Source organism: Flavivirga spongiicola, from assembly GCF_030540825.1.
Taxonomy (GTDB): domain Bacteria; phylum Bacteroidota; class Bacteroidia; order Flavobacteriales; family Flavobacteriaceae; genus Flavivirga; species Flavivirga spongiicola.
The window spans coordinates 461,371-692,056 of the sequence record NZ_JAUOEO010000002.1; the positions used below are offsets into that span (position 1 = coordinate 461,371).

The following is a 230,686-nucleotide window of genomic DNA, read 5'->3' on the forward strand; positions in this document are numbered from 1 at the left end:
TCGTATTTTGGAGACTTAACAAGAGACGAAAGGGAGATCCTAAAAAAAATAAATCTTTTTGGCTGGAAAGATATTACAAATAAACTTACCGATGCTTATAATGTAAAAGTCCCATTAACTAGCATCGGCACAGTAAAAAAAAGGATAGCATACCTGTGTATATTCAATTCAAACGTAAACCAAACATGGGTACCTATAGATTGGACTTTAATTGATCAAGATAAAAAAGAAGTCACTTTTAAAGATATTGGAGGAAAAGAAGTGGTTTATTTAGCTATGGTAGATGATGGCATTAATGGCTTAAAATCTATTAGTGATCCATTTATTTTAAGAAGTAATGGTTTAGTAGATTATATAAAACCAAAAAAAGAAATGACTACAATTCGATTAAAAAGAAAAAACCCTCCTGTACCTCATTTAGAGGAAAAAGCTAAAGCTTTAACAGGAGGAATATTTGAGGCTTCTAATTCCCCGGATTTTAAAAACTCAAAAATATTACATCGTATTAAAGATACGCTAAATACAAATAATATTATAGTTAGTATAAAAAATAAAGCCTTTAGGTATTATCGTTTTTTGTATCCTAAAATTAAAGAAGGTTTTTATTACGATATGGCAGAATTAGGTTTCGGTACTAAAAAAGGGAATAGATTTGTACCTGTTAAAGGTAGGACTATTGCTTCAGAAGGTCTAAACAAAAAGATAACAGATAGATTTTTCGATTCAGACTTGTTGACGTTTTCCAGTATTTATAAAAAGAAAGGGGTTCTAAAGTCTTATATATATGAAACCAAAGAATCGTTTTTAGATTTCTCTGAAAATGTATGGGTTGGATTAGATTTAGGTATTCCAAAACAAATTTCTCAAATATCTTTTTGTCCAAGAACAGATAAAAATGGAATTTATCCAGATATGCAATACGAATTGTTTTATTGGGCAAACGAATGGATCTCAGTTGGTATAAAAAAAGCGAATGGGATGTCATTATTATATGAAAATGTTCCGAAGGGCGCTTTGTTTTGGTTGAAAAATCATACAGAAGGAAAAGAAGAAAGGATTTTTACTTATAAAAATGGAGAACAAGTATGGTGGTAATTAATTTTATGTTTGTTTTTAGAAAAACATTATTAAATAAATGAATTATTTAGAAGGTTTGTATTATAAATTATTTATGGTTTTTACATACTGTACTTGTGGTAAAACCACATTTTATTTTTGAGAAGTTTTCGTACATTAGCAATAAGCTATTAAAACTCAAAATCTATATAAAACCTACTTATATAAAACCTACTTATATAATTCCTAGTTGAGTATTTGAAATTTTTATGCAAATTATAAATGATATTATTATGTTTATAATAAAAAATGTGTTCGAGCACAAAATGAACTATGTAAGATAAAACCTTGTTATGAAAAGAGTAAAAGGAATTTAAATAAATGATAAAAACACAAAATAACTTTAATAAGCTGTCTTCTAGAGTAAAAAAAGTTGCTACCTTTTTTATTCTTTTATTTATAATAGTACTGTGTATTGGGTTGCCTCAAATTAATATAACAGATTATGTACAATCTACTATAACCAGTAAGTTTATAGTTTTTGCTTTAGCTTGTTTAGTGATTATAGGAGGAGGGGTTGCACTATTTGTTTTTTCTAAACTAAGAACCATACAAATCTCTAAGTTAGATATCATTCTTCTATTTATTATCGGGTATATGAGTTTAAATCGTTATGTCATTCAATCTGATTATGGCTTTTCTATCCGTTATTTAGAGTTATTAGGTTTAAGCGTAGTATATGTTGTATTAAGAATCATATCATACAAAAACTATATTGGGATTTTATTGGCTATTGTTATTTCTGGAATCATTCAAGCTATTTATGGCAATCTACAATTATTTGGTTATTATGGTTCTAACCATTCCGGATTTAAATTAACAGGGAGTTTTTTCAACCCAGGGCCTTATGCTGGTTTCTTAGCAGCAGTTTGGCCTATTACCTTGGGAATGTATTTATTTAAAGAGAAAATTATAGAGCAGGTGGGGCCTCAAATTAAAGGTGCTTCAAAAATAACAAAGGCAATATTAAGTTCTGTTTTTGAGTATATCCCGCTTTTGGGAATTATTAGCGTTATATTGGTTATTCCAGCTACCCACTCCAGAGGAGCCTGGTTAGCGGTGCTAATAAGTAGTCTTGTTCTAACCGAGTTTCGATACCATTTTATAAAACATGGTATAAAAAAGTTAAATCACATTAAAAAGATAGCTTTAACAATTCTTGTTCTAAGTGTTTTTTTTACAGGGCTATTGGGAGTTTACCATTTTAAAAAAGGATCTTCAGATGGACGTTTATTTATCTGGAAGGTGTCCACAGAAATTATAAAAGATTTTCCTCTTACTGGAGTTGGTTTTGATAAGTTCAAGGCACATTACATGAACTACCAAGCCGGTTATTTTGTAAAACATGGTGAAACTTCTGAAGCTTTGGTAGCCGACAATACCTATTATGCCTTTAATGAATGGTTGCAATTTGTTACCGAAAATGGATTAATTGGCTTTTTAATATTGGTAATACTAATGTATACGCTGTTAAAAATACAAGTAGCTGATAAAAACAGGAACCTTTTATTAATAATAAGAGGAACGCTTTTATCGATAAGTGTTTTTGCTTTGTTTTCGTACCCCATGCAAATACTGCCTATAAAGTTTGTCATCATAATAGGTCTATCACTTATGGCAAGTTTGGATATACAGAAGTATACTGTTTTCAATAGGAACAAAAACAGTACACCCTATAAATTATTGGGACTGAAAACTATAGCCCTCGTGTTTGGCATACTAGGTATATTAAAGGGGGTTACTTATATAGAAACATTGGATTCAGCTTTTAAAACCTGGAAAAATGGACTTACTATATATCAATATGGAGATTACCAAGGGGCGGTTGATGAATATGCTAAAGCTTATCCAATATTAAAAAAGGATGGTGATTTTTTAATGAACTATGGTAAGGGGTTAGCAATGAATAAACAAAATAAAGAGGCAGCGCAAGTTTTAGAAATAGCCAAACAATATTTAAATACAACCATTATAGAAACTGCTTTAGGAGATGCTTATAAAGGGGTAAAACAATATAACGAAGCAGAAATGGCATATCAGGATGCTGCTAATATGATTCCTATTCGATTTTACCCGTTGTATTTACAAGCTAAACTGTTTGAAGAAAGTGGAGAGAATGAAAAAGCGGTAGCTATAGCGAAAAATATATTAAATAAGGAGATTAAAGTTCCCTCAACAGCTATTAAAGAGATACAGGCAGAAATGAAAAGAGTAATAGAAAATAACAAGTAAATTCTAATTTCGATTCTCCGATTTTGTATTAGGAGAAAGATTTTTTTAATAAAGAAATAAATTTTGAAAAAAATATGATGAATAAAAAGAATATGTATTTAGTCATTTTTATTGTGCTAAGTTTTTCATGTAATTCAAAAACACAAAAAGAAGAGGTTTTAATTAATAACAAATTATCATCTATTTCGTTTAAAAATAAACTTTTTGATTTCGGAGAAATCCCAGCCAAAAAAAATGCGACAGCTATATTCGAATTTTCAAATACAGGAGAAAACCCTTTAGTCATTACAGATGTAAAAACCAGTTGTGGTTGTACCGTTCCAGAATATCCTAAAGATATTTTAAAATCTGGTAAAAGTGGAAGTATAAAAGTAATTTACGATGCCAAATACCCGGGACGCTTTAATAAAACCATCACCGTATTTTATAATGGCAAAGATTCTCCAAAAAAAATAATTATAAAAGGAGAAGTACCTTACCCAAAGGATTTGAATAGTAGTATTAATTAGAAGTTATTAAGTAAGAATATGTTTAAAAAAGCAAAGTTATTTATCTATGTAAAAGGATTATTCATTCTTTTAGCTATTATGATATCTTCATGTAAAAAAGAAGAAGCGAAAGCTCAGGAAGACCTTATAGAAAAAAGGCAATATTTACCTGAAAAAAATGAGGTTGATGTCATAGTTTTAAAACAAGAAACTTTTAAAAAAGAAATTATTAGTAATGGTAAACTGGTAGCACTTCAAAAAAACCATTTAAAGTTTGATGTCAGTGAAAATCTAGAGCAATTATTGGTGAAAAATGGGGACTATGTAAAAAAAAGACAAACCTTGGCTATTTTAAAAACTTTTACCTATCAGCAAGCCCTTACCAAAGCTAAAATCAACTTAAAAAAAGCTGAGTTGGAGTTTCATGATAAATTAGTAGGTCGTGGCTATGAAACTTTTAATAAAGATAGTATACCAAGCGAAGAATATGAGATGGTTGCCATACGTTCTGGTTATAAAGACGCCCTTCATGACTTAGAAAATGCAGACTTTAATCTAAAAGCCACTAAGCTAATAGCACCGTTTAATGGTAAAATAGCCACCATTAAAAGTAAACAGCACGAGCAAGTTAGTGCCGGTACAGAGGTAATGACTATAATAAACGATGCTGTTTTTGAAGTAGAATTTTACTTAATAGAATCTGAGGTTTCAGAAATATCAGTAAATGGAAGCATTGAGGTAACTCCTTTTGCTTTAAATAAAACCTACCAAGGTCATATAGTAAGTATAAATCCTCAAGTAGAAAAAGACGGCACCATTCTGGTAAAAGCCAAAGTGAAAAATGATGGCCAATTATTAGAGGGTATGAATGTAAAAGTATTTATTCAAAAAGATATTCCCAATCAATTTGTAGTACCTAAAGCCTCTGTTGTATTACGAGATAATCAAGAAGTGTTATTTACTCTAAAGTCGGATAAAGTGTATTGGACCTATGTGCAAACCACTAACGAAAACAGTCATCAATATGCAGTAATACCGCATCCCGATAAAAGTAGTGCGACCTTAAAATCAGGAGACACTATTGTCGTTTCCGATAATTTAAATTTAGCACACGATAGTGAGGTAACTATTAAAAATCTAAAAGAGTAAATGTTGAAGTTTTTATATTTTTATATTACTGGAGGGGCTTTACTTTTAATTATGTGTTCTTGTAATAACATACCAAAAAATGTAAAGCAAACTTTAGAATTAGCTGGGACCAACAAGGTTGAACTTCAAAAAGTAATAGACCATTACCAATCTCCAAAAGATAGTTTAAAATTAAAGGCGGCTTATTTTTTAATTGGAAATATGGCTAATAAATATTTCTACTATTATAACAACGCACAGAAGAACCTCGTCTCTTTTGTAAATAAAGCAAGAAAAGAGAACACTTTTGATGAACGATTTGATTCGATAACGCTTCACTGGGAATTTTTAAAGACACAGTACGGGTCAAACAGAGCTTCTGCTGTTAAGGATATTGATATTATGACTTCAGAAATGCTTATAGAAAATATAGACTATGCGTTTATGGCTTGGGATAAAGCTCCATGGTCTAAAGAATATAGCTTTGATTATTTTTGCGAGTATATTTTACCCTACCGTACTGATTATGATATTCCAGGGTTATGGAGGAAAAAACTTCACGAAAAGTTTAGTTGGGTACTAGACTCAACCAAGAATAATGATTTTATTGCTTTAAGCAAAATTTTAAAAGATAGCTTAAGGTATGCTTGGAGCGGTGCCTTTGAAGAATATGCTAATATGGACATTTTAGATATGGAAAAGGGGAGGACTTTTGCTTGTAGACACCATTCCAGTTTAAAAGTAGCTGCATTACGTTCTATAGGAGTTCCGGTAGCTGAAGCTTCTGGACAAAATGGTACGTCTTGGGCTGTTGTTCCTGATAGAAATGGAAAATTCTGGGGATGGGAGTCTCAAACACCCCCGGTAATAGGAGATTATATTGATGATTTACGTTATGAAAATTATACAAAAGTATTTGAATCTACTTTTAAAATACAACCCTTTCCATTCAAAGCAATAAAAGGATCAGATATTCCTCCATTGTTTTATAATAGAAATAAAAGGGATGTAACTAAAGGACAATCTGATGCCATGGATGTTGTATTAGAGCTTTCTATAGACCCGCCCAAAAAAATAAACTATGCGTTTTTATGCTTTTTTAGTGATAAATCCATACAATGGGAAGCTGCACATTGGAGTGAAATAAAAAATAACAAAGTAACTTTTAATCAAATGGGACTCGGGTGTATTTATATACCGATGTATTATATAGATAGACAATACTATCCAGCAGGAAACCCTATTTACTTAAACAAGAATAGTACCATTACGAATTTAGCAATGGATAATAACGAGAAAGAAAAGGTGAAAATATATCGAAAAGCCAGACCAAACTATTGGGAAAATTATTATGCAGATATTATGAGAAAAGATGTTTTTGAAGGATCAAATGATAAAAATTTTATAAATGCTAAAGAAATTTATACCATAGATTCCATGGGAGATCATTTTGAAGAAAGGACATCGAAAACCAATCAGAAATTTAGATATGTAAGATATAGGTCTGTACCTGTAAAGACAGCTTGGAAGTATAGTTTAAGTTATGACGTAAATATTGCAGAAGTGAGTTTTTTAGGGGAAAACAATGAAAACTTAAAAGGTAAACCATTGGCCTCCTCCAAAGAGTTATTAAAATCTGTAGAAATGGCTTTTGATAATGATATACGAACTAATTTTAAAAGTGATACGATTTGCTGGATTGGTTTCGATTTGAAAAAACCGACCACTATAAAAAAAGTAAAATATTTATTTACCAATTCGTTCAATACCGTGGAACCCGGAGATGAATATGAATTACTGTATTGGGATGCACAATGGAAAACACTAGGAAAACAATTAGCAGATACAGATCATGTCACATTCAATGTTCCTAAAAATGTGCTTTTATGGTTAAAAAATGTAACAAAAGGAAAAAAAGAACATGTCTTTTTTATGCAAAATGGTAAGCAGGTTTGGTCAGAATAGAACAGTATGTCTTTTAATTAATATGTCAAATATCCTATAATAGATGGTAAAATTTTTAATACGTAAACCCATAGCTGTTTTAATGACTGCCTTAGGTGTTCTTATTTTAGGGATGTATGCTTTCGGATTTATACCCGTATCGTTGATGCCCGATATTGATATCCCGGAGATCACCGTACAAGTATCGGCAGAAGATATGTCAGCAAGACAATTAGAGGACGTTGTAGTAAAGTCTCTCCGTAGAAAACTAATGCAACTCAGTCATTTAAAAGACATTAAAAGTGAAACCACTAACGAAACAGGCGTTATACGATTACGTTTTAACCATGAGACAAAAATAGACTATTCCTTTATAGAAGTCAACGAAAAGATAGACCGTGCTATGGGGAGTTTCCCCAAAACCATGAAACGTCCCAAGGTTATTAAAGCCAGTGCTACAGACATTCCGGTGTTTTATTTAAGTATGACCTTAAAAAAAGACAACCCATCATCAACATTAGATAAAGAGCTATATCCCGTATCTCAAGACTTTGTAAATTTCAATCGATTTACAGATCAAGTCATTCGTAAACGTATTGAACAAGTCAGTGAAGTGGCTATGGTCGATGTTAGTGGACTAGTAGCTCCGGAAATTTTAATTATACCAGACTATAAAAAGATCACTGCTTTAGGTCTTAGTTTAGATGCATTAGAAAGCGCTATTAAAAAATACGATCTAGAAATAGGAAGCCTGCTCATTAAAGACAGTCAGTATCAATACGATGTCCGTTTAGGAAACAACCTGAATAACATCCAGGAAATAAAAGACATCTATATTCATAAAAACAACCGGGTCTATCAATTAAAAGAATTGGCTGAGGTATTGGAACATCCGCAAAAACGAACCGGTTTGGTGCTCTCTGATGGCAAAGAAGCCGTGACCATGGCCATTATTAAACAAAGTGATGCCCGTATGGGAGATTTAAAAGAGTCTTTAAATAAACTTTTAGAGCACTTTAAGACCGACTACCCTAATATTGATTTTAGTATTACCAGAGACCAAACCAAGCTATTAGACTATGCCATAAACAATCTATTTCAAAGTTTGTTATGGGGGATGCTCTTAGCTTTTGGGATTATGTTTTTGTTCTTGAAAAATGTAAAATCTCCCTTATTAATAGGTATTACCATTCCAACATCTATTATTATTTGCCTGTTATTTTTTCAGCTATTTGAAATCTCAATCAATATCATTTCATTATCAGGGCTAGTTTTAGGTATTGGACTTATGATAGACAATTCCATTATCGTTATCGATAATATCACACAATTTAGAGACCAAGGGTATAAGCTTACCCAAGCCTGTATAAAGGGTACCAATGAAGTTATAAAACCTTTATTAAGTTCTGCACTAACTACTTGTGCCGTATTTTTACCCTTAGTGTTTTTAAGCGGTGTAAGCGGCGCTTTATTTTATGATCAAGCCATGGCGGTAAGCATCGGCTTATTTGCATCATTTTTAGTGTCCATTACCTTATTACCAGTTTTATATCGACTATTTCATTATAAAGATTCAAAAAAAATAGGGCGTATCACTCGGTTTCTTACCAAAACAAATACTTTGGATTATGCAGCCCTATATGAAAAAGGTTTTCGTTGGGTGATGAGAAAACAAAAACTCTCTTGGAGTTTATCTCTGGTATTATTGGTAGTAGCCCTAGTATTATTTACAGCATTACCTAAAACCCAAATGCCTCATTTTACAAAAACAGAAGTCCTTTTAAAAATAGATTGGAACCAGCAAATTCATGTAGAAGAAAACAAAAAACGAATCCTAGGCCTCTTAAACCCTATAAAAGAAACCCTAATCAATCAAACTGCTTTAGTAGGAAACCAACAATTTATTTTAGACAAAAGCACGGAGGCCAGAGCTTCAGAAACCACGCTCTATTTACAATGTAAAACACCAAAAGATTTAGAAGCGATAAAGAAAAATTTACAAATTGCCATTCAGAAGGAATACCCGACCGCATTATATGCCTATAAAGATGTTGATAATATATTCAACCTGATATTTTCTGAAGACGAAGCCCCATTAACAGCACGTTTGCGGAATACCGAAAATTTAGGCAGTAGTCAAAATGAAGCCCTTAAAACTATATGGTACCAAATGCAGCAACATTTAGGAGGCTTAAAACTAAAACCTATCGTCTGGCAAGATTATATGGAGCTGGTAGCTGATCAGGAAAAACTGATGACTTATGGTGTAAGTGCCAATACCATATTTAGTACTTTAAAAAGCGCTTTTAATGAACGTGAAATACTCTCGGTAGTCGATAACCAGAATTTTGTTCCTGTAATTTTAGGAGGTGAAACAAAACAAATCAATACCATTTTGCAGGAGACCCCTGTAATGTCCCAAGACAGTGCCGTATTTCATATTAAAGACTTTGTAAAAATTACATCAGCAAAGGATTTAAAAACCATTAGAGGTGGTACAGAAGGCGAGTACTATCCCTTAGAGTTAGATATAGAATCCGACCAAGTTGATACAAAGATGCGTAGCATTAAAGAAGTTGTTAGCAAAAACAATTGGTATGACGTAAGCTTTTCTGGAAGCTTTTTTAGTAATAAGGCATTAATGGGCGAATTAAAAATAGTTTTATTAATATCTCTGGTACTACTCTATTTTATTTTAGCCTCTCAATTTGAATCCTTTACGCTACCATTAATTATATTATTAGAAGTGCCTTTAGATTTAGCAGGCGCTTTCTTGTTTCTAAAACTATTCGGGATGAGTATTAATCTGATGTCTATGATTGGTATTGTGGTGATGAGTGGTATCATCATTAATGATTCTATTTTAAAAATAGATACCATCATCCAGTTACAACGCCAAGGCTATTCCTTAATAAAAGCCCTATTAATAGCTGGACAACGTAGATTGAAACCTATTCTGATGACCAGTTTAACCACGATATTGGCACTGGTACCTCTATTGTTTTCAAGCGGTTTGGGTGCAGAATTGCAAGCCCCGTTAGCCATCGCCCTAATAGGAGGGATGCTCTTAGGAACTTTGGTAAGCCTGTACTTTATTCCGTTATGTTATTATTATCTCGCAAAAATTAAAATCCATGCTAAAAAATAAATTAATACCTATTGTTTTAATAGCCTGTTGTCTTTGGTGTCATAACATGAAGTCACAAAATTCATCTTCCCTACAGTCACCTGAAAAGAAAGTATCCCTTAACGATATATTAAACCTAGCCAACAAAAATTCGTTAGACGCCTTTAAAGCCAAACGTAAATACGGTGTTAACTATTGGCAATATAGATCGTTTAAATCCAGTTTGCTACCAAAAATTGATTTTGAAGCCCGCCCCTTTACTTTTAACAGGGCCTTGGTAGAACGTTATGACTCCCAACAAAATATCGATGTGTTCAGACAACAACAAAATTTAAACTCTTTCGCTAATGTATCCATAAACCAAAACATTAGGACTACGGGAACCAGTGTTTTTATAAATTCCAGTTTTAACAGGCTAAAGAACTCTGGAGATTTCGATACAGAAAGCTATAATGCCACCCCAATACGAATAGGGCTTATACAACCGCTAATGGCTTTTAACCGTTTTAAATGGGAACATAAAACCGCCCCATTGCAATATCAAAAAGCCAAGCAGGATTTTATTTATGAATTACAGACTATTAATTTAAAAACAGTCGATTTATTTTTTAATTGGGCCTTAGCCAAAAAAAAAGTTGACATTGCTAAAGAAAATAAAGTATCCGCCGAAAGGCTATTTAAAATAGGAAAGCGACGGTATGATTTAGGAGCTATAGAAAAGAATGACCTGCTTAATTTAGAGCTCGACGTTTATAATGCTACAACCAGTTTAACACAGAATGGACAAGCCTTAGAAAAAGCAAAAGCAGCTTTAAAACTGTTTTTAAGAGATGGGCTCCCAGACAATGTAGCTCCTGAATTACCAGAACTTATTTCAGATATGCAAATAGATATTGATCAGGCAACCAATTTGGCTCATACAAATAATCCAGATATCATCAATTTAAAACTAAAGAAAGTAGAAGCCTCTAGAGATTTAGATAAAGCCATTAAGGATAATCGGTTTGATTTATCATTAAATGCAAGCTATGGATTAAACCAACGAGCCAATACATTTAGAGATGCCTATGGTAATTTATTAGATCAGCAAATGGTATCTGTTAACTTTAGCATTCCCATTTTAGACTGGGGAGAACGTCGGGGAAAAATAAAGACAGCACGTATGAATAAGGAGGTCGTCGATATAGAGTTTCAACAAGAAGAAGATACCTTTAACCAAGATATTACTCAAAAAGTGATGGAATTTAATATCCAAAAAGAATTGGTGTCAGGTGCTTTAAAAACGAGTGAAATAGCCAGACAATCTTATAAAATTACCGAAAAGCGTTTTCTATCGGCACGAGTGGATTTATTGAATTTAACCAGTGCACGAAAAGCATGGCAATCAGCAACAGAAAGTTATATACAAAGCTTATTAAATTATTGGAAACTGTACTATCAGGTACAGCAGTTAACACTTTATGATTTTATTAATGATATACCCCTAAAACAGGATTTTGATACGGTTCTTGAAAATTAAAAATAGTTGTCATTCCTGCGAAGAAAAAAATTTACAAAAAAGTATAAGCCCAATATTATGACCTACTCAGAAAGAAAAGAAAAAGAAAAACATTTGTTGTTTTTAATAGAAAGGGGTTGGCTGACTTCTTTAGAAAAAGTCGCTATAGAATATGGTTGCAGTTTAAGGACAGTTGAAAGAATGTTAAATGAGTTACGTAATGAGGGTACTAAAATTTGTTATTGTAGGTCAAAAAAACGATATTTTTTAAAAAAGGAATAAATACTTTCGTGAAATTTATTATACCGTCAAAATTTGTCGGTATGACGTATTAAATTTGTAGGAATATGAATCGAAATAAAAATACTAAAAAAACCTCTGGGTTAAAAATTAAAATGTACATAATATTAATTTAAAACGAGTGCCTATGTAAAACAAACAGACCCAGAGGATAAATTATCTATATGGCGAATATTAATTGTTCGCTGTTGTATTTAGCTAAAGTAGTACACCTCAACAGACTTTGCAAAATTAAATAATTAGGAAGGTTTAAGCCTGAATTAATAATTTTAAATTTAATAAAATGAAAAAAATAATAGGAGTTTTTGGAGTTGTGGCCATTGCTATAACGATGTTTTTTAGTACAAATATTTTAAATAAGGAGACCCCGAATTTATCTGCTTTGTTAGCTATGAATACTGCTAATGCTGAAGTAAATTGTTCTGAAATTGATGTACCAGATTGCGATAATGCGAATCCAGAAGATACGTGTTCTTCTAATGGAAATTTTCCTGGTTGCGATAATTCGACTTTCTGGGATACATGTACAGGATGGTTGTGTCATAAATAACAAGCATCTTATCTTTAATGAATTAATCATAAAGAAAGGCTTTAGTAATAGAGCCTTTCTTTATAAATTAAATATTTTTATTTAGATGATATATCAAAAACTAGGATTACTTCTATAAGATTGGCAAAAATACCTATTGTTCTTTGAGTATGTCAAAAATTATAATCTTTTAATAAAAACACAAAATGAGAAAAGTAAGGTCAATTAATTTTATTTATAATGCTATTTTTATAATAATTTTAATAGGGTGTAAAGGAAAAAGCGCTAGAGTTGTTATACATAACGATATTAAACACTTTACCAAATTTTTACAAGAAAATGATAGCATTGTTTTTAAAAATATGCATGAATTAAAGGGACTATTGCCCAAACAAATGCATATAATTGATTCTACATTGATTATATTTAACTTTACTCGTAATCGAAAAGGGTATACTTTTTATAATTACTCTCTTAATGACAATAAGCTTTCTAAAGGTTATTTAGCTTATGGCAGAGGGCCAAATGAAGTGATAGGTCCTTTTACTTCCAGAGTTAAAGATGGTAAGTTATGGATGCATGATATTACTCGTAAAAAAATAATGTCTATAGAGGTAGATAAAGCTCTAAACGATAGTATTCTTTCTTTTAACAATTTTTCAATACAGAATTATCATTATAAAATAGATATAGCAGATAGTCTTCATTATTTATCAGTAGGGGATAAATTTTCTCTGTCGAAAATTCAGTTGATAGACTTGGCTTCACAAAAAACAATAAAAGAATATGGTAAATTTACTTTACTTGATGAAGCTCCTATTGATGCGGTTAAAGACGGGTATCAATCATTTATTCTTTCAAAACCATCAGGGAATAAGGTCGTTTTACCTTATAGGTATGAAGATGTTGTAGAGATTTATGACTTAAAATCAGATACTAGCATTGCTATACAAGGTCCAGATCGAATTGTTTTAGACTTTAAACCAACAAAACTTAAAAGCGGAAACGTCTATATGGTAGAGAAAGATACAAGAAGAACCTATGGAGCCCCGGTAGTTACTGACAAGTATATCTACTTACCATATTCTGGTCACCGTAGAGGAAATAGATCTGAAGAAGAGCGGTTTAAATGGAATAATGAAAATGTTATACACGTATTTGATTGGGAAGGTAATCCAATAAAGAAACTAGTATTAGATCGATATATAACCTCGATAGCTGTTTCAAAAGATGATAAAACACTTTATTCATTCGATGCAGAAACAGGATATTTAATCAAGGCTAATCTTGATTTAAGAACTAACAAAAATAAATAAATATAACATGCTACTACTTTAGTTTATTAAATCATACGACAAAATATTAGCATAATAAAAAATCGAATTAAATGAAAAAAATGATTTATATATCGAGTTATATTCTATTGAGTCTTTGTCTAATATCATGTCAAAGTAAGCAAAAAAAAAAGAATATATCTAAACACGAATCTATAATAAACACTGCTTTAGGAACTCGACTGAAATTGCCTATCGATTTATCAACTTACGATTATTTAAATAATTACAAATCTGATAGTATAAGTACATTAAATTCAAAATTCAAAATATACTCAAGAATTGATGGATCCTGTGGTACGTGTATTGATTTTATAAATAAGTGGAGTGATTTAAGTTACAAGCTTAATGAATATGATACTTCAATAATTCTTATGTGTCATTCAGAGGATAATTTTGAGCTTATTAAGTATTTAGGCGAATCAGGTAAGATTAAAAAGTTTCAATACCCACTTTTTTTTGACAAAAAAAATGAATTTATAAAACTAAATTCTTTCATGAAAGAGCATAAACATTTTGAGACTGTATTAACAGATAAAGATAATTATATCCTCGCAGTTGGTAATCCTATCATATCTAAAGACATTGGAGATTTATACATAAAGGAAATTAATAAGTCATCCTCTGATAAAAAATAGTATTATATGTGTTTTATTAAAAATCTGTTACCTTATTCAGTGCTTCATCAAAATCCTTATGAATAAAATTTGATTGGTATTGAATAGTAGTTGTTATTGAAGAGTGTCGGTACAACCTTTGTAATGTTTGTATAGGGATTTTATCCTCTGAAATGTAGCCGCTTAAATCTCGCAACTAATTGTCCGATTTTTTGTTGCAAGTCTAGTTAGTGTTTACAATAAATATTTAAAAGAGTATGTTTTTTACAAAAATTATGAATTGTCAGAATTAAAAGATAATCCTTTAGGTGTTGGAATTAATAATGATTTAATAAATGGAGCTCCACTTTACTTTCCAAATTATGTTCAAGATAATCTTATGGTAAGTATAATAGATCCAGCTTCGTTGGCAAAAGAGCAACAAAACCTATTCAATAAAAAAGAAAACGATAATTTTATTTTATTCAAAGCTTTATTAAAGAGCCAAGTAAAAACCCATTAATGTGGTATGAACAATTTTAACAAAGCTGTAAAATTTCATTTCATTATAATTTTAGTCACCCTATTTTTAGGTCTCATTTGGCTAAGTTTTTTATATATTTTTCTTGTTGCTACTTATTATGGGTTTAAGGTTCTTTTGAAGCGTATTAAGAATTCGTTTATTTATAGAACGGCTTATGGGCTTTTTGTATTCCTCTTTATATTTTTTATAGCCATTAGTATTAAACTTTTTGCTTTTGATATTTATAAAATACCAAGTTCTTCAATGAATAACACCTTATATACCAATGATGTTATTATGGTAAACAAATTAAAATACGGTCCCAAATTACCACGTTCACCGTTTGATATTCCCTGGGTAAACATCGCTTTTTATTTTAATGATAAGGCAAGAGCCACTATGGGCACCCCTTGGTGGGATTATAAGCGGTTGTCTGGTACCACAACGATAAAAAAAGGAGACGTTATCGTTTTTACCATGTTTGATGTAGATATGGTCATTGTAAAGCGCTGTATTGGTAAAGCCGGAGATACCTTAACTATTAAAAAAGGTGATGTTTACGTAAACAATATGGCTTTTAATCCTTCCAAATTAATTCTTAATAACTACGAGTTTAAAGTCAATGATAGAAAAACATTTTATAGCAAACTAGATTCTATAGATTTAGATATTTCCTTTACCAGGACGAGAACTAATAATTTCAGGGCAACACTGTCGTTTCAAGATAAAAAACGACTGGAAGAATTAAACATGGTTGAAAGCCTAGTTAAAGTAACAGATTCTCTTACTGATACAAGTACAGCATATCCAGAATCTAAATATAACCAATGGAATTTTGACGATTACGGACCTTATATCATTCCCCAAAAGGGTATGAAGATTATATTAACACCAGAAAATTATGCCCTATACCATAAGGTTATTAATGAACATGAAGGTGTTACGATAAAAAACACAGAAGGAACTTATAGTATAAAAGGTAAAGAAGTAATATCTTATACTTTTAAACAAGATTATTATTTTATGATGGGCGATCATAGAAAAGGTTCTTTAGATTCGAGGCTTTGGGGGGTAGTCCCGGAGGAACGTATTATAGGTAAGGTACAATGTGTTTTATTTTCTAATTATCAAGACGAATTTCAATGGAATCGGTTATTTAAATTTGTGAATTAAAGGAGAATACTGATTGGAATGATTTGCCTAATAATTGATTTTATAAATATACCAAAATGAGAAAAATAGGATGGTTTCTTTTTATCGGGATTCTTTTTTTAGCTTGTGAAAAAAGTGAACAACAACAAGGGGTTATACATATTGATATATCTCCAAATTCGTTTAAAGAGCCTATTCAGTTAAATTTAAGTAGTATCGCTACCAAAATAGAATATATTCCATTAGAAACTAATAATAATGTCTTGCTAGGAGCTATATACAATAGTGATGTTACCTTTTTTGAAAAAACTATCTTACTTAAAGATAAAGGAGAACTATTGGTATTTGATAGTAAAGGGAAGTTCTTAAATACTATTGGTGACATTGGAAATGGACCAGGAGAGCATTCAAAAAACTTTCAATTCAAAATATTACCTAAAAAAAAGCTTATAGCAATTTATGACCAATCTAAAAATAAAGTGTTTTTTCATGAATTTGATGGTCAATTTATTTCAGAAATAGCAATTGATTTTAACCCAAGTTCATTTATTGTTTTTAATGATCATTTGATTTTTTTTAATGCTCAATACAGAAGAAAGGATTCAGATTATAATATTATAAGTATTGTTACTAAAGAAGGAGATGTTAAAAAAAGATTACTTTCCAGATCTGATGAAAAAGCTTTAGAAAAAAAAATAAATATTTTTCTTCGTTTTGATATTGAAAGTCAAAATAGGCTAAATAATAAATTCTATTTTTTAGAAGATGCTGTTGGTGAAAGTGAAAAAACAATATGGGAGTTATCAGATGACTTTCATATTTCGCCTAAATATAATATTAGTGTGGGAAATAATATACGACCCATAAAAGATTATGCATCTATTAATAATACATTTTTTAAATATAATGACATACATGGTTATATAGAAACTCCTAAATATATATTTTTTAAAATGATATGGGGAGGTAAGAATCCTCCACATTCTTATATGATATACGATAAGGAAAAAAATAATACACTTTGGGTTCAGAATAGTATGGAAAAAAGATGGATACATAGCTTTGTAAATGACATTGATGGTGGTATTCCTTTTTGGCCATTTTGGAAAGTCTCGCACAATAAAGTTGCTTCGCCAGTTATGGTGTCACAATTAAAAAAATATTTAGAAGAACATAAAATAAATAAGGATCAGGTATTAAGTCCTAATGATAGGATGAGGTTAGAAAAAATTGTAGCAAATACAAAAGAAACAGATAATCCCATTTTAATGGTTGTTACATTAAAAACCGATTAACTCCGTTCTTTATGAGTAACATTAAACATATAAATATAAAAACAATCATATTTCTTATACTAATTTAGTATTAATTATGAAATATAAACTACCATCTTTTACAATACTAACTATCTTTATCTGCCTATCCATCATAGGTGCAAGTTTAATTCCCTTATTAAGTGTTCAGCTAACACCCACACGAACTAATAAGAAACTAAGAGTTAGTTTTAGCTGGTCTGATGCCTCAGCTAAAGTGATGGAGCAGGAAGTAACCTCTAAATTGGAAGGTGTGTTTAATACGGTAAAAGGTATTAAAGAAATAAGTTCCACCTCAAGAAAAGGTAGTGGGTCTATTAGCATGGACTTTAAAAAGCAGGTAGATATAGATGCCATTCGTTTTGAAATTGCCAATCTCATCCGTCAAAGCTATTCAGAGCTTCCTGAAGGTGTTGGCTACCCTTCATTATCAAAAAGCAGTACCAATGAAAATAGTTCTCCTATTATATCTTACAGTATAAATGCTAATGAAAGCCCTCATTATATAAAGAAGTTTGCCGAAAATCATATTCTTCCAAAATTAACAACTATAAACGGTGTTAATAAAGTAGATGTATATGGTGCCAAGCCCTATGAATGGGTGATAGAATATGATACTAAGCAGTTATTGCAGCTCCATATTTCAGTAGGAGATATTCAAAATGCTGTAAATACCTATTTACAAAAACAAGAACTGGGTAATGTATTGATGCCGACCAAAACCCATGAAGCCGATCAGGAGATTCCATTGGTGTTAACACATAAGCATGGAGAAGCGATTGACTGGAATCATATTCCAATAAAAAAAATACAAAACAGAATTATTTACCTAAAAGATCTGGCATCTGTAAAATACAAAGAGGGCAAGGTGAATGCTTATTATCGGGTTAACGGACTCAATACCGTTAATATGGCTGTTTATGCTGAGAAAGGTATTAACACTATTGATTTAGCAAAAGATATTAGAAGTATTGTAGATGAATTAGAAAGTGATATTCCTGTAGAATACATCTTAAAAATGACGCAAGATGATACTGAGTTCATAGTAGATGAATTACAAAAAATACAAAAACGAACCCTGTTCTCATTCCTTATACTTTTAGTGCTGATTATCATCATCAACAGAAGTTTTAAATACTTAACCGTTTTATTTTTAAGTATCATTACCAACCTGCTAATAGCTATTATTTTTTATTATGCCTTTAATGTACAACTACAATTATATTCTTTTGCAGGGATAACCATTTCATTTGGGATCATTATAGATAACAGTATCATAATGATAGATCACCTACGAAATAAAGGCAATAAAAAAGCATTTTTAGCCATATTAGCAGCTACCTTAACGACCATTGGGGCTTTGATGGTTATATTTCTGTTAGAAGAAAACCAGCGATTAAACTTATGGGATTTTGCGTTGGTCATAGCCATTAATATAGGTGTTTCTCTATTAGTCTCTTTATATTATGTACCTGCTCTATTAGAAAAAATGAATCTGGAAAAAAAACGTACCCGTTTTTCCAGAAAGCGAAAGCGTCGCATCTATAGATTTACAACTGGCTATAGTAATACCATAAATTGGATGCGTAAGCCCAAATTTAAATGGGCATTTGTATTATTGTTTATCCTCGGTTTTGGACTCCCCATACACTTACTTCCCAAAGAACTGGAAGGAGAAGACATGTGGAGCAAACTATACAATAACACCTTAGGTACCGAATGGTATAATACCGAATTGCGCCCCACTTTAGAAAAAGTTGTAGGAGGGACTTTACGATTATTTACCGAAGACGTTTTTGAAAACTCATATTACAATGAACCCGAGCGTACCACCCTTCGAGTAACAGGTAGAATGCCTGATGGTTGTACCATAGAGCAACTTAATGATGTGGTCTTAAAAATGGAAAATTTTATAGGTCGATTTGATGAAGTTGCCTTATATAAAACACAAATAAATAGCCCTAAAAGTTCTAGTATTACTATTTATTTTAAAGAAGACTTCGAATTTGGAGCCTTTCCTTATACCCTAAAGAGTATGCTGGAATCTAAATCTAATAATTTGGGAGGTTTAAATTGGACTGTGAGTGGTGTGGGGCGAGGTTTTTCAAATGCTTTAGGGTCAGGTTATAAAAGTAACCGTATTGAATTAGAAGGCTTTAATTATGATAATTTATATAGCTATGCCGAACTGCTTAAACTACAATTGGAAGCTAATTCTAATGGGCGTGTAAAAGAAGTGGAAATAACAAGCGGAGGTTGGCGAAGTAATACCCTAAACGAATACTATTTAGATTTTGATCAAGAACAATTAGCCATGGCTGATGTGTCCCAAAATCAACTATACGGCTATTTAAAAAATCAGGTATACTCAGGAAGAATAGGTGATATTGTTAAAGATCATGAATTGCAGGAAGTAAAACTGGTATCAGATACTTATCAGAAATTTAATGTATGGGATTTAAAACATACGCCCATCCCCATTAATAATAAACAGTATAAACTACACCAGCTAGCCTCTATTGAAAAAAGAAAAACAGGAAATACCATTGAAAAAAGGAATCAGCAATACCGCTTAACGGTTGCTTATGATTTTTTAGGCACACAGCCTTTGGCTAGAAAAGTAAAGGAGCGTAATATTGAAGAACTAAGAACCAGATTGCCTATTGGCTATCGGGTACTAGAACAATCTTACAGGAGATGGAACAAAAAAGATTCCAAACAATATTATTATCTGTTCGTGGTCATTTTTATCATCTTTTTTATTTGTAGCATTTTGCTGGAATCTTTAAAGCAACCCCTTGCTATTATCAGTATGATTCCGCTATCCTTTATAGGCGTCTTTTTAACCTTTTACCTGTTTGATTTTAATTTTGACCAGGGTGGTTACGCCTCGTTTATATTACTATGCGGTATTAGTGTCAATTCAGCTTTGTTTATTATAAATGATTATAATAATTTAAAAAAGGATTACCCAAAAAGAAATGCACAGCAGCTCTATTTTAAAGCCTTTAACTATAAAATTATCCCTGTTGTCTTAACCATAGTATCTACTATTGTTGGTTTGATTCCTTTTGTGTGGCATGGACAAAACGAAGCTTTTTGGTTTTCATTTGCTGTAGGGTCTATAGGTGGTTTATTGTTATCTTTAATAGGGATTTTCTTTTATTTGCCTTTGTTTATAACTAAAAAGCAGAATTGACCCATGAATTCCTATTTAAATTGAGCATAGTAAAACAGATCCAAAAAGTGTGTGTTTCAACATTCTGTATTTGGTTTCTTATTTGGAATCTTGATCTTAACAGGATCACCTCAGGTAAGCCCCATGGTCACAGAAACAAATTCAATATGTTACCCCACAGTTTGTAGAAACTGAGAGGTTTTTGCTTTCCGTTGAGCTCGTTATAATTTAATTTATAAAAGATTGATTACAAGATGTTTAATGTTTCTTATTATTCCGAAAGAACTATGACGAGGAATCTCATAATTATAAGATTTCTCGTCGTTCATTCTTCGCTCTGTCGAAATGGCAAACAGCTCAATAATAGTAAATAATATTGAATCACTTGGTTATTGTTTAGCTTCTTATGTCATGTCTATTGATTATTTAGCTTTCCTCTAATACGAACTTATCTATTATTGGTTATATTATAACTCCGGTGATTCGGGAAGTATTTGTTCAGTATCTACAAAATATGGTCCATCCCATGATGCCGGTAGTGCGCTAACATTTTGGCTTGTTATTATTTTGTACTCTCCAACACTAGAATTTCCCCGCTCTGTGAGTCTACGTCCTCCCAAAACGGTTTCAACATTAAAATCAGAACGGAATCTATTATTTTCTACAATAACATCTTGTACACCTTCGCTTCTAGAATTATTTTGTGGGTCTACTGTTATTGCCCACCCATTGTTTTGATTTGTTCCATCACCAAGAGTGTTGTCAGCTATAACAACCCATCGACTAGCACTGTCCATACTATTTTTTACCAATCGTTCATTTTCATTTTCTAATATACCTTCGCTATGTAATTTAAGATTGTGCTTGGCACGTGCAGCATTGTAAAACAAATTATGCCCAATAAAGGCATTAACCAGATATGCGGGTCGAATATTGTGCTGTGCAGGATTCGCTAACTCTGTTCCAAGCATATTAAAACCTCTAGATAAGACCCATGAGTTAAATCCTGTTATCGGTGCAGTATTGGTTGCTTCATACATAAAAATATTTGAAGGCCATATTAAATTATTGGCTTGTTCCTGAGTACCATTTTTAACCCAGTGTTTAACAGTCGACCCAATATAAAAACTGGTATTGGTACCTCTGATTATATAAATATCTTCTGATGAATTAGGAATTTTAATTCCACCTTGGGAATTTAAATCGGATATGGCTACTCTTGCAGACCAGTTTCTAGCTGGAGCTGTACCACGATCAACATTAACCTGTGCAACAATAGGATCTGAACCACTGCCATTTTTTCCTATTTGTAAGTCTTGAACTTGATAAATATCAATGTTACCGAATGATGTAAAATCTTGGTCAGGCATTAATAAATAGCGCTTTCCAGACTCCCAATCTGGCCAACTGGTTTGGTTTTTCAAAATAGTAGCGCCATCCGGGGAACTTGGAACATTAGCATTAGTGCTTATAACTACAGTATTAGTATTGTTGTATACCGTATTAGGGTTTGTAACAGTAATTACAATAGAAGTATCACTGAAATTTCCTTCACTATCCTGTGCTCTTACTTTGACTGTATATACTCCTGCGGTTTCAAATACATGTGCGGAGATTGGCCCTCCAATTTGTGAATTTTTAGATTTACCACTATGTGTCCAAGTTCCGCTAGTTGGATCATCAAAAATAAAGTGATATCCCAATTCTCTAAATGTATCTATATCGCTATTTACATGTGTCGTTTCAATGGCACTAAATTGTACCGCAAGTGGAGCCGGACCACTAATTCTACTTGCCTTTAATTCTACAGCAACTATTTGTGCTTCTTCTTTCTCGCCAGAAATTTCTTCTGAAGAATTGCAAGAAGAAATAACAATAAGAATGATTGTTAAAAATAGGGGCATAATTTTTCTCATAATTGTAGGTTTTATTTGTTTTTTTGTTTCTGGATTATAATTTTATTACAACATTTCCTTTTTTGTGTCCTTTATCTACATACCTATGAGCTTTAACAATAGCTTCAAAAGGGTATTGTTTATCTATAACGGCTTTAATGCACCCTGCTTCAGTTAACTCTTTTAATCTAACGAGATAATCAGGCTGAATTTTTAGAAGGCCATCATCTACAGATACATATTTTCCATGATGGCTAAGCGTCTTTTTTAATTGTGTCTTTAGTTTTGAGCTTTTGTTTTTTCCAACAGCATCAAGGATGAAATCATATTCCTCTAGCAAATTAGTAGCATCCTCTTTGGTATAATCTATTAGTTTATCTGCTCCAAGCGATTTCATTAAGTCAAAATTTGAAGCACTACATACTGCAGTAACCTCAACACCGAAGTATTTTGCTAGCTGTACTACAATCGTTCCGATTGATCCTGATGCTCCATAGATAAGCACTTTTTGTCCGTTTTGGAGGTTGGCATCTCTCATAAAATGTGTTGCTAAAACGCCACCATAAACAATAGCAACGGCTTCTTCATGGCTTACATTATTCGGTTTTAAAGCGATTTCTCCTCGTGCTATTTCTTTGGCAGATGTGTATTTGTATTCGGCATAGGTTCCCCGGCTTACTCCCGTAAACCCATATATAGCATCTCCTTTTTTATATTGTTTTATACTTTTACCAACTGATTCAATAACTCCTGAGAAAACCAAACCAATAATCGGGTTTCGTGGTTTCGAAAAACCAATAAATAAGCGCATCATAAACTTCATGAGCTGCTTTTTTGGAAAACTAGGGTTACCAGGAACTTTTAATTCTCGGATAAAACAATCACTTGCCGTGACAGCTGTTGCATGAATTTTAGCCAATACTTCATTGTCTTGGGGTACGGGTTTTTTTACTTCGCCAAGTTGTAGCACTTCAGGGGAACCGTAATTTGTGCAAAGAATTGCCTTCATTTTTGCCATATTAATAGTTTTTATTGCTAGAGATTTTCTATTACCGATACCCAGATTACCTTTTCCATATTATCATTATTATATTTTTTGCAATCTTTCTGCTATATTTTGGGTGTATATTTATAGTTCCCTGTTTTGCTCTCCTAATCCAACTCCTTGCATTCGAAGTTGTAATCTTTAAGTAAATTCACAACCCTGTCTTCCAAAATTTCACAGTTTGCGATTCGTAAAATATTATCGCAGTCTTCCAAATCAAAATTCCATTTTATATTTGAAGCTAGATGATCCAATTTTGGTTTAAGCTTCTTAATATCTTTTTCTGTCTTAACAGAAGTTTTGAATATATAAATCATTGTGATTAGTTATTAATGCATCTTAAAACACATTAAATACAAAGATTGCATCTAATCTAATGTGTAAACAAATGATATAACATCTAAAGGGAAACCAATTGATTTGGGGAACAAAACCATTAAATTTTTACCTTTGAAACTGAGACAAAGGTCATTAGAAAGATGATTATAATGTTAGGATGGAGTAATCTATTTTTAGGATAAATCAATCATTTTTCGATAAGCTATTGGTGTGACACCTTCATGTTTTTTAAATAACCTGCTGAAATAGGATTGGTCATCAATACCAAGCTCTGATGCAATTTCACTTATTGATTGGCTGGATTGAAAAAGCAAAACTTTTGATTCAGAAACTAATGTCTCTCCAATCCATACGGAAGGTGACTTTTGTGTAATTAATTTAACCGTTTTGTTTAAATGATTGGGACTTACATGGAGTAAAGAAGAATAATCTGAAACTTGGTGCTTTGTACGTATATTTTGATGGAGCAGCTCTTTAAATCGATTAGTCAGCGCAACTGCTGTTTTATTATTACTATTCGAAAGGGGCTTATAATCCATTTTTAAATCGCAAAGCGTAGCGATAAGATGGGCTTGTAGTATCAATGGGTTTTGTAGCCCGTTTTGTGCATATTCATTAAAAATTCGATTCAACGATTGAATAATGTATTTTGCAATGGTTTTATGAGGCCTAATTACCGGATTTCCCCAAACGGTTAAAAATTCAAAGGTATTAAGCAATTCTGTATTTGCGATTTGTTCGATAATGAAATCATCGATAAAACCAAAATTAAAGCCCGTACCCTGAGTGATGTCTTTATAATCATCAAGGCTTGCACTAAACACTTGTCTATGGGGTATTATAACACATTCGTTTTCTTGAATTTTAACAGAATGAGCGCCCACCTTCATTTTTAATTTACCACTGGTTACAAACAAAATACTGTGCATTCTAGAACGTGTAGGCGGTATAGGTGGCTTAACTATTTCATTTAAATCTTCCAATCGTGCAATAAAAAATCGCTCATAACCTTCCTTAAATACTTGGTTGCGTTTTGTGCCAGCATCCATATATTCTTCAAGAAGTTCATTTGGCTTGAATGTTTTGATTTTTGATTTCATATAATTAATGCTCTTATTTTGTTTTTGCTTGCCGTTAAAGACTTGCTAAAGGTTAGCTTGTCTTTTTGAACAAATATAAAGAATTAGGGAAACTACTATCAGAGGCTTAGCAAGGTCTGGTTACTCGGTTGTTTTTATACATAATTGTTTAAAATTATGTGCCTTTATTCAGGACGGGCATATTAAAAAGGATAGTATATTAATAGAAAATATAAAGCCCAATTCTGGTATTTTAATAAATTAAAAAAAAATCGTACATTTATTTCTTCTCTCCAGAATTAATAGCAATTATTATTTGATCAGAATAATTTCCCCACATTATTCTTAATTGACCTTTACTACCGTTACATTTTAAATGTTGCGTTGTTGTACTTGATTTTATATCCGAACTTATCTTATTTTAAGGTAAAGCAGGTATACATGATGTGCTATTTAAGAACCTTTTAAAGTTAAAGTGATATAATTAATTATTAATAATCAACTATGAGTGACTTAAAAATTACCACGCTTAATTTATACAATCTTCAGATAGCTGGTGAACGACTGTATAGAAACAATGTGATGAGCCAGGCTGATTTCGACGGAAAAATCAAATGGACTTCAGAAATTCTCAAACAAATTGATTCTGACATTATCGGTTTTCAGGAATTATGGCATCCCGATGCCCTAACTGCTGCATTTAAAGCAGCAGGTTTAGAAAATGACTATCATTTTGCAACCCGATTAACTGCAGGGTCCATAAATGTGGCATTAGCAGTAAAAAAACCTTTAGAAATTTCAGATATAAAATGGGTAAAGAAGGTGCCAGAAGAATTAAAACTTATTAAAAGCAAGAGTAGTATGGCTAACGCTCCTGATTATGAAATATCTGTTGATATTGGTGAATTTTCAAGAGCCGTTCTGAATGCTACGGTCAAGGTAAGCGACGAAGTGAATATCGAAGTCTTTGTTGGGCACCTAAAATCACAGGTTCCTATGAGAATCGATGATGAAGATTATTTCAGTGATGCTATCAGACCTCATCAATCGGCTATAGGCTCAGCTTTGTCATCTATACGCCGTGTTTCAGAAGCTGCCGGACTCCGTATTTTGGCTAATCAGGTGATGAAAGGAACTGACACTCCAACTATTATTATGGGAGATCTCAATGAAGGACAAAATAGTGTCATGGCTGCTATTGTTTCTGGTGATCCAGGATATCGCTTAATCACTAATTCCCGATCGGGAAGTCGATCGGATGCAGGTTTGTATTCTGTAGCCACCTTACAGGAATTAAGAAGCTTAAGAGATGTTTACTATACATACATCCATGATGGATTTAGACAATCCCTAGACCATATTTTTGTTTCGGAGCAATTTTACGATCATTCGAGAAATAGACTTTGGTCCTTCAAGGAAACCCGAATAATTAATGACCATATTGATGATAGTGACAACAAGACTTTTGGCTCTGATCATGGCGTTGTTGTATCTAAATTTGATTGGAATCCAGCCGATTAGTATAATTTTTAAATCAATCCATATGACTAATAAAAAGGAATTTTTAAAGAATAGAAATCAGAACTTAAATGAACGTTCTAATATTTTAGATAGTGCTACAGTCTATCTTTCAGGTCCCATGGACTTTGTCGCGAGCAGAGAAGAAGAAAAAGAAAAAGGCTGGCGTACCAGAATCACCGACTTTTTAAACATCATGAAAACCACGGTCTATGACCCTTGGGAGAAACCTGAAGTATCAGGAATGAAGCATTACGGTAAAGAAGATGAATTTACAGTTGATGCTAGAGAACGGTGGACTTACGATAATGACGAAAATGGAGCTAAAATCAGAGCTGAATTATCAGAAGAATTCTGGCCTACATTACATATTGACCTGAGAATGACTGATTTGGCAGATTTCATTATAGCCTACTGTCCCACAAATGTTTACAGTGTAGGTACCGTTCACGAAATTGCCACCGCTAGATTACAACATAAACCAGTTTTACTGGTATCACCTCCTCTTAAATATGATGCTTTTGACGAACTAGAATCATACTTGAAAGACTTTCCTGATGACGGTAAAGCCAAAGAGCTATTTGATGCTTTTAAAAAAGAAGTACCTATAAGACCCAACCCTAATGCGATTCCAAGCCTGTGGTATATGGCATTGTTGGAACGGGAAGATTACTTTTTTGATGGTTTTGGTTGGGATTATATCCGGAATCATCCAGATTTTAAGGATAAAATCGATTGGCCATATTATGCCCCATTGGATGAGCGCGAAGCTGGTTCTGGCGTGCCAAAAAAACCTTTGCTTCCATATTTACACAAATTAAATTCTCAAATTCCGAAAAACTTTGATATGGATCGCGGTGAGAAGACTGAAAATGCCGATTGGTTAATATTTGTTGATGAATCTTAATAATTTTATATAATGAGCAATTGGAGTTTAAACAATTACGACCATTTAAAATACGGACCCCTATTAGGCATTAGTGATGAAGGCAGTGCCGCTTCAGAAATAATGATGGCCAGTAAAAAAGGCGCTAAAAAAACAGCTAACCAGCATTTTGAAGAACAGGAAAGCGGACTCATTTATGATGCCGAAAGAATGACAAGTGCTGGTGAAGTTCCTGTCGGACCAGAGGAATACGAACAAATTATCAATGGATCTCTTAACAGTTTACTATATTCAACGAATGTAGGTGTACGTGTTAACGCTAGACTTTATCAGCCATTACCAGAATTTTTTATTTCTGATGCCAGAGAAAACATGGATCTATTGGTTACAAAAATAAAAGAGGTTTTTGCTCCTTTTAATAACACGATTAATGGTATTCCCCGGCCGCTTTCAATTAGGCTGGTATTATCTCCAACTGATACAAAGCCATTTGATACTCTAAAAGGTCTCAAGAGCAGGATTGACGATTTGAGAACTCAAGGAGATTTGTCAACACCAGAGATTCATCGCGTTTCAATATTGACAATATTTAACAAGGAGATAACGCAACAAGACGATTTTGATTTTATTAAACAATGCATTGTCAAAGCAGCAGAATTAAAAATTCGAGTCATAGCTATTGACGGACATAAAGTTGAAGCAGCTCGTAAAAGGTTAAGCGTTCAGGGAATTTTAAACGTGTTAGGCTCAGGTCATGCTATTAAGCTTTTAAAATTTGCTCAGCAACATGGCGTATTGCTTAGATATCGCTATGCAGTAGATGTTCAATCGGCTGCCAGAACTATATGGACTGGTCTTTTTAGCGCGAAAACCAATGGTCTTGACGCGGCAAAATATGGATTGGTACCACTTCAATTTGAAGACCAACGCCATGTGATTGAAATCATACAGAAATGGATGAATGATTGGACTGCAGTTCCTGCTTTTTATGTGGATACTCCTATGCTTACTAATGATGATGTTTATTTATCTGACCGATGTCAGGATGCTTTGATTAAATGGTTAAACATGGTCAATGAAAAAGGAGTAAAAACAGTTTTAGTTGACTGCCCTGATCGTATAAACCCAAGAATAGACACACCTGGTAAGGAGACTGCCCGTCGCTTGATAAAACTCGATGAAAACGATGAGACAGATCGAGGTGTGCTTACCTATAGTCAGATAAAAGAAGTCGTGTCCCATAGCAAAAAGATTGGTGTGAACATTCTATGGTCTGGAGGTATTCGTCCGCAAAATGCATATGAACTTGGAAAAATGGAAGTGGCCGGAATATTTACAACCAGCAGCACCTCTATTCGAATTCCTGTAGGCAATGTATTAGCCAGCGATTGGCAAATGGCATCTGAGGTTGAGCCAACTTCAGAAGGCATACAAAAGGTCCATTCGTTATTACAGGCTGGTTTTTTAAGCTCTAAACTTAAAGATTCTAATAAAGACCTTGTTAAACAGCTTGATGATAAAGCACAGATCCTAATGAATACCGAACGCCCATTTGACCAGGAATTAGACGATTTAAAGTCAGTACTCGTTACTGGATGGCAATTATGCTGGAATCAATCTTAACACTATTATATTATGACCAAGTTAAATTCAAGTTTAGAAGAAGTATCCAGACATTCGGAGCAGCAACCTTTTGATTGTATTATTGTTGGAGGCGGCTCTGCTGGAATGACCATGGCACGCTCTATAAATGATACAAATCCCGATTTAAATATTCTTATTCTAGAAGCAGGAGCCGCGCCCTTCTTAACGCATATTTCAAATACCGAACTTCGATATGCCAGATCTCTGGCTAGTAATGTAAGAAATCAAACAGCCTATAATCAAAAACTTTCCGATGGTTCTAATTTCGGAACTTTTTATGGCTGTCTTGGAGGTAGAGGTCTTTTCTGGAATGGAGCTTCTCCACGATTTAGATCTCACGATCTCCAAAACTGGCCCGAGGAAATCGATTTGAATCCTCATTATGGTTGGGCAGAATCAGAATTTAGAGTTAACACTGGGCTTGGACAAACCGCTTTAGCAAACAACATAATAAGCAGAATCAATAGCGGAACGGATCTAAAGGCTGAAGCCGGTCCTTTTGCTGTGGATTATGACACGGATAAGGTAGGATCGTTAAGAGCTGGTATCGCATCTGGCTTTAGTTTGTTTTTTAGGGGATTAGCTCAGGATATCTTTGATGATAAAATTCAAATTTGTATCAATTCTTTTGTTCATGAACTCATCCACGATAATAATAAGGTTTCAGGAGTTTTGGTCTCTGAAACTGGACAAGGAGAGAAACTCCAAATCCATGGTCGTTCTGTTGTTCTTGCAGGCGGAGGTATTGAATCTATACTTTTAGCATTGAAATCCAACCTGCCAGATGATAGTGGTAGAATAGGATTTGGACTGCAAGAACATTTATTTTATGACTGCTGGTTCAATGGAACACATTTATATCAAAACAATCCTGATACAGCTATAGTTTATATCCCCTCCAGTTCATTAACTTCAGAGCAGTGGGAATTACATGCACCGGGTAGATCATTGTTCACATTAGATAATGGTGAAGACTGGGACCCCCAAAATACGGAGCCTTATCGAATCATGATCAGATCATTTTGTGGCACGGACAAGAATGCGAACAACCGGGTAGAGCTTGGAGACAGCTCAAAACTTGGAGGCTCTATTGTTTATTTCGATTACACCGACGATGATAATCGAAGAAAAGATCAAATGCTTAAAAATGCAAAGCAAATACAGCGTTCATTAAACCTTGAAGTAGTTGGTGATTTGGCTGTTGATTCTCCTGAACGTTTTCGACCACCGGGAAGTAGTTATCACGAAGCTGGAGGCTTAGACATGGGGAAGGACCCTAAAAATTCTGTCACCAATACAGATGGCGCATTTCATAAAATAGAAAACCTTATAAGTGCCGATGCGGCTTCTTTTCCGGAGATTGGAGCCACCAATCCACATTTAACCATCGTTGCAGTAGCTCGTCATAAGGGCATCCAACTAGCAAAAACCTTATCAAAATAATCATGAAGGAAAATAAAATTGTATTACAAACCCCATCAAATGCCGTTCGTGTATTTGCCGGATTTGCGGCACAACGATTATCTTTAAATTTAGAAGATTCCGAAGAGGAAATCCACAGGAAACGAGGTGAATTTTTTAGCGAATTAGGGGGGACATTCATGCCAGGAACCCCACTGATGCAAGCCAGATTAGGGCTTAGTGCCTATCTTCCTGCGGTCATTGACCCAGGTGTTGGTTCACACTTACCAGATGAAGTAGCTATTATTGTTTATGTTTCTCAGGAAATCTATAATAAGTTTAGAGGAACTTCCTTGTCACGTCGTATGTACACAAGATCACATCATGCTGCTTTTAATATGGGAGCTTCAAGTGCACAGTTCCCAGGAAATATTGATGAACCTTCAAACCGACCTACTAATGGTGTCACCTCCTGGGCCTGGTATCTCTTCGATAAAGATTTCGATTGGCAAGCTGGGCAAACCAGAGTTGTTATGTCTATTCCTGTTAAACGCAATGTGAACCTGATAAGTGAAACAGATCTTATAACATTTCATAAATCTAATGCCGACATGTTGCAATCTATGGGATGTGATCAACTGATAACCTTATATCACCCGGATTATATTGTAAACTGGATGTATACATCTGATGGTGTAGATGCCGATTTTGATACTTCAGTATTAACGCCCGCTAATTATAAGGTTTTTCGAGACCTGCCATGTGAAACAAAACATGTAGTAAGCGATGAAGATGAGGGGATCGAAATATCAGGGACTTCAGCCTTTAATTTTCGCTTTTCCAGATATTTAAAATTCTTTAATCACAAAAAAACAGACGATGGATGAAACCGAAAAACGAAGCCTTCTTAAAGATGAGTATTTTAATATTCAATCGAAAATTAGTGACTTCGATAGTAAAGCATTGACCATAAAGACCTGGAGTATCTCCTTTAGTTTGGCAGCCATGGTGGCAGCTTTTTCATATCGTGCTCCTTTGGCTCTTTTGCTAGGCAGTATTAGCGCCATTGTATTTTGGATTCTGGAAGCCTACTGGAAGACTTTTCAATATGCTTTCTACAAAAGGGGGTGGCAGATTGAAGATTTTTTTGAAGGTAAAAATGCTGATATTATCCCATTGCAAATAGGAAAAAGCTTTAGTAAAAATTTAAGCAGCAATTCGACTAGGCGTTTTTTTAGGGTACTATTCTGGAGACATGTTTTGCTTCCGCATATATTTATTTTTATTATTGGCCTTGTAATATATTTTATTAATCCAGAGTCGCTCACCACAGCACCCTAAACATATAATCCAACCGATTAATTCTGGTTGTTAATTGGTATTAGTCGACTTTCCATTTATTTTCAAAAGCCTCCCACGTCCCCTGTCCGTCGACTAAATTTTCATAAATAATACGGCACATACCGGGCGAAGCAATTGAGGTTTCATTACCCATACTTACAATTTCTGAAGCGAAAAGCTTTTCAGCATCACTACCCGGTGCTGCACTGGCAAAATTCTTAAAATACTGAAAGATTTTCTTTGCAGCCCATATACGTCCTGTATTAAGACTGTCTCTGCTGAGTCCTAATGTATCAATAGTTTCTTTACCTGTATCTGTCTTGTGTTTAATAAGACCAGACTCGGTAAATTCTAAATGCTCAGAAGGTGCCAAATTAGGATCAAAAGGATTCATTAATAAGGGGGTTTCCTGATCTCCTTGTTTCGGATTTTCACAAGGATATTCAGAAGCAGGATCAGGATGCACCGGTCGTTGCTCTTTTATTGGGAATAGTGTTCCTTTATAAGGACGATTACAGAGTGTACATGATAATAGATAATTATCCCAGTCGTAAGCAAGCCACCAGTAGCCATCTTCACACATCTTAGAGGTTTTTCTGCTTTTCGATACCAAATTATGTAGGTTTTCCTGTTCTTCTCCAACCGCTTCAAGTTGTTTGATTTCACTTTTGGGCCTGTAGTGCTCAACATCCCCATAGGAGGTAACCTGCAGCTCGCAGTAACCACACCTGTGTCTCTGAGCTTCCATAAAATGGCTTTTATATTTTCCCCAAAAGGCCGGATTAAACTCCGGCTTTTTATTAGAGTTAATAGCATCTTGAATTTTTTTGAGTTCGGCAGCCGCTTCGGCGTCGAATTCAGCAGCCTTGTCGTTTTTGTTAGGTCGATTTAATTTCAACATACTTTATCAAGCTTTATCGAATGTATCCTTGAGTTTTGCTTTTAGCTTTTCTTTTAGTTCATCCATTTCCATAGCTTCTGTTCCTTGATCCAGCACTTCGCCCAAAACTTCTCTAAACTGACCAAAAAGTGAACCGTCCGGCTGGTATTTTAAACGTTTTTCAAGTGTGTTTTCAATATGTTTTATGGCTTCAGCATTTTCAGTTTTACCGGCCAGTACCAGATTTCTATGATCCTGCATCAGTTTGCTCGTTCCCGGATCCAGGGTGCCATCCATAGCAAACCACATCCCTGTATATAGTCGTTCTACTGGGGTTCCCGGTGGAATATCTACCTGATCAAATTTTATATCGTTTGTTTCCAGATTTCGAGACATGATATGTATTTCGCCTTTGCGTGCCGGCCTCAAGCACAAGGGGTCATGCGTTGTCACAATAAAAGTAGTTCTTGGAAATATTCTTCGAAGCAGCGACACGATTTTTATTTTCCAGCTGGGATGTAAATGAACTCCAATCTCATCAATAAGCACGATACCTTCAGCATCTTCAATAGAATCCCATTTCTCAAATAATGTAATCATGATATCCAGTGAATAGGCAATGACAGATTGATAGCCATCACATAATTCTCGAATTAAATAATTGCCGTCTGGAAGCTTAACCTTTACCACACCATTTCTTCTATAAATATCAGCTTCTTGCCTTTCCGCAGGATCGAAATCAAGGAGCTTAAAAAGTGCTGTTTTAATCTGTTTAAATCGTTCTGAAGAAACGTCTTTGACACTTCCTAACCAACTCTCAACATCGCGTAACTGGTTTTGAGGATCGAAAAGATTCTTCACATTGGTAGGAGCATAACTAAATTCTTTATAATTATCTGAGTGTTTTATGGGCAAGATACGTGTTGAACCATAAGCAAGTAACATGATGACATCTTTTGGAATATTTGATGTAAAGTGCTTATCTCTTTTATTAAAATGTAATTCAAAAGGTTTGTTGAAATTAGTCATCCATACTTTTACATGGCCCGAACTCACACCAGTAGCACGTCTCACACATTTACGGGCATCAAAAACATCCTCAAGGTTATTTAAATTTTCCTGACCAATCAAAGCCAGCGAAATGGCCTGCAATACAGAACTTTTGCCAGTTGAGTTCCTCCCTATTAATAGCATCCATGATTCACCGGCACCTGAAATCTCGGGCTGAGGAAATTTAAAATGTAAGGACTTGATGCCTTTAAAATTAATTATTTCCACACGCTCGATTAGCTTAGCTCCCGTATAATAAGAGCGTTTATCTTCAGCCAGTTGAGATTTAATATCATAGCTAAACTGCTGCTCGAAATTATATTTCTTTTTGGTTTGTCTTGAACTTCGTTTTTTGGGGATTTTAAATGCTTTGAAGTCCAGATTCTCATTTAACAATGGTAAATCTCCCTGTAATTCTGTCTGGATCTTATTAATTAAATCGGGGAAATGTTTTATTAAACCACTGACTTTTGTACTGAGCCATTGTGAAGTGAATTGGCGTCTAACTGCCAAATGGTTCTTGTCGGCATTTAAACTATCCAGCAGTTGGATGAGAACGGATTCTTGATCAGCACCTTTTGATTTATTAATAAGCTTGAAAATTATTTTTAATTGATCAGAAACCTCTTTTCTTGAATATATAAGGTTCTCTCTATTGAGACCTAAAACCTCAATACTAATACGTCCTTTTTCTGTAAGTGGAACGACCTGACCATTATCTAAAAATTCAAAATGAATCTCATTCCAATCTTTCGGGTCACAAGGATCTAATAATAAAGCCTGTTCGTCATAAATATTTTTGTTCGGGTATTCCAGGCGATGCCCCTTCACGGGGAAGCGTACATTTTTGTACCTATTGCACTGCTGACAACTGTTATAAAGATTATGCCATTCCAAAGCCAGCCAATAATACCCGATTACCGCTTTTCCACTGGTATTAATAGCTCTTGATTTTGGTCTGAATGCATCAATATCAGATGAGGCACCAACTATGGATGTTTCACAATAGGCACATTTATTCCGAAAGAGTTTACGCAGATCTGCTTTACAATGGCTTAAAGTGCTATAATATATTCTTCCAAACTCGATGCGCTCATTATTGAGTACCTGTTGATGTACACGTATGGTTTCTTCAAGAATATTTTCGGCTCTTTCAATTAGTGCCTTTGGGGACTTAACATCACTTCGTTGTAAATATATCATGAACTTTGTGTTAATTTTAAACCTTACTATTTAGGTAATCTCATTATTCTAATATTAAATATTTTGGCCTACTGATTAAATGAAAATCATTTTAATAGCACGTCAAAAAACAAGAACAAAAATCCCTACATAGTTCTTTTAAATCTTATACTCAAATGGTATTATAGTAAAGGAGAATATACTACAAGTTTAAAGATAGTAAAAATCTGTCAAATAATGATACCATTTACACTTTGAATTTCCCCAATAAAATGCGCCCTTTTGTGCTATATTTCGTTATAAAAATAAACCAGAACTATAGCTATGCTTGATTTTTACGCCTCATCTATCACAAAAAATTCATCATTTTATTTTTGAGTAAATTCAAAGTATAACTGGTATTATACAGAACCACTAAGGATTAAAATTCAAGATTGAGCTTTATATAACCATCATGGCCATTCCCAAATTGATCTACATCCGGCCAAATAGTCTGATACTTGTATTTGTTTTTTAGTTGTAGATTGTCTAGATCTGTAAACCTCTCAAACTGTCTATAATTAAAGACTAGTGTCTTTAATTTTTCGGTTCCATGACTTTTTACAATTTGAGCCAGTGTGTCCATGTCCGGATGACTATAATGCCCGGATCCATTAGTGGAAAATAGATAATATTCAGATAAAATATTAGCAATTAATTCAGGATTATTGTTCTTATTAGCCCCATGGTGTGGTACTTTGAAAACATCGAGCTTAACCGGTAATTCAAGATCAGCTCTTTGAGCTACCAATTTTTGCAATTGCCCCAACAACTGACTTGGGATACTATCTCCCGGGAACAGTAGTTTTTTACTAATGTCAGTTCCATTATCATATTCCAACATAAAAATAATGGAAGCTCCATTAGTTGGGGATTTGTCTTCTGGATGGGACCAAAGGTCCTTGTAATTAGCTGTGACCCAGTCATGATCAACAGCTACAGGTGATGAAGGATCCGGTTGTTCCAGTTGTTCCAGGTCCGACTGTCGCATTTCTTCCATCATAAGTTCGAAAGCATCATCAAAAAAAGCATCTTCATTTAGCTTTCCTTGAAAAATGGTCTTAAGATATTTATACCAATGATTTGACATGTTATCAAGTGCTTCCTGAGTAGGCCCTAATACAGTGATCGATAAACCATCGTTTAGCTGAATCACTTTTGGTGAATCTGCCATGGCAGTGGAACCCATAAAAGCCCCGTTCCAAGTATAGCCATGCTTCAATATTAGGCTTCCCAAACTTGTGCCTTGAGAATAACTCACCAAGCTGTTTGGATCATCGGCGTTATTACTTTCCAACCCCGAAGGGATCTCAAAGAAATCCGTTTCATCTGCATGACTGCCAGATTCTTTGTTTTGAAAATGTAAATGTCTGTAGCTATTGAACCAAATATCATCAATACTGATGATATTTGGTTCCTGAGCCGAACCGTTTTCCTTTAAAAATGCAATAGCCCCGGAAATATGATCTGCATCGATATGAGTCACGATTAATATGGAAATTCGTTTGCCTTCATCTTTTAAAGCTTGTAACCTGGGTTTTAAATGCTCCTTATAAGTGGAAATATAACCACAATCAATAAGTATAATTTGTTGACCAACCTCAATTAAAATGGCATCACCATTAGCCGCAGGAAATAACTCTATTGATAATTTGATTGACATAGATGGCCTTATTTAAATAATACAGAAAAAACAGGATTCAATAATGTATAAATATACTCTAAATTTTTGTCAGTCTATTTGTACGTAAGCTGATTTATTCGTATATTTTCGATGCAAATTCAGGTATAATGGCAGACTCCTTCAGCAATCTAGTTCAGTCGCGAACTGTAAAGATCAAAGCTGGATCAAATATCGGAACTGGTGTACTAATTGCATCGGGTTGGATACTCACGTGTGCGCATGTGGTCAGAGCTACTTATGACAGCAATAAAAGCATTAGTGTAATCTTTCCGGGTGCTAGTGAAGATAAAGAAAATGTAACTTTTAGTACTGATGAAATTTATATTTCTAAACTTTATCTGGAACCTGAAAATTCCGTTCTTGGAAGTTCATCAGAAGCTCAACTGAGATCAAAGGAATACCCGGATATTGCCGCTTTGAAATTGGATCATACTGAACATCCAAGTATCCAATTGGAGCCGTATTTAGCACCGATGACCCATTTGGAGGATAAACAGTTTTCAGCCTTTGGTTTTCATAAAAAAGATGCAGATCTTAAACGACAAATATCAGAAGAGATTCTTTTAATTTATGGAGGTGAACAAGTTGATGGTATCACCCGAAAATTGATTTTTAAGGGCGGTCCGATTCGTCACGGAATGAGTGGTGCAGGTTTGATTGAACGACAAAGCGGGCAATTAATTGGTCTGGTCCAAATGACTCAAAACCCTAATGATGATCATGGCGCCTATATTATACCAACTGAGATTATTTGGCGGGTCTTCAAAAAATGGAGCGATGATGGTCTTAATGACCTTTTTCTATTGCTTAACAGCAAACATCACAAGACAAAAATTAAACGTCAATATAAAAAAGAATATCCCAGATATCCTTTCCTTAGAAAGTACGGCAAGCGGGTAGCCTTACTTGCCATACTTATGCTTTTGATCATTTGGTGGGTCTTTTATCATTATGGTCTATTATGGAAATCTGGCGTTTTTGCTGTAACCATGCTCGTATATGGTATGGTGAATTCCTTACTGGTTAACTGGCTGGGCAGGCATATAAGTGAGGAGACCGGAGACCTTAAGACTAAAGCTGGACGGTTCTTTTTATGTACCCCGGTGCTAAGTATTTTGACTATTCTCACAATCCTTGTGTGGACTTGCTATGCTTCCGTATGGATCTATGGAAAACCAGGGTCAGAAGCTATTATTGTTAGAGTGATTCATAATAATAATTATACAGACACCTTACGAAAAGAGCTCGATAACGAAGGACGGACGCGATTCACATTACCCACTAATCTAAGTGGGAACCGAATAAAGCTAATGGTAGAAGGGCATGAGGTTATCTATGACAGCGTAAAACCATTTAGCTCCTTAAAAAAAGAATATTTCTATCCTTCAGACTTTAGTATGGAGCCTATTGCACTTATTAGATTCGATTTCGAATATGCTAAAATAAGCCATAGGTATCTCATAAATATTGAGATTATTAACGCGCCTGATAAAACCCAGAACAGACAGACGGTTTTCAATAATATTGTTTTAGATAGCACGGTTGGAAGCCTGACTATTGGTAAGAGAAATTTTATTTTTAAAGAGAAACATCTGGACTTATGGCGTACTAAATATAGGGCAGAATTTCCAGATGGTACCTATGATGAAAAATGGTCAGATTACTGGAATCAAACTAAGCAACTAGAGTATGCTGAACTTAATCTGGGAGATACGATCAAGGTAAACGTAGTCAAGGCATCCAATAATAAAAACGAAAAATTTAAAGGTTCCATAATAATAAACAAAGACAATAACGATTTACGCATTAATATGGAATAAAAGGCTATAAAATATGAAAACGATAACTATATGCATCATTAGCATTTTGATGCTTTGTATACTTCATGGGCATGCGCAAAAACCGAATGTACAGGTCAATTTTCAATTTGAAGAAGACGGCCTGTTTTTTGATTTCTTTGAGGATGATATCGATTTACTTCAGACCGAGATACGCTCTATTTTAATCAATCATCTAAATAAATATATTGGATTTATTGATTTTGGTACAGAGTCTAGCGATTATCAATTCGATATCAGATTCCAGACCATTCAAAAATTGGCTACTGATGAAGGAAAGGACCACATATTGACATTTACACTGAACACACCTGATAATATTAAGACTTCTGAACCATGGGTGTTTATGGATCGGGAGGAATTTAATGTATTTAGGTCTGCTTCAGCCGAGGATATTATTGACAAATTTGAGGAAGATTGGGATAAGTTTTTGCCAAGCTCATTTCAGCATAAGTTTGTTACCGACTTGTTTAATGAAGTCCCTATAACACTAACAGATTGCGCGCATGTATTCCATAGGGAGGCTGATGAACTCAGGGATCTTATTGTCCCTTTTCAATCAAAAGATTTAAAATTGCGAACAGATGGCACTCAGTTTTCGGTGAAACTTGAAGGCCGTTTAAGTTCAGGGTTGCCACGAAATTATTCTGCAGAAAATGTACATTGTACTGGTCTTGTCGATCGTCCAACTTGGGAAGTTCTTAGAAACGAGAACCCTAATTGTGAGCTGTTGGATTTTTTTATGATCGACATTACAAATTCAAAATACACTGAGTTTGTTAAAGGTGAAATCTATGTTTTGACTTATGACAGAGATCCTAACGTTGAGACGGAAGAATCTACCACTGCGGATCTATTAAATGAAATTAATAATGATGATTAATATGAGAATGCTATCTACTATATGTTTGCTTGTATGTATGTTATTCTGTACGTTCTGCTTTGCGCAAGATGGTTCTGGCCAGGTTGAATACAGCAGTAGTATAAACTTTGTAAAAGACATTAATTTAAAAATTGAGGATCTAAATGCTAAAGATAAAATTACAAAAGCTTCAATTTTCATTGATAGCAGCTTGCGTAAATGCCAAAGTTTTAATGATCCAGAGAAATGTCGTGCTGGTCTGAATTTTGCTAAAGCCTATCTCTATCAGCGAACTGCACGAAAGGAAGAAGACATAACACGTATTAATTACCGAGACACTGCGGCTTTTTACTATAAGAAAGTCCTTGAAATATATCCCAACAGTAAGTCCGCTTTAACCAATTTAGAAAAACTTGATGCTGAACGCGGAGCTCTGTCATCTACAGTTGAGAGGTTAGAGGATTTAGCGAATACCTACCCATCAAAACGGACCGATTACCTGATTAAAATAGGGGATCTTTACAAGAAGAATAAAAATTTATCTAAATCCTGCCAATACTATAGCAGGGCTTATTCTGAAGATCCATTTTCAAAAAAGGCATGTGGTGCCTTAGTCGATCTATATGTACGAAAAGATTTTATCTGTGATAGTGGAAACTCCATCCGGAAATTTGCTTTTAACTGCCAAGAGATTGATGCTCCTAATTACGCCGAAAAGCTACTCAGAAAAGAATTATCTCTGGCTTTAAAAGAGAAAGCTTATCGAAAAGCTAATGAATCCCTTATCCTTTGGGCGAATGTATTGGCGAACAACGGTTGGATGGATCCAGCGCAGGTTGATAGATTTCGTCTTGCCCTGTTTCCTAAAGGCAGTAGAAGTGAGCCTATGGCGAAAAGAATTGAAGAAGCTATGAAAGAACTCAAAACAATTTTTGAAGCCGAACGCCCTAGAAGCATAGCCCAACCAAAGTTTTGGATTAATAAACGACCTTCTTTAATTGTTTCCAATGAAGAAATTGAAATTGGTCCCTTATACGTATTATTAAGATTGTATAAGAAAAAAGGAGAAACCGCGTATTTTAAGAGTGATTTTAAGACCTCTGAGGCTCATTGGAACAGAGCCTTGAGCCTTAGTAAAAACTATGACCGTGCTTTCTTTACTGAAGTCGCATCGGATCTGGCTGAAATGTATGACCTCTACCCAAAAATGGACCCAGACAAGGCGAAACTTAATAAATTGATCGTATTCCTGTTCGAAGGCAAAGGTCAATCCTATGGAAGAAAATCTTTGGGTAATGAATACTCCGAAAAGGACTTGCGAATGATTAGAAGGTATCATATCACTCTTGGAACGATCTTCTATAAAGACAAGAGTAAATGGGATGGACGTGGTGCCAGAAATGCACGCTTTCAGCTTGAGCACGTTTTTAACCCTATGATGGGTAGAGTGGACCATCATTTCGATCCTAGGTTTGGAGAAACAGTCAAGCCGAAATTAAGAACTATGCTGGCCACCATATATGAGAAATCAGAGAGAGATAATGATGCTATAAACACTTATTTTAAGGCTATTCAGGATTACCTCGGTTTAGATCAAATGACTAGTGCAGCAGACCTGTACAAGAAACTAAAAGAAAGACTCGTTTCTAAAATGACAGCTAAGCAACGTAAGTCATTTAATCATTACGGAGAATTGATAGAGTTAAGGAATAGAATGAGGGACAAGCAACACCCTCTGATAACCGATCAAATTGATATTTCTAAATTCATTGATGATTTTTCAGATGTTCAAAATTTGATGTACAAACACATACCTAAAGAGGTTGTCCAAGTACAATTCTTTAAAGCATATAGTGATCTCGCATCAAATGTAGATGACAGCAAAAAACTTGAAAAGCAAATTCTTAGTGTTAATGCTTTGACTAATATACAAACCCTCAACTATTTGCCATCACCCATGGATTTTAATAAAATTTCAAAAATAAAACGCACTTTGGAAGAAAGCATAGAGCAGCCTGACAGACTTGGAAATACTAAAATGTATAATAAAACAAATACGACTTATGAATTAACGACCAAGCAATCTGGCGCAAAAAGTTACACGACTTCATCGTTGAATAAGGTTATAAATATCCCTGAGAAATTATTTCAGATTAATAATACCTTGCAAAAACACTATGATGAGGTAACACCAGCAAACAAAGAAATTGCTCGGTTTGAAACCAAAAATGGTGAGTTTAAATTAAAAGAACTAAAAGCAGTCACTATGCAAGACAAAAAACAATAAAAAATATTCTGCCAAGGTCAGGAATGAATCACAGAAAATCTAACTCCAAAGTTTTTAATCGAAAAGAATTCCTCGACGCTCTGCGTCGGGGTTTCCGTTGAACCTGCCTGCCGGCAGGCAGGATTGTCATTCCCGTGAAATCGCAAGATTCATGAATTCATTATTATATAATGTTAAGACAATGAATAAAATGGGAATCTAAATACAGAATTTTGAATTTTGACTCAAAAGTCAAAATGAAACGAGCGAAATACTTCTATGGCTCTGCCTCGGGGATAGTTCGTTTTAAAAAATTCTTTATTAATTAAGATTACCTTACAAAAATCATAATATCCCATTATTGTCTAAGGTATTTTTGCAGAATTAAATTAATATTTAACTCTGATCTCTTACATGAAATTTAACGGAAGTAAGGAATACAATGATTTTGGTTCGTTTATAAAATCACATTTTTTAGAACCAGTACAAAAAATATCTATTGACATAGGTTTCACATGCCCTAATAGAGATGGAAGTAAAGGAACGGGAGGCTGTACTTACTGCAATAATAACTCTTTTAACCCAGATTATTGCAAACCTCAAAAAAGTGTTTCTGAACAGCTAAATCAAGGTATTGAGTTTTTTTCAAGAAAAGGAAATAAAAAAAAATACTTAGCGTACTTTCAAGCGTATACTAATACGTATTCAGATATTGAATCTCTTAAAAAGTTATATTTAGAAGCTTTAAGTCACCCCGAAGTAGTGGGTTTAGTAATTGGTACTCGACCAGATTGTATTAGTACTGAATTAATTGATTTCTTGTCTGAGTTATCTCAAACCTATTTCATATCATTAGAATTTGGTGTTGAAAGCACATTAAATAGAACTTTAGAGGCTGTTAATCGTTGTCACACATTTGAAGAAACTCAGAAGGCATATAATCTTGCCAAAGATAAAGGTTTGCGTCTAGGAGCTCATTTAATTATTGGCTTACCAGGAGAATCAAAAGAGGATATTTTAAACCATGCAAAAGAGCTATCTAAACTTCCAATACATTCATTAAAACTACATCATTTACAAATTGTTAAGCATACCATGATGGCCTTTCAATATAAAAACAATCCAAAACAATTTGATTTGTTTAATTTGGAAGATTATATTGATATTATTAGCGAATTTATATCATTACTACGATCTGATATTATTATTGAGCGTTTTATAAGTCAATCACCTGCAGACCTACTTATTGCTCCAAAATGGGGAGGGTTGAAAAATTTTGAAATAGCTGCTAAAATTGACAAAAAATTAAAAGAAAAAAATCTTTGGCAAGGAAAGTATTACATGCTCTAATATCTGCTAAGATTAATGATATCTCTTAAATAAACAAATCTTTGCTGAAAATTAGATCATAGAACAACGATATAATTAATTTTACTATTCTGCTTAAAATCATAACTGATTTCCCTCAACTAAAAACATAAATAAAAAGGTGTTTAGCAAGAATCGGGTTTTATGATCTTTTAAGGTAAGATACTTTTGTATCATAAAATTCAAAGAAATGACAGAGCAAGAACAAATTAATTATAATCGAATTGCAGAAGCCATTAATTATATCAGAAAAAATTTTAAGAAACAACCCTCTTTAAACAATATTGCGGAAAGTGTTCATTTAAGTCCACACCACTTCCAACGTTTATTTACAGATTGGGCAGGTGTGAGTCCGAAAAAGTTCATGCAGTATCTTAGTATTGAATATGCTAAACAATTATTAAAAGACAAGCAAGCTACATTATTTGATACTGCCTACCAAACTGGTTTTTCTGGAACAAGTCGTTTGCATGATTTGTTCATCAATATTGAAGGAATGACCCCTGGCGAATTTAAAAAAGGAGGAGAAAACCTTCATATAAACTATAGTTTTGCCGAAAGCCCGTTTGGAAATATCATGGTGGCATCCACTTCAAAAGGTATTTGTCATATGGCTTTCTTCGAAGATAAAAGCAAAGCATTATCAAAGCTAAATAACCGTTTTCCAAATGCTAATTACAATCAGGTTGTTGATGTTGCTCAACAAAATGCTTTGTTTATCTTTCAAAACGATTGGAGTAAGCTCAATCAAATAAAATTACATTTAAATGGAACGCCGTTTCAATTAAAAGTATGGGAAACACTTTTAAAAATTCCTATGGGAAATCTATCTACATATGGTTCAATTGCGAAAATGATTGATAAGCCCAAAGCTTCAAGAGCTATAGGAACGGCCATAGGAAATAACCCTGTAGCCTTTATAATTCCTTGCCATCGCGTTATTAAATCGACAGGAGATATTGGAGGATATATGTGGGGAAATACCCGAAAATCTGCAATAATTGGTTGGGAAGCTGCTAAAGTAAATAGATAGCATGGAAGATTTAATTTCAAATATAGAAGCCATTGATTGGAATAAAATGGCGGTAGATATACACGAAAAAGGATATGCTATTGTTCCAAAGTTCCTTTCAGGTATGTTATGTCAAGAGTTGAAAAGCTTGTATGAAAATGAAAAAGGCTATCGAAAAACGGTTGTAATGGAACGTTATCGTTTTGGTTTGGGCGAATACAAATATTTTGATTACCCACTACCAAAAACCATTCAAATTTTACGCGAACAGATGTATCCAAAGTTAGTACCAATTGCTAACTTATGGATGAAGGTCTTAAAAATTGATAGACGGTTTCCAACAACATTTAGCGAGTTGCAGCAACAATGCCACGATAATAACCAACTAAAACCAACAACTCTGATCTTAAAATATGGTAAAGGAGGTTTTAATACCTTGCATCAAGATTTATATGGAGATGTCTATTTCCCTCTTCAAACTGTTTTGTTTTTAAATGAGCCAGATGTCGATTTTAGTGGTGGGGAATTTGTACTGACGCAGCAAATACCAAGGGCACAATCTAAAGCGACTGTGTTACAACCAAAAAAAGGAGATATGCTTATTTTTACTACTAATTTCAGACCTGTAAAAGGTACAAAGGGGTATTACAGGGTAAATATGAAGCACGGAGTAAGTGAGCTACATAACGGAGAAAGACATACCTTAGGTATTATTTTTCACGATGCAATAAGTTAATGGTAATAAAACACCAAAACATTTCAGATATTGAACTCATTTAAACTTTTTGGGTTGAAGCGAAAATTAGTCATTTTGTATCCAGTTGAAAGCTTTTTAGAGTTGCATAGCACCGATATGGAATAAAAAAAAGGTGAAAAGTGGGTGCAAAAGGATAATTTTTTAGCCAATTTTAAAAGTTTAAATGAGTTCATTGCTTTGAGAGCAAAAATAAAAGCAAAGCAGATTATTTTTGGAGGTCATAAGAATTTGAAGATTTATGGACATTTGAATTGTAAATCGGGTAAACGAATGAAACAAGAAAACCGTGTGTTCTTTTCGAATGAAAAAGAAGCGTTAAAAAATAATTTTCGTCCTTGCGGACATTGTATGAAAGCGGATTATAAAAAATGGAAAAATGACCTTGTTTGATATAAAAATTGACGCAACAAAAAATCTCCTTCCAAAAGATGGAACCGTAAATTATTATGGCAAATTATTAGAAGATAAGGAAGCAGGTTATTTTTTTAAAACGTTGTTGAATACTATCGAATGGCGACATGACGAAGCTATTATCTTTGGTAAAAAAATAATAACTAAACGAAAAGTTGCCTGGTATGGTGAGAAGCCTTTTGAATATACCTATTCCAATACCACGAAACTCGCATTGAATTGGACAAAAGAATTGTTGGATTTAAAAACCAGAGTAGCATGTAGAACGGGTGAAACCTTTAACGCTTGTTTACTAAACCTTTATCACAATGGAGGAGAAGGTATGGCTTGGCATAGTGATGGTGAAAAGGATTTAAAAAAGAATGGCTCCATTGCATCTTTGAGTTTTGGAGCTGAAAGGAAATTTGCTTTTAAACATAAAAAAACCAAAGAGAAAATAAGCTTGGTATTAGAACATGGTGGTTTATTGGTAATGAAAGATATCACACAAACTTATTGGTTACACCGATTGCCTCCAACCAAATTAATAAATACTCCCAGAATAAATTTGACCTTTAGAACGATTGAAGAGAATGAAAATAATAACTAACATAGCCTCCTAAAAAAGGTAGTAAGCACATTTGCATTACTACATATAAAATATTCTAAAACACACGCTCACTATATACATGACATAGAAGGCAAGGTGTCGAGAACCAATGAAGAAAAAACGTAAAACAGACCAATACGGTCCTGCATTGTTATAGGGCTTAAAAAAGTTCAAAAAGAAATCAATTTTAAAAGTTTAAACCAGTTCATTAATCTAAAGCATTTTTAGTAACAAACCATCTCCAACCAATAATAGCCATTTGAAGCTTACTTGCTTTTGCTAGGTCTAATCGTTGTTTAGAATAACTCGGTAAAATTGTTTTATTAACCTTTGCTAAAAATTTAAATACTTGCTTTTGCATTTTATAAAAATAGTAAAACTTATTCTAGACTAAGTTTTACATTTAGTGAAATTTATATAATTGAGATAATAACTAGTATAGCATCAATTATAAGTTTGGCAAGTGTTATCATATTTTTTAGGTTTTAAAGGTTAATAAATGGGTTCATTATATCAATGTTTTCTGAAGATATATATTTACCCATATGTTTACCAAACGTTTTTATGAAAATCGATGAAATTGAATGCGAAATTGTAAGTAAAAAAATGTAATCGATTACTGTTTTAGAGTGACGTTCTTTAACTAAGTTTTATTTTATAACTAAAAAATATTAATACTGTTATAAAATGTAATAATTGTAGAGGTGTTTTTGGTGTTTTTTTTATTATTAAGGGACTATTTATCTTAAAAAAGATGTTTTTTATCAATTTCATCTTTTTTAAATATTAAAGTAAAAAAAGACACCCAGTATTGGGTGTCTTAAAATTATTTAGTTTGCTATAGTTTTTATTCTTCTTTAGTCGTAATTTCTACAACGCCATTTTTTCCTTTATTGCCGTATTTTTTTAGAGCAATTTCATCTTTGAAAACATTAATTGATTCAATTTTATCATGAGAAAGCTTTTCAAAATCTTCTTTTTTAACTTCTTTACCGTTTATAACATATAGTGCAGAACTTTCAAGTTTAACAACGGGTTTTTTTGTGCTTTTATTTTTTAATTTAATTATAACGACACCATTTTTTGCTTTTTTTCCGTATTTCTTTATGCTTTGCTCTTTATCTTTTATAACACGAACCGAATGAATTTCTTGTGGGTCTATTAAATCAATTTCTTTTTTGGTGATTTCATTCCCATTTAACAAGAATAGAGGATGTTCATTAAATTTTTTTACAGTTTTCTCTAATAGATTTGGGTTGTCGTTAATGAATAATGTGTCTTTAGATACAAAAGCGACATTAGTTCTCTCTGCGGAAACTTTCCATGATGATTTTTTGTTTCCTTTTGTACTTTTGGCATCATTAAAATATATAGAATCGGTTATTAATGGTTTTCCAGGGATAAATTTAGTTTTCCATTGATCGCTCTTTTTAGTACTTATGATAACAACTCCGTTTTTAGCTTTTTTGCCATATAAAGCTATAGCACTATCGTTTTTTAAAACACTTATAGACTCAATTTTATTAGGAGATAAATTTAGTATTTCACTTTCAAGCATTTCATTACCATCTAAAATAAAAAGAGGTTTTTCTTCATTTTTTATATTTAATGAATTACTATATTTAATTGCATTTGGCGAAGGGTAGCCTATTGATGTTTTCCATTTTGAAGTTTGTAGCGAGTCACTTTTAAGCAAAACATTACCAGAAGTATATGCTATGTTGTTCTTTATATTAAAATGAATGCTATCTGTTGAGGTTAACTTGGAGCCTTGATAGAATTTTGGAGTTTGACTATCTTTGATAGTATACGATAATGTTTTGTCGTTGAGTATATAAATGCTGTCACCTTCAATAGAATAGCTACTTGCCTTTTTCTTGTTATTGCTTCCATAATCAATTACGTAAGTATTTGAATTAATTGGTTTTGTAAACCCAAAACTGCTATTACTTTGTGAATAAATAAAAGGCTTTATAGGAGCACCTCTATTAAAAGAAATTGTTCCGGCACCTTTATCATTTTTAAATTCAGCATGAATAGCAATGATTTCATTGTTTGGATTTCGTTTTATTTTACTGAATTTAAGTGTAACACCTTTTTCTTTTCCTTTTTTTATAACTTCTTTAAAATCATTATCTGCAAAATCTTTAGTAATTGTTATGCTAAAAGGTTTAATATCTTTTTTCAAAACTCTTTTAGTATCTATTATTGGTTGGTTGGGGTTTAAAGTAGTTTTTTTTACACCGCTTACACCAAATTGACCTTTGTTTTTGTAAAAATAAAAAGACTTTATAGGGTTATTAACGGCGTTGTAAGTGCAATGGCCACCTTCTACTTCAAACTTTGTCGAGATATTAGTTATTTCTCCTTCGTTATTTCTGTTAAGATCGGTATATATAAATTTAATATCATTTTTTTTAAGTTTCCTCTCAATCTTTTTTAGGTCTTTATCTGATAAATCTTTGTTGAAAATAATTTTAATGCCATCGGATGTTTTATTTTCTTGATTTTCAACGATGTTAGAATCACTATTCTTTGAAACTTTAGCAACATAAATTTCCTCAGTATTGAAGCTTATTAAAAACATGGCTAGCAAAGGAATTGCAAAGGCATACTTTATTAAATTGATTTTTTTTGATTTCGATTTGTGTAACATAATGATGCGTTTTTTGATTAATGAATTATAAAAATTGTTGCTTAAAGCCATTTGATGAGGTGGCAAGCTTGTTTTTAGCAATGTCGTTTGATAACTTTTTTTGCAGCTAAATTTGCTTTGTGCTTTTTGGTCTGCTATAAATTCTAAATTTTGTTTTACATCTTTACTATAGAACCATATGAACGGATTAAACCAAAGCACAATGCAAGAAAGTTGTGTTAATAAGATATCTATAGAATGATATTGTCGTACATGTACTTTTTCATGTGTGATAATTTGATTCAACTCCGTTTTGCCAAATTGAGTTGGATTATAAACGATCCAGTTAAAAAATGAAAAAGGAGAAATATTAGTACTGATTTTTATAAACGTAAAACCATTTTGCTTTTCACTTTTATTTTTGAAAATTAAGGTGGATAATGACACAAATTGTACAATGAAACGACAGGAAAAGAAAAGGACACCCGCTAAATAAACAAAAGGAAGATAGTCTATAATATTAAAAGATTCTTCAGTGTTTTCAAGGACAGTAGTATCACCAAAACTATAATTTGTTGTTAAAGTAGGGGTGTATTCAATATATATAGGAATGACTAAAAAAGGAACAATAAATGAAGTCATTAAGCCCAACAAAAGAAAGCCTCTGTTTGATTCAAAAAAAGTGTCACGTTGTAAAAAAACTTTGTAAATCAAATAAAAAATAGCAATGACGGCACTAACTTTTAATAAATATTCCACGGTTAGTTGTTTTTTTCAATGAGTGCAATAATCTCTTTAAGTTCATCCACGCTAATTTTTTCTTCCTTAGCAAAAAACGATACCATATTTTTATAAGAATTATTAAAATAATGGTCTATCGCCAAATTCATAAACTTTTTCTTGTAATCCTCTTTGCTAACAATTGGGTAGTATTGGTGGGTTTTTCCAAAGGCATTATAAGCAACATAGCCCTTATCCTCTAAATTTCTAATAATAGTAGAAAGTGTATTATAATGAGGTTTGTCATCTTTAATTTCGGCTAATACATCTTTAACAAAAGCCTTTTCAAGCTTCCATAAAACATGCATAATTTCCTCTTCCTTGTTTGTTAATTTTTCCATAATTACTAGTTTTTCCATTTCCTCGTAGGAGGAAATCTTATTATTCTAATTTTGTTAGCGTTGCGTTTCACAGGCGTTAGACTTTGGCAACCTGATTTTTTTTTTTTGCACAGAAATTTTCAGCAGGTCAAAGGGGCTAAACAAATTGCTTTATCCTAAACACATTACAAACGTATAACTATTTTTATAGTTATACAACTAAAATAATAGTTATTTAACTGTATTTTAAGTTTTCAACTGAAAAAATCACTTTTCTCTTCAAACTTTCATTAAGAAGTGGTTTACGTTTTTTTGATTGAAGCAAAACATCTGGATTTTATATCCAGATATAGTCTTTTTTGAGTTGCATAGCTGCGCTAGGAACGAAAAAAGGATAAAATATGGGTAAAAAAAAACATTTTGTAGTCAATTGTAAAAAATTTAAACCACTTCTTATACTATCTTCGCAAAAAAATATTTTTATGAGTATACTTTGGGTCATCCTTGGTTTTACATTGCTGGTAATAGGGGGGGAGTTTCTTGTGCGTTCGTCTGTCGCATTATCATTTAAGTTTAGTATATCTAAAATGGTCATTGGTATGACAGTGGTATCTTTTGCAACCTCAGCTCCAGAACTATTGGTAAGTTTACAAGCCGCGTTATCGGGATCGCCGGCTATAGCAATTAATAATGTAGTAGGCTCTAATATTGCCAATATCGGTTTGGTACTTGGTGTTACTGCTATGGTTGGTGCTATAGCGGTTGATAAATCATTTTACAAGCTTAATTGGCCGGTTATGATGATCTTCTCAATAGTTTTATATTATTTTCTTAAAAATGATCATATTCTTACTGCTATAGAGGGAGGGATTTTATTCATTGGTCTTATTTTCTTTTTATATACATTGATTAAAAAAGGAAAAAAAGACACAGATGTAGAAGAAGTTGATGAAGCTTTAGCGGTAGTTTCAAATTTTAAAATATTTATTTGGTTAGCTATTGGAGCGGCAGCTTTATATTTTGGAAGCGAATGGTTAGTAGAAGGGTCAAAAGAAATTGCCCGTTCAGTTGGGGTTAGCGAAGCAGTAATTGGAGTGTCTTTAATTGCCATAGGTACTAGTGTACCAGAATTAGCGGCATCTGTTATTGCTGCTGCAAAGCAAGAAAAAGCCATTTCGTTAGGTAATTTAATAGGATCTAATATTTTTAATATAGCGTCAGTTTTGGGTTTAACAGCTATGGTAAAGCCTATTACAGTTACTGAACCTCAAATACTGTCTCATGATATTTTTTGGATGTTAGGCTTTAGCTTTATTTTAATACCAATAATATTTTTGCCAAAGAAATTACAAATAAGTAGAGGAAAGGGCTTTTTTTTAGTTTTTGCTTATGGTATTTTTATGTTCTTAATATTTACCAGAGGCTAATTAAAAAGTGTCATTTAAATGCATATAGCAAAGCAGTCTTTTTTATATTCCTTCACAAAAAATAGCATAGCATAAGACTAGCAAGAGAAGATTCTTTATTATATGTATTATGGTCAGAACAAGTCTGACCATAATAATTAATCATTTACAATTAAATTGGTATAAATAAGATAGAAGTCGACGCCAATCGTTATACTTTTATTTGGGTTTTAAAAACTTCAATTTTCTTTTCCCGAAGCTTTTCTTTTATCAATAAACGATTGCAGTTCTTTGCCATACTTAGAATTTTTAACTTTTGGTGTTAAGCTATTATTTATAGTATCTAAAAAATGAATTCTGGCATTATAAACTTCTGAAAGAGCAAGATAAGGAGCTACTTCACTATCCTTATTATTTAATGCAAAGTTTACAGTATATAAGTATTTCCTTTTTAATGAATTATCTGACTCTTTTTCAAGAGCTCTAATTTTTACTGTATCGTTGTTTTTATGAGCATCAAAATGTTCCTTTATGATATCTAAATTCCTATTATTCATTCTAAACATAATAGCTTCGTATTCTTCTAATGTTTTTTGTTGATCAGAACCGTTAATTTTTGCATCAAAAACAAAGTTTTTTAATGTCGTATTAATTTCTGTGATGCCTTTATCTGCAAAAAAAGTAATTCTATCTTTTTCTGTACTATTCTTGTCTAAGTACAAAAAGAATATTTCTGGGGATTCTAAATCAGAATGCAACTCGAATTGGGAATTACCATTTACAACTAAAGAATCAACAGTTACCAAAACAGTATCATTTACTTTTTTAAGGTAAATAGTTCCTTTTTTTAAATCTTTAATATTTCCTTTAACTATTAAATCATGCTGTTTTTCATTACAGGAGATTATTAAAAAAGCTAAAAACAAGAATAAGAATTTTTTCATTTTAAAATTAATTTAGGAGCGCAAATATCTAAAAATATTATTTAAAACTAACCTGCAACCGAAGCTAATTCCATTAAAGTAGCACAGAGTAAGGCAGAAAATGTACCAATGGCATATCCAACAACAGCCAGTAATACTCCAACTGTTGCTAATGATGGATGAAAAGCTGCAGCAACAACGGGCGCAGATGCAGCTCCACCAACGTTTGCCTTACTACCAACAGCTAAAAAGAAATATGGTGCTTTAATAATTTTGGCAATAACGATAAGTAGAAACACATGTATAGCCATCCAAATAAGTCCTATTACTAGCAGTCCAGGGTTTTCAAAGATGGAGCCCAAATCCATTTTCATACCAATACTTGCGACTAAAATGTAAATAAAAATACTCCCTAATTTACTAGCTCCTGCACCTTCATATTTTTTTGCTCTTGTAAATGATAAAATAATTCCTAAAACGGTTGCAATGGTAATCATCCAAAAGAAAGTAGAGGTAAAAGATGCTAAGGCAGAGGTTTTATCATTAAAAACCTCAAAATTAGTAGTTAAAAAAGTAGACATTTTATTTGATCCAAAATGGGCTATACCAACTACAGTGAAAGCAATTCCGAACATAATCATATAATCTGTTAGATTAGGAGTTTTTGAAACACTTTTTTCGTAGCTAATAACTTTTTGTTTCAGTTTTTCAATGGCGGTATTATCGGCTTTAAGCCATTTGTCTATTTTATCTTTTTGTCCGATCCCAAATAATAAAACCGCCATCCATATTTGAGCTACAACGATATCTACAAGAATCATAGCGCCGTATTTTTCTGGATTGTATTTAAATATTTCATACATGGCTGTTTGATTTGCTCCTCCGCCAATCCAGCTTCCTGCTAAAGTAGAAAGGCCACGCCAAACAGCATCAGGGCCTGCACCTCCAACCGTTTCAGGGCTTACCATTGATACTAAAAGTATGGCAATTGGTCCTCCAATAACGATGCCTATAGTTCCTGTAAAAAACATGATCAATGCTTTAGGGCCCAAGTTGAATACAGATTTTAAATCTAGACTTAGCGTCATTAAAACCAATGCTGCTGGTAATAAGTAGTCTTTAGAAATATTATAAATTTTTGATGTTTCAGGAGAGATTAGTCCCAGTGAATTTAGAACTGCTGGTAGTAAATAACACATTAAAAGAGCTGGTACTATGCTGTAAAACTTAGCCCAAAACCCTTTTTTTATTGAGGATGTATAAAAAACTAATGCCAGCATAAGCATTAGTAATCCAAAAGCAATGGTGTCATTAGTAAATAGAGGTTGATTATTCATAATAGGTTTTAACGATTAAAAATTGCAATATATAGAAAATTTAAAAAGGATTTATTTGAGTTTGGCACGGATGTTGATGTATAGAAAGTAATTATATTTAATTAAAAAGTTTATTGAGTGGTTACTTTAAACTTTAAATGTAATTCATATTTTTGGTTAGTTAGTTAGTTAGTTAGTTAGTTAGTAAAAAAGCATCCTTTTCAGGATGCTTTTTTTATTACATATGAGGTATTTTTATGTTAATATTTAAGGATAATAATGTGTATTTCGTCGATATTTATGTTGTTTTTGTCTTTAAATGTTAAAATTTAATGTATTTCATCGATTTTATTAGTATTTTATCGTTTGCAAAGAATTATAATTTTACTTTTGAAGTGTACTAAATAACACACTTTTTAGTTCAATGGATTAATTAATTAATATTTGCATTATGATGTACGATATAGAGACCCTAAATCTAGCTTCATAATAAAAAAGCAAATTGAAAGAAAACCGAGTTTGAGGGAACTCGGTTTTTTTGTGCCCAATTTTTAATGCATTGATAATTTATTTACATTAGCTTACAATACCAATTAAACCTCAAAAGATAACGCATATAATTTAAATTATTTATGTGCCATTTTGAAAATCAGTTGCTATAACTAAAATTATGAGAAAATTATTTACACTTCTAGTTATGTTTTATTATGCTTTTTCCTTTGGGCAATTAGAAAAGGGGTTTGTATATGTTCATGATATTATTCCAGATTTAGATGTGGAGTTGAGATATTATACTTCAAATAATTTTGTGGGAACACCTATTGATGGTTATCAATCAAATAAACTCATACTAACAAAAGAAACAGCAAATAGGTTGAAGTTAGTACATGAAGAGTTACAGGAACAGAATTTATGCTTAAAAGTTTATGACGGTTACAGACCGCAGCGATCTGTAAATCATTTCATTATTTGGGCTAAAGATTTAAATGATACTATAGCTAAGCATCTATTTTACCCCGATATAAAAAAGAAGTATTTGTTTAAAGAACAATATATAGCTTCAAGATCTGGACATAGTAGAGGGAGTACTGTAGATTTAACGATAATTGATGGTAATACTGGCAAAGCATTGGATATGGGGAGTGCTTATGATTATTTTGGACAAGAATCTTGGGTGAATTATGAAAAGATTACTGATAAACAAAAAACTAATAGACAATTGCTACAAACTGTTATGCTAAAACATGGTTTTAGAAATTACCCTAAGGAATGGTGGCATTTTACGTTACGAGGAGAACCTTACCCTAATACTTATTTTGATTTCCCTATTAAATAAAAAAGCCTGCCTTTTAAAAAGCAGGCTTTAATTTTTTGATTGATGAATAATTATACTATTCTTTATCAAGGTTTTTAGTCATATTAAAGCCAGCAAATAAACCAACGCCGGCCATTAAGAAAATACTACCTACATATAGTGGTCCTTCCTCTATGGTTGTATAATTTTCTAAAATGGATGCAATGAATGTTCCTATACCTATTCCCATTAACAATAGAGATAGGTTTAATATTAATACTTTCCAAACGGGTGCCGTATAACTTTTGCTTTTCCCTTTAACAAAAATAGTAGCATCTGCTCCTTTTTCTATAAGTGCTAAGCGTTCTTTGTTACGTGTTGAAAAATATAAATAAAATACGCCAAAGATGGCGCCAAATATAATTGGCACTATGATTAATTCTGATCCCATAATTGTTTGTTTTTAATTGATTAATTTTAAACTGTTCATAGCTTATGACGACATGTTCTTAATTTTGGTTACACTTTTTTTTGAAAAAATATTTTTTATTCTGGAATTGGTTTAAACTTTTAGCCAATTATAAAAAATTTAAATGAGTTCCTAGTGTAACCTTAAAGAGTATATAGTCGTCTTACATTAAAATGACCACCAACGACCAACATTATATCAATCTAATTATTGATGGCGATACGAATGCTTTTGAAGTATTGGTAGAACGTTATAAGGATTTGGTATTTACTTTAACGCTACGTATGCTTAAGAATAGGGAAGAAGCCGAAGAAGTAGCACAAGACACTTTTATAAAAGCATATAAATCATTAAATAGGTTTAAAGGCGATTCTAAGTTTTCAACTTGGATTTATAAAATTGCTTATAATACGAGTTTAGATAGGTTAAAAAAGAATAAAAAACATTTTAATGATGTTGCCATTGACGAATTTACTGAGCATCAAGTAAAAACAATTGATAATGCTTTGGATCATTTAGAGAATAAAGAACGCGAACAATCTATTCAAGAGTGTATAACTTTATTACCAAGTGATGATAGTTTTTTACTAACTTTATATTATTATGAAGACCAATCTTTAGAAGAAATTTCCAAAACTATGGGTTTAACACCCAATAATGTGAAAGTTAAATTGTTTAGAAGTAGAAAAAAGTTGGCAACTATTTTAAGAGAACGATTAGAACCAGAAATAATTGGACATTATGAAAGAGAACGCAGATAAATATTTAGATAATTTAGCGAAAAAAGTAATGAAAGACACTCATTTAGAGAGGCCTTCTTTTAATTTTACTGCTTCAGTCATGTCACAAGTTACAGAGTTAAGCAATAATAGTGTTACAGAATATAAGCCTTTAATATCTAAAAAGGGGTGGATTGTTATTTCTATAATATTTTTAGCTCTAATGGCATACATGCTTCTCGGTATTCAGGAAGGATCAACAAGTTGGTTCGATGCTTTAGATTTAAGTTTGCTATCTAATAACAAAATAATAAATCTATTTTCAGGATTTTCAGTGTCAAATACGCTTACTTATGCTGTTGTACTTTTTGGATTCATGCTATGTGTACAGGTGTTTTATTTAAAGAATCATTTTAACCAAAGACTGCAGAACTAAAACCTTGTAAAAGCAGTAATTATATGGCTATGTTCAGGAAACTTTGAAATGAGCATGTCTCTTTTAGGGAGTTCAAAATCATTAAAATCGAAACCGGGAGAGACTGTACAGCCTACTAAAGCATATGAGTTTTTATCAAGAACTTCAGCAGCGAACCAATCTTTAGCCTTTACTACAAATTGAGGGTTTTGCTTTTTTTCTATATCATTTCCTATAATAACATTAGAATAAATACCATCATCAGAAATTATATGAAGTTTTAAAGGTGCTCCTTTGTAAAAATGCCAAATTTCGTCTTGCTTAATTCTATGGAATGCAGAAAAAAATTCAGAAGTTAAAAGAAAGTAAATGGACGTAGCGTAGTTTCGTTGTCCAGAAAAATCCTGACCTAGGTTTTCTTTGTTAATAGTTCCTTTGCTTCTATAAACTTCTTTAAAATAACCACCCTCAGGATGTGATTGTAATTCTAATTGATCTATGATTTTTTGAATAGCACTCATAATTTAAGTCGTAGAAGGGGTTAATTCATTATTTCTAACTAGCTTTTCTGATTTTTGTTGATTTCTCATTTGTTTGATAGTCAATGAGCTTCCATCATGACTCCATCCGGGAGGGCCAAAAGCATACATGAACTTATAATATAAGTTAGGGGTTTTTTTCATATCATTCCAAATATCTTTGTATTCGTGTGTTAATATAACCAAGGGGTTATAAGAATTTGGTGGTTTTGTAACGCCATAAGCGATATCAATATTGTCATCTAATTCTTTCCAGGTTCCAAATAATTTATCAAATATATTTAAAAACCCTCCATGATTTTTGTCCATATACTCCAGGTTTTTGGCGTGATGTACTTGATGCATGGTATGTGTATTAAATACTTTTTCGATGATTCCCATTTTTGGAATATACGCAGAATGTAATTGAAATTGCCAGAGTGCTTCAATACCTAAGCAAACTATGACCATTTCTGGGGGAAAACCAATAATTGGTAACCACATATAAAATAAAGGTTTGTACAAAATTGTAAACCAACCATTGCGAACAGCAGTTCCCAAATTAAAGTTTTCGGAAGAATGATGTACAATATGCGCTGCCCATAAAAAACGTACCATATGATTTTGTCTGTGAAACCAGTAATATGTGAAATCATCTAAAAATTGACAAATTAACCAAATAGGCCAGGAGTAACCAAAAGATTGCCACCCCATAATATTTGTACGTACACCATCAATTATAGGATTACACAATTCGTATAAATAATTAAAAATTATAATAGCCGAAACAGTTTTGATTAAGGGGGCTAAAACGACCGATCCAATACCCATAGTTAGACTCGACATTAAATCTTTCCATTTATAGAGGTCTTTGTGGTCGTGTGTTTTACTATAGGTGAGTTCGACTAAAATAAGTCCTAAAAAACATGGAATACCATAAACTAACGGGTTTGTAAAATTCATTTATCTTTATTGAGAGACACCTATATAAAATTATAAAGCTAGTCTAATTCTATTTTGTAACAGAACTGGTACGGTCTTAATTTTTACGAAAGGTATGTATTATATAACAGAAATATTGAGAAATTAGTACCAACGTTTCTTTTTCTTTTTGGAAGCTTCACTTTTACGCCCCTTTTTATACTTGCTACCTGTTTTTTTAGATTTATGAATAATAGGCTTTGCTTTGGGGTCTAAAGGGTAAGGGTGGTCTTCAATAATATCTATTTGAACCTGAATAAGCTGCTGAATTGTTTTTACGTAATTTTTTTCATCTGCAGAACAAAATGAATAAGATGCGCCTGTATTTCCAGCTCTGGCAGTTCGTCCTATTCTATGTACATAAGTTTCCGGTACGTTGGGTAAATCGAAATTTATAACAGCATCTAAATTATTAATATCAATACCACGTGCAGCAACATCAGTCGCAATTAGAATATTAACGTTGTTTGATTTGAAATTTTTTAAGGCTTCTTGTCTTAAATTCTGGCTTTTATCCCCGTGAATGCTATCTACCTTATAGCCATTTTTTAATAATGTTTGTTCTAATTTTTCGACACCAAACTTCGTACGCCTAAAAATAAGGATGCTCCCTTTTATAGTGTTTCTTAGTAAGTGCAAGCACAATTCCATTTTATTACGTTTTGGCACATAATAAAGTACTTGATTGACATTTTTTGAAGTTGAAGAATTTGGAGCTACTTCAACACGTTCTGGTACTCTTAAAATGGTGTTCGCTAACTGTTCTACTTTGTAAGGTATGGTAGCAGAGAATAGTAAAGTTTGTTTTTCTTTGGTACAAAGACGTTCAATTTTCTTTACATCATCAATAAAACCCATATCCAACATTAAATCGGCTTCATCTAGCACTAAAGTTTCTACATAGTCTAGATTAGCCATGTCCTGTTTGTGTAAGTCGAGTAAGCGCCCAGGTGTTGCAATTAATATATCTACACCCTTTTTTAGAATATCTTTTTGAGGCTCGATAGAAGTACCTCCATAAACTACAGTGCTTCTTAAATTAGTGTAAGTACTATAGTTTTTAAAGTTTTCTCCAATTTGTATGGCTAATTCACGGGTTGGGCTTACAATTAAAGCACGAATTTTTTTTCCTTTTTTTGAAGCATCTTGTTTATCAAATAACAGCTGTAAAATTGGTAAAGCAAAAGAGGCTGTTTTTCCTGTACCTGTTTGAGCCGAAACAATAACATCTTTTTTATCTAAAACTAAAGGAATCGTTTTTTCTTGAACAAGCGTTGGTTCATCATAACCGGTTTCTGCAATAGCTCTTAAAATAGGCCGGTTTAATTGTAAGTCTTTAAATGACATATTGGAATTTTATGCCGCAAAGATACACCAAAATATAACGCTGCTATTTTATGAGTTTTTTTAATTTCTCTCGTTTCCTTAATGGTAAGGCCTCATTCTCTATAGCTAACTTAATTAAAGCTTCATTTTTGTTTTTTGAAAACAGTAAATCAAAAAGCTGCCATGTGGTTAGGCTATTTTTTGCTTGTTTAACAAGTTTAAAAGCATCTCCATTTTTTACAAGTCCCTCTTTTAAAATACGTACATAAGTACCTGGATAACCGTGCTCTATAAATTCTTTTAATGCTTTTTGAGTTTCAAATTTAATACCGAATTTAAAACAAGGCTCACGAGGTTGTGTCACTTGCACTAAGGCATCTCCAACTTCATAAATATCACCAATATAGATCTCCTTTTCGTTTAAACCAGAAATAGTAAGGTTTTCACCAAACATACCATAATCCCAATTTAAATTTGGGTATCGATTTTTCCAATAAGAGTAATGTTCATCAGAAAATATATAACATGCTTTAAATACGCCACCATGTACTTTTTTATCTGATACTTCATCATTTTTTACGCCTTCTTTTTCTAAATAAATAGGTTTGTTTGTTGGTTTTTTATAGATACCAGTAATTAACTCTTTTCCGTTCCAAATAACGGAAGTTGGTTTAGCGATGTTGGTAGAAAGAACCTTCATGTATGCATTTATATTTAAATTATACCCAATCAAGTTGAGCACATGTTTTAGCTAGTCAGTTTTCTCATGACCCATTCCAATGGGCCTAATTTTTTATACTTTGTCCATATTACTGCAAAAATAATGCAAAGCAGACTAAATATAAAAGCATAAACTATAGAGAAATTCAATGAGTACATTCCTAATTCTGTTGCACTAAATATTTCCATAGATCCCATCCCAATAATAACGTGGGCTACATAAAATGTAAGTGCTAACTGCCCTGTTTTTGTTAGAGCTATAATAATACTATTATTATTGAATTTACGTGATATTAAAATGCAAATAGAGATAATAAAAATGGCAATACTGCTTCCTGATAACATATAAACCGGTAACGGAGGCATGGGACTTGTTCCAAGAACTTGTAATAATTCATTAGCTATGCTTTCATTCCCTTCAGATAGAAAATAAATTGATAATGCAGAAGTTAAACGTACAAGTATAAAAATAGATAAGCTTACCCAAAGTGATCTTTTTATGAATTTGTCATTATTTAGATCTTGTTTTCCAAACCATAAGCCAATAAGCATAAATGATGCCCAAGGTATCACTGGATGAAAACCATTGTAAAAAAGGTTTCTAAAAAAACCTTTCAATGTCCAAAAGTCTTGATACGTATAAGTTGTGAAATTCCAGTTAGTATCATAGTTAAAAAAGAACATGAGTATGGGATAAATAAAAATAAGAAATACAGAAAAGAGTAATATGATCTTTGGTCTACTCTTAATAAAAAGTAACGTTAGGAGCATGTAAATTCCATAAAAATGTAAAATATCTGCAGGCCAAATGTATATATATGAAAGGCCAACAGTAAAAAGGAATAACGCTCTTTTTAGAATGCTCTTTTTTGACTTTTTTAATTTTAATTCGTCGTTATTTTTGATTGAGGAATTAGTCATAAATGCTAATCCAATACCAGCTAAAACAACAAAAGTTGCTGCGGCTTTACCGTCAAAAATATTTGAAAAAGATTGCATCCAACTATCACCTTCATGACCAAGTACCATTTTAAAATTAACAATAATCATTCCGATAATAGCCAAGGCTCTTGCTACGTCTATTCCTATAATTCGTTTTGTCATTTTTTATGAATACTGGTCGTTCTTTCCTGTTATTTTCAAAAGGATAATTACTGTTTTATTATTTTTAATAGAAAGAATTTTATGCATTAAAAATACGTAAATTATGCTTTACTTTTCGTTGTAAGGACAGGATTGAAAATAAGCTTGAAGGTTAAATTTTCTGTCTTCAAACTTTTCTTGTAGAATTTTAAAATGTTGTATTCTATCAACCCTAAAAGCACGGTAATCTTGTCGTAAGTGACACCAAGCAATAAGGATCCATTTGTGTTGGGTAGAATACATGGCGTAGGGCTCTATTTTCCTGAAAGAAACATTAGTATCATTTACTTTACAGTAATTAATTTCTATACGGTTAAAATTAGTAATAGCCAATTGTATTTCGGAAAGGGCATTGCTGGAAATGTTCTCGTAAGTTGGATTAAAAATATGAATTTTACTTTGTAGCAATTCACTTTTTTCTTGGATGGACGTTCTAAAAACGGATTTGATTTTAGTTAAAGCGTCATTAAAATCTTCGACGAAAGAGGCATCTTTTGATTGATTTATTAATTGTTCTGCAGTGATTAAGGCATTGGCCTGCTTTTCGGTAAACTGTACAGGAGCAACAGAGTATCCATCCATTAAAGAATAGCCTCTACCTTCAATGGTAGTGACGGGTATACCGGCTTCTTCAAGCTTTCTAATGTCTCTGTAAATGGTTCTTATGCTCACTTCAAACTTTTTAGCAAGTTCATTTGCTGTTAAAAGGCGTTTAGATTTTAACAGGGTTAATATCGCTATGAGTCTTGATAATTGAGACATAATAACAAAGATAGTGAACCGCTTGGCAATCCACTATCTTTATACCACTTACCAATTAATAACTGGCATTCGTTTTTGATTGAATAAATTTTATACCACTTCCATGATCTGTTTAGTATTACATCATAGAATGTAATGCTACTCTATTGCCTTCGGTATCTATGAACTGCGCTATAAATCCATTTTCGTTGATATCCGTTTTTGGCATGAGTATTTTACCGCCATTAGCTTCTACTCTTGAAAGTGGCGCACTTAAATCGTCTCCACCATTCAAATAGATAGTCGCACCATCTGCTGTTGGGTTTTGTCCTTCTCCCTGGATTATGGCACCTCCAACACCTTTGTTTTCCATATCGTAAGCAAATACACCATATTTTATATTGTCTTCTGGCATAGGATGGTCAATAATTTCTGTACCAATAACGGTAGCATAAAATTGTTTGGCTCTTTGGTAGTCTTTTACTGGGATTTCAAACCAGTTAACTGCATTTTTCATTTTTAAATTTGATTTAATTATTAAACTTACATGCAAAGTTATTCGAGGTTGTGTCGTAGTATGTCAGGGGTTGTTTTTTTGTTGAATAATTTTTAAAATTATTTCGGGAGGTAAGTTTAGTGGTCTTGTATATAAGTAGCAGAGAAAAAAAACAATCTAATTTCTTGACAATACCATTTAAAAGATTCTTCAGTCGTTCCTCCCTATCTGCCGACAGGCAGGCTACTGAATGACAAAGCGATTTTCTTTTTGTTCAAAGGCTGTTGTCATTCTAAGAAAAGCGAAGAATCTCACTGTCTTTACATTAGGTGAAAATCAAAAAGTTACTTAACCAATTAAAGAACTAAGAAACTCTCTGCTCTTGCTGGTTTCTATAACTAGTGGCGTACAGAGTAAGTAAGCACGGATTACAAATCCGTGAGAACGGGTTGTGCTACGTATTTTATCTTAAAATTCGTAATGCAGGTCTATACTTAAATGATTTTTTATTATGAACTCTAATTGTATTATATATTGTAATAATTATATTATATGCATATAGAATTATCAAAGGAAGAAACATTTTAAGTATTCCAATGTACAAAACCCCTTCAAATCCAAACATTCCAGTTATTATGAATATATAATACAGGAACAATAGTAGAGTCCAAGATATTTGAAAATTCAACATTGATTTTCCTAATTCATTTACGTTTTTTAGTTTATCTTTTTTTAAAATCCACATTGTTAATGGGATAATAATTCCAAGCAGTGGAAAGAATAAAAAAGCAAGTGCAGAAAGACTCATAAGAGTCAAATAGTTTTGGTCTTCCTGTATTTTCCAATCTACGATTTCATCAGGAGAGGTGTTTAGTGCAATAGCTAATCTTTTTAAAGTATCTCCTCTAGGAACTGTTTCGTTGTTTTCAATTCTCTGAATAGTTCGTAAACTTAGACTAGATTCTTCTGCCAGTATTTCTTGAGATATTCCTTTTCTATTCCTTAATTCTTTTACTCTTTGTGCTAAATTCAAATTGTTCATTTTAATATGATTTTTAATTTAAAGTAAAAGTATTTTGGTTTCGTCATATTAGATAGCGTCTTTATTATGTCATTTTTACGTCGTTATTGTCGCAGACCTGTTTTTTCGGTATGGCAACACATAATGCAAAGATAAAATTCCGTTTTAATGAATTTTATCGGCTGTTACCTGCCTGTCGGCAGACAGGAACGAAGGTAGTTGAAGATTTTTACAAAGTCAACATGTATATTAAACAAAAAAACTCAGCCCCAGCACTAGTATATACTAGCGCTAGCAGGAGAATAAAACCTCTTAAAATCTTTATTTATCTTCTTTTAAAAACCAAAGGACCACTATTACCACTATCTGTAACAAAGATTCCCTCCAATGTGTTTTTGTCTTCACTCAATTTGAGATAGTGTTTGCCTCCTTCTGGACCCCATGCCGGAATTGGACGAATAACATCGACTTTATAAATAATAGAATCACCTTTTACTATGCCTTTTCCACTTTCAAAAAATGGTTGATTTTTAAACTCAATATAGTGCCCCATGTATACGCTATCTCCAATTATAGAAAACACAGCGTAACAATTATCAAAATTATCATCATTACAATCGCTCCAAATTCCATTGAAATTTGCTAAAGGAAGTGTATGCACTTCTTTTTGTTTTTGACATGAAAAACTTAGTAATATAAAAGAGAAAAGGAGTAGAATTAAATTGCTTTTCTTCATGGGTTATATTTTTAAATGATGCGAAATCTGGTTGTTTTTTGCTGAAAATTTTAACTCCGCTACCGCAACGCTCTAGCGTGATGGCGGACAGAGTGCATAAATGTAAACAAAAAGAATCTAGGAAAGCTTCTACATAGCTGTGCTTTTTTATTTTCTTCATCTTCTCTTGCTAGCTCTCGTCTTTGACGAGTGACCACAAAGCTGTCTCGTCCTAAAAAAGTTTATATATTTATAACTAAATCCTAAAATAGATTTACAAACTCATCGTTTTTACGATACTGTAAAATACAAAAGCTCTTCCAAATAATTTAGAATATCTTTTGTTTGTTTTTCTTACTCAAGAAGGCACTCGTCACAGACAAGCGCTAGCATAACAAGCTATTTTATAACCTCATGCAAAAGCAATATATTTATAATGATTGTCGTAATTATATATCTGTTAGCTCAGCAAATTCTTTAAACTGATTCATCCACTTTTGGCTTTGTTCTTTAAATTTGCCTGGAAATAGTTTAGCCATTAATTTAATCAAAATTCCGTTAAATTTTGTGTATTCAACCTCAGATATGTATTGTGTCTTGTTCGGATTAATTACTTTAAAGCGCGTAGTTTGCGTATTTGTCATATGACGATGTTCGTAAAGAGCGATTTTCTCTTTAGGCAACTGGCAGGAAATGATTGTTTCTAATAATTCAATTCTCCTTTTATCCTGATAAATAATTTTTGATTTTGCGCCTTTTGAATTTCGTATTCCACTTATAAGCTCGATACTTTTAAATCCATCTTGCCATTCTTTGAAATTATTTTCATTTTCCCAAAGTGCTACCGTTTTATCAATAGGTAAATTAATATCGATTGTAGAAGTATATTTCATAATCCTTTTTTTATAATGTGCTACAATACAAAGATAAAATTTTGTTTTAATGAATTTTATCGGCTGTTACCTGTCTGGAAGACAGGGAAGGATGTAGTTGATAATTTTTACAAAGTCAACATGTTTGTTAAACAAAAAACCACCTTGCTTTCACAAAGTGGCTTTCATATCTATATTACGTATTTAAGGTAGCATCATGAGATTCCTGCCTTCGCAGGAATGACAGCTACTTGATCATCTCATAACTACGTTTAATAAAGTTTGTTAACTCTTCGCCTTTTAAAAGTCCTTGAGATAAACGAGCCAAATCTAAACTTTGGTTAATTAAACGTTCTTGTTTCTTTTTGGTTTTGGTACCAAGAATTTCGCCAACCAATTCGGAGTTAGTGTTTACGATCAGGTTGTACATCTCCGGCATGTTACCCATACCAAACATACCACCGCCACCACCAGTAGCTTGCATTTCTTTCATTCTACGCATAAATTCCGGTTGCGTAATAATAAAAGGTGATGCATCGCTATCCATAGCTTCTAGTTGTACCATGAATTTTTCAGCAGGAATCACTTCTTTTAATAACTCGTCTAAAGCTTTTTTCTGGTCTTCATCTAATTTAGAAATGGTGGTTTCATCTTTCTTGATTAAATTATCAATATGATCACCATCAACACGCGCAAACGTGATGTTTTCTTTAGTAGATTCTAACTTTTGTATTAAGTGTGATATAATCGGAGAATCTAATAATAAGACCTCATAACCTTTTGCTTTAGCAGATTCAATGTAGCTATGTTGCGCATCTTTATCTGAAGCATAAAGGATCACTAACTTGTCATCTTTATCGGTTTGTTTCGCTTTAATTTTGTTGAATAACTCTTCGTAAGTATAATAGGTACCATCAACAGTTGGATATAATGCAAAAGCATCTGCTTTTTCGAAGAATTTTTCTTCAGAAAGCATACCGTATTCAATCACGATTTTAATATCGTTCCATTTCGCTTCAAAATCTTCACGACTATTATTGAATAGTGATTTTAATTTATCGGCTACTTTCCTGGTAATGTAAGACGAAATCTTTTTTACAGCACCATCTGCTTGTAAATAAGAACGAGATACATTTAACGGGATATCTGGAGAGTCAATAACCCCACGAAGCATGGTTAAAAACTCAGGAACAATACCTTCAACGTTATCGGTTACAAAAACCTGATTTTGATACAATTGAATTTTATCCTTCTGAATTTGCATGTCGTTAGACATTTTTGGGAAGTATAAAATCCCCGTTAAATTGAACGGATAATCTACATTTAAGTGAATGTTGAATAAAGGCTCTTCAAATTGCATAGGATACAATTCACGATAAAAGTCTTTATAGTTTTGATCTTCTAAATCTGCCGGTTGTTTAGTCCACGCAGGATTAGGATTGTTAATGATGTTGTCTACCGTAATTTGTTTGTGAGGCTCAGTCGTTTCTTTACCGTCCTCATCTTTTGTAGTTTTAGGTGTAAAGTCTGGATCGTTTACTTCTTTAGTTCCAAATTTAATTGGAATAGGCATAAACTTGTTATACTTTTCAAGTAAGCTTGTAATACGTCCTTCTTCTAAAAACTCTGTAGAATCCTCAGCAATATGTAGAATGATTTCTGTACCTCTATCTGTTTTATCTGAAGCCTCTAAGGTGAATTCCGGACTTCCATCACACGTCCAATGTGCTGCAGGGGCGTCTTGATGAGATTTTGTGATAATCTCAACTTTTTCAGCGACCATAAAAGCAGAATAAAAACCAAGACCAAAATGCCCGATAATACCAGAATCTTTTGCAGAATCTTTGTATTTATCTAAAAACTCTTCAGCACCTGAAAAAGCTACTTGGTTGATGTATTTTTCAACTTCTTCAGCGGTCATACCTAAGCCTTGATCTATAATATGAAGTTTTTTACCGTCTTTATCAATCTTAATTTCAATTTGTGGATTGCCATATTCAACCTTGGCATCACCAACATTTGTTAAATGCTTTAATTTTAAAGTGGCATCTGTAGCATTACTAATTAACTCACGTAAAAAGATTTCGTGGTCACTGTATAAGAACTTTTTAATGAGAGGAAAGATATTCTCTACCGAAACATTAATATTTCCTTTTGTCATAATAAATAATTTATTTGTCATTCCCTTGAAGAAGGGAATCTGATTAATTTTTGTTTTTACTTTACTTTTATGAGTTAGTCAAAAAAAGTACCAATAGTTGAAATATGACAAACTGACACAACTTTTTGTAAAAAAGTAATTTCCAAAACCTAAAACCCACAAACCTTTAATTAAGTTAATTAAGTTAATTTTTGGAATTTTTATTTGGTCTGGCTTTTTGGGATTTGTGATTCGAAATTTGAAATTTACTGCTAGTTATTGTACTTTGTATTACTTTAAGAAAAGATATTATGTATAATTCGAAGATAATAGGGCTGGGAAAGTACCTGCCAGATAACGTTGTGACCAATGATGATTTGTCTAAATTGATGGATACTAATGATGCATGGATTCAAGAACGTACAGGGATAAAGGAGCGTAGATGGATTAAAGAAGGTACAGAAGATACCTCTGCGATTATGGGCGCAAAGGCTGCCAGAATTGCTATTGAGCGTTCAGGGTTAACAAAAGATGATATTGATTTTATTGTATTTGCTACTTTAAGTCCAGATTACTATTTCCCTGGCTGTGGGGTGCAAATACAAGATATGCTGGATATGCCTACAGTGGGCGCTTTAGATGTAAGAAATCAATGCTCTGGATTTGTATATGCCATATCTGTTGCCGATCAATTTATTAAAACCGGGATGTATAAAAACATTCTAGTTATAGGCGCGGAGTATCATAGTAACGGATTAGATAAAACCACCAGAGGGAGAGGGGTATCGGTTATTTTTGGTGATGGAGCAGGGGCTTGTGTGTTATCTAGAGAAGAAGATAATACTAAAGGTATTTTATCTACACATTTGCATAGCGAAGGGAAATATGCCGATAAATTAACGGTAACCTCACCAAGTATTGCGCACTGGGTACCTGAAATTTTAGCATCTAAAGAAGAGGATATATCTTATTTTCCTTATATGGATGGCACTTTTGTTTTTAAAAATGCCGTCGTGCGTTTTAGTGAAGTGATTATGGAAGGCCTCTTGAAGAATGGCCTACAAAAAGAAGATATCGATCTGCTGATTCCGCATCAAGCCAATTTACGAATTGCTCAGTTTATCCAGAAGAAGTTTGCTTTAAGAGACGACCAGGTATTTAATAATATTATGAAATATGGTAATACGACGGCAGCATCTGTTATTATCGCTTTAACTGAAGCTTGGGAAGAAGATAAAATAAAAGAAGGAGATCATGTCGTGCTGGCTGCTTTTGGAAGTGGATTTACCTGGGCTAGCGCTATTATTAAATGGTAATAAAATTTTGTGATTCAGAGCGCAGCGAAGAATCTTATATTTATGTAAATCAATATAGTTTTAAGAGATTCTTCGCTGCGCTCTGAATGACCTTTTAAACCTGAGTTCGACGTAAGGATCGTAGATAAAAGTCAATAAATATGCTAGATTCAACTTATAATTATCATAGACTAGCTGGATAGTCTATGATAATTTAAGGAAGAAGATGGTATGTTTAGCGATTTTTAGCTTGAAATTAATAGGTTTGAATATGTTTCAGAGACCTAAAATTTACTCTATTGAGATAAGTGTTTGATAAATAGGTTTTTATAAAAACAGCCTCATTTTCCTTACGTCGAACTCAGGTTTTAACGTAAAAAAATGAAAAACCCGAAACTATTAGGTTTCGGGTTTTTCTAGCTATTAATCAACTTCAACTAACACTAATGTGAAGAATCTTAATGTATTAGACGAATAAAGTCTTATAATATTGTATAAAACTTTAATATTTAACTTTTTTTAACATATAGAACTTATATATAGAAAAAAACTCGAAATAAAAATTACGAGTTTTTTAATAATACAGATCTTTTATCACGAATTTTTTTGTGTATGTAGACGACTAACTCTAAATAACTACTATTCTCTTCGTTTTGGTTAGATTGTACATTACGTTTAACGTTAGAATATTTTATTTATTGTATAAAAATTAATATTTATTAAAAAATATTTTTTTTAGCATTTATCTGAAGACCTTCTTAGTCTTTTTCTAGATAAAATCTTTTTATACATATATCATTGTTACTTGAATGGTAATGAACTCATCTTGATTTTTTCTATTTCCTAAAAAATCAAGATGAGTTCATTAAAAACAAACCCCCAAAGTATTTACTTTGGAGGCTCTTATTTAATAGTCTTGCATTAATATTAACCATCAACTATAGTGCAAAACATTAAATAATTTTATAGGAAACCTCCACTTCCAGACTTTTCATTTTTATCACGACGCTTACGAGATTTTGCACGGTATTTTCCACCGCCAAATCGATAAGATAAACCAGCGGATACTGTATGACTTTCCCAGTTAAAGAAAATGTCTTGTTGATAAGGCTTGGAGCCTTCTCCAGAAAAGTGCATGGTATTAAATACATCGTTAAAATTTAAATTAAATGAGCCTTTTCCTTGAGCAAAACTCACTCGGGCACCAAGGTTCACAAAATACATAGGGTCTATGTCAAACTGTATGGTTTTATTTTGCCCTCTATAAAAGCCAAAAGCTGTTAAGCTTATTTTTTTGCTAACCTTAAAATTGTTAAACATTTTAAAATTCCAAGCGACGTTATCAACTTCTTCAATCTCAGTTACAATATTATCTGGGGTTGCAGTTTCAATAGGAGCATTTAGTCTTTCTGCAATTCCTTTTTGGGTTTGAGAATAAAAATCAAAGCTACCATTTATGCTCCACCATTTTGTAGGGCGATAGTTTGATGATACTTCTACGCCATAAGCAGAAGTGTCGTCAAAGTTGTCGTGAGTTAAAATAATTCTACCAGAAGTAACATCACTATCGTCAATAAATAAAGCTCGGTTAATTTCATCGGAAATAGCACGGTAAAATACGCCTGCAGTAATGCTCCCTTTACGATCTTTTAAATTTCTTGTATAATTTAATTCTAAAGAATTTGTAAACTGAGGTTCTAAAAATTGATTACCAAATGAAGAAACAAGTGGTGTGCTCCACTCCTTAATAGGGTTAACCTGGCCTATACCTGGGCGGTCTACACGACGGCTATAACTCAATTGATATGAATTCTTATCTGAAGGCGTGTAAGTAAAAAAGGCGGAAGGGTATAATTCAAAATAATCATTATTAAACGCTTCAGGCGTTGTTATATTAGAAACGACACCTGTTCGTAACGCTAAGGCATCTACATTAACACTTTCTGCACGTACCCCCACTTGGTAAGTCCATTTATCAAACTTTTTGCTAAACGTGGCATAGGCTGAATAAATATCTCTTGTGTAATCAAATACAGTACTTGGTGTTGGCCCCAAAGTACCAGAATTATTAAACGATTCTCCGGTTGAAGCAAAATCAATATCAGTGTTAAATAATCTAGCTTGAAGCCCAAGTTCTAACTTTGAAGTATCAGATAATGGATTTACATAATCCAAATTTACAGTAGTACTGACCCTGTCTGTTTCATTAAAGTCCTGGTAATTGGGCTGATTTCCTAAAAAGATCATATAATCAATGGGATTTTCTCCGTCATAGATATTGTGATCGACTTCTAACTCTATATTATGTCCTTCTTTTTTAAAGTCTAATTTATAATCTAAATTATATTGAGATGTATTATTTTTATCATTTCCGATAAGACTTTGACTTTGGTTAAAAGCATTATCATCGTTAAAGATAGCTTGAGTATTGCTTGTAGTAATGTTCTTGGCAACATTTTGATTTGTGAATAAAGAAATCGTGTTTTTGTCATTGATATAAACATCAATGCCAACTTTAAATAAATGTAATTTATTATTTGTTAAGAACTCAAAAAACTGCTCTGAATTGTTTTCAGGTCTAAAGACATGGCCGTTGTTGGCCCCTTTAGCAATATTATTACTGTAATTAGTAAATATATTAAACTTACCTGTACGATAATTTAAATTGATGGCACTATTAAATTTTGCTTCTTCTTCATGAGATAATGTTGTGCTTATGTTACCATTAAAGCCAACCATCGTGTTTTTATGTAAAACGATATTGATAATACCGCTCATACCTTCAGGGTTATACTTTGCAGAAGGATTTGTAATTAATTCTATGGATTTTATGGCTGTAGATGGAATTTGTTTTAATAATTGAGCTGTTGGGATATTAGATAATTTGCCATCGACCATAACCCTAACGTTTTGGTTTCCTCTAAGACTAACATCTCCAGTTTGAGCATCAACACTTACAGATGGAAGACCAACCATTAATTCTGAAGCAGTTCCAGTGGCAGCTAAATCTTTCCCAATGGTTATTACTTTCCTGTCTACCTTTTGTTGAATAGAAGAGACTTCTGCTACAACAGTAATGGCATCTAAGCCTTCTGCTTCCTCTTCCAGTAAGATGTTACCTAAATTTACTCTGTAGTTACCTTTACCTATAGTAACTTCTTTGTTGAATGTTTTGTATCCTATATATTGAATACTTACAATAACATCGCCTTCTACGACTTTTTCAATTTTAAACGTACCGTCATCCAAAGAGATGCCTCCAGTTTGGATTTTACCTTTGGTGTTTTTAATAATGATGTTGACGTAAGGTAAGGGTTGGTTTAGTTTCGCGTCTAATACCTTTCCGATTATGGTACCGGTTTTATCGGCATTTTTTTCGGGGTCTGTTGTATATGCATGTGTAGATATTGTAAACAATAAAACGCATACTAAAAATAGCTTGTACATTGTTGATTTGATTTTTTTTGATTGATGATGTCACTAATAAGTAGACGCCTTGATTCGATTTCTGTTACCATATTTTTTTATCTTAACATTTTTTTAACATATGAAAAAGAAAACACTAGTATTGGGGGCATCTTTAAAACCAAATAGGTATTCCAATTATGCTATACAAAGATTGGTTGCCAATGAGTTTGAGGTCGTTGCTTTTGGTCTGAAAAAAGGTGAAATTTCAGGAATAGTGGTTGATGATGAGTTAATGCCATATAGAAATTTGCATACAGTAACATTATACCTGAACCCTAAGAGACAGGAAGATTATTACAATTATGTAGTCTTGCTAAAACCGGAGCGTGTTATTTTTAACCCAGGAACAGAAAACCCTAAGTTTTATAAAATTTTAAAAGAAAATAATATTCCTTTTGAAGCAGCTTGCACCTTAGTTTTGCTTGCTACGGATCAATATTAATCCCAGAAATGTTATAAAACCATTGATTATGAGAAGTTCGTAGCCAATAACATAACCTCCAATTTGCTCCGCTGGAATTTTTCCGATTAAATAGGAGAGTATTACTGATATTAATGTAACAAGCCAAACGTATTTATCGACAACTTTAAACTTCGTAAAAATCCCAAAAGCAAACAACCCAAGTAGTGGGCCATAGGTGTAACCTGCAACTTTTAAAAGATTGTCAATAACGTTGCTGTCTAAAATATATTTAAAAGCTACGATAACAAAAATGAGAACGATACTCATCAAAACATGGATGCGTTTTCGTAAGCCCTTTTGTTTGGATTTCTCCATTTTTTCTATCCCTAGAAAGTCTACACAAAAAGAGGTGGTTAGTGATGTTAAGGCACTATCGGCACTACTGTAAGCGGCTGCAATTAAACCTAATAAAAATACTACTGCTAATGAAATACTCAAACCTCCATTTAGTGCAATTTCTGGGAACAGTAAATCGGTTTTCACCTTGCCGTCTAACATTGGAGTTACTATATTAAATTTATTTGCATAAATAAATAGAAGGGCTCCTAGCAGTAAGAAAATAAAATTGACAACAACTAAAACCAAACTAAAAGAAATCATGTTTTTTTGTGCGTCTTTAAGTGTTTTACAGGTTAAGTTTTTTTGCATCATATCTTGGTCTAAACCTGTCATACAAATGGCAATAAACATCCCTCCAAGAAAGGACTTTACAAGATGGTTTTTTGCTAAAAAAGACTCCGTAAAAAAAGTTTTATTATAGATCTTCAATTCATCAGAAGCTAAAAAATCTGAAAAACTCCAACCTAATTTGCTGGTAATTAGAATGATAGCTATAATCACTGCGGTGAGCATAAACAGGGTTTGTAAGGTGTCTGTCCAGACAATCGTTTTAATGCCGCCTTTATAAGTATATAACCATATTAATAAGATTGAAATAGTTACAGTTCCCCAAAATGGAAATCCATAAGCATCAAAAACAAACTTTTGTAATACAATAGCAACCAGATATAATCGAAAAGAAGCACCTAAAACTCTTGAGATAAAAAAGAAAAAAGCACCTGTTTTATAACTAACGATGCCAAAGCGACTTTCTAAATATTGATATATTGAAGTCACATTAAGCTTATAATATATAGGAAGTAGTACATAGGCTATAACAAAATACCCGGCTAAATACCCAAAAACAACCTGCATATAACTAAATTGAGAAGCTTCAACCCAACCCGGAACGGAAATAAATGTGACCCCGGAAAGTGAGGCGCCAATCATTCCAAAAGCTACAACGAACCAAGGAGATTGCCTTTTGGCCTTAAAGAAAGCTTCATTAGAATCTTCTTTGCCAGTTAAATACGATATAAGAATGAGTACGCCGAAATAAGCTGCTATAAGTAGCATGATTTGTGTTGCAGACATTAAATAAATTTTAAATGTTGAAATTACAAATATTAAAATTCAAATTCCAAATGAAGTGCATGTAATTTAAAAGTGTGGTTGAAAATTAGTGAATTTCAGGTCTAAATAGTAAATTCGCGCAAATGGAATTTTCTTCGAAACTATTAGAGCGTGCAGTAAATGAAATGTCTCAACTACCAGGTATTGGTAAGCGGACAGCTTTACGATTAGTACTGCATATGTTAAGACAGCCAAAAGAGCAAACAATGGCGCTTTCTGAGGCTTTACAGACTATGCGTAATGAAGTTAAATTCTGTAAATCGTGTCATAACATAAGTGATCAAGATCTCTGCGAAATATGTGCTAGTCCAAATAGAAATGAAAGTGTTATTTGTATTGTTGAGGATATTAAAGATGTTATGGCGATAGAGAATACAAGCTCATTTAAAGGATTATATCATGTTTTAGGAGGTAAGATATCGCCCATGGATGGTATTGGTCCGCACGACTTGAATATAGAGTCTTTGGTAAAAAAAGTTAAAGAAGGCACAATAAACGAACTTATTTTTGCGTTAAGCTCGACTATGGAGGGGGACACCACCAATTTTTATATTTATAAACAAATTCAAGAATATCAAATTTTCACATCTACCATTGCAAGAGGGATCTCTGTTGGTGATGAATTGGAATATGCTGATGAAATTACTTTGGGAAGAAGTATTGTAAATAGAATTCCATTTGAAAGTTCATTAAAGTTATGATAGTTATTTGAAACTCTCAATTGTTATATTAAATTATAATGTTCGCTACTTTTTAGAACTCTGTCTAAAAAGTGTACAAGCAGCTACCTTAGAGATTGACGCAGAAATTATTGTTGTTGATAATAATTCAGAAGATGATAGTTGTCTAATGATGAGAACCTTATTTCCAGATATTAATCTTATAGAAAATAAAACGAATTTAGGCTTTTCTAAAGGTAATAATGTTGGTGTTTCACAAGCTAAAGGGGAATATGTTTGTATTCTAAATCCAGATACGGTAGTTGCAGAAGATACATTTGTTAAGCTTTTAAAGTTTGCAGATAAAAAAGAAAAACTAGGTATTATTGGCTGCAAATTAATTAATGGAGCAGGCATGTTTTTACCTGAAAGTAAGCGCAATACACCTTACGTGAAAGCAGCGCTTAAAAAAATGTTTGGAAACTCTAAAGATTATTATGCAAATGACTTGCAAGAGAATGACGTGGAGAAAGTAGATATTTTGGTTGGAGCCTTTATGCTTTTAAAGCGAGACGTTTATAATATTATAGGAGGGTTTGATGAAGATTACTTCATGTACGGTGAAGACATTGACTTATCTTATAGCGTTTTAAAAGCCGGTTACAATAACTATTATTACGGGGAGTCTAGTGTTATCCATTTTAAAGGTGAAAGCACGTTAAAGGATAAGTTTTATGCGCGTCGTTTTTATGGCGCTATGCAAATGTTTTATAAAAAACATTTTAAAAAAAATATATTATTTGACATGTTGGTCTGGTCTGGTATTAGGTTAGTATATGTTTTTCGGAAAATACCAACCAATCGACAGAAAAAAATCAGCCAATATATTTTTCTTTCTGATGTAACAAATGAAAAACTGAAAAGGGTTTTACCAAAGAAAATCATTTTCAAACAGAAATTGGATACGGTTGAAAAGAAATCTGAAATTATTTTTAATGCGAATAGTTATAGCTATAAAAGCATTATCAAAATGATAGAGGATAATAAAAACAAAGCAATTACTTTTAAAATTTTACCTAAAAATTCTAATTTTGTACTAGGAAGTGATGATGCAATATCTAGAGGAGAGGTAATTAATTTATAATGGTTTTATTATAAATAATTTAAAAAAATTAATGATTTTTTATTAATTTTGCAAACGAAATTTAAAAAATAAGCATTACGTTATTAATATGGCAAAGTTTGAGCTTAAATTACCGAAAATGGGTGAAAGTGTTGCAGAGGCAACAATAACATCTTGGTTAAAGGAGGTTGGAGATACTATTGAAATGGATGAGCCTGTTTTAGAAATAGCAACAGATAAAGTGGATAGTGAGGTGCCAAGTGAGGTAGATGGTGTTTTAGTTGAGAAGTTTTTTAATGCAGATGATGTTGTTCAAGTTGGTCAAGTTATTGCCGTTATTGAAATAGAAGGTAGTGGTGATTCCGAATCTGTTTCTTCAAGTGAAGAAGAACAGCATCAAGAAGAAGTTGTTGAACAGGTCATGGAAACTATTGCAGTAGCTAAAGAAACGGTTGAATCTATAATTTCAAACGGTGAGCGGTTTTATTCACCGCTTGTTAAAAATATAGCGAAACAAGAAGGCGTTAGCCAACAAGAACTAGATGCTATTTCTGGCAGTGGAAAAGATGGACGCGTTACTAAAAATGATATTCTTGGTTATATAGAAAACAGAGGAGGAACTAACCAAGAACCTATGACGCAGAATATCGAAACCCCTGTTGTTCAACCTATATCTGTAGAAAAACCAAAAACAACCACAGCTCCAGTAGTTTCTAATGGAGAAGATGAGATTGTAGAAATGACCAGAATGGGCAAAATTATTGCACATCATATGGTTGAATCTGTGCAAACATCGGCACATGTACAAAGTTTTATTGAAGCCGATGTTACCACAATTTGGAATTGGAGAAAGAAAGTTAAGGACGGATTTATGAAGCGTGAAGGAGAGAATTTAACCTTTACACCAATTTTTATGGAAGCCATTGCTAAAGCACTTCGTGATTTTCCGATGATGAATATCTCTCTTCAAGGGGATACCATTGTGAAAAAGAAAAACATCAATTTAGGTATGGCAGCAGCTTTACCTGACGGTAATTTAATTGTGCCAGTTATAAAAAATGCTGATCAACTTAATTTAGTTGGTATGACGAAGCAAGTTAATGATTTGGCAAATAGAGCGCGATTAAATAAATTAAAACCAGACGATATTCAGGGTGGTACATATACTGTAACTAATGTTGGGACATTTGGTAGTATTATGGGGACTCCAATAATTAATCAACCACAAGTTGGTATTTTGGCACTTGGAGCTATTAGAAAGGTACCTGCAGTCATCGAAACTCCAGAAGGTGATTTTATAGGAATTCGTTATAAAATGTTCTTATCACATTCATACGACCATCGCGTTGTTAATGGTGCACTTGGAGGACAGTTTGTAAAAGCAGTAAAGGATTATCTGGAAGCTTGGGATAGTCATAGAGAAATATGATTTTAAAAAACGAATGTATATAAAACCAACTTTAAAACAGTTGGTTTTTTTGTTTCTACACTTTAGCAATTTAGTATCTTTACAACTTAATAATTACTCAAATGCAGCTAAATCTGACTAAACCCATTTGTTTTTTTGATCTTGAGACTACGGGAGTTAACATATCAAAAGATCGCATCGTTGAAATTTCTATTCTTAAAGTGTTCCCTAACGGAACAGAAGAAAGCAAAACGTGGCTGGTAAATCCAGAAATGACTATTCCAAAAGATGTTATTGAGATTCATGGTATTACCAATGAAAAAGTTGCAAACGAGCCAACATTTAAAGAACTCGCCAAAGAGATTTATAACATGATTAAAGATTCAGATTTAGGTGGATTTAATTCTAATAGGTTCGATATTCCTTTATTGGCAGAGGAAATGTTGCGTGCAGATATTGATTTCGATATGAAAAATTGTTTGGCTGTAGATGTGCAAACTATTTTTCATAAAATGGAACAACGTACTTTGAGTGCCGCATATAAATTTTATTGCGATAAAAATCTTGACGGCGCACATAGCGCAGAAGCAGATACTAATGCTACTTACGAGGTTTTAAAAGCACAAATTGCTAAATATGATGAGGTAGAAAATAATACTAAGTTTTTAGCTGAGTTTAGTTCAAGAAAAAAGTTTGCAGACTTTGCGGGTTTTATAGCGTATAATAAAGAGGGTGTTGAATGTTTTTCTTTTGGAAAGCATAAAGGTAAACTAGTCACAGAGGTATTAGAAAAAGAACCAGGATATTTTGGGTGGTTACAAAATGCAGATTTTCCTTTATACACCAAAAAAGTACTAACAAGTATTAAGCTTAGAAGTTTAAATAATAAATTAGGGTAATCTTGTCATTCCTGCGTAGGCAGGAATCCACTCTTAAAGCCAAAATTCAATAATTAAAATAAGATTCCTGCTTTAGTTTATCTTGAGCGAAGACGAAAGGCAGGAATGACAGAAAACATGAAGCTTATTTGCATAGGTAGAAATTACACCGAACACATTAAAGAATTAGAAAACGAAAAACCAACCGATCCAGTGGTTTTTTTGAAGCCAGATACTGCAATTTTGTTGAAGAAGCAGCCTTTTTTCATTCCAGATTTTTCAGAAGATGTACATCATGAAGTCGAAGTTTTGGTAAAAATTAATAGGGTAGGGAAGTATATTGATAGAAAGTTTGCACATAAATATTATAAAGAAATTAGCTTAGGAATTGATTTTACAGCTCGTGATTTGCAAAGCCAATTAAAAGCAAAAGGCTTGCCATGGGAAAAAGCTAAAGCTTTTGATGGCGCAGCGGTGATAGGTAGTTGGGTGAAAGTGAGTGATTTTGAGGATGTTAATAACATTAATTTCTCATTACAAAAAAACGAGAATATTGTTCAAAACGGCAATACCAGCTTCATGTTATGGAAAATTGATGAATTGATAGAATATGTGTCAAAATATTTTACTTTAAAGATAGGAGATATTATCTTTACAGGCACACCAGCAGGAGTTGGCAAAGTATTTGCAAACGATAAATTAAAAGGTTTTATAGAAGATAAAGAAATGTTTTCAATAACAGTAAAATAAATGGAGCAACATTACAAATTATTAAGAGTGCGAGAGTTAGCTGATAATGATGAGGACTTTATTGCAACTTTAGCAGAGACTTTTTTAGAAGAAGTACCAGAAGACGCAGAACGATTAAAAAAAGCAGTGGCAGAAGGAGATTATTTTAATGCTTACCAAGCGGCTCATAAAATGAAACCCACAGTCGATTTATTCGAATTAGGTATACTTGATACCTTAATTGAAGTTCAGGATTGGGGTAAATTCGAAAAGCGAGATTTAGATATTACATCTCAATTAGAAATTGTTATAAATGCAGTAGATCTGGCTGTTTCAGAGATAAGATCAGATTTTAACTTATAATGCTAGCTGAAATAATTACTATTGGTGATGAGCTTCTCATTGGTCAAGTCGTAGATACCAATTCAGTATTTATTGCAAAACAACTTAATGAAATTGGCGTATCTGTTTATCAAATAACATCGGTTCAAGATGATAAATCACATATCCTAAAAGCTTTAAAAGCTGCCGAGAATAATGTAGATATTGTTATTCTTACAGGTGGTTTAGGTCCAACAAAAGATGATATTACCAAAAAAACCATTGCTGAATATTTTAATGATACTTTAGTTAGAGATGCGTCTGTTTTAAAGAATATTGAATATATCTGGAGACATTATGTAGGGGGAACGCTTTTGCAGGTAAATAAAGACCAAGCCTTGGTGCCATCAAAAGCACAAATACTAATGAATAAATTGGGTACAGCTCCAGGGATGTGGTTGGAAAAAGATGATAAAGTTTTTATTTCGCTGCCTGGTGTGCCTTATGAAATGAATGCATTGATTGAATACCAAGTTGTTCCTAAATTAAAGGATAAATATAATTGCCCTTTTATTTTACATAAAACATTATTAGTGTATGGTTTAGGAGAAAGTGCATTAGCTAATAGAATTGAATCTTGGGAAGATGCCTTGCCCAAACATATTAAACTAGCATATTTACCAAATTTGGGCAAAATGAGACTCCGTTTGTCAGCAAAAGGCTTTGATGAACAACAAGTTAAAGAGGATGTTCAAAAAGAGATCGATAAAGTATTACCTCTAATTAAAGATGTCTTTTTTGGTTTTGAAGATGAGGAAGGTTCGGTTGAAATAACCATTGCTAAGCACCTCACTAAAATAGGGAAAACATTGTCAATTGCCGAAAGTTGCACTGGTGGTACAGTCGCAGAGCGCTTCACTGCAAATTCTGGAGCTTCGGCTTACTTTAAAGGTGGAGTCGTAACATATTCTACAGAATCTAAGATAAATGTTTTAGATATTTCAAAAAAAGATATTGTAGTATACTCCGTGGTAAGCTCTCAAGTGGTAGAATCTATGGCACAAAATGCCTTACGCTTATTCCAATCAGATTTTGCTGTAGCAACAACAGGAAATGCAGGCCCAACAAAAGGGGATTCTGATGCAGAAGTAGGAACAGTTTTTATAGGGATTGCTACAAAAAATGGTGTTTATTCCGAGAAATTTAACTTTGGAAATCATCGTGTAAAAGTGATAAATAAAGCGGTAAATAAAGCGTTGGAAATGTTGCTAAAAGAAATTTTTAAAAATTGATTAGAATTAGGTTGCTGTAAATTAAAGAATTTGTATATTTGCACCTCGATTTTAAGCAACAAAAAAATTAAAGTTATATATCATGTCAAGAGTTTGTGAACTTACAGGAAAGAAGGCAATGGTTGGAAACAATGTTTCTCATGCATTAAACAGAACAAAGCGTAAATTTAATGCGAATTTGTTAAAGAAACGTTTTTACATTCCAGAAGAAGACAGTTGGATAACTTTAAAAGTTTCTGCATCTGCTTTAAAAACTATTAACAAAATAGGTATATCTGCGGCAATTAAGGATGCAAAATCTAAAGGATTTTTAAAATAATAGCTGTACCAAGATAAGGTTTCCGCCTTTGCGGAAATGAAAAAATTATATTTACAATGGCAAAGAAAGGCAACAGAATACAAGTGATTTTAGAATGTACTGAGCATAAAGAGTCTGGTCAACCAGGGACTTCAAGATACATTACTACTAAGAATAAAAAGAATACGCCAGATAGAGTGGAGATTAAAAAATTTAATCCTATTCTTAAACGTATGACAGTTCATAAAGAGATAAAATAATAAGTCATGGCAAAGAAATCAGTAGCATCATTACAAACGGGATCTAAAAGATTAACTAAAGCTATCAAAATGGTGAAGTCACCAAAAACTGGAGCTTATATGTTCGTAGAATCCATTATGAGTCCAGAACAAGTTAAAGACTTTTTTAGCAAAAACTAAAACAGTAATACTTCAAGATATTATAAGCTGCTTTCTTTTTAGAAAGCAGCTTTTTTATGTTTATATTTGAGTTAAAAATAATTGAGGTTGTCTAAAAAGTAATATGTTTTGTGTACTTTTTAGCCTCTTACCTTTAGAATTGTCATTCCCATGCCTGAGCTGAACTTGTTTCAGTAAAAATAGGAATCTACTGCCATAATTGCAGTAAAAATTTATGGTGTGAAATTTGACATGAATAGTTTGAATGTTACAGTAAGAAACGGGCTTTTATTCGTGATTTAATAATTTATAAAAAAGGCATCTTGATTTTTTATTTAGCCTTTTGTTAAAGCAGAAATACGAATATAAAAGTATGAAACTATAAGCTCTAATGTATAATAATATAAAATTGAGCTAAACAACTCAACAAAAAACAGTAAACAATAATATGAGTTTATTTAAAAAAATATTTTCTTCAGAAAAAAAAGAAACCTTAGATAAAGGTTTAGAAAAATCTAAATCGAGTTTTTTTGGAAAATTAAGTAAAGCCGTAGCAGGAAAATCTAAGGTAGACGATGAAGTTTTAGATAATCTTGAAGAAATATTAGTATCTAGTGATGTCGGTGTAAATACAACACTTAAAGTTATAGAACGTATTGAAGAACGCGTTTCAAAAGATAAATATCTGGGAACAGAAGAACTTAATGTTATTCTTCGTGAAGAAATAGCAGGTTTATTAAGTGAAACAAATTTAGGAGAGGAAACAGATTTTATCATTCCGCAGGACAAAAAGCCTTATGTTATTATGGTTGTTGGTGTTAATGGAGTAGGTAAAACAACTACTATTGGTAAGTTAGCCTACCAATTCAAAAAACAAGGGTTAAAGGTGGTTCTTGGCGCTGCTGATACTTTTAGGGCGGCAGCGATAGATCAATTACAAGTTTGGGCAGATAGAGTAGATGTGCCTCTAGTGAAACAATCAATGGGTAGTGATCCCGCATCCGTGGCTTTTGATACGTTAGAAAGTGCTGTTACACAAAATGCTGATGTGGTGATTATAGATACAGCTGGACGTTTGCATAATAAAGTAAATTTAATGAATGAGCTTACTAAAGTAAAACGTGTGATGCAAAAAGTGGTAGACGATACCCCTAATGACGTATTATTGGTTTTAGATGGTTCTACTGGTCAAAACGCATTCGAGCAAGCAAAACAATTTACAGCGGCAACAGAAGTAACATCACTAGCCGTTACAAAACTAGACGGAACAGCAAAAGGAGGTGTCGTAATTGGTATATCAGACCAATTTAAAATTCCAGTAAAATATATAGGTGTAGGTGAAGGTATTGAAGATTTACAGGTATTTAATAAATTTGAGTTTGTAGATTCGTTTTTTAAGTAAAATTTAGTGATTAAATTATTTTTTGTAACATAGTAACTACGACTAATTCTTGTCAAAATATGGTCAGTTTAAGTAAAAAGAACTTAGTTCCTTTTTTAGTACTTTGTTTGGCTATAACACAATTATGTTTATCGAAGTTCAATGGTATGAGTAATTGGAAATTAGGAGGTTATGGCATGTATTCTACGTACCATCCGACTAGTTATTCTGTGTGGATAGAAATTGATCAAGAAAGGTTAGAAGCAAAAGAAATAGACTATTTAAATTCAAATAATGGCTATAACCAATTGGTGAATGTTTGTACTTATTACCCAAGTAATTCAAATCTTAGAAAATTATCTGCTTTGATACAAAATAAGGCGGGAAAGAGTAAAGTTGCTGTCGAAGTATGGAGGCCAAATTTTAATTCTATTACAAAAGAATATGGAAGAATAATGGTTAATAGCTATGAAGACTGATATTAATAAGTTTTTAATTTTAGGTTATATCCTTCTATTATTTGTTAATTGCCTTGAGTTTAGATCAGGGTATATTTTATCACTTTCACAGCTGTTTTTAGGGCTTTTAGCTTTTTTACCAAGATTAAATTCGAATAATTCGTGGAATAATAATTTGTTACTTGCTATTGAGGTTTTATATGTTTTAAGCCTTATTTCTGGGGTATACTTACATTATTTTAGCTTACCTAACCATTTTTTCCTATTTATAACCATAACTTTAGTTTTGCTCATATCTAGGCAGCCAAGGCATTTAAGTTATGTTGAAAATAATTTGCGCTGGGTTTTTATTATTTTAATGGGATTTGCCACAATACACAAGCTTATAGAGCCTACTTTTATAAATGGCGATTTTGCTGGTTATATGCTTATGAAAGGAAGTTTTTTTCACCATATTTTGGATAGTGGGTTATTTCCGGAAATTCAAAGTTCAATAGATGCCAATAATGCCATTTTATCTGAATTAGAAAAAACGGATCCGGCTTTAGGAGACACGTTATTTTTAAACATTAAACACCTACCTCTGAATTTTTTAATTAAAGGACTAACCATTTTTATAATAGTAGCAGAATTATTACTTACCCTATTATTTATTTTTTTTCCAAGGAGAAAAAACACGCTACTTTTTCTTTTGATTTTCGTTTGTTCCATTATGTTAGTAACTGTAGAACTCGAATTTCAAAGTACACTTTTATTTATGGGCTTTGTAATGTGTCCAGTTGTATTTTCAGGATTGAAAAAAGCTTATAAATATACTTTTATTTTATTTGCCTTGTCAGCGATCTTAAATAACTTTAAGCATTTATTATAAAGGTTTTATATGTTGAGCTGAATTATATATTATTTAAATAGTACCATAAATTAAATGTATATTTAACTATAAATAATTAATAATGAGTTATAATATTTACCATAATCTTCTAATAAAGTCATCTTCAAAGAATGTTTTTGATGCAGTATCTAAACCAGAACATCTAAATAATTGGTGGACATTAAAATCTTCTGGAACTCCGAAATTAAATACAGAGTATAATTTAAACTTTACTGATGATTACAATTGGTTCTGTAGAGTTTCTGAACTAAAAAGGAACACATCGATTCACTTTAAAATGACAGATGCTGATAAAGATTGGGCTCCCACAACCTTTGGGTTTGATTTAGAACCCAAAGATGGTGGTACATTACTTATGTTTAGTCATATTAATTGGGAAGGCGATGATCATCATTTCAAGCATTCCTCGTTCTGTTGGGCCATGCTCCTTAATGGCTTAAAAAACTATCTTGAAAAAGGGAAAGTAATACCATTTGAAGAACGGAATTAAATCATAAAATTAATTAGTATTTTTATTCAAAATACTAATTATGCGACTTTCTATTTTTATTGTACTAGCTATCTTTATCGTTTCTTGTAAAAACGTAAATAAAGAAACGTCTGTTAAAGATTCTGTAATTGTTGAAGACACAATAGAAACTACTGATAATTCTTTTAAAGATTTTAGAGAATTTAAGGTTTTAGATTCTAAATACATAGACAATAAAACACTGTGGAACAATCTCAATAAAAATTTAGAGGGTTTTACAGATGAAAAATATAGTGCTTTAAAGCCTCTAATTTTAGAAGCAGATATTCCGACACTTCAACAACATATTCAAAATGGAGATCTGTCTTATGAATTGCTCACAAAATTCTATTTATATCGTATTAGAAAATTTGATAGGGATAATGATTTGTCATTAAATTCAGTGATTTCATTAAACCCGGATATCATAACCGAAGCCAAACAAAAGGATATAGATTTAAGGAACAGAATGTTGAAGCATCCCATTTTCGGAATGCCAATTTTGTTAAAAGATAACATTAATACCTTAGAGATGCCAACAACCGCAGGTGCTGTGGCTTTGCAAAATAATAGGACTGAAGATGCTTTTATTGTCACACAATTAAAAAATAAAGGCGCCCTAATTTTAGGAAAAGCAAATCTTAGTGAATGGGCTTATTTCTTTTGTGGCGATTGCCCTAGTGGTTACAGTGCTATTGGAGGGCAAACTTTAAATCCGTATGGACGTAGAGCAATTGATACAGGAGGTTCCAGTTCTGGTAGTGGTGTTGCTGTAGCTGCTAATTTTTGTGCAGCAGCAGTAGGTAGTGAAACAGCAGGTTCTATTTTATCACCAGCGAGTCAAAACGCAACAGTTGGTTTAAAACCGACAATAGGCTTACTAAGTAGAAGTGGTATTGTGCCTATTTCATCTACTTTAGATACGCCTGGACCTATCACAAAAAATGTGACTGATAACGCTATATTGTTAGATGCTATGTTTGGGCAAGATACTGATGATGATAAGTCTATTTACGCCATTTGGGAAGCAGGTTTTTATATTAATGATTTAGCAGAAAATGGTTTAAAAGGAAAACGTTTTGGGGCTGTTAAACCATTGTTAGATGACACTTTGTATGTTGATGCGATTAAAGTATTAAAGCAACAAGGCGCTGAAGTTTTAGAAATTGAAGCCGAAGAAATTGACCTTCCTAATTTCTTAAGATTACTAAATTTAGACATGAAGAGAGATTTACCTAAGTATCTTTCTAAATACGCTGGCGATTCTGTACAAGTAAAATACATTGAAGATGTTATCGCATTCAATGAAAAGGATTCTTTATTTACTATGCCCTATGGGCAAAAATTATTTAATGGCATAAAGGCAGATGAAGGAACGGACGATTTTCTAACCAAAATTAAAGATACCCTGCATAATAATGGAAAAAAGTATTTTGATGTACCTATGGATGCCAACCAGCTAGATGGTTTTTTGTCTATTAATAATTATCATGCAGCATTTGCAGCAGTAGCAGAATACCCTGCTATTACAGTACCTATGGGGTATATGGAAAATGGAGCTCCAAAAGGACTCACTTTTATAGGAAGGCGTCTTCAGGAAAAGTTTTTATTACAATGGGCTTTTGCTTTTGAGCAAGCTTCTAAAAAACGTGTGGCACCGGTAAACTATAAATAATACCAAATAAACTCCAAAATAATCGATTAAATCTGTTTCTATTTCCTCTATATTTCAACATAAAATAGAACCATAACTAAGGCTATGATTATATTTTCTATTTCATCTAAAGAAAATATAACTCAAATTTATTATCAATCATCTTGAAATTCAATTGGTATAGTAAATTAACTTATTTATTTCTTCCCAAAGGTCATTGTCAAAACTTGAGGGACCAAGTAATGATTCACCTGCATCGTCACCCATTCTAATGATAACAAGGTTTTGACTCGGGATAATGTACATTTTTTGGTCATTTTTCCCCAAACCCGCTATCAAATCATCAGGTGCATTTGGGATTAGTTTCCCTTGAAATTCAGACGTTAACCCAGGACCTCTATAGCTGTCTTTTCCATTTAACCACCATAAATATCCATAAGCTTTATTAAGGTTTTGCGAGGCATTAGTCATGTCATTAAAATAGTTTTCATCATTTAAAATATTGATGCCGTTCCAAATACCTTTGTTTAAATTAAGTAAACCAAACCTAGCCATACTTCTGGCATTGCTATAGTATAATTTATAATATCCAAAAGGAATCCAGGCTCCTTGCATGCCAATTTTATTTTTTAATTTGGCATTGAAATAACTATTGAAATCTGTGTTAACAGCTCCAGAAACTATATCGTGAAGTATGGTGTAGGTACCGTTATGGTAATACCAAAAGCTTCCAGGTTCATTTTTATAAATAAAACAATCTGGGTCCGTGCAATTATTATTAATTACTGTATAATCCAATCCGGTAGTCATAGTTAAATGGTTCCAAATAGTAATGTCTGATTCCTGTTCAGGTGTTAAGTTAGACCAACCGTTGTCTAAATAACCTTTTGAAGCATCGTTAATATTTAGAAACCCTTCATTTTGAGCGATGCCAGTAGTAAAAGCGACCAAGGTTTTTGCGGCAGAATTCCAAGCTAAATTAGAATTAGCATCTTCACCGTTACCATACCACTCCACAGCAATTTTTCCATTTTTTAAGATAAGAAAAGCTTTGGTGTTTTTGCTTTCCACATAGTCTAAAAGTGATTGTAGCACGGTTTCATTCCATTCTAATTCTTCAAGGCTTAAGGTTTCCCATATATTAGAATCTGTAGGAGGAAAATATAGGTCGTTAGATGTTTGAGGAATATCAGTAGCCGTATCATCAGAGGCACAACTAAAAAAAGAAATAATAACCAAAAATATGGAGTAGATCATCTTTTTCATAACAAATAGGTTTTTATTTAAGACGGTTAAATATATAAAAGGTTTAGTTAATGAAGTGATTTGAATTTTTTTGATTGAAGCGAAAAATAGTAGTTTTATTTCCAAATGAAGGCTTTTTTGAGCTGCATAGCATCGCTACGGAGTAATAAAAAGACAAAATGTGGAGGTAAAAGGACATTTTGTAGTCAATTATAAAAAGTTTAAACCACTTCAATATCTAAAATTCAAGCCTAAAAGGGACTCTTGACAATTCATAGGTCAGGAATCATTTATCATAAATGATTCCGTATCTTTGCGCCCTTATAAATATTTGTATGCGCACAAAAACCCTTAAGAAGAATAAGATAAATGTAGTAACCCTAGGCTGTAGTAAAAATGTTTACGATAGCGAAGTGTTAATGGGGCAACTAAAAGCCAGTGGCAAAGATGTTGTTCATGAAGAAGAGGGGAATATTGTAGTTATTAATACCTGCGGATTTATTAATAATGCCAAGGAAGAAAGTGTGAATACGATCTTAGAGTTCATGCAAAAGAAGGAAGCAGGAGACGTGGATAAAGTCTTCGTTACGGGGTGTTTAAGTGAGCGGTATAAACCAGACTTGCAAAAGGAAATTCCTAATGTAGATGCCTATTTTGGCACCACAGAACTACCTCATTTACTTAAGGCTTTAGGAGCCGATTATAAGCACGAACTCATAGGAGAGCGTTTAACAACGACACCTAAGAATTACGCTTATTTAAAGATTGCTGAAGGCTGCGACAGGCCCTGTAGTTTTTGTGCCATTCCTATCATGCGAGGAAAGCATAAAAGTACGCCCATTGAAGACATTGTTGTAGAAGCTGAAAAACTAGCAGCAAAAGGTGTTAAAGAACTTATTTTAATAGCTCAAGATTTAACCTATTATGGTTTAGATTTATATAAAAAAAGAAATTTAGCAGAGTTATTAGAAGCTTTAGTAAAAGTTGAAGGTGTAGAATGGATCCGCTTGCATTATGCATTTCCAACAGGCTTTCCAATGGATGTTTTAGAGGTTATGAATCGGGAATCTAAAATTTGTAATTATTTAGATATTCCGTTGCAGCATATTTCAGATGCTATTTTAAAAAGTATGCGCCGAGGTACCACTAAAGAAAAAACCACCAAGTTACTTAAAGAATTTAGGGCTACAGTTCCTGATATGACTATTAGAACAACGCTTATCGTTGGATATCCTGGTGAGACAGAAGAAGACTTTCAAACATTAAAACAATGGGTTACAGATATGCGTTTTGAGCGCTTGGGTTGCTTTACATATTCCCATGAAGAAAATACGCATGCTTATAATTTAGAAGATGATGTTCCTGAAGATGTAAAAATTGAACGCGCTAACCAGATTATGGAAGTGCAATCGCAGATTTCATGGGAACTCAATCAAGAGAAAATAGATAAAACTTTTAAAGTAGTTATTGATAGAAAAGAGGGCAACTATTTTATTGGACGTACGGAATATGATTCACCAGATGTTGATAACGAAGTATTGATTGACGCTACTAAAACCTATTTAAAAACAGGAGAATTTACTACTGTAAAAATTACTGAAGCTGAAGATTTTGATTTGTATGGGGAGGTTGTAAATTAGTTGTTAGTTGTTAGTTGTTAGTTGTTAGTTGTTAGTTGTTGGTTACGGTTTGGTCAATAAAAAAATCCCAACAGTAATCTGTTAGGATTTTAATATTATTAGATTCCTGTTTTTACAGAAATTTGATTTAATCTTCAACCAAAACCCAATCACCTTTGGCAATTAATGGCTCTGCTTGTTTGTACTTAAGCGTTTTGTTTTCGCCATTCATAACATGTTTAATAGTAACACGATCATTGCGTCCAATTTTTGGCCTGTCTCGAACAATCGTTTCTACAACTTCTTGCTGGCGTTGTGTGTTACCAGCTGCTCTGTTTTGTGCAGAACGTTCATCCAGGTTAGGTATTTCGTCCTTTTGTGTTTTTAAATTCTCTTTTCTACGCGTTTGTCTTGCTTCTTGAATGGTATTTTGCGTTTCTTGAGGTAACTCGCCTTTAAATAAGAATGAAATAACATCTTTATTTACTTGATCTATCATCTCCTTAAACAATTCAAACGACTCAAATTTATAGATAAGTAATGGGTCTTTTTGTTCGTGTACTGCCAATTGTACGGATTGTTTTAACTCATCCATTTTACGTAAATGTGTTTTCCAAGCATCATCTATAATGGCAAGTGTGATATTCTTTTCAAAATCGGTAATTAATTGTTTACCGTTAGTTTGGTAAGCTTTTTCAAGATCGGTAACAACATTTAAACTTTTAATACCATCAGTAAATGGTACGACGATACGTTTGAATTTATCACGTTGTGTTTCATATACATTTTTAATGACCGGAAATGCAATTTCTGCATTGCGGTTCATTTTTTCTCTGTAATGCTCGAAAGCAGCTTTGTATATTTTAGATGTGATTTCTTGCGCGGAAAGTTTACCAAATTCTTCTTCAGTAATTGGAGAATTCATTGAGAAATAACGAATTAATTCAAATTCGAAATTTTTATAATCGTTAGCACCCTTGTTCGTTTCTGCAATACCTTCTGAGGTATCAAAAATCATATTTGCTAAATCTACACGAAGACGTTCTCCAAATAAAGCATGGTGACGACGTTTATAAACGACCTCACGTTGTGCATTCATAACATCATCATATTCTAATAAACGCTTACGAACCCCAAAATTGTTTTCCTCCACTTTTTTCTGAGCACGTTCAATGGATTTAGAAATCATAGAATGCTGAATGACTTCACCTTCTTTGAGTCCCATTTTATCCATCATTTTCGCAATACGTTCGCTACCAAATAAACGCATTAAGTTATCTTCTAGGGATACGTAGAACTGTGAACTTCCTGGGTCTCCCTGACGACCGGCACGACCACGTAACTGTCTGTCTACACGACGTGAATCGTGACGTTCTGTACCAACAATGGCTAAACCACCAGCAGCTTTAACCTCATCAGATAATTTGATATCGGTACCACGACCTGCCATGTTTGTGGCGATAGTTACTTGCCCTGATTTACCCGCTTGATCAACAATATCTGCCTCTTTTTTATGTTGTTTTGCATTTAATACATTATGAGATATTTTACGAATACTTAGCATTTTACCAAGTAACTCACTAATTTCTACAGAAGTCGTACCAATTAGAACCGGACGACCAGCTTGAGATAGTTTGGTAACATCATCAATAACCGCATTATATTTTTCACGTTTTGTTTTATAAACTAAATCTTCTCTATCATCTCTGGCAATTGGTCTGTTGGTAGGGATTTCAACAACATCTAATTTATAGATTTCCCAGAATTCACCAGCCTCTGTAACTGCAGTACCGGTCATACCAGATAATTTTCGGTACATTCTAAAGTAATTTTGAAGTGTTACAGTAGCAAAGGTTTGGGTAGCATCTTCAATTTTCACATTTTCCTTGGCTTCAATTGCTTGGTGTAATCCGTCACTATAACGACGCCCGTCCATAATACGACCTGTTTGCTCATCCACAATCATTACTTTATTTTCCATGACCACATATTGCGTGTCTTTTTCGAATAAAGCGTATGCTTTTAAAAGTTGATTAAGTGTATGGATACGTTCTGATTTTACGCCAAAATCTTTAAATAAGTCTTCTTTTAAATTAGCTTCTTCTTCTGCAGAAAGATTTTGTTTTTCAATTTTAGCGACTTCAAGCCCTATTTCCGGTAAGATAAAAAAGTCTGGATTATCTTTTCCTGAGAGATATTCGATCCCTTTGTCGGTCAATTCAATTTGATTGTTTTTTTCTTCAATAACATAGTACAATTCAGCATCAACCTTTGGCATTTCACGGTTGTTGTCTTGCATGTAGAAATTCTCCGTTTTTTGAAGTAATAGTTTTACCCCTTCTTCACTCAAAAACTTAATAAGTGCTTTGTTTTTAGGAATACCACGATAGGCACGAAGTAACTGGAAACCGCCTTCTTTTGTATCACCTGCTTTAATTAATTTCTTAGCTTCTGCTAAAACGCCAGTTAAATATTTACGCTGTACACTTACAATGTCATCTACTTTAGGTTTTAACTCTGTAAATTCATGACGTTCTCCTTGAGGAATTGGTCCGGAAATAATCAATGGTGTACGAGCATCATCTACTAAAACTGAATCCACCTCATCTACAATCGCATAATTATGTGGGCGTTGTACTAAGTCGTCAGGCGAATGTGCCATATTATCACGTAGATAATCGAACCCAAATTCGTTATTGGTTCCATAAGTAATATCGGCATTATAGGCTTTTTTTCTGGCATCGGAATTTGGTTGATGGTAATCAATACAATCAACACTTAAGCCATGGAATTCAAAAATTGGAGCCATCCATGCGCTATCACGTTTTGCTAAGTAATCATTTACAGTAACTAAATGAACGCCTTTTCCGGAAAGCGCATTTAAATATACCGGAAGGGTAGCTACTAAGGTTTTACCTTCACCAGTTTGCATTTCAGCAATTTTACCTTGATGCATAGCTATACCTCCAATAAGTTGTACATCGTAATGAATCATGTCCCAAGTGACAGCTTTCCCAGCGGCATCCCAAGAATTGGCCCAAACTGCTTTATCATCTTCTAAAACAACATACTCTTTTGTTCCAGATAGTTCTCTATCAAAAGTGCTTGCAGTAACGTAAATACTTGTATTATTTACAAAACGTTTTGCAGTTTCTTTAATGACAGCAAAAGCTTCAGGTAAGATATCGTTTAAGACCGCTTCAGTAGCATTGTAAGCATCATCTTTTAATTTATCAATATCTTGATAAATATCTTCTCTTCTGTCTATGTCTTCAGTGTTTTCTGCTTCTTCTAAAAGATTCGACATTTGCTCTTTGATGCCTTTAGTAGCTTCAGCAATTTTGCTTTTGAACTCATCTGTTTTGCCACGTAATTCGTCATGGGACAAGGCTTCTAAAGCAGCTTCAAAGGTTTTGACTTGATTTAGAATAGGGTAGATGGCTTTTACGTCTTGTTTTGACTTGTCACCAACAAATACTTTAAGTACAGAATTTAAAAAACTCATGTTTTTATATTTTAATTTTTACTCAGAGGTAGTTCCAAGAGTAACTTTGTTATATTTTATTTAATTGCTTTTTACAGAGCATTCAAAGATACATTTTGTTATGATGTTTTATAAAGATTAAGACAAAAAAAAAGCCTCAAATCGAGACTTTTTAACTATTCTTTATGCTTTATATTAATATTCGTCTTCATTCCAGAGATAATCTTCATCAGTTGGGTAATCAGACCAGATTTCTTCAATGGAATCGTATGAATCACCTTCATCTTCGATTGATTGTAAATTTTCAACAACTTCTAACGGTGCCCCCGTTCTAATAGCATAATCTATTAATTCGTCTTTTGTTGCTGGCCAAGGCGCATCACTTAAATAAGATGCTAATTCTAATGTCCAATACATTTTCTATTGTGTTTAATTTTTTGCAAAAATAATTTTTTAGTTTAAACAGACAAGAAAAAAATGAATTATTTAATCATTAATTTTAAGAACGTATCTCTATTTGTAATCTAAACAGGTGAAATTATTACTGTTTTATTAATGTTTTTAAGCCGTTTTTATTAAGATTCTTTTTCGGGAATCCATTTAATCTCATTTGCTTGTAAATCGTAAGACAACTTTCGTGCCAATACAAAAAGATAGTCAGAAAGTCGGTTTAAGTACATTAATGCATTAGGTTCGATTCCCTCAACATCATTAAGAGCCGTAGTTAAACGTTCTGCTCTACGGCATACACAACGTGCTATGTGACAGAATGACACCGTTTGGTGGCCTCCAGGAAGTACAAAATGCGTCATAGGTGGAAGCTCAGTATTCATTGTATCTATTTCTTTTTCTAAACGTTCGATGTCTTCAGAAGAAATTTTAGGAATATTTAAACGTTCTTTTCCGCTTTTTAAAATAGCTTTTTCAGGGTCGGTTGCTAAAATAGCCCCAACAGTAAAAAGCCTATCTTGAATATGAATTAATAAATCTTTGTATTTTTGATTAATTTCTTGATCACGAATTAAACCTAAGTGCGAATTTAGTTCATCAATCGTTCCGTAACTTTCAATACGAATATGATGTTTTGGTACACGAGTACCTCCAAATAATGCCGTGGTACCTTTGTCACCTGTTTTTGTATAGATTTTCATCTGTTAATTGTTAATATTTTAGAGGTCAGATATAATCCGCTATTTATATTTTAAAGAAACAAATCTAATTCATCTCTTTTCATTCATACGAAGTTACACCGTAGATTTTAGTTTATGAATTATTTTTCAGATACAATTCTAACTAATTCTGGGTTAAGGTAAATATATTTTGCAACGTCGGTGTCATCAAATTCAATTTCATCTTTTTTATTTTTTTTAGCTCTTCTAGTTTGTACAGATAAATAATTTTCGCCTTTTTCTGATTTATAAAGCGTAAATATACTATGGTTTTGTTCTAGGTTTTCAGCTCTTATGATTTGGCTAAAAGTTTCAGGATTAGATTGTTCTAAATTTGCAAGAAAATCTGATCTGTTTTCGATATAACTAAAAATTGGAAGTACTTTTTCTTTGAACCATTTGTTATCTAATTCACAAAACGGTTCTTTTGCCGCAGAAATAGGAATAATAGTAGAGATGCCCACTATTATTAGCAGTTCTATAATCCAAATAATACTAAGAAATATACCACTTACTGTTGTTGAACGTAATCCCCAAGTACCATATTCATTAATCTCTGTTATTAAACTAAATAATATTTCTGGTTGTGATGCTAGTGCAAATACATCTAAGATTTTAATGTTACTTACGGTTACTCCAATTCTCGAATTTCCATAACTTTCTCCTGCGTTAATAACTAGGTCGACCCATACTGCCCAATGAAAATACATACAGACTAAACCCGCTAATAATCCAAAGATAATGGCTAAGATGGAATTTCTTACTTTGCCTAGTTTAATAACAAATTTTTTTGTAAACCAAGAAATTATAAGACCTAAAATACCTGCAATAATAAAATTGATGTATATAAAAGGAATGTACCAAATACAATAAGCATAAGCTAAACCAAGTAATGGTAGAACAGTTATTGAGATTAGAATGAAATATAAAAATGATTTGTAATCGAACTTACCTGAAGATTCGTAATATTTAGCCATATTAATTATTGGGGTTTAGAAAAATTTAAGCTTTTAGGTTAAGAATTTACTGCAATTTACTTTTTTAAATTCTAATTGCAAAATGCTCTTTAGCTTGTTCTTTTCTAAAAAACACAACCCCCCAAAAAAAGGTATCGATGGTTACGGTAACTTTAGGGTGTTGTTTAATAGTTTCCCAAGCTTCTGTCATGCCTTTAGACCAATAAATATCATCAAAAATAAACACTGAATCATTATAGGTTGTTTGCAAAAGCATTTCGAAATACTTTAAAGTAGCTTCTTTTTGATGATTACCGTCAAAAAAAACAAAATCGTAATTATTAGTTAATAATTGGCTTAAGATGTTGTTAAAACCACCAGTTTTTAAATCAATATTATTTAATTGACACTTTTTAAAATTTGCTTTTGAAAACTCCGAAATATTAGGGCAGCCTTCTATGGTAGTAATTTTAGTTTCTTGATTTACTAAGCCCATAGCGTGTGTTGCGACTCCAAGAGAGGTGCCTAATTCTAAAATGTCTTTTGGATTAAAATACTTTACCAGTCGATGAATTAGTTTTGCTTTTTTAATGGTTGAACCTGCATGTTTAGCCATTGATGAAATGCTACGTTCTTTTTGTTTCATTACTTGCGAACCTGCACCCAAATCAGTTACTTTAATGCTTGTATTGTTTTTTAGAAGATCTTTTTTATAGTTTAAAATGTGCTTGAAAGCATCATAATTTGTTTTATCGTAAAAACATTGAGTAACCAAATCATAAACAAAAGGAGAGTGCACACCGTGTTGATTGGTAGATCTTATTAAGAATTTTATGTATTGAATGATTTGATACATTTATCAGTATTCAGTATTCAGTCGCAGTTTGCAGTCTCGCTCGGTATTCATTAGCTAATTGCTTCAATTTAAACAACACAGATGCTTTGCGTCTTAGCGCCTTTGCGAGCTAAACTATTCCTCAAGTTTCGATGATAATTCAAACCAACGTTCTTCTTTAACTTCAATAATATTTATGATTTTCTGTAAATCATCAGAGAGCTTATTAATATCATCCTGTGTAAGCTCAGGATTATTAAACTTATTTTCTAATTCTTTTTTATCAAACGCTAAAGAATTCAATTTACTTTCAATGTTTTTAAGCTCTTTTTCTTCATTATAAGATAATTTGTTAGTATCGTTTTTCTTCCAAGCATTTTTGTCTTTTTTGTCTTCTTGTGTATTCGAAATTACGGGTTGACTATCTTCATAAACTCTATAATCGGTATAATTTCCAGGGAAATCTTCAATAACGCCTTCGCCTCTAAACACAAAAAGGTGATCAATAACCTTATCCATAAAATAACGATCGTGAGATACTACAATAACGCATCCCGGAAAATCTAGTAGAAAACTTTCGAGTACGTTAAGTGTTACTATGTCTAAGTCGTTAGTAGGCTCATCAAGAATTAAGAAGTTTGGGTTCTGAATTAAAACTGTACATAGGTACAAGCGTTTACGTTCGCCACCGCTTAATTTTTCAACAAAATCATATTGTTTTTTTCTACTAAATAAAAAGCGTTCTAAAAGTTGCTGTGCACTAATTTGCCGCCCTTTTTTAAGTGGAATATAATCACCAAATTCCCGAATAACATCTATAACTTTTTGTTCTGGCTTTATAGTAATACCGTTTTGGGTATAATATCCAAACTTAACGGTATCTCCTTTAACTACTTTGCCGGAATCTGGCTGTGCTGTTTGGGTTAGTATATTTAAAAAGGTGGTTTTTCCAGTACCATTTTTTCCAATAATACCGGCACGTTCCCCTTTTTGAAATGTGTAATCAAACTTGTTGAGTATTGTTTTATCTTTAAATGCTTTTGATACTTTATGAAATTCTAAAATCTTACTACCAAGACGCTCCATGTTTAATTCAAGTTGAACTTCATGGTCGTTTCTTCGTTGGTGTGCACGATGTTTTATATCTTGAAAATCGTCAATTCGTGACTTCGATTTAGTGGTTCTGGCTTTGGGTTGGCGACGCATCCAAGCGAGTTCTTTTTTGAATAGTTGTTTTGCTTTACCTACTTCAACAGATTCTTGCTCAATTCTGGCTTCTCGTTTTTCTAAGTAATAAGAGTAATTACCTTTATAGTTGTATAGTTTGCCTTCGTCTAATTCTATAATTTCGTTACAAACACGTTCTAAAAAATAGCGATCGTGCGTTACCATAAATAGCGTGATATTCTCTTTAGCAAAAAAAGCTTCTAGCCACTCGATCATTTCTAAATCTAAATGGTTGGTAGGCTCATCTAATATCAATAAATCAGGTTTATTAATTAATGCATTGGCTAAAGCAAGTCGTTTTTTTTGTCCGCCAGAAAGTGTGCTTACTTTTTGACTTAAATTTTCAAGCTTTAATTTAAAAAGTATTTGTTTGTAAAGTGTTTCAAAATCCCAAGCCTGATGTTGTTCCATTTGTTCAAAAGCTACTTGGTATGCTTCTGAATCTTCAGAGTTTAAAAGCGCTTTTTCATAATTAGCAATGACTTTTAAAATAGGGTTGTCGCTAGCAAAAATGGTTTCTTCAATGGTTAACTTATTATCAAATTTAGGGTCTTGTGATAGAAAGGATACTGCAATATCTTTTCTATAAGTTATAGAGCCAGAATCGGCTTCATCATCACCCGAAATAATATTCAAAATGGAGGTTTTACCAGTCCCGTTTTTTGCTACAAAAGCAATTTTTTGATCTTTATGTACACTAAAAGAAATGCCTTCAAAAAGCGTTAACTCTCCGTAAGATTTTGATATGTTTTCAACAGTTAAATAATTCAAAGGATATTTTTTTGCAAATAACGGATAAAAAACCAAAAAACCCGTTATAAGTTTTGTTGTTCAAGACGAAAACTTATATTTGTGATAAATCAAACCCCCACTTATAATATAATGAAGCGACTTTTTTGGTGCTGTATTTTTGTTTTTGGTATTCTATGTACTTCATGTATAACCAATAAAGATGTTGTTTATTTACAAGATAAAGGAACAAAAATTAATGATTCTTTAATGCTCAGGCAATCATCAAAGCCATACAGGGTACAGGTGAATGATATTTTAAGTATTAATGTTAAAGCACTTGATGAGGAGCTTACTGCTATTTTTAATCCAGTGGAAAGAGATAATTCTACTGGAGGGCAAGAAAGTCTTTACTTTAATGGTTTTACGGTTGATTTACATGGTAATATTAAATTTCCTGTTTTAGGAGAAATTAATGTTTTAGGGTTTACTATTGACGAAATTGAAGATAAAGTAAAACAAGAACTGTTAGCTCAATATTTTAAGGAAACCGCTCAAATATACGTTACTGTTAAATTGGCAGGATTACGATATACGGTTACTGGAGAAGTAAATGGAACTGGAGTTTATGTTTTATATCAAGACCGTGTAAATATTATTGAAGCTCTTGCAAATGCTGGAGATATTGCACAAACTGGAGATAGAAAAGATGTTTTAGTTATTAGACAATATCCATATGGGCAAAAAATTCATCATATAGATTTAACAGATATTAAAGCTATGCAGTCTCCATTTTATTTTATCCAACCGAACGATATAATATTAGTGAAGCCTTTAAAACGTAAGGCTCTTGGTACTGGACAAACCGCAATACAAAATATTACGACTATTTCATCAATATTATCTGTATTAATATCTACTTATTTTTTAACAAAGAATCTTTAAAAATCATAATATGGAAGAAGAATTCGATATTATAGAGTCACAGTCACCTTCATTCGATATAAAAGCTTTTTTAATTAGGGTTATAAGTTATTGGAAGCTATTCTTATTGTTTATTGGGGTTGGAGTTTTTATAGTTTATCAGCAAAATATTCGTAAACAACAATCTTATAGGTTAAGTAACCAAATTTCTGTTGAAGATGATAGTAACCCGCTTTTTACATCTAATACTAGTTTAGTTTTCAATTGGGGAGGTGTGTCCGCTAAGGTTCAAACGATGATTACATCTTTAAAATCGCGTTCTATTCATGAAGAAGTAGTTGACAATCTTCAGTTTTATGTAACTTATTTAAAACAATCTAGATTTAGAAAAGATGATATTTATAAAGATGCTCCGTTTGCAGTTAATCTAATAGACAATACAAGCCAATTAATAAACCATCCTATTAAGGTAACTTTTATTGATAATAATAGGTATGAAATCTCTATTAATTTTGAATCTACTTTAGTAAAAACCCAAAATTTTGCTAATAAAACTAGAGCTAGTTTAGATGTTCCTTTAGGCGAATTTAAAAAACAGTTTAATATAGGTGACGCAATTAAAACCCCCTATTTAAATGGAGTAATATACATATTAGATGGTAGAAGTGTAAGCCAGGGAGACGAATATTTTATTAAGCTCAATGATTTTGATGCTGTAGTAGCGAAATACAGAAAGAAATTAGTGATAGACAATCCAAGAAACTCTGCTATTTTGAATTTAAGTATGGTAGATGTTAATAAAGCTAAAATTGTTGATTATTTAAATGAAGCTGTCAAAGTTTTAAGTGAAGATCAGTTGAATAGAAAAAATCAATTTGTTACTAATACTATTAAATTTATTGATGAACAGTTAGATCGTGTTAAATCTCAACTTACTTTAAATGCCGATTCTTTAAATAATTATAGACAAAAAAATAAAATATTTAATCTGGATGATGAGATTGCTATTGTTAACAATAAGCTTACATCATTAGAGGTTGAGAAAGATGATATAAACAGAAAATTGGCATATTATGCGAGTTTAAAGACGTATTTACAAACTAGTAATACCTTTACAGAGGTTCCTGCTCCTTCTGTTGCTGGAATAGATGATTCTAATATACTAACGAATATTAGAAATATTAACGGGTTATCCGTACAAAAATCTAAATATGGATCTACAGTTAGAAAAGACGCAACTATTTTTGCTGATTTAAATAGACAAATTGAAGGATTAAAAACAGTTCTTTTAGAAAATATTAGCTCAGCTACTAACGATTTAAGAAGAGAACTTGAATTTGCAAACACAAAAATTGCTGTTGAAGATGCCAAAATAAGAAAGCTGCCTAAAGCTCAACAAAAATTATTCGATATTCAACGTCAATATTCTATAAGTGAGCAAACTTACAATGTGTTTTTAGCAAAGAGAGGCGAAGCAGAGATTATAAAATCAGCCAGTATATCTGATATTTTAATAATAGATCCCGCTAAGGATACAGGAGCAACTCCTATAGATTTAAAGTTAAGTTCACGCTACTTGTTTGCGTTGATAGGAGGCTTATTACCTCCTTTGCTTTTAGCTTTTTTATTAACCTTTTTTGATAATAAATTACATAATCCACAAGCTTTAGAAAATTTATCAAGCATCCCTTTGTTGGGAGTCGTAGGTAAAAATTATTTAGATAGTAATTTAATAGTTCATTTAAAACCGAAATCTAGTATAGCAGAAGGTTTTAGGGCTATACGTTCTAGTTTACAATATTTTTATAAAAAGCATAATTTAGAAGGAACTAAAACCGTCATGGTTACATCATCGGTTAGTGGTGAAGGAAAAACGTATTGTTCTATTAACATTGCTACAGTTTTTGCAATGAGTGGAAAAAAAACCATTCTTGTAGGTTTAGATTTAAGAAAACCTAAAATATTTGGAGATTTTGATATTACAAATGATACTGGAGTGGTTAATTACTTAATTGGTCAAAAGAAACTGAGTGAAATAATTAAACAAACAAAAGTATCGAATTTGGATGTGATTACTTCTGGACCAATTCCACCTAATCCTTCTGAATTGCTAATAGGAGAGCGAATGGATTTGTTAATTGAAGATTTAAAAAAATCTTATGACTATATAGTGTTGGATACTCCTCCAATGGGATTAGTAGCAGATGCTTTGGAGTTAATAGACTATGTGGATGCTTCCATTTATGTAGTAAGACAAGACTATACTAAAAAAGGAATGATAAACCTTATTAATTCTAAATATAATAAGGGAGAGATAAACAACCTAAGTTTTATATATAATGGTTATGACCAAAAAGGAAAATATGGATACGGGTACGGGTATGGTTATGGCTATGGTTATGGTAATTATGCTAATGGTTATCATGAAGATGAAAAAATAAAAAAACCAATGATATCTCGGGTTAAATCTTTTTTCAAAATAACTTAATTCAAAAGTTGATATAATATAATAATTAATAATATAAATAATTGAGCGATAATAACGAAAATTGGCTTTATACAATCTCTCCTAAAAAAAGATTAATAGATTTAAACTTTAAAGAAATATGGCAGTATCGTGATTTAGTGCTATTATTTGTTAAGAGAGATATAATTACGGTCTATAAACAAACTATTTTAGGACCGCTTTGGTATTTTATACAACCTTTATTTACATCATTAATCTTTACATTAATTTTTAACAACCTAGCTAGTATTCCTACAGGTAATGGAGTGCCCGCTTTTTTATTCAATCTTGCTGGTATTACATCCTGGAACTATTTCAAACTATGTTTGACAGGTACCAGTGATACTTTTAAGAAAAACCAAGGCATTTTCGGAAAAGTTTATTTTCCTCGAGTAGTGATGCCATTATCTGTTGTTATATCTAATTTGTTAAAATTTGGAATTCAGCTTTTAGTATTTATTTGCTTTTATATATATTTTAAGTACTTTACAGATGATGCTGACAATGTTTTTCCTCAATTTGAAATAATATTATTACCAGTTATAATAATTTTAATGGGGTTATTAGGATTAGGAGCAGGTATGATGATTTCTTCAATGACTACTAAGTATCGAGATCTCACGTTTTTATTAACTTTTGCTGTACAATTGTTAATGTATGGATCTGCAGTCATGTACCCTTTGAAATATTTTAGAGAAAAATTGCCAAATATATCTTGGTTAGTAGAGTATAACCCTATGGCAGTTATTATTGAAGCTTTTAGATATATGACCTTAGGACAAGGAGAGTTTTCAATAAATAAGATGCTATATATATTAATTATTAGTGTTGTCATGTTTTTATTAGGACTCATTGTTTTTAATAAAACAGAAAGAAGTTTTATTGATACCGTTTAGTATGAAGGATGAAACTATTTTAAAAGTTGAAAATGTTTCTAAACAATATCGTTTGGGGCTTGTTGGTACAGGAACAATTAGTCATGATTTGAATAGGTGGTGGTATAGTATAAGAGGTAAGGAGGATCCTTATTTAAAAGTAGGAGATATTAATGATAGAAGTGCTAAAGCAAAATCAGATTATGTTTGGGCTATACGTAATATAGATTTTGAAGTAAAAAAAGGTGAAGTTTTAGGTATTATAGGAAAAAATGGTGCAGGTAAGTCAACGTTATTAAAAATATTGGCTAAGGTTACAAGTCCAACTCTTGGTGAAATAAAAACAAAAGGACGTATAGCATCTCTTTTAGAGGTAGGCACAGGGTTTCACGGCGAGATGACTGGGCGTGAAAATATCTTTTTGAATGGAGCTATTTTAGGAATGACTAAAAAAGAAATAAAGTCTAAAATAGATGAAATTATTGAGTTTTCAGGTTGTCAACGTTATATTGATACACCTGTAAAGCGCTATTCTTCTGGAATGACTGTTCGTTTAGCTTTTGCGGTTGCTGCTTTTTTAGAGCCGGAAATATTAGTTATTGATGAAGTTTTGGCAGTAGGGGATGTAGAGTTTCAAAAAAAGGCTGTTGGAAAGATGCAAGATATTTCGAATGAAGAAGGACGTACGGTTTTATTTGTTAGTCATAATATGGCAGCAGTAAAGAGTTTATGTTCAAGGTGTATTATTCTTGACAAAGGAGAGGTTTCTTTTTGTGGAAATACAGATGAAGCTATTGATAAATATGTTAAGTCTAATAGCGACAACAGTTATATAAAAGTTAGCGAAAAACAAGAAAGAGAAGGTAATGGTTCTTTAAGGTTTACTAATATTATATTTAATGATGGTGAAGGTGTTTTTATTGGTTCCAGTTTAAAGATATCATTAAAATATGAAGCTAAAGATGTTATTGAAAGTTTAGATCTAGCAGTTACCATTTGTGCTGGGTATGAAGAACGAATTTTAACAATAGATAACGTTTTTCAAGGCGAAAAGTTAAAAATTGTAAAAAAGAAAGGGACAATAGAAATAATAGTGCCTAAAACATATTTATTATCAGGAACTTATTCTGTTAATATTTGGGCAGCAAAAGAAGGGGCAGTTTTAGATTATTTAATTAATGCAGCCAGTTTGTATATTGAGAACATAGATATTTATGGAACAGGCAAAGTATTAAGCGCAAAAAAGCATGGAGTTGTATTTTCTGAAAAAAGCCAATGGAAGGTCGTTTAATCTAAAAGATTTTTTAATAAACCTTTTTTGGTTATTTGTTATAACGTATTTCGTTAATAAGATATATTGGTTTATATCAACTTCTCTGACTCCAATAAATGAAGAAAGTAGTTTTTCGTTCTGGAACTATTTAAGATATGGCGATAATAATTTTTTGTACTTAGTAGTTTTAGCTGTAATTATAGCTATTTATATTATAAAAATTAAGAAGCTAACCTGGGATGGTTTAGATGTAAGGATTAGAATAATAATTTATACATGTATTTTTCTATTAGCTTGGAATTATACACTATATGATTATAATTATTTTTTGGGTCACTGGAGTTTTTCAGACAGGCTATTGCTCTGTATAGTATTGATTTTAGCCATTTTTAATCCAGCTTTTTTGATTTTTGTAGTTATACAGTCCTTAGTTTTATCTCAACAATTCCAGTATCCTCTGTTTTTTGATTATTCCTTTACAGATAAAAGTATTGTTTTTGATATAGTTATTGTTGGATGGTTATTCATTGTTATTAAAAAAACACTGTATAAGGCTATACCAGAATATCTTTTTTATGTGATTGTTTTAGGGATAATATGTAATTGGTATTGGCTGGCTGGATTGGGCAAATTAGAGTTAAATTGGTTGAGTAAAAATGAGCTATACAAATTGTTTATGGTAACTCTTGATTATAATTGGTTGTATTTTTTAGAGTGGGACACAAAGCTATATATCGCTAATTTTTTAAAAAAATATAATGATGTTATACAAGTTACTACCATAGTTGTAGAGTTAATTTTCCCTATAATTATTTTAATTCATAAAAGAATATCAATTTTTGTTTTGGGATCATTTATACTTTTTCACTTGTCTGTGTTTTTTACCAGTGGTATTTTTTTCTGGAAATGGATTGTAGTGGAACTTGTTATTATTCTATGCCTTATTAAATATAAAGACCTGTGGTTAAAGAAAAATAAAATACAAGGAATATTAACGTATTTAGTTTTTTTGATAACAGCTAATTTTTATTTTTCATCGAGTAAATTGTCTTGGTTAGATGTTGGTATATATAACAAGTACGAATTTAAAGTTAAAAACAAAGAGGGGGAGGTGTTTAATCTTGAATCTTCTTTCTTTTCTCCCTATGATTTAAACTTTGCACAGAATAGGTTCAACTTTATCAACAATAACAAAATTATTACTTCTACATTTGGAAGTGCTCTTGATGAGAACCTATTGTTTCTTAAGGACAAAGCTAACATTTTAAAATATGTTGATGCAAATGGTGTAAATAAATATAATGCCAATAAGAAAAAGGATTTAATAATGTTTATAAAAACATTTATAAATAATAAACAGAAAAGTATAAAGTTTGATTTACCAAATGCACCAACACATATTTGGCAAGGTGAAAATCAATCTGAGGAGATTTTTAAATCTGAATTAGATTCATTATTTATAATAACTAAATTTCGTTTTATAAATGAAAAATTGGAATATAAAGATTTGAATCAGGATATAATCAAAATTAGTATAAATTAAATAGTAAATGTGTGGTATAATTGGTCAAATTAAAAAAGAGGAACAAGTTTCTTTAGAGTTATTTAACTCTATGAGAGACACGCTGTTTCATAGAGGACCAGATGGGTATGGTACAGAGTTATTTAATAATGACAGAGCAGCATTCGGGCACAGGCGATTAGCTATTCTTGATTTGTCTGATAGAGGTAAGCAGCCAATGTATTCTTATGAAAAAGATATCTTGATAACTTTTAATGGAGAAATTTATAACTATAAAGTATTAAAAGAAGAACTTGTAAAAAAGCAATATGAATTTAAGTCTAATTCAGATACAGAGGTTTTAATTTACGGATATAAAGCTTGGGGAATTGATTTATTACTTAAAAAAATTAAAGGCATGTTTGCCTTTGCAATATGGGATAAAAAAAGCGATAATGTTTTTATTGTTAGAGATAGGTTTGGTATGAAACCTTTATACTATTATCAAGACCATAACCAATTTGTTTTTGCTTCAGAATTAAAAGCAATAATTAAAGATAAATCAATAAAAAAAGAAATAGACAAAGACGCTTTAGCAGATTATTTTATTTATTCATATGTACCAAGCCCTAATTGTATCTGGAAAGGGTTTAAAAAATTACCTCCAGCAAATTATTTAGTATATAATATTAATACTCATGAGATATCTATGCACGAGTATTGGATTTTGGGAGTAGATAAAAAAAAAGAAAGTGAAGAAGAAATACGTTATAATATTAATGGATTGTTAAAGCAATCGGTAAAAGAACATTTAGTAAGTGATGTTCCTGTTGGGTTGTTTTTAAGTGGTGGTTATGATTCTACTACGGTTTTGATGCAAGCAAAGGAGTTAGGCTATAATCCTAATACATTTTCTTTAGGTTTTGAAGAATCTAAAAGAAGTGAACATTTAATAGCAAAGATCATAGCTAAGACGTTTGATACAAATCATAAAGAGTATTTGTTTAATAATAATGTTGACTATTTAGAGGACTTTAAAAAAATATCATATTATTATGATGAGCCTTATGCCATATCGTCGATGTTGACATATTATTATGCGTCAAAGTTGGCTTCTAAAACGAATAAGGTGGCATTGGTAGGTGATGGAGGTGATGAGCTATTTGCAGGTTATAATTGGGATAATGATTTATATAACTATTTTAATTCATATAACTATAAGTCTATTATTAAGCGTTTTATTAATGGTAGGGAAAAAGAATTTGTGTCTAGATATAATACTTGGATGACAGGAGTTTACAATTCTAATTTGTCATGCTTAAATGATGATTTAAAAGATCGTATTTTAAACAGAGGTTTATGGTATTTTAAACAACATTATGCTAATTCAGGAGATATAATTAAAGACTCTCAATATTTAAATTTTAAAACATTTATACCACAACCAAGTTTAACTAGAGCGGATAGATCAAGCATGGCTAACTCCCTAGAAGTTAGAGTTCCGTTTTTAGATCATGAGATTTTTGAGTATATTTTTAGTTTAAAATCTGCTAAATATTATAAGCAAGGTGAGAAAAAGTTTTTATTAAAATACCATTTAAGTAAAAAAATTCCTGAAGAGGTATTTAAAATGCCAAAATATGGGTTTAGTTTTCAGTTTTTAAAGAATATATTTAATGAAGAATATGATTCAATTATTAAAAATGGAGAATTAAATAAGTTAGGAATTATAAATTTTAATTTCATTAAAGAATCAGATTATTTGGTTAAATTCCATATCCTTATGTTAGAATTATGGTTTAAAAATTATAATTAAATGAGTCAAGAAGAATATTATAAAAATATTGATAGAGTTTTTAGACTTCCTAGAATTTGGAGTAATAAAGAGCTAAAAAAAATAGCGCATTTGTTTGAAGGAGATATTGTTAATGTTAGTGGATGGAAAGATATTGACAAAGAAGGAAACTACTATAAAGATTATTTTTCGAAGGCTTCATCATATACAATTACCAATTACAAAAGTGAGGCTAAAGGATTTCAAGGATTTGAAAATGAAATCTTTTTAGATTTAGAACAAGATCTGCCTGAGGATTTAAAAAATAAATTTGATGTTGCGTTTAATCATACTGTTTTAGAGCATATATTCAAAGTACATAAAGCCATTGAAAATATATGCTTAATGACTAAGGACATAGCTATTGTTGTTGTTCCATTTTTACAAGCAATGCATGGTGATTATGGTGATTATTGGCGCTTTACACCGCTTTCTATGGAGCGACTTTTTAAAGAGCAAAATATGAAAATGATGTCTTGTACTTTTAATTCTCATGAGAATGCTTCTGTATATCTATTTTGTGTTGCATCAAAAAAGCCTGATAATTGGAAACACATATTTAAAGAAGAAATATCTCATATAGATCCTTATAAATCGCAAAACGGGTTTCAAAATTGGATTGGCTGTCATGCTATAGAAAATCAAGCATTTATGGAAGTATCCAAAGCATCAATTTTTGAAAAAGTCAAAAAGAAAATCAAAAAGTATGTTAGATAATGTTACAGTAGTTATTAGGTCTGTAGGAGAAAGAACCGAAAAGGCTTGCTATAATGCTATCTTAAAACAAGTAATTAAGGAAAATATATTTATAGTAAATGAACAGCCATTTAGTGAAGCGGTGAGACGTAATTTTGAAATAGGAGTCAAACAAAATTTACGATGGACACTTTCTGTAGATGCCGATTTAATACTTTCTAATAATGCTATAAAGGAAATGGTTGATGCATTTTCAAAATTAGAAAACAGTTATTTTATTTATCAAGGTTGGGTTTATGATAAGTTTTTTAAAGATTTTAGAACTGGAGGACCACATTTGTATAGAACTTCCTTGCTAGAAAAAGCTATTGAATTTATCCCCAAAGAAGGAACAAGTTTAAGGCCGGAATCTAGTACATACATCGCTATGAAAGAACTCGGACACGGGTATTTTGTTGACAATAAATATTATGGTTTACATGATTTTGAACAAAACAAACAAGATATTTATAGAAAGTTCTTTTTACATGCTAAAAAACACAGAAAGTTATTAGGCAAATTTTTAGATTCATGGAAAGAAGACATATTAAAAGATGAAGATTATATTTTTGCTTTAAAAGGGCTAAGTGATGGGCTCTTATATAAAGGCAAGATTTTTATAGATGTTGATTTTTTTAAACAAAAATCAAATCATTTTTTTTCCGAACTGAGTATTAAAGAGAAAGATAGTTTTTTAAATGAAGATGTCCTTAAAGAATATTTTTATATGGTAGAAAACCAACTAACAAAAGCGAAGAATAAATTAAAAATTGATGATAATAACAAAAATGAAAATAACAAGGAGGTTAGTTTTCTTATGAAGATGAAGAATAAAGTTATTAAAACTATTCATAAAAAATGAGTTTTAGCTTTACAAATAGTAATGTTATTATTATACTTAAATCTCCACAACTTGGAGGAGCAGAAAGACAAGCGTTAACCTTAGCAGGGTATTTACAAAATAGTCTTAAATGTAATGTTTTTATATATACTTATCTAAAAGCTAAAGCTTCACCACAATTTATAGAATTTTATAAAAAGCACAATTTAAAAAATATATTTACCGTTAATAATCCACTAGTTGCTGGTTCTAAATACAAGTATCTTAAGATTCGTTTAAAATTAATGCTTTTTGCTTTAAAACTAAGAAAACATAGACCAGATATAATAATCCCATATTTAAATAGTCCATCATTAATAGCTGCGTATTGTAAAAAAATATCTGGAGCTAAAGTAACATTTTGGAATAATAGAGGGTCGGAGGTGTATAGAAAAGATAAATTAGAAAAGCTAGCTGTATTAAAAACTAAGTTTTTTACTATAAATTCATTTGAAGCCATTACAGATATAGAAAATAACTTTAAAGTATCAAAAGAAAAGATTCATTTCACACCAAATTTTTTAACAATATCTACAAAAAAAGTAGTTAAAAGCAAGATTGAAGAAAGTAAAGAGTTGATAATTGGTATGTTAGCACATTTTAGAGAAGAAAAACTACAAATGTTATTGTTAGAAAGCTTCTTTGAATTATCAAAAAAACATGCTTTTATTAAGTTGCATTTGGTAGGCGATATTTTTGATGAAAATAAAGTAAAGAAAGCTAAGGAATATGTAAAAAGTAATAAGCTAGAACATAGAGTTCGTTTTATTCATAAAGAATCTGCCAAAAATACGCTACCAGAATTCGATATAGGTGTTTTGATTTCGATAAAAGAAGGTATGTCTAATAGTTTAATGGAATACATGTATTATAATTTGCCAATTGTTTGTACAAACCATAGTGGCAGTAAGTATCTTTTAGGAGATGAAAACGATTTTTTAATAAATAATAATAAACAGGAGCTAATTCAAAAGCTAGAAACTCTAATCTTGAATAAAGATATAAGAGATAAAGAATCAGATAATAATAAAAAACTAATTGTTAAAGGCTTTAGAGTAGAGAAGTATGTCTCTGATTTGGAGAGTATTATTAACTCGTTGTAATTATTGAATGGAATTAAAGGTTTTTGTTTTTCCAAAATAGAAAGAAGCCAATTTTATCTACAAGCTCAAAACCTAAATTTTGTAAAATATTTTCGCATTCTTTAGCTTCATCAACAGTCAGAATATCACAAAAGGGGTGGATTTCAAAAAAAACATTTTTAAATTTTAATATTTCATTTTTATGATTCCTGAAAAAGTCTAATTCGCCTCCTTCAATATCCATTATTAAAGTATCAAAAACTAAACTATACTTTTTTTCTAAATAGTCCATTCCAACCCCTTCAATACTAATTTTACTATTAGTAGAGCGTACAATACTACCTCCAACTATTCTGTTATGGATATAGAATATATTTGATTTGTTTTTGGAAATAATTTTGTTTTCTAAATGAAACTTACAATTATTTAAAGATTTATTTTCCTCTATACTATTGATTAAATTAGGATTTGCTTCCAATACCACATGGTTCGTTTTGTTAGCTAATATATTGTTCGTAATACAAGAAATATAACCGAGACAACTTCCTAGTTCTAGTACGGTAGAATTTTTATTCAGATACTTGGATATTAGAATACTTTCTTCACTTTCGTACTTATTTAAAACAAACCTTCCTCTAAACTTATAATCTGTTAAATCAAAGGGGATTTTTATATTGACACCATTACTCCTGTACGTTTTAACGAAGTGAGTAAAGTATACTCCACAAATAAAAAGTTTGAAGTTCAATAAATCATATTTAAAAAAATGTCTAATTCTTTTAAGTTTTATAAAAACCGTTTTAATAAAACTAGGAGTATATTTTTTTAAGAATTGTTTCATTTTTTTTAAGTAAAAGTAAATAAAATTCTGGTATGGTATATTTGTTTATTACTGATGTAGCTCGGTTATGAAAATTAAGATTATTGTCTTTAAATTTGTAATAATAGATAAATAATTGTTCTAGAGTTATAAAAGTTGTAAAAAAGCATTGTACAATTTGATTTCACTGTTATATTTGATAAAAAAAGATAATTAAATAATATTTTTAAATAATACATAAAGGGATTCCCCTTTTTAAATTTATATTGCTTATAAAACTTTATGTAAAGTATGAGAGTTCTTCTTGTTTCCATGCCATCGGTTCATTTTTTTAGATGGATAGAAAATCTTCCAAGTGACTATTTAGAATTGTACTGGTACAATATAACCGGGGAAAAGTTTGATGAGAAAAATGATAAATTTAAAGAGGTAAGCGTGTATAATAATAAACGCAAAATATCCTACTTAAAAGGAGAGTATCTACTATCTAAAAAGCTTCCTTTTTATTATCAAAAACTAAGACATTTTGTAGAGGTCACAGAGAATGAAGACTTAGAACATATAATACAAAAGCTTAAACCAGATATTATTCATAGTTTTGAAATGCAATCATGTTCATATCCTATTCTTAAAACTATGAATAAAAATAAGGAGTTAGATTGGATATATTCTTGTTGGGGAAGTGATTTGTATTACTATAAACAGTTTTCTTCTCACAAAAGAATGATAAAAAAAGTGTTGAAAAGGGTTGATTATTTAATTACCGATTGTAAAAGAGACTATAATTTAGCTAGAACATTAGATTTCAAAGGAAAACACCTTGGAGTGATACCCGGTGGAAGTGGCTATAATATCAATGAATTAATTAATAATGTTCAGCCCTTTGAAAAAAGGAATATTATTTTGATTAAAGGTTATCAGCACACTTTTGGTAGGGCTATAAATATTGTTAAAGCTATTGAGTCTATAGCAGTAAATCAAATAAATCCATATAAAATTATCGTTTTTGGAGCTCATGAATTTGTTGTGAATTATGTTAAGAAAAAGAAACTTGACTTTGAAACCTATCACAGACACCAATTGCAGCATGGTGAAGTCATTAAGCTAATGGGGAAATCCTTAATTTATATAGGAAACAGTACATCAGATGGTATTCCTAATACATTATTAGAAGCTATAACCATGGGAGCATTTCCTATTCAATCAAATCCAGGTAGAGTTTCTGAAGAAATAATAAATAATGGAGAAAATGGATTATTAATAAACGACCCTGAAGATATAAGCGAAATAAAAAATGCTATTTTAGCAGCATTGCATACCCCTGATAAACTAAAAGAAGCCTTTAGTTATAATTTAGAGTTTGCTAAGAAAAATTTAGATAAAGAGATTATAAAACAGAAAATATATGATGCATATCTTTCTGTTATAGAAAAATAAAAGATAAATAAAAAAGAATGTCCAATATATTAATAACAGGCGGTGCAGGTAATGTTGGTAGTACGTTAGCATCTAAACTTGCTGAGGATGAAAATAACTTCATTGTTATTGCAGATAATTTAAGTACAGGATCAATAAATAAAGTTCCAGATTTAGCCAATGTTAAGCTGATAAAAACAAATGTTAATCATTACAATGATTTGGTACCCATTTTTGGAAGATATAATTTTGATTATGTATTCCATTATGCAGCGGTTGTTGGGGTAAAACGAACTCTAGAAAATCCTGTAATGGTTTTAGATGATATTGAAGGTATAAAAAACATTTTGTCTCTGTCAAAAAACTCTGGAGTCAAAAGGGTTTTTTATTCAAGTTCGTCAGAGGTATATGGCGAGCCTTTTGAGGTACCACAAAATGAAAATACAACACCGTTAAATTCTAGGTTGCCTTATGCTATAGTAAAAAATATAGGCGAAGCATTTTTTAAATCTTACTACCAAGAATATGGCTTAGAGTATACAATTTTTCGCTTTTTTAATACGTATGGCCCAAATCAAAGTGAAGATTTTGTTCTTCCAAAGTTTATAAAGGCTGCGTTACAAGATAAACCAATATATATATATGGTGATGGGATGCAAACTCGTTCATTTTGTTATGTTGAAGATAATGTAGAAACATGTATAAAAGCAATTAACGATGAAAGCTGTATTAATGATGTTATTAATGTAGGAAGTGATATAGAACAAACTATTTTATCGCTAGCACAAGATGTTATTAAAATGACAAAATCTAAAAGTGAAATAATTCACCTTCCTCCTTTAGAAGAAGGAGATATGACGAGGCGTTGTCCAGATATATCAAAAATGAAAACTATTATAAACAGAGATTTGATTAGTCTAGAAAAGGGTGTGCAGTATTTAATTGATCATTATCAAAGTTAACATTGCATGAGAATTGAAGCTAACCCAACCAGAGACAAAAAAATACCTATTGAGGTAGGATATCATAGAGTTATTATTCCTTTATATGTACCTAAAGAGAAAGACTATTACAAAGACGCTTTCAGGATTTTTAAATTATGTTTAGAATCTTTAATAAAAACGACATCTAATAACATAAAAATATCTGTTATTAGTAATGGATGTTGTAATAGTGTCAATCAAAAATTATTTAATCTTTATGAAGAAGGGCTGTTCGAAGAGCTTATTATAGAAAAAGAAGGTATTGGTAAAATTAATAGTGTTTTAAAAGCTTTAAGAACTTGTAATGAAAGGTTAATAACAATTACAGATGCTGATGTTTTATTTTTGAACGAATGGGAAAAAGAGGTTGTTTCTGTGTTTGAACATTTCCCTAAAGCAGGAGCAGTTTGTCCAGTACCTATTTATAGAAAGCATAAGGAGCTTACAGGTAATATTTGGATGGATCATTTGTTTTCAAATAAGATGAAATTTTCAAAAGTCCTAAACCCAGAAGCGATGACACTTTTTGCAAAAAGTATTGGTTGGCCTTGGTTGGATGAAAAATATAAAGATGTTATATTAACACTTGATTCTAAAAAACAAAAAAAAGCCGTTGTAGGTTGCTCTCATTTTGTAACAACATATAAAAAGGAAGTATTTGATAAATTACCTAAAGGAAATACCGAATTTAAAATAAGCGGAGATAGTGAATATAGGTATACAGATTTACCAGTTTTAAAAGCAGGTGGATATCGATTATCTACATATGATAATTATGCGTATCACATGGGTAATATTTATGAAGAATGGATGGGAGAAGTATTTGATGAAATTAAAAATGAGCATAATACTTATGAGTTAGATTTACAAAGCCTAAAAAACGGAAAGTATGCAGTAATAAAGCATAGGTTTTTTACTAAGCTATTAAAGTCCTCACTAATACATTTAATGTTGCTTAAATTGAAAGGACTTCCAAAAAGTAAATTTAAAAACTTTATTTCTGGCCAGAATTAATGTGAGTTTAGCTGTTTTCTAGAATAGAAATATTTTAAAAAGTCAACCATGAAAAGTATTTATTATAAGAATGCTATTATTTAATGATAACAATCGTTTTAACATATAGAAATAGAAATTTAAATATTGTAAAAAAATGTTTTGATAGTTTGTTAAATCAAACAAATAAACATTTTAAAATTGTTTTGGTAGATTATGGGAGTATAGAGTCCTATAAAAATAGACTTGTAAAGTTAGTTGAGAAGTGTGCATTTATTGAGTTAATTAGATGTGAAACAGAACAACAGCTATGGTGTAAATCAAGAGCTATCAATATTGTTTTAAAACAATGCCAGACACCCTATTTTTTTGTTGGAGATATAGATATGATATATCACCCACACTTTGTTGAAATTCTCCATAGCTTAAAAAATGATAAAGCCATGACTTATTTTCAGGTTGGTTTTTTAAGTGAATCTGAGTCTAAAAAAGATAAAGCATTCAATGATTATAAAATTAGTTTTAAGTCAAGTAATGAAGCAACAGGGATGACTTTATATAAAACAGATATTTTAAAATCTATTAATGGTTATGACGAGTTTTACAATGGTTGGGGAAGTGAAGATACAGATATCCATATAAGGTTGAAAAATGATAAAAAAACCACTGTGTTTTATGATAAAGGTATATTGATATTACATCAATGGCATCCTAAAACATATAGAAATAAAGAAAGTACATCACCATTTCATTCTAATCTAGAAAAGATCAATCAAAAGTATTTAGAGTATACAAAAATAACAAAAAGGGTTTCTGCAAATAAAGCTTTTAAATGGGGAGATTATAATCCTGAGAATTATAAATTACTAAATACAGTGAACAACGAGTTTACCATTAGCAATGAATTATCAGATGTTAAAGGGTTTGTAAGTAATGTATTATTAAATTTAAAGAATGAAGTAGTTTCGGTTAAAGTTAAAAGACACAAAGAGTATAAGTCTCTAAATTATATTGCGAAAAAAATTTTAAATAAAAAAACAAAAGTGTTTCTGAATATGCAAATTGTTAACGATTTGCTTTTGGAAGCTATCATAATGAACCTTAGAAACTGTCCTTATAAGTTTGTTTTTAATCGAAATTCATTAGAGATATCACTTACAATTAAATTATAGGTAATTAATCATTATGAAAATTTTACTTGTATCGATGAATTCAATCCATTTTCAAAGATGGACAGATCAACTCAAAGATTCAGGTCATGACTTATATTGGTTTCATATTTTAGATGGAGGATATTCTAATAAATTACCATGGGTAAATCAAATTGTAGATTGGAAACAAAAATATCCAAACTTAAAAGGAAGAATTTTTATTAAAAAAAAATTCCCTCGCTTATATAAAAAACTTAGTTTTTTAATAGAAAATGATGTAAAAAAAATTTTTGAAGAAAAATTAAAAGAAATAAAACCTGATCTTGTACATAGTTTTGTACTCTATATATCATGTACGCCTATTTTAAAGGTGATGCAAAAATATTATGACTTGCCTTGGATTTATTCTTCATGGGGAAGTGATTTGTATTATTTTAAAGAAATTCCAAAATACAAACAAGATATTTTAAAAGTACTTTCAAGAATAAATTACCTGTTTGCAGATTGTAAGCGTGATACTTCATTAGCAAGAAACTTAGGGTTTAAAGGAGGGTTTTTGGGAGTATATCCAGGAGGTGGAGGTTTTAATTATAAAGAATCAGATGCTTATATTAGACCAATCTCAGAACGAAAAACTATTTTAATTAAAGGGTATCAAGGTCGTTCTGGGAAAGCTATAGAGGTTTTAAAAGCATTAGAGGCGATTTCAAATGAATTAAAAAACTATAATATTATAGTTTTTGGTGGAGACGAAGAAGTCGCAAATTATATTGTTGGCCAGGATTTATCTAAGAAATTAGCTGTAAAGACTTTATTGAGAAAAGATTTTTTACCTCACAATAAAATTTTAGAACTTATGGGAGAAGCTCTCATCTACATAGGAAATAGCAATTCTGATGGAATGCCAAATACTTTATTGGAAGCTATAGCTCAAGGCGCTTTCCCTATCCAATCCAATCCAGGAGGAGCATCAGCGGAGGTGATAGAGCATCATGAAAATGGACTATTAATCGAAGATTGTAATAGTATAGAAGAAATTAAGAATCATGTTTTAACCGTAATAGAAAATTCAGAATTATTAGAAAGAGCGTTTGGAATAAACCTTAACAGAGTGAAACCAAAATTTGAAAGAGCACTGATTAAAAAACAAGTTTTAGAAGCTTATAAGAAGGTTTTAAAGAGCTAGATAATGCCCTTAATATGTTCACACAGCAAAATATAAAAGATACCATTTTAAAATTAGAGCAAAAATATCCTGTAGATACTTGGGAGGTTAATGGTATAGATGTGTGGCCTTACATACGTATAAAACTTTATATACATATGTTGGTTTTAATGAATGAAAAGCTGTTGACTGAAGACAAAAAAGCTTATGAGAAAGACAAAAAAGGAAATAGATTCATTACTTATTTTAGAAAAATTATTTTCTTATTAGAAGCTCAATTGAATCTAATATTTTTCTATTCTAAGTTAAAACAAAAAAAGCTAATATTTTACGGATCTCATATTCACAGAGTATTTCAAAACGGTAAATATTTTAATCGGTTTTATGATTCTATGATCGATTTTCATAATATACAAAATGATGTATATACCATAGAATATCAAAAAATACAAAAACCTAACTATAATGAAAAAGCGATTATTCCTTTAAACAAGTATCTTGATTATTATAAATTTGTCAAAAAGATTATTTATAAGCTAAAACAGCAAAAACCAAAAGTAAGCCTTGAACTTTATAATGGGTTTTATGCCGAATTAAGTGAGTATAATTTAAAATTTGAAAATTTAAGACTCACACAAAGTGAGTTAATTAAATGGAGTAGCAAAGTAAATATTAGTAAAGGTTTTTTTGAAAAATTATACAAAAAAATAAAGCCTCAGAAAGTAATCTTTTTAGGGTATTACGGTTTAGACGATTTATACGCGGCTTTAATTGTCGCAAATAATTTTAAGATTAAGACCATAGATTTTCAGCATGGGCCTCAGACAAATATTCATTTAGCCTTTTCAAGTTGGAATAAAATACCTAAAAACGGTTTTAATACAATGCCTACAGAATTTTGGAACTGGGATGAAGCTTCAAAAAACAATATTGATTCTTGGGCAAGTAAGTCAACTGATGTTAGTGCCAAAGTGGTCGGACAACCTTATTTAGCTTATTGGCTTCAAAAAAAACAAAAAAAGGAATCCAAAGACAATTACATTATTTATAGTCTGCAAACATATCCATTTACAATTAAAGATATGTTGACACCAAAAATAGTTTCTTTAATTAAAAACCTTGAATATCAATGGGTTTTGAGGTTGCATCCTAGAAATAATTTGAATATTAATGAGTTAGAATCTTTTATTAAGGCAAATAAAATTGAAAATAAAGTAATTATTCAAGATGCTTATACCACGCCGTTACCTGAGTCTATAACATCAAGTTTATTACATATTACTAATTATTCAGGCTGTCTAATTGAAGCATATCAATTAGGTGTACCAACAATACTTATTAATGAAGTTGGTAATGAAATGTTTAGTCAATATGTTGATAATAAACTGGCTTACTATTTAAATCAGAATGAAAGAGATTTCGAATTAAAAGTGGAAGATTTAATTAATGACTTAAAGACCATCGATTTTAAATCTAGTTATTTACAAGTTTTTAATCCTCTAAGCTAATTTGAACATTTATTGGAATAATGCATTTAATCCTATTTTAATGTTGTTTCATCTGTAAAAAGTGTATTTTAGCGGTTGTTCTTTTTTAAATTAACTGTTTAGTAATAATGAAAAAAATAGGTTTTATTCCATTAAGAAAAGGATCAAAAGGAATACCAAATAAAAATAAACGCAAAATGGTCGGTAGACCACTGTTTACTTGGGTTTTAGGAGAAGCGATTTTTTCTGAACTTGATGAAGTTTATGTGTATACAGATGATGAAAGTATTATTGAATTTATAACAAAAGAATATAGTTGGACTGATAAGGTTAAAGCCTTATTAAGAAGTGAGGAAAGTGCGAGTGATAGCGCATCGACCGAATTTGCTATGTTAGAGTTTTGCGAATCAATAAACTATGATTTCGATATCTTTTGTTTGTTACAAGCGACGTCCCCTTTTACAAAAAGAGGAGATATTAATACTTGTTTAGCTAAAATTGGTAGTGAATATGATTCAGCTCTTACAGTTGTAAATACACATCGTTTTTTATGGAATGAAAATGGAACACCAATAAATTATAATCCTCATAAAAGGCCTAGGCGTCAAGATTTTGAGGGTCTATTAGTAGAAAATGGAGCCGTTTACGTTATTGGTAAAGATGCTTTAAAGAAGAACGAAAATAGATTAGGAGATAATGTAGCTATTGTAAAAATGTCAGAAGAGTCTTTAATGGAAATCGATACAGAACCCGATTGGATTGCTATTGAGAGTCTATTAATTGAAAGACAAAAACGAGAAAAAGAATCAAAGAAAATAACACACATTGTTTTAGATGTTGATGGTGTCTTTACAGATGGAACAATCACCTATACAAAAGAAGGAGAGCATACTAAAAGTTTTGATATGCGAGATGGTATGGGGCTCGAAATTTTAAGACAATTTAATGTTGAGGTTATGGTCATGACATCAGAGGATTCACAACTTGTTGCTAAACGGATGCAAAAACTAAAAATAGAACATATATTTTTAGGTGTAAAAGATAAATACACATTATTAAGCAAAATTTTATTAGATAAAAGAATTTATTTGAGTAACATAGCCTATGTAGGTGATGATGTTAACGACCTCACAAATATATGTAGTGTAGGTTGGTCTTTAGTACCAAATAATGCAACCAGTATTGTAAAGCAGCATGCAGATGTAGTGCTTTCTGAAAATTCTGGAGCAGGAGCGATTCGAGAAGCATGTCAGTTTATAATGAATTATAATAAAAGATTTTAAGAAGTCTCAAACCATATGAATAAATATAAAAAACCTTATATAATAGCCGAAATTGGATGCAATCATAAAGGAGATATGGAGATTGCAAAAGAATTAATTAAAGTGGCTAAAATATTTTGCAATGTCGATGCTGTAAAATTTCAAAAGCGTAACAATAAAGAACTGTTAACAGAAGAACAATACAACCAGCCTCATCCAAATCCAGTAAACTCTTATGGAGATACTTATGGAGCACATAGAGAATTTTTGGAATTTGATGTTAGCCAACATCGAGAGTTAAAATTATTTTGTGAAGATATAGAGATAACTTATTCTACATCAGTTTGGGATTTAACATCTGCAAAAGAGATAGCGTCTTTAAATCCAGAATTTATTAAAATCCCATCAGCATGCAATAATAATCTTGTTATGTTAGAATGGTTATGCGAAAACTATAAGGGGGAATTACATATTTCAACGGGTATGACTACTAAAGAGGAAATTGAAGATTTAGTAGACTTCTTTAAAAAGCATAATAGAAATGAAGATTTAGTGTTATATAATTGTACTTCGGGCTATCCGGTTCCGTTTGAAGATGTATGCCTTTTAGATATTAATTTACTAAAAGAAAAGTACGGGAACGATATAAAGCATATTGGGTTTTCAGGGCATCATTTAGGAATAGCGGTCGATGTCGCTGCCTATACGTTAGGTGCAAATATTATAGAAAGGCATTATACTATAGATCGTACATGGAAAGGTACAGACCATGCAGCTTCTTTAGAACCAATGGGATTACGAAAACTATCAAGAGATGTAAATGCTGTTTATAAAGCTTTACAATTTAAACATCAAGATATATTGCCCATAGAACAGGTACAACGAGATAAACTAAAAAATCAAAAAGTATAATAATGTTCTCATCAAATACAATTAGATTATTTTGGTGGAACGAAATTAAACTACAGAGGAAGTCTAAAGAAAACTATGGAGACCTTCTTGGTAAATATCTTGTTGAAAAAATATCCAATAAAAAAGTAGTTTGGAGTAAACCTTCCCGATTTTCCATATTTGATTTTTTTAGACCGATTTATGTAACTATAGGTAGTATTTTAACAAATGTTAACCATAAATGTATTGTATGGGGAAGCGGTATTGTCTCTAAAGAATATCCAATAAAGAAGGCAAGGTTTTTAGCTGTTAGAGGACCACAAACTAGAGCACATTTATTATCTCAAAATTATGATGTGCCTGAAATATATGGCGATCCAGCTTTATTATTACCAAGATATTACAACCCTAAAATAATAAAAGAATATAGCATAGGTGTAGTTCCTCATTATAAAGATTATAAAAAAGTAAAAGACTTTTATAAAAATGAAGATTCCATTCTATTAATAGATTTAATGACAAATAATATAGAGGAAACTACGAATCAGTTTTTAAAGTGTGAAAAAATAGTATCATCTTCATTGCATGGAATTATTGTAGCCCATGCTTATGGAATTCCGGCTGTATGGCAAAAGTTTTCTGGAGATATTTTTGGAGATGATATAAAATATCAGGACTATTTTGAATCTATAAAAATCCCTGCTTATATAGCTCATATTAAAGACGAAAAAATGGATAAAGAAACATTGCTAAGTCTTTTTAAAAATAAAGAATCTCTTCCCGAAAGAGGAGTCATTGATACATTGTGTAGCAAATTAATGACAGTGTGCCCATTTAAAAATTGATTTATAAATGAAAAAAAAAGTTTTTGTTTTTTTTCCAGACGGTGTTGGTTTAAGAAATTTCGCTTTTACAGATTTTAAAAATATTGGAGAACAAAAAGGGTTTGATATTACATATTGGAATAATACCATATTCTCACTCAAAGAAAACTTAGGATTTAATGAAGTTAAGATCGAAGATCATTCCAGTCATCCTTTGCTCTCAATTTATTCAAGAGCGAGAAAACGGGCAGAATTAAATGTGTCCAGAGATAAATTTAGTGATGGCGTATATTCAACATATAAGTTTCCTTTTAATTATAAAGGCATTAAGAATACTTTTAAAAGTTTATATGTAAAATGGTTGGTAGGGTTATATTCTTCAGGAAAAGGAGTTGTAAAACTTAGGCAAAAAATAAATAAGTTAGAACGTTCAACTTCAAAATACAGATATTGTAAAGAACAATTAGAAAAGCATAAACCAGATTTAATTTTTTGCACAACACAACGTGCAACACAATCTATTAGTGCGCTTTTAGCAGCAAAGGATTTAGGAATTCCTACAATTGCTTTTGTGTATTCGTGGGATAACGTACCCAAAGCGATGCAAGTGGTAGAAACCGATTATTATTTTGTTTGGAGTGATCTTATGAAATCCCAGGTATTGCAATACTATCCATTTGTTAAAGACGAACAAATAATGGTAACAGGAACACCACAATTTGAACCACATTACGATACATCTCTAAAACAAACAAGAGAGACCTTTTTTAAAGCATACAATTTAGATGTAAATAAAAGGTATATATGTTATTCGGGAGATGATGAAACCACGTCGCCATTAGACCAGTACTATTTAGAAGATTTAGCCAACGCTGTTAGAAGCTTAAATACCAAAGGAGAAAATCTAGGGATTATTTATAGAAAGTGTCCTGTAGATTTTACGCCCAGATATGATGCAGTAATAGAGAAGAATAAGGATATAATTGAAGTTTTAGACCCTATTTGGAGTCAGATTGGTAGTCAATGGAACCAAGTGTTACCAACTAAAGAAGATTTTAAAATGTTGTATAATGTTTGTGAACATAGCGAGTTTGTAACTAACGTATGTTCATCAACAGTATTTGATTTTGTAGCACACAACAAACCTTGTATTTACTATAATTATGAACAACCACAACTTAAAAAAGGGATTAGAGATATAGGACAAAATTATAAATATGTTCATTTTAGATCAATGCCAAGTAAAGAAGCTGCTGTATTTTGTTTTGATAAGAATGATTTAAAAGACTTAGTAAAGAAAATTTTAGATAGTCAATTGTCAAATGTAGATGAGTGCTTGGAGTGGTATAAAGTCGTGGCAGGGAAAACACCAACAAAAGCTTCTGAAAATATATGGAAAGCCATAAATAATCTTTTAAATTAAGGTTTAACTATAAATAATAGAAAATCACCAGTATTCTAAATGCTTTTTAACTCCATCGATTTTGCAATTTTCTTACCTATAATTTTTATATTATACTGGTTTGTTGGAATTAGGAGTTACAAATACCAAAATATTTTGTTATTAGTAGCCAGCTATGCATTCTATGGTTGGTGGGATTATCGCTTTTTGTTTTTAATAATTTTTAGTACAGTTGTGGATTATTCAATTGGGTTAGGCCTTTTTAAAGAAAATCGTTTAAAAAGACGAAAAGTTTTATTGACAGTAAGTGTATTAGTCAATTTGGGGTTGCTAGGTTTTTTCAAATATTATAATTTTTTTATAGATAATTTTGTAACAGTATTTTTGTTTTTTGGAAATGAAATACAAGTGAGTTCGCTAGAAATTATATTACCAGTAGGAATCAGTTTTTACACATTTCAAACGTTAAGTTATTCTATAGATGTTTATAAAAAGAAACTAAAACCAACTAAAAATTTTATTGCTTTTTCGGTTTTCGTTAGTTTTTTTCCACAGTTGGTTGCCGGACCAATTGAAAAAGCTTCGAAATTATTACCGCAGTTTTATGAGTTACGTGTTTTTAATTACAAAAAAGGGAAGGAAGGCTTACAGCAAATATTATGGGGGTTATTTAAGAAGATTGTAATAGCAGATTCTTGCGCTCCTTTTGTTAATGATATTTTTGTTAACTATTCCAGTTACTCAGGAATCGTTCTAATTATTGGAGCTGTACTTTTTGCATTTCAGATATACAGCGACTTCTCAGGTTATTCAGATATAGCTATAGGTATTGCTAAGCTTTTTGGCGTGAATCTAATGACTAATTTTAAAACGCCCTATTTCTCTAAAAGCATTCCTGAGTTTTGGAGACGTTGGCATATATCTTTATCTAATTGGTTTAGAGATTATTTGTACTTTCCTCTCGGAGGGTCAAAAAGAAAATTAATTATAGTCGTTAGAAATATATTTATTGTTTTTATCGTTAGCGGATTTTGGCATGGAGCTAATTGGACATTTATTTTTTGGGGAGCTTTAAATGCTGTTTACTATTTGCCCTCATTTATTTTGAAATCTTCAGGGATAAATAGAGTTGTTTTTTCAACAAATAATTTTATTGAAACTATAAATAATTTTATGAGCATGACAATAACATTTATGCTCACTGTTTTTGCTTGGATATTTTTTAGATCTGAAAATATATCTGTAGCTTTCGAGTATATTAGTTGTATTTTTAAAAGAGCAAATTTTTTTAATCTAAGTTATTTGCAATTAAGTAATCAAAGTATAAAAATTTTACTTTTTTATCTCATTTTTTTTGTTGCAATAGATTGGTTTTATAGAAATAAATCACATGTATTTATTAATAGTAATCATTTTATGAAAGATAAAATAATTAAACCATTTCTTTATTTAATTACAGTATTGGCTATAATTTTATCATTAAACAATATGGCTAATTCTTTTATTTATTTTCAATTTTGAGAAAGTTTCTGGTTAAAATATTTAAAACCTTTTTATTACTGTATTTAATATTATATTCAATTCAATTTACTTTGGATATAGTTTTAGATAATGATGCTATTTGTGATAATGTTTGGCATAAAATTTTTAACGGTAAAATAAATTCAGATATTATTATTATAGGTAATTCAAAAGCAGAGGCACATTATAACCCTAAAATTATTGAGAATTTTACAAAGCATACAGCTTATAATTTAGGAATAAGCGGTACGCCCCTAAACATTTTAAAGATTAGATGGCAATCTTACATTAATAATAATAAATTGCCAAAATTATTGATAATAGACGTAGACAATAATATTTTAGGAACTTCAAATAGTTTGTTTGAGAAATTTCAATATTTGCCTTACACGAGTAAGAAAGAATACCAAGATATAGTAAAGTATCTTGATGAAGATTATTATTATGAAAAAATAATACCGATGTATAAATACAGAGGGTACGAGATGCAAGTTTTTAATAAACTAAAGTCTATAGGAGATACTAATGATTGCGGTCATATTTATAAAGGATTCAAGCCACATGATAAATCGTGGGATAAAAATAATTGGGCTTTATTCAGTAAACGTTTGCTGGATAAAGACAAAGTAGACTTTCAGAGTATTTATAAAAAAGGAATAGACGAATTAAACGAAATCATTTTTTTTTGTAAAAAGAATAAAATTCAAATTTGTTTTATAAGATCTCCTCAATATTATAAAGTTAATGATTATAAAAAAGAACGGAGCATATATGTAGATAATATTTTATCTGAAATAGCATTAAAGAATAACCTTGAATATCTTAACTTTTCTAAAGATTCGTTAACGCTCGATGAAGCTAATTTTTATGATAAATCTCATTTAAATATAGAAGGAGCAAATAAGTTTTCTAATAATATAGCGATTTATATAAATAGTATAATTTTTGATAAGAATAATTAGGCAAAATGAAAGTCGGATACATAACATCAGAATACCCACATCCTAATGTGAAACATGCAGCAGGAATTGCTACTAGTATAAAAAACTTAGCAGTTGCTTTGGTGAAAAAGGGAGCTAAGGTCACAGTATTTGTGTACCATCAAAATGAAAATAAAATCATAGATGACGAAGGTGTGGAAATCCACCTTATTAAGAAAGAAGCCTATAAATTATTTACTTGGTATTATTACAGAAAACATATTCAAAATTATGTAAATAAAATAGTAGTAAAAAAAGAGATAGATGCTTTAGAAGCTCCAGACTGGACGGGAATAACTGCTTTTATGAACTTTGAAGTACCTTTAGTTATCCGGTTTCATGGAAGTGATGCTTATTTTTGTAAATTAGAAAAAAGAAAGCAAAAATTTAAAAACTTTATGTTTGAGAAATTAGCTTTAAAGAAAGCAAAAGCTTTTATTGCTCCAACGACTTATGCAGGTATTGAAACTGCAAAAATATTTGGTTTGCGTAAAAATAAAATTAAAACAATTCATTATGGATTACAATTAGAAAATTTTGAAAATAATGAGCCAAAAGTTTATGATAGAAATACCATATTGTATATAGGTACTATTATAAGAAAAAAGGGGGTTTTAGAATTGGCAGAGATATTTAATGAGGTATTGAAACAAAACTCAAACGCAAAATTGATCCTTATAGGAAATGATGCTTCAGATATTAAAACAGGAGAAAAGTCTACTTATAAGTTAATGGAGCAAACTTTTTCTGAAGCAGCTAAGAAGCGGGTTCGTTATTTAGGGAAAATTCCTTATTCTGAAGTTAAAGAACAAATAAAAAAAGCGCATGTCTGTACTTTTCCGTCTTTTGCAGAAACTTTAGGTATGGTAACTATAGAATCTATGGCGATGAGAAAACCAGTCGTAAATACGAGTATTGGGTGGGCTCAAGAGCTTATCGATGATGGTATTAATGGTTATTTGGTTCATCCAACAGAAATAGACAAATATGCAAACCAATTGGTTAAATTACTCAATGATGAAACTTTATGTGCACAAATGGGATCTGCTGCAAGAGAAAAAGTAGAGGAACTTTTTGATATTAGAAAGAATGCTAACATCAATATTGATTATTATAAATCGATCATTTCATGATTTATGTAGTACATAGGAACAATTATGTGTTAAAAATACTTGATAGTAAGTTTCAAGTGGTCTCATTTGAAACTCAAACATCAATAACCACCACATTGTTTAGTATAGCAGAAGCGTTTCCAAAAGAACTTATTATTTGGTGTCATGAAGTCTATGTAGATTTTATTAATGAATCTCCTATCTTGGATATTTTTCACCACAAACGCATCATAGCATCATATTCAGTTAGTAATAACACTTATATACCAAATCAAATAGGCTATGTGGATCAGTCCATTTTTATTAAAGTGAATTATAATGTAACCTATCCAACTTGGTTAATGAGTAGTGATATTGGAGGTATTCATGCAGAATTGTTAAATACCATTTCTAAGGCCATAAGTAAATTTTCAAATTTCGATTATTTTATTAATTCATTGGCTAAAATCACCATGCCCCAAGGTGTTTTTTGTTATTCTGAACCAAAGTTGTTAAAAGAAAATACGTCTGTTAAAACTGAAGTAAAACAGGCCTCAAAATACGAATTATTCAAATTTGTAAAACAGCATTATAAATGGTTTTGGGCTTTTATGTTAACTTTTTGTTTTGCGGTTTTTGAGAAGAAGTGGACACTTTTACCGCTAATTAAATCGATATTTAATAAAAAGAACAATCTAGATTTAGATAAAATAGAAGTCAAATCTAATAGGCAAATTATAAATAAAAAAGAAGTAGATGTTATAATACCTACTATTGGAAGAAAAAAGTATTTATATGATGTTTTAAAAGATTTGAAAAAACAAACCATAATTCCAAAAAATGTGATTATAGTTGAGCAAAACCCAGATAAAAATTCAGAATCAGAATTAGACTATCTTCTAACTGAAACATGGCCTTTTAAAATAAAACATACATTTACAAATATAACAGGGGTTTGTAATGCTAGAAACCTGGGATTACCTAAAGTTGAAAGTGAATGGGTTTTTTTAGCAGATGACGATATAAGATTTGAAAATAATTTATTTGAAGCATCTTTTAAAAAGATTGAAACCTTAGGTATTTCGGTGCTTAATTATCTGTGTTTACAGCCACATCAACAGCAAACGTATTTTAATACCTCTCAGACTATAGTTTTTGGTTCAGGTTCTAGTATGGTTAAAACAAGCATTATTAAAAATTTGAAATTTGATATGGTTTATGAATTTGGTTTTGGAGAAGATTCAGATTTTGGAATGCAAGTAAGAAACAAAGGAACAGATGTCATTTTTATACCAGATATCAAAATCACACATCTTAAAGCCCCAATGGGAGGGTTTAGAACTAAAATAAAAAAGCTATGGGATGATGAAAAAGTACAACCCAAGCCATCACCAACAATTATGTTGTTTTTTAAAAAATATTTTACTTCCTTTCAAGTTAATGGGTATAAAACCATTTTATTTATTAAATTTTTTAGAAAGCAAAAAGTAAGAAACCCATATACGTACTTAATGAAAATGAGAAAACAATGGGAACAAAGTGATTATTGGAGTTCTATTTTAATGGAAAATAAAAATGATTAAACTCTACACAAATACAAATTTATTAACAGAAGAAAATCGCAGTTTTGTTTTTCCTTTATTATTTGATTTGTGTTTTCTTAAAAGTGATTTTCTAATTAAATATTATAAAATTGTTACAGACATAAATGAGTGTGATGTTGTTGTTCTACCTTTGGAATATACTTATTCTTTGAAAAACTATAAATTAGAAAAACAAACTCTTTTTGATAAAGCCAAAGAATTTAATAAACGAGTATGGGTGTATTCCGGTGGTGATTTTGGGTATTCTTTAAAAGATGAAAAAGTTTTCAATTTTAGACTGAGTGGATTCAAAAGTAAATTGAATACTAATACTATTATAATACCTTCTTTTATTAATGATCCTTATGAGTCTAATTTGAAAAAAGATTTTAAGGTTTTGAAGAAAGAAGTATTCCCCAAAATAGGTTTTGTAGGTCATGCAAAAGGAAACATTGTAAAATATCTCAAAGAATTTTCAGTTTTTATAAAAATCAATGTAAAAAGGGTTTTTAGAAAAGAGCTTAAAGATTATCAACCTTTTTATCCGTCAAGTGTAAAAAGAGCAAAATATCTTAGGCTTTTAAAAATGAGTAAAGAAATAGAAACAAATTTTATTTTAAGAGATAAGTATAGGGCGGGAGCAAAAACACAAAAAGAAAAGCAGATAACAACAGAAGAGTTCTATCAGAATATTTATAATAATCCGTATACGTTTTGTATAAGGGGTGCTGGGAATTTTTCGGTTAGGTTTTATGAAACTTTAGCAGTTGGAAGGATTCCTGTGCTACTAGATACAGATTGTAGACTGCCTCTGCATAACAAAATAAAATGGAGTAACCATTGTCTCATCATCGATGAAAATCGACGTGAAAATATAAGAGAAGAAGTTTTAAATTTTCATAAAAATATTAATGAAGACAGTTTTATTAAACTTCAAGAAAGCAATAGACTTTTATGGAAGCAGATATTAAAAAGAGATTCATTTTTTAAAGAAATTCACGATGTTTTTATAAATAAATTTAAACTTAATGAGTCATTATAATTTTTCATTAATAGTTTGTACTTATATGCGTTCTGAGGCATTATTGAACTTATTGAATTCAGTTAATACCCAATCCTTATACCCGAATGAAATATTAATTATTGATGGATCTGTAGATGATAAAACTAAATTACTATTAGAAGAAAACAAATTTAAAAACTTAAAATATTCTAAAGTAGAAGTCATGAATAGAGGGTTGACCAAGCAACGTAATTATGGTATTAATTTGATTGCCGATAATTCTGATATTGTTTGTTTTCTAGATGACGATATTGTTTTGACTTCGAATTATTTTAAAAATTTAATAGAAACTTATAATTTATGCCCTGAAGCTATGGCTGTTGGCGGTTATATTAAAAATGAAGTTGAATGGGAAAAAACTACCAAAACAGGAGATAAAGGAAAGTTTCATTATGATGGTTGGATGCGTAATGAGCCAGCTCGTTTTAAAATGAGGCGTAAATTTGGTTTGTTGCCTGATACAGCCCCTGGTTTTTTACCTTCCTTTGCTCATGGTAGATCTGTTGGTTTTCTACCTCCATCGGGTAAAATTTACCAGGTTGAGCAAATTATGGGAGGGGTATCTTCTTATAAAAAAGAAATATTTAGAACATTGTCGTTTTCAACTTATTTTGAAGGATACGGTTTATACGAAGACGCTGATTTTTCTTTGCGATTAGCAAAACAAGGAAAACTATATGTAAATACTAACGCAAAGTTATCTCATCATCATGATGACTCAGGAAGACCTAATAAATATAAATATGGAAAAATGGTTCTTAGAAATGGTTGGTATGTATGGCGTGTAAAATATCCTATACCTAGTTTAAAAGCTAAATTCAAATGGCATGCAACAGCTTTTTTGTTAACTTTAATACGATTTACGAACGTAATTACTTCTAATAAAAAAAAGGAAGCATTAACAGAGAGTATTGGTAGGGTAATTGGATGGTTTTCGTTATTAATAAGTAAACCTAATATAGAAAAGTGAAAAATAGAAGTTAAAATTTATCATGATAAATGAATATGTTTTCTCAAGATATTAGAAAGTATAAGAAATATAGTGGCAATAAATCGGCTATTACTCTAATAATAACAAATCAAGGGCTTTGGGCATTATTTGTTTATAGGGCTTCCAATAGTATTTATAAAAGCAAACTACCTAGAATAATAAAAAGAATACTTCTAGTTTTTGCCGTTATTTGTCAAAAATGGATTGAGATTATAACGGGGATTTCACTACCATATACCTCCCGAATAGGAGCAGGTTTTTATATAGGGCATTTTGGAGGAATAATTATTAATGCATCAGCGGTAATTGGAGTTAATTGCAATATTTCGCAAGGGGTTACAATAGGAGTAAGTGGTAGGGAAGAAAAAAGAGGAGTACCAATCATAGGGAATAATGTATATATTGGCACAAATGCTGTGATTGCAGGAAAAATAAATATTGGCGATAATTGTGTTATTGGTGCAAACTCTTTAGTAATAAATTCGGTAGAAGCTAATAAAACAGTATTGGGAGTTCCAGCAGTAGTTATTAATAATAACACATCAAAAGATTATATTTAATGCATTTTTTAACCATAACAGATGCTCCTACACTGAAAAGAAAAAACATTTATGCCGCATATGCACCTTATGTCTACGAAATGGATATTTGGTTTAAGTATGCAGATAAAGTCACTATTATATCCCCTACATCATATGATCGAGAACTGCTATTATCAAATTTTAAAAAGGATTTACAGGTTATTTCGACACCGTCATTAAATTTTACATCATTTTTTAATGTTTTAAGAAGTATTATTGTTTTTCCAATAATCATTTTTAGGCTAATTAGTGTCATGTTTAAAGCAGATCATATACATTTACGCTGCCCTGGCAATATAGGGTTACTTGGTTGTTTAATCCAAGTTTTTTTTCCAAGTAAAATAAAAACGGCTAAATATGCTGGAAACTGGAACTCTAAGGCAAAGCAGCCAATAAGTTATAGGTTTCAAAAATGGTTATTGGCAAACACATTACTAACTAAAAACATGACAACTTTAGTTTATGGTAATTGGCAAAATCAAACTAGAAATATTAAACCATTTTTCACAGCAACTTATACAAATAGTGAAATAGAAACTCCAGAAGTTCGAAATTACACTAAAGCTTTAAAATTTATTTTTGTTGGAAGCCTTGTTAAAGGTAAACGTCCTTTATTAGCAATTAAAATTGTTGAAGCTTTGCATAAAAAAGGGAAGAAAGTGTTTTTAGAGGTTTATGGAGATGGTATATTAAATAAAGAATTACAAAAATATATAGTTAATAATGAGTTGGAAGAAGTAGTTAAGTTAAAAGGCAATCGGAAAAGAAATGTTTTAAAAGAAATTTTTAAAGAAGCCCACTTTTTAATACTACCATCTAAATCTGAAGGGTGGCCAAAAGCAGTTGCAGAAGCTATGTTTTTTGGAACCATTCCTATAGCTACACCAATTTCTTGCGTTCCTTTTATGTTAGATCATGGTAACAGAGGAATTTTAATTAAACCTAACTTAGAATTGGCTGTAAGTAATATTGAAAAAGAATTAAATGATATTGATCGGTTAAAGAAGGTGTCTATAAACGCATCCAGATGGTCTCAAGAATATACCTTAGATACCTTTGAGGCTGAAATCATCAAATTATTAAAATCATAGATGAGAGTATTACAATTAATAGATTCTTTAGATGCAGGAGGAGCAGAACGAGTAGCTGTAAATATTGCTAATGTGTTAGCGTCTAAAATAGAAACCTCTTTTTTATGTACTACCAGAAAAGAGGGGCTTCTTAAAAATAGCCTTTCAAGTAATGTTGAATATTTGTTTCTAAACAAAAAAGGAATAATTGATTTAAAGGCGATAAAAAAGCTAAATACATTTGTCAAGCAAAAAAAAATACAAATTATTCATGCACATTCAAGCTCTTTTTTTTTAGCAACTATTATAAAATTATTAAATAGGAATATTTCTATTATATGGCATGATCATTATGGTAATAGCGAATTTTTAAAAAATAGAAAGTTTGGTTTTTTAAAGTTTTGTTCAAAGTATTTCTCTCATGTTTTTAGCGTAAATAAAACCTTAGAAGCATGGAGTAAAGAAAAACTTGAAATTAAAAACGTTTCTTATCTACCAAATTTTGCAGTGATAAATAAAACTTCTGTTGCTACAACTCTAAAAGGAGAATCAGGTAAGCGTATTATCTGTTTAGCTAACTTAAGACCACAAAAAGATCATATTACACTATTAGAGGCTTTTAATGAAGTACTTAAAAATTATTCAGATTGGACATTACATTGTGTAGGTAAAAATTTTAATGATGATTATTTTGAAGCCATTAGAACTAAAACGGAAGAGTTAAATTTGATAGATTCTGTTTTTATATACGGCAGTAAACCTGATATTTTTAATATTTTAAAACAGTGTGATATAGGTGTGTTATCTTCAAAATCTGAGGGATTACCTATTGCTTTATTGGAGTATGGGTTAGCTAAATTACCAGTTATAGCTACTAAAGTAGGAGAGTGCGAAACAGTCATTACAAATAACTATGATGGTGTTTTAGTTAATGCAACCAAAAGAGAAGATTTATCTAAAGCGTTATCTTCGTTAGTTGAAAATAAGGAGCTGCGGGAAACTTATGCAAAGCGTTATGAAAAGAATATACAAGAAAATTATTCTGATAAAATACAATTACAAACCATATTAGTCATATATAGAAACTTTATAAAATAACATTGAAAAATATTAATTACCTATATACAATAATTTCACATATTCTAATTGGATTTGCTGTTTACAATTTAGCAGTATTGTCTAAGGTATATTTAATAAGTACGGTTTGCTATTTTACATATAAAATATTAAAAGCAAAGCAAGATCAAAAATCTTTACAAGTTTTGATTGCTTGTGGTTATGTTGTTGGGGTTGAGGTGTTTTTAAGAATGACGGAAGGTAATTTTTTATATGAAACCTCCAAGTATTTAGTTATTTTATTTTGCTTAATGGGGCTTTTTGTTATCAAGAAAAACAAACAACCTATACCATATATTATTTACATTTTTTTGCTTTTGCCAGGGGTACTTGTGGCAGGATTTAATATTACAGAAAGTACAACAATACGTACTGCCATTGCATTTAATTTAAGTGGACCAGTTTGTTTAGGAGTCGTTTCGTTATTCTGTTATAAACTAAGAATAAGATATAAAGATTTCCATCAAGTATTTTTATCAATAGGGCTACCATTAATATCCACAGCTGCATATTTATTATTATATAACCCAAGTGTTAGAGAAACCATTTCTGGTACAGGTTCTAATTTTGAAGCCTCTGGAGGGTTTGGACCTAATCAAGTAGCAACAGTTTTAGGGTTGGGTATGTTTGTATTTAGTCTAAGATTTTTTATGACCTCTCCATCGATATTTCTTAAAGTTGTAAATGGTGTGTTATTAGCTGTAATTAGTTACAGAGGAATAGTTACTTTTAGTCGAGGAGGTATCATTACTGCTCTATTTATGATAATTGTATTTATTTATTTTTATTATAAAAAAGTTAATGTTAAAAACAAGTTTAGAATTGGTAAAATATTGCTCTTATTTGCGGGTATAGGTCTGTCTATTTGGTTGTATTCTTCTCTTCAAACTAATGGTTTTATAGAAAAGCGATATGCTAATGAAGATGCGTTAGGACGAGAAAAAGAGGATCTTTCAACAGGTAGAGCCAAACTAATTTCTTTTGAATTAGACGAGTTTTTAAAGAATCCAATATTAGGAGTGGGAGTGGGTAAAATTAAAGAGCTAAGACAACAAAAAGAGGGTGTTGAAGCAGCTTCTCATAATGAAATGAGTCGTATTTTATCAGAACATGGTTTAATTGGTATGGTCGCATTATTGATTCTATTAATTACGCCGCTATTACTGAGATTAAAAAATAAGTCAAATATCTTCTTTTATTCATGTTATATATTTTGGTTTTTAACAATAAACCATTCATCTATGCGAATAGCTGCTCCCGCATTCATCTATGGACTATGTTTGTTAAATGTAAATTATGATGTTAAAAAGAAGAAAAAAATAAAACAAATTTCGCAATAACTTATATATAAAAGTTTAATAATTGAAGAGCTTACTTTACATAGGAAACCAATTCAATAATAAAGGCAATCAGTCTTCTATAGATATATTAGGACTTTTGTTTAGAGGCGAAGGATATAAAGTATTTTCTGCATCTAAAAAAAAGAACATCGTTTTAAGACTATGTCACATGCTTTGGACTTGTTTCAAATATAAAAGAAAAGTAGACGTAGTGTTAATAGATACTTACAGTACATTAAATTTTTATTATGCATTTTTTGTAAGCCAATTGTGTAGATTGCTCAAACTGAGATATATCCCTATCCTACATGGTGGAAACTTACCAGAACGTTTAAAAAAGTCTCCTGGACTATCTAAAGCAATATTTAATCATGCTTATAAGAATGTAGCTCCATCAGAATATATGAAGTCAAATTTTGAAGATTTAGGATATCTCAATATCGTTTGTATTCCTAATTCAATAACGCTTAATAATTATACATTTCAAGAAAGGCCTTTTGATAAAGTAAAACTATTGTGGGTGCGTTCACTTTCAAAAATATATAACCCGATATTAGCAATTAAGGTTTTAAAAGCCTTAAAAGATCTTAATATGAATGCAGAACTTTGTATGGTTGGTCCAGATAGTGATGGAAGTATGCAAAAGGTAATAGATTATGCGAAGGAGTTAAAAGTAGAAGTCACTTTTACAGGGAAATTATCAAAAGAAGAATGGATAGAAAAATCTAAAGACTATAATATTTTTATTAATACCACTAATTTTGATAATATGCCTGTTAGTGTTATTGAAGCTATGGCCTTAGGGTTGCCAATTATTTCTACTAATGTCGGTGGCATGCCTTTTTTAATAGAAGATGGTCATACAGGTATTTTAGTAGAGCCGGATTCGGTAAAGGCATTTATTAAAGCCATTAAGAAGTTATTAAATTCACCAAAAGAATCGAGCATCATGGCTTTAAATGCCAGAAAGACAGCAGAACAATTGGATTGGAATGTTGTTAAAAACCAATGGTTTCAAGTCTTGTAAATAATTTTAGCTTAATTAAATATACTTGTTATCTTTATGGTCTTCCAATTGAATCGATAAGATGTCTAACCGCAGTATCCATTTTAATATTTCAGAACGTAAAGTTTTGCTGCGTATTTTCGATATTATTTCAATATTGATTGTGCTATACTTTGTTAGTAATACATTTGATTTTGATTATTTCACCATAGCAAAAGAAAATTGGACATGGATTTTTGTTCTTGTTTTATATGTTTCAGTATTTGGGACTATATTTGAACTTTATGATTTACAGAAATCCAGTAAAATAGAAAAAACCTTTGCTAGTATAGTTTTTACGGCCTCAATTACTGTTCTATTTTATCTCTTAACACCGTTTCTTACACCTATTTTACCAGATAACCGACTTCAAATATTATACTTTTATTTTGCGATATTTATAGCCTTATTTCTATGGAGATTTGTATATGCAACTTTTATTGTTTCTCCCAGATTTTATAAAAAAGTATTAATTATAGGTGAAACCTCAAATATTGAAACTATTGTTGAGGCCTTTAATAATTCAGATCCTAATTATAAAATAAAAGGCTTTGTTAATTGTGAATTAAATAGTCTTGAATCTATTAAGTTTAATGCGGTTACTGAGTATAAACCAAATCAAATACGTCAAGTAATTAAGGATGAAAATATATCAGAGATTGTTATAGCAAGTTATAATTCAGAATCCATTACTTCAGAAATTTATTATTCACTTATTTCACTTTTAGAAGAAGGATTTTCAATAAAAGAATATACACAGGTATATGAAGAGATGGCGCAACGCATACCTGTGCAATTTGTAGGGAAAGATTTTTATAAGTATTTTCCATTTAGTAGAAGTAACCAAAATAAATTGTATTTATTTTTTCACCGATTTTTTGATATTCTTATTTCTATAATTGGAATTTTTATAGGTATCCTATTATTACCATTTATTTTTCTAGGGAATGTTATCGCAAATCGTGGACCTCTTTTTTATTCTCAAGATAGGATAGGGAAAAATGGAAAGCCCTTTAAAATTTTGAAGTATAGAACTATGATTAAAAATGCTGAAAAAACTGGAGCAGTTTGGGCTAAAAAAGGAGATTTAAGAGTCACACTTTTTGGTAGATTTTTACGGCATTCCAGATTAGATGAGATACCTCAATTTATTAATATATTAAAGGGAGAAATGAGTTTGATTGGTCCTAGACCAGAACGCCCGTTTTTTGTTAAAGAATTATCGCAAATGTTACCGTTTTACGAAACGCGCCATATCATTAAACCAGGTCTTACAGGTTGGGCACAGGTTAAAACCAGATATGGTTCCTCTGTTGATGATAGTTTGCTAAAACTACAATACGATTTATATTATATCAAGCACAAAAGCTTTTTTTTAGATATAAATATTTTGGTTAAAACCATAAGCACTATGATTTTCTTTAGAGGGCAATAATTCAGTATTCAGTTTCCTGTCACAGTATTCAGTATTAATTCTAAGAAAAGAAGACCATTAACTGTAAAATCTAATCAAATAAATATATCTAATAAATAGTGCTATTAAAAATGGGATTAATCCAATAGCAAATACTTGTACCCCAATAATCCAGTGTAATGTTAATAGGCATAATAGAATTATTAAAAATTTCAAATATTTAATAAACCAAATGCTTACTCTTTTTCTAAATAGTTGCTGAATAATAAAAACATTAAGAGCACATGCCCAAAGTAAATTATAATTTTGATGTGTTCCTTTATGGTCGGTTGCAAACCAAAGCAGTAGCAGGAACATTCCTATAATTCCTGTGATACTGAAAAGAGTTGTGTCCAGCCAAACACTCTGTTTGTTTTTTTTGAAATCTCGATAAGTTATAAAAAGGATTATACCACTCACAATACCTAAAATAAAAAGTGGACTTGTAAAAAAGGTATTAGGTTTTGGTGTATCCTTTTGAGAATATAAAACTCGACTTTCTTTAACTAAAGATTTATTACTATTCTTTATTGTTGCATTATCAAAGAATCTGTATATGTTTTCGGGTAAAAACATATGCTCTTCAGTAGTTGCTTTTTTATCTATTACTGAACCCAAAGCTACGTCTATGCCAAAACTTCCCCAAGAATTTCTATTGAGATTATTTTGAATTAAAGTTCTAAAAGTAGCTTCTTTATAATCTTTAGGATTGTTGAAAATAATGAAGTTATTAAGACTAACGTTAGCAACGTCTTTAATTTTTGTAGCACAATTGTCAAAGAAAAAATCGTATAAATAGCCTCTATTTTTTGGCTTATAATTATTTATTAAAAAGTCATAAAGCTTTTGTTTTTCTTCTTGTGAAAGATTTAGGTCTTGTTCTTTTATTGTTCTGTTATAATAACTATAAGCTTGATAAAACCTTTGAAATTTATCTTTACTGATTAAATAATTTAGTTTTCCTTGTGCAAATTTTAAGTAAAAATTTGGTGTGTCAAAATCATATTCACCGTATCCATAAACTAAATCTAGACCATTTACTCTGTCGGTAATTCTAAAAGCACTATGCCCAAAAGAGTCATTTAAAGAAGAACCAGGGCCAATAGTTAATACACTAATGCTTGCTTCTGGTGATAATGTGTTTTTTTGAGCTGTACTTGTAATAATTGCAGCAAATAAAAAAAGAAGTAAAAAGAGTAATGTTTTATTCATCTAAACAAATATTGAAATGGTTTAAACTACCCAGTCAAGCTGAGCACATGTTTTTTGGTTGAAGCGAAAAATAGTAATAACCACTTCATTATCTAAAAATACTAAAATCGAGTTTTAAAGAAAATACATTTGAATATAAAGCAACACTTTGGTCTCCAATATCGGTAAAAGCGTAATCTATTTGAACACCATTGTATTTAAAACCAACACCAAAACTAGGCTGAAAACTTAATTGTTCAGTATTGTCAAATTGTTTTTCATTTTGAAAATTCCCCATACCAGCACGTAAATATACCATATCTATATACCCAAATTCAAAGCCTAAAGCTGGATTTATACTAGCAAACGATGATGAAAAAATATCATTGTTTTCTTCAAAGCGAACATTTAAATTTACAGCTGTTAATAATGTGTAATCAAAATTAAAATCGATTAGCTTAGAAATTCCAATTTGTAATTTTGGAATGGTAATCTCAGTAGTCTCTGGTAATTCTTGATTTTGGCCAGCTACAGCATTTTGAATTTTAGCAAATTCATTTTTATCTATTGCCCAAGCATTAAAAGTGGTGGTAATATCACGAGCCATCAGACCAAATTTCCAGTTATTATCAGTTTCAAACTGTACGCCTAGATCTAAACCAAAACCCCAGGAGGAAGCGAAATCACCAATAACCCGTCGTATTACTTTGGCATTTACGCCATAATTTAATCCTTGTACAGGAAGCGCTCTTGCATACGAAAATGTCATCCCATAGTCTGCAGTAGAAAACAAACTGATTCTATCGTAATTAATATTACCCTGTTCGTCAATAAGTTGTGTGGTGTTTAAAATGTCATCAACAGCAAAACGAATTAATGATATACCTATAGCGCTTTGCTTGTCTAAAGGCATAGCAAAAGCAGCATAGTCGTAGTTAGCAATATTAGCGAAGTAGCTAGAGTGCATTAAAGCCAATTGATTGTCCTCTATTTTTAATAAACCAGCAGGGTTCCAATAACCAGAATTGACATCAGCAGAATGAGATGTTACTGCGCTACTCATACCTAAAGCAGCAGCGTCCACACCAATATTCATAAACTCGTTAGAATATTTCCTAACCGTTTGACTAAATATTGATACAGAAATTGTATAAAACAAAACAGTTATGTAAGTTTTCAACCGCAATTTTTTTACAAAGATGCACATAATACCAATTTAATCATAAAAATATCAGATTTAAACGAGTTCAGTTTTCATTTTATTTGTTTGCTCATAATCTCCATAACTTGGTTTATGTAAATTAATTATAGTAAATCAAAATAGAAAATAGTAAGGCTTCTATTTTCATTTCATAGTTATACAGGCATAATTTATTAATCTATTAAACTTGAAATTATAATAGATATTGTTTAATACTTGTTTTGCACAATAATTGTTTGTTATTTTTACAAAACAATTTTTTAAGGCAATAAGATATTTATATATGAAACAACATGTTCCTAATGCGCTAACGCTTTTAAACTTATTAAGTGGAAGTATTGCAGTTATTTTTGCTATTGATAATCATTTTATTGCTGCTTCTTTGTTTGTTTTCTTAGGTATATTTTTTGATTTTTTTGATGGTTTTGCAGCTAGGAAACTAAATGTTCAAAGTGAGTTAGGTTTACAGTTAGATTCACTAGCAGATATGGTAACCAGCGGATTAGTACCAGGAATTATTATGTATAAATTGTTGTTACTAACAACTAATACATCAGAGAAGGTATATAATAATTGGTCTTCAAATACAGATTGGTTAGATTTTAATTTACCAATATTTCCTCTTTTAGGATTATTTGTAACGCTAGCTTCTGCTTACCGTTTAGCAAATTTTAATTTAGATACCGAACAACAAAGCTATTTTAAAGGTCTTCCAACTCCGGCAAATACCTTATTGATAGTGTCGTTACCATTAATAATGGAATTTCAAAATAATGATTTTATTAATGCTATTATTCTTAACAAATGGTTTTTAATTGGGTTGACATTTTTAAGTTGTTACCTGCTAAATTCTAACATAAAGCTATTTGCTTTAAAGTTTAAGAATTGGAACTTTAAAACAAATGCAACACGGTATATTTTTATAATGCTTTGTATCGTACTATTAGTTGTATTACAGTTTGCAGCGATACCTGTTATTATTTTACTTTACATAACGATGTCTCTTATTGACAATTTAACTTCCAAATAATTAAGAATGGCATCAGGATTTTTTGCACTACTAGATGATATAGCGGCTTTAATGGACGACGTTGTAGTTATGAGTAAGATTACTACAAAGAAAACAGCAGGTATTTTGGGTGACGATTTAGCGGTAAATGCTGAAAAAGCAACAGGGTTTGTTTCTTCTAGGGAGTTGCCTGTTTTATGGGCTATTACTAAAGGTTCTGCGCTTAATAAATTAATTATTTTGCCAATTGCTTTTTTATTAAGTGCTTTTGCACCGTGGGCTATTACTTTATCATTGGTATTAGGTGGTGTTTATCTGGCTTTTGAAGGCGCAGAAAAAATATATGAATTTTTTGTACCCCATGAGCATACTAAAGTGACCATTGAGAATACAGACCTGTCAAAGGAAGACCAGTTAATTCTCGAAAAAAAGAAAATAAAATCAGCCATTTTTACTGATTTTATTTTATCTGTTGAAATCGTAATTATTGCTTTGGGTACGGTTTTAGGAAAACCTATTTTGTTTCAAGTATTGGTTGTGACAATTGTAGCTTTAATAGCAACTATAGGTGTTTATGGAATCGTTGCTCTTATTGTTAGAATGGACGATTTGGGATACAGGCTTGTTAGTTTTAGTGGTAAAGAAAAAAGTATTTCAAAGTTCATTGGAAATTTTTTAATTAGAGCACTTCCAGTGGTTATTAAAAGTTTATCTGTAATTGGCACCATTGCCCTGATTTTGGTAGCAGGAGGTATATTTGTTCATAATATTGAATTTTTCCATCATTTCTTGGATATATTGCCTTCTTTTATAAAAGATTTTATAGTTGGCTTGTTGGTGGGCCTTCTAGCCCTTTTAGCTGTTAAGTTATTTAAAGCAGTTAAAAAGAAGTTGTTAAAGAAATAGTGGCACGAAGTAAACAAATAAAGCTGAGGTGTTTAATTCTTTTCTTCTGAATCTTTATTTTTAGGGTTGCGTTTAGCCTTTTTCAAGCTTTCATTTAACATCCATTCAATTTGACCATTAGTGCTGCGGAATTCATCCGCAGCCCATTTTTCAATAGCTTTTAGCATGTCTTCATTAATTCGCAACGCGAAAGCTTTCTTTTTTGCCATTTTATTTTTTACGTAAATATTTAGCTATAACGTTATCTGCTTCAAATCTCTTTTGGGTGCCTATTAATATTTTTTTATGGTTGCTAAGAGTTACTTGAATGCCTATATTCCCTTTTACGTTTACATTTATAGCCATTCTATTCTTTTTCTTCCAAAGTAGAAGTCCGCCTTTTAGAACCCAACCACCATATTCAGATAAGGCATCATATTTTCTTGTTTCTGCTAGTTTTATATTTTTCCAAAATATGGTTTTCATCTTAAAATGAAAAGGAAAAAATTGATAATGTATACCTGTTTTATCAATTTTAGTTTTTAATTTAAAAATAAATATCAATCCTACTGATATTAAAATTAAGTTAGCAATACTAATGCATTCGAGTAAACCCATATTATTTTCTTGTAAAAAAAACTTGGTAATTAATAATAAAAGAAAAATAGTAGAGATGCATAGTAATATGATTAACCGCTTTTGTGTAAACCGTTGTTCTTCTTTAAAAACCCTCATTTTATTGATTTAAAGTACCAGTATTTAAAACAGGAGAAGCATCTTTATCACCACAAAGTATAACCATAAGGTTGCTAACCATAGCGGCTTTCCGTTCTTCATCTAAATCCACAATATTTTTCTTTCCTAATTCTTCAAGAGCCATTTCAACCATACTTACAGCGCCTTCTACAATTTTATGTCTTGCAGCAACTATGGCTGTTGCTTGTTGACGTTTTAACATCGCATTTGCAATTTCTTGGGCATAAGCTAAATAACCAATTCTTGCTTCTAATACCTCGATACCTGCAATGGATAGACGCTCATGTATTTCTTTTTCTAAAGCTTCACTGACTTCATTTACACTAGACCGTAATGTAATATCTTCGGCATGTCCTTCATCTGCAAAATTATCATATGGGTACATGCTTGCCAGTTTACGAACAGCGGCATCTGTTTGCACACGAACAAAGTTTTCATAATTATCTACGTCAAAAGCAGCTTTGTAAGTGTCTTGAACACGCCAAACTAAAATCGTACTAATCATAATTGGGTTACCAAGTTTGTCATTTACTTTTAAACGCTCACTATCAAAGTTCCTAGCTCGTAACGAAACTTTCTTTTTAGAGTAAAATGGATTTGCCCAATAAAAACCATTTCTATTAATAGTACCTACATATTTTCCGAAAAGCAATAATACTCTCGAGTTATTTGGCTGTACCATTATAAAACCTGGAGCAATAAAAATGGCAACAATTATAGATATAATAAAAATACCTTTTTCGGTTGCAATAAGAGCAGCTATGCCTCCAATAAGCATAATAAAAAAAATAAATAGTATGAGATATCCGTTTGCAGGTGTAATGATTTTTTCTTCTTTCATGATTTATAATTAAATTTAAAATGATATTATTTTGATATCATAAAGATATAATTCATTTTTTGATATTCAAAGTGTTTTTAATATTATTTTATACAGAATTGTTTTAGATTCATACTATTATGATTCAAAAACGTGAGTAAAATAATTGGATAAAGTAAAAAAGAAGAAAAGGAAAAAGCTTGTAAAAATTGCTTTACAAGGAAAGGCTTACCTTATAGATTGGACTTGTCTACTTGAATAAAAATACAGAAGTGATTTAATATTTATAATACTCAAGTGGATTCCTGCTAAATTTTATCTTGAGCAGATACGAAAGACAGGAATGACAAACAATACAGTAAAAGTGAAAAATAATCAAATGGCACTTAGTGCCTAATCTCGGATTTTCTTTTTACGAAGCTCAAAGTTTTGACCTAAGTATACCTTACGTACCATCTCATCATTAGCGAGCTCTTCAGGTTTTCCAGCTTTAAGTATACTACCTTCAAACATTAAATATGTTCTATCAGTAATAGCAAGTGTTTCCTGTACGTTATGATCGGTAATTAAAATACCAATATTTTTTTTGGTAAGCTGAGCAACAATACGTTGTATGTCTTCAACAGCTACGGGGTCTACACCTGCAAAAGGTTCATCTAATAAAATAAAACTGGGGTCGGTAGCCAAAGCGCGGGCAATCTCTGTACGACGGCGTTCACCTCCCGATAATAAATCGCCTCTACTTTTACGAATATGCCCTAAACCAAACTCTTCAATAAGCGATTCCATTTTATCATGTTGTTCCTTCTTACTAAGCTTTGTAAGTTGTAGAACGCTTAGAATATTATCTTCAATACTTAATTTTCTAAAAACAGAAGCCTCTTGTGCTAAATAGCCAATACCATTCTGAGCTCGTTTATACATGGGGTATTTTGTGATTTCGGTGTTATCTATAAAAATATGACCGCCATTGGGCTTTATTAAGCCAACAATCATGTAAAAAGATGTGGTTTTCCCAGCACCATTTGGTCCCAAAAGACCAACAATTTCACCTTGATTAACTTCAAGAGAAACATCTTTAACCACTTTTCGCCCGCTATAGGACTTCATTAAATTTTCGGCTTTTAAAATCATAAGTTATATACTGAACGCTAAAAATAGTAAAATCATATACACTATTATAGCGGATGTTCGAATTTTATCTTGTTTGTTGTCTTTGTTTTAATATCAAGTAGCGTAGCGGTAAAATTCACTTATTTTTGAGCTTCCAAGGCGTCCCAAAATTCGTAGGCACGACGCAAATGTGGAATAACAATAGTGCCACCAACTAATGTTGCTATGCTTAATGCTTCAACAACTTCTTCCTTTTTTAAACCAATTTTATGGCTAGTTTCCATGTGATATTTTATGCAATCGTCACAGCGTAAAACTGCAGAGGCTACTAAGCCTAAAAGTTCTTTAGTTTTAACATCTAAAGCACCTTCTGCATAGGCGTTGGTATCTAAATTAAAGATGCGTTTTATTACTTTGTTATTATCTGCTAAAATTTTATCGTTCATTTTTGAACGATACGCATTAAATTCGTTAACAATATCAGGCATGTTGTTTTTCTTTTCTTTTTTGGTTTCTAATAACAATTTTAGAAATATAAATACTCACTTGGTATAAAATTATAATTGGAATAGCTACAATGATTTGACTGGCAATATCTGGAGGTGTAATAATTGCAGATAAAATTAATACAATTACCAGGGCATATTTCCTGTATTTTCTCAATATTTCGGGAGTTACCAAACCTATTTTAGTTAAAAAATAGATAATAATAGGTAGCTCAAAAATTAAACCTGAAGCTAATACAGATGAGCGTACTAAGGCTATGTAAGAACCAATATCTATTTGGTTGTCTACTGTCTCTGAAATGCTATAATTTGCTAAAAAATTAAGTGATAATGGCGTTACAATATAATAGCCAAATAATACCCCTATAAAGAATAGGAGTGATGAAATGATGATGAATCCACGGGAGTGCTTACGTTCATTGCTGTGTAGGCCAGGACTAATAAACTTCCATAATTGATAAATAACATAAGGAAAAGAAATGACAAACCCTGCTAAAATGGCTGTCCAAATATCTGCTGAAAATTGCCCAGCCATAGTACGATTTTGTATTATCATTGGCATTTCTTCAGCACAAAAGGTTGTATTAACACCTATAAAATTTGCCGCATTACAAAGAAAATGATAAGTTGGAAAATTCATTTCTTTAGGTGCAAAAATTATGGCATCGAACATAAAACGGCTAAAAATAAAAGCTAAAGTAGCTACTATTATAACAGCTGAACAGATTCTAATTAAATGCCATCTTAAATCTTCAAGATGATCTAAAAAAGACATCTCATTTATACTTTTCTTTGCCATTATATAATACCTTCTTTTATTAAATCGTGCAAATGAATCACACCAGCATAGTTACCATCTTCTTCAACCAACAATTGAGAAATGCCATTTGTTTCCATAACATCTAAAGCTTCAACAGCCATGGCTTCAGCATTAATACGCTTAGGATTAGCACTCATAATATCATTTGCAGTTAGTGATGAAAAATCATCCACTTTACTTAACATTCTACGTAAATCACCGTCAGTAATAATACCTGTAATTTTATCATTTTCTACAACGGCAGTAACACCTAGCATTTTTTCGGTAATCTCAATTATAATCTCTTTTATGTTTGTTGTCGGAATTACTTTAGGTTTTTCGTTTACTGATGAAATATCTTGAACCCGTAAATATAATTTTTTTCCTAAGGCGCCTCCTGGGTGATATTTCGCGAAATCATTACTGGAAAAACCACGTAATTCCAATAAGCAAACAGCTAAAGCATCACCAATAACTAACTGTGCTGTTGTACTCGTAGTTGGTGCTAAATTATTTGGACAAGCTTCTTTTTCAACAAATGCGTTTAGAATATAGTCAGCTTGTTGTCCTAAAAACGAGTCTTTATTTCCCGTTATAGCAATCATTTTATTGTTAGCACTTTTTATTAGTGGGACTAAAACTTTAATTTCTGGAGTATTCCCACTTTTAGAAATACAAATAACAACATCATCTTTAAGAATAAGTCCTAAATCACCATGAATAGCATCGGCAGCATGCATAAAAATAGAAGGAGTCCCGGTAGAATTTAATGTGGCTACAATTTTATTAGCGATAATGGCGCTTTTACCAATTCCGGTAATAATGACACGGCCTTTAGAATTGTAAATAAGTTGAACTGCATCGGCAAAATCATCGGTTATTAAGCTGGCTAAATTTGAAATGGCTTGACTTTCCATTTCAATAGTTAGTTTTGCAGTTTGTGTAATAGAATTTTTACTATTCAAAATTTATATTTTTTTAGTTGATGCTTTTTAAAGATTTTATTATCTTTAATGGTAATCAAATTAAATTTTGTTGTACTTTGGATTTTCGTTACAAAACTAACGAAAAAAAAATGAGGGGATCTCTAAATGCACTATTAAATTAATAAGTAAAGTTTTAATATTTTAGTGTGTGATAATAAGTAAATAAATTTTTATACAGTTCATGTTATTAGCCAAAAGTGACTTGCACTCTGCTCTTAAAAAATATTTTGGATTTAATCAATTCAAGGGCTTGCAAGAAGATGTTGTAGAAAGTGTTTTATCAAGAAATCATACATTTGTAATTATGCCAACTGGTGGCGGAAAATCACTGTGTTATCAGTTGCCAGCATTAATGCAAGATGGTACTGCTATTGTGGTATCCCCATTAATAGCTTTAATGAAAAATCAAGTAGATGCCATCAGGGGCATTTCTAATGAAGAGGGAGTTGCACATGTATTAAATTCGTCATTAAATAAAACAGAAGTAAAACGTGTTAAAGAAGATATAGTAAATGGTATTACAAAGTTACTATATGTTGCACCGGAATCTTTAACCAAAGAAGAAAATGTCGAGTTTTTACGTTCTGTGAAAGTTTCTTTCATGGCTATTGACGAGGCACACTGTATTAGTGAATGGGGGCATGATTTTAGACCAGAGTACAGGAATTTGCGTCATATTATTGGTAGAATAGGAGATGGTATACCTATTATTGGTTTAACTGCGACTGCGACACCAAAAGTTCAGGAAGACATTATAAAGAATTTAGGTATTAATAATGCAAAAACCTTTAAAGCTTCTTTTAATAGACCCAATTTATATTATGAGATTAGACCGAAAACAAAGGATGTAGATGCCGATATTATTCGATTTATAAAACAAAATGAAAATAAATCTGGTATTGTTTATTGTTTAAGTAGGAAACGAGTTGAAGAACTTGCTCAAGTATTACAAGTAAATGGTATTAAAGCAGTACCATATCATGCAGGATTAGATGCTAAATCAAGATCTAGTTATCAAGATAAATTCCTAATGGAAGATGTAGATGTAGTTGTGGCTACTATTGCTTTTGGTATGGGAATAGATAAACCAGATGTACGTTTTGTAATTCATCATGACATCCCAAAAAGTATAGAAAGTTATTATCAAGAAACTGGTAGAGCAGGGCGTGATGGTGGTGAAGGGCATTGTTTAGCGTATTATGCTTATAAAGATATTGAAAAATTAGAAAAATTCATGTCAGGTAAGCCCGTAGCAGAGCAAGAAATTGGACAAGCATTGTTACAAGAGGTCATTGCATTTGCTGAAACATCTATCTCCAGAAGAAAATTTATTTTACATTATTTTGGTGAAGAATTTGATAATGAGACCGGTGAAGGTGGTGATATGGATGACAATGTTAGGCACCCAAAAAAGAGACATGAGGCAAAAGAAGATGTTGTATTGCTATTAGAAACTATAGATAAAACCAACGAAAAATATAAATCTAAAGATTTAGTAAATGTTATTGTTGGTAAAGAGAATGCTTTGATTAATTCTCATAAAACCAATGAACAGCCATTTTTTGGGAAGGGTAAGAGTAAAGACAACAAACATTGGATGGCGTTATTAAGGCAAGTATTAGTTGCAGGCTTTCTTAGAAAGGACATAGAAACTTACGGTGTTATTAAGTTAAGTGAATCTGGCAAATCTTTTATAAAAAAACCTTTGTCGTTTATGATGACTGAAGATCATATTTTTGAAGGAGAGCAGGAGGATGGTACTATTATTACGGCAGTTAAAGGAGGTGGTGCAGTAGCAGATGAATTATTGATGGGCATGCTTAAAGATTTGCGTAAAAAGAATGCAAAAAAGATAGGCGTACCGCCGTTTGTTATTTTTCAAGACCCTTCGCTTGAGGATATGGCTTTAAAATACCCAGTTAATTTAACAGAATTATCAAATGTTCATGGTGTTGGAGAAGGGAAATCTAAAAAATATGGTAAAGACTTTGTAGAATTAATTTCTAACTATGTTGAAGAAAATGATATTGTTCGTCCAGACGATATGGTTGTAAAGTCTACTGGGACTAATTCAGCAAATAAGTTGTATATCATTCAAAACATTGATAGAAAATTACCTTTAGATGATATTGCATCGTCAAAAGGGATGTCTATGGAAGACTTCATTAAAGAAATGGAAGTTATTGTCTATTCTGGTACTAAATTGAATATCAATTATTGGATTGATGATATTTTAGATGAAGATCAGCAAGAAGAAATTCATGACTATTTTATGGAGTCAGAATCTGATAATATTGATGATGCTATCGAAGAATTTGATGGCGATTATGACGATGAAGAGCTGCGCTTATATCGCATTAAGTTTATTAGCGAAGTGGCTAATTAGTTTTTTATTGTTTTAAAATCGATGGTATGCTTTTTTGCAATTAATTGTAACGACTTAATGTGAACTTTATTAAATTTTTCAACATCTTCTTTTTCAATTTGAAAATCTATTCTAGTTATAAACCTATTTGATACATTAGAATAATCAGACTCAAATTCATCCATGTCAGATTTTAAATCCAAACTAAAGTTTTTACCTTCAATACTAAGTTTAGCACCTTTCATGGTTTTAATTTTAAAAGAGCCAACAGTTATAGTAATTACATAGTAGTAACCACCAAGTTCTTTTGTGCTAGCATATAGTACGTTTTTTTCAGATATCGCAAACGCTTCATCTTTAATAGAATTAATAATATCTTCGGTATAATTATCTACATGTGTACGCTCCGTGGCTCGAATGTTTCCAAAAGCAGCTAAAAGTTTATCTAAAGAAAATCTCATGTTTAAAGTTTTGACAAATCTAGATATAATTTAACTTTGAGCAAATACTTCTTGCTTCTACCTTCTTACTTATAACTTAGTTTCCTATCTTTGCACTTTCTTAAAAATTAGAACAATGCAAGACGGTTTATACGCAAAATTTAATACAACAAAAGGAGAGATCCTTGTCGCTTTAGAATATCAAAAAACGCCGGGAACAGTAGGTAACTTTGTGGCTTTAGCAGAAGGAAACCTTGAAAATAAGGTAAAGCCTCAAGGGACTCCTTATTATGATGGTTTAAAATTTCATAGAGTCATTCCGGATTTCATGATTCAAGGAGGCTGTCCACAAGGATCAGGTTCTGGAAATCCAGGATATCAATTTGATGATGAGTTTCACCCAGATTTAAAACATGATACTCCAGGGGTTTTATCAATGGCAAATGCAGGACCAGGAACCAATGGAAGTCAGTTTTTTATCACTCATGTCGAAACACCATGGTTGGATAATAATCATACAGTTTTTGGTAAAGTAACAGAAGGTCAAGATATTGTTAATGCTATAGCTCAAGGTGATTCTATTGATAGTTTAGAAATTATACGTGTAGGCAGTGATGCAGAAGCTTACAATGCTATTGAATCTTTTAGAACTTTTGAAGGATCTAGAGAAAAAAGATTAGCAGAAGCAAAACAAGCGGCTGAAGGAGAATTGGATAAAATTGCGGCTGGTTTTAATAAAACAGAGAGTGGTTTACGTTATCAAATAATTCAGGAAGGAAGTGGGGTAAATGCAGAAACAGGTAAAACAGTGTCAGTTCATTATAAAGGACAATTAGCAGATGGAACTGTCTTCGATTCTTCATATAAACGTAATCAACCAATTGATTTTCCACTAGGTGTTGGTCAAGTTATTGCTGGTTGGGATGAAGGTGTTGGTTTACTAAAAGTAGGCGATAAAGCACGTTTTGTAATACCAAGTCATTTAGGATACGGAAGTAGAGGTGCTGGAGGAGTTATACCACCAGATGCTACTCTTATTTTTGATGTAGAGTTGATGGATGTAAAATAAGCAGAGATTAAATTTTGGTTAACCAAAATTTAATGAACCACTTACCTTGAGCGTAGTCGAAGGGTCTTAATATAATAAAGAAAAACACCTAATTGTAGGTGTTTTTTTATACAATAATTTGATTTTAATCCTTGTAATTATTGATTTCATCTTATGGAGTATATATTTACTTTGTTTATCGATTATTTTCATTTTTAAGTTTTTATAAGGATATTTTTGTGTCATGATTAGCGTTAAGGACACAAGTTTATATTCAGAGGTTATCAAGGAGTTTAACCATTCTTTTGGTAGTATGTTTGTATTTCAAGGATACATGATTGTAGAAATCAATGAAGGTATTGTTGTTAACTGGGAAGACCACGTAAAAGTGTTTTCTAACGATATAAAAAAATTTGTAGGAACTAAAGGAAAGGATCTTATTCTTATTTCTAATAGGATTAACTCTTATTCTGTTATTGCTTCAGATTGGTTAAAATTTTTTAAAAACAACTATAATTTAAAAGCTTACCTTATAGTTTCAAATGAAAAAACGGCGAATTTGGGTGTCATGACTGAAAATTTATTTTTTAATAAAAAAATAAAAAAATTCAATTCATTGTATACAGCCGTCAATTATGTAAAAAGCGGTTTAATTGAAGTTAAATAACATTTTATACATTTGCTTATATGACAGAGCAACAAATAGAAAAGCTTAAATACCCGATAGGACGGTTTGAATGTCCAACGAATTTATCTAAAGAAGATATTGAAAGTTGGATTTCCATATTAGAACATTTTCCAACCCGTTTAGAAAACCTTGTTAAAAACTTAACAGACGAGCAATTAGATACGGTATATAGACCTGGAGGCTGGACCATAAGGCAGGTAGTGCACCATGTGTCTGATAGCCATCATCATAGTTACACTAGGTTCAAATGGGCATTAACAGAAGATAAACCGCTTATAAAAGCTTATTTTGAAGATCGTTGGGCAGAACTTGTAGATTCTAAAACGGCTCCGATAGATATGTCAATAAATCATATAAAAGCAATACATTTTAAACTTGTTTATTTGTTGAAAATGTTATCTCAAGATGATTTGAATATTTGTTTTATTCACCCTGAAACAAATTCAGAGGTATTATTAAGCTATAATATTGGAAATTATGCATGGCATAGTAATCATCATTATGCTCATATAGAAAATTTGTTAAAAAGAAAAGGTTGGATTTAGATAGGCAATTATGAAACATCCGTAACTAAAAGTTCGATACCCAAGGACTATGATTATATGGATGCTACACCGGCCGGCCGGTGTGACAAATAAAAAACAATAGATACAAACACATGAAATTAATAATATTCATTTTTTTTATTAGTATAAATATAGCATGGACCCAGACTTCATATAAAGAGTATTATGATGACGGTACAATAAAAATGGAGAGTAGTAAAAAGGATGGTAAATTATATGGGAATACTAAGTATTATTTTCCTTCGGGAAAACTTCAACGAATCGTTTATTATTCTGAAGGGAAAATGAATGGGATAGGAAAGGAGTATTATGAGAGTGGACAATTAGCTGCATTAGTTAATACTAAAGACGATCAATACCATGGCGCTGCTAAAACGTATTCAAATGAAGGGAAGATATTGACTACAGGTGAATATCATAATAATTTACGAGTAGGTGAGCATAAAGCTTTCTACCAAAATGGTATTTTAAAAAGTATTGGGCATTATGATGAAAATGGTAAACTAAGTGGGGCGCTTAAAGATTATTATGAGAATTCTAAACCTAAATTAGAAGCTAATTTTATAAACGGAAACCTGACAGGGGAAAGAAAGGAATATTTTGAGAATGGACAGTTAAAAGATGTGACTATATATAAAAATGGCAAAGGCAATGGAAGCTACCATTCATATTTTGAAAATGGGAAATTAAATACAAAAGCACATTTTGTAGATGGTAAATTGAATGGTGAATTTATATCTTATAATAAGGAAGGTATTATTAGTGCCGAAAAAGAATTTGCTCTTGGTAAAAAGACTGGTTCACACATAGAATATTATAAAAATGGACAAATAGCAGTAAAATCTTTTTATAAAGAAGATTATCTAGAAGGCGATTATTTTTATTATTATAGCACAGGAGAAATATGGGTGAAAGCAGAAATGAGCTATGGCCGTATCATTATTAAGACCGTTTATTTTAAAAATGGAAGTGTAATATCTGAAGAAAAAAAGAATAAAGATTCTGGTGATTATGATTATAAGAAATATCATGCAAATGGTGAATTGCATTCTGTAGGTGTTAAAGCAAGCTGGCCTCAAGACGCTAAAACAGGTGAATGGATGTATTATCATACTAATGGAAAATTATATAAAACAGAATTATATAGTGATTATGGAGGGCTTATGGATATAATTAACTGTTTTGATGGAGAAGGTAATCCATTAAACAAAGGTTCTATAGTTAACGGGAATGGTAGTTTGAACCATTATGATATAAAAGGAACTCTTTTAAAAACTGAAAACTATAAAGACGGAAGCGTTGAAAAATGATTAGATCTTTAAACTTAAGTGATGTAGAAGAACTTTTAGATATTTATAATTATTATGTATTAAATTCTATAGTTACTTTTGATGATGAAGTCTTGTCTTTAGACACTTTTAAAGATAAAATTATACGTATAAATACAGATTATCCATTCATTGTTTTTGAAGAGAATAATGAAATTCTGGGGTATGCATATGGAAGTAAATGGCGTCCAAAACCTGCATATAAACACACTGTAGAATCTACAGTATATGTGAAACATGGTGCATTAGGAAAACAAATTGGCACTAAATTATATACAGAACTATTATTCGAATTAAAAAAACAAAATTATCATGTTGTTATAGGAGGCTTGACTTTACCAAATGATGCCAGTGTTAAACTTCATGAAAAATTTGGATTTAAGCAAGTAGCACATTTTAAAGAGGTAGGGTTGAAATTTGGTAAGTGGCTTGATGTTGGTTTTTGGCAGTTAGACTTTTAATTATTACTTCCATTTAATATTGCAGCCAATACTAGGTTTTTGTGGAGTAATATTATCCTTATTTTCAATTAAACAATCTAAAGCATGTCTTAAATCTTTTCCAGTAACGGGTATGCCATTTCCTGGACGAGAGTCATCCAGTTGCCCTCTATATGTTAGTTTTAAATTGGCATCAAAAACATAAAAGTCAGGAGTGCATGCTGCATCATAAGCCTTTGCTACTTCTTGTGTTTCATCATATAAATAAGGAAATGAGTACGCTTCATTTTTTGCATGAATAGTCATGTTTTCAGGACTGTCTTGAGGGTAGTTAATAATATCATTGCTAGAAATGGCAATAAAACTCATACCTTTTTTTGTATATGAATTTGCAATTGAAGCTATTTCCTGGTTTACATGAATAACAAATGGACAATGATTGCATATAAACATGATCACAGTAGCTTGATTTCCTTTTAATTGATCAAGTGATACATTATTTCCAGAGACAGTATCAAATAAATTAAATGATGGTGCTTGCGTTTCTAAAGGGAGCATATTGGATGGAGTTCTGGCCATAAGAATTTAAGTTTTATCAAAGTTCGTTATTTAATGCCAAATAAACCTTAAAATAACTGCTGAAATTAGATTAGTTCACTACCTGTTATTTTTAAAGTATGAGTTTATGAATTTTCTATTTTATATTTCAATATAAAATAGAACTATAACTTAAATACTGCCTAGGTTTTCTATTTTATCTGAAGAAAGTCTTATTTAAATTTGCTATCAGTCATTTTAAAATTCATTCGGTAATTTGTATTTTTAAAAAATGAATGATGCAATAACTTTTGAAGACTTTACTAAGGTCGATTTACGAGTAGGAACCATTATTGATGTTAGTGATTTTCCTGAAGCGAGAAACCCAGCCTATCAGCTTACTATAGATTTTGGAGATTTAGGAATTAAAAAATCATCTGCACAAATCACAACACTTTATAAAAAAGAGGATTTACAACAAAAACAAATAGTGGCGGTTGTAAATTTTCCTAAAAAGCAAATTGCTAAATTTATGAGCGAGTGTTTGGTGTTAGGAGCGGTAAATGGTAAAGATGTGATACTTCTAAATCCAGAAAATAAAGTGAAAAATGGAACACCAGTAGCTTAATGTTTATTTAAAGACTATATAATTTGAAAACCAGGCTATAAGAGCGAGCTTTGATTTTAAATATTTTGATAAAATTAAACACAAAAAAACCGCTACAATTATTGTAGCGGTTTTTTACATAAACAGTAGTTTAATTATATATCATCAAAATCTACATCAGTAAAACTTTCGGTAGATTTGTGTGTATTATCATTTGTCGATGATTCTTCTTTGTTTTCAACTTCATAGCTCTTTTTAAAGTCTTTTTGATGACGTTCGCTAATAACTTCGTCACCTTTCTTTTCTATGATATAGTCAGTCATTTCAGCTAATATATCCTTGAACTCAGAAAAGTCTTCTTTATAAATATATATTTTGTGCTTTTTGTAATGAAACGACCCATCATCGTTTGTAAACTTTTTACTTTCAGTAATAGTCAAGTAATAATCATCAGCCTTGGTAGCTCTTACGTCAAAGAAATAGGTACGTCTTCCAGCTCTTAATACCTTCGAAAAAATCTCTTCTCTCTCCATCATATCATTATTGTTCATAGTGTACAGAAATTTATTAAATTATCGTTATTTATTATCAAAAATCTAAAAAAAACCGATACTAACCAACAAATTATGAAGTTTCTTTTTGAAATGTTATTTTTTATTGTATAAAATGAAAAAAACAATTTAGGTTACTTCGTTGGAGTTTAGTAAGTTTAAGATTTGTTTGAGGCTGTTTCGCTCAATTGCTTTAAGTACAAATCCTTGTAGTATCCATCTATGTCTATGAGCATTTCATGTGTACCTTCTTGTACAATTTCACCATCATCTAATACAATAATTTTATCAGCATTTTTAGCAGAAGAAACTCTATGACTTACAATAATTGTTGTTTTTCCTTTTGAAATTTTATTAAGGTTTTTCAATATTTTTTCTTCAGTCTCAGTATCAACAGCAGAAAGACAATCATCAAAGAGTAATATTTTAGGTGATTTTATAATAGCTCTTGCAATGGATACACGTTGCTTTTGTCCACCTGAAAGCGTGATACCACGCTCACCTAATACAGTATCGTAACCATTATTAAATTTAGCTATGTTTTTGTGCACTTGAGCATTTTTTGCTGCTTCAATAACATCATCATCAGTAGCATCTTCTTTTCCAAACTTAATATTGTTCTTTATACTATCAGAGAATAAGAAAGCATCCTGAGGCACATAGCCTATATTGTCTCTTAAACTATTTAAATTAAGTTTATCAATTTTTGTTTCATTAATAATAATGGTACCTTCATTTATATCATAAAGCCTACCAATCAAATCTAAAATTGTAGATTTTCCAGATCCTGTTTTACCTATAATAGCCAATGTGTCCCCCGATTTTATATTAAAACTAATGTTTTTCAACGCCTGAATATTTGTGTCATCATAAGTAAAAGAAACATTATTAAAATCAATATCTCCAGTGATTTCTGTATTTGTATTTATGGTGTTTTTAATTTCCGGTTCAATTTTTAAAAATTCATTAATTCGCTTTTGTGATGCTTCGGCCTGCTGTACAATAGAAGTTACCCAGCCTACCGTTGCTACAGGCCACGTAAGCATGTTTACATAAATAATAAATTCTGCAATGGTTCCTAAGCTTTCAATTTCACCATTAATATATTGCATGCCCCCAATATAAATTACCAGTAAATTACTTGTACCGATAAGCAAAATCATCATGGGAAAAAACCAGGCCTGTACTTTTGCTAAACTTATTTGTTTTTCTTTACTTTCTGATGCAAGTGATTTAAAATTTGTTGCCGTTTGTGGCTCAATACCATATGCTTTAATTACAGAAATACCACTAAAAGATTCTTGGGAAAATGTAGAAAGTTTAGATAAATACTCTTGGACGATAGTACTACGTTTGTGTATTTCTTTACTTAATTTATATATAATAACAGAAAGAATTGGTAATGGTAAAATGGTGTATAGTGTTAATTTGGGAGATGCATTAATCATATAAATAATAACAACAACAAATAAAGCAAAAGTGTTAATACTGTACATGATGGCTGGCCCTGCATACATACGTACCCTGCCTACATCCTCAGTGATACGGTTCATTAAATCCCCTGTTCTATTTTTTTTATAAAAATTTAAAGAGAGTTTTTGGTATTGGTCGTAAATTTCATTTTTTAAATCAAACTCGATATAGCGTGAAACATTAATAATAGTTTGGCGCATAAAAAAGGTAAGTATACCGCCTATTATGGCCGCTCCAATAATATAAAGAATAGACTCTAACAATTCTGCTTTAAAAACGGCTTGGGAGATCTTCCCTTCTAAAGCTTTTTCTACTATTATAAAAATTTGTTTGACATAGCGCGGCGTAAAGAGTAGAAAAATTCTAGCAACAACAGTAATGACCATACCTATTAAAAGGTGTGTTTTATATTTTAAGAAGTATTTATTTAAATGTTGTAATTCTTTCATTAACCTTGTAGTAATGGGAGAGCAAATATAATGTATTAATGATAATAAAAAGGGTGTATTAGTAACATGTAATTGTTAAATATAATTTAAAATATTATTCTAATAATTAAAACAAAATATGGAGTTACTTCTCAAAATAGTGTTATTTTTGCAACGAAAAAACAGTGAAACACTTTCATATTTTTTAATTTAAGTTCTTTGTAATTATGCTAAATAGAAGACATATTCGTGTAAAAGTAATGCAAACTTTGTATGCCTATAAAGGAGGGGAAAGCGATGATTTTAGTAAAGACCAAAAATTCTTACTGTTTAGTATAGATAATATGTACAACTTGTATCTCTTATTAATCTCGTTATTGCTAGAAGTTCAAAAAAGAGCTGAAGACGATTTACAAAAAAAACAAAAAAAGCATTTAGCTACTAAAGAAGACAAAGACCCAAACAAAAAGTTTGTAAATAACCAATTACTTAAATCTTTAAGAGATAATTTGCGATTAAAAGACCAATTAGATACCTATAAAATAACTAATTGGAAATTTGATAGTGAATATGTAGATGTTATTTTTAAAGAAATTACTAAAAGCGATTTGTATAAAGATTATATGCAAACTAGGGTGTCTGATTTCAAAGAGGATAAAGATTTTATTGTTGACGTGTTTAAAGACATCATTGCTCCTAATGAGAAACTTTATGAGTATTTAGAAGATAAAAATCTAACTTGGCTAGATGATCTTCCTACTGTAAATACTACCATTTTAAAACTATTAAGAAAGGTTAAAGCAACTTCGGCAGAAGGTTATTTTACACCTAAATTATATAAGGATTCTGAAGATCAGAAGTTTGCAATTGATTTGTTCAAAAAAACACTTTTAAACAGGTCTCTAATTAATAAAGAGATTGAAATGAAAACCAAAAATTGGGATTCAGACCGTATTGCTAATGTAGACTATGTATTACTGCAAATGGCTATTAGTGAATTGCATAATTTTCCATCAATACCTGTAAAAGTAACTATTAATGAATATTTAGAAATTGCTAAGGAATATTCTACACCAAAAAGTAGCATATTTATAAATGGTATATTGGATAAATTGGTTAAAGAATACGACGCAGACGGGAGATTAAATAAGATAGGTAGAGGATTACTATAATTCTGTTAAAAATTTTTAATAGATCAAATAATTACTATTTTTACGTCGCGAATGACAAAAAATTTAACAATGAAAAAAATAATATTAGGATTAAGCACATTATGCTTAATAGCGTTTACTTCTTGTAAAGAAAATGCTGCTAAGAAAATTGATGACAAAAATGTAGCTGAAGCAGCAGCAAGAGATGCAAGTGCATCTAAATTTCCAGTGATTGAGTTTGATAAAAAAGAACATGATTTTGGTGAAATAGAATCTAAAACAAAAGTTAAAACAGTTTTTAACTATAAAAATACAGGAGATGCGCCTTTAGTTATTACAGATATTAAAAGTACTTGTGGGTGTACTGTACCTCAAGACTGGAGTAGAGAGCCTTTGGCGCCTGGAGAGTCAAGTCAGTTTTCTGTTCAATTTAATGGAAGCGGGTCAAATAAAGTTTCTAAAACAATAACAGTTACAGCAAATACAGAAAAAGGATCAGAAACTGTAAGAATTACAGCTTTTGTAAAACCAGATCCTAATGCAAAGAAGCCAGTAACACCAACAATTAAAGCACAATAAGATGGGAGAAGGAATAGGGTCGTTTATGCCGTTTATATTAATGTTTGTAGTTGTATATTTCTTTATGATTGCACCACAAATGAAACGTGCAAAAAAAGAAAAGAAATTTGCTGCCGAATTAAAAAAAGGGGATAGAATAGTTACTAAAAGTGGATTGCATGGTAAGGTTTTAGAACTAAACGATAAAGATGGGAGCTGTGTTATAGAAACGATGTCTGGTAAAGTTAAGTATGAGCGCTCTGCTATTTCTATGGAAATGAGTGCAAAACTAAATGCACCACCAGCAGCAAAAAAATAAAGATATTTTTTATATAAAAAGAGCTTCCACATTGGAAGCTCTTTTTAGTTTATCTAAAAGTGGTTAACCTATTTAGGTAACGGGCTAACAATTTTTACATTTTGAAACGCAATAGCACCTCTAACAACACCAGATATAACATCTTGTAAAGCTTCAATAATTTGCATTTTTAATTCACTTTTATGATAGATAATACTGACTTCCCTGGCAGGAGAGGGTTCGTTAAAGTGATGTAGATTTTCTTTTTCTTTATCGTTAATATCTAAAGTATGTAAATAAGGTAAGAGTGTCATACCTAATCCTTCATTTGAAAGCTTTATAAGTGTTTCTATACTGCCACTTTCCAGTTGAAATTGATCATCTGTTTGGCTTTTAAATACTTTACAAAGATTAATAACACCATCCCTAAAGCAGTGACCATCTTCAAGTAAAAGCATATCATCAATATCTAAATCTGATACATCCAATTTTTTATGGTTATGTAATCTATGGTTTTTAGGAATGTACCCCATAAATGGTTCAAAATAAAGAACACGTTCTTTTATGTTTTCATCTTCTAAAGGTGTGGCAGCTATAGCAGCATCTAAATGCCCATCGTTAATTCTCGAAATGATTTCTTCTGTTGTTAATTCTTCAATTTTAAGCTTAACTTTTGGATGTTTTTTTATAAAATTATTTAAAAACATAGGGAGTAGCGTTGGCATTACGGTTGGTATAATGCCGAGTTTGAATTCTCCACCAATAAAGCCTTTTTGTTGATCTACAATATCTTGAATTCTATAAGATTCGTTTACAATATTTCTTGCTTGATTAACAATCTTTTTGCCAACATCAGTTAATTCAATAGGCTTTTTTGTACGATCAAAAATTAATACATCTAATTGGTCTTCAAGTTTTTGAATCTGCATGCTCAAAGTAGGTTGTGTAACGAAACATTTTTCTGCAGCTTTAGTGAAATTCTGGTTTTCGGCAACGGCCAAAACATAATATAATTGGGTAATCGTCATAATAATCAATTTAGGCTATAAAAATATAAAAACTATCAATAAAATTTATAGAAACAACTGTTAATTATAAATTAAATTTGTAGTAAACATAAAAAATAGATATAAATATGACCTTAAATAGTTTAGGATTAGATTCTAAAAAGACCAAAGACTTAGCGAATGATTTGAATCATTTACTGGCTAATTTTCAAATATATTATCAGAATTTAAGAGGTATCCATTGGAATATAAAGGGAAAGCGTTTTTTTGATTTACATGTGAAGTTTGAAGAGTTGTACACAGATGCGAACATGAAAGTTGATTTAATTGCTGAACGTATTCTAACGTTAGGAGTAACACCTTTACATACGTTTGAAGAATATATAGAAAATACTAAAGTACCAGTAGGTAAAAATATTTCTCAAGATGATAAGGCGGTACGCTTAATTGTTAATTCATTGACAGAGCTTTTAAAGATAGAAAGACTGATTTTAGATAAGTCTGATAATGCGAATGATGAAGGTACCAATTCTATGATGAGTGATTTTATTACCGAGCAGGAGAAAACGGTTTGGATGATGAAAGCTTGGTTAAATGAAGCGGTTTAGGTTTTCATAATAGTAAAAAAGTGATCATTTAAACTTACGCGTCATAATATTAAAAAAAGTTAGACACGAATTACACTAATTAATCTCTTTATCGATAGATTCCGACCCTGTAAACTTGGCAGTTAGTGTTCACCTTTAGTTCAATACTAAAACGAAACTATAAAAAAATAGATTCGTGAAAATTAGTGTAATTCGTGTCTTTTCTAAAATGTACAGATTCGGTAGTTTAAAGATTCTACTAAAGTAAGCCTCTCGCTTTTATTTCCAAGTATTTATTAATAGTGTCTATGGTAAGGTTTTCCGGGGTTGTTAAAATGGAATAGATACCATATTTTTTTAATTCGTTTACAATAAGACGTTTTTCAAACGCGAATTTTTCAGCAATGACTTTATCATAAACTTGCTGTACCGTTTCTGCTTTATCAGCAATCAAACTGGTTAACTCTGTATTCTTAAAGAAAATAACCACTAATAAATGGCTTTTAGAAATGGCTTTTAAATAAGGTAATTGTCTATTTAAACCATCTAGCGTTTCAAAATTAGTGTACATTAAAATAAGACTTCTATGCGTAATGTGGCGTTTTATACTTCCATATAAACGGCTAAAGTCACTTTCAAAAAAATCGGTCTTTACATTGTATAGCGATTCTAAAATAAGCTGCATTTGCGAGCTTCTTCTTTCAGCAACCACAACATTATCTATTTGCTTAGAAAAAGAAAACATACCGGCTTTATCATGTTTTTTTAAAACAACATTACTAATTACTAGAGCAGCATTGATAGCATAATCTAAAAGGCTTAAGCTATTAAAAGGCATTTTCATAATACGACCTTTATCAATAATGGAATAAACAGGCTGTGATTTTTCATCTTGAAACTGATTTACCATTAACTGATTTTTCTTTGCTGTAGCTTTCCAATTTATAGTACGTAAATCGTCTCCTAAAACATAGTCCTTAATTTGTTCAAACTCCATAGAATGTCCAAGCCGTCTTACTTTTTTGAGTCCATATTCTAATGAATTCTGATTAATATTTAAAAGTTCAAACTTTTTTAATTGTTTAAAACTAGGATAGGTGGGGACCATAGCTCCCTCGTTGAAAGTAAAACGTTTCGCAACTAAATTAATAACGGAAGATGCATATATGTTTAGGTTCCCAAAATGATATTCACCACGTTCGGTTGGTTTTAAATCATATTGAATTAACCTTAATTTTCGTGAAGGAATACTTTCTTTAATTTTAAAATCCCTAACTTGAAATTGTTCTGGAATTTCATCTATGATTTCTAAATAAACCGAAATAGAATAGTTATTGTTAATATTTAACTTTATTTGGTTTTTATCTCCGTTTGAAAACTTGTCTGGTAATATTCTGGTAGCTTCAATTTTGTTTTTACCAATAAAAATGATTAGAAAGTCTAAAAAGAATAAAAGTACAAGTACTAATATAAAAAGCTGTGCAATGTTGAATAACAAAGGAATGAAATAACTTAGAGCAAACAATACTACAATGCCGATACCAGCATAAAAAAAACGGGGTTGTATGTAGAATGGTTTAAAGAATTTCAAAATTTGTTAAAAGTTAAAAGTTAAAAGTTAAAAGTTAAAAGTTAAAAGTTAAAATGAGATTCTTCACTTCGTTCAGAATGACATTGTTTGCCTACTGCCTACTGCCTACTGCCTACTGCCTACTGCCTACTGCCTACTGCCTACTGCCTACTGCCTACTGAACACTACTAACTAACGTGGTATCTCAACAGTTTCAATAATTTGTTTTATAATTTGTTTGCTTGTAACACCTTCCATTTCGCGTTCTGGTGTTACGATAACTCTATGATGTAATACAGGAATAGCAGCACGTTTTATATCCTCTGGTGTCACAAAATCACGACCAGACATGGCTGCAAATGCTTTGCTCGATTTTAATATGGCAATAGATGCTCTTGGTGATGCACCTAAATATAAAAATTGATTACTACGTGTAGCAACAATAAGTTCTGCGATGTATTTAAGCAAATGTTTTTCTACTAGGATTTGACTTACCAAATTCTGATATTTTACAATTTGATCGCCTGTTAAGAATGATGCTAGGGCTTCTGTTTTAGATTTATCTTTTAATTCATGTTCTCTAGAGAGTATTTCTATTTCTTCATCCAAATTGGGATAATCAACATCAATTTTAAACAAAAACCGGTCTAATTGCGCTTCGGGTAATCTGTATGTCCCTTCTTGTTCCACAGGATTCTGAGTTGCCAGAACAATAAAAGGCGCATCTAGTATAAATTTATTACCATCAATTGTAATTTGCTGTTCTTCCATAACCTCAAATAAAGCAGCTTGTGTTTTAGCAGGTGCTCTATTGATTTCGTCAATAAGAATCATGTTCGAAAAAATGGGGCCTTTTTTAAATTCGAATTCCGATTTTTTTAAGTTAAAAACTGAGGTTCCTAAAATATCACTAGGCATTAAATCTGGTGTGAATTGAATACGACTAAAGCCGACACTTAAAGATTTTGCTAATAGTTTTGCCGTGACGGTTTTTGCAACGCCGGGTACACCTTCTATGAGAGAATGTCCTTTAGCTAAAAGCGATGCAATAAGCATATCTATCATATCCTTTTGGCCAACAATAATTTTTCCAACTTCCTGTTTTATTTTATTGACACTTTGTTGAAGTTCAGATAAATCTAAACGATTTTGAAATTGTAGATTATTGGTGTCTTCCAAGGCACTACTATCAATCGATGATATAGTGTCCGATTTTGGTAAAAAATCTTGTTGGTCTTGAGATTCTCTATTTTCGTCCATAATTATGTAGTGTAAAAAGCTTCAATATGCTTATTTAATTTGATTAGGTTTTCTTCAAAAAATTCATTTTTTGATCTTAACCAATTAATATAGTTGATTAATTTTTTAACATCTTCTTTTTTCTTGCCGGTTTTTGCCGCCAGCTTTACTATAAATTCATCATTTAATGTTGACGTGTCTAAATTAAAATCCGTCCGTATTTTTTCTAAAAAATACGTTATTTTTTTATCAATTAAGTTTTTATGATCCTGAATGTCAAAATATAAATTAGATACGGTTTTAACGAAAGCTATAGTAGTATTTTGAAGTGGTTTTATAATTTTTATAATACGCTGTCTGCGTTTTGCATTAAATATCATAAATAGAATCCCAAAAATGACGGCAGTATACCAAGCCCATCTAAAAGATAACTGTTCCAGAAACCAACTTAAGTTAGATTCTTTTTCAACATCACCATCATAGCCTGTTTGTATTTTTGTATACGAATCAAAATACACATTACTTTCGGGTAAATAAGAAACTAAACCCTCAACATATTTGTACCTGTCTTCTTTTAAAAGGTTATAATTTGTAAAAGCTTTTGGTTCGAGGTGCAAGTAGATGTTTCCATCTCCAAAAGGGACTTGAATAAAGTTAACATGCTTATAATCAATTTTAGAATACCCTAGTATATTATAGTTTATGGTATCGAAGCGAGAAAAATAACTATCCCCCTTGTTTTTATCTATAATCGTACTTTCTACGTCAATATACTTAAGCGATTGATATGAAATACTATCCTTTTCATTTTGAATATAGTCAATATCGATATCTAGAGTATCATGAATTTTTTGAGAAAAGTAATAATCGGATATAAACAATGTATTACCTGCATCAACAAAATTTAATAATTCATCTACCGAATCATTTTCTAAATAATCGGAATTTCCAATAATTATATAACTCCCCTCTGCGACATGCTCGCCATAACCATCTTCAGAATTAGCCCTTAAATAGCTGGCCGGTTGATGGAAAACCGTTCTAACTTTAAAATCTTTAAACAGGTTTGGTAGTTCCTTATAGAATATATTAACCCCATAGGGTTTATTGCTTTTTTCATTAAAAGATTCTTCCCAATCAACTGTTTTAGTTCTTTTAACGCCAACTACCACAGCAGCAGTAACTACCAAGGCAACTATTATAATAAGTATAGGTAAAATTTTCTTCATTATTTTACCAGATTTAGAAACGTTAGAAAATTACTCTTGGCCTTGTTATATTGCTCTATATTTAATGAGAATTTACCATACCAGATATAATTATATAAATAAGAAGTATATGCAAATTTCTCACTAAAAGGTTTCTCGTTTATTTCGTTTAAATATTCACTATTTGTTTTATCGTCTTCAAATTTTATATAGTTTTTTAAACTAAGCGTTTTTAAAACTAAAAGATAATAATACCTAATAGCTAACCTATAATTATCATTATTTTCAGCATTTTTTATTAGAGTATGTATATCTGCATGCTCAATATTTTCTGCGGTTATGTTTTCATAATTATTTAGCGTTTCATTTTTTCTTGAAGAAAATAATCCTGAACCACCTTCATTTAGTAATATATAAACCAGATAAGCAACAGCAATGCCAATAGCGAGATAAAATAACCAACCTAAAGGACCAAAGTTTATAGTGATATCATCTGTATTATTTTTTTCTTTTTGCCTTAGTTTTCCACTTTTATAATCTTCATATTTACCAGAACCCATTGGGGTTTCAGTTACTATTTTTTTCCCTTCATAATTGTATTTATCACTAGAATACCGCTCTTTAAAATCTTCATCAAATACCCTTATTTGTTCAGGCTCTTGTAGTGTGTTAGAGCTAAAAACAGTTTGATAGCAGCAAACCATAATAGATAAAAAAAAGATTATATGTAATCTATTTATTTTCAATTATGAGACGGACTTATGATTTGGGGTTGAGTGATTTGCTTCTGAATTTTAAAAGGATAAATTAAATAATAATAGCTAATAATACTTAATGTAATTAATATGATACCAGTCGATAGCCAATTAGGCATAATATTAGAATATCGTGTGATAAAGCCTTCTAGAAATCCAGCAGAAAAAGTAAAAGGAAAAGTACTAATTAATATTTTAATACCAGTTTTAGCTCCTTGTTTAAATGATGTATATCTGGAATGTGTTGCAGGAAATAAAATACTGGCGCCTAAAATAAGCCCAGCAGCAGCTTCAATAACTATAGCAAAAATTTCCATGGCTCCGTGTATCCAAATGCCGCGAACACTTTCCCATAAAACGCCTTTCTCATAAAAGAAATATTGAAACGATCCCAACATGATGCAATTTTTAAACATGATGTAAAGTGTTCCGATTCCTAAAAAAACACCTAAAACAAAAGCGATAATACCAACGCGTAGATTATTTATGGTAATACCAATAAAACTTCCCCAGTTACTGCCACTTTTATAAACGGCTACAGGGTCTCCAGCTTCAATATTTTCTAAAGACATGTTTACATAATTATCTCCCAATACAGAACGAACAAATTCCCCGTCATTAGCAGCAGAAATAACCCCAATAAAAGTAAATGCAAAAAATACAACAAACGCGATGTAAATAAATTTTCGGTATTGATAACAAATTAGAGGAACTTCAGTTTTCCAAAACCCAAAAATCCTATTAGTGTCTTCTCGCTTTGTTTTATAAATTTTTTGAAAAGCTTTGGCCGCTAGTTGATTAAGATATAGAATAACCTTGCTTTTAGGATAATAGGTTTGTGCATATGCTAAATCATTTATTAAGTGTATGTATTGTGATGCAAGTTCATCGGGGTCTTCAAAGTCATTATTAAAGACAGCTCTTTCAAAACTTAACCATTTTTCTTTATTTTGCTTGATAAATGAAACTTCCCTCATATATTTGATAAATTAAAATATAAAATGTCAGAGTTACAAATTAACACGACCCAAAATGTAAAAATAACGTTCAATGCTGCAGGTGGTGGAGAAAGATTGTTAGCATTTATCCTTGATACGGTCATTAAAATTGGATATTTACTAATCTTAAATAAAATATTTGGTGTTTTTGAGGGGATGGACGAATGGTCTCAAATTGGTATTAATACGATTTTAAGTTTTCCCGTGATGTTTTATACTTTGGCTTTAGAGTCTTTTTTTCAAGGACAAACCATTGGCAAGCGTGCTCTTAAAATTAGAGTTGTGAAAATTGATGGGTATCAGGCATCCCTGTCCGATTATGTAGTGCGTTGGTTTTTTAGAATTGTTGATGTTTATATTTTTGGATTAGGCTTTTTCGTGATGCTGTCTAATAAAAAGACGCAAAGATTAGGAGATATGGCAGCAGGAACCGCTGTAATTGCATTAAAAGATCATGTGAATATTAGTCATACTATTTTAGAGAATTTAAAACAAGACTATAAACCCACTTACCCTAACGTGATTAAATTGTCTGATAATGATGCACGTATTATAAAAGATACGTTTGTTAATGCAAGGGCTGCAAAAGACTATCAAACATTAATAAAGTTAAGGACAAAAATAATAGAAGTGGCAGGTATAAAAGAGGTAAAACAAGCAAATGACATTCAGTTTATTGATGTTATTTTAAAAGATTATAATTTTTACACCCAAGATATGTAAGCAGAGAACCACTTTTTCTTTTTCAGAAAAAATGTGTGAATCGCTTACCCTACGAGCAGTCGTAGGGTCTTAAGAAGGGAATTGTGATAGAGAAGAACCACTTTTTTTAGAAAAAGTGAACAAATTAGAAACTCAAATTAAAAATAGTATGTTTTATACCATAGATATTTTAGGAACCATTGCTTTTGCCATTTCCGGTGTATTGGTGGCAATGAATAAAAAAATGGATTTATTCGGAATTCTGATTATTGGATTTGTTACAGCTGTTGGTGGGGGGACACTTCGAGATTTACTTATTGGTAATGCTCCCGTAAGTTGGATGAAAGACATCACATATACCTATGTTATTATAGCATCTGCGGTTTTTGCGATCCTTTTTAGGAGTAAAATTAACTATCTAAGGACTTCTCTGTTTTTGTTTGATACTATTGGTATTGGTTTATATACTTTAGTAGGCATTGAAAAAGGATTGAATGCAGAGTTACACCCCATTATTTGTATTGCCCTAGGAACTATGACAGCTAGTTTTGGAGGAGTTATACGTGATATTTTATGTAATGAAATCCCTGTAATTTTTAGAAAAGAAATTTATGCTACTGCTTGCATACTTGGAGGTATAACTTATTTTTTATTAAGAGAACTACCAATAGAGAACAATATTATTTTTATAATAGCAGGAATTGTTGTGATCGTAGTCAGGTTATTAGCAGTGAAATTTAAAATAGCATTGCCAACAATTTATAAAGAATGATTTATTCAGTGAGCAGTAAGCAGTGATCAATAAACAGTGTTCAGCAAGCAGTGCGTAGTGGGCATTTTAATAGTAAAGTATTTTACTTTGTGTCTTTGCGTCTTAGCGAGATAATTAAGTGATTTATTAAGAGATCAATCATCAGTATTCAGTGTTCAGTAAGCAGTGTGTGGTGGGCATTTTAATAGTAAGGTATTTTACTTTGTGTCTTTGCGTCTTTACGAGATTATTAAGAGAACAGTATTCAGTAAGCAGTGTTCAGTAAACAGTATTCAGTGTTCAGTAAGCAGTGTGTAGTGGGCAGTTTAATAGTAAAATATTTTACTTTGTGTCTTTGCGCCTTTGCGAGATTATTAAGCGATTTTTCTATTCAATAATCTCAACATTTCTAATATAAATATTTTTATCAGGCCAATCACCATCATCGGTTTCAACAGCAGCAATTTTATCAACGACATTCATCCCTCTTATTACTTTACCAAAAATAGTATAGTCACCATCTAAAAAATGGGCACCACCTTTTTGTTGTACAATAAAAAACTCAAAAGGAGATGCTAATTTATAAGGGTTATTAATGTCACTACTAGGCATTGATACAACGCCTCTGTTATGTTTAAATCCACGTTTTGTATCAGGCGGTAATAGGTATCTTCCAATATGAGCACGTTTCCTAGCCGTTTTTTTGTCATCGCTATTGCCAGCTTGAACTATGTAGTTATTAATAACTCTATAAAACTGTGTATCGTTAAAATATTTCTGTTTTGTTAAGAAAATGAAGTTAGAACGATGAAATTTTGTTTCGTTAAATAATAATATGTCAATAGTTCCAAAATCTGTAGTAATGCGTACTTTATTTTCTTTATGATGTTTGTCATAATCCAGAAAAAAGGCCATAGCACTTTTTGAATTTAACTTAGGGAATTCTCTTTCAGGTACTTTAATTGTGTCTTTTGTAATTTCTTTTTTCTTCTTTTTAGTTACTGTAGTTTCGGGAATAATTTTCTTTTTAGTTTGTTTATCTTCACAATTCAGAAATAAAAAAAATAGACATAAAAGAAATACAAGTCTCATAGATATGAATTTTGATGAATTTTTAAAATTAACTTCAAAAATAAAGAATATAACACTTCCAGCCGAATCGTCTCACTTTAAAATGGTTCCGCCTTTTCGAAGAGACCTTATGGAAAAACAAAAAGAGGCTATAAAAAAGGCAAAAAAGGCAGGAGTATTGGCGTTGTTTTACCCAGACATAAATAAACAGACGAAATTTGTTCTCATTTTAAGAAAAACATATAAAGGTGTGCATTCAGCACAAGTTGCATTTCCCGGAGGGAAGTTAGAAAAACAAGATACTTCGTTAAAAGTAGCTGCGGTAAGAGAAACGTTTGAAGAAGTTGGTGTACCTATAGACACTATAAAAGTCATCCGAAAATTATCTCAAGTTTATATTCCACCTAGTAATTTTTATGTGCAGCCTTTTTTTGGGATTACTAAGCATACACCAAGTTTTATTAAACAAGATGACGAGGTGGAAACCATTATTGAAATTGATTTACAACACTTGTTAGACGACGGTATAATAATAACTAAAAAAGTATCAACTTCGTATAGTGTTGAAGTTGAGGTTCCTGCATTTAAATTAAATGGTTATGTTGTTTGGGGAGCAACCGCAATGATGCTAAGTGAAATGAAAGACTTGTTAAAACCATTCATGTAGTTTAATAGATTTGTTACTTTTGCAATTAACCAACCAATTTTGACGCGTGATTTATGGGATTGTTTAAAAGAAATCCATTCGGACATATATTATTTTTAAAAAAATGGCTTATTAGAATTTTAGGCACGTTAACTCATAGCCGTTTTAGAGGGTTTAATGAGCTACAAATAGAAGGCTCCGAAATTATTAAAAACTTACCAGATACTAATGTATTGTTTATTTCGAATCATCAAACTTACTTTGCTGATGTTGTGTCTATGTTTCATGTCTTTAATGCAAGCTTAAGTGGACGTGTAGACTCTATAAAAAATGTGGGGTATTTGTGGAACCCTAAGTTGAATATCTATTATGTAGCAGCCAAAGAAACCATGAAAGCGGGATTGCTACCTAAAATATTAGCTTATGTAGGGTCTATTAGTATTGAACGTACATGGAGGTCTGAAGGACAAGATGTGAATAGGCAAGTTAAGATGAGCGATATTTCAAGTATAGGAAAGGCCCTAGATGATGGTTGGGTTATTACATTTCCTCAAGGTACAACAACACCTTTTAAGCCTATAAGAAAAGGAACAGCTCACATTATTAAGCGGTACAAACCTATTGTAGTTCCCATTGTTATTGATGGATTTAGGCGCTCTTTTGATAAAAAAGGATTGCGTATTAAAAAGAAGAATATTTTACAATCATTTGAAATCAAAGCACCTTTAGAGATCGACTACGATAATGAAAGTACAGATGATATTGTAAAAAAAATCGAATATGCTATCGAGCAACATCCGTCTTTTTTAAAAGTGATACCCCAAAAAGAATTAGAAGCTCTTGAAGAACTCAACAAAAAACGTGAGTGGTAATACTAAATTTATTGGTCTCAAATTTAGTTAAAGCTGCGTACTTTAGTTGATTTCGCTTTCAGCTCCAAAAAATCTTTCTGCCACGAATTTCACAAATTCATTATTGTGAATTCTCAAATGATATCCCTCATTTCACGAAGCAGACTTTCAATCAGCCAAATAAACCTATAGATTTTTAGTCTACAGTAGTTTAGTTTTCTAGAGAAGAAAAAGTAGTTTGTTCTAATGATGTTCCTTTGAATTTAAAAAAAGAAAAGGCATAAAGGGTAGTACTCCTTTTATGGTCACGTTTAATAATAGGTCTGGTAGATACTTCTGGGTTTGCATAGTATGTCGATTAATAGATTTGTTGAAAATATAAAAAGAATGATTTAACCTGTGTTAATCGTTTTTAATCTAATTTTATTTACGCTTATTTAATTTATAGATACATTGGGTCATTATAACTTAAAAGGGGATTATGCATAATGATTTAATATTAAATTTTACGCCAACAGGGATGATTCCTACTAAGGATATGACTCCTTATGTGCCAGTTAGTGTTTCAGAAATAGTTGAAGATGTGCATCGTGCTTCAGAAATAGGTATTACTATGGCTCATTTGCATGCCAGAGATGCTATTACTGGCGTACCCACATATCATAAAGAAACTTATGCGGAAATAATAGAAGGTATTAGAAAGTATGCTCCAGAACTAGTACTATGTGCCTCATTAAGTGGAAGAGATTTTAGTGAGTTAGAAAAGCGTAGTAGTGTACTATTTTTAGAGGGCCATTTAAAGCCGGATATGGGAAGTTTAACATTAAGCTCGTTAAATTTTAATAAAACGGCAAGTATGAACGCGCCAGATATGATTGCAGATTTGGCTTCCATAATGAAGAAAAAGGGAATCGTTCCTGAGCTTGAAGCTTTTGACATAGGAATGATTAATTATGCAAAATATTTGGAAAGAAAACAATTTATTCAAGCACCTCATTATTTCAATCTACTATTTGGTAATATTGCTTGTTCTCAGGCAAATTTATTACATGCAGGGGTTATGGTTAACGACCTTCCTGAAAATTCGTTTTGGAGTATGGCGGGTATAGGAAATGAGCAGCTTAAGATGAATTCACTTTCCATAGCTATTGGAGGTGGGGTAAGAGTTGGAATTGAAGATAATATATGGTTTGATACGTCTAGAACTAAGTTAGCAAGCAATAGCGATTTATTAAACCGAATTCATACGATTTCTAAAGCTAATGATCGAAAAATAATGAGTCCAAAAGATTTTCGAGTTAAAATGAATTTAGAGCCGGGAAATGGTTCATACGGACGTAAAACCTTATAATTATGGGAATTAAAGAAGCTCAAACAATTTCTAGTACACGTAGATATTGGAGTATTATTCGAAACGGTTTGTTTCTTTTTGGTTTAAGAAATAGGTTAGCAAGAATAGGATTAGATATTAAGCCTTATTATTGGGTAGAAGAAGAAGTAGAAGCTTGTGATGAACCGATAATTAATGGTGATGCTTCTGAATACAAAGTTAGATATTTAAACCTTGAAGAAATAAAATTAATTGCCAAAGATAAGCCTAAAGAACATTTAACTGATATGATTAAGGGGTTTGAAAATGGTCAATTGTGTATTGGTTTAGAGCGAGAAAAAGAAATTGCAGCTTATACATATGTTGAATTAAATGATTTTGTTTTTAATAAAAGGTCTTTTAAATTAGAACAAGATGAAGCGTATTTGTTAAATATGTGGACTTTTCATTCGTTTAGAGGAAAGAATTTAGCTCCGTATTTACGTTATCAAAGTTATCAACTTTTAAAAGAAAAAGGGATACACAAAAAATATAGCATTACAGAATATTTTAATAAGTCGTCCATAAAATTTAAGAAGAAACTTAATTCTAAACATCTTACTCTTTTTTTAAGCATTGTATTATTTAAAAAGTATTATTGGAATTTTACTTTACGTAAATATTAATGACTAAAAAAGGATCATTATCTAATAAATAATTGCACACGATCTGTTGCTGTAGTTTCAGAAGGAATACCTCCAAGCCAGGCGATCCTACTGCCTAATGAATAAAACCACATACCACTATTAACACTACCATTTAAATAAGTTGAATGCACCGAAGATTCTATACCACCCCATGACCTGTTCGTCATATCAATACTAATTGGGGTATATCCGGGAACAGGAAATACTCCAGCTGTTCCACTTCTAGGGTCAAATGTTTGTGACCAGTGGTTAGTTAACCCCAATGAAGGGTAATGTAGTCTAAATTCATAAGGCGCTGCACTTTTAATCTCATCTAGCTTACTTAATATCGAATATTTATTTGTTGTTAAACCAGGAGTACCAACATTGTGTTCATTGGCTTCGGTGTTATTTGCCCAATACCCCCCAGCCGTATTATGATTAAAAACAAGTGTCCATCCGCCACCATCATTGGTCATATCACAATAACAATCGTAGGCAGGGTTACCTCCAGTACCATCCGGATCAATAGTGTATATACCATCCGTTGTAAACCCGGCATTTAAATAATCTAAACAATTTGCAAAATAATTGATTACCGTGATGTCTACATTGCAAGTCAAACCGGTTCCTGTAAAATCTATTGTAAAAGTATCGGTTTGAGCAGCTAGTGGCGTACCAGAACCTGTTAATGTTATGGTGTTAACGCCCAAAGACGAAAATGTTCCGGAAGCAGAGAAACTATACCCATTAACGGTATTTGTGGTGATGTTATAGGTGTCGTAAGAATTAACTATAACATCTATGGTTATTGTATTTGTGTTAGTTAGTGCCCCCCCAACTGTATAACTTCCATTACTGTTAATCGAATTACAATCCAACTTATTTGATAAAGATTCACCTAAGCAATTAGACCATGCAGCACCTTTGTAATATTGAAAACAATTGCTGTCTAAATTGTATATTAACAACCCTTCAGCAGGGGAGGTTATGGCATCTCTTTGGTTTTGTGTCATTCTGGGAACTAAGAATCCTTGAGTTGAGGATGTAACATCTAAAGCAGATGATGGATCTGGATTTGTTGTTCCGACACCTACTTGACCGAAACTATAATATACACTAAGATATAGTAATATTATAACATAAGGGGTTTTAATCATTTTTGAAAAGGGGTTTTTTAATTAAAAAAACGAAAGTAATAAGATTAGTTAATGTTGTTTTATAATCCATTATCTAATAAATAATCGTACACGATCTGTTGCTGAATTTGCAGCAGGAATACCGCCATTCCAAACACTTTTACGTCCTATTGCATAATAAGACCATGCCACATTTATGCTACCATTTAAATAAGAGGTATTATTTATAGATATTTCAAGACCTCCCCAATTATTATTATTCATATCAATACTAATTGGAGTATATCCAGGAACAGGAAATACTCCGCCTGTTCCACTTCTGGGATCAAATGTTTGTGACCAATGATTAGTAAGTCCTAATGTAGGATAGTGCAGTCTGAATTCATAGCTCGCAGCATTTTTTATCTCATCTATTTTACTTAATATTGAATATTTATTTGTTGTTAAACCAGGAGCATTAATATTGTGCTCATCAGCTTCAGTATTGTTAGCCCAATACCCTCCAGTACGGTCATGATTAAAAACAAGCGTCCATCCGCCACCATCATTGGTCATATCACAATAACAATCGTAGGCAGGGTTACCTCCGGCACCATCCGGGTCAATAGTGTATATGCCATCCGTTGTAAATCCGGCATTTAAATAATCTAAACAATTTGCTAAATAATTGATTGCCGTGATATCTACATTACAAGTCAAACTGGTTCCTGTAAAGTCTATTGTAAAAGTATCAGTTTGAGCAGCTAGTGGCGTACCAGAACCTGTTAATGTTATGGTGTTAACTCCTAAAGAAGAAAATGTTCCAGAAGCAGAGAAACTATAACCATTAACAGTATTTGTGGTGATGTTATATGTATCGTAAGAATTAACTAAAACATCTATGGTTACTGTATTTGCGATGGTTAAAGGTACACCAACTGTATAATTTCCGTTGCTATTAATGGAGTTACAATCCAACTTATTTGATTGGGACTCACCTAAACAACTAGACCATACTGCACCTTTGTAATATTGAAAACAATTGCTGTCTAAATTGTATATTAACAATCCTTCAGCGGGAGAGGTTATGGCATCTCTTTGGTTTTGTGTCATTCTGGGGGCTAAGAATCCTTGAGTTGTAGATGTAATATCTAGAATGGATGATGTGTCGGGAGCTGTTGTTCCGATTCCTACTTGACCGAAACTATAATATACACTAAGATATAGTAATATTAAAACATAAGGGGTTTTAATCATTTTGAAAAGGGGCTTTTTAATTTTTTTAAATGTTTAAAACGCTATGGTATTGCGTTTGAGTTAATTAAGTTGTTTTAAATCTATTATCTAATAAACAATTGTGGCTATCTGCTGTTGAATTTTCAACAGAAATACCTTCGTAACGATTGTTATTATGACTTATTGAATAACACGGATAATACCAACCAATGGCATCTCTTTGGTTTTGTGTCATTCTGGGAGCTAAGAATCTTTGAATTGTAGATGTAACATCTATAATGGATGGAGCAGTTGTTCCGATACCTACTTGTCCGAAACTATAATATACACTAAAACATAGTAATATTATAACATAAGGGAGTTTAATCATTTTTGAAAAGGGGCTTTTTCATTAATTCATCACGAAAGTAATAAAATTATTTGATGTTTTTAAATTTTATTTTAAATATTTTAAGAGCTATTGTGTTGCTTTTTAGTTGTTTAAGTCGTTTGAGATCTGTTGTCTAATAAATAATTGTGCGCGATCTGTTGTTGAATTTTCAACAGGTATATCTCCGTACCAATTGTTATTGTGACCTATTGAATAACACGGATAATACCAATCAATTATATCTCTTTGGTTTTGCGTCATTCTGGGAGCTAAGAATCCTTGAGTTATAGATGTAACATCTAAAATAGATGGAGCAGTTGTTCCGATACCTACTTGACCGAAACTATAATATACACTAAAACATAGTAATATTATAACATAGGGGAGTTTAATCATTTTTGAAAAGGGGCTTTTTCATTAAATTTGGTACGAATTTAAATAAAAAAAATGAAGGTTTAATCTTTAATTTTGTTAAAAAATGAATTGTAGGTTTATTATTTGTCGTTAATAACTCCTAACAATTCCTTTTCAAAATCAATATCAAAATTCCTATTTTGCGTCTTCTTATACCAGTTCTGTTATAAAATAAGATATAAATAATTTGAAATAGTTTTTGCTAGTTCAAAGCATAAAAACATGTGCTCAGCTTGACTGGGTATCAATCATAGCCATAGCTACGATTAATTTTTATAATGAAGAAATAGTGAAAAATAAACGAATTATATGTCATATTTTATGATAGAAATGGTGTTTTTTGTAAAAAGATAATCGAAAATTAATGAAAGTTTGTATTGCCGAAAAACCAAGTGTAGCACGTGAGATTGCTTCTATTTTAGGAGCTAGTACCAAACGTGATGGCTATTACGAAGGTAATGGTTATGCAATCACTTATACCTTTGGGCATTTATGTACTTTAAAAGAGCCTAACGATTATAAACCGTATTGGAAAAGCTGGGATTTAAATAACCTCCCTATGTTGCCTGAAAAATTTGAAACAAAAGTGGTTTCTAATTCAGGAATACAAAAGCAATTTAAGATTGTAAAAAGTTTATTTGATAAGGCAGATGTTGTTATAAACTGTGGAGATGCTGGCCAAGAAGGAGAATTGATTCAGCGTTGGGTGATGAATGAAGCCAATTACAAGGGGGAAGTAAAACGCTTATGGATTTCCTCATTAACTGCAGAAGCTATTAAAGAAGGATTTGAAAACTTAAAACCAGCTTCAGATTACGATAATTTATACTATGCAGGTTTTTCCAGAGCTATTGGCGACTGGCTACTTGGAATGAATGCCACCAGATTATACACTGTAAAACATGGTGGTTATAAACAAGTATTATCGGTTGGTCGTGTACAAACACCAACTTTAGCAATGGTTGTTAGCAGGTTTAAAGCCATTGAAAATTTTAAGCCCCAACCATATTGGGAATTACAAACTTTATATCGGGAAACCTTGTTTAGTTATGAAGATGGACGCTTTTTAAAAAAAGAAGATGGCGAAGCATTGGCTAATAAAGTTAAGGAAAGTGATTTTGAAATTGAATCTATTACAAAGAAAAAAGGTAAAGAATATGCGCCAAAGCTCTTTGACTTAACAGGGTTGCAAGTATATTGTAATACTAAATTTGGATTTTCGGCAGATGAAACACTTAAGATTGTTCAGAAATTATATGAGCAAAAGGTGGTTACTTATCCTAGAGTAGATACTACTTTTTTACCAAACGATATATACCCTAAGGTATCTGGGATTCTTCAAAAGTTGACAAATTATTCAAAGTTAACACAGCCAATTTTAGGAAAGAAAATAAGAAAGTCGACCAAAGTTTTCAATGATAAAAAAGTAACCGATCACCATGCTATTATTCCAACGGGCATTCAGATTAATTTACAATATAATCAACAACAGGTTTACGATATTATTGTAAAGCGTTTTATAGCCGTTTTTTATGACGATTGTTTGGTGTCTAATACTACTGTGATTGGTAAGGCTTCAGATGTGTCTTTTAAAACTACAGGGAAAGAGATTTTAGAGAAGGGGTGGCGCATTATTTTTGAAAATGCGAATGCAAAAGAAAAAGAATCTGGTATTTTACCAACTTTTGAAAAAGGAGAGAAAGGACCTCATGAACCTTCATTTTTAGAAAAGGAAACTAAACCACCTAAGCAATTTACGGAGGCTTCTTTATTACGCGCTATGGAAACAGCGGGAAAACAAGTAGATGATGAGGATATGCGTGAGTTGATGAAAGAAAATGGTATAGGAAGACCGTCTACGCGTGCCAACATTATTGAAACACTTTTTAAAAGAAAATATATAAAACGTAATAAGAAACAAGTACTGCCTACGGTTACGGGCATACAACTTATTGACACAATCCAAAACGATTTATTAAAATCTGCAGAGCTTACAGGTTCTTGGGAAAAACAACTCAAAGACATTGAAAAGGGAGCGTTTAGTGCCGGGGCGTTTATAAAAAACATGAAACGTATGGTGGATGCTTTAGTGTATGAGGTGAGAAGTGAAACCAAACGTGCCAATATATCTCATGCTGTGACTGTAAAAAATCGTAAAGCTAAAGCGGTTAAAAAAGCAGCAGCTGGTATTACAGCAGAAACATGCCCAAAATGCAAGCAAGGTCTTATTTTAAAAGGAAAAACAGCTTATGGATGTAGTGGTTACAAAGCGGGCTGTAATTTTGTAATGCCTTTTAGCTATGCTAATAAGAAAATTTCTGAAAAACAATATATCAGGTTGCTTCAAAAAGGATCCACAGTTAATTTAAAGGGTTTTAAAACTGATTCTGGTACGTTGGAAGGCTTGCTTCGTTTTGATGAGGCATTTAATTTGAAATTAGAGCCCAAAAAAACTTCTAAGAAGGCGAAGTTAGACGAATTGAGCTGTCCGAAATGCAAAAAGGGAATCGTTATAAAAGGTCGTACTGCATATGGATGTAGCAATTACAAATCTGGATGCGATTTTAAAGTGACCTTTGATGCCGTTAGAACCAAAGTAAATGGACAAAAACCAACAAAAGAACTCGTTCATAGTATTTTAAATGGAAGTATCTAAAAGCGAGCATCACCATTTTGTGATCTATAAACCATATGGTTATTTAAGCCAGTTTAAAAGCCATGATTCAAAACAACAATCGAAGAAATTTTTAGGAACTCTTCATGATTTTCCTAAGGGGATTATGGCTATAGGTAGATTAGATGAGAAATCTGAAGGTTTATTATTACTTACTACAGATGGTAAAATGAGTGATTTTGTTAATAGTCGAAAAGTTGAAAAGGAATATTATGCACAGGTAGATGGAACTATTTCTGTAGAAGCAATTCATTTATTAAAAGCAGGAGTAAAAATTGGTTTTGATGGTAAAAAATATCAAACAAAGCCTTGTAAAGCTTTTATATTAAAAGAAGTTCCAGATTTACCAAAACGTTCACGAAAAATTAGAGACGACAGGCATGGACCAACATCATGGATATCAATAACTTTAAACGAAGGTAAATTTAGACAGGTACGAAAAATGACTTCGGCAGTTGGTTTTCCAACATTACGATTGGTACGAGTTCGAGTAGGAAGTATTCATCTTAATTCCATGCAAGCAGGAGAAGTTCTTGAGGTTAATGAGTTTTTTTAAATGTCCAATCTCTTTAATTCTTTATAATTTCGGTTAAGGTGTTTTAATAGAATACCATAAACTAACCAATAGAATAATAACAAGAGTCCAATGGCCACTGCTAAAAATAAAACGGCTACTATTATAAATATAGCATAGAATTTAAAAACTTCTCCATTAGCAGAAGCTTGCTCTATTTTGGCTATAATAAGCTGGTCTTGATTTAACTCAACAAATAAAGCAGCAAAAGTAGCCACAACTAAATAAATTAAGTTGAAAGCCACGTACTGTTTTACCGTTTTTCTTGTTTTAAGAATATTCTCCATTAATACCTTCGCATTATCTGTAGTCGATATTCTTCTGTAGTTTCTAAAAAACAAATAAAAGAATACGGCTAAAATAATATAGCCAATGACTATCAAAGGAGTAAAAATAGCATCAGAATCTAATTGTTCGAAACGTTTCATGCTCTCAGCATCTTTTAATAAAAAAGATATAAACGTCCAAAAAACAAACTCTAATAAGCTAATTATAAAAATCCATTTTACAATTGAGGATGATTTTTTTAAAATCATCTTATATATTTCATCATAGGTTAGCTTAGGATACTTATTATCATCCTTATTCCAATCTTTCTTTAATAAATCTAATTCATCCATAGTCTTACGGATTTAATATGGTTTTAAGCTTCGTTTTTATTCTATTCATCTTCACACGTGCATTTACTTCGCTAATTCCCAAAGTTTCACTAATTTCTCTATAATCTTTATCTTCTAAGTATAAGAAAACAAGCGCTTTTTCAATATCATTTAATTGATGTACAGCTTTGTAAAGTATTTTTAGTTGTTGCTCTTCTGTGTCATCATAATTCTCGGCTTTGATCTTAAATTCAACACCATCAAAATCTTGTGTATTAATAGTACGCTTTGATTTTCTATAAAGCGTAATCGCCGTATTTAAACCAACTCTATACATCCAAGTGCTAAACTTAGCATCACCCCGAAATTTTGGATATGCTTTCCATAGTTGAATGGTAATTTCTTGAAATAAATCATTGTGAGCATCATAATTATTAGTATATAAGCGACATACTTTGTGTATAATATTTTGATGCTTTTCTAGCAATTCAACAAAATTATGTTCTAGTTCTTTATTCAATGTGATGGTTTAGTTACAATATAAGTAGCCTAAAATTTTAAAACGTTACAAATGCGTAAAAATAATATTTTAAATCATTAATGTATAACTAAAGACATAAGATCACTTCATTGTTAGAACAAAGAATAAGGATGTGACTATAACTATCTGACAAACAGAGATACATCTAAATATGGCTTTCCAGAAATCAGAATAATTCAGATAATCTTAACTATTATTATAAGCAAAATATCTAGTCGTAAAATTTTTGCAAATAGTAGAGACAGACATCAAATGATGTTCGATAATTTTAATAAAACAACAATAATTTTAAATCACTTCATAGCTAAAAACATTTTGGTATAGTATCTTTGCACCATATTTTATTTTATTATGAATATTCCCCAATCTGGTTTACCTAGAGTCGTTATTATAGGCGGTGGTTTTGCAGGAATTAATTTTGCAAGAAAAATAGCAAATAAAAACATTCAGGTTGTTTTAATTGATAAGCGGAATTACCACACCTTTCAGCCATTATTATATCAGGTGTCTTCGGCAGGGTTGGAGCCAGATTCCATTGCGTATCCACTTCGTAAAATACTGAAAAATCATAAAAATACATTTTTTCGTTTAGCAGAAGTTGAGTCTATCGATTCAGAAAAAAATGAACTCATAACAAGTATTGGCCATATAAGTTATGATTATTTAGTAATAGCAACAGGAACTAAGACAAATTATTTTGGCAATAAATCCATTGAAGCACATGGTATGCCTATGAAAAAAGTACCACAAGCTTTAAATATTCGTAGTTTAATATTGCAAAATTTTGAGCAGGCAGCTATCACTAATGATAAAGCGACTCGTAAGGCTTTATTGAATTTTGTTATTGTTGGAGGAGGACCAACTGGTGTTGAGTTGGCAGGTGCTATTGCTGAACTTAAAAATCATATTTTACCCAGAGATTATCGGGATTTAATTCCTGAAGACATGCAAATATATTTACTAGAAGGTGGTTCACGTGTTTTACCTACTATGAGTGAGCATGCTTCTAAAAAAGCAGCAGGATTTCTTTCCAAACTTGGCGTTTTAGTCCATTGCAATACATTTGTTAAAAACTACGATGGTAAAAAAGTGCAGACTAATTTAAGCTTAGAATTACAGTCTGAAACTTTAATCTGGGCAGCTGGTGTTACGGGCAATCCTGTAGAGGGACTTCAGGCTGATGTGCTTATCGATCGAGCGAATAGATATAAAGTAAATGAATACAATCAAGTTGAAGGTTATAACAATATTTTTGCTTTAGGGGATATTTGTTTAATGCAGACCGATGACTATCCAAATGGTCATCCTCAAGTAGCGCAACCCGCTATTCAACAAGGTGAGCTTTTAGGAAAAAATCTTATAAAATTAATAGCAGGGAAGCCTTTGAAAAAATTCAAATATAAGGATAAAGGATCGATGGCTACAGTAGGTAGAAATAAAGCCGTAGTTGATTTAAAACGTTTTAGATTTGCAGGTTTTTTTGCTTGGTTTGTATGGATGTTTGTGCACCTTATGGCATTGGTTGGTTTTAGAAATAGAGTGATTGTTTTCTTTAATTGGGGTTACAATTATATTAATTTTGACAAAGCCGCACGCCTTATTATACGACCATTTAAAAAGTTGAATTAACAACTTATTTTTTTTTGTTAAATGCTGATTACTAATTAGTTAAATACTATCAATAGTTTTTGTCTATGGATGTTTTTAATACGCAAAACGATAAGAATTTGTGCTTTTTATTTTGGAGTTATATTGTAAATCCTTGAAAAAGAATATGTTTAGTAAAATTTATTTAATACTAAAAAATGACATTCAAAGTTATTGAAAAATAACAACAAAAAAATTTTAAGTGCCATTCGTTTTTGAAAAACTTTTTGTTGAGAAAAAGAGCCCTGTTATTAATAACAAAAATAAGTAAATCTACATTTAAAAAATACACTACTTACCATAATAGTTTTATCATAGGTATTCAATTCATCATCAAAAATATACAGTTCGGTTATATTGAATTTATTTAGCTAGAGTTCTGTTGCAAATTTGCATCATCAATAAAAATGAACAACAGAATAAATTAGCTATGAAATGTATTTTAACTAGCATTATAGTATTAATATCAATACAAATAAGTGCCCAAAAAATTATTAATGGAACTGTTTTTAACATGAAGAATATCCCAATAGCGGGTGCCAATATATACTTAGAAGGCACTTACGATGGCAGTACTACAGACGAAAAAGGTAGCTTTTCATTTACCACGACCGAAACAGGAACGCAAACTTTAATTATTTCTTTTTTGTCTTATGAAACATTTACTATGGTCGGAGATGTGTCTTATATGAAAGACCTCGTTGTAAAACTTCGAGAAGATGTCAACACCTTAGATGCCGTTGTATTATCTGCTGGTACTTTTTCGGCAGGAGATAATAGCAAAGTTAATGTACTAAAACCTTTGGATGTCGTTACCACAGCAAGTGCTTTAGGCGATTTTGTAGGCGCATTGCAAACATTACCTGGTACAACAACAGTAGCAGAAGATGGCCGATTGTTTGTACGTGGTGGGGATGCTAATGAAACGCAAATTTTTATAGATGGTATTCGTGTATTCACACCATACACGCCTACAACAAATAATACACCAACTCGAGGGCGCTATTCACCATTTTTATTTGACGGGATTACATTTTCTACAGGAGGCTATTCAGCTGAGTTTGGGCAGGCACTTTCAAGTGTATTATTATTGAGTACTATTGATGAACCCGATCAAGAAAAAACCGATATAGGTATTATGAGTGTGGGGGCAGCACTTGGAAATACTCAGAAGTGGAAAGAAAGTTCGTTGAGTGTGAATGCTTCTTATATAAATTTAGCACCTTATAATGCTATATTTCCAGATAGGAATGATTGGATAAAACCTTATGAAACGGCAGCAGGAGAAGCCGTTTTTAGAAAAAAAACAGGTGCAGGATTATTTAAACTTTATGGAGCCTTTGATGCTACTAATTTTGAATTAACCCAAGAAGATATTAATAATAGTGAGGGCGTTCATTTTAAATTAAATAACAATAATGTTTATGTGAATGGTTCATATCAAGGCGTTTTAAATGATACCTGGACATTATTTGGTGGTGTAAGTTATACACATGCAAAAAACAACTTTAATATTATTGACAGCGCCGTTAAAGACACTGAAAATTCAATACACGCCAAGTTAAAATTTAAAAATAGGATTAGTAACCGATTGAAACTTTATTTTGGATCAGAATACTTTGCAACCGATTTTAAAGAAAACTATTCAGATAATACTATTAGCAGTACAGCATATGGTTATAATAATAATATTGCTGCCGCTTTTGTTGAAACAGATATTTTTATATCTAAAAAGTTAGCATTTAAGCCAGGGTTAAGAGGCGAGTACAGTGAACTTTTTAATGATTTTACTTTAGCACCAAGACTGTCTTTAGCTTATAAAACGTCTGGTAAAAGTCAGGTGTCATTGGCATATGGCAATTTTTATCAAAATCCATCGAGTCATATTTTGAAATTTAATCAAACTTTAAAAGCTCAAAATACATCTCATTATATTTTTAATTATCAATATAATGCAGATAGAAGATTGTTTAGAGCTGAGGCGTATTATAAGAAGTACGATAATTTAGTAAAATATGATACTGATTTTGCCAATTTTGACAGTGATTATACTAATGAAGGGACTGGGTTTGCTAAGGGCATCGATTTCTTTTGGAGGGATAGTAAAAGCATTAAAAATTTCGATTATTGGTTGAGTTATTCCTTGTTAGATACGAAACGAGACTATAACAATTATCTAGCTAAATCCCAGCCAAATTTTGCTAACACACATAACTTATCAGTGGTTGGAAAATATTGGATTGAGGATTGGAGAAGTCAGGTTGGGTTTAGTTATGCCTTAGCTTCTGGCAGAACTTACACGAACCCGAACGAATCTGGTTTTTTAAACAATAAAACTAAGCCTTATAATAGTTTAAGCATTAATTGGGCATACTTAATTAGCCCTCAAAAGATACTATACGCTTCAGTAAATAATGTCTTAGGATTTAAAAATATTAATGGGTATCAATATGCCAATACACCGGATTTAAACGGTCATTTTAATAGACGTGCTTTACAACCAGCCGCGGATCAATTCTTTTTTGTAGGTTTCTTTTGGACCATTAGTGAAGATAAGAAAAGTAATCAGCTGGATAATTTATAGAGTGATCTTTTGGAAAATTTGTTTGAAACGTTCTTTGTATGGAACGTATCCCGAAGGGTATGCACTATACACAGTTGTAACACGTTTTTAATTTGATTGCATATACCTATATAGAAAATAAAAGAAGAGAATCATTAGTGTTATTTGAAATAGATTTCCAATAATGGCATTCTTTTTTAGTTCTCTTTGATTGTAGAAACTATTGAATTTTCTTTTCCCAAAGCTTCCAAAAAATCTAAGCATAGCTCCAAACCATTCCGACGTGTTAAGTTGATTTTCTCCTTCGCTTGCCCAATCCATATCGTTGTTTGGTCTTAAGTTAAAATGTTCAAAATTATTGTCATAAACGTTAAATGAAATACTATCTCCCATATATTTTTTTCCTTCTTTGTCTGATAGATATGCGGTACATTTTATATGCGGATTCTTATGAAAGATTTTAATAAAGAACTTTGCTTCTTTGATAAAATCGGAAGGATAGTTTTCATTTTCTAGAGTCTTGGAGATAGCAGTATTTAATCTTGGTAGAAATGCAAGGATAGGTTTAATTTCTAATTCTTTTAGATTGACTTCTTTGTTGAGTATATTAATACTTAATTCATCAATATCTTTTTCAACAGATGTGTTCCATATCCAAGTTGCCATATTTCCCTTTTTGTAGTAAAATGTGTCACTAAAGTATCTTTTAGTAAGTGCATCTGGTAATCCATCTAACTTTTTTCTTGTATTTGTCAATATTGTAGGTAACGTTTATGTATATGAAATGTTGCGTGTTTGTGTGCGAGGATTTTCCGAAGGAAAATCAGAAGCTAGCAAACGAGCAAAAAACTTTGGTTTAGGTAAAACTAGCAATTTTTTATATACTTTGTTGGCTGTAGTTATTTTTCTGTAATTTCCTTTTTGAAGTTTAATATTTCCTTTCTTATTATTTTATTATTAACCAATTCTATAGATTTATCAATATAAAATTCAGCTTTTTCATAGCTATTTAGGTTATAATATGCTTTAGATATATTATAATAGAAATAAGCTCTTCGTTCTCCACTCCTTTCATAACTAACGCCTTTTTTATAATAGTCTATTGCTTTTGTGAATTCATCATTGCTAGCTTTAGAGAATCCATAGTTTAGATATGTTACTGAATCTGTACTATCTAATTTTATAGCTTTTTCGAATTGTTCATTTGATTCTTGAAAATTCTGTAAATGGTTGTAAACACTGCCTAGAGCATTTATTATTGTTATGTTGTTCGGGTCTAACTGATTTGCATATTCGTAGTATTCTTTAGCTTTTTTAAAATTCAAACGAGAACTTTCTTCGATTCCTTTGTCAAAGTTCAGTCCTGCAATTGAATCTTTAATTATTCCGTTTTCATAAGAGTTTTTATATAGCAGGCTTGTATTACCTTCCTCGGTTATAATTAATTTGTCTTTATCCGAATAAACATCGTTTTTACAATTCAAAAAAGTAATGAATATTATTAAAATGTAGGATTTTTTCATAATTACAGCCAACGTTTTTGTATAAGATTAGTTGCGTGATTTAAGCAACTAATTTAGCAAATACAAACCGAATAGAAAATCCGCGAGGATTTTCGTAAGTAAGCTTGCACTAGCAATTAATTTTATACGGTGTTAGGCAAAGTATTTATTATTCATTTGACCTTAAATATTCATACTTCACTAAATCACTTTTATCTATTATTTCAATTATTTCCGAATCTTTAATAACGAAATTTTTATCTGTTATTTGAAGAACATCATTGTAATAATGGTCAGTCAAAATTATACCTTTTGTTTTTTTTAGTTCGAGCAATAAACTTTTTATCACATCTTTATAAATCGGCTCAATCATAGAAAATGGCTCGTCCAACATTAGGAATTGATGTTTTAGGTTTCCAATAATCAATAATTCAAGATAGCGTAATTGTCCTAATGATAGTTTCCCAATTTTTGTTTTTTCAAAACTCGACACTTGTGGTGAATAAAAAATTTTGTCTTGGTCATCTCCATTTGGAAAAAATAAAGGAATAATTTCTCTCACTTTCCGTTCTTTTGGTAAAAAAGTATCTTGTGGTAAGTAACCTATTTTTTTTGAAGGAATAATAGCTTTTTGAGAAATAATTTCTGAATTTACTTTTATAAGAATTGAATCAGCTTTGACTGTTCCGAAAATTAGTTTTAATAAAGTTGATTTTCCTGTTCCGTTTCGACCAAAGATTCCAATTATCTCTCCAACTTTACATTCAAGATTTATGTTTCTTAAGATGGATTTCTTTCCGTAAGATTTGTTAAGGTCAGTTACTTTTAATAAATCCATTTATCTCAATATTAAATAGATTGTAAATATTGAGAAAGAAATAACTAAATTCAGTAACCACACTTTTTTTAAAAGGTCAGTTTTTGTAAATCCGAGATTGTAATAAGCGTAATATTCGTTTTTTTTGAAAGTTTGAAATCCTAAATAGCCAATTAATATTCCAAAAGAAGAAAAAATAACTACACTCCAAAAAATTCCAGATATCAATCCAAAAATTAGACAAAAAGGAACGTTGAACATATTAATATCCAAAAAGTATTTTGAAATAGCTTTACTGTACATTCTTTGTGATAAATTTCATTTTGGATACGGATTTCATATTTTGCCTAACGGTCTTGTGTATGAAACGTAGCGTGTAAAAAGATACTAACTTTTCGGATTAACACAGAGCCGAATTTTTATATTTTGTCTTTAATTTATCTCTCTTTAAAAGCCAAATTAAAAATTTGACGGACTTTCTAAATATACACAAACCTTTGGATTTAACACTTATTAGCTATGTTTTATACACCGTGTTACCAGTAGTTTTTTACTTCCAGAATTTCCACCATTTATTACTCTTCTGTTTTAAAATTTTACCATTATCATCTTTAGTAAGGTCAATGTTTATAGTTCCTTTTTCTTCAATTTCCCAAATTTTCACATTCGATAAATTGATGTTATTTAAATTTATAAAAGATTCAGCTTTTGTCAATAAAATCTCATTTTTTAGAGTATTCCACTTTTCAACTGTATTTTTATCGCTTTCAATTTCAAAACTTCGATTAAAAAGATTTCTCACATCTGGGGTTTCTGACTCAATATTAATATATAGGTGAGTAATTCTTTCTTTTTCTTTCTCATCATTAATAGAATCAAGGAATTCAATTAGTGTTTTTTTTCTTTCATTATATGACAATCTTGGTATTTCAATTATTTCTTTATCGTCATTTTCTATTCTTTGTATTCTATTAACTATACTATTTTCATTTTGGCTAGAATATGATGTCGTGGTATTTTTAGCTATACCTAAATCTTCATCAAGCATAAAGTAATCAGTAGCCAAAATAGAAAAAAACTCATTGTTGCTTTTGTCTAAATAAAAGACTTCATTTAGGCTAAAGGGAGATTGAGATATTCCAATCATTAACCAATTCAATATTTGATTTTCGCTTGTCATCTAATTACTGGTAACGGTTACGTATAAGAATAGTGCGGTTTTGTGTACGAGGATTTTCCGAAGGAAAATCAGACGTAACAAAAGAGCACGAACTCTCGATTAAGCACCTAATTTAGCATTATTTTTATACAATGTTGTAAGTAGTTTTTTATTTTCAATCAGTTTAATAATCCTCGTTAATGATGAAAATCTAATAGTTTATATGCTTTTATATAAATAGTGTCAGACTTTAAAATAATTCCGAGTGGGTCATTTTCCGTTCGATTTATAAATTCCACGTCAAAAGTGTCATCAAAGACAGTTGTCGAAGTATTAATCGTAATACTATTTTTATTTTCTAAAACTTTCCAAGTAGCATTTTTGTCTTTTTTAAAGTGAAAAGTTTCGGGAATAGAAACTTCATTATTCTCTCTAAAAATCAGAGCGTTAGTATACATTTGGTCTTTGTAACTTTTTCCGCTATAAGTTATTTCTTTAATAGCCCATTGACCTTTAACTTGATTTTCTAAAGTCATATTTGAGCAGGAAGTCAAAAACATTATCAAGATTAAAGTCAGTTTATACATGTTCTTTGGGTGCATTCTCAAATTACTTACAACTTACAACGGTTTGTATAAGAATAGTAAGGGATTAAATGTGTACTTATTTTTCGGTTTTAGCACTTAGCCAAATTTAACAATTTTACCGTTAATTTTCTTTTAACCGTCAAATTTTAAATTTGGCGGACTTTGTTAATATGCACCAACTTTGGGTTTGGCATTTAACCCTTATTATTTTTATACTTTGTTATGTGCTAGTATTTTTACTCATTATGCTCAAACATCTTTTCAAAATCAAAGGATTATTTATTATTACAATACATAATCTAATTCTTGTTCTTGAAACAATTTGAAATAACATTTTGGATGGATGATAATACGGCTTGTATTTATAGTTCTTTGTCGATAGTTTATCGTTTTCATAATAGAAATATTCATCTATAACAGCCACAACATTATCAAATTCTTGCCCAATTACGGTATGTGCATTGTCATCTTCGTTTTCAATTCGATGTTGTTCATAAGGTAAAGTATGAGCAGTAGAAGGTGTGTAATTTGTGGTTTTCCAACCTTCAGACTGTAATTGAGTTAAATATATTTTTGCGGTTTTATGACTGTCAAAGTATTTTAATTCAACTTTTGAGTAATCCATTTTATGTATTGCCTCTTTTGAATTAAAAAGACATTTTATAAAACGAGCAACTTCTTTATTAGTTCTTATTTTTGTAGTTAATTCAACACAATCTAGTGTAGTGTTTTTTTCAATTTCTGAACTGGTATTTGCTCTAATTTCTCCACCTCTTAACGTTTGTACAGAGTCATAAGAAAAAATACAATTTTTAGAATGTAGTTTTACTTGTTCAATTATATGTTTTAATTGATTTTTATATATTCTTTGTGCTTCATCAACTACAACTAGATGATATTTCGAATAATCTTGATGCATTAGACTTTTAGCAGCAATAATTTTCCAAGCATAATCATCTCTTAATATAATGTGTCCTTTGTTTAGTAAACCGCAATGTATAATAATAATTTCTTTTGATTTATAGACTTCCTTTGCAATGTCATAAGTGAGCAAAGTTTTACCTGTTCCGGCTTTTCCTTTAATCGCAATAATTGAATGTTTTGGTGTATTTAATTCTTTTAAAACTTGATTTTTAATATCTTCTTGTTGAACAGTTAGAAAATATTTACTTTTTATAAACTCTTTTGTTGAATTAAAAGGAGATACTAAATAATTTGATGGGTTGAAAAAGTTATCTATATTTTCTAGTTTAATTACATTTTGAGAGACTAACTTTTCAATTAAATGTCTAATATTTAACTCAACTAAATTATTACTTGTATCAAGTCCATAGAGTTTTTTAGAAGAAGATACATAAGTAAATAAATGAGTTTCTTTTTTTAAAAAATCTAAATAATATTTATTTCGTTTAAGTTGGTCAGTAATTGCAACTAAATTACTATCTCTTTTTAGTTCGACATTTACAATCGTTTCTTTGTCAAATCTTAATAAGTCAAACTCCTTTCCGATTTGCGGAATGGTATATCCAATAAAGTATTTATCAAATAATTCAATGTTTTTTGTAAGAGATTTTAAATGACTATATAAAACAATTAAATCCTTTAATTCATCATTTTTAATTTTAATGGAAAAATAATCTAAATACGATTCAAAAATATCAGTTGGCAATTTTGAATGAGCACTTAAAATAGATATGATGTTAGATTCTCTCATTGTTGATTGTGGTTTGCTCTACTTGCACATAACGTCTCGGCTATGGTTAGTACGGGAATTAAAAGTAATGAACTTTCGATTAAGCACTTAGCCAAAACTTTTTATTTTGTTTTATCTTTTTTGTTCTAAAGCCAAATCAAAAGATTTGGCGGTGTCGGCGGATAAGCGAACTCTATATCTTAAGCAACAAACCCGCATTAATTATAGGTAATGTTACCCATAGTTATTTTTCTAATTTCATTTTTGTTAAGTTCATTTTCTCTGTTTTCCTCGGATATTTTCCGTGTTCAAAAGTCAATTCAATATCATATTCATAGCCATCTTTTTCAATTCTTTGCAATGAAATTAAATCCACGTTATAGAAAAAACCTATTCGAAATAACTCATAATCTTCTCCAAGGTTTTCTGGTCCAACAACAATGTAAATTGAAACAGTACAATTACACATTTCAAGAGGTAATGATTTGCCATCACAAATACTGAATGTTGAATAATTTAATAAATCTAATCTTTCACGAATATTCCCAAAAGTTTCGGCAAATAATTTATTGTCAAGCTTAGTTAATTCAACATCTCTTTTGAAAATATACTCATTTCCGTATTTTGCCAAATCTAATGTGTCCTCTGAATATCTTTTATCGAGTATTTTTATAATTTTAGAGTCTAATAATTCAATTATTTGATTGTCTTTATTCTTTGTGCCTAATGTTTTAAGAACAGAAATTTGTTTAATCAATTCAGTATTCTTTTTCTTGATTTCCGTTAGTTGAGTTTTTAAAAAGTTGTTTTCCTCTTTTAATTCAACATTTTTTTTATTGTCAGAACAAGAAAAATTTAAAAATAGCAGTAGGATTATGAAAAGTAGTTTGTTCATTTTTTAATGTTCGTTAAGGGACATGTTTTACACAAGTTAAAGATTAGACTTTACACTAAATTAGTTTCTAACCTTATGTTTGTTTTTTTATTTCTTAATTCATTTTCATTAAAGAAACCTAAAAATACGTTTCTGTAAAACACTTTCCAAATACCGTTACCAAGATTTTGGATTCCTACATATTTACCCTTTAGGGCACTTGTTAGATATACCCAATAATACGATCTCCATCTGATAGCTCCGTTTTGAGTTACCTTAATAACCTTATGGTCTAAATCATAATCAAAGTGAGGTGTTTTTTCAGGAAAAGGTCTAGCCGCAAAATCATGAACAGCAGCGGGTGTTTTCATATCTAAAGCTTCATGGGGCCTTATATTATTATACTCCTTTACAAAATGGTTTAATCTGCGTTGTTGGGTTTTTAGATCATAAGCTGAAGGTTTGGCACAAGCTGCCTTTAAGTCACGGTGCATACGTTCATGCCTTCCGTTTTGTTCGGGGTGAGCAGGATCAGAAAATACAGGGGTAATCCCAAGTTCAATAAACCAATAAGAGAGTTGAGTATAGCGTTGGATGGCTCAGACAGAGCCAAAAGGGCTACCGTTATCTGTATGGATTTGTTCAGGGATGCCATACTTTCTAAAGACCTTTTTGAATTCGGCTTTAGCAGACTTTAAGTTTTCTTTATAATGCCCTTTTGCAGTAAACAAAAAACGGCTTTTGGAGTCAGCAATGGTTAGCGGATGGCAATAGATCTTATTGCCCATTAAAAACTTGCCTTTATAGTCTGCACTCCAAACTTCATTACATGATTTAGGGTCAAAAATAGGGAATACAGGTTTGACCCTTCGCATGCGCTTTTGAGGACAGACTAAACCGTTTTTTTTGAGTATGTTGTGGACAGTAACCACAGAAGGAACTATTTCTTTATTGAAATCGTTAAACAATAGGGTTCTGATTTTTTTAGCTCCCCAACGTGGATATTTAGCCTTTAATTCAAGAATGCTTTTAACGATATTTTTACCCGTAGCGTTAGGATGTTCTCTAGGTGCTCTTGACTGGTCTTTTAGTCCATTATAACCTTGATTTTCGAATCTGGAAATCAGTTTGTAAGCTGTTGGTCTGGAGATTTCAAAGTTTTTGCACAATTCTGTGATGGTGTATTTTCCTGTTCGCCATTCACAGATAAATTCAATTTTTTGTTCCATAGTTGTTGTTGCTTTCCAAGGCATGATAATTTGATTTTGATCTCAAATTACAACCTAAAAAAGTGTAAACTATGTCCCTTTAACTTTGTAAACTATGTCCCTTTAACTTTGTAAACTATGTCCCTTTATCATACCATATTATGGGTAACGTTTTTGTATAAGATTAGTGTGGGAGGTAGACAAACTTTATTTTGTCAGCCGAGCCACAAGCTTATACTTATTTTGTGTTTTTATCTTGTCTAGCTAAAAATAGACAAATAAGTTTAAGCTGACTTTATAAATAAACAAGAAACTTTAGGGAAACCATAAAAACCCACATTAATTTTATACGGTGTTACCCAATGTTTTTATTATTCATAGAGTTGGTTTATCGTTATATTTTTTTTGTCTTTCAGATAATTCCTAACGAGTTCATTGTAACAATTCAGATTGTTATAAACCATACATCCAAGGTCAAAATTTTCTATTCCGTATTCTTTTATATTTTTTGTTAAATTTCCTGAACCAACTAATCCGCTCGAAAAATATTTAAGTTCATTGTTAGTTAAATCAGCCGCAAATCGGTCAATTATTTTTTCGCAATCCAATTCGTGATATTCCGTCAATATTTTTTCAGTCCTTTTCATTCCAAAATAGTCCAAAGTCAGTTGAGTTGTCGTAAACACAAATAAAACCCCAATTCCGAGTGCTGTTAAAATTACAAATCTGCTTTTTATCTTTAAATTTTTTGATATAAAACAGAATGTGATTAATAAAATCGCCAAAATTGCTGGAAAGTAAAATTCTTGATAAAAGAACTTGGACATTTTACTGTAACTAAAAATTCCTAATCCAATTCCAATTAGAGTTAAAATCAGGATTATGTTTTTCAGTTTTTCGTGCATTTTGGTCTAATGTCGGGTAACGTTAAATATAACAAACGTTGCTGACCTAAAGGGCAGCTATGTTTTATTATATAGTGTTGTCATTAGTTTTTATTCATTAATGATTTCCATTATCTCCGCTTCTCCAATTTTTCTTGGACCTTCGTGAATCCACCAAATTCTACCTTTAACTATTAACTCTTCAATATTTTGATGTTTCAAAAACTTGACTCTTACGTTTTCAGTTTCGCCAGGGTATATTAGTTCTTTATCAAATTCAATTTGTCCGATATAAGTAGTTGGGAATTCATTTGAATTGGGTAAATATTCCATAACATGATTAGGACGATACTCGGTCGCAATTCCCGTTTTTCTTCCACCATCTTCCGTTGAGTATAAGGTTAGTTTAGCTTTAACACTAATTATATCCGAGTTCATTCTATTCCTTAAGAGTTTTTAAAATTCCACCATTCCATAATTTCAGTTGCGATTTTTTCCGAATCGTCTAAGTCAATAGATAATCCGTAAGTCACAGTCAATTCACTATCTAAAACACGAGAGACTTTTTCAAAGTCTGCTCCTTTATATAAATGACTTAAAATTTGATGATTTAAAGAGTCAAATTCATCTTTTGGAGAACTGGGAATCAATTCCCACGAGTTCAAGAGTTTTCTTAACTCCAGAAAATCTTCTTGAAATTCCTTTTTAATTTGATCTTTATTCATCCTCAATTAATGACAACGCCACAGCTATGGTTAGTGCGTGGATAAAAGTAATTAATTTCTGATTAAGCACTTAGCCAAAACTTTTTATTTTGTTTTATCCTTTTTGCTCATAAAGCCAAATCAAAAGATTTGGCGGTGTTGGCGGATATGCGAACTTTATATCTTAAGCAACAAACCCACATTAATTATAGGTAATGTTGTGTGCAGTACTTTTACGTTCTGCCATTATTATTTGTTCAGCCCAAGATATTTTTTCGGCAAAACTCTCTTTTTCAAATTCAAAATATTTCTGTTGAACTTTATTCAGTATTTTGTCTGATAAAATCCATGATATAAACTCTTTTGCGTTTTCTGTTTTGTCATTAAATCCGCTTATTTTTCTTCTGTCAAAAATTGCGGTTTGTTCCTCAACTAATAACTCGGATAAATGTTTAATTGATGCGTTAGATTCCGATTCACTCCAAATATTTAGTAAGTCAGAAAAGTTTGGGTAGAAGTGAGCAATTGTACTGAAATAATCTCTAAAATCCCATTCGGAAATTTCACTTTCTTCATTAATAATACTTTCCCACAGAGCAATCATAAATTCGTAGATAACATCTTGTTCAATTTGTGGCCAATTATTCCATCCTGCATAATTGAGCTTATCAAATACTATCCAAATTTCATAAGGTGTTTTTATTTCTGCTGTCAAATCAAGTATTCGAGGTAGGAAATGTTTATAGTCATTAGAATTTCCCCAAGTTGTCATAGAACTTCCTGCAAAATGTGATAAATCATCTTGTGTTAATTCCGTTAAAGGTTTAGAGAATAACAATTCATTGTTTTTGTTCAAATCCGCAGATGTTCCTTCCATATTCGGATTAGCCAAATATTTTCCAAATATTTCATACAATTCTGATATGTTATTTTTTAATCTCGTAGTCATTTTTCGTATTGCACACAACGGTCTCGGCTATGAGTAGTTGCGTGGGTTAGTACTTAACTTTGCAAGTACACATAAAGTTGGAAATTCCACAGGAATTTCCAAAGTAGGTGAGAACAAGCAATTACTTATAGTCATTGTTGGCAAATCGTTTTTTATTTTTTTCCTTTTCTCCAAAAATATCTTGTTAGAAACAAAAATAATGCTAACATTCCTAAAGACATTATGGTCAAATAAGTTCTTTCGGGTGCAATATCTGGTGCAGGTGAAGTCATAATTCTATATGATTCTGACATTCCACCTAATGACATTAATCCAAATATAAATGCGAGTATTTTGAAAAAGATTTTGTTCATATTCTTATTGTCGTAATTTTAAATACACTAATCGTAAATTTTTCTAAATTCCATTTTATTCTCCCAACAATCTTGAAATTCAGATTCGCAATTTAATTCAAATCCGAATTCGGTCAATTCTCCTGAATATTTTAAAGGGCTTTTAGAAATTCCGACTGCGATTTCTTTTTTCGGATTTTCTTCAGCTCCGTAAACTTTATTTCGTGTTGTTTCAAATAATTCTCTTTGTCCAATTTCAAACTCAATTTCTTTTTCGGTCAGCTTGAAATTCAAGAGTGGATTTCCGTAATGAAAAATTCCGTGTCCACTTCCGTCTTCAGTTCCAAAATAGAATCCAACTAATTCGTTGTCAACTATGTCAATAAAAATGGAATGATTTTCTTCTTTATTTTCGGTTTGATATTCGTAAACTCCAATTATTTCATTATCGACTAATTGAGTTTCCAAATGCTCTTTTTCTATCTCTTTCCATACTTGTTGAGAATTCCACGCTGCAAATGGTACTGCGATAAATTTCGGAAAAGCATAAGCTAAAAAGAAATATGCAATTAAAAGTATTCCGATGATTTTAAATATGCGTTTCATAAATGTTTGCCAACGTTTATGTATATGAAATGCTGCGTGTTTGTGTGCGAGGATTTTCCGAAGGAAAATCAGAAGCTAGCAAACGAGCAAAAAACTTTGGTTTAGGTAAAACTAGCAATTTTTTATATACTGTGTTATGTGCTGGCTTTTTTTGTCAGTTTTACATTCCGATTTTTAATTGACCAAACAAAGTTCATTATAAATACAATTATCGAAATCAATATTAAAGTCAAAGTCAGGCGAGAGTCAGAATTCAGAATATCCTCCGCAACAAAAGTCAGAGTAATTAAAATCAGATGCGAAATAGATAGGTTTTTATTAGTCAAATATCTCAAAATTGCTAAAATTCCATATCCAATCAAGAAAACAATCCATAAAATGGGCTTGATTACAAATATCCAATAACTTAAATCATAAGCCCAACCCAAAGTCCGATTATATCCAGTTTGAATTCCTCCAAAATACATGAGAATCATTAGTAATAAAATGATTAACAAGAACATTCGTTTTTGAACTAATTTGTCAAATGTCATTTTTTCGTTTTTCACGAGTATACTTTTTGATTAAGAATCCATTAAACAAAAGGAAAAGAACACAAAAAATAATCGCACTTATTTCTCCATCATAAATGCTGTATATCAGAAAAAAACAACCAGCGATAAAAATTATTTTCCAAGTGATTAAAACCATTTCCAAAAATGAAATGTTAGAATTTTGTTTCATTGACGTTGTTTTTTCAGCTTGCACATAACGGCTCCGTGTATGGTTTCGTTGCGTGAATTTAGCGATTAAGTTGGCAAGTACAAAACGGCGAGGAAATTCCGAAGGAATTTCCGTTGTAAGCCTTTACTAGCAATGAACTATACACATTGTTGTAAAACGTTTTTTCTTCACAATTCAATCGCTAGATTTTTTCTCTTTGTAGTATTTCCAAAACATTGGTCTTCTGTTTATAAACCAACCTCTATCTGACCTAATAATTGAACCGATGTTTAATTTGCCAATATATTCCCCATTTGTGAAATCAATCACAAAGTTATCGGTTTTTAAGGCATCTATTGGACCTTGGTAACTTATAGCAGAATATTCAACATTATTCCAATCCGTCAGACCATATGATTTTGCAGTTGCCATTATAACGTCAAAAGAATTCATCATTTTTGGGTGGTTACTCATAAATGATTTTAAATTACTAGGGTTCATTTCTAGTTTGTCTATAAAGAATTTTACTTCGTGTTCGGTAGAAATTAGACTATTATACAATTCTTTATCATTGTTTTGTAAAGCGAATAAAATAGTTTTGCTTAAATCTTCAGGTGTTTTATTTCCAGCATTTTCTAAAGAATTAGGACTTGAATTGCAGTTAAAAATCAATATTAAAATTGAAGTCAACAGTGAAATTTTGGTAATAGTGAATTTTCTCATTTTCTATTGGTTTCTGGGTTCGGTCAAAATGTTTTACAACGTTGTTGTATAAGATTAGAAGTTGCGTGTTTTAAACACCTTATTTAGCAAATACGAACCGAGTAGAAAATCCGCGAGGATTTTCGTAAGTAGGCTTGTACTAGCAATTAATTTTATACGGTGTTGGCAAATCGGTTTTTTTAATTCCATTCTACATCCAATTTTTCCAATTCCGCATTTAATTCCGAAAGCGATTTTTCTGCGATAATTTTTGTGTCAATTGTGAATTTTCTTAAATCCGTTTTCAGAATATACTTTTTCGATTTTTTTTCAATCCGTTTTATTTCCGACATTTTTAATGGTTTGTGAAATAAAGAGTTTTTTGAAATCACTCCATTTTCCAAAGTCAGATATTGTTTCTTTTTTCGGTAAAAAAGGACAAAAACAAAAATAATAGCTAATATTAAAAACCACGTATTTGTCCATTCAAATTGTTCAGGTTCAAATATTTTAAATAAACCCATGATAACCCAAACAATTCCAAAGAACAGCCATATGGTTTGTCTTTCTCGTTTGTTTTTAAATTCTACTGTCATTGAGTTAATTCAATTTTTGTTAGTTCGGTTAACTGTTTGCCAACGGTTACGTATATGGAAAGTTGTGTGTTTGTGTGCGAGGATTTTCCGAAGGAAAATCAGAAGCTAGCAAACAAAGCAACTCACATTGGTTAAGCACAAAATAGCAATTTTTTATATACTATGTTGTACGCTGTGATTTTGTTCAATACTGTCAATGACATATATTTTCTTCTCAAAGTAAATTTTATGTCCAATAATGCTATCAATTTTTTGTCCGCTTTCGTCTTTTGAAAAAGGTCCGAAAGAATATTGTTGATAATAGCCTCTCAAATATTTTTCTCCTACTGTATCAAAGTAAAGTCCAATGACTGCTAGTTTATTAAAATCAGCACCTTTGAACCATTTTTGATTGATTGAATCAATTGATAAATCATTAAATTCGGCAAATTTAACTTCTTTTTCGTTTGAGAAATCGTAATTATAATTTGCGCTGTCTTTTGCAATAAATGCTCTTACATGAGAAGGTTGGTCTCTGATTACTGACGAAAAAACTTCGACATATCCTCTGATTGGTTCGTTTAATTTTATTGTATCTCTATTAAAAAAAACAATGTCATAAATTGTATTTCTAAAAGGGATAGTGTCATTTATAAACTCAGCTTGTTTATAAATTGAATCTTGAGTTCTCCATGCAATTGTATCTCCTTTTTTATTTAGGTTCCAAGCTCGATTTGCTCTTGATTTTCCGTTTAACGTGAACCATTCTCGAATTTCTCGTAAGTCAGAATCTCGGTCATATAATTCCCAATTTCCGAATTTTTGGTTTTCCTTATATTGTTTTCCTTTTTTAAATAGAATTCCATTATCATAGAAATAATAAACACTATCAGAGTCCATCAAATGAACTATTTTCTTGAAAATTACTTTTGGATTGTTTGGATAATACTCAATCGTTTCGTTTCGCTTTAATTCAGTCGAATTTTGTTTACAAGCTATAATTGTAAAAGTTAAAATGAATATTGTAAGTAGGTTTTTCATCATTGCGTACAACGTTCATGTATAATATTAGTTGCGTATTTAAGCTACTAATTTAGCAAATACAAACCGAATAGAAAATCCGCAAGGATTTTCGAAAGTAAGCTTGCACTAGCAATTAATTTTATACGGTGTTAGCACAAGTTTATAGTCCAAATAGCACACCAATATTCCCATTCAAATTTTGATTAGCTCTCCAACCAATACCACGTTTTAATCCAGAATCAATTGGAGTCATTCCAAATTGTCCGCCCAAATCAATAGTGATTTTTAAATTGTTTTTTAATTTGTATATAGCTCCAATCCCACCAGAAAGCCCTGAATCATATGGCTTGAATTCATCTTTATTATTCTTAATATCTTTTTCACCCATTGTATGTTCATTAAAATATTCTTTTGTAGCCGACATTAGCCGACCTCCATACATACCAAAATTTAAAAAACCTTGTAAATTTCCTTTGCCTAATCTCCATTCAGCCATAAGAGGCATTACTAAATAGTTTAATTTTTGTGTTAAAAGCCCTCTGCCAAAATCGACTTTAATCAAAATACCTTTGCCTTCATATTTTAGCTTTGATTTAAGAGCCCAATTTCTAGAAAAGTTGTATTTGCCTACAACTCCAAATGACGCTCTTTTCATAGCAGAACCTTTTACATATTTAGCCTCAATATATCGATAATCACTAATATTTAATCCAATCTCAGGACCTATTTCAATTTTTGAGTTTTGAGCAACAATATTAAAAAAAGAAAGAAGAAATATTAGTTGCAAGATTATTTTTGTCATTTAATTTGAGGTTATTTATAATTTGTGCTAACGTTTAGTATATGGCAAGTAGGGCAGTAGAAAGCGATGAACTTTCGGGTTTACACCGAGCCAAAACGTTGTATTTTGTTTTTAATTTATTCATTCTTAAAAGCCAAATCAACGATTTGGCGGTGTTTGTAAATAGCACTGAACTTTCTTAAACTACCGAACGCCCTATTTGCTATATACATTGTTAGGTGCTTTTTATTTCCTTAACTATCATTCGGTATTTCCTTGTATTCCAGTCAAGTGAAAGCCTCTGAAGGAATATTAATTGACCATATTCATCCATATTATTCATTCTCTCAGATTTAGTAAGCCATAGCTCATAGAACTCATCAAATTCAGTCTCATTGAATTCTGGCAATTTGGAAGTTGATATGTCCCAATATCTTTGAAATTCAGATGCAGGAATTTCTAATTCACTGTAATTACTAATTTTCATCAACTCCAATAATTTCTCCAGTTCATTGTCATTATTTAATGATACTGTTTGAAAGTCAGGAAATGAATCAACGAATTTGTCAAGTTCATTAAAATCAGCTAGGTCAAAGTTGTCCGAGGCAATAAAGTTGTAATTTTCCATTAGTTTTCATTTTCAAGCCTCATAAGAAATATGTTAGAGGGGTTAAAGTCTCTAAAAACCATATAAAGAAGATCTCCTGAATAATTTTTCTTTACTTCATCAATATTTTTAAAGAGTATTTGTTCATATTTCTCATTTAAAAATTCAGTAATAGGTTCGGTAGCAGGATAGTCGAACTTAAAAGGATCAAACCTTAAAAGTTCATCTCCAGAATTTCTGGTGAAGTAGATATAATTTATAAGGTCGTTTTTAGAACCTATCCAAATATTTTCATTTTGGGTAAGTTTAAATTCTGAGTCTTTTTCTCCACTTTTAACTATGACTTTTTGCTCAAGCAGATTACTTACTCTGTCTCCAAGTTTGACAGGAGTATTATTGTCTTCTTCGTCCCAAACAAAAAATCTTCTTTCGATCATCATAGTAATTGCACCTAACGGTCACGTATAAGATTAGTTGCGTGGTTAAGCAACTAATTTAGCAAATACAAACCAAATAGAAAATCCGCGAGGATTTTCGTAGGTAGACAAGTACCAAGCAATTAATTTTATACAATGTTGTACTTAGTGATTTTTTCTATTTATTAATTCAATTACTTTTTTTCCGAGTACAAAATCATCAGTTATTTCTTTTTTTCCTTTGTAATCAACCTTTTCGTGAACAAATTCAGTTAAGATTAATTTCTTATTTTCAAATTTCCAATTGAACTGTTTGTAGTCATTTTGTTTTGAATTGGTAAATGTTATCACATCTAAATTTTTATGAGGATGAAGAGTTCCAAAATAATTTCTCACTTCATATTTGTCAAATCCGGTAAAGTTTATCAAGTCTCCATTTTTTTTAAAAGTTATAATTTCTTTGTTTTTCTTATTTTCATAAACTCCCGAAATAAGATTTTCATTAAAGTATTTCGTTATATTACTGCTAATTTTATGAACTCTATCTTTGTCTTCAAGTAAGTTTTTTAAATCATTTCTTTTTCTGAAAATATATGTGGTCGAATCTATAATATCTTGATTCGGAAATTGTTTTAGGTGTAATTCATTACTTTTTTTGAATAACGCATATTTTCCACTGAAAGAATTAAATACAGCTAAGGTGTCAGAATTAAAATTTAGTTTTTCTTCCAACTCTATAATTGAGCCATAACTTATTAAGGAATCATTTTTTATTTCCAATAAAATAGCAAACCAAGTTGGTGCTGGAATTCGATATTTGGCTATTTCTTTGTCAGCAAGTATATTATCAAAATAGTTGTTTAATCCCCAAACACCGTCTAAGTTAGAATCCAGTGTTTTAGATTCAACTTTATCGGTTGAAATAGTATTTTCTAATTCAGGAATTTTCTTTTTTTGGTTTGTGTTACATCCTAAAAAAGCACAAATTATTAATATAGTAATGGTGTTTCTCATCATTAAGTACAACGTTCAGGCTATAGTTAGTGCGGGAATTAAAAGTACTGAACTTTCGATTAAGCACTTAGCCAAAACTTTTTATTTTGTTTTATCTTTTTATTTATAAAGCCAAATCAAAAGATTTGGGGGACTTGGTTCAAAGAACTAAACTTTGGGTTAAGCACCAAAACCCGTATTAACTATAGTCATTGTTAGCTCTCGTTATTTATTTGTACATCCATTCCAAAGAGTCCTTTATGGATTGGTCTTGCTCTTCTTTTTTCCATTGTTCCAGAAAATCAACAAACTCATTTTTCTTCTTTTTACCCTCTCTAAAAATCATATCAAGAACTCTATCACGAACCTTTTTATTTCGATCTTGATAAAGCATTTCATAAATGTTTTTTCTTTCCTGAAAGTCAAATTTTCCGTCTTCCAAAATCAATAACGCTGTTTCTCTCACGAAGCCGCTACTGTCTTCAGTCATTCTTACGACAAATTCCTTGATTTTAGGAAAATGAAAAGTCAATTCCTCTATTATTTGAATAATCGGTTCCCAAGTTTTTTTACTGCCAGATTTAAGAGACTTGACAATACTGTCATAGTCCGAATTTTCTATTTGACTCAATTTAATAGCGTTGTATTTAATTTTTTTGACTTGCATTATTGATTCAATGTCATTTTCCAGTTTTTCCAAGTTCGGTTTAAGGTACCAAGTGGTTAAGTAGTGTCTGGTCAATTTCTCTTCATTTTCTAATTCATAAGAGGAAACCGAATTAAATAATATTCCTTTTCGGTATTTTTTCCATAAAAACCTTCTTGTGAAGAAAAGTTTTGGATACTTAAAGAGTTCATAGAAGAAGATAAATATTCTTCCTATAATCTTCAATATCATTGGTGTTTTTTTCATTCAGTTTTAATGAGAGCTAGCGGACTTGTGTATGAAACGTAGCGTGCAAAAAGACACTAACTTTTCGGGTTAACACAGAGCCGAATTTTTATATTTTGTTTTTAATTTTTCTCTTTTTAAAAGCCAAATTAAAAATTTGGCGGACTTTTTAAATATACACAAACCTTTCGGTTTAGCTCTTATTAGCTATGTTTTATACACCGTGTTATCTACTTTTTATTCGGATTAAATTCTTCATCCACTTTAATATTACTTGAACATTTCACTTTCATAGGATAGAGTTCATTCAAGGCTAATTTATTTTTTAATTCAATTTCTTCCTCTTCATTCATATCAGAGTGATGTATATTTAATCCAATAAATTCTCCGTCAACATAAAGAGAGTAATTTTGGATTCCACTATATTCTGTGAATTCTATATATCCGTCAATCATCTTTTTGTTTGGGAGTTCAAATTGGGCATAATATCTAGTAAACATATATGGAGTAACTTCTTTTGTCGGAAAAGATTTAAACCAATATTCGTCAGACCAATCAACTTCTTTTAATTTGGATTCAACTTCTTTTCTATTATAACCTTCTTCCTCAATAAAGTCAATTTCATCCCCAGAGTAATATTGAACCCAAATATTATGATTTATAAAATCCTTAAGAGTTAAATCATCTATATGTTTAAGTTCAAATTTCATTTTTTTTGTAATTGTAGATAACGTCCACAGCTATGGTTAGTGCGGAAGTTAAAAGTAATGAATTTCCGACTGACACTTAGCCAAAACTTTTTATTTTGTTTTATCTTTTTTAGTCTAAAGCCAAATCAAAAGATTTGGCGGTGTTGGCGGATATGCGAGCTTTATATCTTAAGCAACAAACCCGCATTAATTATAGGTAATGTTGGCAATAGTTTTTATTCTTTTTCCTTTCATAATACCAAGGCTTTCAATTTCATTACTTTTATATATTCTATAAATCCTTATTGGCAATGTGTCATTTGGTGGTTTAGGGAAACTGTCGTATGTTTTTGAAATTTCATCTTTAATTGTTCCCACTAAAGAATTCGTGATTGTAGAATCAGCAATTGTTTTATCAGCAAAAACCCTTAGATGAAACCTTACGCCTTTAAACATATCTATTTCAGGTCTATATGTAGGCTTTATACTATCAATAAATGTTTTAAAATCGGACTCTAAATTATTTAAGTTTTTAGAGAGTTCTGTCCGTCCAACAACTTTATTGTTTGAATATCCTATAAACACCTTAAGCCCATAAATTGCATCAGTTTTAATAATGTCAATTGAATTATCTTGTGGTAGAGAAAATTCAATTTTATACCGTTTATTTAGATATTCAATATAGTCGTTTGCTCTTAACAGACCGAATTGATGCTCTCCAAACGGATTCACTAATTTTCCAAAAAGAGAATCGTTGTTTTTTGAAAGCTTATAATGCACAATAATTTTATCTGGAATTCTTTTCAAGTTTCCTGTTGAATCCCTGATCAAAAAGGGATAATCAAATTCAATTTTTGAGTTATTAGCTTTCCATTCAACTTTTTCAAATGGGTCTACTTTTATTATAAGACTGTCGGGATAAAAATGCATCCAACTATTTCCATTGTTTTCAGTTTCGTACCATCTTCCATTTAGACTTTTTTCAGATGAGTTTTGTCCACAAGAAACAAGTGAAATAATAATCAAAAATTTTAGTTTATAAATTAGTTTTTTCAAATTATTGCCAACGGTTAGTATAAGAAACGTAGGGCAGGTGATAAGCCATACGTTTCGAGTTGGTAATCAGCCAAATATAATATTTTGCTTTTATCTTTTTTGTTGAAAATGCCAAATTTTATATTTGGCGACTTTATAAATAATCCCAGCCTTTTAAATTAAACCTAAACTGCCCTATGTTTTTTATACCTTGTTGTGCTTTGGCTATTTTTCACTCGTAATGTCAAATTTGATAGCTCCTTTTTTATATTCAATGATTCTTTCTTTATCTCTATTGTTCAGGTTATTAAATTCTAAAGAGGTTAACTCTTCTCCATATTCGTTATTTTCTCCAGTTTTATTTATTAAAACTATTTCTGGCTTAGAGTTTAAGCCAATTAAAGTTAAATTCAAATAGTTCCCTTTTTCAATTTTTCCAGATTTTAAAACTCCAATTACTTGAAATTTTTCTTTTCTGTTTAAAATTGATTTCTTTCTTTCAAGAAAAGATTCAATAACAAAACTACCAACTCTTATATAATGCCATTTCTCCCCACAGTTTTTGCATTGCCTGCTTTGAGGTGTGATTGTTAATTCTCCACATTTAGGACATTTATTTAAATATAAATTTTCACGTTCTTCAATTAGAATTCTTTCAGCTATTTGAAATCTCAATTTTTCAAATCCTAATTCGGTTAATTTTAAAGCTTCATTATCTTCGGTAAAATAACCTCTCGTTTTAAAAGCTTTTTCCATTTCTTTTCTTCCTCTTGATTTAGCAAGCATAATTAAATGACGATGAGCGAGCCTTTCTTTCTCAGTCATTAAGTTTGGAAAGTAATTAAGGATATATCTTATTTTTTCTTTGTCAAGTTCCATTGTTTGGGATTGAATCTTATTGCTGAAGCACAACGTTCGGTATAAGAAACGTAGGGCAATTGATAAGCGATACGTTTCGGTTTGGTACTAAGCCAAATATAATATTTTGCTTTTATCTTTTTTGTTGAAAATGCCAAATTTTATATTTGGCGACTTTGTAAATAAACACCAGCTTTAAAGTTAAGCCTAAACCACCCTATGTTTTTTATACATTGTTACCTGCTGGCTTTATTTAGACATTATTAATTCAGAATTAGAATCAAATATGTTTGGGTCTTTGCATTTTAGAATCAATTTCATTGAGTTTTCCAAATCCAAAGTTATTCTACTATTATTCAAATCAGGTTCACAGAATATTCGACTAATAGTTTGACCTTTTAAATCAAATTTATCTGTGTAATCAATAAAATCATAAGAATCATCCTCGGTGTCTATTTCATCCCAGTTTTCCCAAAACCCATATCCTGCATCCAAAAAGAATTGATGCCAATTTCTCTTTTCTACTTTAAGATAGATAAGGATTGGTTCTTTCGTTTCAGGATTTTCACATACAATTAGTTGTTCTATTTTTAATCCGTTAAACTCGTCAAATTCAAACTCTGAATCTTGATATAATCTTCCTCTTGGTTCTTTAGTCATAACTTTTTGTTAAACCATTTATTTCCACAATATCTGCATTGTTGTGCTTTTGGAGTTCTAGCTAGTTTTCCACAATTTGAGCAATTATTTAGAATATTAGGATTGTCTTTTAATATGCGTTTTGCTATTCTTTCTTCTGCAAGAGTTTTTCCTAAAGAGGCTAAGTCATTTACTTTTTTGTCTTGAAATCCGTAAAGTAATTCCATTTTGTATTCAACTAATGCATTTTTTCGTGTTACTGTTTCTCCGTGTTCTGTTAATCCTAATCTCATTAATACTTTGATTTCTTCTTTAAGCATCCAATCTCGGCATTGTTCTAGTAAGTACTTTTTTAATTCGGATTCCATTTGAGTTTTTCAGCTTGCAGGTAACGTCCACAGCTATGGTTAGTGCGGGAGTTAAAAGTAATGAATTTCCTATTATGCACTTAGCCAAAACTTTTTATTTTGTTTTATCTTTTAGTTCTAAAGCCAAATCAAAAGATTTGGCGGTGTTGGCGAATATGCGAAGTTTACATCTTAAGCAACAAACCCGCATTAATTATAGGTAATGTTACCTACAGTTATTTATTCCGTTTAATAGCAAAAATTAAAGTCGAATTCGGTAAAACACTTATTGATTTTCTATAAGGATTCTTTAATCTAATTTCTTTAGTAATTCGTATTATAAGATATTCAGCATTTTTTTCAGATTCATAAGAGTATTCAAGCCCGTTTATGATTAGGTCGCAAGCTCCATCAATTAAAGACAATTCGTAAAACTGTCCCTTAAATTCAATTCCGAATGAGTTAGCAGAACCGTAAGTCTGATACTTTATTTCCGTTTTTCCACTTGTGGTTTTTCCAATGTATTTTTTGTAACTCAAGTCATAAACTTCGTGTTCATCTTTTTCGATTTCCAATTTTCCATAACTACCTTGAAAGTCTAAAAGTGATTTCTTGTTTTCAGAGTCTTTTACAATTAAAATTCCATTTAAAGTTCCACTAAAACTTCCAGTCTCTAAATCTTGAAAAACAGAGTCAAATCCGTTTCCATCAATTGCGTATTCGGAATATTGTTGTCCAAAACATTGCAAAGAGATAAATATTAAGAGTGATGCAAGTAATGTTCGTGATTTTGTCATAATTGTAGGTAACGTTTATGTGTAAGGATAGTTGCGTGTGCATGCAACTAGCATACTAAAAATGGAACGAACCAGAGGAAAATCCGCAGGATTTTCCGAGTAGGCGAGAACCAAGCAATTATTTTTACACGGTGTTAGCCACTGTGTTTTTTATTCAGTCGTAAATTCTTTTATGTGTTCACGAATATATTTAATTCGTAAATCACTAATACTTTCTGTATTTCCTAATTCGTAAAATTCATCATCAAGCTTGTTCAAAGGATTGTCTTTATAGGATTCGCTAAAACTTTCCATTGTTCCGTCATCAAATTCGGCAAGACGTTCTTTATTTTCCGCATAAATTTTGTTCGCACGAGAAGTTAATTCCGCATACTTTTCCGCTCCAATTGTTTTAAATCCGATTTCCGCCATTTTTGCATACTGTCCACTCGAATTAAAATAGAACTGATTAAATCCACCATTATTTACTTCTCCTTCTATTATCCAAGTCGACCAAAAACCTTGTTGTCCATTAGTCAGTTTTTGGATATTTGCAAGTTCATTTTCGTAATCGCCTCCAATTATTTCGTAAATATTATCGAAAACAGATTGTTCAAGTTTGTCATCAGGAATAGAATCCAATATTTCTTTAGTCAGAACTTTATAGATTTTCCTGTTTTTCCAATCGTCTACAGAATTTAATATTTTTTCAACCTCAAGGTCATATTCGGATTTCTCTTTTTCCTTTTTGCATCCGAAAAAACTTAATATGGAAGATAGAATCATTATCGTTATAATCTTTTTGCTCATTGGTGGCTTACATTGTGGCTTACATTGTGGCTAACGTTTACGTATAAGAATAGTGCGGTTTTGTGTCCGAGGATTTTCCGTAGGAAAATCAGAGTGACCAAATACGCACTATCCTTTTGATTTAGGGTTAAACTTAAGCATTATTTTTATACATTGTTGTGCAACGTTTTTTAATATTCTTTTTCTTTTTTTATTTCTCCGTTGTCATAATAAGTTGTCCAAACTCCATTTTTATTTCCGTTAACTCTTAGACCTTCTTTATATAAATAAGGTATCCCTAGTTTACTTGAGCATCTGTAAATAGAAGTCCATGTGTTGAATTTCATATGGTCTTGAGATTCAAAAAACTCAATCAGCGTTTTTGCATTTGAGTCGATTTTCGTAGTTACATATTCCTCAACCTTATTTCCTTTTCGGTCAAAGACCTTCATCGTTTTCATGTTTCCATAATTATCCAAAAAATACTGATGAGCAATTTGTCCGTTTTTATAATATTGAACCATTTCTCCAGTTCTGGTTGAATATTTTTCAGAATCATGCTCATATGTTGTCCAACACATAGTCCACCATACGTTCCTGTTTTTGTAAAATACCGTGTCCTTTTTACAACTAACTTGTTCTAAATTTTTTACTAATTCTAAAAACCTATCCGTATGTTGAGCATAGGAAGAATAACCTATTAAAAGTAAAATTATGATTGCTAAAATGCTTTTCATTCAAATGTTGTACAACAATAGTATAAAGAACATATGTTCTTTATACACCCAAATATAGGATATATATAACATATGTTATATATATATTATATGTGTACTAAGATAATAAATCTTTTACCCATGCAGAAGGGTTTAGAGGAGCCATTATAAAACCTATTTAAATGAATATTTAGGCATCTTATTTTAACGAATAAGGCTTCCTATTAGTACTTATTCCGTTTTCTTAGTTTTTTGACATTTTTAATCATTTTTCCAAAGTCTTTGTCTTTCTTTCTCTTTTCTTCAACACTTGATTCAAAAAAAGCCCGTTCTTTTTCCATTTTTTGAAAATTGGCATAGGAGCCTGAATCAATATCCCCATTTTCAACAGCGTTTAATATCGCACAACCTTTTTCATTGATATGCGTACAGTTTTTGAATTTACAATTTTGAGTTAATTCAATAATGTCATCGAAAGTCATTTCAAGCCCTGCGGAAACATTAGTAATACCAACTTCACGCATTCCAGGATTGTCGATTAAAACCCCACCATGTTCCAGTACAATTAATTCTCTGTGAGTTGTCACGTGTTTTCCTCTGTCTATACGCTCACTAATAGCACCTGTATTCATTAATTCTTTGCCCATAAGTAGATTTAAAAGTGTTGACTTTCCTACGCCAGAAGAACCTAATAAGCAATAGGTTTTACCCTTATTTATCATGGCTTTTATGTTATCCAAACCTATTTTAGATTGATTGCTAATGGCTATGACAGAAACATCTTTGATTCGCTTTTTTATATCATTAAGAAACGCGTTTAATGTTAATTCATCTATTAAATCTATCTTGCTCAAAACAATAATAGGCTCGACGTTGGAAGTGTTACAAATAGTTAAGTACCTTTCTAAACGATTTATGTTGAAGTCCCTATTTACAGATTGAACAATTAAGCCATAATCTATATTTGTAGCAATTATTTGGGGCTGAGCATATTTTCCAACGGCCTGTCGCTCAATAATAGAATGTCTGGGGTAAATGGCATGTATCAAGGCTTTTCCTGCGTCATATTCAGAAAAGGCTACCCAATCTCCAACAGCTGGTAAATCATATCTGTTTTCTGCGGTAAATCTTAAATTGCCGATAAGTTCAGCGTCAAATTCTTTACTAGCAGTTTTTACAATATATCTGTCTTTATGTTCTAATATAACACGACCAACATCAAACGAATCGATGTTTTGTTCTTTTCGATAGGCTTCTAAGGTTTTATTGTACCCTAAATCCTGAAGTGAGATTGTAACCATCTTAATTTATTGTTTTTTCATTCGTAGTACTTTTTGATTAGTACCTTCTTGAATATATTCTTTAAAAATCTTAAACCCGTGCTTTTCGTAAAATGGTTTTCCAATTTTATTTTCATTAAAGACTTCAACTTCTAATTCCTTATGAAATTGATTAATATGGTTAACTAGTAATGTTCCAATGCCTTTAGAATGATGATTTGGGTGTACAAATAACCCACCAATTTCATTTTCTATCATGGATATAAACCCTATAATAATATTGGATTCTTCATAAACCCAAGTATTAGAATTTGGAAGATATGTTTCTGTCATTGCCTTTTTCACTATTTGAGTAAATGCACTATCTAAAAAAGGGTGTGCTAATGTTGAAGAAAGTTCCCATATTTGAATAAGGGTAGGGATTTCTTTTTCGTTATATTTTCTAATCATTATCAATTTTAATTAATTCAAAAATGTATGTATTTGTTAATGAGTTCTTGTTTTATCATATCTAAAGGATATTCATCAAATACAGTAAGGTAGTTTAGTGAGATTCCATCAATTTCTGCAATGAACACATAACTAAGTAGCGTACTTTTTTCTAGCGAAATCTGATCAAAAATATTTTTTACAGAGTTAAGTAAAATAGAGGCTCTTTTTTCTATTTGTTCTTTTAAAATCTGTCTGGTTGTTGGCTGAAACATAATATTTAAATTGAGTTGAAAAAAGGTCTTGTCACATTCTAGTTGATAAAAAATAGTCTCTATTAGTTGTACCAATTGAAGTTTTGGTTCTTGAGAAGATTTTGATTTTGCATTCATCTCAATCATTTTATCTGTAACATTTGTGAAAATTTCTATCAAAATAGATTCTTTTGATTTAAAATGATGATATACGAGTCCTTTAGACACATTAGCTTCAAGGCAGATATTAGCCATTGATGTATTTTCAAAACCTTTTTCAGCAAATAGTTTGGTTGCTGCTTCAATGACTTTATTTTTTTTATTACTCATAAATATAATGCAAAACCGACTGTTCGGTTTGTAAATATATAGAATTATTTTGAACTGGACGATTTCTAATTCTATAATGTTTAAAGAGAAAGTGGTTTAATTAAGTTTTTATAAAATTTTCGCTGAGGTAATTTCATCTTAAAACACTATAAAAATACGATATAATCAAAATATGAGCTGTATTTTATGATATGATAAATATCATAGTTATTTAGCTGAGTATATGATAATTTTATGCTAGTAATTAATGATACTTGGTTATCAATAAATATTAGGGTCATGGAAGCTAAAAAGAATCCAAAATTAGAAATAAATAGAAATAGTAGTATCTATTTTGCTATAGGTCTTAATTTGATGTTACTCTTTTCTTGGCAAGTTTTAGAATATAAAACTTATGAAAAAGATGATGTTGTTATAGATCTTTTAGAAGTGGAAAGTGAGTTTGAAGAGGAAATTCCTATTGTTAATGTGAATACACCACCGCCACCGCCACCGCCAGTAGCCGTTCAGCAATCTATTCAAATAATAGATGATGTTGAAGAAATAGAAGAAACTGTTATTGAAAGTACAGAAACGTCACAGGAAGAAGCTATTCGAGATATCGTAGAAGTAAGCGATGTTGAAGTAGAAGAAGTAGAGGAAGAAGTACAAGTTGCGTTTGCTGTTATTGAGAATGTACCTGTTTTTCCTGGATGTGAAGGGCGACCTAAAAAAAAGATGAAGGATTGTTTTCAACAAAAGATGCAAGAACATGTAGTTAATAATTTTAAATACCCAGAAGCAGCATTGGAATTGGGGATACAAGGACGCGTATCTGTAATATTCATTATAGATTCTAAAGGGCATATAACAGGTATAAGATCTAGAGGTCCAGATAAAATTTTAGAAACAGAAGCTGAACGAATTATAGGATTATTACCTAAGATGAAACCAGGAACTCAACGAGGTAAACCCGTAAAAGTATCTTACGCAGTACCAATATTCTTCAAGTTTAATGAAGGTTAAGGTTTGTTAATAGTTATTATATTAGTGTGAGAACAAGAGATATTTTATATCTCTTGTTCTTTTTATAGTGAACCCATCTTGACTTTTTCTATTTCCTGAAACCTGCCTGCCGGCAGGCATGCATGGCTAAAATTCGCCCATATTTCGTTACTTTTTTTATCCGTAGCTATACTATGCCTTTCAAAAAGCGTCTCGTCTGGACAAATTTTATCTCATTTTCGGTTAAACACTAAAAGTCAAGATGAGTTCAGTGTTAAAATGTAAATCAATTTTAGAGTTTAACATTTCATCTGGAAAAAATTACAGTTCGGTAAGTCCGTTTTTAAAAATAGAGGTTAGCATGAGATATTTGCTTTATAATTAAAACTATAAATACGAATACATGAAACATCTAATCATTATTACAGTACTATTAGTTTCGGGATTTATACATTCTCAAACTAATTACGAAAAGGGTATGCAAAAAGCTTTTGGACTTTGGGGGAACAATAACCCAACTGAAGCATCAAATATGTTTGAACGCATTGCAAATGCTGAACCAGATAATTGGTTGCCACCTTATTATGCAGCACAAATTAATATTGTAAGTAGTTTTGGAGAAAAAGACAAAGAGAAACTTACAGCACAGCTAAAAAAAGCACAAGATTTAATTAATGACGCTACCGCTATTTCAAAAGACAACCCAGAAATTATAGTATTACAAGCATTATTACATACTGCTTGGGTTGCTTTTGATGGTGCGACATATGGTATGACCTTGTCTGGAAAAGTAGTTGAATTATATACAAAAGCAGCACAAATTGCACCTGAAAACCCAAGAGTTGTTTATTGTAAAGCAGAGTGGGATATGGGAAGTGCTAGTTTTTTTGGTCAAGACACAACACCATTTTGTAAAGATTTAGAGAGAGCCATAGAACTTTTTGCTAACTTTAAACCAGAAACATCATTTCATCCTAATTGGGGTAAAGAACGTGCGATTCAAATATTAGAGTCTTGCGGAAAATAAACTAAATAGAATCAAAAAAATATGACAAAATCGGTTAAAAATATCATTATAGTGTTTGTTATTGGATGCGCCATCTTTGTAATAGATAATTTTCTTTCAGAGGGGTTTGAATTTGATAGCATCAATGATTTTTTAATTGATTTTGTTTTTTATCAGTTGTATTCTTTCGTGCTTGGATATTCCAACATGTATTTCTTCAATTATTTTAATCACCTTAATTGGAAAAAAGGAGATACTGTAAAACAGGTTATTTTGGGGATTTTTGGATCTACTCTAATGACATTAATGGGCTTGTTTATTTTGAGAATGCTTACGTCATTAACTCTTGAAGGCAGGTCTTTTTATGAGTTTATCGAAAATGAAACGCTTAAATCTTATCAATTCGGATTGTGGATAACCTTAACTATTGTTACCATTTTTCACATTATTTATTTTTATAATAAATACCAGCAAAATAGAATAAAAGAGCAAAAGGTCATAGCCGGAACTGCGAGTGCTAAGTTTGATGCCTTAAAGAATCAGTTAGACCCGCATTTTTTGTTTAATAGCTTAAATGTACTAACCAGTTTAATAGAAGAAAACCCTGATAATGCCCAAAAGTTTACAACTTCTTTATCTAAAGTATATCGTTATGTTTTAGAACAAAAGGATAAGGAATTGATAACCGTTGATGAAGAATTACAATTCGCAAAGACCTACATGTCTTTACTCAAAATGCGTTTTGAAGACAGTATCATTTTCGATATGCCGGAAAAAGCATCAAACCCAGAAAGTAAAGTGGTGCCATTATCATTACAACTACTTTTAGAAAATGCGGTGAAGCATAATATGGTAACATCTGGTAAACCGTTACATATAAAGATTTATGAAGACGGGCATAATTTGGTTATCGAAAATAATTTACAACTAAAACAAATAGTAAAAAAGAGTAGTGGTGTAGGTCTTAGTAATATTAAACAGCGCTACGATTTATTAACGAATAAAAAAGTAAACATTATTAAAGAAGCAAATAGTTTTGCTGTAGCTATACCTATGCTTACAAAACAAATTATAGTTATGAGATCACAAATACAACCAGAAATAGACGATAGTTATGTACGTGCACGTAAGCATGTAGAAGAACTCAAGGGGTTTTATTATAGCCTAATATCATATTGTTTAGTCATTCCGTTTTTAATATTTATAAACTATCGAACGTCATGGGGTTTTCAATGGTTTTGGTTTCCTATGTTTGGTTGGGGTATAGGTTTAGCTATTCATGCTTTTAGAGTTTTTGTAAACGATGCAGCTTTTGGCAGAGACTGGGAAAAACGTAAAATTGAAAAATATATGCGTGAGGAAAAAGATAATAAACATTGGAATTAAATAAAAGAAATTATGAAAAGATTACCAGATTCTGAAGTGGACAGTAAATATTTAAGAGCACGAAAAAGGGTTGAAGACCTTAAAGAGTTTTACTATCATTTAATAGCCTATTGCTTAGTTATACCCTTTTTAGTTTTTGTTAATTATAGAACTCATTGGGACTTTCAATGGTTTTGGTTTCCAATGGCAGGTTGGGGCATTGGTTTGGGTTTTCATGCTTATAATGTGTTTGTAAACAATGGTGTTTTGGGACGCAAATGGGAAGAAAAAAAGATACAAGAGTTTATGGAAGAAGAAGAAGAAAAAATGCGTTGGGGCTAAATTCAAAAGAAAATGAAAAATAGAGATTATAATTATTCATCAGAAGAATATAAAAAGGAAGATGCTTATTTAAGAGCTCAAAAAAGGCTAAAGGAGCTTAAAGGTTTTTACTGGCATGCCTTCTGGTATGCAGTAGTTAACATATTTATTTTTATTATGATTGCTATAAACGCCAATGATGGTAATATTTGGCACTTTGGGACATTTTCCACGCCGCTTTTTTGGGGCATTGGTCTGGGCTTTCATGCTATGGGTGTATTTGGTAAAAACTTATTCTTTAGTAAAAAGTGGGAAGAACGCAAGATTAATGAGTTTCTGAATAAAGATAAAAAACGTTGGGAGTAAATAAGTTATTTCTATCTAGTTTCGTTTTTTACTCTATTAATATGTCACATAGAGTTTGTGTAAGTGAAGTCAGGAATTCACAATTAAAAGAAACAACATTAAAACGCTTCAATAGCAAACACGATAATAAACAAATTTATATAAAGAAATGAATGTAATCATTATTGAAGACGAGAAACCATCAGCAAGGCGTCTACAACGTATGTTGAAAACCTTAAATATGGAAGCTCAAACCATGTTGCATTCTGTTGAAGAGTCAATAAAGTGGTTTGAAGATAACAAACATCCCGATTTAATTTTTCTCGATATTCAATTAAGCGATGGCTTATCATTCGAAATTTTTGAATCTATTGAAATTAAAAGTGCCGTTATTTTCACTACAGCTTATGATGAGTATGCACTACAAGCCTTTAAGTTAAATAGCATAGATTATTTGTTGAAACCTATTGATGAAGATGATTTAGCAATCGCAGTAAAAAAATATCAAGAACGTTTACCACAAAAACAGGCTGTGACTTTAGATTTTAACGATATAAAAAAACTTTTAGTAAACCCGATAGATCGTGAATATAAAAAACGCTTTTCGGTAAAAGTAGGGCAGCATTTAAAACTTATTAATATTGATGATATTGAGTGTTTTTACAGTGAAAATAAAGGCACCTATTTATACACAACCGAGGGGAGAAATTATCTTTTAGACACCACGCTGGAGTATCTGGAAAATGAATTAGAACCTCAAACTTTTTTTCGTATTAATAGAAAATTCTTTGTAAACATTAATGCTATAAAAGATATGGTAAGCTATACCAACTCACGTTTACAAATAAAACTAAACGCGTATAACGAACAAGAAGTTATTGTAGCTCGTGAGCGTGTTAAAGATTTTAGAGCTTGGTTGGAGTAGTTGGTGTAATCTATAGTTCTTAAATACGGTCAACTAAGTGTTCTTGAATTTGACTGAAAATTATTAGAAATGGGAAAGGTAAAAGAGCATTAAGGATTCTTACCTTATCAGTAAATATGGAAAACCCAAATTTTGGTTTCCTAATTAATAATGTTGAAACTGGGCTTAACTAATTCTTTGTTGTAAAATGTTATTTTACCAAAAATTTGTGAGCTTCATTATTTAAAGTTATTAAATAATATCCTTTTTCTAAATTTTTAATGGAGATGAAATTTTCTTTAATGTGTCCTTGATGAATTAGTTTTCCTGAAAAATCAAATAATTTATACTCTTTATTGATTAAATAATTTATGTTAGTGAAATATATTTTATCTTTTGCAGGGTTAGGGTATAGGAATATTTCGTTATTATTTGAATTATTTTCATTAATAGATAAGATATCACCAAAATAGGTGTCTAAATAAGTTAGCCTATTTTCAAGCCAATTCAGCATATAAGATAAATCTTGTTCACTAAATGAATAATTTGGAAAGACTAAAGCTTCTCTTTCGTATATTTTATTATTTAAAAGAAATTCATATTGGGTTTCAATTGTTTCAGCTAGAGAGGTATTATCGAAGATATTCTCTCTATATTCAAACCATCTATTTGAAATGCTCTTTGAGGAATTATTTGGATTTAATTCTATAACTCTATTAATTAACCCGTTACTTAATATGTCATTTGTGATATTTTCGTTGTTACCATTCCATATTGTCCCAAAACAACCATCTAAATCCCAAGGAACATAAAAATAAGGTTCATCAGATTGATATTTTGCGAGGTAAATATTTTTTCCTGTATTATCCGTTGCTCTTAATAGATTGAGAAATATAAAATAATCAGAATAGTTATTAAAATCAAATTCACTCCAAATATTATCAAAAAAATAGGTATTTGATGAATTCATCACAAAATCTGTAAACTGATATAAATTACTCCAATCCGTTACATCGTCTTCTTTAGGGTATTTTATTTCGTAACCACTCCAAATTCTATTGTCATTATTATAAGAGGGGAAATTTGTAAAGGTAGAAGCTCCCCAAGATATTCCTTTATATAGTTCACCTCGAATATCTCCATTGAAACTTTTAAGTTTTAATTGTTTTTTATCAATTTGTTCAGAAAGATTATAAATACCATTATAATTCCCATTTAAAAACATCTCTACATACTTGACATTAGCACCAGATTTAGCCTTAGGTTCATCTTCTAGGTAGTTTGTAGTATGTATATTAAGCCATAATTTATTTGAAATATAACTTCTTAATCTCAAGGGTTCATTATATAGAGCATCTAAGATCCAATCATCATCAGACCTTAAGTTTCCAAATTGGACATTATGTGTGTCTTCACCGCTATCATCTTCCCAAAATTCCAAATCATAAGTTTTTTTAGGATAACTTTGTGATGAGCCACCTCTTAATTCTATTCCTATATTCGATATTAAAACTTGTTCATTATCAGCATATACAAAATTAGCAAGCACTTTAGGTTCATCAAAAATTGTATTTGGAGTTTCTATTGAAATAATTGGTAATTGTGTAAAATATAATGTGTATTGGTTAGTTGTATTTGTTTCAGTAATTAAATATGAATCTGAATACTCCAAAGTAGTTGGCATTGAATTGAAATTATAATCATTTTGGTTTAAGGATATGATTATTTCATTGAAACCAGTAACATCATTATAAGTTTCAATATTTTCAATATGAGAAACTATTAAGGAATTAGTCTCATCTATTTTAAAGTGGTTTTCAGGAATGTCAATAGTTAATGATTGTGATAAACCTAAAATTGAATTTAATATTATTAAGAGTGTTAAACAGAAATTCTTCATTTTTATTTCATAGTGTTTTAATGAGTTTATGTATGAAACGTATCGGCGAAAAAGATACTACGTTTTTAGTTCAGTACAGACCCAAGTTCCATGTTTTTAATTTATTTACTTTTCCAAGTGTGTTTTTGCCATTGAGTTTATCAATCTTAATGGAGATTTAGCTAGTTTACTAAAAATGGAACGAACTAAGCAATTATTTACATTGTTGTAATGCGTTTTTATATTTTAAACATATCAATTGATCGCATCCAGAAGATCTCAGATTCAAAAAACTTAAGCTTGGTTTTTATTATACGATCAGTTTTGTCCCTAGGAGATTTTGTTACAAATCTTGCCTTGGAATTATTAAAGTCTAAAGTATATTTTTCATCAAAGTCTTTTTCCTTTTCTGAAAAAAAAGAAATGATTTTGTTTTCTGCACTCCATTTTCCTTTCCCGTATTTATTTACTTCGGGTGGGATTCCTCGTTTATTATTTGAATAAGAATGGAAGAAGAAGGTTCCATCTTGATTTAAAGTTAATTTATATTCAATTAAGTGATTTCCTTCTTTACCGAGTGTACGATTATAAACACCAGTCAGCTTATCCGATTGAGAAAATAAGATCAAGTTAGATATTAAAAGCAGACTGGTAAGTATTAGTTTCATTTTAGATGCATTACAGTTTAACACTATGTGCATAGGTGTATATACTTCAATTATATAAACAATAAAATATACTTACAAATCTAATGGATATTTAACAGAATAAAAACTACTTTTTAGCAAGTCTTCGCATCGCAACCCATTGCTTCAGCATATCTCTGGCATCTTGTGCAGGATATCCTAAAACGGTTTCTCCAGCTTTTACATTGTTCATAACACCAGATCCAGCACCTACAGTAGCGCCAGATTCGATAGTGGTGTGATCTTTAATAGAAGCGCTTCCTCCAATAATAACACCATCACCTAAAGTTACAGAACCAGCAAGTCCGCTATGCCCAGCCATAATACAAAAACGTCCCATAATACTATTATGTGCTATTTGTACTAAGTTGTCTATTTTACAGCCATCACCAACAATTGTTGCACTAAATTTAGCCCGGTCAACACAAGAATTAGCTCCGATTTCAACATAATGACCAATAATAACATTACCAATTTGTGGAATTTTAACAAGGCCTCGTCCATCGTCACTTGGGCGATATCCAAAACCATCTGCACCAATACTTACATTGGTATGGAAAATACAATGACTCCCGATAATACAACGTTCCCTAATAACCGTTCCAGACCAAGCAATGGTATTGTTACCAATAGTTGTTTCGTCAAAAACACAAACGTTTGGATATAAAATAACGCCGTTACCAAGTTCTACATTTTTACCTATATAGCAATTGGCACCAATTTTACAGCCTTCTCCAATTTTTGCGGTTTCATGAATAACAGCTGTAGGATGTATATCGGTATCAAATTCTGGAGCTGGTGGATTAAAGAGTTCTAAAATTTTAGCCATAGCTAAATCAGCATTTTTTACTTTAATTAATGCTCGATTGTCTCCAGGTTCTACATTTAAATTATCGTTTACTACAGCAGCACAGGCTTTTGAGTCTGCCCAATGCTTAACATATTTTATACTGCCTATAAAAGTTATATGATTAATTTCGGCGTTTTGTAATTGTTCTGGTCCATCAATCGATTGTGTTGTGTTTCCTATTAACTCACCTTTTAAGATATCATTAATTTCTTTTATAGTATACGATGTCATATGTTTTCTAGTTAGAGGTTAGCAAGTGTTTGTAAATCTAACGGAAATAAAATAGAATTTGTCTTTTTTTTTGTAATCATATAATCGTATAAAAGCAAACATCCGATAAAAGGCCATAGTTATTACCTTTTATCGGATATTTGTTAGATATAGAAATCTGCTTTAACTACTTTTTCTTTAAAATACTATCTATTTCATAATGTTTTTCTTTCATAAGAGCTAAAGCAAAGGCAGCAGCAGCAGCTGATAATACAGAGTAATCAAAAGCACCTTTAATTCCGGTTGAAAAACACATTGCTAAAGCAAAAATTAATAATAGGAATCCACTTAATTTTGCAAATAACTCGGTTTTATAACCTATCAGTAAACAAATAGCAAAAACGATTTCTGCAATGGTGGCTGTTAATCCTAAAAAAGGAATTAGAGACTTTGGTATTAAAGGATTAATAAGCTGTGTGTAATCTAAAAAAGATTGCCAATTTCCCCAAACAGAGACTTTTTGTTGCCAAAACCCAAGTCTATCTGCTACGGCAGAAAGAAAACCTGCGCTAATGGCTAATCTTAAAAATGATTTAATGATGTTTCGACTCATAGTTAATGTTCTATTTTATAATTTCCGGGTGTGAATTGAAATACTTTCATAAGCCTGTTCCAAGTATTTATTTGGGTTATGGCCAGCGTTAGGTAGCATATTTCTTTTTTATTAAAATGACTCAATAATGGTGTATAATCTTCTTTGGGTATTGGTGCGCTATTTATTTTTGTAAGGGTCTCAGCAAACTTCAATACAACTCTTTCTTTATTAGAAAAATAGGGAGTTTCTTCCCATACGCATAAAGATGATAAACGTAGTTCCGTTTCACCTGCATGTTTTAATTCTTTATAATGCATATCTAGGCAATAAGCACAACCATTTTTTTGAGAGACTCTTAATTTTATAAGTTCTAAGAGTTTATTATCTAGTGGAGAATTGTCAATTGAGTCTTCTATAATTCTCAAGTTTTCAAACATGCCTTCTGGGACATCGGTATAAGAAATTTGTTCCATAGTTTACTATTATTTTTAATTATGAAACAAAATTAGGATAGAGAAAATAAATAAAAATTAAGATGTCTTAAGAAATAAAAATTATTTGTTTTTCCGAAGTTCGCTTAAATATTCGGGTGTAATATCAAGATATGAAGCGATCATATATTGAGGAACCCGTTGAGAAAATGCTCTAAGTTCATTTATAAATACATGATACCGTTCTTTACTATTCATTTTAATGTAATGTTCGTTTTTGCGCTCAATGGCAATAAACATGTTTTCGGTAATAATTCTAAATAACCGTTCTAATTTTGGTATGGCTATATAGGCTTTTTCTAAATTAACTTTACTAATAGTAAGTATGGTTGTTTTTTCAAGTGCTTGGATATATAAAAGAGATGGTTGTTCGGTAATAAAACTTTCCATATTGGTCATCCACCAGTTTTCTATACCAAAATGAATGATATTTTCGTGGCCTTTATCGTCAATCTTAAAAGTTCGTGTTAATCCTTTTGTGATAAAGAATTTAATTTTGCATACATCGCCTTCCTTTAAGATAAATTCTTTTTTTTGAAACGTTTGTAATGTTAGATAGCTATAAAATAAATCTATTTCTTCTTCGGAAAAAGGGACATAACGATTTAAATACCTGTGAAGTTGTTTTCTCATAATTATACCAATTGAATTTCAAAATGACGCATGATTAAATTTGAATTGGTATTAATCATCGATTCTATTATCATCAAAAGCAGAAGGTAATAATTTTGGAATAAATTTAATAACCAAAGGTAGTAATAATGCACCTCCAGGAAGTATAAATATAGCAAGGCTAGGTATGGATTTAAAAACATCCAATAGTTGCTCTTGGACTTTTTTTTGTTCCTCGCTATTTAAATCTCGAACTGTAGATTGAGATAACAAAATCATAAGTTCCTTACTGTCTTTAAGTTCTTGATATAAGCGCTTGCTATTTCTTGTAATCAATTTATTCACCATTTTACTAGAGTTATTGTAAAAACTCTGTACAATATTTTTAGAACTTAAAAGTGCTATATTGTCTTTATTCGTAGTGTAAAAATGATTTACAGTATTTATAGATTGGTTAATACGAGATGTATGAAGGTTTAAATCGGTACCTAACTGAATTAAAAATTGTTGTTCATTATCATCAATAGTCCTATCTCCCCATGTGGCCATACAAGCTAAATCTAAAACATAGTATTTTTCTTGTTTCGTTTTTATAATTTCTATGGCTTTTTTATAATTTACATGAACGTTATCTTTAAATCGCAGCGAAGATTCAAAGAGCTTTATTAAACTTTCATCGTACTGATTCTTTCTTGTTTTAGAATTTAAAACATCTAAAGAAATAGTCTCTATAGCGGCTTCTAAATTTTTTATATAATCAATTGAAATCGTATTGTTTTTTAAAAACTCCTGATAAGCAAGTACATCAATAAATAGTAAAGCATTTATAATAAAATAATTAAAGTTTTTAGTCAGTACATTGGCATCAATTTGTACTCGTTTATGAATTATTTTTTCAAGTTGTTCACTAGATTTTTTACCACCTAATAATTCTTGAAAGTATGAAATTTTAAGCTCATTTATATCCGTATAAAAATTTATAACACTATCAATAAATGAGGTTTTAGACGTTGAATTATTATGAGTGTACAATAATGTTAAAAGCAAATTTGTTTTACAAAGCTCCTCTTCAGTAAGATCTTTTTTATTAATAGTGTCTCCAACAATACCCAAATTACTTCCATATATAAAGCCACAATTTCTTAAGGTATTATAAAAGGCTTCTTCATTAAAATTAAAGATAGCATCCTTTTTTTCAATCTCCTTTAGTAGTTTTTTTATCCAACCTTGTGCAGACGGATTCATAGTATCATTTTTTATATGGTGTAAATGTAATGCTTTAGGCATTTAATTTACAAATTTCCGTTTTAACAAAGTTTACTTTCTTGATACAATTTAGAATCTAATCTGTTAATGTTTCGATATAAAAACCATGAGTTCTGATCATATCAATGATATCAGATTCTGTAATATTAGTGGTCGCTTCAATTCTAAGTACATTATCAATATCTTCAAGATCGATTGACCATTTTATAATGTCAGAATGCTTATTGAGCAAGGGCTTTAAAGACTTTATTTTTTTCTTTGACTTTATATCTGTTTCAAATATTAGTAGGTGCATAATCGAATAATAAAAAAAATAATGAAACTTAAAGCGATTCGAGTTCCGATTCGTTTGTTTGGCTTGGATTTGTTTTTCGTTCGAGGTATTGTTTATAAAGCTCATCGCCTTCCTCTTCCCAAAATTCGTCATAATGTTTCCATTTTGAAAAATCACTTTTGGAATTGTCGTTACATTTTTGTTTCGAACTTTTAGACGATTTTCCACCACCTCCACAGCCTCCAAGTAGTAATTTTAGGAATATAAACAATCCTACGGCTTGCCAATAACTAAGGGTAGTAAGTCCGAAAATTTCTGGCATAAGCCAATTCCATAACCACATGATTACAAAACCAAACAAAATTGCAAGTCCGGTGATGGCAATAGCACCAAAGATGATCATTCCGGCAATTTCTACTGGAGATTTTTTTCTGAATTTATGAGTGAAAAAATTTTTCATGATATGTTAATTTTTATGTTTGTTAATTTCTGATTCTAATTTTTTATATAAAATTCCAATGGCTCGATGTCTTCTGGACATTAGTGTGCCTTCAGGAATTCCTGTTTCTTTAGAAATTTCTTTATATGAATAGCCTTCGAAATCTACCGCTATAATAATATCTCGATATCCCGGTTTGAGTTGTTTAATGCTCTTTTTTAAAAGGGGAATCATTTCTTCTGACGTTTGATTGTCTGTTGATTGGTAAATCATTTCTGCTAAATCCAAAAACTCACTATCAATTTCTATTTGTTCTGTTGGTTTTGTTGTTCGCATAATATCAATTATTCTATTTTTAATTGATCTATATACAAAACCAGCTACATTATTGATAGGAGCATATCTATCTGCTCCTGAGAATAATTTTAAAGCTACGTCCTGAATAATATCTTCAGCATTTCGACTGGCAGTATCTTTTATTCTGCTATTCACATAAGCCTTAAGAGATCGGTACTCTCTACCAAAAAAATCATTAAGTTTTTTACTGTTTTCTGATTCCGAATTCATTTAAAACCATTTATAAAGGGTCTTTGATTAAAAAGACGATACTTTTTTAATCTATTGCATTTTATTTAAAAATAATGCATTTTATTTTCTTGATAAGAAAGAATGCAGGTATGATATTTCTCTGGAATAAGTTTGGTGTTGATATATTAACTATAACCCTGGTTACGGATTCATTTTTTTAGATTTTAGACCGCTTGTTTTTTAGGTTATACTACATGCAACAGATTTTCTGAAGGTAATTTTATTCAAGATTTTGTTTTGTTAATCTAAGATACGTAAATAAGAATACTATAGGAACTTAATCGAATTTCAGGTAAAGGGGACAAAATACTTAATTTATAGACCTATAATAAGGCGTTATCTATACGGTTTTTAAATGCAATTTTATCATCAACGTGTAAAGCTAAAACTCTAAATTTTCTTTTAACGCCATAAAGTCCAATTAACGTATGTTCTGTCTTTAATTTGATTATTATATTATGCCCCTCAAGTTCTCCGAGAAATGATAATTTTCTAACGGCTTTGTTCTTCCCAATATCTTTTGAAGATATTTCTATTGAATCGATTTTTTCCAGATCAATAGTCGATTCGCTCATAATACCGTATCGAAGGTAGAGCTTATCATTTTCTATCGATATAGGTCTTTTAATCATTGATTTTAAAAAACCAAAAATTTGTGTTCCGGAATAAATACTCAAAAAAGTTAAAATCCAAGCGGCAATATGACTCCATTTTGCAAGTAATATGTGAAGTACAACTGTTTCTATGGCAACAATAAATATAATGGCAATTAATAAAGATATACTACCACTATTTTTATGATATGAGAATTCATTTTCATTTAATTCTCTTTTTTTCCAATAAATAAAGCCATAGTAAAAAATAGCGATTTCCGTTGCGAATGGTATTACAGCTGGTTTAGGAAGTATTTCGGAACAAGTACTTTTAAGGATTGTAAAAAAATCGAGAGATGACGTCTTTTTCTGTTTGTAGCATTTTATGCCTTTTCTAACATTATAGATTACAAATGATAAAACCGATAATTCTATGATTGGAAAGATCCAAGTTTTAAAAAGGTTGAGGTAATATTGATTCTCAGAAGGAAGTATCACTGAACAAATAACCATTCCAAAAACCATAAAAGGGATTATTGTCGTTTTTGGAATATTGGTTTTTCTAATTAGTAAAAAATATATAAAAGGAACTGTCAATAACAGGTCAAACGTGACCCCAATTGCCAAACTATTAGGGTTTAATTGGAATACTGATGATTTAACGATCAAAATCATCAACCCAATAATCAGTAATGGAAGCCCAAATATGATTAGTTTTTTTTGAAGGTTTATTGTTTTGTTCATTTCGTTTGTTTTTTACTAATATATAACCGTTTCTATACTGAAATAAGTTCAGTACAGATTATTTAATACCAAGATACCAAGATGCAAAAGAAGTTAGCCGAAATTTTTCACAAAATCAATTTTTTTACTTCTCTAAAGCCGTCAATTCTGCTATTTTACAAATAACCTCTGTTGCTTTAATCATACTTTCAACAGGCACATACTCATAACGACCATGGAAATTGTGTCCGCCGGCAAATATATTTGGGCAAGGCAAGCCCATATAACTTAATTGCGAGCCATCAGTGCCACCACGAATGGCTTTAATTAGTGGTTCAATACCAAGTTGTTTCATGGCTTTTTCGGCAATATCTACAATATGCATCACAGGCTCGACCTTTTCTTTCATATTATAATATTGATCTTTGATTTCGGTACTAATAACTTCCCTACCGTATTGCGAATTCAATTCGTTAGTTAGCTTTTGCATGACTTCTTTACGAGCCTCGAAATGACCTCTATCATGATCGCGAATAATATATTCTAAAACCGTTTCTTCAACATCTCCCTTCATATTATGTAAATGAAAAAAACCTTGATACCCCTCAGTATGTTCTGGAGTTTCTAGTCGTGGCAGAGAATTAATAAATTCCTGAGCGATGTACATAGAATTTATCATTTTACCTTTAGCATATCCGGGGTGTACAATTTTACCTTTTATTTTTACTACGGCACCGGCAGCGTTAAAGTTTTCGTATTCTAATTCACCTATTTGACTTCCGTCCATAGTGTAAGCCCAATCTGCACCGAATTTTTCAACATCAAATTTATGTGCACCTCGACCTATTTCTTCATCGGGAGTGAACCCGACTCTTATTTTTCCATGTTTAATTTCCGGATGATTCACTAAATATTCCATGGCTGAAACAATTTCACAAATTCCAGCCTTATCATCCGCACCCAGAAGGGTGTTGCCATCTGTTGTTATTAAGGTTTGACCTTTATATAAAAGTAAATCATCAAAATAGTCGGGAGATAATACAATATTTTCATTTGCATTTAAAACAATATCATTACCATCATAATTTTCAATGATTTGAGGGTTTACATGGGCTCCTGTAAAATCCGGAGAAGTATCAAAATGTGAAACAAATCCAATAGTTGGAACATCATAATCTATATTACTAGGTAGTGTTGCCATAATGTATGCGTTAGCATCAATGCTAACATCGTGCATCCCAATAGTTTTAAGCTCTTCGGCTAACTTATTAGCCAAATCCCATTGCTTTTTTGTACTAGGTGTCGTATCCGAGGTTGGATCGGATTCTGTATCAATAGTAACGTAGCTTACAAATCGTTTTATGATGTTTTCTTTTGAAATCATTTTAAGTTTAATTTGGTTGGTTTGAGCGAAATGACTCAATGATCTATTACGGGTTTAAAAATACGATTATTAATTTTTTTGCTTTCAGAATTGTGCAATTTTTTATTTAGTATTTTTAGTTTATTTAGTTTTTTTAATAGCACTAAAAATACTTTTGCATACTTTTGCATAAATAATACCGGATGTACAAATTATTACTTCGCCCTCTATTTTTTTTATTCGACCCTGAAAAAATTCACCATTTTACATTTTCGTTGATAAAATTCACATCTAAAATTCCTGGTTTTACTGCTGTTTTTAGAAGTTTATATGTGGTTAAAGATGCCAGATTAAGACGAAATTTATTCGGATTAACATTTAAAAATCCAGTAGGCTTGGCAGCAGGTTTTGATAAAAATGCGGTGTTATATAACGAATTGGCAAATTTTGGTTTTGGTTTTATTGAAATTGGTACGGTAACTCCTAAAGGGCAAGCTGGAAATCCTAAGAAAAGATTATTTAGACTTAAAGATGATCAAGGAATTATTAACCGAATGGGGTTTAATAATGAAGGCGTAGAAATTGCTATTTCTCAATTAAAAAAGAATAAGGGCAAATTGATTATTGGTGGTAATATTGGCAAAAATACTGATACAAAACCTGAAGATTATACTAAAGATTATTTAGAGTGTTTTAATGCATTACATCCGTATGTTGATTATTTTGTACTTAATGTGAGTTGCCCGAATGTTGGGAGTCATGCTAAATTAAATGATAAAGATTATTTAGAGGAGTTAATAGGTGCGGTGCAAAAGGCAAATGCAACATTTGAAAATCAAAAACCAATTCTTTTAAAAATAGCTCCCGATTTAAATGATGGACAATTAGATGAAATCATAGCGCTTGTTGCTAAAACAAAATTAGATGGTGTTATTGCAAGTAATACGTCTATGAACAGAAGTAATTTAAAAGCTTCAAAAGAGTTACTTGAAAGTGTAGGTAATGGTGGTCTAAGCGGACAACCTATAAAAGATAAAAGCACAAGGGTTATAAAATATTTATCAGATAAAAGCAATAAATCATTTCCGATAATTGGAGTAGGAGGCATACATTCCGCTAAAGATGCTCTCGAAAAAATAGATGCTGGTGCAGATTTAGTACAAGTTTATACTGGTTTTATTTATGAAGGTCCAAGTCTTATAAAACAAATTAATAAGGCCTTGCTTGAAAGGTAGTATAAAAGCTATTTAACGTGACTTCAACATAATAGTTCTTGAAGCAGTCTTATTGTCTTTAGCAGGATTATAATGAATATTAATATTGAGCTTTCGTTACTTAATAATCTTTTTAACGATTCTAGAATTCTCACTATGAATTGTTAGGAAGTAAGTTCCAGAAGATAAACTACTCACATTAATTGGTTGGTTAGTTAGCGTTCCAGATAAGAATACCTGTCCGACTAAATTAGAAATTTGATAATTTAAAACAGCTTCAGTGTTTCTGGATTTAATATAAAGCGAAGCGTTTGTAATGGGGTTTGGATATGCTGTTATATTCGATAATGTTTTGGAAGAATCTTGTTCTTCTTCAATATGCTTAATAAGAATATTGTCAATAGCAATGTCACCATCCCAACTAGCACCTCTTATAGCTCTAAAACGAACTTTTATAGTTTCATTCTCATAAGAAGATAAATCAATAAGTTTCTTTAAAAACGCATCATCTTGATTAGATTGTTGGTTCCCGTGAAGTGCCGGGATAACATCATTAATATAACCGCTATCCGTTTTAATATCTATATGTAATTCTCCTATGTTTTTACCAAACATATGATACGAAAATTCTAATGCGGTGTTTGATGAGGTGATATTAATACATGGTGAAATAAATTCAGCAACATCTCCAGGGTTTGCCCCGGAAGCTTCAGCATAAATATATTTTCCTATGATATCATCTGATTTATTATTACTTAGAGGACCTGTGCCATCTGTAGCAGTTTGTCCAATATTAGAATACCAGTTATAACCACTTTTAGAAGTATCTATCGTTGTCCAACCATGATCTCCTGCTATTTCAAAATTCTCAAAATTTTCTTCTATAGGGTTTATTTCTGTGCCTACTTTTATAAATTTCGAAAATGTTTTCTTTATAGTTTTAGACTTATTGGAGACCGTAAGCGTTACATCATATATACCAGTATCATAGGTGTGTGAAGGATTTTGATTTGTATAGTCAATAATACCATCAGAATCTATATCCCATTGCCAGTTGGTAATATTAGAGCAATTATTTTTAAAATTCACAGTTAAGGTTTCCTCGCAGGTTATGCTAGTATCTACACTAAAATTAGCGTTAAATGATGGACATGCTAAATAGTTTTTTGTAGTATGGTAAAAGGCATACATTCTAGCTAGTTGCTGATCGGTGAAATGGTTTCTACAGGATTTTCTGGAATAAGACATTAAATTACCCGTATCAGGGTTAAAGGTATGTCCGTTTGCATCTGTTTCTATGCCAATAAACTCGCAAAAACTATTAACATTACTATTAGAAAGTATAGGGTCTGCAGGTGTGTCACAAATACCATCACCATCTGTATCACAGTTGCTACCATCGACTAATTCGGTGGTCATTTTGTTATTATCTGGTCCGTGTGTGTGTGTTAAAGAGAAAAAATGTCCTAATTCGTGTGCTAAAGAAGAACCGTTAGTTGCACAGCTGTTTTTCATAACAATGATATCATTATCTCTTCCAACATTATTACTATATCCACAAATGCTTGCATCAGAAGAATTTAACAACTGATTGACAAAATAAATATTTATTAAACCCGGTGTATAGTATGCTTCTTTTAAATCACTTTCATTACCTTTTTTAAAATGACAAAATACATCATCATCTATATAGTCAATGCTATCGCACAAGAAGAATTCCATATAAGCACCTGCATAAATATCATTAAGGTTTTCAATGGCATTATTAAGATCGGAAGTACTAAGTCCATCACTACCATTTGAAGACCTAATAATATGTGCTTTGATAGGAATAGAGTTAACTATTCTGTGAGTGTTACTTTTTCCAGATTTACTAAAAGCAAATGCCTTCTCGTATTTTTTAATTTGTGGTTTTATGCTATTTATATAATCAATGGACTCTGAAGTTGTTACTGTACCGCAACTGGATTCGATTTTATTCTGCCCGAAAGTATAGTATGGAGCCGACAATATTATCGAAATAAGTAATAGTTTTGGGTTAGTAATAAAAATATTCATTTGGGCAAAACATTTTTTCAAATGTATACCATAATGAAAAAGATGAATAATAAAAACGTTTAAACGTAAATTTTATCGGTTACCCTTCAATTATATGCTTAACTTTTAGTTGATTACTAGCTTTTTTGAATTACTTGCGCCATCAATAGTTTTTAAATTTAACAGATAAATACCTTTGTTTAAGTTCGTTAAATTAACACTTAATTGGGGTATTCCTGTTTTAATTTCTATTTGTTTAACTAAGTTCCCTAGTACATTATAAACCTCTATTGAGTTTAATTCACTATTTTGAATATTAGAAATTGTGATATCGCCTTTGGTTGGGTTTGGAAATATTTTTATATTTTCAATTGTATTAATTGTTTCAGTACTAAGAGTAGATTCAATATAGTTGAATGTGACAGTTCCTATTCTATGGCTCATATTACTATTTACGCCATCAAATGGTGCAAGATTCTCTAAACTTGTTATAACTCCTAAAGGGTTTGTGTCCAGATTATCTCCAGAATATCCACTGCCATCCTCTGTTCCGGCATCATAAGGAAATACATCTATCGTATAAGTTGCTTTCCAACCATTATTAACAGCTCCATTTCCTGACCTTAAATTTTCACTATTAACAGCAATAAACCAATCAGGGCTTGGAGCTATCATAGTTGCCAAACTTACAAAAGGATGATCTTCGCTAATTTGAATACTTTTGGTTATTGTACCCTGAGCAGAACCAAGTCCGCTACCAATATCAAACTTATCAGCATCAGAATTTGCTGTGACCTCAGATTCAAAAGCGCTGGTGCTACCTGTTTCCGCAATTGATTCTATTCCAGCTGAAGCAGGGCTTCCCATCATTAAAATTGTATTAGCTGTTTTATGCGTAGCAATAGCTAAAGGAGACCAATGTGGGTTGCCAGGTAAAGGAATTGTACTAATACCATTTGCTGAGTCACCAGCTGTGGTTTCCCAAAAACTTTCAAAAACTATAGTATAATTTGCTGTACTTTGACCAAACGAGGTCAAGGAAATAAGAAACGCAAAAATAAACAGAAAAGTAATTTTTTTCATAGTATGGTTATTTAGAAGTTAAAGATAATGTCGCATAATTGTATAAAACCTTACAGATCAATTAAAAAAAACTTTATTTTATTGTTAATAGCTTAACTAAATTAATAGTATTTTTATCCTTCTATTTTTTGACTAAATGCAAAACAAAGTGAAGATTATTGAATGCCCACGAGATGCCATGCAGGGTATTAAAGATTTTATTCCTACAGAAAAGAAAGTACAGTATATTCAGTCGTTACTTCGTGTAGGTTTTGATACCATTGATTTTGGTAGTTTTGTATCCCCTAAGGCCATACCTCAAATGGTTGATACAGCCGAGGTATTATCAAAACTTGATTTATCTAAAGCAACCAGTAAGTTACTGGCTATTATTGCAAATACCAGAGGAGCGGAAGACGCAAGTAAGTATCCGGAAATAGATTATTTAGGTTATCCGTTTTCAATATCAGAAAACTTTCAAATGCGTAATACCCATAAAACGATAGCGCAATCTGTTGAAACACTTTCAAAAATATTAGATATTGCTAATACATCGAACAAGGAAGTCGTAGTTTATATATCTATGGGCTTTGGAAACCCTTATGGAGACCCATGGAATGTTAATATAGTAGGGGAGTGGACTGAAAAACTTTCAAAGATGGGAGTGAAAATTTTATCATTGAGCGATACTATTGGAAGTTCTAATGCAGAAAGTATAAATTATCTATTTTCAAATTTAATACCTCAGTACCCTAACATTGAATTTGGAGCACACTTGCATACAACACCGAGTACTTGGTTTGAAAAAGTTGATGCAGCCTATAAAGCTGGGTGCAAACGTTTTGATGGAGCCATTCAAGGGTTTGGTGGGTGCCCAATGGCGAAAGATGAATTGACAGGTAATATGCCTACCGAAAAACTATTATCATACTTTACTTCAAAAAAAAATAATAGTTTAAATGCGCTTAGTTTTGAGAGCGCTTATAACGAAGCTTCTAAGGTTTTTAATTTTTATCATTGATTTTACGATTTTTAAAACACTGATTTTTAGTTTCTTAAATAGATGTTTAAAAGTTTATTTAAATTTAATCTAAATAAACTTTGTGTAAGTAATTATGAGTTTTATATTTGCAACTTCAAACTGACAATTATTTATAATAAGTCTAAATAAGAATAACAATTTAATCAAAAATGAAAAAATTAACTTTACTATTTACAATTTTAATAGCATCAATTGCTTATGCGCAAACCGCTCAAGATTCTATTACATTTAACCCTCAAAAGCAATTAAATGCTGCGCAACGTATATTGTCAGGTAATTATGGAGAAGCTGTTACTGTAGGTGCTTATGGAGAGTTAACATATAACCAGCCAGAAGCCGATAATGGAGAATTAGATGTACAACGTTTAGTTTTACTTTTTGGATATAAGTTTAATGATAAAACTCAATTTGTAACAGAAGTAGAATTCGAGCATGTTGAAGAAGTATTTATAGAACAAGCTTTTGTAAACTATGCTGTTGCACCTAACGTGAGCTTACGTGGTGGTTTAATGTTAGTGCCAATGGGGATTGTAAACGAGTTTCATGAACCAACGACATTTAATGGTGTAGAGAGACCATCAGTAGATAATGCTATTGTACCAACTACTTGGCGTGAGATAGGTGTTGGTGTTACAGGTAGATTTAATGAAATCTCTTTAGGGTACCAAGCTTATGTTTTTAATGGATTTCAATCCGTTAATGGAACAAAAAGACTAGGTGGAAGCAGTGGATTGAGAAACGGAAGACAAAAAGGAATAAAGTCAACTATAAACTCTCCTAATCTGTCTGTTAAATTAGATTATTATGGACTTCCCGGGTTGCGATTAGGATTATCAGGTTATTTTGGTCGTACACAGGCTGAAGATGATGTAGATATGGTAGACGGGTCTGATATAGGAATTTCTATGATTGGTGTAGATGCACGTTATGCTTATAAAAGATTTACAGCACGTGGACAATTTATTCACGCAAGTCTTAGTGATACTGAAGATTACAATGACTTATATTATGATTTAGCAACGGATCCAAACCAAGGTTTGGGAAGCTCATTACAAGGTTGGTATGTAGAGACTGCTTACAATCTATTGCCACAAAATAAAGCACAACGTTTATTTGCTTTTGCAAGATATGAGCAATATGACACACATGCAGATACAGCGGGAGCTTTAGTAAAAAACGATTCTTATAACAGAAGTGATATTACAACAGGTTTAAGTTACCATATTGCCCCAGGAGTTGTTTTAAAAGGAGATTATCAGTTTAGAGATAATGAACAATCTGGTTCTGAGGTAGCTAATAGACTTAATTTCGGAATCGGTGTTTGGTTCTAAATTAGTTTGAATAACAGTGCTTAATAGTGGTGGAATTTTTGCCCCGCCCCAAGTCTTAAAAAAATATAAAGAATCGCTATAAACACTAATGAGATATTCAAATGCTCATAGCTAATTTAGAAATAAACATTTCTAAATTAGCTATTTGGCATTTAAGTTGTAAGTAACACTAAAAAAAATAATACTTTTGCAGCATGAATTTTAAATACATTTCATTATTATCTGTATTGCTATTGTTAATGTCTTTTGGTTTGCCAAAGAATATTCAGAAAAAAGTAGATAAAGAAATTAAAAACACTTTTAGTGTCGAAACGTTCAAATTCACAGGTGTTGCTATTTCTTCAGATATATCAAAAAACTTACCTTCTAAATTTGAAGAAGACAATCTATTTAAAATAGAGGCTAATAATACCTTTTTGGGCTATGCTTACCTCTCCCAAGCCTCAAGTAAAACAGCACAATTTGATTATCTAGTATTACTTGATAAAGACTTAATTGTTTTAAAATCTAAGGTATTAATATATAGAGAAGAATATGGTGGAGAAATAGGAAGTAAACGTTGGCTAAAACAATTTATTGGAAAAAAGGGTGGTGATACGTTAAGGTACGGCGATAATATAATGGCTATTTCTGGAGCAACTATTTCAGTTCGATCTATGACAAATGCTATGAATAACTTATTAGAATCATTAAAAATACTTCATTCAAAAAACATTCTGTAAATGCAGTTAAATGGATTAATATTTACACTTCCTAAAGAAATTAAACTGTTAATAGGTGCATTTATAATTGTATTAAGCATTGGTTTTTATACAGGCTTGCTATTTGTTGGAGAAACTTCTTCTGCTCATCCAAATGGAATAGAAGAACAATATCTGGGAAATGAGGATGATGAAAATGCTGAGGTGATGCGTTTTAAAAAAAGCGATCAAGAAATGCTCACATTAGTTCATAACCATATTTTATCTATGTCAATTATTTTCTTTTTAGTTGGTTTGATAATTTCTATAACTAAGCTTAATAAAAAGCTGAAATTATTTTTAATCGTAGAGCCATTCATATCAGTTGTACTTACGTTTGGAGGCTTGTACATGCTTTGGACCGGTATCCTTTGGATGAAATATATTGTTATGCTTTCAGGAATTTTAATGACACTTACTTTTACAGTTTCTGTGCTTGTTATTTTAAAGCAGTTGCTTCCCAAAAAGGAACTATCAACATAATT

At 31.4% G+C, this 230,686-nt stretch carries 225 protein-coding genes (1 of these 225 cut by a window edge); 116 read left to right on the top strand and 109 right to left on the bottom strand.

The window, feature by feature from the left end:
- The 15 genes from Q4Q47_RS21890 to Q4Q47_RS21960 form a co-directional block, all read left to right on the top strand.
- Nucleotides 1-1,095 carry the 3' portion of a hypothetical protein gene (locus Q4Q47_RS21890; RefSeq protein ID WP_303308860.1) on the top strand. 960 nt of this gene lie to the left of the window's left edge, so 1,095 of the gene's 2,055 nt are visible here — the last part of the coding sequence; its start codon lies beyond the left edge, outside the window; the stop codon is at nt 1,093-1,095.
- Between the two features lie 342 nt (nt 1,096-1,437).
- Nucleotides 1,438-3,348 (top strand): O-antigen ligase family protein, encoded by a 1,911-nt coding sequence (locus Q4Q47_RS21895; RefSeq protein WP_303308861.1) that lies wholly within the window; start codon nt 1,438-1,440, stop codon nt 3,346-3,348.
- A gap of 74 nt (nt 3,349-3,422) precedes the next feature.
- Nucleotides 3,423-3,857, top strand: a complete 435-nt coding sequence (locus Q4Q47_RS21900; RefSeq protein WP_303308862.1) for a DUF1573 domain-containing protein — start codon at nt 3,423-3,425, stop codon at nt 3,855-3,857.
- A gap of 18 nt (nt 3,858-3,875) precedes the next feature.
- The gene (locus Q4Q47_RS21905; RefSeq protein WP_303308863.1) at nt 3,876-4,985 is read left to right on the top strand and encodes an efflux RND transporter periplasmic adaptor subunit; all 1,110 of its coding nucleotides are present in this window, start codon (nt 3,876-3,878) and stop codon (nt 4,983-4,985) included.
- Nucleotides 4,986-6,929 (top strand): hypothetical protein, encoded by a 1,944-nt coding sequence (locus Q4Q47_RS21910; protein ID WP_303308864.1) that lies wholly within the window; start codon nt 4,986-4,988, stop codon nt 6,927-6,929. It abuts the gene before it with no gap.
- 43 nt (nt 6,930-6,972) lie between these two features.
- The gene (locus Q4Q47_RS21915) at nt 6,973-10,056 is read left to right on the top strand and encodes an efflux RND transporter permease subunit (RefSeq protein WP_303308865.1); all 3,084 of its coding nucleotides are present in this window, start codon (nt 6,973-6,975) and stop codon (nt 10,054-10,056) included.
- A 46-nt stretch (nt 10,057-10,102) separates the two neighbouring features.
- On the top strand, nt 10,103-11,554 hold the full coding sequence (locus Q4Q47_RS21920) for a TolC family protein (RefSeq protein ID WP_303308866.1): 1,452 nt from the start codon (nt 10,103-10,105) through the stop codon (nt 11,552-11,554).
- Between the two features lie 57 nt (nt 11,555-11,611).
- Nucleotides 11,612-11,815, top strand: coding sequence for a hypothetical protein (locus Q4Q47_RS21925; RefSeq protein WP_303308867.1), 204 nt, complete (start codon nt 11,612-11,614; stop codon nt 11,813-11,815).
- A 301-nt stretch (nt 11,816-12,116) separates the two neighbouring features.
- Entirely contained in the window at nt 12,117-12,383 is a 267-nt protein-coding gene (locus Q4Q47_RS21930; protein WP_303308868.1) for a hypothetical protein, read from the top strand.
- Nucleotides 12,384-12,568: 185 nt separating this feature from the next.
- Nucleotides 12,569-13,678, top strand: coding sequence for a BF3164 family lipoprotein (locus tag Q4Q47_RS21935; protein ID WP_303308869.1), 1,110 nt, complete (start codon nt 12,569-12,571; stop codon nt 13,676-13,678).
- Between the two features lie 71 nt (nt 13,679-13,749).
- Nucleotides 13,750-14,334, top strand: coding sequence for a hypothetical protein (locus tag Q4Q47_RS21940; protein ID WP_303308870.1), 585 nt, complete (start codon nt 13,750-13,752; stop codon nt 14,332-14,334).
- 259 nt (nt 14,335-14,593) lie between these two features.
- Nucleotides 14,594-14,815 carry a hypothetical protein gene (locus tag Q4Q47_RS21945; RefSeq protein ID WP_303308871.1) on the top strand — a complete coding sequence of 74 codons (222 nt, stop codon included), beginning with the start codon at nt 14,594-14,596 and terminating at the stop codon, nt 14,813-14,815.
- A gap of 6 nt (nt 14,816-14,821) precedes the next feature.
- Complete coding sequence (gene lepB / locus Q4Q47_RS21950) at nt 14,822-15,988, top strand: signal peptidase I (RefSeq protein ID WP_303308872.1); 1,167 nt, start codon at nt 14,822-14,824, stop codon at nt 15,986-15,988.
- Between the two features lie 56 nt (nt 15,989-16,044).
- Nucleotides 16,045-17,262 carry a 6-bladed beta-propeller gene (locus tag Q4Q47_RS21955; RefSeq protein WP_303308873.1) on the top strand — a complete coding sequence of 406 codons (1,218 nt, stop codon included), beginning with the start codon at nt 16,045-16,047 and terminating at the stop codon, nt 17,260-17,262.
- 76 nt (nt 17,263-17,338) lie between these two features.
- The gene (locus Q4Q47_RS21960) at nt 17,339-20,479 is read left to right on the top strand and encodes an efflux RND transporter permease subunit (RefSeq protein WP_303308874.1); all 3,141 of its coding nucleotides are present in this window, start codon (nt 17,339-17,341) and stop codon (nt 20,477-20,479) included.
- A gap of 446 nt (nt 20,480-20,925) precedes the next feature.
- Here the strand turns inward: Q4Q47_RS21960 and Q4Q47_RS21965 are convergent, their stop codons facing one another.
- From Q4Q47_RS21965 to Q4Q47_RS21980, 4 genes are all read right to left on the bottom strand, one after another.
- A complete protein-coding gene (locus Q4Q47_RS21965) occupies nt 20,926-22,374 on the bottom strand; it encodes a PKD domain-containing protein (RefSeq protein ID WP_303308875.1) in 1,449 nt (482 codons plus the stop codon).
- Between the two features lie 34 nt (nt 22,375-22,408).
- Nucleotides 22,409-23,371, bottom strand: a complete 963-nt coding sequence (locus Q4Q47_RS21970) for an NAD(P)-dependent alcohol dehydrogenase (RefSeq protein WP_303308876.1) — start codon at nt 23,369-23,371, stop codon at nt 22,409-22,411.
- 134 nt (nt 23,372-23,505) lie between these two features.
- Entirely contained in the window at nt 23,506-23,715 is a 210-nt protein-coding gene (locus Q4Q47_RS21975) for a hypothetical protein (protein WP_303308877.1), read from the bottom strand.
- Nucleotides 23,716-23,910: 195 nt separating this feature from the next.
- On the bottom strand, nt 23,911-24,837 hold the full coding sequence (locus Q4Q47_RS21980; protein ID WP_303308878.1) for a helix-turn-helix domain-containing protein: 927 nt from the start codon (nt 24,835-24,837) through the stop codon (nt 23,911-23,913).
- 483 nt (nt 24,838-25,320) lie between these two features.
- Between Q4Q47_RS21980 and Q4Q47_RS21985 the strand changes: the two genes are divergently transcribed.
- Genes Q4Q47_RS21985 through Q4Q47_RS22010 form a run of 6 tightly spaced genes read left to right on the top strand, consistent with a single transcriptional unit; the run spans nt 25,321 to nt 31,606 of the window.
- Nucleotides 25,321-26,337 carry an endonuclease/exonuclease/phosphatase family protein gene (locus tag Q4Q47_RS21985; protein WP_303308879.1) on the top strand — a complete coding sequence of 339 codons (1,017 nt, stop codon included), beginning with the start codon at nt 25,321-25,323 and terminating at the stop codon, nt 26,335-26,337.
- A 22-nt stretch (nt 26,338-26,359) separates the two neighbouring features.
- A complete protein-coding gene (locus Q4Q47_RS21990) occupies nt 26,360-27,241 on the top strand; it encodes a TIR domain-containing protein (RefSeq protein WP_303308880.1) in 882 nt (293 codons plus the stop codon).
- Nucleotides 27,242-27,253: 12 nt separating this feature from the next.
- Nucleotides 27,254-28,843, top strand: a complete 1,590-nt coding sequence (locus tag Q4Q47_RS21995; protein WP_303308881.1) for a hypothetical protein — start codon at nt 27,254-27,256, stop codon at nt 28,841-28,843.
- 12 nt (nt 28,844-28,855) lie between these two features.
- Nucleotides 28,856-30,307 carry a GMC oxidoreductase gene (locus tag Q4Q47_RS22000; protein ID WP_303308882.1) on the top strand — a complete coding sequence of 484 codons (1,452 nt, stop codon included), beginning with the start codon at nt 28,856-28,858 and terminating at the stop codon, nt 30,305-30,307.
- Nucleotides 30,308-30,309: 2 nt separating this feature from the next.
- Nucleotides 30,310-31,152, top strand: a complete 843-nt coding sequence (locus Q4Q47_RS22005) for a hypothetical protein (RefSeq protein WP_303308883.1) — start codon at nt 30,310-30,312, stop codon at nt 31,150-31,152.
- Complete coding sequence (locus Q4Q47_RS22010) at nt 31,145-31,606, top strand: hypothetical protein (RefSeq protein ID WP_303308884.1); 462 nt, start codon at nt 31,145-31,147, stop codon at nt 31,604-31,606. The genes Q4Q47_RS22005 and Q4Q47_RS22010 overlap by 8 nt, the downstream gene beginning before the upstream one ends.
- Nucleotides 31,607-31,646: 40 nt before the next feature.
- Here the strand turns inward: Q4Q47_RS22010 and Q4Q47_RS22015 are convergent, their stop codons facing one another.
- The 3 genes from Q4Q47_RS22015 to Q4Q47_RS22025 all read right to left on the bottom strand — a co-directional run bounded on the left by Q4Q47_RS22015 (nt 31,647) and on the right by Q4Q47_RS22025 (nt 36,420).
- Entirely contained in the window at nt 31,647-32,354 is a 708-nt protein-coding gene (locus Q4Q47_RS22015) for a hypothetical protein (protein WP_303308885.1), read from the bottom strand.
- Between the two features lie 159 nt (nt 32,355-32,513).
- Nucleotides 32,514-34,739: an AAA family ATPase gene (locus Q4Q47_RS22020; protein ID WP_303308886.1), complete on the bottom strand. Its 2,226-nt coding sequence runs from the start codon at nt 34,737-34,739 to the stop codon at nt 32,514-32,516.
- A gap of 400 nt (nt 34,740-35,139) precedes the next feature.
- Nucleotides 35,140-36,420: an MBL fold metallo-hydrolase gene (locus Q4Q47_RS22025; RefSeq protein WP_303308887.1), complete on the bottom strand. Its 1,281-nt coding sequence runs from the start codon at nt 36,418-36,420 to the stop codon at nt 35,140-35,142.
- A 128-nt stretch (nt 36,421-36,548) separates the two neighbouring features.
- Here Q4Q47_RS22025 and Q4Q47_RS22030 point away from each other — a divergent pair, with 128 nt between their 5' ends.
- From Q4Q47_RS22030 to Q4Q47_RS22065, 8 genes are all read left to right on the top strand, one after another.
- On the top strand, nt 36,549-38,261 hold the full coding sequence (locus Q4Q47_RS22030) for a S1 family peptidase (protein ID WP_303308888.1): 1,713 nt from the start codon (nt 36,549-36,551) through the stop codon (nt 38,259-38,261).
- Between the two features lie 13 nt (nt 38,262-38,274).
- Nucleotides 38,275-39,162 carry a hypothetical protein gene (locus tag Q4Q47_RS22035; RefSeq protein WP_303308889.1) on the top strand — a complete coding sequence of 296 codons (888 nt, stop codon included), beginning with the start codon at nt 38,275-38,277 and terminating at the stop codon, nt 39,160-39,162.
- Nucleotides 39,163-39,352: 190 nt separating this feature from the next.
- Nucleotides 39,353-41,428 carry a tetratricopeptide repeat protein gene (locus Q4Q47_RS22040; RefSeq protein ID WP_303308890.1) on the top strand — a complete coding sequence of 692 codons (2,076 nt, stop codon included), beginning with the start codon at nt 39,353-39,355 and terminating at the stop codon, nt 41,426-41,428.
- A gap of 393 nt (nt 41,429-41,821) precedes the next feature.
- Nucleotides 41,822-42,757, top strand: coding sequence for a TIGR01212 family radical SAM protein (locus tag Q4Q47_RS22045; protein ID WP_303308891.1), 936 nt, complete (start codon nt 41,822-41,824; stop codon nt 42,755-42,757).
- 208 nt (nt 42,758-42,965) lie between these two features.
- Entirely contained in the window at nt 42,966-43,808 is an 843-nt protein-coding gene (locus Q4Q47_RS22050) for a bifunctional helix-turn-helix domain-containing protein/methylated-DNA--[protein]-cysteine S-methyltransferase (protein WP_303308892.1), read from the top strand.
- Nucleotide 43,809: 1 nt separating this feature from the next.
- The gene (locus tag Q4Q47_RS22055) at nt 43,810-44,523 is read left to right on the top strand and encodes a 2OG-Fe(II) oxygenase (protein ID WP_303308893.1); all 714 of its coding nucleotides are present in this window, start codon (nt 43,810-43,812) and stop codon (nt 44,521-44,523) included.
- A 198-nt stretch (nt 44,524-44,721) separates the two neighbouring features.
- On the top strand, nt 44,722-44,934 hold the full coding sequence (locus Q4Q47_RS22060) for an Ada metal-binding domain-containing protein (RefSeq protein WP_303308894.1): 213 nt from the start codon (nt 44,722-44,724) through the stop codon (nt 44,932-44,934).
- A complete protein-coding gene (locus tag Q4Q47_RS22065; protein ID WP_303308895.1) occupies nt 44,921-45,544 on the top strand; it encodes an alpha-ketoglutarate-dependent dioxygenase AlkB family protein in 624 nt (207 codons plus the stop codon). Before Q4Q47_RS22060 ends, Q4Q47_RS22065 begins: the two co-directional genes overlap by 14 nt.
- Before the next feature lie 208 nt (nt 45,545-45,752).
- On the opposite strand, the gene Q4Q47_RS22070 is transcribed toward Q4Q47_RS22065, so the two are convergent.
- From Q4Q47_RS22070 to Q4Q47_RS22080, 3 genes are all read right to left on the bottom strand, one after another.
- Nucleotides 45,753-45,905 carry an SsrA-binding protein gene (locus Q4Q47_RS22070; RefSeq protein ID WP_303308896.1) on the bottom strand — a complete coding sequence of 51 codons (153 nt, stop codon included), beginning with the start codon at nt 45,903-45,905 and terminating at the stop codon, nt 45,753-45,755.
- Nucleotides 45,906-46,391: 486 nt separating this feature from the next.
- Nucleotides 46,392-48,938, bottom strand: a complete 2,547-nt coding sequence (locus tag Q4Q47_RS22075; protein WP_303308897.1) for a M56 family peptidase — start codon at nt 48,936-48,938, stop codon at nt 46,392-46,394.
- Between the two features lie 2 nt (nt 48,939-48,940).
- Nucleotides 48,941-49,300: a BlaI/MecI/CopY family transcriptional regulator gene (locus Q4Q47_RS22080; RefSeq protein ID WP_303308898.1), complete on the bottom strand. Its 360-nt coding sequence runs from the start codon at nt 49,298-49,300 to the stop codon at nt 48,941-48,943.
- Nucleotides 49,301-49,761: 461 nt separating this feature from the next.
- Here Q4Q47_RS22080 and Q4Q47_RS22085 point away from each other — a divergent pair, with 461 nt between their 5' ends.
- Nucleotides 49,762-50,706 (top strand): calcium/sodium antiporter, encoded by a 945-nt coding sequence (locus Q4Q47_RS22085; RefSeq protein ID WP_303308899.1) that lies wholly within the window; start codon nt 49,762-49,764, stop codon nt 50,704-50,706.
- 218 nt (nt 50,707-50,924) lie between these two features.
- On the opposite strand, the gene Q4Q47_RS22090 is transcribed toward Q4Q47_RS22085, so the two are convergent.
- Both Q4Q47_RS22090 and Q4Q47_RS22095 read right to left on the bottom strand, forming a co-directional pair.
- Nucleotides 50,925-51,629, bottom strand: a complete 705-nt coding sequence (locus tag Q4Q47_RS22090; RefSeq protein ID WP_303308900.1) for a DUF4369 domain-containing protein — start codon at nt 51,627-51,629, stop codon at nt 50,925-50,927.
- Between the two features lie 47 nt (nt 51,630-51,676).
- Nucleotides 51,677-52,945, bottom strand: coding sequence for a DUF819 family protein (locus Q4Q47_RS22095; RefSeq protein WP_303308901.1), 1,269 nt, complete (start codon nt 52,943-52,945; stop codon nt 51,677-51,679).
- A gap of 649 nt (nt 52,946-53,594) precedes the next feature.
- Between Q4Q47_RS22095 and Q4Q47_RS22100 the strand changes: the two genes are divergently transcribed.
- Complete coding sequence (locus Q4Q47_RS22100; RefSeq protein ID WP_303308902.1) at nt 53,595-54,260, top strand: M15 family metallopeptidase; 666 nt, start codon at nt 53,595-53,597, stop codon at nt 54,258-54,260.
- 55 nt (nt 54,261-54,315) lie between these two features.
- Here the strand turns inward: Q4Q47_RS22100 and Q4Q47_RS22105 are convergent, their stop codons facing one another.
- The gene (locus Q4Q47_RS22105) at nt 54,316-54,669 is read right to left on the bottom strand and encodes a DUF6249 domain-containing protein (RefSeq protein WP_303308903.1); all 354 of its coding nucleotides are present in this window, start codon (nt 54,667-54,669) and stop codon (nt 54,316-54,318) included.
- 191 nt (nt 54,670-54,860) lie between these two features.
- On the opposite strand from Q4Q47_RS22105, the gene Q4Q47_RS22110 reads away from it, so the two are divergent.
- A complete protein-coding gene (locus Q4Q47_RS22110) occupies nt 54,861-55,448 on the top strand; it encodes an RNA polymerase sigma factor (RefSeq protein WP_303308904.1) in 588 nt (195 codons plus the stop codon).
- Nucleotides 55,429-55,842, top strand: coding sequence for a hypothetical protein (locus tag Q4Q47_RS22115; protein WP_303308905.1), 414 nt, complete (start codon nt 55,429-55,431; stop codon nt 55,840-55,842). The genes Q4Q47_RS22110 and Q4Q47_RS22115 overlap by 20 nt, the downstream gene beginning before the upstream one ends.
- On the opposite strand, the gene Q4Q47_RS22120 is transcribed toward Q4Q47_RS22115, so the two are convergent.
- The 11 genes from Q4Q47_RS22120 to htpG form a co-directional block, all read right to left on the bottom strand.
- Nucleotides 55,839-56,342: a cupin domain-containing protein gene (locus Q4Q47_RS22120; protein WP_303308906.1), complete on the bottom strand. Its 504-nt coding sequence runs from the start codon at nt 56,340-56,342 to the stop codon at nt 55,839-55,841. The genes Q4Q47_RS22115 and Q4Q47_RS22120 overlap by 4 nt on opposite strands.
- Before the next feature lie 3 nt (nt 56,343-56,345).
- Nucleotides 56,346-57,302: a sterol desaturase family protein gene (locus Q4Q47_RS22125; protein ID WP_303308907.1), complete on the bottom strand. Its 957-nt coding sequence runs from the start codon at nt 57,300-57,302 to the stop codon at nt 56,346-56,348.
- A gap of 123 nt (nt 57,303-57,425) precedes the next feature.
- Nucleotides 57,426-58,667, bottom strand: coding sequence for a DEAD/DEAH box helicase (locus Q4Q47_RS22130; RefSeq protein WP_303308908.1), 1,242 nt, complete (start codon nt 58,665-58,667; stop codon nt 57,426-57,428).
- A 43-nt stretch (nt 58,668-58,710) separates the two neighbouring features.
- Nucleotides 58,711-59,346 (bottom strand): MOSC domain-containing protein, encoded by a 636-nt coding sequence (locus Q4Q47_RS22135; RefSeq protein ID WP_303308909.1) that lies wholly within the window; start codon nt 59,344-59,346, stop codon nt 58,711-58,713.
- A gap of 47 nt (nt 59,347-59,393) precedes the next feature.
- Nucleotides 59,394-60,470: a DUF418 domain-containing protein gene (locus Q4Q47_RS22140; RefSeq protein ID WP_303308910.1), complete on the bottom strand. Its 1,077-nt coding sequence runs from the start codon at nt 60,468-60,470 to the stop codon at nt 59,394-59,396.
- Nucleotides 60,471-60,578: 108 nt separating this feature from the next.
- Nucleotides 60,579-61,271: a helix-turn-helix transcriptional regulator gene (locus tag Q4Q47_RS22145; RefSeq protein ID WP_303308911.1), complete on the bottom strand. Its 693-nt coding sequence runs from the start codon at nt 61,269-61,271 to the stop codon at nt 60,579-60,581.
- A gap of 118 nt (nt 61,272-61,389) precedes the next feature.
- On the bottom strand, nt 61,390-61,767 hold the full coding sequence (locus Q4Q47_RS22150) for a VOC family protein (RefSeq protein ID WP_303308912.1): 378 nt from the start codon (nt 61,765-61,767) through the stop codon (nt 61,390-61,392).
- Nucleotides 61,768-62,209: 442 nt separating this feature from the next.
- Nucleotides 62,210-62,788, bottom strand: a complete 579-nt coding sequence (locus Q4Q47_RS22155; protein WP_303308913.1) for a helix-turn-helix domain-containing protein — start codon at nt 62,786-62,788, stop codon at nt 62,210-62,212.
- A gap of 304 nt (nt 62,789-63,092) precedes the next feature.
- The gene (locus Q4Q47_RS22160; RefSeq protein ID WP_303308914.1) at nt 63,093-63,503 is read right to left on the bottom strand and encodes a hypothetical protein; all 411 of its coding nucleotides are present in this window, start codon (nt 63,501-63,503) and stop codon (nt 63,093-63,095) included.
- A 428-nt stretch (nt 63,504-63,931) separates the two neighbouring features.
- The gene (locus Q4Q47_RS22165) at nt 63,932-64,375 is read right to left on the bottom strand and encodes an SRPBCC family protein (RefSeq protein WP_303308915.1); all 444 of its coding nucleotides are present in this window, start codon (nt 64,373-64,375) and stop codon (nt 63,932-63,934) included.
- A 226-nt stretch (nt 64,376-64,601) separates the two neighbouring features.
- The gene (gene htpG / locus Q4Q47_RS22170; RefSeq protein ID WP_303308916.1) at nt 64,602-66,515 is read right to left on the bottom strand and encodes a molecular chaperone HtpG; all 1,914 of its coding nucleotides are present in this window, start codon (nt 66,513-66,515) and stop codon (nt 64,602-64,604) included.
- Between the two features lie 290 nt (nt 66,516-66,805).
- On the opposite strand from htpG, the gene Q4Q47_RS22175 reads away from it, so the two are divergent.
- The gene (locus Q4Q47_RS22175; protein WP_303308917.1) at nt 66,806-67,810 is read left to right on the top strand and encodes a 3-oxoacyl-ACP synthase III family protein; all 1,005 of its coding nucleotides are present in this window, start codon (nt 66,806-66,808) and stop codon (nt 67,808-67,810) included.
- A 942-nt stretch (nt 67,811-68,752) separates the two neighbouring features.
- On the opposite strand, the gene Q4Q47_RS22180 is transcribed toward Q4Q47_RS22175, so the two are convergent.
- The gene (locus Q4Q47_RS22180; protein WP_303308918.1) at nt 68,753-71,236 is read right to left on the bottom strand and encodes an outer membrane beta-barrel family protein; all 2,484 of its coding nucleotides are present in this window, start codon (nt 71,234-71,236) and stop codon (nt 68,753-68,755) included.
- Between the two features lie 100 nt (nt 71,237-71,336).
- Between Q4Q47_RS22180 and Q4Q47_RS22185 the strand changes: the two genes are divergently transcribed.
- Nucleotides 71,337-71,699 (top strand): CoA-binding protein, encoded by a 363-nt coding sequence (locus tag Q4Q47_RS22185; protein WP_303308919.1) that lies wholly within the window; start codon nt 71,337-71,339, stop codon nt 71,697-71,699.
- On the opposite strand, the gene Q4Q47_RS22190 is transcribed toward Q4Q47_RS22185, so the two are convergent.
- Nucleotides 71,670-73,133 carry a sodium:solute symporter gene (locus tag Q4Q47_RS22190; protein WP_303308920.1) on the bottom strand — a complete coding sequence of 488 codons (1,464 nt, stop codon included), beginning with the start codon at nt 73,131-73,133 and terminating at the stop codon, nt 71,670-71,672. The genes Q4Q47_RS22185 and Q4Q47_RS22190 overlap by 30 nt on opposite strands.
- 122 nt (nt 73,134-73,255) lie before the next feature.
- Here Q4Q47_RS22190 and recR point away from each other — a divergent pair, with 122 nt between their 5' ends.
- The 15 genes from recR (at nt 73,256) to Q4Q47_RS22265 (ending at nt 85,192) form a co-directional block, all read left to right on the top strand.
- On the top strand, nt 73,256-73,873 hold the full coding sequence (gene recR / locus Q4Q47_RS22195) for a recombination mediator RecR (protein ID WP_303308921.1): 618 nt from the start codon (nt 73,256-73,258) through the stop codon (nt 73,871-73,873).
- Between the two features lie 7 nt (nt 73,874-73,880).
- Nucleotides 73,881-74,975, top strand: a complete 1,095-nt coding sequence (locus Q4Q47_RS22200) for a glycosyltransferase family 2 protein (RefSeq protein ID WP_303308922.1) — start codon at nt 73,881-73,883, stop codon at nt 74,973-74,975.
- Nucleotides 74,976-75,063: 88 nt separating this feature from the next.
- Nucleotides 75,064-76,383: a dihydrolipoamide acetyltransferase family protein gene (locus tag Q4Q47_RS22205; RefSeq protein WP_303308923.1), complete on the top strand. Its 1,320-nt coding sequence runs from the start codon at nt 75,064-75,066 to the stop codon at nt 76,381-76,383.
- 101 nt (nt 76,384-76,484) lie between these two features.
- Entirely contained in the window at nt 76,485-77,261 is a 777-nt protein-coding gene (locus Q4Q47_RS22210; protein ID WP_303308924.1) for a 3'-5' exonuclease, read from the top strand.
- 117 nt (nt 77,262-77,378) lie between these two features.
- Entirely contained in the window at nt 77,379-77,990 is a 612-nt protein-coding gene (locus Q4Q47_RS22215; protein ID WP_303308925.1) for a fumarylacetoacetate hydrolase family protein, read from the top strand.
- A complete protein-coding gene (locus Q4Q47_RS22220) occupies nt 77,991-78,332 on the top strand; it encodes an Hpt domain-containing protein (RefSeq protein WP_303308926.1) in 342 nt (113 codons plus the stop codon).
- Nucleotides 78,332-79,582, top strand: coding sequence for a competence/damage-inducible protein A (locus tag Q4Q47_RS22225; protein WP_303308927.1), 1,251 nt, complete (start codon nt 78,332-78,334; stop codon nt 79,580-79,582). The genes Q4Q47_RS22220 and Q4Q47_RS22225 overlap by 1 nt, the downstream gene beginning before the upstream one ends.
- A gap of 82 nt (nt 79,583-79,664) precedes the next feature.
- Nucleotides 79,665-79,901 carry a 50S ribosomal protein L28 gene (rpmB, locus tag Q4Q47_RS22230; RefSeq protein ID WP_274183589.1) on the top strand — a complete coding sequence of 79 codons (237 nt, stop codon included), beginning with the start codon at nt 79,665-79,667 and terminating at the stop codon, nt 79,899-79,901.
- 56 nt (nt 79,902-79,957) lie between these two features.
- Nucleotides 79,958-80,140: a 50S ribosomal protein L33 gene (rpmG, locus tag Q4Q47_RS22235; protein WP_303308928.1), complete on the top strand. Its 183-nt coding sequence runs from the start codon at nt 79,958-79,960 to the stop codon at nt 80,138-80,140.
- A 6-nt stretch (nt 80,141-80,146) separates the two neighbouring features.
- Entirely contained in the window at nt 80,147-80,299 is a 153-nt protein-coding gene (locus Q4Q47_RS22240; protein WP_303308929.1) for a DUF4295 domain-containing protein, read from the top strand.
- 427 nt (nt 80,300-80,726) lie between these two features.
- Nucleotides 80,727-81,680, top strand: coding sequence for a signal recognition particle-docking protein FtsY (gene ftsY / locus Q4Q47_RS22245; RefSeq protein WP_303308930.1), 954 nt, complete (start codon nt 80,727-80,729; stop codon nt 81,678-81,680).
- Nucleotides 81,681-81,826: 146 nt separating this feature from the next.
- Nucleotides 81,827-82,138 (top strand): hypothetical protein, encoded by a 312-nt coding sequence (locus tag Q4Q47_RS22250; RefSeq protein WP_303308931.1) that lies wholly within the window; start codon nt 81,827-81,829, stop codon nt 82,136-82,138.
- Nucleotides 82,128-82,988: a hypothetical protein gene (locus tag Q4Q47_RS22255; RefSeq protein WP_303308932.1), complete on the top strand. Its 861-nt coding sequence runs from the start codon at nt 82,128-82,130 to the stop codon at nt 82,986-82,988. The genes Q4Q47_RS22250 and Q4Q47_RS22255 overlap by 11 nt, the downstream gene beginning before the upstream one ends.
- An 82-nt stretch (nt 82,989-83,070) precedes the next feature.
- Nucleotides 83,071-83,499: an SRPBCC family protein gene (locus tag Q4Q47_RS22260; protein ID WP_303308933.1), complete on the top strand. Its 429-nt coding sequence runs from the start codon at nt 83,071-83,073 to the stop codon at nt 83,497-83,499.
- Nucleotides 83,500-83,539: 40 nt separating this feature from the next.
- Nucleotides 83,540-85,192 (top strand): amidase family protein, encoded by a 1,653-nt coding sequence (locus Q4Q47_RS22265; protein WP_303308934.1) that lies wholly within the window; start codon nt 83,540-83,542, stop codon nt 85,190-85,192.
- 150 nt (nt 85,193-85,342) lie between these two features.
- On the opposite strand, the gene Q4Q47_RS22270 is transcribed toward Q4Q47_RS22265, so the two are convergent.
- Nucleotides 85,343-86,437 carry a serine hydrolase domain-containing protein gene (locus Q4Q47_RS22270; RefSeq protein ID WP_303308935.1) on the bottom strand — a complete coding sequence of 365 codons (1,095 nt, stop codon included), beginning with the start codon at nt 86,435-86,437 and terminating at the stop codon, nt 85,343-85,345.
- Nucleotides 86,438-86,751: 314 nt separating this feature from the next.
- Between Q4Q47_RS22270 and rimO the strand changes: the two genes are divergently transcribed.
- Nucleotides 86,752-88,056, top strand: a complete 1,305-nt coding sequence (gene rimO / locus Q4Q47_RS22275) for a 30S ribosomal protein S12 methylthiotransferase RimO (protein ID WP_303308936.1) — start codon at nt 86,752-86,754, stop codon at nt 88,054-88,056.
- Between the two features lie 127 nt (nt 88,057-88,183).
- On the opposite strand, the gene secA is transcribed toward rimO, so the two are convergent.
- The 6 genes from secA to abc-f form a co-directional block, all read right to left on the bottom strand.
- Nucleotides 88,184-91,540 (bottom strand): preprotein translocase subunit SecA, encoded by a 3,357-nt coding sequence (gene secA, locus Q4Q47_RS22280; RefSeq protein WP_303308937.1) that lies wholly within the window; start codon nt 91,538-91,540, stop codon nt 88,184-88,186.
- A gap of 174 nt (nt 91,541-91,714) precedes the next feature.
- Nucleotides 91,715-91,936, bottom strand: a complete 222-nt coding sequence (locus tag Q4Q47_RS22285; protein ID WP_019387375.1) for a DUF2795 domain-containing protein — start codon at nt 91,934-91,936, stop codon at nt 91,715-91,717.
- Nucleotides 91,937-92,094: 158 nt separating this feature from the next.
- Nucleotides 92,095-92,670, bottom strand: a complete 576-nt coding sequence (locus tag Q4Q47_RS22290) for a cob(I)yrinic acid a,c-diamide adenosyltransferase (RefSeq protein ID WP_303308938.1) — start codon at nt 92,668-92,670, stop codon at nt 92,095-92,097.
- A 119-nt stretch (nt 92,671-92,789) separates the two neighbouring features.
- Nucleotides 92,790-93,665, bottom strand: a complete 876-nt coding sequence (locus Q4Q47_RS22295) for a hypothetical protein (RefSeq protein ID WP_303308939.1) — start codon at nt 93,663-93,665, stop codon at nt 92,790-92,792.
- 64 nt (nt 93,666-93,729) lie between these two features.
- Entirely contained in the window at nt 93,730-94,500 is a 771-nt protein-coding gene (locus Q4Q47_RS22300; protein ID WP_303308940.1) for an O-methyltransferase, read from the bottom strand.
- A gap of 114 nt (nt 94,501-94,614) precedes the next feature.
- Nucleotides 94,615-96,477: a ribosomal protection-like ABC-F family protein gene (gene abc-f, locus Q4Q47_RS22305; protein ID WP_303308941.1), complete on the bottom strand. Its 1,863-nt coding sequence runs from the start codon at nt 96,475-96,477 to the stop codon at nt 94,615-94,617.
- A gap of 111 nt (nt 96,478-96,588) precedes the next feature.
- Between abc-f and Q4Q47_RS22310 the strand changes: the two genes are divergently transcribed.
- Genes Q4Q47_RS22310 through Q4Q47_RS22350 form a run of 9 tightly spaced genes read left to right on the top strand, consistent with a single transcriptional unit; the run spans nt 96,589 to nt 108,066 of the window.
- The gene (locus Q4Q47_RS22310) at nt 96,589-97,380 is read left to right on the top strand and encodes a polysaccharide biosynthesis/export family protein (protein WP_303308942.1); all 792 of its coding nucleotides are present in this window, start codon (nt 96,589-96,591) and stop codon (nt 97,378-97,380) included.
- A 10-nt stretch (nt 97,381-97,390) separates the two neighbouring features.
- Complete coding sequence (locus Q4Q47_RS22315; RefSeq protein ID WP_303308943.1) at nt 97,391-99,847, top strand: exopolysaccharide transport family protein; 2,457 nt, start codon at nt 97,391-97,393, stop codon at nt 99,845-99,847.
- Nucleotides 99,848-99,888: 41 nt separating this feature from the next.
- Nucleotides 99,889-100,761: an ABC transporter permease gene (locus Q4Q47_RS22320; protein WP_303308944.1), complete on the top strand. Its 873-nt coding sequence runs from the start codon at nt 99,889-99,891 to the stop codon at nt 100,759-100,761.
- Nucleotide 100,762: 1 nt separating this feature from the next.
- A complete protein-coding gene (locus Q4Q47_RS22325) occupies nt 100,763-102,031 on the top strand; it encodes an ABC transporter ATP-binding protein (RefSeq protein WP_303308945.1) in 1,269 nt (422 codons plus the stop codon).
- Nucleotides 101,988-103,556, top strand: a complete 1,569-nt coding sequence (locus Q4Q47_RS22330; protein ID WP_303308946.1) for a hypothetical protein — start codon at nt 101,988-101,990, stop codon at nt 103,554-103,556. The genes Q4Q47_RS22325 and Q4Q47_RS22330 overlap by 44 nt, the downstream gene beginning before the upstream one ends.
- Before the next feature lie 7 nt (nt 103,557-103,563).
- Nucleotides 103,564-105,330: an asparagine synthase (glutamine-hydrolyzing) gene (gene asnB / locus Q4Q47_RS22335; RefSeq protein WP_303308947.1), complete on the top strand. Its 1,767-nt coding sequence runs from the start codon at nt 103,564-103,566 to the stop codon at nt 105,328-105,330.
- Nucleotides 105,331-106,065, top strand: coding sequence for a hypothetical protein (locus Q4Q47_RS22340; RefSeq protein WP_303308948.1), 735 nt, complete (start codon nt 105,331-105,333; stop codon nt 106,063-106,065).
- Nucleotides 106,025-106,945, top strand: a complete 921-nt coding sequence (locus Q4Q47_RS22345) for a hypothetical protein (protein ID WP_303308949.1) — start codon at nt 106,025-106,027, stop codon at nt 106,943-106,945. Before Q4Q47_RS22340 ends, Q4Q47_RS22345 begins: the two co-directional genes overlap by 41 nt.
- Nucleotides 106,942-108,066: a glycosyltransferase family 4 protein gene (locus Q4Q47_RS22350; RefSeq protein ID WP_303308950.1), complete on the top strand. Its 1,125-nt coding sequence runs from the start codon at nt 106,942-106,944 to the stop codon at nt 108,064-108,066. The genes Q4Q47_RS22345 and Q4Q47_RS22350 overlap by 4 nt, the downstream gene beginning before the upstream one ends.
- A 13-nt stretch (nt 108,067-108,079) precedes the next feature.
- On the opposite strand, the gene Q4Q47_RS22355 is transcribed toward Q4Q47_RS22350, so the two are convergent.
- Nucleotides 108,080-108,886, bottom strand: coding sequence for an FkbM family methyltransferase (locus Q4Q47_RS22355; RefSeq protein WP_303308951.1), 807 nt, complete (start codon nt 108,884-108,886; stop codon nt 108,080-108,082).
- Between the two features lie 270 nt (nt 108,887-109,156).
- Here Q4Q47_RS22355 and Q4Q47_RS22360 point away from each other — a divergent pair, with 270 nt between their 5' ends.
- The 22 genes from Q4Q47_RS22360 (at nt 109,157) to Q4Q47_RS22465 (ending at nt 134,255) form a co-directional block, all read left to right on the top strand.
- Nucleotides 109,157-110,302 carry a glycosyltransferase gene (locus Q4Q47_RS22360; RefSeq protein WP_303308952.1) on the top strand — a complete coding sequence of 382 codons (1,146 nt, stop codon included), beginning with the start codon at nt 109,157-109,159 and terminating at the stop codon, nt 110,300-110,302.
- Nucleotides 110,303-110,319: 17 nt separating this feature from the next.
- Entirely contained in the window at nt 110,320-111,243 is a 924-nt protein-coding gene (locus Q4Q47_RS22365; RefSeq protein ID WP_303308953.1) for an NAD-dependent epimerase/dehydratase family protein, read from the top strand.
- Between the two features lie 6 nt (nt 111,244-111,249).
- The gene (locus tag Q4Q47_RS22370; RefSeq protein WP_303308954.1) at nt 111,250-112,278 is read left to right on the top strand and encodes a glycosyltransferase family A protein; all 1,029 of its coding nucleotides are present in this window, start codon (nt 111,250-111,252) and stop codon (nt 112,276-112,278) included.
- An 83-nt stretch (nt 112,279-112,361) separates the two neighbouring features.
- Nucleotides 112,362-113,429: a glycosyltransferase gene (locus Q4Q47_RS22375; protein ID WP_303308955.1), complete on the top strand. Its 1,068-nt coding sequence runs from the start codon at nt 112,362-112,364 to the stop codon at nt 113,427-113,429.
- Between the two features lie 13 nt (nt 113,430-113,442).
- Nucleotides 113,443-114,594 carry a glycosyltransferase gene (locus Q4Q47_RS22380; protein WP_303308956.1) on the top strand — a complete coding sequence of 384 codons (1,152 nt, stop codon included), beginning with the start codon at nt 113,443-113,445 and terminating at the stop codon, nt 114,592-114,594.
- A 14-nt stretch (nt 114,595-114,608) separates the two neighbouring features.
- Complete coding sequence (locus Q4Q47_RS22385; protein ID WP_303308957.1) at nt 114,609-116,081, top strand: hypothetical protein; 1,473 nt, start codon at nt 114,609-114,611, stop codon at nt 116,079-116,081.
- 107 nt (nt 116,082-116,188) lie between these two features.
- Complete coding sequence (locus Q4Q47_RS22390) at nt 116,189-117,343, top strand: acylneuraminate cytidylyltransferase (protein WP_303308958.1); 1,155 nt, start codon at nt 116,189-116,191, stop codon at nt 117,341-117,343.
- Nucleotides 117,344-117,358: 15 nt separating this feature from the next.
- Nucleotides 117,359-118,234 (top strand): N-acetylneuraminate synthase family protein, encoded by an 876-nt coding sequence (locus Q4Q47_RS22395; RefSeq protein ID WP_303308959.1) that lies wholly within the window; start codon nt 117,359-117,361, stop codon nt 118,232-118,234.
- 2 nt (nt 118,235-118,236) lie between these two features.
- On the top strand, nt 118,237-119,058 hold the full coding sequence (locus Q4Q47_RS22400; RefSeq protein ID WP_303308960.1) for a polysaccharide pyruvyl transferase family protein: 822 nt from the start codon (nt 118,237-118,239) through the stop codon (nt 119,056-119,058).
- A 7-nt stretch (nt 119,059-119,065) separates the two neighbouring features.
- Nucleotides 119,066-120,460, top strand: a complete 1,395-nt coding sequence (locus Q4Q47_RS22405) for a glycosyltransferase family protein (RefSeq protein ID WP_303308961.1) — start codon at nt 119,066-119,068, stop codon at nt 120,458-120,460.
- Between the two features lie 135 nt (nt 120,461-120,595).
- Nucleotides 120,596-121,960 (top strand): MBOAT family O-acyltransferase, encoded by a 1,365-nt coding sequence (locus Q4Q47_RS22410; RefSeq protein WP_331497781.1) that lies wholly within the window; start codon nt 120,596-120,598, stop codon nt 121,958-121,960.
- A 71-nt stretch (nt 121,961-122,031) separates the two neighbouring features.
- Entirely contained in the window at nt 122,032-122,922 is an 891-nt protein-coding gene (locus tag Q4Q47_RS22415) for a hypothetical protein (protein WP_303308963.1), read from the top strand.
- A gap of 5 nt (nt 122,923-122,927) precedes the next feature.
- Nucleotides 122,928-124,073 (top strand): glycosyltransferase family 4 protein, encoded by a 1,146-nt coding sequence (locus Q4Q47_RS22420; RefSeq protein WP_303308964.1) that lies wholly within the window; start codon nt 122,928-122,930, stop codon nt 124,071-124,073.
- Nucleotides 124,070-125,614, top strand: a complete 1,545-nt coding sequence (locus Q4Q47_RS22425) for a glycosyltransferase family 2 protein (RefSeq protein WP_303308965.1) — start codon at nt 124,070-124,072, stop codon at nt 125,612-125,614. Before Q4Q47_RS22420 ends, Q4Q47_RS22425 begins: the two co-directional genes overlap by 4 nt.
- On the top strand, nt 125,607-126,656 hold the full coding sequence (locus Q4Q47_RS22430; protein ID WP_303308966.1) for a hypothetical protein: 1,050 nt from the start codon (nt 125,607-125,609) through the stop codon (nt 126,654-126,656). The genes Q4Q47_RS22425 and Q4Q47_RS22430 overlap by 8 nt, the downstream gene beginning before the upstream one ends.
- Complete coding sequence (locus Q4Q47_RS22435; RefSeq protein ID WP_303308967.1) at nt 126,643-127,647, top strand: glycosyltransferase family 2 protein; 1,005 nt, start codon at nt 126,643-126,645, stop codon at nt 127,645-127,647. Before Q4Q47_RS22430 ends, Q4Q47_RS22435 begins: the two co-directional genes overlap by 14 nt.
- A gap of 29 nt (nt 127,648-127,676) precedes the next feature.
- A complete protein-coding gene (locus tag Q4Q47_RS22440; RefSeq protein ID WP_303308968.1) occupies nt 127,677-128,228 on the top strand; it encodes a serine O-acetyltransferase in 552 nt (183 codons plus the stop codon).
- Complete coding sequence (locus tag Q4Q47_RS22445; RefSeq protein WP_303308969.1) at nt 128,228-129,340, top strand: glycosyltransferase family 4 protein; 1,113 nt, start codon at nt 128,228-128,230, stop codon at nt 129,338-129,340. The genes Q4Q47_RS22440 and Q4Q47_RS22445 overlap by 1 nt, the downstream gene beginning before the upstream one ends.
- A complete protein-coding gene (locus Q4Q47_RS22450) occupies nt 129,341-130,417 on the top strand; it encodes a glycosyltransferase (RefSeq protein ID WP_303308970.1) in 1,077 nt (358 codons plus the stop codon).
- Between the two features lie 2 nt (nt 130,418-130,419).
- Nucleotides 130,420-131,775, top strand: coding sequence for an O-antigen ligase family protein (locus tag Q4Q47_RS22455; protein WP_303308971.1), 1,356 nt, complete (start codon nt 130,420-130,422; stop codon nt 131,773-131,775).
- Between the two features lie 22 nt (nt 131,776-131,797).
- Complete coding sequence (locus tag Q4Q47_RS22460) at nt 131,798-132,802, top strand: glycosyltransferase family 4 protein (RefSeq protein ID WP_303308972.1); 1,005 nt, start codon at nt 131,798-131,800, stop codon at nt 132,800-132,802.
- A gap of 61 nt (nt 132,803-132,863) precedes the next feature.
- Nucleotides 132,864-134,255: an exopolysaccharide biosynthesis polyprenyl glycosylphosphotransferase gene (locus tag Q4Q47_RS22465; protein WP_303308973.1), complete on the top strand. Its 1,392-nt coding sequence runs from the start codon at nt 132,864-132,866 to the stop codon at nt 134,253-134,255.
- 57 nt (nt 134,256-134,312) lie between these two features.
- Here the strand turns inward: Q4Q47_RS22465 and Q4Q47_RS22470 are convergent, their stop codons facing one another.
- Together Q4Q47_RS22470 and Q4Q47_RS22475 are read right to left on the bottom strand one after the other, a co-directional pair.
- A complete protein-coding gene (locus tag Q4Q47_RS22470) occupies nt 134,313-135,485 on the bottom strand; it encodes a lipoprotein N-acyltransferase Lnb domain-containing protein (protein ID WP_303308974.1) in 1,173 nt (390 codons plus the stop codon).
- Between the two features lie 88 nt (nt 135,486-135,573).
- On the bottom strand, nt 135,574-136,644 hold the full coding sequence (locus tag Q4Q47_RS22475; protein WP_331497782.1) for a putative type IX sorting system protein PorV2: 1,071 nt from the start codon (nt 136,642-136,644) through the stop codon (nt 135,574-135,576).
- Between the two features lie 304 nt (nt 136,645-136,948).
- On the opposite strand from Q4Q47_RS22475, the gene Q4Q47_RS22480 reads away from it, so the two are divergent.
- The gene (locus Q4Q47_RS22480; RefSeq protein ID WP_303308975.1) at nt 136,949-137,695 is read left to right on the top strand and encodes a CDP-alcohol phosphatidyltransferase family protein; all 747 of its coding nucleotides are present in this window, start codon (nt 136,949-136,951) and stop codon (nt 137,693-137,695) included.
- A 6-nt stretch (nt 137,696-137,701) separates the two neighbouring features.
- Complete coding sequence (locus Q4Q47_RS22485) at nt 137,702-138,580, top strand: DUF808 domain-containing protein (RefSeq protein WP_303308976.1); 879 nt, start codon at nt 137,702-137,704, stop codon at nt 138,578-138,580.
- 32 nt (nt 138,581-138,612) lie between these two features.
- Here Q4Q47_RS22485 and Q4Q47_RS22490 read toward each other — a convergent pair whose 3' ends face one another.
- The 7 genes from Q4Q47_RS22490 to Q4Q47_RS22520 form a co-directional block, all read right to left on the bottom strand.
- Nucleotides 138,613-138,789, bottom strand: coding sequence for an Arc family DNA-binding protein (locus Q4Q47_RS22490; RefSeq protein WP_303278228.1), 177 nt, complete (start codon nt 138,787-138,789; stop codon nt 138,613-138,615).
- A gap of 1 nt (nt 138,790) precedes the next feature.
- Nucleotides 138,791-139,045 (bottom strand): hypothetical protein, encoded by a 255-nt coding sequence (locus Q4Q47_RS22495; protein WP_303308977.1) that lies wholly within the window; start codon nt 139,043-139,045, stop codon nt 138,791-138,793.
- A 250-nt stretch (nt 139,046-139,295) separates the two neighbouring features.
- The gene (locus Q4Q47_RS22500) at nt 139,296-140,156 is read right to left on the bottom strand and encodes an SPFH domain-containing protein (RefSeq protein ID WP_303308978.1); all 861 of its coding nucleotides are present in this window, start codon (nt 140,154-140,156) and stop codon (nt 139,296-139,298) included.
- Between the two features lie 372 nt (nt 140,157-140,528).
- Nucleotides 140,529-141,269 (bottom strand): LPS export ABC transporter ATP-binding protein, encoded by a 741-nt coding sequence (gene lptB / locus Q4Q47_RS22505; RefSeq protein ID WP_303308979.1) that lies wholly within the window; start codon nt 141,267-141,269, stop codon nt 140,529-140,531.
- 119 nt (nt 141,270-141,388) lie between these two features.
- Nucleotides 141,389-141,736, bottom strand: a complete 348-nt coding sequence (locus Q4Q47_RS22510; protein WP_303308980.1) for a carboxymuconolactone decarboxylase family protein — start codon at nt 141,734-141,736, stop codon at nt 141,389-141,391.
- Nucleotides 141,729-142,553: a twin-arginine translocase subunit TatC gene (tatC, locus tag Q4Q47_RS22515; RefSeq protein ID WP_303308981.1), complete on the bottom strand. Its 825-nt coding sequence runs from the start codon at nt 142,551-142,553 to the stop codon at nt 141,729-141,731. Before tatC ends, Q4Q47_RS22510 begins: the two co-directional genes overlap by 8 nt.
- Nucleotides 142,553-143,470, bottom strand: a complete 918-nt coding sequence (locus Q4Q47_RS22520) for a KpsF/GutQ family sugar-phosphate isomerase (RefSeq protein WP_408612162.1) — start codon at nt 143,468-143,470, stop codon at nt 142,553-142,555. The genes tatC and Q4Q47_RS22520 overlap by 1 nt, the downstream gene beginning before the upstream one ends.
- A 250-nt stretch (nt 143,471-143,720) precedes the next feature.
- Here Q4Q47_RS22520 and Q4Q47_RS22525 point away from each other — a divergent pair, with 250 nt between their 5' ends.
- Entirely contained in the window at nt 143,721-145,925 is a 2,205-nt protein-coding gene (locus Q4Q47_RS22525) for an ATP-dependent DNA helicase RecQ (RefSeq protein WP_303308983.1), read from the top strand.
- Here the strand turns inward: Q4Q47_RS22525 and Q4Q47_RS22530 are convergent.
- The gene (locus Q4Q47_RS22530; RefSeq protein ID WP_303308984.1) at nt 145,922-146,365 is read right to left on the bottom strand and encodes a hypothetical protein; all 444 of its coding nucleotides are present in this window, start codon (nt 146,363-146,365) and stop codon (nt 145,922-145,924) included. The genes Q4Q47_RS22525 and Q4Q47_RS22530 overlap by 4 nt on opposite strands.
- A gap of 115 nt (nt 146,366-146,480) precedes the next feature.
- Between Q4Q47_RS22530 and Q4Q47_RS22535 the strand changes: the two genes are divergently transcribed.
- The 5 genes from Q4Q47_RS22535 (at nt 146,481) to Q4Q47_RS22555 (ending at nt 150,435) form a co-directional block, all read left to right on the top strand.
- The gene (locus Q4Q47_RS22535; protein ID WP_303308985.1) at nt 146,481-147,413 is read left to right on the top strand and encodes a peptidylprolyl isomerase; all 933 of its coding nucleotides are present in this window, start codon (nt 146,481-146,483) and stop codon (nt 147,411-147,413) included.
- Nucleotides 147,414-147,636: 223 nt separating this feature from the next.
- On the top strand, nt 147,637-148,059 hold the full coding sequence (locus Q4Q47_RS22540; protein WP_303308986.1) for a hypothetical protein: 423 nt from the start codon (nt 147,637-147,639) through the stop codon (nt 148,057-148,059).
- Nucleotides 148,060-148,079: 20 nt separating this feature from the next.
- Nucleotides 148,080-148,625, top strand: coding sequence for a YfiT family bacillithiol transferase (locus tag Q4Q47_RS22545; RefSeq protein WP_303308987.1), 546 nt, complete (start codon nt 148,080-148,082; stop codon nt 148,623-148,625).
- Nucleotides 148,626-148,738: 113 nt separating this feature from the next.
- Nucleotides 148,739-149,956 (top strand): toxin-antitoxin system YwqK family antitoxin, encoded by a 1,218-nt coding sequence (locus Q4Q47_RS22550; RefSeq protein ID WP_303308988.1) that lies wholly within the window; start codon nt 148,739-148,741, stop codon nt 149,954-149,956.
- Nucleotides 149,953-150,435 carry a GNAT family N-acetyltransferase gene (locus Q4Q47_RS22555; RefSeq protein WP_303308989.1) on the top strand — a complete coding sequence of 161 codons (483 nt, stop codon included), beginning with the start codon at nt 149,953-149,955 and terminating at the stop codon, nt 150,433-150,435. The genes Q4Q47_RS22550 and Q4Q47_RS22555 overlap by 4 nt, the downstream gene beginning before the upstream one ends.
- A gap of 3 nt (nt 150,436-150,438) precedes the next feature.
- Here Q4Q47_RS22555 and Q4Q47_RS22560 read toward each other — a convergent pair whose 3' ends face one another.
- Nucleotides 150,439-150,993 (bottom strand): thioredoxin family protein, encoded by a 555-nt coding sequence (locus Q4Q47_RS22560; RefSeq protein WP_303308990.1) that lies wholly within the window; start codon nt 150,991-150,993, stop codon nt 150,439-150,441.
- 250 nt (nt 150,994-151,243) lie between these two features.
- Here Q4Q47_RS22560 and Q4Q47_RS22565 point away from each other — a divergent pair, with 250 nt between their 5' ends.
- Nucleotides 151,244-151,579 (top strand): tRNA-binding protein, encoded by a 336-nt coding sequence (locus tag Q4Q47_RS22565; protein WP_303308991.1) that lies wholly within the window; start codon nt 151,244-151,246, stop codon nt 151,577-151,579.
- 134 nt (nt 151,580-151,713) lie between these two features.
- Here Q4Q47_RS22565 and Q4Q47_RS22570 read toward each other — a convergent pair whose 3' ends face one another.
- Together Q4Q47_RS22570 and Q4Q47_RS22575 are read right to left on the bottom strand one after the other, a co-directional pair.
- Nucleotides 151,714-152,109 (bottom strand): PUR family DNA/RNA-binding protein, encoded by a 396-nt coding sequence (locus Q4Q47_RS22570; protein ID WP_303308992.1) that lies wholly within the window; start codon nt 152,107-152,109, stop codon nt 151,714-151,716.
- A gap of 158 nt (nt 152,110-152,267) precedes the next feature.
- Nucleotides 152,268-154,031, bottom strand: coding sequence for an ABC transporter ATP-binding protein (locus Q4Q47_RS22575; RefSeq protein WP_303308993.1), 1,764 nt, complete (start codon nt 154,029-154,031; stop codon nt 152,268-152,270).
- A 206-nt stretch (nt 154,032-154,237) separates the two neighbouring features.
- Here Q4Q47_RS22575 and nusB point away from each other — a divergent pair, with 206 nt between their 5' ends.
- The 3 genes from nusB to yajC all read left to right on the top strand — a co-directional run bounded on the left by nusB (nt 154,238) and on the right by yajC (nt 156,038).
- Nucleotides 154,238-155,182, top strand: a complete 945-nt coding sequence (gene nusB, locus Q4Q47_RS22580; RefSeq protein WP_303308994.1) for a transcription antitermination factor NusB — start codon at nt 154,238-154,240, stop codon at nt 155,180-155,182.
- A gap of 69 nt (nt 155,183-155,251) precedes the next feature.
- Entirely contained in the window at nt 155,252-155,740 is a 489-nt protein-coding gene (locus Q4Q47_RS22585) for a DUF1573 domain-containing protein (protein WP_303308995.1), read from the top strand.
- 1 nt (nt 155,741) lies between these two features.
- Nucleotides 155,742-156,038, top strand: a complete 297-nt coding sequence (gene yajC / locus Q4Q47_RS22590) for a preprotein translocase subunit YajC (protein WP_303308996.1) — start codon at nt 155,742-155,744, stop codon at nt 156,036-156,038.
- Between the two features lie 68 nt (nt 156,039-156,106).
- Here the strand turns inward: yajC and Q4Q47_RS22595 are convergent, their stop codons facing one another.
- Nucleotides 156,107-157,045: a LysR substrate-binding domain-containing protein gene (locus Q4Q47_RS22595; RefSeq protein WP_303308997.1), complete on the bottom strand. Its 939-nt coding sequence runs from the start codon at nt 157,043-157,045 to the stop codon at nt 156,107-156,109.
- A gap of 107 nt (nt 157,046-157,152) precedes the next feature.
- Between Q4Q47_RS22595 and Q4Q47_RS22600 the strand changes: the two genes are divergently transcribed.
- A complete protein-coding gene (locus tag Q4Q47_RS22600; protein ID WP_303308998.1) occupies nt 157,153-157,632 on the top strand; it encodes a Dps family protein in 480 nt (159 codons plus the stop codon).
- A gap of 238 nt (nt 157,633-157,870) precedes the next feature.
- On the opposite strand, the gene Q4Q47_RS22605 is transcribed toward Q4Q47_RS22600, so the two are convergent.
- The 5 genes from Q4Q47_RS22605 to Q4Q47_RS22625 form a co-directional block, all read right to left on the bottom strand.
- Nucleotides 157,871-159,202, bottom strand: coding sequence for a DUF58 domain-containing protein (locus tag Q4Q47_RS22605; protein ID WP_303308999.1), 1,332 nt, complete (start codon nt 159,200-159,202; stop codon nt 157,871-157,873).
- 171 nt (nt 159,203-159,373) lie between these two features.
- A complete protein-coding gene (locus Q4Q47_RS22610; RefSeq protein ID WP_303309000.1) occupies nt 159,374-160,441 on the bottom strand; it encodes an AAA family ATPase in 1,068 nt (355 codons plus the stop codon).
- Nucleotides 160,442-160,443: 2 nt separating this feature from the next.
- Entirely contained in the window at nt 160,444-161,649 is a 1,206-nt protein-coding gene (locus Q4Q47_RS22615) for a DUF4350 domain-containing protein (protein ID WP_303309001.1), read from the bottom strand.
- On the bottom strand, nt 161,649-162,332 hold the full coding sequence (locus Q4Q47_RS22620; RefSeq protein WP_303309002.1) for a hypothetical protein: 684 nt from the start codon (nt 162,330-162,332) through the stop codon (nt 161,649-161,651). The genes Q4Q47_RS22615 and Q4Q47_RS22620 overlap by 1 nt, the downstream gene beginning before the upstream one ends.
- Nucleotides 162,333-162,370: 38 nt before the next feature.
- Nucleotides 162,371-163,360, bottom strand: a complete 990-nt coding sequence (locus Q4Q47_RS22625) for a stage II sporulation protein M (protein ID WP_303309003.1) — start codon at nt 163,358-163,360, stop codon at nt 162,371-162,373.
- 24 nt (nt 163,361-163,384) lie between these two features.
- Between Q4Q47_RS22625 and Q4Q47_RS22630 the strand changes: the two genes are divergently transcribed.
- Nucleotides 163,385-164,104, top strand: a complete 720-nt coding sequence (locus Q4Q47_RS22630; RefSeq protein ID WP_303309004.1) for an RDD family protein — start codon at nt 163,385-163,387, stop codon at nt 164,102-164,104.
- Between the two features lie 148 nt (nt 164,105-164,252).
- Nucleotides 164,253-164,855 (top strand): trimeric intracellular cation channel family protein, encoded by a 603-nt coding sequence (locus Q4Q47_RS22635; RefSeq protein WP_303309180.1) that lies wholly within the window; start codon nt 164,253-164,255, stop codon nt 164,853-164,855.
- 366 nt (nt 164,856-165,221) lie between these two features.
- Here Q4Q47_RS22635 and Q4Q47_RS22640 read toward each other — a convergent pair whose 3' ends face one another.
- Nucleotides 165,222-165,926 (bottom strand): peptidylprolyl isomerase, encoded by a 705-nt coding sequence (locus Q4Q47_RS22640; RefSeq protein WP_303309005.1) that lies wholly within the window; start codon nt 165,924-165,926, stop codon nt 165,222-165,224.
- 4 nt (nt 165,927-165,930) lie between these two features.
- Between Q4Q47_RS22640 and Q4Q47_RS22645 the strand changes: the two genes are divergently transcribed.
- The 4 genes from Q4Q47_RS22645 to Q4Q47_RS22660 all read left to right on the top strand — a co-directional run bounded on the left by Q4Q47_RS22645 (nt 165,931) and on the right by Q4Q47_RS22660 (nt 169,397).
- Nucleotides 165,931-166,572: an NUDIX hydrolase gene (locus Q4Q47_RS22645; RefSeq protein ID WP_303309006.1), complete on the top strand. Its 642-nt coding sequence runs from the start codon at nt 165,931-165,933 to the stop codon at nt 166,570-166,572.
- A 53-nt stretch (nt 166,573-166,625) separates the two neighbouring features.
- Nucleotides 166,626-167,423: a lysophospholipid acyltransferase family protein gene (locus tag Q4Q47_RS22650; protein WP_303309007.1), complete on the top strand. Its 798-nt coding sequence runs from the start codon at nt 166,626-166,628 to the stop codon at nt 167,421-167,423.
- Nucleotides 167,424-167,883: 460 nt separating this feature from the next.
- Nucleotides 167,884-168,753 carry a BKACE family enzyme gene (locus Q4Q47_RS22655; RefSeq protein ID WP_303309008.1) on the top strand — a complete coding sequence of 290 codons (870 nt, stop codon included), beginning with the start codon at nt 167,884-167,886 and terminating at the stop codon, nt 168,751-168,753.
- A 2-nt stretch (nt 168,754-168,755) separates the two neighbouring features.
- On the top strand, nt 168,756-169,397 hold the full coding sequence (locus Q4Q47_RS22660) for a GNAT family N-acetyltransferase (RefSeq protein ID WP_303309009.1): 642 nt from the start codon (nt 168,756-168,758) through the stop codon (nt 169,395-169,397).
- 17 nt (nt 169,398-169,414) lie between these two features.
- On the opposite strand, the gene Q4Q47_RS22665 is transcribed toward Q4Q47_RS22660, so the two are convergent.
- The 4 genes from Q4Q47_RS22665 to Q4Q47_RS22680 all read right to left on the bottom strand — a co-directional run bounded on the left by Q4Q47_RS22665 (nt 169,415) and on the right by Q4Q47_RS22680 (nt 172,517).
- Nucleotides 169,415-170,557: a fibrinogen-like YCDxxxxGGGW domain-containing protein gene (locus Q4Q47_RS22665; RefSeq protein WP_303309010.1), complete on the bottom strand. Its 1,143-nt coding sequence runs from the start codon at nt 170,555-170,557 to the stop codon at nt 169,415-169,417.
- A 69-nt stretch (nt 170,558-170,626) separates the two neighbouring features.
- The gene (locus Q4Q47_RS22670; protein WP_303309011.1) at nt 170,627-171,772 is read right to left on the bottom strand and encodes a fibrinogen-like YCDxxxxGGGW domain-containing protein; all 1,146 of its coding nucleotides are present in this window, start codon (nt 171,770-171,772) and stop codon (nt 170,627-170,629) included.
- A gap of 64 nt (nt 171,773-171,836) precedes the next feature.
- Complete coding sequence (locus Q4Q47_RS22675; protein ID WP_303309012.1) at nt 171,837-172,121, bottom strand: hypothetical protein; 285 nt, start codon at nt 172,119-172,121, stop codon at nt 171,837-171,839.
- Between the two features lie 102 nt (nt 172,122-172,223).
- Nucleotides 172,224-172,517: a hypothetical protein gene (locus tag Q4Q47_RS22680; protein ID WP_303309013.1), complete on the bottom strand. Its 294-nt coding sequence runs from the start codon at nt 172,515-172,517 to the stop codon at nt 172,224-172,226.
- A gap of 382 nt (nt 172,518-172,899) precedes the next feature.
- On the opposite strand from Q4Q47_RS22680, the gene Q4Q47_RS22685 reads away from it, so the two are divergent.
- The gene (locus tag Q4Q47_RS22685) at nt 172,900-175,191 is read left to right on the top strand and encodes a type IA DNA topoisomerase (RefSeq protein ID WP_303309014.1); all 2,292 of its coding nucleotides are present in this window, start codon (nt 172,900-172,902) and stop codon (nt 175,189-175,191) included.
- Nucleotides 175,178-175,765: a pseudouridine synthase gene (locus Q4Q47_RS22690; RefSeq protein WP_303309015.1), complete on the top strand. Its 588-nt coding sequence runs from the start codon at nt 175,178-175,180 to the stop codon at nt 175,763-175,765. Before Q4Q47_RS22685 ends, Q4Q47_RS22690 begins: the two co-directional genes overlap by 14 nt.
- Here Q4Q47_RS22690 and Q4Q47_RS22695 read toward each other — a convergent pair.
- A complete protein-coding gene (locus Q4Q47_RS22695) occupies nt 175,762-176,403 on the bottom strand; it encodes a hypothetical protein (RefSeq protein WP_303309016.1) in 642 nt (213 codons plus the stop codon). The genes Q4Q47_RS22690 and Q4Q47_RS22695 overlap by 4 nt on opposite strands.
- A gap of 4 nt (nt 176,404-176,407) precedes the next feature.
- Nucleotides 176,408-176,902: an RNA polymerase sigma factor gene (locus tag Q4Q47_RS22700; RefSeq protein ID WP_303309017.1), complete on the bottom strand. Its 495-nt coding sequence runs from the start codon at nt 176,900-176,902 to the stop codon at nt 176,408-176,410.
- A gap of 372 nt (nt 176,903-177,274) precedes the next feature.
- Here Q4Q47_RS22700 and Q4Q47_RS22705 point away from each other — a divergent pair, with 372 nt between their 5' ends.
- Both Q4Q47_RS22705 and Q4Q47_RS22710 read left to right on the top strand, forming a co-directional pair.
- Entirely contained in the window at nt 177,275-178,552 is a 1,278-nt protein-coding gene (locus tag Q4Q47_RS22705) for an NAD(P)/FAD-dependent oxidoreductase (protein ID WP_303309018.1), read from the top strand.
- Between the two features lie 448 nt (nt 178,553-179,000).
- Nucleotides 179,001-181,154: a TonB-dependent receptor gene (locus tag Q4Q47_RS22710; RefSeq protein WP_303309019.1), complete on the top strand. Its 2,154-nt coding sequence runs from the start codon at nt 179,001-179,003 to the stop codon at nt 181,152-181,154.
- A gap of 87 nt (nt 181,155-181,241) precedes the next feature.
- Here the strand turns inward: Q4Q47_RS22710 and Q4Q47_RS22715 are convergent, their stop codons facing one another.
- The 35 genes from Q4Q47_RS22715 to Q4Q47_RS22885 form a co-directional block, all read right to left on the bottom strand.
- Complete coding sequence (locus Q4Q47_RS22715) at nt 181,242-181,889, bottom strand: hypothetical protein (protein ID WP_303309020.1); 648 nt, start codon at nt 181,887-181,889, stop codon at nt 181,242-181,244.
- 143 nt (nt 181,890-182,032) lie between these two features.
- Nucleotides 182,033-182,656, bottom strand: a complete 624-nt coding sequence (locus Q4Q47_RS22720) for a tetratricopeptide repeat protein (RefSeq protein ID WP_303309021.1) — start codon at nt 182,654-182,656, stop codon at nt 182,033-182,035.
- Between the two features lie 148 nt (nt 182,657-182,804).
- Nucleotides 182,805-183,473 (bottom strand): ATP-binding cassette domain-containing protein, encoded by a 669-nt coding sequence (locus Q4Q47_RS22725; protein ID WP_303309022.1) that lies wholly within the window; start codon nt 183,471-183,473, stop codon nt 182,805-182,807.
- A gap of 529 nt (nt 183,474-184,002) precedes the next feature.
- Nucleotides 184,003-184,632, bottom strand: coding sequence for a hypothetical protein (locus Q4Q47_RS22730; protein WP_303309023.1), 630 nt, complete (start codon nt 184,630-184,632; stop codon nt 184,003-184,005).
- A 176-nt stretch (nt 184,633-184,808) separates the two neighbouring features.
- Entirely contained in the window at nt 184,809-185,147 is a 339-nt protein-coding gene (locus Q4Q47_RS22735; protein WP_303309024.1) for a hypothetical protein, read from the bottom strand.
- A gap of 271 nt (nt 185,148-185,418) precedes the next feature.
- The gene (locus Q4Q47_RS22740; protein ID WP_303309025.1) at nt 185,419-186,912 is read right to left on the bottom strand and encodes an ATP-binding protein; all 1,494 of its coding nucleotides are present in this window, start codon (nt 186,910-186,912) and stop codon (nt 185,419-185,421) included.
- A 223-nt stretch (nt 186,913-187,135) separates the two neighbouring features.
- Nucleotides 187,136-187,786 (bottom strand): hypothetical protein, encoded by a 651-nt coding sequence (locus Q4Q47_RS22745; protein ID WP_303309026.1) that lies wholly within the window; start codon nt 187,784-187,786, stop codon nt 187,136-187,138.
- Between the two features lie 50 nt (nt 187,787-187,836).
- Nucleotides 187,837-188,361 carry an integrase core domain-containing protein gene (locus tag Q4Q47_RS22750; RefSeq protein WP_331497792.1) on the bottom strand — a complete coding sequence of 175 codons (525 nt, stop codon included), beginning with the start codon at nt 188,359-188,361 and terminating at the stop codon, nt 187,837-187,839.
- A gap of 3 nt (nt 188,362-188,364) precedes the next feature.
- Nucleotides 188,365-189,018, bottom strand: a complete 654-nt coding sequence (locus tag Q4Q47_RS22755; RefSeq protein ID WP_303309027.1) for a helix-turn-helix domain-containing protein — start codon at nt 189,016-189,018, stop codon at nt 188,365-188,367.
- A 326-nt stretch (nt 189,019-189,344) separates the two neighbouring features.
- On the bottom strand, nt 189,345-189,878 hold the full coding sequence (locus tag Q4Q47_RS22760; protein WP_303309028.1) for a hypothetical protein: 534 nt from the start codon (nt 189,876-189,878) through the stop codon (nt 189,345-189,347).
- 90 nt (nt 189,879-189,968) lie between these two features.
- Nucleotides 189,969-190,295, bottom strand: coding sequence for a hypothetical protein (locus Q4Q47_RS22765; protein ID WP_303309029.1), 327 nt, complete (start codon nt 190,293-190,295; stop codon nt 189,969-189,971).
- A gap of 8 nt (nt 190,296-190,303) precedes the next feature.
- Nucleotides 190,304-190,582, bottom strand: a complete 279-nt coding sequence (locus Q4Q47_RS22770) for a hypothetical protein (RefSeq protein ID WP_303309030.1) — start codon at nt 190,580-190,582, stop codon at nt 190,304-190,306.
- A 181-nt stretch (nt 190,583-190,763) separates the two neighbouring features.
- On the bottom strand, nt 190,764-191,510 hold the full coding sequence (locus Q4Q47_RS22775) for a hypothetical protein (protein WP_303309031.1): 747 nt from the start codon (nt 191,508-191,510) through the stop codon (nt 190,764-190,766).
- A gap of 152 nt (nt 191,511-191,662) precedes the next feature.
- Nucleotides 191,663-191,863 (bottom strand): hypothetical protein, encoded by a 201-nt coding sequence (locus Q4Q47_RS22780; protein WP_303309032.1) that lies wholly within the window; start codon nt 191,861-191,863, stop codon nt 191,663-191,665.
- A 27-nt stretch (nt 191,864-191,890) separates the two neighbouring features.
- On the bottom strand, nt 191,891-192,448 hold the full coding sequence (locus Q4Q47_RS22785; RefSeq protein WP_303309033.1) for a hypothetical protein: 558 nt from the start codon (nt 192,446-192,448) through the stop codon (nt 191,891-191,893).
- A 134-nt stretch (nt 192,449-192,582) separates the two neighbouring features.
- The gene (locus tag Q4Q47_RS22790) at nt 192,583-192,996 is read right to left on the bottom strand and encodes a hypothetical protein (protein WP_303309034.1); all 414 of its coding nucleotides are present in this window, start codon (nt 192,994-192,996) and stop codon (nt 192,583-192,585) included.
- Nucleotides 192,997-193,345: 349 nt separating this feature from the next.
- Nucleotides 193,346-193,873, bottom strand: coding sequence for a hypothetical protein (locus Q4Q47_RS22795; RefSeq protein WP_303309035.1), 528 nt, complete (start codon nt 193,871-193,873; stop codon nt 193,346-193,348).
- Between the two features lie 179 nt (nt 193,874-194,052).
- Entirely contained in the window at nt 194,053-194,448 is a 396-nt protein-coding gene (locus Q4Q47_RS22800; RefSeq protein ID WP_303309036.1) for a hypothetical protein, read from the bottom strand.
- 153 nt (nt 194,449-194,601) lie between these two features.
- The gene (locus Q4Q47_RS22805; protein WP_303309037.1) at nt 194,602-195,471 is read right to left on the bottom strand and encodes a hypothetical protein; all 870 of its coding nucleotides are present in this window, start codon (nt 195,469-195,471) and stop codon (nt 194,602-194,604) included.
- A 139-nt stretch (nt 195,472-195,610) separates the two neighbouring features.
- Nucleotides 195,611-196,252 carry a porin family protein gene (locus tag Q4Q47_RS22810; RefSeq protein WP_303309038.1) on the bottom strand — a complete coding sequence of 214 codons (642 nt, stop codon included), beginning with the start codon at nt 196,250-196,252 and terminating at the stop codon, nt 195,611-195,613.
- 214 nt (nt 196,253-196,466) lie between these two features.
- Entirely contained in the window at nt 196,467-196,859 is a 393-nt protein-coding gene (locus tag Q4Q47_RS22815) for a hypothetical protein (RefSeq protein ID WP_303309039.1), read from the bottom strand.
- On the bottom strand, nt 196,859-197,278 hold the full coding sequence (locus tag Q4Q47_RS22820; RefSeq protein WP_303309040.1) for a hypothetical protein: 420 nt from the start codon (nt 197,276-197,278) through the stop codon (nt 196,859-196,861). Before Q4Q47_RS22820 ends, Q4Q47_RS22815 begins: the two co-directional genes overlap by 1 nt.
- A gap of 141 nt (nt 197,279-197,419) precedes the next feature.
- A complete protein-coding gene (locus Q4Q47_RS22825; protein ID WP_303309041.1) occupies nt 197,420-198,271 on the bottom strand; it encodes a hypothetical protein in 852 nt (283 codons plus the stop codon).
- A gap of 205 nt (nt 198,272-198,476) precedes the next feature.
- Nucleotides 198,477-199,160, bottom strand: a complete 684-nt coding sequence (locus Q4Q47_RS22830; protein ID WP_303309042.1) for a hypothetical protein — start codon at nt 199,158-199,160, stop codon at nt 198,477-198,479.
- Nucleotides 199,161-199,369: 209 nt separating this feature from the next.
- Complete coding sequence (locus Q4Q47_RS22835) at nt 199,370-199,849, bottom strand: hypothetical protein (protein WP_303309043.1); 480 nt, start codon at nt 199,847-199,849, stop codon at nt 199,370-199,372.
- Nucleotides 199,850-200,035: 186 nt separating this feature from the next.
- The gene (locus Q4Q47_RS22840) at nt 200,036-200,854 is read right to left on the bottom strand and encodes a hypothetical protein (RefSeq protein WP_303309044.1); all 819 of its coding nucleotides are present in this window, start codon (nt 200,852-200,854) and stop codon (nt 200,036-200,038) included.
- A gap of 234 nt (nt 200,855-201,088) precedes the next feature.
- On the bottom strand, nt 201,089-201,742 hold the full coding sequence (locus Q4Q47_RS22845) for a zinc ribbon domain-containing protein (protein WP_303309045.1): 654 nt from the start codon (nt 201,740-201,742) through the stop codon (nt 201,089-201,091).
- A gap of 228 nt (nt 201,743-201,970) precedes the next feature.
- Nucleotides 201,971-202,381, bottom strand: coding sequence for a hypothetical protein (locus Q4Q47_RS22850; RefSeq protein ID WP_303309046.1), 411 nt, complete (start codon nt 202,379-202,381; stop codon nt 201,971-201,973).
- Entirely contained in the window at nt 202,378-202,728 is a 351-nt protein-coding gene (locus Q4Q47_RS22855; protein WP_303309047.1) for a hypothetical protein, read from the bottom strand. The genes Q4Q47_RS22850 and Q4Q47_RS22855 overlap by 4 nt, the downstream gene beginning before the upstream one ends.
- Before the next feature lie 215 nt (nt 202,729-202,943).
- A complete protein-coding gene (locus Q4Q47_RS22860; RefSeq protein WP_303309048.1) occupies nt 202,944-203,504 on the bottom strand; it encodes a hypothetical protein in 561 nt (186 codons plus the stop codon).
- Between the two features lie 150 nt (nt 203,505-203,654).
- Nucleotides 203,655-204,293 carry a DMP19 family protein gene (locus Q4Q47_RS22865; protein ID WP_303309049.1) on the bottom strand — a complete coding sequence of 213 codons (639 nt, stop codon included), beginning with the start codon at nt 204,291-204,293 and terminating at the stop codon, nt 203,655-203,657.
- A 170-nt stretch (nt 204,294-204,463) separates the two neighbouring features.
- On the bottom strand, nt 204,464-205,009 hold the full coding sequence (locus tag Q4Q47_RS22870) for a hypothetical protein (protein ID WP_303309050.1): 546 nt from the start codon (nt 205,007-205,009) through the stop codon (nt 204,464-204,466).
- Nucleotides 205,010-205,212: 203 nt separating this feature from the next.
- Nucleotides 205,213-206,289 (bottom strand): ribosome small subunit-dependent GTPase A, encoded by a 1,077-nt coding sequence (rsgA, locus tag Q4Q47_RS22875; RefSeq protein ID WP_303309051.1) that lies wholly within the window; start codon nt 206,287-206,289, stop codon nt 205,213-205,215.
- A 6-nt stretch (nt 206,290-206,295) separates the two neighbouring features.
- Complete coding sequence (locus Q4Q47_RS22880; RefSeq protein WP_303309052.1) at nt 206,296-206,718, bottom strand: GNAT family N-acetyltransferase; 423 nt, start codon at nt 206,716-206,718, stop codon at nt 206,296-206,298.
- Between the two features lie 17 nt (nt 206,719-206,735).
- The gene (locus Q4Q47_RS22885; protein WP_303309053.1) at nt 206,736-207,281 is read right to left on the bottom strand and encodes a TetR/AcrR family transcriptional regulator; all 546 of its coding nucleotides are present in this window, start codon (nt 207,279-207,281) and stop codon (nt 206,736-206,738) included.
- A 279-nt stretch (nt 207,282-207,560) separates the two neighbouring features.
- Between Q4Q47_RS22885 and Q4Q47_RS22890 the strand changes: the two genes are divergently transcribed.
- The 6 genes from Q4Q47_RS22890 to Q4Q47_RS22915 all read left to right on the top strand — a co-directional run bounded on the left by Q4Q47_RS22890 (nt 207,561) and on the right by Q4Q47_RS22915 (nt 212,227).
- On the top strand, nt 207,561-208,286 hold the full coding sequence (locus Q4Q47_RS22890) for an energy transducer TonB (protein WP_303309182.1): 726 nt from the start codon (nt 207,561-207,563) through the stop codon (nt 208,284-208,286).
- A 382-nt stretch (nt 208,287-208,668) separates the two neighbouring features.
- Nucleotides 208,669-209,292: a hypothetical protein gene (locus Q4Q47_RS22895; RefSeq protein WP_303309054.1), complete on the top strand. Its 624-nt coding sequence runs from the start codon at nt 208,669-208,671 to the stop codon at nt 209,290-209,292.
- A 21-nt stretch (nt 209,293-209,313) separates the two neighbouring features.
- Nucleotides 209,314-210,657, top strand: coding sequence for a 2TM domain-containing protein (locus Q4Q47_RS22900; RefSeq protein WP_303309055.1), 1,344 nt, complete (start codon nt 209,314-209,316; stop codon nt 210,655-210,657).
- Nucleotides 210,658-210,669: 12 nt separating this feature from the next.
- The gene (locus Q4Q47_RS22905) at nt 210,670-210,978 is read left to right on the top strand and encodes a 2TM domain-containing protein (RefSeq protein ID WP_303309056.1); all 309 of its coding nucleotides are present in this window, start codon (nt 210,670-210,672) and stop codon (nt 210,976-210,978) included.
- 12 nt (nt 210,979-210,990) lie between these two features.
- Nucleotides 210,991-211,323, top strand: coding sequence for a 2TM domain-containing protein (locus Q4Q47_RS22910; protein ID WP_303309057.1), 333 nt, complete (start codon nt 210,991-210,993; stop codon nt 211,321-211,323).
- A 148-nt stretch (nt 211,324-211,471) separates the two neighbouring features.
- Nucleotides 211,472-212,227 carry a LytR/AlgR family response regulator transcription factor gene (locus Q4Q47_RS22915; protein ID WP_303309058.1) on the top strand — a complete coding sequence of 252 codons (756 nt, stop codon included), beginning with the start codon at nt 211,472-211,474 and terminating at the stop codon, nt 212,225-212,227.
- Nucleotides 212,228-212,417: 190 nt separating this feature from the next.
- Here the strand turns inward: Q4Q47_RS22915 and Q4Q47_RS22920 are convergent, their stop codons facing one another.
- The 12 genes from Q4Q47_RS22920 to pepT all read right to left on the bottom strand — a co-directional run bounded on the left by Q4Q47_RS22920 (nt 212,418) and on the right by pepT (nt 222,796).
- On the bottom strand, nt 212,418-214,106 hold the full coding sequence (locus Q4Q47_RS22920) for a CotH kinase family protein (protein WP_303309059.1): 1,689 nt from the start codon (nt 214,104-214,106) through the stop codon (nt 212,418-212,420).
- A 218-nt stretch (nt 214,107-214,324) separates the two neighbouring features.
- Nucleotides 214,325-214,753, bottom strand: a complete 429-nt coding sequence (locus Q4Q47_RS22925) for a hypothetical protein (protein ID WP_303309060.1) — start codon at nt 214,751-214,753, stop codon at nt 214,325-214,327.
- 106 nt (nt 214,754-214,859) lie between these two features.
- Nucleotides 214,860-215,852 carry a UDP-3-O-(3-hydroxymyristoyl)glucosamine N-acyltransferase gene (gene lpxD, locus Q4Q47_RS22930; protein WP_303309061.1) on the bottom strand — a complete coding sequence of 331 codons (993 nt, stop codon included), beginning with the start codon at nt 215,850-215,852 and terminating at the stop codon, nt 214,860-214,862.
- Nucleotides 215,853-216,018: 166 nt separating this feature from the next.
- The gene (locus tag Q4Q47_RS22935) at nt 216,019-216,444 is read right to left on the bottom strand and encodes a DoxX family protein (protein ID WP_303309062.1); all 426 of its coding nucleotides are present in this window, start codon (nt 216,442-216,444) and stop codon (nt 216,019-216,021) included.
- Nucleotides 216,445-216,446: 2 nt separating this feature from the next.
- Nucleotides 216,447-216,899, bottom strand: coding sequence for a carboxymuconolactone decarboxylase family protein (locus tag Q4Q47_RS22940; protein ID WP_303309063.1), 453 nt, complete (start codon nt 216,897-216,899; stop codon nt 216,447-216,449).
- Between the two features lie 81 nt (nt 216,900-216,980).
- Nucleotides 216,981-217,550 carry a Crp/Fnr family transcriptional regulator gene (locus Q4Q47_RS22945; protein WP_303309064.1) on the bottom strand — a complete coding sequence of 190 codons (570 nt, stop codon included), beginning with the start codon at nt 217,548-217,550 and terminating at the stop codon, nt 216,981-216,983.
- Between the two features lie 51 nt (nt 217,551-217,601).
- Nucleotides 217,602-218,816, bottom strand: coding sequence for an LETM1-related biofilm-associated protein (locus Q4Q47_RS22950; protein ID WP_303309065.1), 1,215 nt, complete (start codon nt 218,814-218,816; stop codon nt 217,602-217,604).
- Nucleotides 218,817-218,871: 55 nt separating this feature from the next.
- Nucleotides 218,872-219,090: a hypothetical protein gene (locus tag Q4Q47_RS22955; protein ID WP_303309066.1), complete on the bottom strand. Its 219-nt coding sequence runs from the start codon at nt 219,088-219,090 to the stop codon at nt 218,872-218,874.
- Nucleotides 219,091-219,118: 28 nt separating this feature from the next.
- Nucleotides 219,119-219,529: a hypothetical protein gene (locus Q4Q47_RS22960; RefSeq protein ID WP_303309067.1), complete on the bottom strand. Its 411-nt coding sequence runs from the start codon at nt 219,527-219,529 to the stop codon at nt 219,119-219,121.
- A gap of 6 nt (nt 219,530-219,535) precedes the next feature.
- Entirely contained in the window at nt 219,536-220,075 is a 540-nt protein-coding gene (locus tag Q4Q47_RS22965) for an RNA polymerase sigma factor (protein WP_303309068.1), read from the bottom strand.
- 344 nt (nt 220,076-220,419) lie between these two features.
- On the bottom strand, nt 220,420-221,433 hold the full coding sequence (locus Q4Q47_RS22970) for a hypothetical protein (protein WP_303309069.1): 1,014 nt from the start codon (nt 221,431-221,433) through the stop codon (nt 220,420-220,422).
- Nucleotides 221,434-221,557: 124 nt separating this feature from the next.
- The gene (gene pepT / locus Q4Q47_RS22975) at nt 221,558-222,796 is read right to left on the bottom strand and encodes a peptidase T (RefSeq protein WP_303309070.1); all 1,239 of its coding nucleotides are present in this window, start codon (nt 222,794-222,796) and stop codon (nt 221,558-221,560) included.
- Nucleotides 222,797-222,978: 182 nt separating this feature from the next.
- On the opposite strand from pepT, the gene Q4Q47_RS22980 reads away from it, so the two are divergent.
- A complete protein-coding gene (locus Q4Q47_RS22980; protein WP_303309071.1) occupies nt 222,979-224,010 on the top strand; it encodes a quinone-dependent dihydroorotate dehydrogenase in 1,032 nt (343 codons plus the stop codon).
- 96 nt (nt 224,011-224,106) lie between these two features.
- Here the strand turns inward: Q4Q47_RS22980 and Q4Q47_RS22985 are convergent, their stop codons facing one another.
- Nucleotides 224,107-226,047 (bottom strand): T9SS-dependent choice-of-anchor J family protein, encoded by a 1,941-nt coding sequence (locus Q4Q47_RS22985; RefSeq protein WP_303309072.1) that lies wholly within the window; start codon nt 226,045-226,047, stop codon nt 224,107-224,109.
- A gap of 105 nt (nt 226,048-226,152) precedes the next feature.
- On the bottom strand, nt 226,153-227,109 hold the full coding sequence (locus tag Q4Q47_RS22990; RefSeq protein ID WP_303309073.1) for a T9SS type A sorting domain-containing protein: 957 nt from the start codon (nt 227,107-227,109) through the stop codon (nt 226,153-226,155).
- Nucleotides 227,110-227,245: 136 nt separating this feature from the next.
- Between Q4Q47_RS22990 and Q4Q47_RS22995 the strand changes: the two genes are divergently transcribed.
- The 4 genes from Q4Q47_RS22995 (at nt 227,246) to Q4Q47_RS23010 (ending at nt 230,684) form a co-directional block, all read left to right on the top strand.
- Nucleotides 227,246-228,109 carry a hydroxymethylglutaryl-CoA lyase gene (locus Q4Q47_RS22995; RefSeq protein ID WP_303309074.1) on the top strand — a complete coding sequence of 288 codons (864 nt, stop codon included), beginning with the start codon at nt 227,246-227,248 and terminating at the stop codon, nt 228,107-228,109.
- A gap of 170 nt (nt 228,110-228,279) precedes the next feature.
- Nucleotides 228,280-229,461, top strand: coding sequence for a hypothetical protein (locus tag Q4Q47_RS23000; RefSeq protein ID WP_303309075.1), 1,182 nt, complete (start codon nt 228,280-228,282; stop codon nt 229,459-229,461).
- A 194-nt stretch (nt 229,462-229,655) separates the two neighbouring features.
- Nucleotides 229,656-230,183, top strand: coding sequence for an FMN-binding protein (locus tag Q4Q47_RS23005; protein ID WP_303309076.1), 528 nt, complete (start codon nt 229,656-229,658; stop codon nt 230,181-230,183).
- On the top strand, nt 230,184-230,684 hold the full coding sequence (locus Q4Q47_RS23010) for a hypothetical protein (protein WP_303309077.1): 501 nt from the start codon (nt 230,184-230,186) through the stop codon (nt 230,682-230,684). It begins immediately after the preceding gene.
- Nucleotides 230,685-230,686: the final 2 nt, after the last annotated feature.

Coding starts and splice junctions, on each gene's coding strand:
- Q4Q47_RS21895 (WP_303308861.1), top strand. CDS start 1,438: ATGATAAAAACACAAAATAACTTTAATAAGCTGTCTTCTAGAGTAAAA.
- Q4Q47_RS21900 (WP_303308862.1), top strand. CDS start 3,423: ATGATGAATAAAAAGAATATGTATTTAGTCATTTTTATTGTGCTAAGT.
- Q4Q47_RS21905 (WP_303308863.1), top strand. CDS start 3,876: ATGTTTAAAAAAGCAAAGTTATTTATCTATGTAAAAGGATTATTCATT.
- Q4Q47_RS21910 (WP_303308864.1), top strand. CDS start 4,986: ATGTTGAAGTTTTTATATTTTTATATTACTGGAGGGGCTTTACTTTTA.
- Q4Q47_RS21915 (WP_303308865.1), top strand. CDS start 6,973: ATGGTAAAATTTTTAATACGTAAACCCATAGCTGTTTTAATGACTGCC.
- Q4Q47_RS21920 (WP_303308866.1), top strand. CDS start 10,103: ATGAAGTCACAAAATTCATCTTCCCTACAGTCACCTGAAAAGAAAGTA.
- Q4Q47_RS21925 (WP_303308867.1), top strand. CDS start 11,612: ATGACCTACTCAGAAAGAAAAGAAAAAGAAAAACATTTGTTGTTTTTA.
- Q4Q47_RS21930 (WP_303308868.1), top strand. CDS start 12,117: ATGAAAAAAATAATAGGAGTTTTTGGAGTTGTGGCCATTGCTATAACG.
- Q4Q47_RS21935 (WP_303308869.1), top strand. CDS start 12,569: ATGAGAAAAGTAAGGTCAATTAATTTTATTTATAATGCTATTTTTATA.
- Q4Q47_RS21940 (WP_303308870.1), top strand. CDS start 13,750: ATGAAAAAAATGATTTATATATCGAGTTATATTCTATTGAGTCTTTGT.
- lepB (WP_303308872.1), top strand. CDS start 14,822: ATGAACAATTTTAACAAAGCTGTAAAATTTCATTTCATTATAATTTTA.
- Q4Q47_RS21955 (WP_303308873.1), top strand. CDS start 16,045: ATGAGAAAAATAGGATGGTTTCTTTTTATCGGGATTCTTTTTTTAGCT.
- Q4Q47_RS21960 (WP_303308874.1), top strand. CDS start 17,339: ATGAAATATAAACTACCATCTTTTACAATACTAACTATCTTTATCTGC.
- Q4Q47_RS21965 (WP_303308875.1), bottom strand. CDS start 22,374: ATGAGAAAAATTATGCCCCTATTTTTAACAATCATTCTTATTGTTATT.
- Q4Q47_RS21970 (WP_303308876.1), bottom strand. CDS start 23,371: ATGGCAAAAATGAAGGCAATTCTTTGCACAAATTACGGTTCCCCTGAA.
- Q4Q47_RS21975 (WP_303308877.1), bottom strand. CDS start 23,715: ATGATTTATATATTCAAAACTTCTGTTAAGACAGAAAAAGATATTAAG.
- Q4Q47_RS21980 (WP_303308878.1), bottom strand. CDS start 24,837: ATGAAATCAAAAATCAAAACATTCAAGCCAAATGAACTTCTTGAAGAA.
- Q4Q47_RS21985 (WP_303308879.1), top strand. CDS start 25,321: ATGAGTGACTTAAAAATTACCACGCTTAATTTATACAATCTTCAGATA.
- Q4Q47_RS21990 (WP_303308880.1), top strand. CDS start 26,360: ATGACTAATAAAAAGGAATTTTTAAAGAATAGAAATCAGAACTTAAAT.
- Q4Q47_RS21995 (WP_303308881.1), top strand. CDS start 27,254: ATGAGCAATTGGAGTTTAAACAATTACGACCATTTAAAATACGGACCC.
- Q4Q47_RS22000 (WP_303308882.1), top strand. CDS start 28,856: ATGACCAAGTTAAATTCAAGTTTAGAAGAAGTATCCAGACATTCGGAG.
- Q4Q47_RS22005 (WP_303308883.1), top strand. CDS start 30,310: ATGAAGGAAAATAAAATTGTATTACAAACCCCATCAAATGCCGTTCGT.
- Q4Q47_RS22010 (WP_303308884.1), top strand. CDS start 31,145: ATGGATGAAACCGAAAAACGAAGCCTTCTTAAAGATGAGTATTTTAAT.
- Q4Q47_RS22015 (WP_303308885.1), bottom strand. CDS start 32,354: ATGGAAGCTCAGAGACACAGGTGTGGTTACTGCGAGCTGCAGGTTACC.
- Q4Q47_RS22020 (WP_303308886.1), bottom strand. CDS start 34,739: ATGATATATTTACAACGAAGTGATGTTAAGTCCCCAAAGGCACTAATT.
- Q4Q47_RS22025 (WP_303308887.1), bottom strand. CDS start 36,420: ATGTCAATCAAATTATCAATAGAGTTATTTCCTGCGGCTAATGGTGAT.
- Q4Q47_RS22030 (WP_303308888.1), top strand. CDS start 36,549: ATGGCAGACTCCTTCAGCAATCTAGTTCAGTCGCGAACTGTAAAGATC.
- Q4Q47_RS22035 (WP_303308889.1), top strand. CDS start 38,275: ATGAAAACGATAACTATATGCATCATTAGCATTTTGATGCTTTGTATA.
- Q4Q47_RS22045 (WP_303308891.1), top strand. CDS start 41,822: ATGAAATTTAACGGAAGTAAGGAATACAATGATTTTGGTTCGTTTATA.
- Q4Q47_RS22050 (WP_303308892.1), top strand. CDS start 42,966: ATGACAGAGCAAGAACAAATTAATTATAATCGAATTGCAGAAGCCATT.
- Q4Q47_RS22055 (WP_303308893.1), top strand. CDS start 43,810: ATGGAAGATTTAATTTCAAATATAGAAGCCATTGATTGGAATAAAATG.
- Q4Q47_RS22065 (WP_303308895.1), top strand. CDS start 44,921: ATGACCTTGTTTGATATAAAAATTGACGCAACAAAAAATCTCCTTCCA.
- Q4Q47_RS22070 (WP_303308896.1), bottom strand. CDS start 45,905: ATGCAAAAGCAAGTATTTAAATTTTTAGCAAAGGTTAATAAAACAATT.
- Q4Q47_RS22080 (WP_303308898.1), bottom strand. CDS start 49,300: ATGGAAAAATTAACAAACAAGGAAGAGGAAATTATGCATGTTTTATGG.
- Q4Q47_RS22085 (WP_303308899.1), top strand. CDS start 49,762: ATGAGTATACTTTGGGTCATCCTTGGTTTTACATTGCTGGTAATAGGG.
- Q4Q47_RS22090 (WP_303308900.1), bottom strand. CDS start 51,629: ATGAAAAAATTCTTATTCTTGTTTTTAGCTTTTTTAATAATCTCCTGT.
- Q4Q47_RS22095 (WP_303308901.1), bottom strand. CDS start 52,945: ATGAATAATCAACCTCTATTTACTAATGACACCATTGCTTTTGGATTA.
- Q4Q47_RS22100 (WP_303308902.1), top strand. CDS start 53,595: ATGAGAAAATTATTTACACTTCTAGTTATGTTTTATTATGCTTTTTCC.
- Q4Q47_RS22105 (WP_303308903.1), bottom strand. CDS start 54,669: ATGGGATCAGAATTAATCATAGTGCCAATTATATTTGGCGCCATCTTT.
- Q4Q47_RS22110 (WP_303308904.1), top strand. CDS start 54,861: ATGACCACCAACGACCAACATTATATCAATCTAATTATTGATGGCGAT.
- Q4Q47_RS22115 (WP_303308905.1), top strand. CDS start 55,429: ATGAAAGAGAACGCAGATAAATATTTAGATAATTTAGCGAAAAAAGTA.
- Q4Q47_RS22120 (WP_303308906.1), bottom strand. CDS start 56,342: ATGAGTGCTATTCAAAAAATCATAGATCAATTAGAATTACAATCACAT.
- Q4Q47_RS22125 (WP_303308907.1), bottom strand. CDS start 57,302: ATGAATTTTACAAACCCGTTAGTTTATGGTATTCCATGTTTTTTAGGA.
- Q4Q47_RS22130 (WP_303308908.1), bottom strand. CDS start 58,667: ATGTCATTTAAAGACTTACAATTAAACCGGCCTATTTTAAGAGCTATT.
- Q4Q47_RS22135 (WP_303308909.1), bottom strand. CDS start 59,346: ATGAAGGTTCTTTCTACCAACATCGCTAAACCAACTTCCGTTATTTGG.
- Q4Q47_RS22140 (WP_303308910.1), bottom strand. CDS start 60,470: ATGACAAAACGAATTATAGGAATAGACGTAGCAAGAGCCTTGGCTATT.
- Q4Q47_RS22145 (WP_303308911.1), bottom strand. CDS start 61,271: ATGTCTCAATTATCAAGACTCATAGCGATATTAACCCTGTTAAAATCT.
- Q4Q47_RS22150 (WP_303308912.1), bottom strand. CDS start 61,767: ATGAAAAATGCAGTTAACTGGTTTGAAATCCCAGTAAAAGACTACCAA.
- Q4Q47_RS22155 (WP_303308913.1), bottom strand. CDS start 62,788: ATGAACAATTTGAATTTAGCACAAAGAGTAAAAGAATTAAGGAATAGA.
- Q4Q47_RS22160 (WP_303308914.1), bottom strand. CDS start 63,503: ATGAAGAAAAGCAATTTAATTCTACTCCTTTTCTCTTTTATATTACTA.
- Q4Q47_RS22165 (WP_303308915.1), bottom strand. CDS start 64,375: ATGAAATATACTTCTACAATCGATATTAATTTACCTATTGATAAAACG.
- htpG (WP_303308916.1), bottom strand. CDS start 66,515: ATGACAAAAGGAAATATTAATGTTTCGGTAGAGAATATCTTTCCTCTC.
- Q4Q47_RS22175 (WP_303308917.1), top strand. CDS start 66,806: ATGTATAATTCGAAGATAATAGGGCTGGGAAAGTACCTGCCAGATAAC.
- Q4Q47_RS22180 (WP_303308918.1), bottom strand. CDS start 71,236: ATGTACAAGCTATTTTTAGTATGCGTTTTATTGTTTACAATATCTACA.
- Q4Q47_RS22185 (WP_303308919.1), top strand. CDS start 71,337: ATGAAAAAGAAAACACTAGTATTGGGGGCATCTTTAAAACCAAATAGG.
- Q4Q47_RS22190 (WP_303308920.1), bottom strand. CDS start 73,133: ATGTCTGCAACACAAATCATGCTACTTATAGCAGCTTATTTCGGCGTA.
- recR (WP_303308921.1), top strand. CDS start 73,256: ATGGAATTTTCTTCGAAACTATTAGAGCGTGCAGTAAATGAAATGTCT.
- Q4Q47_RS22205 (WP_303308923.1), top strand. CDS start 75,064: ATGGCAAAGTTTGAGCTTAAATTACCGAAAATGGGTGAAAGTGTTGCA.
- Q4Q47_RS22210 (WP_303308924.1), top strand. CDS start 76,485: ATGCAGCTAAATCTGACTAAACCCATTTGTTTTTTTGATCTTGAGACT.
- Q4Q47_RS22215 (WP_303308925.1), top strand. CDS start 77,379: ATGAAGCTTATTTGCATAGGTAGAAATTACACCGAACACATTAAAGAA.
- Q4Q47_RS22220 (WP_303308926.1), top strand. CDS start 77,991: ATGGAGCAACATTACAAATTATTAAGAGTGCGAGAGTTAGCTGATAAT.
- Q4Q47_RS22225 (WP_303308927.1), top strand. CDS start 78,332: ATGCTAGCTGAAATAATTACTATTGGTGATGAGCTTCTCATTGGTCAA.
- rpmB (WP_274183589.1), top strand. CDS start 79,665: ATGTCAAGAGTTTGTGAACTTACAGGAAAGAAGGCAATGGTTGGAAAC.
- rpmG (WP_303308928.1), top strand. CDS start 79,958: ATGGCAAAGAAAGGCAACAGAATACAAGTGATTTTAGAATGTACTGAG.
- Q4Q47_RS22240 (WP_303308929.1), top strand. CDS start 80,147: ATGGCAAAGAAATCAGTAGCATCATTACAAACGGGATCTAAAAGATTA.
- ftsY (WP_303308930.1), top strand. CDS start 80,727: ATGAGTTTATTTAAAAAAATATTTTCTTCAGAAAAAAAAGAAACCTTA.
- Q4Q47_RS22250 (WP_303308931.1), top strand. CDS start 81,827: ATGAGTAATTGGAAATTAGGAGGTTATGGCATGTATTCTACGTACCAT.
- Q4Q47_RS22255 (WP_303308932.1), top strand. CDS start 82,128: ATGAAGACTGATATTAATAAGTTTTTAATTTTAGGTTATATCCTTCTA.
- Q4Q47_RS22260 (WP_303308933.1), top strand. CDS start 83,071: ATGAGTTATAATATTTACCATAATCTTCTAATAAAGTCATCTTCAAAG.
- Q4Q47_RS22265 (WP_303308934.1), top strand. CDS start 83,540: ATGCGACTTTCTATTTTTATTGTACTAGCTATCTTTATCGTTTCTTGT.
- Q4Q47_RS22270 (WP_303308935.1), bottom strand. CDS start 86,437: ATGAAAAAGATGATCTACTCCATATTTTTGGTTATTATTTCTTTTTTT.
- rimO (WP_303308936.1), top strand. CDS start 86,752: ATGCGCACAAAAACCCTTAAGAAGAATAAGATAAATGTAGTAACCCTA.
- secA (WP_303308937.1), bottom strand. CDS start 91,540: ATGAGTTTTTTAAATTCTGTACTTAAAGTATTTGTTGGTGACAAGTCA.
- Q4Q47_RS22285 (WP_019387375.1), bottom strand. CDS start 91,936: ATGTATTGGACATTAGAATTAGCATCTTATTTAAGTGATGCGCCTTGG.
- Q4Q47_RS22290 (WP_303308938.1), bottom strand. CDS start 92,670: ATGAAAATCTATACAAAAACAGGTGACAAAGGTACCACGGCATTATTT.
- Q4Q47_RS22295 (WP_303308939.1), bottom strand. CDS start 93,665: ATGGCTAAATATTACGAATCTTCAGGTAAGTTCGATTACAAATCATTT.
- Q4Q47_RS22300 (WP_303308940.1), bottom strand. CDS start 94,500: ATGTATCAAATCATTCAATACATAAAATTCTTAATAAGATCTACCAAT.
- Q4Q47_RS22310 (WP_303308942.1), top strand. CDS start 96,589: ATGAAGCGACTTTTTTGGTGCTGTATTTTTGTTTTTGGTATTCTATGT.
- Q4Q47_RS22315 (WP_303308943.1), top strand. CDS start 97,391: ATGGAAGAAGAATTCGATATTATAGAGTCACAGTCACCTTCATTCGAT.
- Q4Q47_RS22325 (WP_303308945.1), top strand. CDS start 100,763: ATGAAGGATGAAACTATTTTAAAAGTTGAAAATGTTTCTAAACAATAT.
- Q4Q47_RS22330 (WP_303308946.1), top strand. CDS start 101,988: ATGGAGTTGTATTTTCTGAAAAAAGCCAATGGAAGGTCGTTTAATCTA.
- asnB (WP_303308947.1), top strand. CDS start 103,564: ATGTGTGGTATAATTGGTCAAATTAAAAAAGAGGAACAAGTTTCTTTA.
- Q4Q47_RS22340 (WP_303308948.1), top strand. CDS start 105,331: ATGAGTCAAGAAGAATATTATAAAAATATTGATAGAGTTTTTAGACTT.
- Q4Q47_RS22350 (WP_303308950.1), top strand. CDS start 106,942: ATGAGTTTTAGCTTTACAAATAGTAATGTTATTATTATACTTAAATCT.
- Q4Q47_RS22355 (WP_303308951.1), bottom strand. CDS start 108,886: ATGAAACAATTCTTAAAAAAATATACTCCTAGTTTTATTAAAACGGTT.
- Q4Q47_RS22360 (WP_303308952.1), top strand. CDS start 109,157: ATGAGAGTTCTTCTTGTTTCCATGCCATCGGTTCATTTTTTTAGATGG.
- Q4Q47_RS22365 (WP_303308953.1), top strand. CDS start 110,320: ATGTCCAATATATTAATAACAGGCGGTGCAGGTAATGTTGGTAGTACG.
- Q4Q47_RS22370 (WP_303308954.1), top strand. CDS start 111,250: ATGAGAATTGAAGCTAACCCAACCAGAGACAAAAAAATACCTATTGAG.
- Q4Q47_RS22375 (WP_303308955.1), top strand. CDS start 112,362: ATGATAACAATCGTTTTAACATATAGAAATAGAAATTTAAATATTGTA.
- Q4Q47_RS22380 (WP_303308956.1), top strand. CDS start 113,443: ATGAAAATTTTACTTGTATCGATGAATTCAATCCATTTTCAAAGATGG.
- Q4Q47_RS22385 (WP_303308957.1), top strand. CDS start 114,609: ATGTTCACACAGCAAAATATAAAAGATACCATTTTAAAATTAGAGCAA.
- Q4Q47_RS22390 (WP_303308958.1), top strand. CDS start 116,189: ATGAAAAAAATAGGTTTTATTCCATTAAGAAAAGGATCAAAAGGAATA.
- Q4Q47_RS22395 (WP_303308959.1), top strand. CDS start 117,359: ATGAATAAATATAAAAAACCTTATATAATAGCCGAAATTGGATGCAAT.
- Q4Q47_RS22400 (WP_303308960.1), top strand. CDS start 118,237: ATGTTCTCATCAAATACAATTAGATTATTTTGGTGGAACGAAATTAAA.
- Q4Q47_RS22405 (WP_303308961.1), top strand. CDS start 119,066: ATGAAAAAAAAAGTTTTTGTTTTTTTTCCAGACGGTGTTGGTTTAAGA.
- Q4Q47_RS22420 (WP_303308964.1), top strand. CDS start 122,928: ATGAAAGTCGGATACATAACATCAGAATACCCACATCCTAATGTGAAA.
- Q4Q47_RS22425 (WP_303308965.1), top strand. CDS start 124,070: ATGATTTATGTAGTACATAGGAACAATTATGTGTTAAAAATACTTGAT.
- Q4Q47_RS22430 (WP_303308966.1), top strand. CDS start 125,607: ATGATTAAACTCTACACAAATACAAATTTATTAACAGAAGAAAATCGC.
- Q4Q47_RS22435 (WP_303308967.1), top strand. CDS start 126,643: ATGAGTCATTATAATTTTTCATTAATAGTTTGTACTTATATGCGTTCT.
- Q4Q47_RS22440 (WP_303308968.1), top strand. CDS start 127,677: ATGAATATGTTTTCTCAAGATATTAGAAAGTATAAGAAATATAGTGGC.
- Q4Q47_RS22445 (WP_303308969.1), top strand. CDS start 128,228: ATGCATTTTTTAACCATAACAGATGCTCCTACACTGAAAAGAAAAAAC.
- Q4Q47_RS22450 (WP_303308970.1), top strand. CDS start 129,341: ATGAGAGTATTACAATTAATAGATTCTTTAGATGCAGGAGGAGCAGAA.
- Q4Q47_RS22465 (WP_303308973.1), top strand. CDS start 132,864: ATGTCTAACCGCAGTATCCATTTTAATATTTCAGAACGTAAAGTTTTG.
- Q4Q47_RS22470 (WP_303308974.1), bottom strand. CDS start 135,485: ATGAATAAAACATTACTCTTTTTACTTCTTTTTTTATTTGCTGCAATT.
- Q4Q47_RS22480 (WP_303308975.1), top strand. CDS start 136,949: ATGAAACAACATGTTCCTAATGCGCTAACGCTTTTAAACTTATTAAGT.
- Q4Q47_RS22485 (WP_303308976.1), top strand. CDS start 137,702: ATGGCATCAGGATTTTTTGCACTACTAGATGATATAGCGGCTTTAATG.
- Q4Q47_RS22490 (WP_303278228.1), bottom strand. CDS start 138,789: ATGGCAAAAAAGAAAGCTTTCGCGTTGCGAATTAATGAAGACATGCTA.
- Q4Q47_RS22495 (WP_303308977.1), bottom strand. CDS start 139,045: ATGAAAACCATATTTTGGAAAAATATAAAACTAGCAGAAACAAGAAAA.
- Q4Q47_RS22500 (WP_303308978.1), bottom strand. CDS start 140,156: ATGAAAGAAGAAAAAATCATTACACCTGCAAACGGATATCTCATACTA.
- lptB (WP_303308979.1), bottom strand. CDS start 141,269: ATGATTTTAAAAGCCGAAAATTTAATGAAGTCCTATAGCGGGCGAAAA.
- Q4Q47_RS22510 (WP_303308980.1), bottom strand. CDS start 141,736: ATGCCTGATATTGTTAACGAATTTAATGCGTATCGTTCAAAAATGAAC.
- tatC (WP_303308981.1), bottom strand. CDS start 142,553: ATGGCAAAGAAAAGTATAAATGAGATGTCTTTTTTAGATCATCTTGAA.
- Q4Q47_RS22520 (WP_408612162.1), bottom strand. CDS start 143,470: ATGGAAAGTCAAGCCATTTCAAATTTAGCCAGCTTAATAACCGATGAT.
- Q4Q47_RS22525 (WP_303308983.1), top strand. CDS start 143,721: ATGTTATTAGCCAAAAGTGACTTGCACTCTGCTCTTAAAAAATATTTT.
- Q4Q47_RS22530 (WP_303308984.1), bottom strand. CDS start 146,365: ATGAGATTTTCTTTAGATAAACTTTTAGCTGCTTTTGGAAACATTCGA.
- Q4Q47_RS22535 (WP_303308985.1), top strand. CDS start 146,481: ATGCAAGACGGTTTATACGCAAAATTTAATACAACAAAAGGAGAGATC.
- Q4Q47_RS22540 (WP_303308986.1), top strand. CDS start 147,637: ATGATTAGCGTTAAGGACACAAGTTTATATTCAGAGGTTATCAAGGAG.
- Q4Q47_RS22545 (WP_303308987.1), top strand. CDS start 148,080: ATGACAGAGCAACAAATAGAAAAGCTTAAATACCCGATAGGACGGTTT.
- Q4Q47_RS22550 (WP_303308988.1), top strand. CDS start 148,739: ATGAAATTAATAATATTCATTTTTTTTATTAGTATAAATATAGCATGG.
- Q4Q47_RS22555 (WP_303308989.1), top strand. CDS start 149,953: ATGATTAGATCTTTAAACTTAAGTGATGTAGAAGAACTTTTAGATATT.
- Q4Q47_RS22560 (WP_303308990.1), bottom strand. CDS start 150,993: ATGGCCAGAACTCCATCCAATATGCTCCCTTTAGAAACGCAAGCACCA.
- Q4Q47_RS22565 (WP_303308991.1), top strand. CDS start 151,244: ATGAATGATGCAATAACTTTTGAAGACTTTACTAAGGTCGATTTACGA.
- Q4Q47_RS22570 (WP_303308992.1), bottom strand. CDS start 152,109: ATGAACAATAATGATATGATGGAGAGAGAAGAGATTTTTTCGAAGGTA.
- Q4Q47_RS22575 (WP_303308993.1), bottom strand. CDS start 154,031: ATGAAAGAATTACAACATTTAAATAAATACTTCTTAAAATATAAAACA.
- nusB (WP_303308994.1), top strand. CDS start 154,238: ATGCTAAATAGAAGACATATTCGTGTAAAAGTAATGCAAACTTTGTAT.
- Q4Q47_RS22585 (WP_303308995.1), top strand. CDS start 155,252: ATGAAAAAAATAATATTAGGATTAAGCACATTATGCTTAATAGCGTTT.
- yajC (WP_303308996.1), top strand. CDS start 155,742: ATGGGAGAAGGAATAGGGTCGTTTATGCCGTTTATATTAATGTTTGTA.
- Q4Q47_RS22595 (WP_303308997.1), bottom strand. CDS start 157,045: ATGACGATTACCCAATTATATTATGTTTTGGCCGTTGCCGAAAACCAG.
- Q4Q47_RS22600 (WP_303308998.1), top strand. CDS start 157,153: ATGACCTTAAATAGTTTAGGATTAGATTCTAAAAAGACCAAAGACTTA.
- Q4Q47_RS22610 (WP_303309000.1), bottom strand. CDS start 160,441: ATGGACGAAAATAGAGAATCTCAAGACCAACAAGATTTTTTACCAAAA.
- Q4Q47_RS22615 (WP_303309001.1), bottom strand. CDS start 161,649: ATGAAGAAAATTTTACCTATACTTATTATAATAGTTGCCTTGGTAGTT.
- Q4Q47_RS22620 (WP_303309002.1), bottom strand. CDS start 162,332: ATGGTTTGCTGCTATCAAACTGTTTTTAGCTCTAACACACTACAAGAG.
- Q4Q47_RS22625 (WP_303309003.1), bottom strand. CDS start 163,360: ATGAGGGAAGTTTCATTTATCAAGCAAAATAAAGAAAAATGGTTAAGT.
- Q4Q47_RS22630 (WP_303309004.1), top strand. CDS start 163,385: ATGTCAGAGTTACAAATTAACACGACCCAAAATGTAAAAATAACGTTC.
- Q4Q47_RS22635 (WP_303309180.1), top strand. CDS start 164,253: ATGTTTTATACCATAGATATTTTAGGAACCATTGCTTTTGCCATTTCC.
- Q4Q47_RS22640 (WP_303309005.1), bottom strand. CDS start 165,926: ATGAGACTTGTATTTCTTTTATGTCTATTTTTTTTATTTCTGAATTGT.
- Q4Q47_RS22645 (WP_303309006.1), top strand. CDS start 165,931: ATGAATTTTGATGAATTTTTAAAATTAACTTCAAAAATAAAGAATATA.
- Q4Q47_RS22650 (WP_303309007.1), top strand. CDS start 166,626: ATGGGATTGTTTAAAAGAAATCCATTCGGACATATATTATTTTTAAAA.
- Q4Q47_RS22655 (WP_303309008.1), top strand. CDS start 167,884: ATGCATAATGATTTAATATTAAATTTTACGCCAACAGGGATGATTCCT.
- Q4Q47_RS22660 (WP_303309009.1), top strand. CDS start 168,756: ATGGGAATTAAAGAAGCTCAAACAATTTCTAGTACACGTAGATATTGG.
- Q4Q47_RS22665 (WP_303309010.1), bottom strand. CDS start 170,557: ATGATTAAAACCCCTTATGTTATAATATTACTATATCTTAGTGTATAT.
- Q4Q47_RS22670 (WP_303309011.1), bottom strand. CDS start 171,772: ATGATTAAAACCCCTTATGTTTTAATATTACTATATCTTAGTGTATAT.
- Q4Q47_RS22675 (WP_303309012.1), bottom strand. CDS start 172,121: ATGATTAAACTCCCTTATGTTATAATATTACTATGTTTTAGTGTATAT.
- Q4Q47_RS22680 (WP_303309013.1), bottom strand. CDS start 172,517: ATGATTAAACTCCCCTATGTTATAATATTACTATGTTTTAGTGTATAT.
- Q4Q47_RS22685 (WP_303309014.1), top strand. CDS start 172,900: ATGAAAGTTTGTATTGCCGAAAAACCAAGTGTAGCACGTGAGATTGCT.
- Q4Q47_RS22690 (WP_303309015.1), top strand. CDS start 175,178: ATGGAAGTATCTAAAAGCGAGCATCACCATTTTGTGATCTATAAACCA.
- Q4Q47_RS22695 (WP_303309016.1), bottom strand. CDS start 176,403: ATGGATGAATTAGATTTATTAAAGAAAGATTGGAATAAGGATGATAAT.
- Q4Q47_RS22705 (WP_303309018.1), top strand. CDS start 177,275: ATGAATATTCCCCAATCTGGTTTACCTAGAGTCGTTATTATAGGCGGT.
- Q4Q47_RS22710 (WP_303309019.1), top strand. CDS start 179,001: ATGAAATGTATTTTAACTAGCATTATAGTATTAATATCAATACAAATA.
- Q4Q47_RS22720 (WP_303309021.1), bottom strand. CDS start 182,656: ATGAAAAAATCCTACATTTTAATAATATTCATTACTTTTTTGAATTGT.
- Q4Q47_RS22725 (WP_303309022.1), bottom strand. CDS start 183,473: ATGGATTTATTAAAAGTAACTGACCTTAACAAATCTTACGGAAAGAAA.
- Q4Q47_RS22730 (WP_303309023.1), bottom strand. CDS start 184,632: ATGACAAGCGAAAATCAAATATTGAATTGGTTAATGATTGGAATATCT.
- Q4Q47_RS22735 (WP_303309024.1), bottom strand. CDS start 185,147: ATGACTTTAGAAAATCAAGTTAAAGGTCAATGGGCTATTAAAGAAATA.
- Q4Q47_RS22740 (WP_303309025.1), bottom strand. CDS start 186,912: ATGAGAGAATCTAACATCATATCTATTTTAAGTGCTCATTCAAAATTG.
- Q4Q47_RS22745 (WP_303309026.1), bottom strand. CDS start 187,786: ATGAACAAACTACTTTTCATAATCCTACTGCTATTTTTAAATTTTTCT.
- Q4Q47_RS22755 (WP_303309027.1), bottom strand. CDS start 189,018: ATGCCTTGGAAAGCAACAACAACTATGGAACAAAAAATTGAATTTATC.
- Q4Q47_RS22760 (WP_303309028.1), bottom strand. CDS start 189,878: ATGCACGAAAAACTGAAAAACATAATCCTGATTTTAACTCTAATTGGA.
- Q4Q47_RS22765 (WP_303309029.1), bottom strand. CDS start 190,295: ATGAACTCGGATATAATTAGTGTTAAAGCTAAACTAACCTTATACTCA.
- Q4Q47_RS22770 (WP_303309030.1), bottom strand. CDS start 190,582: ATGAATAAAGATCAAATTAAAAAGGAATTTCAAGAAGATTTTCTGGAG.
- Q4Q47_RS22775 (WP_303309031.1), bottom strand. CDS start 191,510: ATGACTACGAGATTAAAAAATAACATATCAGAATTGTATGAAATATTT.
- Q4Q47_RS22780 (WP_303309032.1), bottom strand. CDS start 191,863: ATGAACAAAATCTTTTTCAAAATACTCGCATTTATATTTGGATTAATG.
- Q4Q47_RS22785 (WP_303309033.1), bottom strand. CDS start 192,448: ATGAAACGCATATTTAAAATCATCGGAATACTTTTAATTGCATATTTC.
- Q4Q47_RS22795 (WP_303309035.1), bottom strand. CDS start 193,873: ATGAGAAAATTCACTATTACCAAAATTTCACTGTTGACTTCAATTTTA.
- Q4Q47_RS22800 (WP_303309036.1), bottom strand. CDS start 194,448: ATGACAGTAGAATTTAAAAACAAACGAGAAAGACAAACCATATGGCTG.
- Q4Q47_RS22805 (WP_303309037.1), bottom strand. CDS start 195,471: ATGATGAAAAACCTACTTACAATATTCATTTTAACTTTTACAATTATA.
- Q4Q47_RS22810 (WP_303309038.1), bottom strand. CDS start 196,252: ATGACAAAAATAATCTTGCAACTAATATTTCTTCTTTCTTTTTTTAAT.
- Q4Q47_RS22815 (WP_303309039.1), bottom strand. CDS start 196,859: ATGGAAAATTACAACTTTATTGCCTCGGACAACTTTGACCTAGCTGAT.
- Q4Q47_RS22820 (WP_303309040.1), bottom strand. CDS start 197,278: ATGATGATCGAAAGAAGATTTTTTGTTTGGGACGAAGAAGACAATAAT.
- Q4Q47_RS22825 (WP_303309041.1), bottom strand. CDS start 198,271: ATGATGAGAAACACCATTACTATATTAATAATTTGTGCTTTTTTAGGA.
- Q4Q47_RS22830 (WP_303309042.1), bottom strand. CDS start 199,160: ATGAAAAAAACACCAATGATATTGAAGATTATAGGAAGAATATTTATC.
- Q4Q47_RS22835 (WP_303309043.1), bottom strand. CDS start 199,849: ATGAAATTTGAACTTAAACATATAGATGATTTAACTCTTAAGGATTTT.
- Q4Q47_RS22845 (WP_303309045.1), bottom strand. CDS start 201,742: ATGGAACTTGACAAAGAAAAAATAAGATATATCCTTAATTACTTTCCA.
- Q4Q47_RS22850 (WP_303309046.1), bottom strand. CDS start 202,381: ATGACTAAAGAACCAAGAGGAAGATTATATCAAGATTCAGAGTTTGAA.
- Q4Q47_RS22855 (WP_303309047.1), bottom strand. CDS start 202,728: ATGGAATCCGAATTAAAAAAGTACTTACTAGAACAATGCCGAGATTGG.
- Q4Q47_RS22860 (WP_303309048.1), bottom strand. CDS start 203,504: ATGACAAAATCACGAACATTACTTGCATCACTCTTAATATTTATCTCT.
- Q4Q47_RS22865 (WP_303309049.1), bottom strand. CDS start 204,293: ATGAGCAAAAAGATTATAACGATAATGATTCTATCTTCCATATTAAGT.
- Q4Q47_RS22870 (WP_303309050.1), bottom strand. CDS start 205,009: ATGAAAAGCATTTTAGCAATCATAATTTTACTTTTAATAGGTTATTCT.
- rsgA (WP_303309051.1), bottom strand. CDS start 206,289: ATGGTTACAATCTCACTTCAGGATTTAGGGTACAATAAAACCTTAGAA.
- Q4Q47_RS22880 (WP_303309052.1), bottom strand. CDS start 206,718: ATGATTAGAAAATATAACGAAAAAGAAATCCCTACCCTTATTCAAATA.
- Q4Q47_RS22885 (WP_303309053.1), bottom strand. CDS start 207,281: ATGAGTAATAAAAAAAATAAAGTCATTGAAGCAGCAACCAAACTATTT.
- Q4Q47_RS22890 (WP_303309182.1), top strand. CDS start 207,561: ATGGAAGCTAAAAAGAATCCAAAATTAGAAATAAATAGAAATAGTAGT.
- Q4Q47_RS22895 (WP_303309054.1), top strand. CDS start 208,669: ATGAAACATCTAATCATTATTACAGTACTATTAGTTTCGGGATTTATA.
- Q4Q47_RS22900 (WP_303309055.1), top strand. CDS start 209,314: ATGACAAAATCGGTTAAAAATATCATTATAGTGTTTGTTATTGGATGC.
- Q4Q47_RS22905 (WP_303309056.1), top strand. CDS start 210,670: ATGAAAAGATTACCAGATTCTGAAGTGGACAGTAAATATTTAAGAGCA.
- Q4Q47_RS22910 (WP_303309057.1), top strand. CDS start 210,991: ATGAAAAATAGAGATTATAATTATTCATCAGAAGAATATAAAAAGGAA.
- Q4Q47_RS22915 (WP_303309058.1), top strand. CDS start 211,472: ATGAATGTAATCATTATTGAAGACGAGAAACCATCAGCAAGGCGTCTA.
- Q4Q47_RS22920 (WP_303309059.1), bottom strand. CDS start 214,106: ATGAAGAATTTCTGTTTAACACTCTTAATAATATTAAATTCAATTTTA.
- Q4Q47_RS22925 (WP_303309060.1), bottom strand. CDS start 214,753: ATGAAACTAATACTTACCAGTCTGCTTTTAATATCTAACTTGATCTTA.
- lpxD (WP_303309061.1), bottom strand. CDS start 215,852: ATGACATCGTATACTATAAAAGAAATTAATGATATCTTAAAAGGTGAG.
- Q4Q47_RS22935 (WP_303309062.1), bottom strand. CDS start 216,444: ATGAGTCGAAACATCATTAAATCATTTTTAAGATTAGCCATTAGCGCA.
- Q4Q47_RS22940 (WP_303309063.1), bottom strand. CDS start 216,899: ATGGAACAAATTTCTTATACCGATGTCCCAGAAGGCATGTTTGAAAAC.
- Q4Q47_RS22945 (WP_303309064.1), bottom strand. CDS start 217,550: ATGAGAAAACAACTTCACAGGTATTTAAATCGTTATGTCCCTTTTTCC.
- Q4Q47_RS22950 (WP_303309065.1), bottom strand. CDS start 218,816: ATGCCTAAAGCATTACATTTACACCATATAAAAAATGATACTATGAAT.
- Q4Q47_RS22955 (WP_303309066.1), bottom strand. CDS start 219,090: ATGCACCTACTAATATTTGAAACAGATATAAAGTCAAAGAAAAAAATA.
- Q4Q47_RS22960 (WP_303309067.1), bottom strand. CDS start 219,529: ATGAAAAATTTTTTCACTCATAAATTCAGAAAAAAATCTCCAGTAGAA.
- Q4Q47_RS22965 (WP_303309068.1), bottom strand. CDS start 220,075: ATGAATTCGGAATCAGAAAACAGTAAAAAACTTAATGATTTTTTTGGT.
- Q4Q47_RS22970 (WP_303309069.1), bottom strand. CDS start 221,433: ATGAACAAAACAATAAACCTTCAAAAAAAACTAATCATATTTGGGCTT.
- pepT (WP_303309070.1), bottom strand. CDS start 222,796: ATGATTTCAAAAGAAAACATCATAAAACGATTTGTAAGCTACGTTACT.
- Q4Q47_RS22980 (WP_303309071.1), top strand. CDS start 222,979: ATGTACAAATTATTACTTCGCCCTCTATTTTTTTTATTCGACCCTGAA.
- Q4Q47_RS22985 (WP_303309072.1), bottom strand. CDS start 226,047: ATGAATATTTTTATTACTAACCCAAAACTATTACTTATTTCGATAATA.
- Q4Q47_RS22990 (WP_303309073.1), bottom strand. CDS start 227,109: ATGAAAAAAATTACTTTTCTGTTTATTTTTGCGTTTCTTATTTCCTTG.
- Q4Q47_RS22995 (WP_303309074.1), top strand. CDS start 227,246: ATGCAAAACAAAGTGAAGATTATTGAATGCCCACGAGATGCCATGCAG.
- Q4Q47_RS23000 (WP_303309075.1), top strand. CDS start 228,280: ATGAAAAAATTAACTTTACTATTTACAATTTTAATAGCATCAATTGCT.
- Q4Q47_RS23005 (WP_303309076.1), top strand. CDS start 229,656: ATGAATTTTAAATACATTTCATTATTATCTGTATTGCTATTGTTAATG.
- Q4Q47_RS23010 (WP_303309077.1), top strand. CDS start 230,184: ATGCAGTTAAATGGATTAATATTTACACTTCCTAAAGAAATTAAACTG.